The following is a 225,904-nucleotide window of genomic DNA, read 5'->3' as shown; positions in this document are numbered from 1 at the left end:
TAAAACTGCGGAAGGGCGGCGCCTGCTTGTTGGGGCTCGCGCCGGTTCTGCCAACCGAGTGACAGCGGGCGCACAAGCTTTGCAGCAACTCTTTGCCACGTTGCTGCTCCTCGTCGCCCGCATTGACGGAAGTGGCCCACAAGAGACTGGCTACCAAAAGTATCAGCAAGGATCGCATAATCGCAGTCTCGTCACGCAATAATTGCCAGCACGAGTCGCCTCGCCGCAGATATTAAGCGCAATTAGTCCGACGGACCAACCGCCGAAAAGTTCAAAGGTCACGATCAATCCGCTCCTTTCGCGTGCCCTGAAAGCGAGCGCCGTTAATAGAGCTGTCCTGGCAAATCGGCCCATCCGAGGAAATCATCCCGATTCAAGAACGATACCACGGCTGGCGAAAGCCAGTTTGATGCAGCTCAAAAGATCAGTTCGGCTAGTGATGAGGGAGTGCAGGGCAACGAGTGTGGGTCGCCAAATAGCGGCCGTCCTCTGAGGTGCCGCTCGAAGCCGGCGCACCTGTCTCAAGAAGCCGTCAGCCCTGTGTCTTCGGCGACGTTTGACCTGCCTCAAAAAGCGCACGCTTCTTCGGACGTACATTCTGTCAAAAACGGAGAAGACCAATGGACGAATCGTTCAGGCCGAGAATCCTTCGGCTTCTGGATCAGCACCGCACCATGAGGATCGCGACGTTACGAACTGACGGCTGGCCCCAGGTGACCACCGTTGGCTACGCCAATGATGGCCTCGGGATCTACTTCCTGTGCGGAGCGGACAGTCAGAAGGCAGCTAACTTGGCGCGGGACGATCGCGTCTCGCTTACTGTGGATGACGATCCCGCGCAAGTGATGGACATCGCGGGCCTATCGATGGCGGCACGCGCGAAGCTCGTAACGGATCCCGCCGAATTCAAAAAGGCCTTGCGTCTCCTGATCTCGCGATATCCGAACCAGAAGGGCCTTGATCTCCCCATGCCGAAAACTTCGGACCGTCTTCCGCCTGACACCCACGATCGTCTCCCTGCTCGACTACTCAAAGCGATTTGGACATACCGACCTGATCGCGTGCTAAACTGCCGTATCCTCCATTAAGGGGCGTAGTGCGGACCGAACAGCTGCTAGGTAGGCGGCCTTTGGCGAGTGTGGTGCCCGCGTGCGCCTGCGCGCAATCATCCTCTCTTACGCCGAGGGCAATTCGCAACGAAATTAGGCGCGAGCTCTCGGTACGAGTAGAATCTCTCGTTCTTTGATCCAGCGCAACACCTGACGTGTCCTCCATGGCTTAGTCAGGCTTGCTGTGAGTGTCCAACTGCGAGAAGCCGGAAAATGTCGCGAAGCATGCTAGTCAGCCTCGCGATGCTGATCGCGACAGCGGCGTTGTTTCTTGTCCGCGTGCACCATGCGAACGGATCTAAACTGGCTGCGGACAGCGCGTCGCGAGGACATCGTCTCGCGATTGCATGGTGCAAGTCGTGCCATGCAATCGAACCGCATATGGCGGGAATGTCGGATCAGGCGCCGGCCTTCGCGGCAATCGCAAACAGGCATGGAACGACGGCGCTTTCGCTAAAAGTGTTCCTGAAAACCAGCCACCAGAACATGCCGAACTTGGTCATCGCGCCCGATCAAGCCGAAGCTCTCGCGAATTACATCCTTAGCCTAAAAGGTCTGGACTAGAACGTTGATCAGCGCGACCGAGCCTGATCGGTTTACAAGGTCTCAGAGAACGCCACGATGGCTGCTCAACGCTGCAATGAACGCCGGCGAGGCTGGGCGTGCGATGGCAGCAGCCCAGCAACTGACGATGTAAACACCGACCAAATCAGTGGTCGTCAGTGAAATCAGTGATTTTCCATCCTCTTCCCCCTACTTACTGACAACAACAACTCAGAAGGTCAAAGGGATAAAAGGTGAGCAGGAGGGAGAGGAGAAGACGATCACTGATTCCACTGATCTCACTGATTTGGCCGGGTGCCCTGCTGCTGTTGTTGCCGCGCAATGTTAGGGGCAGCTGAGGGCGATACTGGACGCGATGCGTTGAAGGAGTACATTGATCGGTCTAGTGACTCTAAAAACCACGCTGGCACACCATGCTGACCGCAGGCGAAGAGCTAAGACGGCGGCGAATCGCGAATCTCCGGCCGCGCCCGCGCGTGAAGGGGCAAGCAAATCGGATCACACGCGATCTGCGTCAGGCCATCATTGCCGCTGCGGAAGCCCACGGCGGCGATGGCGCCGGAGCGAATGGTTTGACTGGTTATCTTTTTTTCCTCGCCGATAGGCACCCCAAGACGTTTGCCGCGCTGTTGGGAAGGATGATCCCGCTGCAAATGTCTGGATCACCCATTCAAAGCGTCGTTGGACAAGTGACTGTCATTGGCATTCCAGCGGGTCATTCCCTTAGCAATGACGTTACGCGGGCTGATAGCTGAGAGATATCAACGCCGCTCTCGGCTCTGTGTTCTCAAAAGTGTCGCGAAACGCTTTCGCCACAGCCTAATCCTCCGCATTCAAGACCGTCCGCCTTGCTGGGTCCCCGGGGGGTACTTCGCATCCGCTTTTTTCGCAATGAAGGGGGTGCCCATGACCTCGAAGTTTCGCTGAATCTCATGTTGCAGTACAGCGCGCGTATCACGCCCATCGTGCACCGAGTTCGCTTGATCTCGCCGCAGCCGCGATAACATTCGCGCGGTCAGGGTGGTCGCGCCGGACGCGACGTTGCCCAACCACGGGGCCCGGCCTCTCATCACCGCACGGCGGAGGACAATGATGGCGACGCGCAAGGAAGTTCCGCAACGCGGTTCGTTCGTCGTTGCCGACGGCGGCCCTGCCGAGATCCATGACAAGCGCGACGGAATCGTCAAAGGCATGCGGTTGACCTCAACGCCGAACGTCAGCCCGGTCCCGTTCGCCGACCGGTACCCGATGATGGCCGAGCAGATCGCAGTCGCCGGGCCCGTGGGCGGCTCAGCGTTCGAGAAAGAGAACGCCGCGATCGTGGAACTGGCGCGCAGGTTGCGGGCAGTCCGCGAGGAGTGCAGGCACCGAGGAAGCGCAAGCCATGAGAGGCCACGCGCTCAAGCTCGCAATGGCGCAATTGGCGATCCGACATCGAAGCATGCCGGTCTCGCGTCCGGCACTCTCTCTGCTCGCCCGAACTGTCGGACCAGTTGTCATCACGGGCGTCGCCGCGTCGAGCGACATCGATTCCGACCGGTGCAGCTTCGCGCGCAACTCAATCTCATTTCCTGCCGACCTGGCAACGCTTCCGCTGGTGCTTGGACATGATATCAGCAAGGTCGTTGGTTTCGTGCGCGCTCTCGACTATGCCGCCGATGGCAGGCTCCACATTTGCGCTGAGGTCGTCGACGAAGTTGCTCGGACAATGCCGGCGCTCTCGATTTGCGCCAGCGTGCTCGAAGCCGAGATCCGTGACTAACACAGCCCGTCAGGTTACTACGCGCGAATCCTGAAGGCCACGGCTGTTCATATCGGCCTCACCGACAAACCGAGCAATCCAACAACGCTGATCCTCTCCAGGCGCGACGTCGACTCTCACGACGCTGCTGTGGCCGGGCTGCTTCGCTGCAAGGTCATGCTGGAGCAGTTGCGAGTCGCATGGTCGAGCAACGCCGAAAATACGGCGGAGTTGCATGCTGATGCTGATAATATCAGTATCAAGCCGGGGCGGGTCGTGCCGGCACCGCCGCGACCGACGCGCTCGATGCGCTCGATGCCCGTGCGCATCTACGGCAGCTTGCCGCGCGGCACCATCGAGCCGCGCCGCAACAGCTTTCGCGATTTGATCGCGCGCCTGCCTGTCGGAGGACCATAATGACACTAGCCGATATCCGCCGCATTCAAGCCCGCGCCGCGCTCTATCTTTCCGACGAAGTCGCAGCTGTCGCCGGTATGTCCCTCGACCAATTCAAGCAATTCTCGCTCGGGCGTCAGTTCACCGTGACCGATCAACAACTCGCGGCGCTGGCGCGCCGCATGGGTCTCAAGCTCCAGGGAGCACCGCAATGAATATGTTCAACCGCAAGCCCGTCGTCGGGCCCGAGATCACCGGCACGCAAGCGCTCCTGCAGCACCTGCAAACTCGCACTGGCGGCCCGAGCGGGACACCGCTCGCCCGGATTGCCGCCGACGTCAGCGATGCGATCAACGATGCCAACAACAAGGCCAAGGCCCGCGAGATCGCCCGCAACATGGCACCCGATGCCGACGATGTCGCGATCAGGGCCATCGCAAATCGTCTGCTCGACGGCATCGGCACCAACGCCGCTGTCCTTAGCGGCCAAGTGCTCGAAGAGTTCACCAAGGGCAAGATCAACCTTCCGCCGGAGGTCAAGAACGCGCTGGCGATGCACCTGTACGGCGGAGGCGTGATCTTCGATCCCGAGCGTGACAAATTGCGCTCGGCGTACAATCACGTCCCGCAGAAGATGGGACCTCCGCCTGATGCGTGGTCACATCCGGACCCGACGATCCGCGCAGCCCAGGAGCAACTCAAGGCCGTCATGGCCGCTGCTCGCGGGCCGATGCCGCTCATGCCGTCGCCGGCATCGCCGCCGTCGACACCGAAGCTGCGGCCGGGCTTCATCTAGGAGGCAGCAGGGACCGCCGAACTCTAGCTCTGGTTTCAAAGGCCCAAGCGAACTCTGATCCTGTACCTCAGGACAATTGGCTCCATGGCCGAATTGAAGTTCTATTATCTCGTCCACGGCGCCCTCCAACGCCGTGACAACAACCCAGCCCCAATGCCGCCCCAGTTTCCCAAACGCTGGGGCGGTACCCCGTTGGCCGTTCGGTCGGCTCCGTTGAGCCCGTATGTGCGTTAGGCGACAGGTGCGGTCGCGCAGGCTCCCACATCAGAGCCTCGTGGCGCGCCCAAGCGCGCTAAAGTAGTTCAGGCTTCTTTTTGATTCTCTCAATTTCTGCCAATGCGACCTCCGACTGTGGCAGAGTTTTGAGATTGATTTTGAGTTCGAAATCGCGAGCACCCGGCGGCTCAATGCTGACGATGTCTGCTCGCGGGGAGCAAAGAAAGACATTGCACCGCGAGGTCGCGACTTCTGTTTTTGACCCACACAAGACATGCGCCGTTCGGAATTGTTGCGGCGCAAATCTAGCGTGGCTCCGATTTTGGGCTAGTCTGAGTGCGAAGTTTGGTGTGGACCCGAGCCATGGAGCGAGTTTCATGAATGACGCCACCTCGCAGTTGCTATATTTCTACACTCGGCATCCCATCTCGCGCGACATCATCTTGGCCAAGCTGCAAGCGACCCGCGGGCATCTCGATAACCTGCGCCCGGAGGAATTGTCTCCGCACGACCAGGATCATTATGGTGGACTCAAGGCCACGGACGAACTGGCGCGGCAAGCTCAGATCGGCTCAGGAACGCTCGTTGCCGACTTTTGCGCCGGTCTTGGCGGTACCGTGCGTTATCTTGCCTATAAGTACGGAGCCAATGTCACTGGTATCGAATTCACGCCTGTGCGCGTCGCAGGCGCGCAGGATCTGACCAGGCGGGTCGGACTTCAGGACGTGGCGCGAATCGTCGAGGGCAACGTGATGAACGTTCCACTGGCTGACGCGAGCGTCGACGCCGTCGTCAGCCAAGAATCATTCTGTCACGTCCCTGATGTGAAAAGGACTGCGATGGAAGCCAGCCGTATTCTCAAGGCAGGCGGTCGATTGGCCTTTACCGATTGGGTCGCCAATCAACCGCTTTCAGCCGCAGATGCTCAACTGATGTGGGACGGGATGGCAATTCAGCCGCTCCGCTCGATTCCCGAGTACCGTCGCCTGGTCGAGGGCACTGGCCTCAAGGTGCTTTCGGTCACAGACTTGACCGATGAATGGGGCCCAATCCTAAAGGATCGCCTCGCGATGTATCAACGCTTGCGCGAAGAAGCGCGACAGGCCGGAACACCGCTCGGACACGACGCATTTCATGAATCGTACATTAGATTGGTCGAACTCGTTCAACAGCGCCAACTAGGCGGCATAAGAATTGTTGCGGCGAAGTAGGTCGTAAGCTTCTCAATGTGGATGTGATTTGTTGCGCTGCATATGTCGCTTCCTGGCCCATAGCTGACCTTCCGCCCGCACCCGCTCGAAGACCGCTTCTGACCCGTAGCGGATATATCGTGCGAGTGCCGATAACGTCGTAAACCGGCCCGCTAATACCCGTTGCGGATTACGTGGTTGCGAGTTTTTTGAAAGATGCAGTCGCGCTGTCCTTTTGACCTCCAAATTCATGGTGATAGTGTCGCAATTGCGGCCCGTCGGGGAGGACATCATGGGATGGTTTGACCGACTGTTTGGAAGGACGTCTTCGCCCACTGCGAGACTCTTTGTGAGATTTAGGCGGAAATCACGGGCACCGACCGATCCTGATCTTCTGCAGATTGCCAAAACCCGAAGAGGGCATATTTCGCGGAAGGCCGTGAGAGAGGAATATAATCGGCTGCTCCTGGAGAAGTACGAACACGATAAGTCATGACTTCCAACCCCATCCAATAGTGCCACTACGTGAAGCCTGGCGCTCGCCTCTAGCGATGTCGGCACGTGACCCGAAGTTGCTCCTGCGGCCTATACCCGCAGCTGGCCGCTGTGGGTGCACCAACTAACGAGACGTGATACCCTGCCTCCCATCGTCCTCAGGCCTCAATGAGGTACGAATGAAGCGGCGGGAGTTCATAGCCGGCACTGCGGTGCTGCTGGTTTCGCCAACACCTTTGCGGGCCCAAGGCGCGCCTCGCCGGATCGGCTTCTTGGGCGGATTCCTAGATTCTCAGGGTCGCAACGCGTGGCGCAATGGTTTGCGCGAGAAGGGCTGGATCGAAGGCAAGAACCTGCTCGTTGAATATCGATTTGCCGAAACTCCGGATCGCATGGCAACCCTAGCTGCGGAGTTGGTGGCGCTAACTCCCGATCTGGTAATTGCCCTAGGGCCGTCACCAGCCCTTGCCCTTAAATCGGCAACTGCCACCGTTCCGATTGTATTCGTGGTTGTCGCCGATCCCGTGGGGCTCGGTCTCATCCAAAGCCTCGCGCATCCAGGCGGTAACATCACCGGCCTTGCGAGCTGGGTGCCGGGAGATTGGACCGCCAAACAAATACAAATCCTCCAGGAACTGGTTCCTCGCGCGTCGAAAATTGCGCTCTTGGTCAATCCGGGCAACCCCATGCATAGGCTGATGGTAGCCGAGGAGGCACCAAGCGCAGCGCGGAAGCTGGGCGTGGCTCTGCCGATAGTTGAGGCGACCACGGACGAGGAACTTGATATCGCCTTTGCCTCGGCCGCCGCCCAGCGCGCCGATGCAATGATTGTCTTGGGCGATGTTCTGATCATTCGCCAAGCCCCACGAGTTATCGCGCTCGCTGCGAAACATCATCTGCCCGCAATGCATTTCTTCCGACAATTCGCGGATGGCGGCTTGGTCGTCTACGGCCCCGATATATTCGATCTATTGCGTCGTGCTGGCACCTACGTCGACAAGATCCTCAAAGGCATCAAGCCTCCCGAGTTGCCGGTCGAGCAGCCGACCAAATTCGAATTTGTGATCAACATGAAGACGGCCAAGGCGCTCGGCTTAACAGTGCCGACCTCACTACTCATTCGCGCTGACAAGGTGATTGAATAGAGCTATCTCGTTGCGATGCAAGAGTCCGTTCATGCCCCTAAGCCGAAGAGCAGTTCAGCCGACGTGATGTCCGCTGTCGCTGGTGAACCCGACGCCGAGCTGACTCTGGACCGAGCGCGGCTTGTGACCCTTAGAAAGCGGGCGAGGATAGTGGCATCAAATGCGAACAAAAAAAACGGGCCGATCCCCTAACACTTGCGCACCAGCAAAGTCCAAACAGGCGATGCACCGTCCCAACCTCGAAGGCGCCCCGACAGCCGCACCTTCAGCCCGGCTTCCGTGATCCGCTCGACAACAAGATGCAGCGCGATCACGTCGCCCTCTGACAGCTCCACACAGCCACGCTTCCGCGACCACACGGCCCCCGGGAAGCGAAACAAGTTCGCCTTCAGCCATCGGCCGCCGCGCTCCGACAGTGGTTGTAAGTCGACCTGAGCGCCGGCCCTAGGCTGCAGCCTGACATCTGCCCGTCGCAGCCAATTCGGAATCCAGCCCATGCGAAATGACTAGCCGATACTTTTCACGTTTGTCTATGCTTCGTCCGTCTGAATGGATTCGCCGCTCTGTCAGACGCCAAACGAGCGAGTTATCTGCTTCGTCATGACCAGAACCGCGTCAGTGTACTTTCCGTTTGACACTTGATGATCCCACAACGCCAAAAAAAGAAGTGCGAAAGCAGCAATCATGCATCCTTTGAGCATCGGCCTCTCCCATGAAGAGACTGCCAACCGAGCAGGTCTTAGCTGATAATTTAGCGGAAACGGAGTCGCCGCCACGACGCGTTGCAATGCTCAAGACGTTGGCAATGACTTATTAAGTTTCCGTAAAATCAGAAGTGGAGCGGCACACGCCCGGGAAATGATGATCATCGGGGGTCGGTGATGAGGGCGTAGGCTCCACGCGAAACGCGCAACACGCCTTCGCCAAAGCCGGCGACGAATTGATCGGACGAGTCCGCTGGCAGCATCTGGCTGAGGTCATCGAACGAACCGCTCACCATGGTGGCCAACTCGTATGCCGAAGCATGCTCCGCCCACCGGCGGCGGAACTCCAAACCACGTTGCCGCTCACCCTCTGCGTCCATCGTCCCCGTTGACCGGCCCCGGCGAAGTTGTTGCCGCGCCGGGGCCTTCGACGTTCTCGCCAATCGTCGGAAGCTTGGGGGCTTGAAAGACTGGCAAGGCGCACCGTAGACAAACAGACCATCCGTGTTTGGCTAGTGCACTATGTGCCAATGCCGGTGCGATACTCCGAGGAGTGAGACGGGGTTAAATCGAGTTCGCCGTCTTGACTCGATGTTCTCTATTGTTCTAGTGCGGAAAATCCAGGTTCGCTAATGCCCACACTCGAATATGTCCGCTCGGAAATAGAGCGTATGCGCTCGCAGATCAGCCGACAGCGGAAGGAAATCCTTCAATTGCAGCGAGCCGGGCTGTCGACCGCCTCGGCTGAGACCCTGCTTCAGCGCATGCTGAGCAAGGTTGACGACCTGTGCGCTGAGCGGGACCGGCAGGTGCGGGCTGCAAAGGAAAGCCCGCCCTATGCGTCCGGCAAGCCGATAAGGGGCACTCCGGCAAACCGAAGGATGTGATGGATAACCTTCGGCGTTTTCCGGCGCCTTGCGGTAATTGCTTCTGATGCCACGCATGTTCGGGTCGTGATGGTGGTTGCGCTTGGTCGTCGCCGTAATGGCGCTGCCCCGACGATTGCAAAAAGGCGCCAGTGCTGGTTGGCACCGCCGCGCGGTCTTTGCGTAAGTTACTTTGCTGCTTGCGGCGGCGGCGGCTTGGGGACTGTGGTGAGCATGCGGTGCTTCCACTGTCCGCCCTCGCGAACATCAACTGCAGTCCAACGGCCAGAACTCTCTATAGCGGTACCGCTCTGGTTCTTACCGCTTATTTTGTACTCGCCAATAGAGAGAGCGGTATCTGCGCCCAGCGGCCACGCCTGATCAACTGTTATCTCGCTATGATCAAAACCGGCCTTGAACGGGAGTTCGTAGTATTTTGCGAAATCCGTCTGCATTCCTGCTGGATTGACGATAAAGCCGCCACTTGCAAAAAGCGCAGCAATACAGGCAGCATCTTTCTTATTGAAGCATTCCGCGTATGCTGAAGCGAGCTTGGCGATTTCCTGCTTCAGGTTTTGATCCTGTTCTGCGGCAGCCGCAGGTAACGAAAGCGCCAGAAGGAAACCTAATATGTGAGATATTCGCATCTTGTATCCTCCCACTAAATGCTGAAAACTTTCCCCCGTAAGTTGGTCCGGACGAGCTACACTATCCCAAAGTCGGGATCGAGGCTTGCGATTCATCGCAACGCGTAGGCCGCCACAATGGTCGGCCTACTCCGTTTCCATGTCGGATGTTGGCCCTAAGCCGAAGAGCGGTTCAGTCACGGCGATGTCTGCTGTCGCTGGACGCCGAGGTGCACTTGCCTCGCCAGCCGTTTTTGACTCTAAGCGGTCGTCGCGATGACCAGGAGCCGTTCTTAGAGCGCTGACAGCGCGCACAGGCGCCGCTAAAGCAGATCTGCTGCTTCGCTGCACGGCTACGGGGGACGCTGACGTACCAGGGTCCACGAGGTGGGCACCTAGATGATGCGCTGATGCTGTACGAGGGTGAATCTAGAAAAGTCGCCGCAGGCCTCGCGCCGACTTTCTTCCCAATCACAACAAGCTACAGCGACTTGGCCCTTTCACGGGCTGCTTCGACTGCATCCATCCCGGTCTGCCTGATCCGATCCAGAGCCTCGCCGCCGGTATCGGAAACCTCTGCCAACAGCGTGTCGGAGTTTTCGCGCAACGCCTGCGAGACGGCAGCAACTCGGCTGTTCAGGTCGGCCCTCACAGCATCGCTGGTCCCTCCGACATACTCGTTCTCGATGTCGGTTGCCCTAAATGCCCCCGCGACTGCAGCGCCGATGGCCAAGCCGACGACGCCAAGCACCAGCGGTTGCCTTTCGAGCACATCAGACAACGACGACTTCGCTTTTGAGACGGCTTCGCCGCCCGGAACCTGGTCGCCCACTTTGGCGAAGCCGTCCCGCACCATCTCTACGCCGCCCTCGAACTGGGCCCTCATCTTGTCGGCGGTCTCTGACAGAACGCTGGATGCGGCGCCCTTGGCTGACTGCAACGTATCGTCGCCATCGAGTGACCCTACGTGATCCATTTCGGGCGCCGTGGGAGGCGCCGCAGTGCGCTGGAGCGCCGACGCCGTAGTCCGCATCGTGCTCACTCCGGTATCGACCACACCGGACGCGGCAGCCGCCGTGGACCGAGCTGCGCCCTTGATCCTTTCGTCGCCAGCCATAAGCCACAGCGCGCCGCCTCCAATCAAGACGGCGGCAAGGGGATTTTCCTTGGCCGCTGCGATCAGATTGTCGAAAAAGCTAGTTTGCGTGCTCCTCATCGCACCATTCCCTTCACGGTGTCCTTGTCCTTTTCCAGCTGCCTGAGGGTCTCCCGCGGCGCGAGATTACGGGCGTCCAGCCGGTTGATGCCGACCGCAAACAGCACGCCCGCAATGGCGCCAGCGAGAATCGCGGATGTCAGGTAGGAAAGCGGTTGCGACCATCCCGCGGAGATCAACGCCGCCGACAGTGCGAACAGCGCCATCACAATGGCGGGGATCACCAGAAGGGCGCCACCGGCAATGAGGCCTGCTGCTCCCGTTATTTTCCGCACTCTGTCGCTGAGTTCAGCCTTGGCCAAGTCGATCTCGTTCTGGAACAGCTTGGCAAACTGCCCCATCGCGTCCGCTACAAGTGTGGAGATGGTCCGAAGATCGTTCTGGCTGGTCTTTATATCGTGCTGAATGGTCATGATACGCTGCCGCCTTTGAAGGAGGTCGGTCCCTGCGGATTGCTGCCGGATACCGATGCGCCCTGCGTGGACGCGTGTCCGGCTCCGGTTGAAGACGTGGTTCCGCGCCAGGCGTCGCCCTGCCTCCATGGCGTTCCACTGCTCATTCCAGGTCGCGATGATGAAGGCGAGCCACCGCCGGAGGCCTTCAAGAAGCGTACGGCGGCGAAACCGGCGAGCACCGAGACGCCAAGGAAAGCGGCCGGCTGGCGCTTCGCGAAATCAGTTGCGCCGTCGAGCAGATCGCGGAAGCTGCCGTTTCGGATCTTCTCGGCGGCATCTTCAGCATAGTCCGCGGCGGAGTTGATGCCGCGGGCGGCGAAAGGCACGTCGCTCTCGAAGGCACGAGCCGCTTCCCGAACATTCCCCGCAAGTCGCTCAATGAACTCGGCTCCAGAGCGCTGCTGCTCGCGTGCCTGCCCACGAATCTCGTCCATAGTCCCCGAAGCGAGGTCCTTGGCCGCATCCCCCGCTTCCTTGAACTTGTCCTGTGCGACGTCAGCCGTTGCCTGAAAAGCGTCGCCGGCCCGCTGCTTCGCAGTCGCTGCAGCGTCCGCCACTTGGTCCTTTAGGTTCTTGGGAGCACCCGCGTCCCGATCTTGATTTGATGTCGTGCCTCTGTTCAGGTCTAGATCGTTCATGATGCGTTCCTTCAAGTATTGGAATTGCGAGAGGGATTGAAAGCGGCTCCGACGACGTCGTCGGCGGCTGTCTTGAGCGAGTCAGCGAGGTTGTGGGTCATGCGGCTGGCATGCTCACCGAGACCGGCCTCAGCGACGCTGTTCGTTGCCGCGTCGGCTGCCGACATTGCGGCATCTTTCGCTGCTTCAAATCCGGACTGAGCGGCCTCGGCGGCGGCCCGCTGCACGTCGTCGCTCGCCTGGCCCATTGCCTTGGCTTCAACCTTGGTTTCCGGAAGAGCGGCTGCGATAATGGCTCCGATCGCAACGCCAAGGCCAGCGATCAGCGCGGCATTATCGCTGATAGTCGCGCGAGCTTGTTCGGGCACCCTTCCGGCCGCGTCCTTCGCTGCCGAGGCACTGTCCTTCGCCGCATCCACCCCGCTCTTGAGCTTCTCGCCAATCGTCTCGGCGCCTTGGCTGGCCCGTGCGCGTAAATCCGCCGCGAGACCGGCAGTCGAATCTTGCGCGGTCTCGGCCATGCTGGCGGCCTGATTCCGGGCGGAAGATAGTTGATCAGTGAAATCGCCTTGCATGGCGCGCGCTCGGCCCGCCATGTCCTCGAAAACCTCGCCCGCCTTGTCCATCGCAGGGCCGGAAACCTCGGCGGCGCGGTCTCGCACGGTTTTCGAGGTGAGCGCCAAGCCGGCACCGATCATTAAAAGCGGCAAGGGGACACCGCGTGCCAAGCGCAGGAGTGGAACCGCCACGGCGGTCCCGGCGGCCACGGTCCGCATCGGGTTGTCCATGATTTGCTGCTTCAGTCCGTCGACCCAATTTTTTGTCGTGTGGCTGACGTAGTCCGATATTTCCGACTTGATGTGCTGCGGCGACATCTTGTGGCGGATGTCCTCGGCCGTCTCCGAGACCTGCTCTTTCAGCCGATCGACCGTAGCGGCCAACTCAGCGCGACTTCGCTCGGACTCACGCCTTAATTCTTCCACGGACCGCGTCATCGCATCACCCTCTCCCGCTTTTCGGATTTCTTTCAATCGAACTCACGGTTTTTTGAATTGTTCCTAGTGACCCGCTCCGCGGCGGTGCATTCCATTGACGGAGCGCACTTGGCACGGGGCGAGAGCGTGATCTGATCGTCGCCAAACGCGAGACTGCAATACAACTCAGGAGGTGTTAGCGGCAGCTCAGACGGGAGTAGATATCGGCCGACCGGCGCAGTCGGCTGCATGCTCTGTTCTGCTGTGCGGCCCGGGCGTCGACCGTCACGGGGAGAGATCCGGGTCCGCACCCCGAAATCGTCATATGCAGCTCAATGTGGTGCCGACGAATTACGCGGCGCCTCGGTCGTGGCAAGCGATAGCGGAGCTGCGAGTGAGGACCCAACTGGGCCGAGCGCCAGACGAACCAGCTGGACGACAGCCGATCTCCGGTCAGCAAGAGTGGCGCACAAGAGCGCTGGACGATCCGCCAGCGGCATACTAGTCAGTCGCCCTCGCCGGATCGGCGGCAGCAATCTGCAGTCCCGCGCTGTTGAGAGCCTCCGCAATTTGCTTCGCGAGCAGCTTGGCTTCTTCAATTCCAATTTTTGCGTCTGGGTGATGTGCAAAAAACGCGCAAATCGTCGTGGAGATGATTATATTCACCTGGTGGGAATCAATCATTTTACGTCACTCGAAAATGCGAACTGCTTTATCGGATCGGCGGCCGCATCCCCGGAGAGCGAAGTCATCGCAAGCCGAAAAACGAGAGAATGGCCGCAATTACAACTATCAGTCCTATGATGTAAATCAGGCCGTTCATCACAAGTATCCTTCTGGCTCGGTGAACGAATATTATTCGAAGGTCGCAGGCCCACTTTTCTCATTGCGCGGCTGAACCGCCGTTAATTTTTCGAGCTCAACTTCCTTTTCGATGGCCGATAAGGAATTGCCGATCTTGTCGACGATTTTGACCAAATCGGCATGGGTGATGCGAAGCCGCTTTCGCACTGACTTTACCTGCTGTGCGTTGGCGAGATCGAGCGTCGTGCGAACAGGCCGTGGAGGTCTTGAGCACAGCATGAGCAGGTCTCCTGACTAACTAAGATCAGCGGGGTCCCTTTTGTTCCGTTGCCATAATGTGGGCGTGGGAGTTCAGGAAGCCGGCTAATTCGCACTGCCGCGCAAGGTGTAACGAAATAGAAGGCCGTCCGCTGCTTGTGACTTGTCTGTTTGAAGGCCGTATGTCGGCGGCGAGATCCCAGGGGACGGGCAGGCCCCATTGCCCGCTATCGATCTCGCGAATGAGAGATCGCGCCGCAGGATCCGGCCTCAGTCTGGCATCGGTGCAGGACCTGGTAGCTAGCGGGCCGGCGGCAAGAATGCCTGTTGTCGTCTTCGGGTGACGCGCTGCTATCGCTCGCGGTCAGGAAAGTTTCTAGCGTGGCTGTGCAACCAAGCAAATATGTTGAGCATCGTCAGCTCTCATTGCAACTTTTCCCGCCTTCATTGTTGACGAACCGGAGCGAACCCGCGGCTTATGTCCGCCGCTGGCTTACCAATGGTCTCGTTATTTTCCGGAGAGCGCTTGCAGTAAGTGGATTTGCTTGGTCCGCCTGGTGGCCGGAGCCGTTGCTCTAACGCCTGCACCGTCTGCGTCGGCAATGCCAGCTGCCAAGCTGGACGCACTGGGTGGGTTCAGACTGCCCCTCTTGAGGTTAAGGGCGGCCACGGACATGGCGGTGGCCACGGGTCGGGTCATCGCGGCGGGGCGTGGTCATCACTACGGTTGGGGCAGACGCCGAGGCCATCACTACGGTTGGCGGCACCATCGCCGCTGGTAAGCGTTACGAATTTCGGCCCGGACTTGGTGTCCGTGGAAGTGCGGAGTGCATAGTTTTAATTTTGTTAACCATGAGGCGCCACCTTGCGGCATGGATAGCATCGAGGATTCGCCCAAGCTGAAGCCCCTTTTGGACGCAGCACGAATTGGACCGACTAATTCTGCTCGCCAAAGGACGGGCCACCGCAGCCAAGGCGGCCAAGGTACTGGGGCGCCGCGTCGGCTCGGTGCGTCGGCAAGCTCGCGAAAAGGGATACTGCTTTACAAGACCTAAGGGCAGAGGATTTTCTCCAGATGGAAAATCATCAGGACGTCTTAGCGCTACAGCGGAAGCTGGCGCACTGTCGCCAGCTCATAAAAGAGTTTCCGGACGGGCTAACTGCGAAGCATCTCCGGGAGCTTGAGGACGAACTGAAAGCTGAGCTGGCAGCCGAGCTACGCACCATTACGCGGCAGTAATCCGCTCCCTGCAGACCGCGCCGCAGGAACTCAATGCGCATTCTTGCGTTGGCGCGACATGCCCAAAGAAATCGCAATAGCGTTTTGGTCATTGGCTGCCGCCTGCCTTTTGGCGTTTAGCTTCGCGGCTCTCCTCTCTTCCCACTAACAGGAGTAGTCAAAAAGCTTGGGGCCATTGTCGCAAGCAAAGTCGGCTTATGGCCCCAATGCGAAGTCTAGGCAGCGTACCGGGTGGTCGGCTCATAGGGGGTACCGCAACCTAGGCGATGGGCCGCACTCATCAATGGAAAGACTCGCCGCGAGGTCAGCTCCCCATTAATGGACATGCAAATGGACAGCGGCGACTTCGCCTTCGGGTTATGAGCGCCCTTCGGAGTGTCGGCCGGCTGCTTCCGATCTGCACTGAGCGAGACTGGCAAGTGCGGCCGGCAAAGGAAGGTCCGACCTATAGCTCGGGTAAGACGATAAGGGGCACTGCGTGCAACCGAAGGATGTGATGGATAACCTTCGGCAATTTCCTGCGCCGCCGGTGATGGTGCGGGCACTCATCATCGCTGGCCTCAAAGAGGTGAAGCTCTATCGCCAGCGGCACACTGCGGAATCTGCGGTTGGCATGCTGGAATGAAGCTCACCGCCCATACCTTCCCGGCCGATTCGCCCAATCAGTTTCTTCAAAAATTCGTTTGCCAGCTTCTCCGGGCCGTGCTTCGCCTTCAACGCGTCCCATGCGACGCTGAAGCGTCCCTTCGCCTGATCCAGCGTCGCTGCGTCGCCGAACGGCGGGCGGGAATTGTGACGGTGACGTTCCAAAGCCAAACTGCGGGCGCGCGCTCATGGGCAAGCCGGATCCCCCCGATCAGCTGGCCGTCTCCAAACACCATGAAATGGTCAGGGCGGATTGCGCGGAGGCGGAGCATGTCAATCCTGATGCAGGTCTATGTCTGGAAACATCGTCTCCGCCGAAGCTCGCAGCATATCGAGTAGCATTCGCGCCTCTTCAAGCTGATGCTCTAGTTTGTGTTTATTGTCGCTCGGAGGGCAGTCCTGGATCAGCGCACGGGTGTGCTGCAGGCAGAGATCGAGCAGAAGGATCGCGCGGCGAGCATGGTGAGCGGTCTCGACCGCGTGTTTGGAAGCGGATTTCGGAAATGGGACAACGTTACGCACTAGAAAACACTCACTCAATTTCAAAGAGGGGTAATCTACTGAGACCCGTTTAACGCGAGTTCAATTTTTCAATCGCTTTCGTGCAGTGTTCTGAGACCGACCTTAGCAGGTCATTAATAATAAATTAGGCGCCCCAACCTAGGGGTGACGCCTTGACCCTTCGCCTACGCTAGGGCCCCCTCCATGGGCCCGTGAAGGCCAGTCCGGAGGAAGAGTGTCGTAGGGAGGTGAGTAGGCGGTTTTTTGCCGACGCCCCCCGTTACTACCCAAGAAATGTAACGCGCAAGTCTGCAAATGTAACGCCCAATCTGAAATCGTCGAATCCTACGATCGGGGACATTACGAGTCTCGGATTGTGCGTTACACGATTTCGGCTTCGACGTTACCGGAGCCGGCTTTGCCCGTTACCATCCTAGATTCAAATCCTTGAAAGGCGAGGTGCGGACTGCGATTTGCGAAGGTGTGGCGAGTTAACGGGGGTTTGAATCCCTCCCTCTTCGCCAGTTTTCCAATTCTATCCGCCACTTTCTTCGCGCAGAAAACCTTGAAAAATCGCGTTCCCGGCCGGCGTGAGTGTGCAAGTGCCGAAGCGTGTAGGCGGGAAAGCCGCGGACGCCCCCCGTTACTACCCCAGAAAAGAAACGTGCAGTTTGAAGAAAGTAACGCCCTGTTCTGCAAAAGGTAACGCCCCGTTCCAACGAACTGCGCGTTACAAAAGTCGCATCTGTGCGTGACAAGACTCCGAACTGGGCGTTACCGGCGCGCGACGCGGGGATAGTCATGCAGGGACGATCAAGCTTTCGAACCGAAGGCCATTCTTTCGGATGAGCACGGCGCTCAATACCTCTGTCGAGAGGCCAAACAAATTCAGCTCTCGCTGGGCCGACGTTTGCCGTCAAACCGTGAGGCAAGCAAGGTAGCGGGTGCACTCACCGGCTGTGCCGTGCAGCCGACGGCTGGCATCTGGCCTTCCCTGCGCCCTCTGGGGTTCTAGAGCGGGACTTCTAACGCCGGGAATTTGATCCTTTGCGGTATTGGTGCGTCGAGCAATGCGTTGTTTAGGTCGTGGGCTCCGCTGGCCGGTGGTGACGCGTTGAAGGCTGCTTGCCACGCCGAGAGCACGGCATACGGCCGGGCCCGCGAAACTGCTCCGCCTGCTTGGTATGGCGACCGCGGACACTTGCGAAGTCATCGTTCAGCCCGAAAGAGGCCGACGAGGGAGGTCACGACCAAATAGATCCTGCGCTTTGAGCGCGACTTCTGTTGGTTCCGCGGCCCCAACTTGGCGGAGCGCGTTTCAGAAGGAGCGTTGATCGCGGTCGATCCGAATGGAGTGCAGACACCCGTATCCTTGATGATGCTGCACTTGGGTGCTACACACCTTGGTGTCGCCCGGATTTTCTTCAGACTTTTCAGGCACGTAGTTGTGGAGGCCACGGGGCTGCCGTCTAGCTGGGGACCCTCCCGCCCCAGCCACTTGATAACGCTCGTCTATCCTGCCCTTCTTTGGTGTTCGATCAGGTCCCGCCGCCTGCAGCTTGCAGTTGGTCGGCAACAGCCGGTGAAGGTCCTCCCCATCGACGATACCGGCGTTGCAGATGAAAATGTCGAGCCTCCTTTGCTCCGATGGGGTGGATGTATGTTCCCCCTCAACGATCGAAGACTTCTCGTATTTCAATGCGTGGAGGAGCCTCAAGCATATCCAGAAGAATTGTAAGATCACCCCTTTGTGTCCGCCACGCGATGTAACCCTGCTGCTGCGCGAGGCTTTCCCATTCCTGGATCAGGGTGAAACGGGCGGCGTTTTCCGGATCCTGGGTCGACCAGCTGAACCGTTGCCCCGCGGCCTTCCGTGTCACTGGTATGACCGCCAGCAGGTGCTGTTTTAAGGCCTCCGCATTGCGAGCAGTCATGTCGATAGTCACAATGACGGGCCGTGCGTCTTTCGGAGCAGCAATGGCGGGGGATTGTTCCTGCTTTGATGGCATCATGGTATCGGTCATGGCGAACTCCATAGTTGATTTCAGGACAGCCTTCCGACACGAGGCTGTCGGCGGGCTCAATGGTTCTTCGGCGGTCTGCGCAGCAGCGGCCGGATGCTTGGCATGGCCGCGCGACCCATTGTCGGCCAATCCTTGAAGGCGCCGGCCGCGAGAAAGGCGAAGCTGGCCTCCCACGAGGGACGAAGCTTCATGCGCTCGTACCAGGCCGCAAGATGAGGCCGGTCACAGTTCGTGATCAACGTCGTCAACCCCATCTGGTCGAGCCGGGCGATGTAAGGCAGCGCCGTCAAATCGAGCAGGGTCACGTCATCGTTGATCAGGTAGGAGGTGCGGCCCAGCATTTCCTCGAACGTGTCGAGCATCTGCTCTTGAGTGCGTACGGCATCGGCGAACTCCAGGGCCTTTAGGCCCTGGCTCACGGCCGCTCGGCGCAATTTCCGGTCTCGCTCGTTGGGCATCGCTGCCAGCAACGCCTCTAGCCGGTCGGAAGGCAAGTGGAGAAGAGCCGGCCGCGCGAGTATCGCATAGTGCATCATACCATTGGCCGGATGGTTGACTTCATTGAGCCGGCAGATGTGAGCGCGCATCCGCTGCCGCAGGACCGGGTCGGAAGGGCTCAACGGCGGAGATGGAAACACCTCATCTAGATACTCGAGAATGGCGGCCGTTTCGAACATCCGGTCGCCCCTGTGCACCAGCGTCGGCATGACGCCGGCTGGGTTGACGGCACGGTAACCCGGCGCGTGCTGCTCGCCTCCCAGCGATATTTCCACGCTTTGAAAGTCCAGCTTCTTTTCCGCCAAAGTCAGGCGGACCTTCTGCGACGATGCGGAAGCGAGATTGTGATAGAGCGTCAAATCGATCATGGAGGTATGATGCCCGACATGGAGAACAGTCGCTTTCAAAAACCTGCTGCGTCCGGGCTGCTCTTTTCCTGGGGAGCACGTGCCTTCTACGTCGGCCCGAGTTTTCGGCTGAGCCCTCATCGGAACGCCGTAGCCGTGCTGGCAATTGGCGTCGATCGACCATTTGGCGTTGCCAGAAATCCGAAGATGCAAAACTCCGCTTATCGCAGTTGCCGGACTGCGTTGATCCCGCCAAATATGTTGCATCATTTCCAAATTGGGCGAGGCCGCGTTGCTTTCCTTTATGTGGATGGGCGCAGCCGCGACCTGGAGCACCTGCAGTCGCTTGCAGCCGAAGAAACACCAAGAGCCTCATTCGACCTGAGCATCGAAAATGAGCTGATCGAATTGTCCACTCGGCTATCGGATGGGGTGATCGATTGGAAGAAGGCGCGCGGCGAGCTCGTTGAGCACCTCAACGCCCCCGCGCCGGGCGGGATTGATTGTCGGATCGCAGAGTTGATTAAACAACTTCACGCCGAGCCTGCCGCCCGGACGCCCTTGGCGTCAATCGCAAAGAAACTCGAAATGTCCGAGTCACGTCTCATGCACGTCTTCAAGCGCGACGTCGGGATCCCATTTCGCCGATATCGCATGTGGGTTTCGATGGGGGCTGCCATACGAATGATGCAAGCTGGCGCAAGGCTTACGGATGCCGCGCTCGGAACAGGTTTTTCTTCCTCGGCTCACTTCAGTGCCAGCTTCCGCGAAATGTTTGGGATTGAGCCTTCGCGACTGAGCCAAGCCATCGCTTCAGCGCCCCCGCCTTGATGCACCAGTCCTCTAGTCAGGGGATGCACTTCGGGGCCAGGCGTTGTAGATGGCGACGGCCTTTAACCTATTGTTCCGGCTAGGGGCGATTTCCGGTCCCCTATCCCTCATACTGATCCGGTCCCATCGCCCAAAGCGATTGATCGTGGCCGGATGCGTAGTTGCGATTGTTCAGGGCCGGATTGCGATTGACCATCGGCCGCATGAAATCGGGTGGGTGGCGCTGCGCACCTCGTGCTCGACCGTGAACAGCGGCTTGCCGCTGTCGAGATCGACGATGTCGCAGAAGCGGTATTGGTACTGATTGTCCTCGCGCGAGATCAAATCGCGCGCCAGCAGCTTGCGATAAGGGCCGGAGAAATCGGTGATGTACATCTGCACGTGGTGGCCGTCATAGTCGCCTTGCGGTCGATCGGTCTCGCGGAATAACAAATGCTGGTCGCGCCCCGTCTTCACGGCGGCGACCGTGCCGTCGCCGTTCCACAGCTCCGATGGCATGCCCATGATCTCGGGGTAGAAGGCGCAGATGCGCGCGGCGGATCCTACCGGCACGTCGAACTCGACGTAGGGAATGCCGAGCGCGACGCGGCCGAAGCGCGCGGCGTCGGGCTCGTAGCATCGCAAACGGTTGCCCCACGGACAAATCGCCTCGACATGGTCGTTATGCTCGGCGAAGGCGAACGCGGTGCCCTCGAGCTTCTTGGCGACCGACGCCAATCGCGTCAGCAGCGCCTCGCGGCCCGCGATGACCAGTCCGATATGCCCGCGCAGCACCTGCGGCCGGCCGCTCGGCAAATGAAACTGGCTCCGTCCGGCGTTGATCCACATGTTGGTGTCGGACACCATCAGAAAGGGATCGCGGGTGAGCCCAAGGCCTGCGACATAGAACAGCGTGGCAAGCCGCTGGTCCGGGACCTGGATGTTGACGTGCTCGAAATGGATCGCGTTGCCGAGATCTTCTTTGGATCGATCGAATTGTTGCGGCATGGACGGGGCTCTGATGGGGCAGGGACAGGTCCATACTAGAGCACAATTTCCGCCAGTCGAAATGATTCGCGTACCACATCTCAGGGGCGGAGTATGGCGCCCGTTGCCGCCTTGCCGCAAACGCCAATCCCTGTAAGCTGACAAAAAGCACAAAGGAAAGAGATCGATGGGAGGGGTTCTGGACGGCGTCCGGGTTCTCGATTTCGGGCGCTATATCGCGGGGCCCTATTGCGCGACCTTGCTGGCCGAATTCGGCGCCGAGGTCATTCGCGTGGAGAAGCGCGACGGCAGCGAGGATCGCTTCGTGGCGCCGGTGGGTGAAAATGGCGAAGGGGCGTTGTTCCTTCAGGTCAACCGTAACAAGAAGTGCCTCACGCTCGATCCGATGAAGCCGGAAGGGCAGGAGGTGATGCGCCGCCTGATTGCGACCGCGGACGTGGTCGTCGCCAATTTGCCGCCGCCGACCTTGCGCGCGATGAAGCTCGACTACGAATCGCTCAAGGCGATCAAGCCGGACATCATCCTGACGACGGCGACCGCGTTCGGCGGGCCGGGGCCATGGTCCGACCGCGTCGGCTTCGACGGCGTCGGCCAGGTGATGTCGGGCTCGGTGTACATGACGGGCGCCGGCGATCCGCCCTACCGGGCCGCGGTCAACTGGGTCGACTTCGGGACCGCGCTGCATTGCGCGTTCGGCACGCTCGCCGCGCTGATCGAGCGCGGCAAATCCGGGCGCGGGCAGATCGTGGAGGGTGCATTGCTCGCAACCGCCTTGTCCTTCACCAATGCCACGCTGATCGAGCAGGCCGTCATCAACGTCAATCGGGTGCCGACAGGCAATCTCGGCCAGACTGCGGCGCCAGCCGACATCTATCGCACCAGGGACGGCTGGGTGCTGTGTCAGGTCACGGGGCATCCGCTGTTCAAGCGCTGGGCGAAACTGATGGGCGAGGAGGAGGTCTGGCTGAAGGATCCGCGCTTTGCCGACGACATCAGCCGCGGCAACAACGGCCCTATCATCAGCGAGCGGATGGCGCGCTGGTGCGCCGAGCGCACCACGCAGGAAGCCGTCGATACCCTGGGCAAGGCCATGATTCCGACCGGCCCCGTGCTGAGCCCGCAGCAGGCGCTCGTTCATCCGCACATACGCGCCGCCGGCTTCATGCAGGACGTCGACTATCCCGGTCTGCCGAAGCCCGCACCGGTGGCGCGCGCCGCCGTCCGCCTGTCGGAAACGCCCGGCGAGATCGCGACGCGCCCGCCCACGCTCGGCGAGCATACCGATCTCATCCTGAGCGAGCTCGGCTACGACAACGCCGCGATCGCGGCGCTCCGGCAAGGCGGCATCGTCTAGCGATGAACAACGGCGCCTGCACGGCGGCATGACGGCGCGTCGCTGGCCCCTGTCCAGGCGCTACAGCAATTGCTTCAAAGCCTGGGCATCGGCCGGCGCCGCGCTCTTCTGGTCGTTGTCGAAATAGACGTAGACGTCGCAGCCCTGCCGCTTCCAGGACTTGATGCGCCGCGCCCATTGCGCCAGCGTGGGTTTGGTATAGTGCCCGTGATAGCGACCGCTTGGCCCGTGTCCGCGCACATAGACGAAATCCGCCGTGCGCTTCCATGGCGCGGGCGCGTCGTGATGATCGGACAGGCACAGCGAGATGTTCTCGTCGGCGAGCATCCGCAAGATGCGCGGCTGATACCAGCTCGGATGACGGAATTCGAAACTGTAACGCCGCTTCCGCGACAACAGCTTGAAGAAGCCGGCGAGGCGGTCCGCGTTGGCCTCGAATTGCGGCGGCAGCTGGAACAGGATCGGGCCGGCCTTGCCGCCGAGCCGTGAGATACGATCCTCGAGCAGCTCGAGGCTGTTCACCGAACGGTCCGACAGGCGCTTCCAATGCGTGATGAATTTCGAGGCCTTCCAGGCAAAGACGAAATCGCGGCCGGTCTGCTCCCGCCAGGACTTGACGGCCTCGGGCGTGGGGGTGCGGTAGAACACTCCGTTCAGCTCGGTGGTGTCGAACTGCCCGGCGTAGTAGCTCAGCTGCTGCTTCAGCGTCACGCCCTCGGGAAAGAACGGGCCTCGCCAGGAGGCGTAGTGCCAGCCGGAAGTTCCGATCAGAACGCGCGCCATATTTGAGGTGTCCATCCGCTGCGATTTGCCGGATGGGAACGTCCGTGCGGCCGATACGTTGCTCGTGAGCTTGATCAACGCAGGACCGGAACCGATGTACGCGCTGTTCGAAGGCAACAAGCAGATCGGCGACCCCTTTCCCTCCGAGAAGGAGGTGTGGGAAGCCGCCTTGATCGAGGGGCTGGTGACCGACGTGCCGGTCGCGGACGAGGAGGGCGGCCGACTGCTGCCCGCCGGCTATCACGTCGCCCAGGTCGAGGAGACATTCGAGCCGAAGCCGGGCTGGAAGCTGCCGCGCGAGATCTCCTGAGCAGGCGCGTGTTCGCAGGGCGGTGGGCTTACTACGCGCAGCCAGGCTTGGCCGGATGAATGCGCAAGACCCGGCGAGTTCGTTATCGCTTGAAGCACGGCAAGACGGTCGGGCCTCAAGATGATCCGCCGCGGCGGCTGATCGCCGACTTTCGAAATTGGTCCGTCGACGAAGTAAGTGGCGCACCTCGTTGAGGCCCGTTCAGCGAGGCATGACGGATTTGGATTTGCTCAGGTTCAGTTCTTCGATGCCGCTATCGCGATGTCGGGCCGAAACCCGAAAGCTCGTCGAGACCATCACATGGTTTGCATCGAGGTTAAAATGATACTTGGCAGATCTGACGGCATTTGGCTGAATGAGCCGAAACAATGGACCGAGAAGGGCAACAGCCTTGAAGTGGTCACTGACAATGCCACCGACTTCTGGCGCGAGACTCACTACGGCTTTATCCGCGACAACGGACATTTTCTCGGGTTTAAGGCCGGGGATGCCTTCACGGCCGAGTTGCGGGTGCGCGGTAATTTCCAAGCGCTCTACGATCAAGCCGGCATCATGGTGCGCGTAGACGCTAATCGCTGGCTTAAGGCCGGAATCGAATTTGCCGACGGACGGGCCATGCTTTCGAGCGTATTGACGGATGGACGGTCGGACTGGGCAACGGCACCCTATGAGCACGACGCACGTGACTTCCGATTGCGGGTAACCGTTGCTCATGGCGTTCTTCGTGTGCAAGCTTCGAACGATGGCAAGGTTTGGCCTCTCATGAGGCTTGCGCCGTTTGCCAAGAACCCTTCCTATCTTGTCGGACCGGTGGCTTGCACGCCGGAGCGGGCCGGGCTGGAAGTGGCTTTTTCGGAGTTTCGGATGACGGCGCCGCTCGGCAAGGACCTTCACGATCTAGAATGAGGCTGCTGGAGCGGCCGGAGGCAGCGCTGAAGTCTGAAGTCGCCCATCGCCGTCGGTTGGCGCATTGCAGCGGCAGGTGTGGAGTCGGGTTAGGGCAGAAGTCATTGCCCGGTGCAGATCGCCGCCTTTGACCCGTCGGAAGCATGGCGGGCATCAAGTGCAGTGTCATTCATGGATACACACTCTAGTTCGAGGCCAGCGCCGCCTTGGCGACTTCCGCCATCCAGCTCGCCGCCACCGGCAGGATCGCGTCGTTGAAATCATAGCGCGGGCCGTGCAGTTCGGCGCCATCGCGCAATTCGCCATTGCCGATCCAGACGAAGGCGCCGGGGCGGCGCGAGAGAAAGTGGGCGAAATCCTCACCGGCCATGCTGGGCGCGAGGTCGCGCCGCAACTCGGCCCGCACCTTGTCCGCGGCGAGGCGCGCGAGATCTGCCTCGGCCGGCGTGTTGATCACGACGCCGACGCCAATGACGATCTCGGGCGTGACCTTGACGCCGAAGCTCGTGGCAATCCCGGCGCAGATCTGTTCGATCCGCACCAAGACGGTGTCCTTCACCGCGTCACGATGGTAACGCAGCGTGCCGCCGATCGAGACGCGCCCGGCGATTTGGTTGCGTGCCGTGCCGCCTTCGAGCGTGCAGAGCGAGAGCACGGCGGTGTCGAGCGGATCGACGTTGCGTGAGACGATCGATTGCAGCGCCACGATCAAATGGCCGGCCGCCATCACTGGATCGCGCGTCAGATGCGGCATGCCGGCGTGCCCGGCGTGGCCGTCGATGGTGATGCTGACGCGCCCGCCGGAGGCCATGACGACGCCGTCATGGACCGCGATGGTGCCGGCGGCAAGGCCCGGCCAGTTGTGAAATCCGAACACCCGTTGCATCGGAAAGCGCTCGAACAGCCCGGCCGCGACCATCGCGCGCGAGCCACCAAAACCTTCCTCGGCCGGCTGGAAGATGAAATCGACCGTCCCGCTCCAGCTGGTGTCGGCGGCGAGCAGCGCGGCGGCGCCGAGCAGCGAGGCGGTATGCCCGTCATGGCCGCAGGCATGCATCACACCGGGATTTTGCGAAGCGTAGGGCAGGGACGTGTCTTCGGTGATCGGCAGCGCATCCATATCGGCGCGCAGGCCGACGCGGCCCTGTGCAGCCCCTCGCGTGAGGGTCGCGACGATGCCGTGACCGCCGATGCCTGACACGAAGGGAATGCCGAGTTCGTTGAGCTTGTCCTGCACGAAAGCGGCGGTGGCTTTCTCCTGGAGGGACAGTTCGGGATGCGCGTGCAAATGCCGGCGCCACGCGGTCAGTTTCTGGTGCAGCTCGGGGGTCAAGGCGGGAATCTCTCGGATTGTGTGTCGGCGTCGACACCATAGCCGAATAACCGCAGCTTGCATCAAGCGTCAGCGAATGCCTCGCGTGCAGCAACGCGTTGCGTCTACGGCGACAGCTTCGCCAGCCCGTCCCAATCGAAGCTGATGCCATGGCCGATACGGTCCGGCGCGAGCGCAAGCCCGTCCTGCAGCACCAGCGGATGCTCGATATATTTGTCGAGCCCGAAACCGTGCGCCTCCAGGTAGGAGCGGTTCGGGCAGGCCGCGAGCAGGTGCACGGTGATGTCGTGCGCGCCATGGCTGGTGACGGGCAGGTTGAACGCTTCCGCCAGCCGCGCGATCTTCATGAACGTACTGACGCCGCCGCAATTGGTGACGTCAGGCTCGGGATAGGACACCGCGCCCGCGACGATGTAGTTCTTGAACTCCCACAGCGAACGCAAATTCTCGCCCGCCGCGATCGGCACGCCGCCGGCCTGCATGATGCGGGTGTGGCCCGCGATATCGTCGGGAATGATCGGCTCCTCGAGCCAGGTGAGGTCGTACGGTTGGAATGCGCGAGCGGCGCGGATCGCTTCCTCGACCGTCCATTTCATGTTGGCATCCACCATCAGCGGAAAGCCGTCGCCGAGATGCTGCCGCATCGCCGCGACCCGCGCGACATCGGATTTGAGATCGGGGCGGCCGGCCTTCATCTTGATGGCGCGAAAACCCTTGGCGAGATTGCCGTCGGTCTGCTTCAGCAGCGCCTCGACCGAGAGATCGAGGTCGATGCCGCCGGCATAGCAGGGCACGCGCGGATCGAAGCCGCCGAGCAATCGATATAGCGGCAATTTCGCGCGGCGCGCCTTCAAATCCCACAGCGCGATATCGAGCGCCGAGAGCGCCAGCACTGCCGGCCCGCCGCGGCCGCCATAATGCAGGCCCCACCAGACGTGATGCCAGATCGCTTCGGTATCTTCAGCCTCGCGTCCTTCGACCAGCGGCGGGATCTCGCGCTTGAGGATGTCGGCGACGGCGCCGCCGTTGCGGCCCACCGTGTAGGTATAGCCGACGCCCTCGGCGCCATCGACATCGCGCACCCGGCAAGTGATCAGCTCGAATGCCGCCATGTCGCCATGCATCGAGTCCGACAGCGTGACGGGAAGGGGGATCCGGTAGAATCCGGTCTCGATGGTCGAAATGCGCGGCATGCAGCCTCCCTCTATTTTCTTCTTGTAGGATGAGTAGAGCGCAGCAAAACCCATCATCGTCATCTTCGCAAGTAGCGATGGGTTTCGCTGCGCTCGGGCCGACTAGGGCATGTCCGGCAAGTTGCGCTCCTACTCCGCCTTGATGTTCGCGGCCGCCACGACTTCGGCGAGTTCCCCGGTCTCCTTCGCGATCTTGGCGGCATACTCGGCCGGACTGAGCACACTCACGACGCCCTGCGTCTCCAGCCGCTCCCGTAACGCCGGATCGTTGGCGGCGGCGACGATCTCCCGGTGCAGCATATCGAGCGTCGGCGCGGGCGTTGCCTTGGGCATGAAGAAGCCGACCCAGAACGAGATATCGAAACCGGGATAGCCGGCTTCCGCAACGGTCGGCACATCCGGCAGTGCCGGCAGCCGCTCGGCCGAGGATACCGCGAGCGCGCGCAGCTTGCCGGCCTTCACCAGCGGCACGGCAGACAAGGGGTCGAACACCGCCAGGACCTCCTGCGCGAGGATGCCGACCTCGGAGGCAGCACCGCCGCGATAGGGCACGTGGATCATCTTGACGCCGGCCTTCTGGCTCAGCAGCTCCATGGCGAGATGGGCGAGGTTGCCGTTGCCGCCCGAGCCGTAGGCAAGCGCGCCGGGCGCAGCCTTCGCCGCGGCGACGAGATCGGCGACGGTGTTGATGTTCGCCGTCTTGGGATTCTCCGGGTTGACCACCAGCACGAGCGGCGCCGACACGACCGTGGTGAGTGGCGCGAAGTCTTTTTCCGGGTCGTAGCGGATATCCTTGAACAGCGTCTTGTTGAGTGTGATCGTGGAGGAGTTGCAGGCCAGCATCGTGTAGCCGTCGCCTTCCGCACGCGCCACGCCTTCGGCGGCGATCGTGCCGTTGGCGCCGGCGCGGTTCTCGACCACGAAGGCTTGCCCGAGCTTGTTGCTCAGCCGATCGGCGACGATGCGCGCGACGACGTCGACCGGGCCGCCCGCGCTGAAGCCGACCATGATCTTGACCGGCCGCACCGGATATTTTTGCGCGAGGGCCCCGGTCGTCGCGCACAATCCGGCGATGATCGCCAGCAGGCGAAGTGTTCTTTGCATTGGTTCTCTCCCTAGACGCATCGCAGCCGCTTTTGCATGACGCGGCGCATTCGAGAATCATGATGAGCGGCCGCGCCGGATTTCGCAATCGCGTTTGCAGTCCGGCATTCCGTCGCGCGGCAGGTCGGAGCCGCTTCGAAACAAAAAACGCGAAAACAACCCCATGCACAGTAGCCGACACCTGCGAGAACAAGGACTTGCGCGGACAGGGATTTGCACGAACGAGGATTGCGCGCTTCGCAATCTTCGTTTGACTCGTCGGGCAAAACACCGGCAGAATGCCATCATCGCAAAAATCGCCAGCGTCCACGCCGCCCGACCACGGGCGCCGCGCGGCGATTGCGCGTAAACCCTTCATCGACATCTCGAAAATCCCACAGGCGCGCAGCGAGCGATCGATGTCGCGCGCAATGAGCCCGCACGGGCTAGAGGACACAGCACATGACGACATCTGCGAAACGCCACAGCATGCCCCCGGTTGCGGCAAACGATCGCAGCGGCTCCGCCGCGAGCCCGCGGGTCAAGCTCTACAAGCGGGGGATTGCGATCCTCCATGCCGACCCGCAAGCCGGCGAACGGCTGCTGGCCGAGGCGCTCGGCGCCGCTGATTGCGACGCGCTCCATGGTCTCCTCAGGCAATTGGTGAAGGCCAGCATGACCGGACGGAAACCCGATGAAGCCAATCTCGCCTTCCTGATCTCGCTGGTGAAGAGCATCGCGCCGAAGGACTCGATCGAGGCCATGCTCGCGGTGCAGATGGTGTCCGTTCACGCCGCAGCGATGCGCTCTGCCTGCCGCCTCGCTCTCACCGATGACATTCCGCAGCAGGAGAGCCTCACACGCGCACTGGCCCGGCTGGCCCGCACCTTCGCAAGCCAGATCGAGGCACTCAGCCGCCACCGCAACAACGGCGAGCGCGCGATCACGGTCCGGAATTTGTCGGTGCAGGATGGCGGCAGGGCGATCGTGGGTAACGTCACGCAACACGCGAGCCTGATCGTCGCGGAGCCGAACGTTGACGGAGAGGACGGCGCCATCGCATGAGCAGCGATCACGTTCGCAATACCAGCCCGATGCAAGCGAGCCGCCGCTGCGGCGCAAGGGCTCGTAGTGGTACCCCCTGTTGCGCGCCGGCGATGCGCGGCAAGAGTCGATGTCGCATGCATGGCGGCGCCGCAAGGACGGGCGCGCCGCCCGGCAACCGCAATGCGCGGAAGCATGGGATGTTCACGGGGGAAGCGGTCGCGGAGCGGAACAACGTCCGGACGCTGCTGGATCAGGCAGGCGAACTGCTTCACGAACTAAGCCGCCCCAGTCCGTCGGTGGAATGACAGCGGACGGCTGTTGCGCGTAGCGTCGATCACGACCATGGATATCCGGAGGTCACGGCGACCATCGATCGTGCTCCTCGCGATAGGCATGCTCGTTGAGACGCTCGGCGATCTCCTCCGCCACCGGCTCGCTTTCGGCGTCCGCAAGCGGTTCGCCCTTGTTGGTCTTGACGGTCGTTTTGCTGGTCTCAACCGGGAAGTCATCTGGATGGATCGCGGGCTTTTTCATGGCTCGTCTTTCGGTGGGGGTTCGTCAACCAATTCAAACATCGGCTCGAGATCATCTCTCGCCTGCCTCAAGACGCTGGCCGCGCGCTGCGCATCGGCACCGCCGCTGTCGACGAGATTCGCGTGCCAAGTCATTCCGGCGCCGGTGATCTCAACCGGCGTGATCGCGATCTCCTTCACGAACTCGCAGCCAGGATGCGCATGGACAATGGCAAGCACCCTGGCCGTGAGCTCTCGAACGGTGATCGCGGTTCCGGACATCGACGTATTTGCTCTCCGATCAATCGCTGCGGCAAGCCTGGCTCTCGGCGGTATCCGCCCCGGCCCATCCTTCAATCGTGGTGCTGCTACTCAATCGAGCACGCTGGCGCCTGTTCCGTGAAGTTTCCATGACTTGCGGCGCCCTTAATCGCCGGCCGCGTTGAAATCCTCGCAGCATGGGAACTTCCCGCGGGGGCGCCACTTTGAATGGGCAACTGAAAGATCCAGCCATGAATGCAGAAACGGAACTGAAATTCCGGATTTCACCGCAAAAACTGACGTCGGTGTTGCGGGGCGGCGCGGCGGGCCAGCGCCGCGACAAATCCGAGCAGACGCTGGTGTCGACCTACTACGATACGAACGGGTACAAGCTCAGGCGCCACGGCCTGACGCTGCGCGTTCGCAAGATCGAGGACCGCTACGTGCAAACCGTCAAAGCAGGCGGCGCGGGCGGCGTAAGGCGCGGAGAATGGGAGCACGAGGTCTCCGGCGCAAATCCCGATCTTGCCAAGACCAGCCATACACCGCTCCGGCGCCTTGCGACGGGGAAACTTCCCCGCAAGCTGAAGCCGGTATTCCAGACCGACATCCGTCGGATGGCGCAGGCCCGCCGCGTACGAAAGAGCCAGATCGAACTCGCCGTCGACCGGGGCCGCATCAGCGCCGGGCGGCGGTCACGGCCCGTTGCCGAACTGGAGCTGGAACTCAAATCCGGACATGTCGCGGACCTGTTCCGCCTCGCGCGCGATCTCGAACGCCGAACGGGGGCCGAGCTTGATCTGCGCTCCAAGGCCGAGCGCGGTTACCAGCTCGTCGCGGACAGCGGCGGCGGCGCGCAACATGCCGAGGCGATCGAGCTCATTCCCGAGCAATCGCCCCACGAGGCATTCCGCGTGATCGCGCATTCGACGCTGCGTCACATCACGGCGAACGCCGATCCGGTGCGTGACCTCGATGCCGAGGGCGTTCATCAGATGCGCGTTGGGCTGCGGCGCCTGCGCGCGGCGATTTCGCTGTTCGGCGACATCCTGCCGCGAGCGAGCACGGCGCGGATCAAGGCCGAGCTGAAATGGCTCACCGACGAACTGGCGCCTGCGCGTGAAATCGACGTGTTTCTGAAGGAGAGCATACAGCCGATCACCAGGCATGGCGTCCCGGCACGCGGGGCACGGGCGATCCGCGAGAGGTTCTCAAGGCAAAGGATGGCGGCTTTCAAGCGCGCCCGCGACGCGGTCGCGGCGGCGCGTTACCGCCGCCTGCTGATCGATACGATCGAGTGGATCGAAGCCGGACGGCCTCGCGTCGATGACGACCGCTCGATCGCCGCCTACGCCGCGGAGGTGCTGGATCGGCGCATCAGGAAGGCGCGAAAGCAAGGCAAGCGACTGAATGATCTCGATCCGGTGCAACGCCACAAGCTGCGGATCAAGATCAAAAAGGTTCGCTATGCAACCGACTTCTTCAGCAGCCTTTACGGCGATCGCGGCCGGAGGGAGCTTGCAGCTCTTTCCGGTCGGCTGAAGCAGATTCAATCGGCCCTGGGATCGCTGAACGACTTCATGACACACCGCAAACTGGCGACCGAGGCTGCGCTGACGGCGCCGCCTGCGCACCGCCGCGCCCAGGCTTTCACATCGGGGGTCATCGTCGGCCAGGAACGCGAGGCCGCCGATGGGCTGATGAAGGACGCGGCAAAGGAGCTGCACCGGTTGCGCCGGCTGCGCGCCGTGCCCAGCGGCTGAGCTGAGGCTCCCATGGATTTCCTGATCCGCCGGGATCATCGCTGACAGACTGACCGCCGAGCTATCCCCATGTCCGATCTCGCACTCAACGATGCACGTCCGGTCGCGCAAGCCGCCGCCAAACCCGACCTCCACAAGAAACCCCATGTCAGCATGGTGGCGGTCTTCCTGCTCTTCCTCGTCAGCGGCATCGGCTATGCTGCCTACGGCATCTTCACCGATACGCAAAGCGTCGGCGAGCCGCTCGCGATCAGTGCGCTGCTGCTCCTCGGCGTTGCCCTCATGATCGCACTCGGCTTCGAATTCGTGAACGGCTTCCATGACACCGCCAACGCGGTCGCAACCGTCATCTACACCCACAGTCTGCCGCCGCTGACCGCGGTGATTTGGTCGGGCGTGTTCAACTTCCTCGGCGTGCTGGTTTCCACCGGCGCGGTGGCCTACAGCGTGATCACGCTGTTGCCGGTCGACCTGATCCTCCAGGTCGGCAGCACCGCCGGCTACGCCATGATCTTCGCCCTGCTGATCGCGGCAATCATCTGGAATCTCGCGACCTGGTCGATGGGCATCCCGAACAGCTCGTCGCACTGCCTGATCGGATCGATCATGGGCGTCGGGCTTACCAACGAGCTTCTCGCCCCCACCGGGCAAGCCACGTCGGGGGTCGACTGGACCCAGGCCATGAGCGTGGGCAAGGCGCTGCTGTTCAGTCCGGTCGTTGGCTTCGCGTTGTCGGCCTTGCTGCTGCTGTTACTGAAGGCCGTCGTTCCCGTGCCGAAGCTGTACCAGGAGCCCAAGGGCAAGACGCCGTGGTGGATCCGCGGCATCCTGATCCTGACCTGCACCGGCGTGTCCTTTGCGCATGGCGGCAATGACGGGCAGAAGGGCATGGGCCTCATCATGCTGATCCTGATCGGCGTGGCGCCGACCGCGTACGCTTTGAACCGGACCATGCCGGATTCGAGCACGCCGGCGTTCGTCGACATCACCAGCAAGGCGAAGTCGGTGTTCGCGGCGCGTGCACAAGGCGCTCAGCAGGTCAGTCCGAACGATGCACGCGGCCTGATTGGGACCGCGCTCAAGACCCGGGACCTGAACCGGCCGGACGTGTTCGCAGCGCTCGCAAGCCTGTCCGACGAGGTCGCCAATGGCGTGAAGAGCTACGGATCGATCAGCCGGGTTCCGGCGGCGGCGACGCCCAACATGCGCAACGACATGTACCTGGCGGCCGACGCCATCCGTCTGCTGCCCGACGCGGGCGCCAAGCTCGAGCCGGGCGACGCCGCTGTCCTGAAAAGCTATCGCACCAGCCTGGAAGACGGCACGCGCTTCATTCCCACCTGGGTCAAGGTCTCGGTCGCGATCGCGCTTGGCCTCGGCACCATGGTCGGCTGGCGCAGGATCGTCGTGACGGTCGGCGAGCGTATCGGAAAGCAGCACCTGACCTACGCGCAAGGTGCTTCGGCCGAGCTGGTAGCGGCCGGCACCATCCTCGGCGCTGAGTTTTACGGCATGCCGGTGTCGACCACGCATATCTTGTCCAGCGGCGTCGCCGGCACCATGGCGGCTAACGGCTCGGGGCTGCAGACGGGGACGATCAGGAACATCGTATTGGCATGGGTTCTGACATTGCCCGCGGCCATGCTGATCGCCGGCCTGCTGTACATGATTTTCCACGCTGTGATCTGACCCGTTCGCCATCTGCAACGATGGTCTGTCGGCGCGCCATTTGCGCACGGGCCGTCCGATCGTGTAACGCCACCGAAAAACTGATCGGGACGGGAGGTTGATGGGGACCGCCGCCACCAACGACGCGGGCGGTGCCCGCGCGCTGATCCTTGCGTTGCTCGCACTGGAAGCGAGATCAAAATAGCTGTCTTCTCACCCGCAGTGCACGGCAAATCCCGCTCATGCACGGCGGAGCACGGAAGTCTGTGAGGGCTTTGGTCGGCTACGCCGTCATGAGCTGACAAGCTCTGCACCAGCCTGGAGATCGGCTAAGGGCAGGCTAGGGCAAAGAAGCAGCTGCACTGACCTTTAGTTGAAGTGTTGTCCTGTTTGAACCTTCGCTCGAATTGCCGGACTCACGTCAGTGGGCGATGGCAATGATCTCTCCCATCACAGCATCGAGCGATTGTAGCGATCGTCACTCGTCAGCGGCAGTTGCAACAGACCTAGTTTCCGGGTTGCCAGCCTAAGCCGCACAAAGCCAGCGGATCGGCCGGCGAATCTCGCGGAGGCAAACAGATGTTTCCAGCGAAACTTGCGGTATCGTTGCTGGGTTCAGCGTTGCTACTGACGCCGGTACTTGCACGCGATGATGGCCGATACGACCACTCTCCGCTGAAGTCGTGGTTTGAAAGCTTGCAGAGCGAATTTGGAAAGTGCTGTACCGATGCCGATGGATACATAGTGTCCGATGCCGATTGGGAGTCCAGTCGGGGCCGTTACCGCGTCCTCATTGACGGCGAATGGGTGCTCGTACCCGACGGTGCGGTTGTCACAGAACCAAACCGCTTCGGCCGTACAATGGTCTGGAGGCATTACATAGACGGCCATCCGCGCGTCCGATGCTTCATGCCTGGCATCATGATTTGACTTCACTTTCAAGGTGCTCCGCTTCGGTCATTCGCGTCGATCTGCCCGCGTATTCTCGATGTCCGCTATGGCCCTAGCTGCCGGCGTGCCGGACACTTCGCCTTCGGGCCACAAGCAGACATCGGCACCTGATCGATTGCCTCGCTAGCAGCAGGAACGACCCGAGCGCGTCGTTGACGATATAAAGCGCATCCGCGCGACCAGCGACGGTGAAGCCCCGCTCGCCCGCGGGTGCGGCAACTCCTGCTAACCACTCAACGGGAATTCACTGGTGCCTGCGCCCGCTCGGCTTCGGCGGTCGCGGTGCCCATGTATTTCGATTGGAAATGAGCAACCCGCTCGCGCCACATTCCGACGAACGCCTCCGACGTCAGCTTCTCCACGGATTTCCACGCCTCTTTGACGGCCGGAAGCGTATTGCCCCAGATCGCGCGCCTGCACCATTTTTCGCCCTTCTCCCTGCCTTCGCTTGTGGCGCACATCGATTTCCAGGCGATGCGATTGGGTTGGCTGAGGTGCTCCGCGGCGCCTTCCCAGCCCTGCTGATGGATCAGGTAAAGATCGTTCAAGTCCGGCTTCCTGTGCGTCACCCACTGGAACAGAATGCCTTCCGTGATGACCTTGTAGGCCGCCGCAACGGCATTATCGCGGGGATTAAGAATGTCTCCGGAGCCGAATTTTCTGAACTCGTATTTGCTCAGCTGGAACAGCCCGATATACGACCCGGTGCGTTGCTTGGGGTCGAACCCGGACTCGACCTTGGCCACCGCCTTCATGAAAGCGAAATCCAGACCGAAAGCGTCGGACGCGCGCTTGATCTCTTCCACCGGCGTTCCGACCGGGATGTCCTTGAACGAACGCAAGACGATCGCAGCCGGCTTCTCGGCAGGCGGCAGTTCGGACCAGACATAACAAATGAGATACCGGAAATCCTGCGGCCCCGTGCTGGAGGCACCGCCGGATGCACCGCACGTGGTCGGCGCCGGCTGGGCGACATCGTGGTGGCCCAAGTCCACCGAATCCTGCGCAGGCGGTAAATCGGCCGACAGAGTTTGCGACGGATCGGGCAACGCGGCCACGACGATCGATTCCGATTTATCCGAGGCCACCGTCGTGTCGGTGGCCGTCCCTGCCGCGGGCTCTGCGGCCGTCGCCACTTCGGCGCTAGCAACAGCGGCGTTCGCGGGTCCGGTGTTGCCCATTGCGATTGCCGGCGGTTCATCCGCGAGCCTCGCGCTGGCGGCGAGAGATGCTGCGCGCTGCTGGATTGTCACTGCGCGGGCGTTTTCGGTGCCGGCCGGACCGAAGCCAGCCAGCCAGCCAACGATCCACCCCGCGAGAACGACCGTTCCGCAAAACGTCGGCGCCACTATCGCAAATCGCCGCGGGTTCATGATGCCGTCGCCCCCATAGGCTCCACCGGAGCCGTGTAGAAAAGCCAAGCATGCGAAGAGGCTCATTCTTGGGATCAATGTGGGTCGCGCAATGGCGCGAACGGCCGCTCGTCAATTTTTCTAAAACGTGTTGCCCGATTGCAACGCGTCGTTCACAAGCCATTGCGCCCGTCTCAGCGGCAACTCCGACGGTAATTGTGAGTACGGTCCAATTTTCGACCCACTGCGACCAGATTTGGAGGAGAGGCTTGGTGCGCCGTCAGGATGACGCATCAGGCTTCGGCTTCGCGCATCGTCTCGAAACGATGGAATGGCGCCTACGGGACCGGGCGATGTTCGTTAAAGAATTACCAGCAATGCAGCGCGCGATAACAACCGCTGTATTCGCCATTTTCATGTTCCCTGCGGGGATCGCACACGCTCAATTTCTGCTTGGACCCCAACACACGTTCTGGCGAAGCCATTACGCTCCGTACAAGGACAAGCACCACCACCGGCAGACAAACTCTGAAACGGCGAAGAGCGTTCGGCCCGAGCCCCTTCCGAAGGGCCCGCTCCAGATCATCATCTCGATCGCAGACCAACGTGTCTCGCTTTTTGACAACGGGGCCCTGATTGCACGCTCTTCGGTGTCCACGGGAATGGAGGGGCATCCGACGCCTCTCGGCGTGTTCAGCGTCATCAGCAAAGAACGATGGCACCGTTCAAATATTTATAGCGCCGCCCCCATGCCCTACATGCAACGCATCACCTGGTCAGGGATAGCGTTGCACGCCGGTGTCGTGCCCGGGCATCCAGCGTCACACGGCTGCATCCGTTTGAAGAATGATTTTGCCGTTCGACTCTGGCATCTCACGAAGCGCGGCACGCGCGTGATCATTGCGCATGGTGATGTCCAGCCGGTCGAGATAGCCAATCCGCAGCTTTTTCAACCGAAAGCCGCGTCCGGTTCGTCCGAATTCCGGAGTGCCACCGCCGCAACCAAGAGCATCGGTGCAGCCGCGGCAAAGCAGGGATCACTGGTGTCAAACGCCGAGACCCCAGAAGCCGCCAGTCTCCAGGAGCCGGGCTCGGCTCCCGCTGCAAGCGTGCCTAAAAAGATCGTCCCGATCTCCATTTTCGTCAGTCGTAAGTTGAGCAAGCTGTTCGTGCGTCAGGGCTTCACGCCGTTGTTTGATGTCCCGGTCAAGATCGAAAATCCGGAGGAGCCGCTGGGAACGCACGTGTTTACCGCAATGGAATTCCAGAACGAGGGAACGGCTATTCGCTGGAGCGTCGTGTCGATTCCGGAGGAATTGCCCCGCATGTCCGAAGCTGCCACGAAACGGCGAGAAGCGCCCGCGAAGCAAACCGCGCCGGAACCGTTACCCGATAACGCCAACGCTGCGCTCAACCGTATCGAAATGCCCCGGGATACGGTTGAGAAGATCTCTGAACTCCTGACGCCGGCCTCTTCGTTGATTGTTTCCGACGACGGAATTAGCCAGGAGACGGGAAAAGACACGGATTTCATCGTGGTAACGCATTGACGCGCCGGCGCAACCCACCAACACACGATGCCGCTGCGCGACCCGCTGGAATTGTCCAATCGCAATTCTGGGCCAACAACCGACTCACTCACAAACGGCACGGCGCCGACGGATGGTGAGGAAAAGGAGGCGTTGGCGTTACCCAATCCCCTGGCTCGCTGGCGGGACCACGTACAGCGTCAGCGCAAAGACCGCGTAGATGAAGATAAGCAGGGCGCCGACGAACCAGGCCGAGCGCCCGCTGCTCGTAATGAAGCTCGCGGTCACGGTCGCAATCATAACCATGGTGACGGCGCCCGGCCAGAACTGCAGGCTCATTGGCGACGGCCCGACGACATAGCTGAGCAGCACCAGTGCGGGTGCGACGAACAGCGCGATCTGGGAAGCGCTGCCGAGCGCGATGCTGACGCTCATGTCGAGGCGGTCCTTGCGCGCCGCAGAAAATGCCACGGCAAACTCGGCGGCGGCGCCGACCATTGAGACGATGATAAAGCCGACAAAGGCTGGGCTCATTCCAAACGTTTCCGCCGCCTTCTGTACGGACTCGACAAAAATCTCACTCACTAGTGCAACCAACAAAGTGACGACGAGCAGCGTGCCGACCGCAAGGCCAATCGGCCAATGTTCCTCACCCTCGCTATGGTCGGCACTTGCGAACAATTCCTTGTGGGTCTTCAGTGAGAACAGCAGGCCGAGCGCGTAAGCGATGATGAGCAGTATGGCGAGACCGACGCTGAGCTTCCGCATGACAGCGTCGCCTTGTACGAGATCGAGGTCGGCGACCGCTGACGGGGCGAGCAGGGCGACGGTGGCCATCAGCAAGAGACCGGAGTAGAGCCGCGCGCCGGCACGATTATATTCCTGGACGTGATAGCGCAGGCCGCCGAGCAATAGACAGGCACCTAGCATAAACAGGGCGTTGGTGACAATCGCGCCGGCAATCGACGCTTTCACGAGCATATACTGGCCGGCCTGAAGCGCGGTGATCGCAATGATCAGCTCCGTTAAGTTTCCCAGCGTCGCATTGAGCAGCCCGCCGACTGCATCGCCGGTCTTGGCGGCGACCGCTTCGGTCGCGTGGCTGAGCAGGGCGGCTAGCGGCACGATGGCGAGTACCGAAAGCACGAAGAGCAGCGTATGGGAATGCGGTGCAACCGCTTCCGCCACCAGCACGGCCGGAACGAAGATCAGCATCCAGAGCAGCGGGCTGTGCAGGATTTGCTTGAGCAGGGGTTTCATAGCGGGCGCCCTATCCATACTGAGTGCGACGGCGGAAATTCGGCCTCGTCGCGGGATCGGCATTGATCTGGCTCAACACGGGCCCGAAGGCCGGGAAAGGCGCGCTGGCCGTTGTCCGCCAGCCCCGCAGAAAAAATGTCGTCGTTGGGTCATTCGCGTCGGTTGGCCGGATCATGGCGACTTCCGGTCTACCCCGGTGAACGGACATTCTCAGAATAGGCGGGAATGTCTCAAACGGGCCAATAGCCGCCCTGAAGAAAAATGAGGTCACCCAACTGAGAGATGGCCTTACTCCGCTTTCTCGGGGGCAGATACCACGGGCGAGCCGGAGGCCTCTTTTTTGCGCGGCTGATCCATAGTCCGAGCAACATCGCGACCAAAATCGGTGGGGAGTACATCAGCAATTCTTCTTCATGAAACCTGGCCGACTGATTTGGAGCGATTATCTCGGAGGCCGCAAACCCCAGAAGGGCTGATCCAGCAACCAACAATGCTCCGCACACCCCTGTGGGACACGGAATTTTCCCAACCAGCCAGCCAACAATGGCGCCCGGAATGAAGGTGACCATGAGTATTGTGCCCCACACAAAAAGGATCATGGCGTTCTCCTTCTAGAGGATATTAAGGCGTGAACGTCTACGGCTTGGTGCCGATCACTCAAACACCTGCAAGTTAATCCCGCGTTTCGTGGAGGGCCAAGGTCCGCTTGGGGTCACAAGCTAAACTCTTGCATTGAAACTCAGGGGTCCGCTTGGTGTCGAAAAGCGGACGTCGGCTGGTCCAAGCCTGCGCATATGATGAGAGACGAGATTGAACCTGTGACCTCAAGTTCATGAGCTTAACGAGAGCGCGGCCGACCCGGTCAACCGCTGCATGACCAGCTAACACCGCGCCACGCGAGCCCGACCAGCGCCGCACCCGGCACCGGCCGTCTTCCGCCTGCTACTGCGAGCGGTCCGAGGTCCAGCCCTTGTACTCGCCGACATTGTCGCGCGTCACGAGTTTCGACGGCAGCAGCTCGACTGTGGACGCCGGCTTCTGGCCGTTGAGAATGTTGACGCCGACCTGCACGGCGCGGCGGGCCATGAAGAACGGGTCCTGCGAGGCGGAGGCCTGGATCTGCTGCGACTGCGGGTCCTTGAGGGCTGCTTCGATGTCGGGGGCGCCGTCGACGGCGGTAATGATAATACCGGTGCGCTGCTGCTGGCGCGCCGCAAGGTCGGTGCCGATCGCCTGAGGATCGTTGATGGCGAAGATGGCGTCGATCTTGGCGAAGCGGGTCAGATAGCCCTGCGCCACCGTGAGGGCGCCTTCGCGCGAGCCCTTGCCGTCCTGGTCGTTGGACAGGACCTTGATGCCGGGGTTCTTGCCGAGCACGTTCTTGCAACCGACGACGCGATCGATCACCGCGGAGACCTGCGGGCCGTTCTCGATGATGACGTCGCCTTTGCCGCCGAGCTTGTCGACGATGTACTGGCAGGAGATCTCGCCGGCCTGGACGTTGTTGGTGGTCACGGTGGCGTCGGCGCCTTCGGCCGCGGTGTCGACGGCAACGACCACGATGCCGGCGGCCTGCGCCTTCTTGATCGCCGGGCCGACAGCCTTGGGATCGCCGGGGTTGAGCAGGATCAGGTCGACGCCAGCGGCGATGAAATTGTCGATCTGGGTGACCTGCTTGCCGAGATCATATTCGAAGCCGACGGTGGTGATCTTGACGTTGGGGTTGGTCTTCTTGGCCTCGAACTCGGCGCCCTTCGACAACGCGACGAAGAACGGATTGCCGAGCGAACCCAAGGAAACGCCGATCGACTTGAGCTCCTTGGCGAAGCACGGCGCAGAGCTCAGGACGAGCGCCATCGCGGCGCCGGCAAACGAGATCGACTTCAACATTGGCTTCCTCCCTGGTCTGTTTGAAGCTCCGGCACGGCGACCAGTTGCCATGACGGAATGGACGTGACGGCGCAGCGCTGGCTGCATTTTCTTGATCTCAGGTCCGCGCCGAGCCCTGCAGCCGATAGCGGTCCAGCGCCACCGCGCCGATGATCACCAGGCCCTTGATCACATATTGCCAGACGTCGGACACGCCGATCAGGATCAGGCCGTTCGACAACACGGCAATGATCAGCGCGCCGACCAGCGTTCCCCAGATCGAGCCGATGCCGCCGACAAAGGAGGTGCCGCCCAGGATCACGGCGGTGATGGCGTCGAGCTCGTAGGACTGGCCGAGCTGCAGGCCGTTGGCGGCGTAGAGGCGCGCCGCCTGCATCGCGCCGCCGAGGCCCGCGAGCAGGCCGGACACGCCGTAGACGAAGATCAGCACGGCCCAGACCTTGATGCCGGCGAGCCGCGCCGCGCTCTCGTTGCCGCCGACCGCGTAGATGTGCACCCCGAGCACGGTGCGCTTGAGCACCAGCCACGACACCAGGATGACCAGCAACGCGATCACCCAGAGCCAGGGAATCGACAGGACGCCGGGAATGAGGGTCAAGGCGCCGTTGCCGATGAAGGCATAGGGGATCGACGGATTGAACACCGTGGTGTCGGCGCCGAGCAGGCGCGCCGCGCCGCGCACGGCGGTCAACGACCCCAGCGTGACGATGAAGGGCGGCAGGCGCAACAGCGCGATCAAGCCGCCATTGAGAATGCCGAAGACGGCGCCGGTGAGCACCGCGGCCGGCAACCACAGCACCCCGAGATCCGGGAATTTTGAGATGATCAGCCCGGCCATCGCCGACGCCGCCAGGATGGAGCCGACCGAAAGGTCGATGCCGCCGGTGAGGATGACGAAGGTCATGCCTGCGGCCAGCACGGTATTGACCGCGGACTGCTGCACCACGATGCCGATGTTCTGGCCGGTGAAGAAGCGGCCGTCCGACAGCACGTGAAAGCCGATACACAGCAACAGCAGCACCGGCAGCATGCCCACCGCGCGAATGATCATCCGCGTCCGCTGCCGCTTCGTCTCCTGCGCGGCGGCAAGACCGGGCGCGACGGGGGCGGTGCTGGAGGAGGCGCCGTTCTCAGGCATCGAGCTGCTCCGTTCCGGTGGCGAGGGCCATGATCTCCTCCTGACTGAGCGGCGATGTCGCGTTGCGCCGGATCTGGCCGGCGATATGTCCTGCGCGCATCACGATGACGCGGTCGCAGATGCCGATGATCTCGGGCAGGTCGGACGAGATGACGAGAACCGCGGTGCCCGACTTCGCGAGATTGTCGATGATCGAATAGATCTCGGACTTGGCGCCGACATCGACGCCGCGCGTCGGCTCGTCGAGGATCAATATCTTCGGGCCGATCGCGAGCAGCCGCGACAGCAGCACTTTCTGCTGGTTGCCGCCGGAGAGCCCGCCGGCGGGAACACCGACATTGGCAGCACGGATGCCGAGGCCCGCGAAGGCGCGTTTGGCGCGGTCGCGGGCCTTGTCGCGATCGAGGATGCCGCCGAATTTCGCATCGCGGCCCAGCACCGCGAGATTGATGTTGTCGAGGCAGGACATGTCGAGGAACAGGCCGAGCGCCTTCCTGTCCTCGGTGAGATAGGCAATGCCGGCGTCCAGCGCCTCACCGGGCGTGCGGATGGAGACCGCGCGCCCCTCGATCTCGACATGGCCCGAGATCATCGGCGCGGCGCCGATGATCAGATGCGCAAGCTCGGTGCGGCCGGCGCCGACCAGGCCGGCAAGACCGACGACCTCGCCCGCATGCACGGTCAGCGAACATCCCCTCACGCGCCTGCCGTCGGCGATGTCGACGGCCGCAAGCACGGGAGCGCCCGACCGCGCGTTGGGATCGTTCCTGGGATCATGCTCCTTCTTGTAGAAGGAGGAGACGTCGCGTCCCACCATCATCCGGACGATGGTGTCGGCGCGGATGTCGCCCTTGTCGAGCGAACCGACCAGCGTGCCGTCGCGCAGCACCGTGACGCGGTCACCGAGCGCATAGACCTCGTCCATGCGATGCGAGATGTAGATGATGGCGAGACCTTCGGCGCGCAGCTGGCGGATCAGCGCGAACAGCCTTTCGCTCTCACCGGCCGACAGCGCGGTGGTCGGCTCGTCCATGATCAGGATCCTGGAGCGGGCGTGCAGCGCGCGCGCGATCTCGACCAGTTGGCGCTGGCCCATCGAGAGATTGGCGACCTGCGTCTGCGGCGTGAAATCCGCGCCGAGCCGCGCGAGGATCGGACCGACGCCGGCCTGCATCGCCTCGCGCGCCAGCAACCCGCCGCGGGAGAGCTCGCGACCGAGATAGATGTTCTCCGCAACGCTCAGATTGGGGGCGAGCGAGAGTTCCTGATAGATGATCGCGATGCCGGCCGCGCGGCCGCCGAGCGGCCCGCTGATCTGCACGGGCTCGCCGTCGATGCGGATTTCGCTGCCCGGGTCCGGCCGGTAGGCGCCCGACAAGATCTTCATCAGGGTGGATTTGCCGGCGCCGTTCTCGCCCATCAAGGCGTGGATCTCGCCCGCGTAGACGGTGAGGTCGACGTCGCGCAGCGCCTTGATGCTGAAGAACGATTTGGAGACCCGGCGCATCTCGAGGATGGGCTCGCTCATCACACCTCCCCGACGCGCCGATAGCGGCAGCGCAATCTCACCCGCGTCTCGTTGGTCCCTGGCGCGGGTGCGAGCATTAAACAAAAGGTTGTGGCGCGAGGCAATACCTCCCGCATGCGGACGAACGCTCCGGCGCTGCTTTTATCTTTTGCAGACGGAACCGATCTCGCGTGCGATGCCTTTTCTTCGCCACATCATCGCGTATCGCGATCAGCGCCGCGGCCGGTACAGGCGGCGCCATTCCACAAGCCGCTCGGCATAGGCTTGCGCGAGCGCCGGCTCAGGCTCGAACGTCTCGACGCGCCGTGGCGCGGTGCAGACGGTCTCGATTGCCTCACCGGTGACGGCGAGGCGGCCGAGCCGCGCCGCGCCAAACGCCGCGCCGGTCTCGCCGTCGGCAAAGCGATGCATGGGGATGTTCAGGACATTGGCCAGCACCGCAAGCCAGAACCGCGACCGCGAGCCGCCGCCAATGACATCCGCCTCCGCGATCATAAGTCCGGTCTCGGCAAGCACGTCACGGCAGTCCGCGAGCGCGAAGGCGACGCCTTCCAGCACGGCTTGTACGATTGCGTCACGATCGGTGGCGTGACTGAGCCCATCGAGCATGCCGCGCACATCGGGATCGTCGTGCGGGGTGCGTTCGCCGGAGAGGTACGGCAGGAAGCTGACCGGCGACGGCGCCATCGGGCGCAAGCCCAGCGGCGCCAGCAGGTCGGCCTCGGATGTCCCCAACAGCCGCGCGATCCAGGCCAGGCACGATGCCGCCGAGAGGATCGCGCCGGCTTGAATCCACCTGTCGGGGACGGCATGACAGAACGTGTGCACGACCCGCTCCGGGTTGGACGCGATCGTCTCGGTCGGCACCAGTAATGCGCCGGAGGTTCCGAGCGAAATGAAGGCTGCGCCGGGATTGATCGCGCCGATGCCGACGGCTCCCGCCGGATTGTCGCCGGCCCCGCCGGCGAGCATCGGTCGCCCGGTCATGCCCCAGCGCTGCGCCAACTCGCTCCGCAGCCGTGCCGCCGGCGCGCAGCCCTCGACTAGAAGCGGCATCTGTCGGCGCGAGAGAGAAGTCGCGGCGAGCCCCTCGTCCGCCCAATCGCGGCTGCTGACATCGAGCCACAGCGAACCCGAGGCGTCCGAGACATCCTCGATCGCCTCGCCCGTCAGCACCAGGCGCAGATAGGCCTTGGGTTGCAGCACGAGTTTTGTCGCCGCGAAGATCTCCGGCTCGTGCCTGGCGACCCACAGCAGTTTTGGCGCGGTGAATCCCGGCATCGCCTTGTTGCCTGTCGTCGTCCGCAACGCGGGCCAGCGCCGCTCCAGCTCGGCGCATTCCGCAAAGGACCGTCCGTCATTCCAGAGAATGCAGGGCCGCAACGGCGTGTGACCGGCATCGAGCAGCGTCGCGCCGTGCATCTGGCCGGACAGGCCGATGCCCTCGACCTCGGCCAGTTCGCGCGCGTGATCCGCCTTCAAGGCGTCCAGCGTCGCGAATGTAGCTTCGATCCATTGCGCTGGGTCCTGCTCGCAATGGCCGGGACGCGGCGAAGAGACCGTCAGCGACCGGCTGCGGCTCGCCACCACGCGCTGCGCGTCGTCGACCAGAATGATTTTGACGGCAGAGGTGCCGAGGTCGATGCCGAGGTACATGATGCCACTTGCCTTGCGCGTCCAGGATCTTGTGCATCCATGACTTTGCGGCCATGGCGTTCCGATGTTGGCATGCACCCGCCAATCATGTAACCCCACCCGAAACCTTGCCGGGACGCAACGCCCATGACCACCGCCGCCACCAACGACGCGGGAGCCACCCGCGCGCTGATCTTTGCGCTGCTTGCGCTCGCCTGCGGGCACATGCTTTCGACCTTGCTGCGCACCATTCCGGCGGTCAGCCTCGACCTGATGGCGGCGGATTTCGGCATCGAGCCACAGGCGCTGGCGAGCCTTACCTCGGTCTATCCGTTCGCGTTTGCGGCCGCGCAGATCCCGGTCGGTGCGGCGATGGACCGCTTTGGCGTGCGGCCGGTGTCGCTGAGCCTGCTCGCGGGAACCGTGGTCGGCGCCATCGCGTCCGCGTTCTCGACGGGACCCGAAAGCTTCGCGGTCGGACAGGTGCTGCTGGGCGTCGCAACCTCCGGCATGCTGATGTGCCCGATGACCTTGGCGGCCAAGCAATTGTCGGCCGCGCGCTTTGGGCTGTGGTCGGGCGCGATCCTCTCGATCGGCAATATTGGCATGCTGTTGTCGTCGAGCCCGCTCGCCTTCGTGGTCGACACCTACGGCTGGCGCGCCGGGTTCTGGATCTCGGCGCTCGGCGGCGTCGCCGTGGCGTTCGCGGTGTTCCTGCTGGTGCCGAACCAGCCGGCCGAGCACAAGGACGAATCCTCGCCGCTGTCGCAGATGATCGAGGTGCTCAGGCTCGGATTGTCGCGGCCCTTGCGCGGCCTGATCGCGCTGGCGCTGGTGTCGCTTGCGACCTCGCTGGTGCTGCGCGGCCTGTGGGGCGGGCCATGGCTCATGCAGGTCAAGGGATTGTCGCGGGTCGAGGCCGGCAACCAGCTCGGCGCGTTCACGCTGGCGATGATTGCGGGTCCGCTTGTCATCGGCATGATCGACCGCAGGATCGGCCGCCGCCGCGCGCTGGTGGCGGGAACGCACCTGGCCGGCGCATTGCTGCTGGCGATGATGGCGTTAGGGGCGCCGCACTATGCCGTCTCGATGCTGCTCGGCCTTCCCGTGATGCCGCCGCAATACGACCTCGTGCTGTTCGTGCTCATTGGCCTGGCGACCTCGGCGCAGCCGCTGCTGTTCGGCATGTCGCGGCAGTTGGTCGACGCGCAAGTGGCAGGCAAGGCGCTCGCGGCGATCAATCTCGCCTTCTTCCTCGGCGCGGCGCTGATGCAGTCGATCACCGGCGCGGTGGCGGCGTTCGCAGGACTGCCCGCCGTGCTGCTGTTCATGGCAGCCATGCTTGGCATCGGCTCGCTGATCTTTTTGACTTATACATCGTCGCGTTCGTAGTTCGTCGGATGGGTCGAGCGGAAGCGAAAGCCATCGTATCGACTAGATCGCCAGACTTCGCATCAGCCCGAAGATCGTTCGCGCGCCGCAAAACGAATGGCACGGGCCTTCGCGCTCTTTCCCGCCGCGCGCGCCGCGATCATGCTGCGTGCCTTGCCGTGGGTGCTCTTCCGGATCAGGGACGCGAGCCGCTTGCGTGCGCGGCTGGTCGTCAGCCGGGCTGCCAATTGCTCGGCCTTGCGAATGATGGTCGTGACAGAGGGCGTCAGGTTCACCGGAACCCAGGCGACGTCTTTCGTCTTGGACAAGCTGCCGATGCCTTCGCATGGCGCCTCGCGCGGGAGGTCGATCCGGATCGCGAGGGCTCCCGCGCGCTCGGTCCAGTCCTCGGCCTTGGTGCCGGTGATGATGCGGACATAGTCGCGTGTCTCGCGCGGCAGCTCGCTCTCTTTGGCGAGCCATTTCTGGATCCGGCCGGGACCTGCATTGTAGGCAGCTGCGGCAAGGCCGAGATTGCCGAAATCGTCGCGCAGCTTGCGCAGGAATTTGGCCGACGCCGGCAGCGCCTTCATCGCATCGAACGGATCATCCAGCCCGACCTCGGCTGCCGTTTCCGGCATGAACTGTGCCACGCCTTGCGCGCCGGCCTGGCTGACCTCGTTCGACTTGAAGCGGCTCTCCTGCCAGATCAAACGTGCGAAGAACGGCACCGGAATGCCGCTGGCTTCGGCGGCTCCACGAAGCGCGTGGCAGAATCGCTCCGTCGCCGAAACCGGCGCCTGCGCGACGGGTTCAACCGCGCGCGGCGGCTCGGGTGTCTCCTCATGGGACGCGCGTGCATTGGCGAGCTCGAGGGCCTGCACGCTTGCGAGGAACAGCTCGACCACGGGAACAAGTGGGGAGGCCTGAGTGTTTTGAAGAACGGCACGGTCGAAAGCTGATGTTTGGCGGGACGCCGACGGATCGAAGTCGCACATCAGAATCATGAACGCGGCGCAAGCCGCGACGACAAATCGCATTTGCTGGAGCAACCTCGAACTGTGGGTGAACGGCCAGCGGTGCGCCGACGATAAGGAGTTCTTAACCCTGCGATTGCGGCAAAGCTGCGGTCTCGCAGGTTCCGCAGGTGTTACTACGGTGTTCCCGCCGGGAAACACTTCTCTCCGCGATTTTGCGGGCATTGCGAATTGGACGAGCGAGATGATGCGGTGGATGCTTGGCGCGGTGATTTCGCTGTCGGTGATTTCTCCGGTGCTTGCGGGCAATCTCGATGCAGCAGCGGTGAACGATGCTTCGCGTCCCGCAAAGCAAATTGCCAGCGACAAGCTCAACGCCGCGATCGTGAAGCTTCAAATTCTGCTCGACCGTGCGCGGTTCTCGCCCGGGGAGATCGACGGCAAGCTCGGCGAGAATGCGCAGAAGGCGCTCAAGGCATTCGCCGAGCAGAACGGCGTTGCATCCGACAAAACGATCGTACCGGAGCTTTGGGACAAGTTGAATGCCGCGAGCGAAGGCCCTGTCCTCGTCGAATACAAGATCACGGACGCCGATGTGAAGGGCCCGTTTCTGAAGGAGCTGCCCGGCAAGCTTGATGACATGAAACCGCTGAAGGCGCTGAGCTACACCAGTCCGCTCGAAGGGCTTGCCGAGAAATTCCACATGAGCGCCGATCTGCTCAGGGCGCTCAATCCGGACAAGGCCTTCGACAAGGTCGGAGAGACCATGGTCGTTGCAAACGTTCCGGCGCGGCGTGAGCTGCCGCAGATCGCGCGGCTCGACGTCGACAAGAAGAACGGCACGTTGAAAGCATTCGACGGGAGCGGCACCCTGATCGCATTCTATCCCGCGTCAATCGGAAGTCCGGATCGTCCGACGCCGAGCGGTACGCTCAAGGTCACCAGCACCCACGAGAATCCAGTCTATCACTACAACCCTGACTACAAGTTCAAAAGCGTCAAATCGAAACAGCCGTTCGATGTTCAGCCGGGCCCGAACAATCCGGTGGGAGCATACTGGATCGGCTTGTCCGCGCAGGGTTACGGCATCCACGGAACGGCGGAGCCCGACAGGGTCAGCAAGTCCGCGTCGCATGGCTGCGTCAGGCTGACCAATTGGGACGTGCGTGCGCTGGGCGAACACGTCAAGCGCGGCACGCCGGTGGTCTTCCTGGATGCGCCGACGGACTCCTCGTCCAGGCAGCAGGGGAAGTCCGGCGGCAGGCGCGCCTCGAACTAATCCTTGGGAAAGTCCTTGCGCATCGCGATCTCGGCGGCATCGCCGGGCGACAGCACGGTCTGGTCGAACGCTGCTTGCGGCCTCGTCATGATGTCGTAGAGCGAGATGCCCTTGATGGGCTTGCCCATGAGCTCGCGGACGCAGTCGGCGAGCGTGCCGTTGTAGACGAGATAGGGCGGACCTCGATCCTTCTGCCTCTCGCCTTTGAGCGACGGCCACTTCTTCAGTTCGGCCTGCGCGTCATAGGCGATCGGCGATTTCTCTTTGAACATGCGCTTGGCCCCTGAAGGCGCGGGTAGCCCAGAAGCCTAGGGCGACCCGGTAAACGCTTGTTAAAGAATTAGTTCAAATCAGCCGGCAACAAAGGCGAGCAGGGTGCCGTTGGCCTTGGCCGGCGGCACGCAGATCGCAGGCCCGCTGCGCACCGCTGCCGAACCAAGCGCCTTCTCGGTGGCCGCGAGATCGCCGCTCGCGAGCACCAGGGCAGCGCCACCGCGTTCGGAAAGACCCGCGAGCGGCACGCCGGGATAGCGTTTGCCGAGCTGCTCCAGCGTCAAGTAAACGAAATCGGCACGATCGCCACCGGAGGCCACGGTCACCGCGCCGTCGGTTTCACTCTTTGGCTCGCGGTCGATCAGCCGTCCCAGATGCGCGGCTTCCTTCGCGGGCTCGGGCGTCGCGATCAATGTCTGCTTGATCCGCTTGGCCGCATTGGCGTGCTTCATCAGCTCGGGAATCCATACCGTCTCCCGCGTCTTGTGCTGGCAGGCGAAAATGCGCACGCCGCCGGGCGCTTCCGCGGTCGGCCACATGAAGGTGCGGAATTTCGCCGCCGAGATCGTGCCATCAGGCAGCGTCACGGGCCGTTCGAAATCGGTCGGGCCGATCGGCTCCAGGCCACGCGCGCGGATTTCCTCCGCGCCGGCGGTGGAATCGACCGCGGTGAAGGCGATGCGCTCGATGCCTTCGCCGCGCTTGTCGAGGAAGGCACGCGCCGGCGCGTTGTGCTCGGTCGCCGCGAGCACGCCGAGCAGCTCCATATAGTCAGGGTCGAACATGATGGTGTAGTTGCCGGTGCCCATATGTGCGCTGTGAGTGCCGCGCGGCGAGATGGTGAAGCCGAGCTGCCGGTAATTTTCGGCGGCTTTGTCGAGGTCCTGAACCATGACCACGGCGTGGTCGATACCGATGACGTTCTTGAGGGCCACTGTTCTTTCCCCGAATGCAAACTGACTGGGCCGCCGTCGGCGGCCGCAAATCCTGTCTACGCCGGATAGGCGGCCAAGTCATTTTCAAATCGGCGGGACATGCGGAAAATTTCATTCCGCGAAACGCGATATCGACGCGCGATGGCGTCAGCGCGCCTGCTCGATATAGGCGGCGAGGATGGCGCGCTCCTCGCTGGTCATTTCGGTGATGTTGCCCGGCGGCATCGCATTGGACCAGGCGGCGACGCGGCCGATCAGGCGGATGTTGCGATGGATGTGCTCGGGCGCGTCGAGCAATATGCCCTTCGGCGCGGTGACGATGCCGGCCCAGACCGGCTCGGCCGCGTGGCACATGCTGCAGCGGGACATCACGATCTCCTCGACATTGGCAAGCGTCGGCTGCGCTGACAGCGCGCTTGTCTTGACCTCGCGCGGGCCGGCCGCCGAGAGAAAGAGAATTGCGATCACGCCGGCCGCTGCGACGCCCCACACCCACCACGGCGATTTGCGCCCGGCATGCCCCTCGTTGAAGAAATGGCGGATCACGGGGCCGAGCGCCAGGATGATCGCGACGATGATCCAGTTGAAACGCGTGGCGTAGAGCAGGGGATAGTGGTTGCTGATCATCAGCACGACCACGGGGAGCGTCAGATAGTTGTTGTGGACCGAACGCTCCTTGCTGGTCTTGCCGAGCTTTGGATCGGGCGCCTGCCCTGCGAGAAGGCTGGCTACGATCTTCTTCTGGTTCGGGATGATCAGCGTGAAGACGTTAGCGACCATGATGGTGCCGATGATCGCGCCGATCTGGTTGAACGCGCCGCGGCCGCTCAGCACGTGGGTGAAAGCATAGGTCAGTGCGATCAGGAACAGATAGCCGCCGATGGCGAAGGGCAGTTCGCGCTGCGCCAGCCCGGTGCGGCAGGCGCCTTCATAGAGCAGCCATGCCAGTGCGAGGCTGCAGAGGCTGAACAAGCCGGCCTGGAATGGCGTGAGGTCGAGGATCGACTTGTCGACCAGGAACAGATCGGCCTCGAGATAATATACCACCACCATCAGCGCGAAGCCGGACAGCCAGGTGGTGTAGGCCTCCCATTTGAACCAGGTCAGCTCATCCGGCATCTGGGCGGGCGCGACCAGATATTTCATGATCCGGTAGAACCCGCCGCCATGGACCTGCCAGGCCTCGCCCTGCACGCCGTCCGGCAGATCGCTCCTGGGCTTAAGGCTGAGATCGAGGGCGATGAAATAGAAGGAACTGCCGATCCAGGCGATCGCGGCGACCACGTGCAGCCAGCGGAGCAGCAGGCTCGCCCATTCCGATATGATGGATCCCCACATGATCACCCCAACAGATGCGACACCAATGCCGCAGCTTGATGACCGCGACCGGCGGTCCCGCCCTTACAATGTGTCGCACCGATCAGCCGCATTTTCCAGTACGATGGGCTGCAGGTGATGCACATCGTGCGGGCATAAGCTGACGTGGGATTCGGCAGGCATTTGACCTGTCGCAGAACGTTTGCGTGTCGATCGGCGTTGATGCGCCAGACGTAACGGCCGGGAGGAAACGACGTGAAGAACAGGATTTCGTTCGTGGCGATGTCCGCGGGGTGGCTGGTTGCTGTCGCGACCTGCGCACAGGCGGAGCCGGTGCTGCAAGGCAAGGACGCCTACGGCGATTGGCAGGCCGACAAGCCCGGCACGGTCAGGTTGATCCGGCCGCGGGATCTGGTCAGACCCGGGGCCACGCGGTCGGTTGCGAGTTCATCGCGCGTGGTGCCGCGCCCGGCGGAGGGGGCGCTTCAGGTGCCGGCCGGCTTCAAGATCGAGCTGTTCGCCGAGGGTCTGCGCGCCCCGCGCATCGTGCGCGTGGCGCCGAACGGCGATGTCTTCGTCGCCGAGACGCGCGCGGGCAACATCCGCGTGTTGCGCGCCGGCGAAGGAGGCAAGGTCGCGACCAACGAGGTGTTCGCTGCCGGACTGAGGCAGCCGTTCGGCATCGCCTTTTTCCCGAACGGCGACAATCCGCAGTGGGTCTACGTCGCCAACACCGACAGCGTCGTCCGCTTTCCCTATCAGGCCGGCGATCTAAAGGCGCGCGGCAAGGCGGAGGCGATCGTGGCGAGCCTGCCGCACGACGGCGGCCACTCTACCCGCGACATCGTGTTCACGCCGGACAACAAGCGCATGCTGGTATCGGTCGGCTCGCTCAGCAATGTTGCCGAGGGCATGGGCTCGCCGCCGGGTGGCGTGGAAGCCTGGTCGAAAGCGCAGCCGCTCGGTGCGGCCTGGGCGAGCGAGACCGAACGCGCCACCGTGCTCGCCTTTACCCCCGAGGGCAAGGAGCGGAAGATCTACGCCACCGGGATCCGCAACTGCGTCGGTCTTGCGATCCAGCCGCAGACCGGGCTGCCCTGGTGCTCGACCAACGAGCGCGACGGCCTCGGCGACGATCTCGTGCCTGATTATGTGACCAGCGTGAAGGAAGGCGCGTTCTACGGCTGGCCGTGGTTCTATATCGGCGGCAATGAAGACCCCCGCCACGCCGGCGCGCGGCCGGACCTCAAGGACAAGGTGACAGTGCCCGACGTGCTGGTGCAGCCGCACTCGGCCTCGCTCGGCATGACTTTTTATCAGGGCACGCAGTTTCCATCCGAATACCAGGGCGATGCCTTTGCCGCTGAGCACGGCTCCTGGAACAGGTCGAAGCGCACCGGCTACAAGGTGATCCGCATCCGGATGAAGGACGGCAAACCAACGGGCGAGTACGAGGATTTCGTCACGGGGTTCGTGGTGAGCGATACCGAGGTGTGGGGGCGGCCGGTCGGAGTTGCCGTGGCGAAGGATGGCTCGCTGCTAGTGTCGGAGGATGGCAATGGGACGATCTGGCGGGTGACAGGCGTGCGCTGAGCCGCGGCGCAGGTGCACCCTCGCCCCTTGCGGGAGAGGGTGGCTCGCCGCGCAGCGGCGAGACGGGTGAGGGGTTCTATCCGCGAACTCCTCTACGTGTGTGCGGAGAGAACCCCTCACCCGGCGCTTCGCGCCACCTTCTCCCGCAAGGGGGGAAGGGAAGCGGCACTGCGCTTGCGGCGCCTACCCCCGTCTCACACTCGCGCCGCCATCCACCGGCAAGGTCACACCTGTGATGAAATTCGCCTCGTCCGACGCCAGGAACAGCGCGGCATTCGCGACGTCCCATCCCGTGCCCATCTTCCTGCGCAGCGGCACCTTGCTGTCGCGTTCGGCTTCGACTTCGGCGCGGGTCTTGTGCCATTCGCGGGCGCGGGTGTCGACGGCCATTGGCGTGTTCATCAGGCCCGGCAGGATGACGTTGGCGCGGATGCCGTATTCGGCGTTCTGATAGGCGAGCTGTTCGGTGAAGGCGATCATCGCCGACTTTGTCGCCTTGTAGGCGACGTAAGGGTAGGTGGTGATCGCCGCCATCGAGGAGATGTTGATGATCGCGCCGCTTCCTTGCGCGCGCATGATCGGGATCACCTCTTTCGCCGCCCAAATGCAGCTCTTCAGATTGATGGCGACGACGCGGTCGAACGCCTCCTCGGTGATTTGCAGCAGCTCGGCGTCGCCGCCGGACAGGCTGACGCCGACATTGTTGTGCAGCACGTCGATCCGGCCCCAGCGCGCCTGTGCCTCCGCGACCATCGCCTTGATGTCGGCGGACTTGGTCACGTCGGCCTTGAACGCCGCGGCGGTGCCGTTTTTCTCGGCGATCAGGCTGACGGTTTCCTGCGCCGATTCCAGATGATGATCGACGCACAACACCTTGGCGCCCTCGCGCGCGAAGGTCAGCGCAGTGGCGCGGCCGTTGCCCATGCCTTCGCCGGGGCTTTGCCCGGCCCCGACCACGATGGCCACCTTGTCCTTCAGACGCATGACGTTTTTCTCCCTGCTTTTCCATTACGATAGCACGGGCTGTCAGCGGTCAAAGGCCGATCATGCCGCCTGATGGTCGCATCGGATGCACGCTGTCCCGCCGAACATGCATGGCTGCGTCGTCAGCGCGAAAGCACATGCACGCCAATGGCTTGCTGCTGCGCAGGAACCGACCTCGCACGATCGCGTTTGTTGCGGAGCCTTTCCCGCGCTAGGCTCTGTCCCGGGGCTTCCCAACCGCCAGTGGCTTGCCGATGAATCTGCTCGATCCACAAGGGCCTGTGGCTGCGGCCAACAGCACTATCCTGGTCGATTCCGTCTTCATCATGCTCGCGATCGTGGTGCCGACCATCATCGCCATCCTGGCCTTCGCGTTCTGGTTTCGCGCCTCCAATCCCAAAGCAAAATTTCAGCCCGACTTCGTTTATTCCGGGCGGGTGGAGATGGTGGTGTGGGCGATCCCCGCGCTCACCGTGATCCTGCTCGGTGGCGTCGCCTGGATCGGCTCGCACCAGCTCGATCCCGCAGCGCCGGTGCCCGGCACCGGCAGCCCGGTCCGCATTCAGGCCGTCTCGCTCGACTGGAAATGGCTGTTCATCTATCCGGACCAGCGCATTGCCACCATCAACACGCTGACGGTGCCGGCTGGCGCCGAACTGAATTTCCAGCTGACGTCGTCGAGCGTGATGAACACCTTCTTTATCCCGCAGCTCGGCAGCATGATCTACACCATGAACGGCATGGTGACGAAGCTGAACCTGCGCGCCGACAACGAAGGCAAGCTGCAGGGCCTGTCGGCGCATTTCTCCGGCGACGGCTTTCCGGACATGATGTTCGACGTCAACGTGGTCTCGCCGCTCGCCTTTCCGGAATGGGTCGCGACCACGGCGAAGAGCGATGCTGTCCTCAATGAGGATAGCTACAAGAAGTTGATGCAGCAGGGCATCGAAAAGGGCAGGCCGACCTACCGGCTCGACGATCCCCGGCTGTTCGACCTGATCGCGACCCAGCACATTCCGCCAGGACCGGGTCCGGAGCTCGCATCCGAAGCAGGCCGGTCGCACAGTGGAGGCCATGATGCTCGGTAAGCTCGATTGGTCGGCCATTCCGTTCGACCAGCCGATACCGCTGATCGCAGGCGGCGTGGTGTTGGTCGGCATTCTCGCCGTGCTGGCCTGGGTCGTGGTGAAGGGGCATCTGCCCTATCTCTGGCACGAATGGATCACAAGCGTCGACCACAAGCGGATCGGCGTGATGTACATCCTGCTGGCGTCGGTGATGCTGCTGCGTGGCGGCAGCGACGCCATCATGATGCGGATCCAGCAGGCGGTCGCCTATCAGTCCCAGGGCTATCTGCCGCCGGAGCACTACAACCAGATATTCTCCGCGCACGGCACCATCATGATCTTCTTCGTGGCGATGCCGTTCGTCATCGGGCTGATGAATCTCATCGTGCCGCTTCAGCTTGGCGTACGGGATGTGGCTTTCCCGACGCTCAATTCGGTCGGCTTCTGGCTGACCGCGACCGGTGCGCTGCTGGTCAATCTCTCGCTCGTGATCGGCGAGTTCGCCCGCACCGGCTGGCTCGCGTTTCCGCCGCTGTCGGAGCTGTCCTACTCGCCGGGTGTCGGTGTCGACTATTACGCGTGGTCGCTGCAGATCTCCGGCGTCGGCACGCTGGTGGCCGGCATCAATCTCGTGACGACGGTGCTGAAGCTGCGCACCAAAGGCATGAACTATCTGCGCATGCCGATGTTCTGCTGGACCACGCTGGCCTCGAACCTCCTCATCGTCGCGGCCTTCCCGATTCTGACCGCCACCCTCGCGATGTTGCTGCTCGACCGCTATCTCGGCTTCCACTTCTTCACCAACGAGGCCGGCGGCAATGTCATGATGTTCATGAACCTGATCTGGGCCTGGGGGCATCCCGAGGTCTACATCCTTGTGCTGCCGGCCTTCGGCATCTTCTCCGAGGTGGTCTCCACCTTCTCGGGCAAGGCGCTGTTCGGCTATCGCTCGATGGTGCTGGCGACCATGGCGATCTGCGTCATCTCCTTCATGGTCTGGCTGCATCACTTCTTCACGATGGGCGCGGGCCCCGACGTCAACGCCATCTTCGGCATCGCCAGCATGATCATCGCGATACCGACCGGGGTGAAGATCTACAACTGGCTGTTCACGATGTACGGCGGACGCATCCGCTTCGAGACGCCGATGCTGTGGTCGATAGGCTTCATGGTCACCTTCATCATCGGCGGATTGACGGGCGTGCTGGTCGCGGTGCCGCCGGCCGATTTCATCCTCCACAACAGCATGTTTCTGGTCGCGCATTTCCACAACGTCATCATCGGCGGCGTGCTTTTCGGCGCCTTCGCCGGATTCGAGTACTGGTTCCCGAAGGCGTTCGGCTTTCGCCTCAACGACCGCTGGGGCAAGCTCGCGTTCTGGTTCACTTTCCTCGGCTTCTACGTCACCTTCATCCCGCTCTACGTCGCTGGCATGCTCGGCATGACACGGCGCATGCAGCACTATGACGTCGCGGCGTGGCGCCCCTGGATGCTGGTCGCAGCCGTCGGCATGGCCGTGCTGACGATTGGCGTGATCTGCCAGATCGTGCAGATCGTGGTCAGCATCCGCAACCGCGAGGCCCTGCGGGATCGCACCGGCGATCCCTGGGACGGCCGCTCGCTGGAATGGGCGACGTCGTCGCCGCCGCCGGTCTTTAACTTCGCTTTCAATCCCGATGTGCGCGGCGAGGATGCCTATTGGGACATGAAGGCTCATGCCAAGCAGCAATCGCTCGATCATGATGCGCCCGAGTATCAGGACATCGAGATGCCCAGGAACTCGCCGACCGGATTCGTCTGCGCGTTCTTCGCCACCGTCATGGGGTTTGCGCTGATCTGGCACATCTGGTGGATGGTGATTTTGGGCGGCATCGGAGCGTTCGCGACCTTCGTCGTGTTCGCCTGGCGCGATCATGACGAATACGTCATTCCGGCCGACGAGGTCGCTGCAATAGACCGCGTCAATCTCGAGGAGCGGCGCAATCTTGTCAGCATGGCGGGGACAGTCTGATGTCAATGACCGCGACCGCCGGCCGTGCGCACGCCGATCCCCATCACATCGGGCTCGTCATCGAGCATCCCGGCCCGGCGCCGAAGCGCATCGTGACCGCCTATGGCTTCTGGGTCTTCCTGCTCTCCGACATCGTGATGTTCTCCTGCTTCTTTGCGGCCTACGCGGTGTTGGCCGACCAGACCGCCGGCGGCCCGAAGGGCTCGGAGATTTTCGAGCAACGAAACGTCGCGATCGAGACGGTCTGCCTGCTGCTGTCGAGCTTCACCTGTGGCATGGCGAGTATCGCGGCCGATGTGCGCAACCGGTTCTGGTTCTATCTCGGGATGGCGGTGACGTGTTTGCTCGGCCTCATCTTCCTGGTCATTGAGTTCCGCGAGTTCGCCGACCTCGTGGAGCGAGGCTATGGCCCGTCGCGCAGCGCGTTCCTGACTGCGTTCTTCTCGCTGGTCGGCTGCCACGGCCTGCACGTTTCGGCCGGCATCTTGTGGCTCCTCACCATGATGGCCCAGGTCTTCGCAAAGGGTTTTCGTGCCGACGTGCTGCGCCGGATGATGTGCTTTGCGTTGTTCTGGCATGCGCTTGACATCGTCTGGGTCGGGGTCTTCTCCGTCGTCTATTTGCTTGGGAGTGGCGTATGAGTGATCAGGCACATATGCGGGCCGAACACGACCTCGCGCCGGGCGAGGAAGAACAACACGGTGTCGGCACCAGGATCCTCGGCTATGTGGTCGGCCTCGTGCTTGCACTGCTGCTCACGGCGACCTCGTTCTTCATCGCGGGCACCGATCTGGTTTGGCAGCCTTCCATTCCCGTCGCGCTGATCGTGCTGGCGATCGCGCAGATGGGCGTGCACCTCGTGTTCTTCCTGCACATCACCACCGGCCCCGACAACACCAATAACGTGCTGGCGCTGGCTTTCGGGCTGCTGGTCGTGTTCCTGGTGGTCGGCGGCACCGTCTGGATCATGGCGCATCTGAATGCGAACATGCCGGCGATGGATCAGATCATGCCGATGCGGCGCTAGCGCATTGTGCAAAAAAGAAGAGCCGCTTGTTGTGACAAGCGGCCCAAGTCTAGGGAGGAAACGCCCGAGCAAAGCAATCGGGCCGGAGCCGGATTGCCGCCAAGGAAACGCTCGCGCAAAGCGCTTGCGTACGCTTACAAATGCAGCAACTCCCGATAGAGTTCAATTCCGGATGAATACTGTCTCCGGCTGCCGCTCACGGCTGCGTGATGGGCTTCGTTATTTCGGCCGCCGGCAATTGTAGGCCTTGCGGAAGCCCGCAGCCTGGGCGTCGTCCTCCGAGCAGAACCAGCGGTCCGGCTTGGTGGTCGCGGGGTAGCTCGGGCAGCCCCGCAAATGATAGATGCCGATATTGCCGGTGACGCGCGCGCGCACCGCAAGCTTGCCCTTGATGCCACAGCTCGGCGGCATCGTCAGATCCTCGGGAAACAACACCGCGCGAATCTCCTTGTCGCGATCGGTGCGGCAGGCGGCGCCCAGGAGCGCGCCGTCCTTCTTGCCGGTGCGGAATTCCTGCGGTGCAACAAAGCACCCCTTCCAGATTCCGGCCGAGGTTGATTTCGCGTCGGCCGCGGCCGACTTGACGTTCGCCTTGACCGGCTCGCGGGCAATGGCATAGCCGAGCTTGACCAGCTGCTCGTTCAAGGTGGTCTTGTCGCCTTCGGCCGTGCAGATCGCGCGGTGCCGCTTGCCAAAACTCTTTTCCGGTCCGACATCGTCGCAGCGCACGGATCGCTTGCCGATCAGCTTGGCGAGCTGGTCGCGGGCCTCGATGCCGCAGGTCCAGGGATCGGCGTGATCGTCGATGCAGACCTGGTCCAGCTCGGGTGCGTCGACGCCGTCCAGGCGGTAGGTGACGTCGCCGACCTGAATGGCGTTGCCGTCGCGGACCGTCGCGGCGGCCGTCAGCGCGGAGCCGGGGCCGGAGGTGCCCAGAAATCCGGACAGGGCGAGAAAGGAAACGAGCGCAAAAGCGCGGGCGCTGGCAAAGGATTTTCGGAAGGACATAAGGTCTCGCTATCGATGGCTCGTGCGCCTTGTTCCTAGCATCCGGATGTGAGGATACCAATGGTCTGCGCCCCGCGAAGTGCGACATTCCGGCCTCGTGGCTTTACTCAGCCGTAGCTCTGATCCTATCGTCCGCCGGCCTTGCGGAGCGGAGGCCGAATCGCCCGGAAGCGGCGAAGGGAGGAAAATTTCGCGATGAAAGACCCCGTGGACGTCCTGATCATCGGCGCCGGCGCTTCAGGCGCGGCGGTGGCGTGGTCGCTGGCCGAGACCAAGATGCATATTCTCTGCCTGGAGCAGGGCGGCTGGATGAACCCGGCGGAATATCCCAGCACGGGCCGGGACTGGGAGGCCAAGTTCTACGGCGAGTGGTCGTCAAGCCCGAACGTCCGCGGCCGACCCGAGGACTATCCGATCAACGACGACAATTCGCCGATCAAGGTCGTCAACTACAATGCGGTCGGCGGCTCGACAGTGATGTACACCGCGCACTGGCCGCGGCTGCATCCTTCCGATTTCAAGGTGAGGACGCTCGACGGCGTCGCCGACGACTGGCCCATCGACTACGACGTGCTGACCCCGTTCTTCGAAGAGAACGACCGGATGATGGGCACGTCCGGCCTCTCGGGTGACCCGCTCTCGCCGCTGACGCATCCGCCGATGCCGCCACAGCCGATGGGATTGTCGGGTGCGATCATCGGCAAGGCCATGAACAAGCTCGGCTGGCACTGGTGGCCGTCGGATACGACGGTCGCGACCATGGACTACGAGGGCCGCGCGCGCTGCATCAATCTCGGCCATTGCACGCCGGCCTGCGCGCAGGGTGCGAAGTCCTCGACCGACATCACCTATTGGCCGCATGCGGTCCGCGCCGGCGTCGAACTGCGTACGCACTGCCGGGTGCGCGAGATCACCACCGACGAGAACGGCATGGCCAGCGGCGTGGTCTATTACGACAAGGACGGCGTCGAGCAGTTCCAGCCGGCGCATGTCGTCATCATCGCCTGCAATGGCGTCGGCACGCCGCGGCTGCTGCTGAACTCAGCGTCGAACCGCTTTCCGAACGGGCTTGCCAATTCGTCCGGCCTCGTCGGCAAGAACCTGATGTTCCATCCCTATGCGCAGATCTACGGCTATGTGAAGGAGCCGACCGACAGCAACCGCGCGCCGCCGACCTGCCTATGGAGCAAGGAATGGTATGACACGGACCTGTCGCGCGGCTTCGTGCGCGGCTACGGCGTCCAGTTCGTGCGCGGCGCCGGGCCGGTGTTCGAGGCTGTCGTCAGCGAGCAGAAGGGGATCCTGCCGTGGGGCGCCGATCATCACCGCATCTTCCGCAAGCTCAACGGCCACCGGCTCGGGTTTTCCGCGATCTGCGAGGACCTGCCAGAGGAGCATAACCGGGTCACGCTCGATCCGGTCTTGAAGGACGGCCACGGCATTCCCGCGCCGAGGATCGACTACACGATCAGCGAGAACAGCCGGAAGATGATGGAGCATGCGCTGGCGCGCGGGCGGGAGATTCTCGAGACCGCGGGGGCGAGCGACATCTGCGTCAACTCGCCGATCCCGTGGGGCGGCTGGCACTTGCTCGGCACGGCACGCATGGGCACCGACCCGGAACGCTCCGTCGTCAACGAATGGGGCCGCTCGCACGACGTGAAGAACCTGTTCATCGTCGACGGCAGCATCTTCGTCACCTCGGGCGGCGTGAACCCGACGTCCACCATCCAGGCCCTCGCGCTCTACATCGCCGACCAGATGAAGCAGCGCCTCTCCAATTTGTTCGATTGAGGCCGAGATGTCCGCAGACAATCAACTGACACGCGCCCAGCGCGACGACCTCCGCACCATCGCCGCGATGATCGTTCCCGCCAGCGACGAGTACAAGGTGCCGGGCGCCGACGATCCCGCGATCCAGGCCGACATGCTGGCGACGCTCGGGCGTGACGCCAAATTGGTGGCGGCGGCGCTGGACCATCTGGCGCGGCTCGCGGGCCGACCGTTCGCCGAGCTCGATGCTGCCCGGCGCGATGCGGTGGCGCAGGAGTTTCGCAGTTCCGGCGGTGCGGCTGCGGCCACGCTCGTTCGCGTGGTGCTGCAATGCTATTACCGCGACGATCGGGTGCTGCGCTCGCTCGGTCTCGAACTGCGCGCGCCATTTCCGAAGGGCTATGTGCTCCCGGAGGGAGACTGGTCGCTGCTCGATCCGGTCAAGGCAAGGGCAGGCACGCTGCGACGGGCGCCCTAACCACCTGGGCAGTCCAGCCTTGCGCCCCGGACGGGTCCCTTGCGCCTCACGGAGCAGGCCACCATCTGTGTGAGCCTCAAGGACTCTTGCCATGTTGGATTTAACTTCAGAGATCGTCGATGACGCACCGTCATCGCGAACGGCGGCGGCTGTCCCGGACAATGACCGGGCCCTGCTGGACGCCTATTCCAATGCCGTGATCGACGTGACCGACCGTGTCGGTCCGGCCGTCGTGCGCGTCGAGACCGGACCAAAGGTGCCGAACGGCCGCGAGCGCGGCGGGCTCGGCTCGGGCATCGTGATCTCGCCGGACGGGCTCGTGCTCACCAATAGTCATGTGGTCGGCTCCTCGAAGGAGATCCGGCTGCGCGACGTCGAGGGCCATGTCGGCGACGCCCGGGTGCTCGGCGTCGATCCCGATACTGACCTTGCGCTGCTGCGCGCCAATGGCGTGCGGGACTTGCCCTACGCGGCGCTCGGCAACTCCAAGACCTTGCGGCGCGGCCAGCTCGTGATCGCGATCGGCAATCCGCTCGGCTTTGAATCGACCGTCACCGCCGGCGTGGTCTCGGCGCTCGGGCGCTCGATCCGCTCGGTCAGCGGCCGCACCATCGAGGACGTGATCCAGACCGATGCTGCGCTCAACCCCGGCAATTCCGGCGGGCCGCTGGTATCGTCGAATGCCGAGGTGATCGGCATCAACACCGCGATCATCAATGGCGCGCAGGGTATCTGCTTTGCGGTCGCCAGCAACACCGCGCAATTCGTGCTGTCGGAGATCATCCGCCACGGCTATGTCCGCCGCGCCTATATCGGCGTGGCCGGCCAGACCGCGCCGATCCCGCGGCGACACGCGGTGCTGGCCGGCGTCGAGAACAAGATGGGCGCGCTGCTGGCGCAGATCGAGCCGGACGGACCGGCGGCGAAGGCGGGCCTGTTGTCCGGCGATGTCGTGATCAGCCTCGATGGCGTCGAGATCAACGGCGTGGACGATCTGATCCGCGTGCTCGACCGCGACCGGATCGGCCGGCGGCTGGCCATGGACGTGCTGCGGCTCGGCCGCCTGCGGGCGATCGATATCGACCCGGTCGAGCGCAAGCCGGCGCGCTAGCGCGTGGGCGCCCAGGCGAGGTATGACGGTGTCATGCCTCGCTTTGGGAACCCCGCCGCATGATGCCGGCGCATGAGACCTACGATGTCATCGTCGTCGGCGCCGGCGCCGGTGGCATGACGGCCGCGGCCGTCGCCGCCGCTGAAGGCCTGCGCGTGCTGGTGATCGAGAAGACCGCTTTCGTCGGCGGCACCACCGCATGGTCCGACGGCATGGTCTGGATCCCCGCCAATGCCAAGATGAAAGAGGCGGGGCTGTTCGATAGCGTCACGGACGCCGTGCAATATTTGTCGAACACGGTGCCCGAGCCCGCCAATGCGGGCCTGCGAGCCGCTTTCCTCGCGCGCGGACCGGAGGCGGTCGCCTATCTCGAAGCCAACACGCAAGTGCGCCTCCAGCCGGTGAAGGCCTGTCCGGACTATTATCCGGAGCGATTGGGCGCGACGCCGGGCGGGCGCGTGCTCGAGCCGGTCGTCTTCGACGGCACGCGGCTGGGCGCGCATTTCGCGCGACTGCGCGCGCCGCTGCCGGAGTTCACGCGGTTCGGCGCAATGATGGTCAACCGCCTCGACATTCCGCATCTGCGCCGGGCCGGAAGATCGCTGCGCTCGACTGTTCGTGCGGCGCGGCTGGTTTCGGAGTATGCGTGGCAACGGCTGCGCAGCCCGCGCGGCACGACGTTGTATCTCGGCAATGCGCTCGCCGCACGGCTGTATGCCTCGCTGCTGGCCCGGCAGATCGAGATCCTCTTCAGCGCGGACGTCGAGGATTTGTCGATGCAGGGCGAGCGCGTCGGCGGCGTGGTCATCCGTCATGGCGCACGCGATCGGCTGATTGCCGCGCGACGCGGTGTGGTGCTGGCGACCGGCGGCTTTTCGCACGACGCGACCTTGCGCAAACGCTTCTTCCCACCCGCGGCCGGATTCATCTCGGCGACCCACACGTCCGCTACGGGCGACGGGCTCCGCCTTGCAACTGCAACCGGCGCAGCGCTCAATGCGGATGCGACGAGCCCGGCCTATTGGGTTCCGGCCTCGCTGTTCCGGCGCGCTGATGGAAGTCGTGGCGTTTTCCCGCACATTGTGACCGACCGCGCCAAGCCCGGCGTGATCGCGGTCAATGCGGCCGGCCGGCGCTTCGTCAACGAGGCGCTTTCCTACCATGAGTTCGTGCTCGCGATGCTGCGCGATGGGGACGGCGAACCGGACCGGCCGTTCTATCTGATCTGCGACCGCCAGTGCCTGTGGAGCTACGGCCTCGGCCGCATCAAGCCGTTCACGCGCAATATCCGGCGCTACACGGCAAGCGGCGAGTTGGTCGAGGCCGCTGATATCGCGCAGCTCGCAGCGAAGATCGGCATCAAGCCGTCTACACTCGCGGCGACGATCGCGAGCTACAATTCCGATGCGAAGGAGGGCCGTGATCCGGAATTCGGTCGCGGCAGCACCATCTATCAGCGACATCTCGGTGATATCAGCCACAAGCCGAACCCCTGCGTCGCGCCCATCCTCTGCGCGCCGTTCTTTGCGATGCGGATTTATCCGGCGGATCTCGGCACGGCGATCGGCATGAAGGTGGATGCCCAGGCGCGCGTGTTGCGCGAGGACGGCACGCCGGTTGCGGGGCTCTACGCCTGTGGCAACGACATGGGCTCGATCATGAACGGCAATTGTCCCGGGCCGGGGATCGCGTTAGGGCCGGCACTGACATTCGGGTACATCGCAGGAAGGCATCTGGCCGAGGGGAGTGTGGCGACGACACTCGGCGCCGCGAAGGCATCCGTCTGATCGGGTCCCCCTGCATCCCCGTCATTGCGAGCGCAGCGAAGCAATCCAGACTGTCTCTGCGGAAAATTCTGGATTGCTTCGTCGCAAGGGCTCCTCGCAATGACGCGGAGAGAGCTTGCACCTCCGACAGCTACTCCGCTGCCGCTGCAAACCGGCTGTTCTCCAGTTCCGCTTCCAGCCGCGCCTTCTCCGCCGCCGCCAGCTTGATGTTGGCCGCCTTGATATGCCCGAAGCCGCGGATCGTCTCCGGCAGCCGTGCGAGCCTCGTCAGCAGCGGGATCTGCTCCGCCTTCAGCCCGGAGATCCGCTGATCGATCATGCCGAGATAATCCGCGACCAGCTTCCGCTCGGTCCGACGCTCCTCGGTACGGCCGAACGGATCGAACGCGCCGCCGCGCAGGAATTTCAGCCTGGCGAGCACGCGGAAGGCGTGGATCATCCAGCCGCCGAATTCCTTCTTCTGGAGATGTCCGGTGGTCTTGTCGCGTTGGGCGAAGATCGGCGGGGCCAGATAGAACTTCAGCTTGAAGTCGCCGTCGAATTTCTCCGAGACCTTCTTGGAGAAGCTGCCATCGGTATAGAGCCGCGCGACCTCGTACTCGTCCTTGTAGGACATCAGCTTGAACAGATTTTTCGCGACGGCCTCGGCCAGCTCCGTGGACGCGGGCGAGGCAGCTGCTTCCGCCTTGCGCACCTTGGCGACGGCGGCGAGGTAACGGTCGGCGTAGTCCTTGTCCTGATAGCTGGTCAGAAACTCCGCGCGCGTCGCGATGATGTCGTCGAGCGACTTCGTCGGCGCGGCGGCCCGGCTCCGGAATTGCAACACGCTGCGCACCCGCGACATGTCGTGGGCGGCGAGGCGTCCCCAGGTGAAGGCCAGCTTGTTCATTTCGATCGCGGCGCCGTTGATCTCGATGGCGCGGAGCAGCGCGTCCAGCGATAGCGGGATCGCGCCCTTCTGGAAGGCAAAGCCGAGCATGAAGGGATTTGTCGCAATCGAATCGCCCATCAGCGCGGAGGCAATACCGGTGGCGTCGATGATGTCGAGGTTCTTGTCGCCGACGGCATCGCGCAGCACCGTCTGCATCGCGCCCATCTCGAAATCGAGATCGGGGTTTTGCACGAAGCTTGCAGTCGGCTGCAGGTCGGCGTTGATATACGCTTTCGTCGTTCCGCGCTCGGCGCGGCTGAGCGCGGAGGGACCTGCCGAGACGATCATGTCGCAGCCGAGGATGACGTCGGCGCCGCCGGTGGTGATCCGGACCGCGGAGATGTCTTCCGGCTTCGCGGCGATACGGACATGGCTCATCACAGCGCCGTTCTTCTGCGACAGGCCGGTGAAATCCAGCGCCGAGCAGCCGCGGCCGTCGACATGGGCGGCCATGCCGAGCAGCGCGCCGATGGTGATGACACCGGTGCCGCCGATGCCGGTGACGAGGATGTTGTAGGGGGCGTCCAGCTCACGCGCGGGGGGCAGCGGCAGGTCGGCAAACAACTGGCCTGAATCCACCGCCGAGGTCTTGATCCGCTTGAGCGTGCCGCCATGCACGGTGACGAAGCTCGGGCAAAAACCCTCGACGCAGGAGAAGTCCTTGTTGCAGTTTGATTGGTCGATCTGGCGCTTGCGGCCGAACTCGGTCTCCAGCGGCTGCACCGAGACGCAGTTGGACGCTTGCGAGCAGTCGCCGCAGCCTTCGCAGACCAGCTCGTTGATGAAGGCGCGCTTGGCGGGATCCGGATACAGCCCACGCTTGCGGCGGCGGCGCTTTTCCGCGGCGCAGGTCTGGTCGTAGACGATGACCGTAAGGCCCTTGATGTCGCGCAGCTCGCGCTGAACGGCGTCGAGCTCGCGGCGGTGATGGACGGTCGCGCCTTGCGGGAAGTAGTTGGTGTCAGGGTATTTGGTGGGATCGTCGGAGACGATCGCGAGGCGCTTGACGCCCTCGGCCCAGACCTGATGCGCGATCTGGGCGACGTTGAAGGCGCCCTCGGCCGGCTGACCGCCGGTCATCGCGACGGCGTCGTTGTAGAGGATCTTGTAGGTGATGCTGATGCCGGCGGCCGATGCCGCGCGAAGGGCAAGCAGTCCGGAATGGGTGTAGGTGCCGTCGCCGAGGTTCTGGAAGATGTGCTGCTCGGTGGTGAAGGGCGCTTGTCCGATCCAGTTCACGCCCTCGGCGCCCATATGCGAGATCAGATCGGTACGGCGGGTCGGCATGCTCAGGGCCATGCCGTGGCAACCGATGCCGGCCATGGCGCGGCTTCCTTCGGGCACGCGCGTCGAGGTGTTGTGCGGGCAACCCGAGCAGAAGAACGGCGTGCGCGCGAGCTTGATTTGCGCGGAGGCCGGAACAGGAGTGTCGAACGCCTCGAGCCGCGCGAGGCGCTGCTCAAGCACAGGGCTGTGGTGACCGAGCTTGCGCAGCCGCGCCACCAGCGCGGATGCAACGATGGTCGGCGTCAGCTCGCCCTCGCTCGGCAATAGCGGTGCGCCGCGCTCGTCGCGTTTTCCCGTCACGGTCGGGCGCCTGGAAGCATCGATATTATAGAGGATACGCATCAGCTGGTCTTCGATGAAGCCGCGCTTCTCCTCGACGACCAGTACGTCCTGAAGTCCTTCGGCGAAGCGCTTGGCCCCGCTTTCCTCAAGTGGCCAGGTCAGTGCGACCTTGTAGATGCGAAGGCCGAGGTTCTGCGCGTCCTTGTCGGTAATGCCCAGATCGGCCAGCGCCTGTCGCAGATCGAGATAGGCCTTGCCGGTCGCGATGATGCCGAGCCGTGCCGGCCTGGAGTCGAGCACGATGCGGTCGAGCTGGTTGGCGCGCGCAAAGGCCTGCACCGCCGCCATCTTCGGGCCGAACAGGCGCCTCTCCGCGTCCAGCGGCGGATCGGGCCAGCGGATGTTGAGGCCGCCGGGCGGCATCTCGAAATCGTCGGGGAGCCTGATCTGAATGCGTTCGGGATCGCTGTAGATCGAGGCCGAACTCTCCACGGTTTCGCTGATCGCCTTGAAGCCGACCCAGCAGCCGGAGAAGCGCGACAGCGCAAAGCCGTAGAGGCCGAGATCGAGATAGTCCTGCAGCGTCGCCGGGTTGATGACAGGGATCAGCGCCGCCGCGAACACCTGTTCGCTCTGGTGCGCCAGTGTCGAGGATTGGCAGCCGTGGTCGTCGCCGGCAAGCGCGAGCACGCCGCCATTGAGCGAGGTGCCGGCGGCATTCGCATGCTTGAGCGCGTCGACCGAGCGGTCGACGCCGGGCCCCTTGCCGTACCAGATGCCGAACACGCCATCGACCTTGGCGCCGGGAAACAGGCCGACCTGCTGGCTGCCCCAGACGGCGGTCGCCGCAAGGTCCTCGTTCAGACCGGGGACGAAGGCGATGTCGTGCTGCTGGAGGTGTGACTTCGCGCGCCACAGCGCGTGGTCGTACATGCCGAGCGGGGAACCGCGATAGCCCGAGATGAAGCCGCCGGTGTTGAGGCCCTGAAGCCGGTCGCGTTCGCGCTGCAACATGGGCAACCGGACCAGCGCCTGCGTGCCGGACAGGAAGATCCGCTTCGATTCGAGCCGGTATTTGTCGTCCAGCTCGACCTGCATCAGCGTCATTTCAGAAGTCCTCGTCTCTTGTTTCGGCTCTTATTCGACTTGGGGTTTGCGCTGCGGGAGGGAGGAGCGGCTGCGCGACGCGAATTGTGACAGTCAAAGGCATGCGCAGACGAAGTCAATATCGCTCACCGCATCCGTGGCGCTCCTGCTGGTCATGGCTTGCTCGCGGAGAACACGATGGCTGCAAGCGCGTTCAATACCGAGATCACGGAGACGGCTGAGGCGCTGATCGGGCCATGGCACCACCCCGCGCCAGATACTCCACGCAGAGGTACGCGGCCGATATCGTCGGTGCGCCGACAGCCCTCGACAGACGTCTTCGCGAACTCAAGCCGCTGGTCGACCCCGTGATCCTCAAGACCTGAAGGTCGACTACATGGCGACGCTGAAGCCTCTTGCGTGCCTTATGGGGAGCAGCATCGGCGCCCGTAAGAAGCGGGTCGCTAACGCCACCTTCGTCACTCCGGGGCGCGCGTAGCGCGAGCCCGGAATCCATTTCACCGCGTGTTTAGCCGCCCGATGGCTTCCAGGTTCGACGCTTACGCGTCGCCCCGGAATGACGACGGAGAGCGCTCATCCTTTGGGCAAATGCACGTCGCAAAGCCGCCGCACAGCGAATAAGCAGACCCCGGCTTTTCCAATAACGTTCTGACAGTGCAGTAAATTTTCCTGCGCCGTCGGCTCAACTTCAATTGTACACAATGGCATGGCGCTTGCAGAACTCCTGAAGAGAGAGTTCTCGCGGGGGCCTTGAGTCATGTTGAGCTCAACCAAGCAGACACTGGGTGTCATCAGCGCCGAACCGGAGCCGGTCAAGCTCGACTGGCCCGCCACCGCGCTCCTCATCATCGACATGCAGCGCGACTTCATGGAGCCCGGCGGCTTCGGCGAGACCCTCGGCAACGACGTCAGCCAGCTTGCGCGGGCGGTGAAGCCGATCGGTGCGGTGCTGAAGGCTGCGCGGGATACCGGCATGCTGGTGATCCACACGCGCGAGGGCCATCTGCCCGATCTCTCCGACGCGCCGCCGGCGAAAGTCGAGCGCGGCGCGCCATCCTTGCGCATCGGCGACCCCGGTCCGATGGGACGCATTCTCATTCGCGGCGAGGCTGGCCACGACATCATCCCGGAGCTTTATCCGCTCGACAGCGAGATCGTGATCGACAAGCCCGGCAAGGGCGCGTTCTACGCCACCGAGCTCACCGACGTGCTGGAGAAATACGGCATCGAGAATCTGCTGGTGTGCGGCGTCACCACCGAAGTGTGCGTCAACACCACCGTGCGCGAGGCCAACGACCGCGGCTATCGCTGCGTCGTCATCTCGGACGGCTGCGCGTCCTACTTTCCTGAGTTTCACGAGATGGGCCTGAAGATGATCAAGGCCCAGGGCGGCATCTTCGGCTGGGTCGCAAGCTCAGCCGCGGTTCTGGAGGCGATGAAGATTTCCACATCAGCGTAGGGGCATCACGATGAGCACAGGCACGACGGGGACGGCCGGCACCTCCGAGTTCAAGCCGGCACTATGGACACCGGGCGACTGGAACGCGTTTTTCGGCTTCGGCACCAACATCCTCGTCAACATGCTAGTGCTCACGGGCCTGTTGCGCTTCGTGTTGAAGATGCCTGACAGTCTCGTGTTCGGCCGTATCCTGCCCGCGCTCGGGTTGATGATGTGTCTCTCCACCTTCTACTACGCATACCTCGCCTATCGTCTGGCGCAGAAGACCGGCCGCAACGACGTTTGCGCGCTGCCTTCGGGCGTCAGCGTGCCGCACATGTTCATTGTCACCTTCGTGATCATGCTGCCGATCACTATCAAGACCGGTGATCCGCTCAAGGGCTGGTCGGCGGGCCTGGTCTGGGTGTTCTTCCAGAGCTTCATCCTGATGATCGGCGGCTTCATCGCGCCCTTCATTCGAAAGATCACGCCGCGCGCGGCGCTGCTCGGTACGCTCGCCGGCGTCTCCGTCACTTTCATCTCGATGCGGCCGGCGCTCGAAATGTACATGACGCCGCAGATCGGCCTGGTCTGCTTCGCCATCATCCTGGTGAGCTGGTTCGGAGGCGTGAAATATTGGCGCGGCATCCCCGCCGGTCTCGTTGCGATCGCGGTCGGAATGGTCATCGCCTGGGGCTCGAACCTGTTCGGCCTCGGTCTCGGTGGACTGAGCGTCAAGGGCGTCGGTGATGCCTTCGCAAACTTCGGCTTCTCGGTGCCGATTCCGGCGGTAGGCTATGTCTTCTCCGGTTTCGAATTCCTCGGAATCATCCTGGTCACCGCCATTCCATTCGGCATCTATGACCTCGTCGAGGCCATGGACAATGTCGAGAGCGCGGAAGCGGCCGGCGACGAATATCCGACCACGCGCGTGCTCACCGCCGATGGCGTCGTCAGTCTGATCGGCTGCCTGATGGGAAATCCCTTCATCAACGCCGTCTATATCGGCCATCCCGGCTGGAAGGATGGGCGGGCGCATCGGTTACTCCGCCGCGACCGGCATCATGGTGGTCGTGCTGGCCTGGTTCGGCATCATCTCGGTGCTGCTGGCGCTGGTGCCGGTGGTCGCGATCTCGCCGATCCTGCTCTATATCGGCATGCTCATTGGCGCGCAGGCGTTCCAGACCACGCCGGTCAAGCACGCGCCCGCGATCGTGCTGGCGCTGACGCCGCATCTGGCCGCCTGGGCCAAGCTCCAGATCGACACTATGCTGGGCTCGACCATGAACGCGGCTGCGAGCGTAGGCGGAATGGCGGCCGACAAGGCCGACGCGGTCAAGGCGGCCGCGATCGCCGCGTTGCCGCAGCAGGGCGTGTTCTATCACGGCCTCGAAGTGATGGGCGGCGGCTCCATCCTCGGCGGCCTGATCCTGGGGGCGATCGGCGTCTTCATCATCGAGCGCGACTTCGAGAAGGCCTCGGCGTTTGCGCTGGTTGGTGCGGTCCTGACCTACTTTGGCTTCATGCACGGCGAGGCCGTCGGCATCGGTGGCGGCTTTGGCGTCACGCCCGCGGTCGCGTTCGCCTATGCCGTGATGGCCGCCGGTCTGTTCGCGGCCAGCAAGCTCGGCGCGAGCGAGCCCTACATGCCGCATGCGGACATGCACGCAGCACCAGCGGAGTAGCTACCCGCCCTTGACGGCACCAGCGGTGAGCCCGGCGACGATCTGTCGCTGGGCGAACACCGTGAGCAGCAGCACCGGGAGGGTGACGATCAGAGCGGCGGCCGCGAGCGGCCCCCAGCTCAACTGGTCGAACGAGATCATGTTGTAGACAGCGACCGGCAGGGTCCGTGTCTCGCGTCCGGCCAGCACGATGCCGAAGACAAAGTTGTTCCAGGAGAAGATCACGGCCAGGATGAAGGCGACGGCGATGCCGGGCTTGGCGATCGGCAGCGCGACATGGCGGAAGACCTGCCAGCGCGTGGCGCCGTCGATGAGGGCTGCTTCTTCCAGCTCCATCGGCGTCGTCTCGAAATAGCCGATCATGATCCAGATCACGATCGGCACCGTGACCACCAGGTGGATGATGATCTGCGGCACCAGCGTGCCGAGCAGTCCCAGCCACTGGAACATGAGAAACAGCGGGATCAGATAGGATAGGCCCGGCGTGATGCGGGCGATCAGGATCACGATCGCAGATTTGTGCGCGGCCATCCGCGCGATGCCGTAGCCGGCGGGGACACCGACGAGCAGCGCAAGCAACGTCGCGCTGCCGGTCACGATCAGGCTGTTGATGAAATAGGTCAGGAAGCGGTTGGAAGCGAGCACGTCGGCATAGTTTTTCCAGGCGACATGCTCGGGAATGAACACCGGCGGGTAGGCGGCGTTGTCGATCTCGAATTTGAGCGACAGCGACAGCATCCAGAGAAAGAACAGGATCGCCGGCGACACGATGACGAACACCGAGAACCACAGGCCGATCTTGCCGATGATTTGCCTTGGACTCATGTGCCGCTCGCGATCTCGGTCCACAGCATGCGCTGGCGCGCATAGAGCATCACCGCCGCAAGCAGAACGATCAGCAGGAAGAACACGACCGCAATCGCCGAGCCGTAGCCAAGGTCGTAATAGGAGAAGGCGACGCTGTAGAGATAGATATTGATCGTCTCCGACGCCGATCCCGGTCCGCCCTGGGTGATTGCGAAAATGATGTCGAAGCTCTTCACGGCGTCGATCATGCGGATCATGCCGGCGATGAACAGGAACGGCATGATCAGCGGCAGGGTGATGAAGCGGAACACCTGCCAGAGGCTGGCGCCGTCGATCTGTGCACTTTCGTAAGGCTCGGTCGGGATCGCAGCGAGGCCGCCGAGCACGATCAGCATGACCAGCGGCGTCCATTGCCAGGTCTCGACCAGCACCAGCGAGGGAATGACGGTCGCGGGATGAAACACCCAGAGCTGCGCTGGGATTCCGACCAGTGACAGCAGATAGTTCAGCACGCCGAGTTGCGGGTGGAACATCATGGTCCAGACCAGCGCGATCGCCACCGGCGTCGCCATCATGGGCATGATGAAAACGCCGCGCAGAAAGCCGCGGCCGGGGAATTTCTGGTGAAACACCACGGCCGCAAACGTGCCGAGCACGAGCGGCAGCAGCACGGAGAGTGCGGTGTAGACCACTGTATGTCCGATCGCCTCAATGAAGCGGGGATCGCTCGTCAACCGCAGATAGTTGGACAGTCCAACGAAGGTGGTCGCCGAGCCGACCTTCCACTCGTTCAGGCTCATCCAGATCGTGAAGACCCACGGGAAGATGATGATGGCGAGCACGACGATGAGCGCCGGCACCACGAACGGCCAGTACGACGGCGGCCGCAACTCCTTCTCCGGCGCGGCATCTGACGGTGCCGCTGCCGGATTAGCCTGTATGATCGCACTCACGCCTTTTCGCTGCGCTCCAGGATTGGCCGGTACTGCTCGTGGGCCTTTTTCAACTCTGTCGCGGGATCGGCGCCGGCAAGGGTCGCGGTGATCGCCGCGCCAACGAGATCGCGGAATTCGGCGACCGGAATCACGACGGGCAGGCCCAGCTTGCTGACCTTGGCGGAATCGATCACCGACTGCAGCCACTCCTTGGGCATCTTCACGCCGTTCTGGACCTCGGCATCGTTCAGGATCGAGTTGCGGAACGGCACGCCGCCGCCGGCTTGCAACAGCCGGGCGCCTTGCGTTTTCGACACAACCCATTGGCAAAGCAGATAGGCGGCTTCCTTGTTCTTGCTCGCCGCGGCGATGCCGATGCCGTCGCCATAGGTCGCTGAATATTGTCCCTTCGGACCGGCCGGCACGACGGTGTAGCCGACCTTGCCGACCACGCGCGAGGCCGCCGGGTCTTCCAGCGGCGGCGCCCAGCCGACGCCGTCGATCCACATCGCCGAACGTCCTTGCGTGAACGAGGCCATCGACTCCATCCAGTTGAAGCCGGCGACGCCGGGCGGAGCGACTTTAGTCAACAATGTCTGATAGAGCTTGGTTGCAGCAATGGCTTCCGGACCGTCGGTCAGGATGTTGCCCTTCGCATCGAGGAATTCGCCGCCACAGTCGAGAAAGAAGTTGGTCCACAACGTCATGTTGGCGTTGCGCAGGCCGCGTCCGACAAAGCCGTAGGTGCCTTCCTTGGCATCGGTGAGCTTCTCGGCGGCCGCGACCATCTCGTCGAGGGTCTTGGGGACGGCGACGCCCTTCTTCTGGAACAGCTCCTTGTTGTAATACAGGATGAAATAATCGACCGACCACGGCAACGACAGCATCTGGCCCTTGTCGTTCCTGGCGTATTGCAGGCCGGCGGCCGAGAAATCGCTTTCCACGAGATCGGGCGCGGTCAGCGTCGGGTCTTTCATGTAAGGCGTGAGGTCGGCGAGCCAGCCGCCTTTCTCGAATTGCCGTTTCTGCACGTGATAGCTGAGATGGACGACGTCGAAGGTCGGCCGGCCCGAGGTGAGCTCGATCACGACCTTCTGGCGCTGCTGTTGCTCGGGAATCTGCTCCGCCTCGACCTGGATGCCGGTGAGCTCGGTAAACTCCTTGACGTATTTTTGCAGGTTGTCGCCGCGCGGGCCCTTGGCGAGGATCACCTCTAGCTTGGTCCCGGCGTATTTCTTCCAGTTCACCTCCGCGCGGGCTGGCAGTCCCGTCAGGCTGAGCGCGCCAGCTGCGGCAGTGCCCGTCAAGAGCGTACGACGCGAAATCTGATGGTCAGCCACTATATCCCTCCCGGATGACTCGTTTTGTTTGGGAGGGATACTAGCGGCCGTGCCGCGCGTGCCTAGCCCTAATCTGACGGATCACGGCCGCACGGCCGGCGTCTCCATCGGCAGGCCGCGCGCCCGCGACATCAGGTAGAGCTCCAGCGCGACCAGGTCGGGTGCGCCGAAATCATAGGCTTGGGCGCGGACACCCGTCATGCAACTGCGTAGCCGGCGCTCCAGCGATCCCAGCGTCTGCCATTCCAGCCGATAAAGCGGATAGCCGGTCGGCTGTCCCTGCGTGATCGGCGCGCCGGCAAGTCGCTTGTTGAAATTGTCGTCGTGGCAATTAGTGCAGGCAAGGTTGAGCTGGCCCTCGCGCTGCATGAAGAGGTCGCGGCCCTGTTCGACGAATGGCTTCAGTTGCGGATCGTCGCCCGTCGTGATCGCGGTGCCGCGCGATTGGTGCGCGACGAAGGCGGACAGGGCCAGCAGGTCGCGGCTCTCGTAGGGTAACACCGGTGCCTGCTGATGATTGCTGCGACAGAGATTGATGCGCTGGTCGAGCGTGACGGGGCGCGCCAGCGCCTTGTCGAAGGCCGGATAGTGCGCCGCGACGCCTTTCATGCTGCCGCGTGCATCGCCATGGCAATCCGCACAGGCTTTATCGGCGCTGCCGGTCCTCTTCGTCCACAACGCCTCGCCGTCGAGCACGAACAGCATGCCGGGATTTGAGCTGTCGTCATCCTGCATCGCGCGCGTGTCGGGCCCCATGAACGAATAGCCGGAGCGGCGGGCGTCCGGCGGAATCTCGCCGGCGAGCAGGGCAGGGCCGGTGGCGAGGAGCGCCGCGGCCGATATCGCGCGCCAAAAACTCATTCGACCGTGATCGACGCCGATGCACTGGACGAATAGCCGTTGTCGCCGATCCATTCGAACTCGAACTTGCCGCTCTCCTTCGCGACCGTGAAGAACGACAGATAGGGATTGGCCGCGATCGCCGGAAAGAGATCGGCGCGAAAAATCTCGGTGCCGTTGTAGCGGCACGTAAAGCTCGTGATGATGTCGCGCGGCACCAGCGCGCCGTCCGCGGTATGGCGGAAGCCGGTCTCCATGATGTGCGAGGTCAAGGTGCGGATCTCGATGATTTCGCCGCGCCTGGCTTTCGCAGGAACGTTGATGAGCGCGGCCATCAATTCATCTCCTCGGTGCAGGCGGCCAGCGTCACGACGATTTCGGTCGTGACCTGCCAGAACGTGTCGTCGGAAAGACGCGCGATCGCCACCACCTTCTGGGTGTCGGCGAGCCGGATCCGGGTCGAGACCTGGGCGCGGCCAGAGGAGGGGCCGAGATGGAAGTTGCCGATGTTCGGCTGCGGGTTCTTCTCGTTGAAGACGTGTATGCTCTTGACGTAGTCGGCCGCCGTCATCGGGCTCGCGACGCTCACGGTCAGCGGCACCGTGTTGCCGTTCTCGACCAGCGGCGGAATGTCGAGCTTCACCTTGCCGGTGCGGACAGGTGCTTCGCCGACGACGTTGCGGATAGCGGCGGTGAGCATCGCCGGGGTCGCCTCGAGCGGCCGCAGCGTGACGATCGGTATCGTCCCGGCGAATGTCACGCTTCCGGCAAGAGTCAGGAATTGTCGTCGCGTGGTTGGCATGAACAGTCCTAGTCCCGAAGCGTTGCAAGAAAAGCCACGATGTCTTCGATCTCGGCGGCGGACAAGATCGGCTTGCCGGCGAAATTGCGCCCGACCCGCACGAGGTGGTCGGTGCGATAGTAGGACGGCATGATGGTCTCTGGGTTGAAGCGCGCTGCATCGACCAGTCGAAGCCGCAACTGGCTCACCGTCCAGCGGTTCCCCGCACCCGAGAGGTCAGGCGCGAGGTCGCCCTGGAACCGGGTCTCCGGGAAGGGACCGGAATGGCACAGGATGCAGGTGGTCGTGCGCGCCAGCACAAGCGCGCGCCCTCGCGCGGCATCGCCGGGCGCGCCGGTGAGCGATTCCGCAATGCCGTCGCCGACGATGTTGTAGGGAAGGAGCTCCTCGGCTCCTGCCTGGCAGGCGAAGGCGCAACTGGCGGCGATCAGCGCTGCGATATGGACCGATGCTCTAGCCAAAGCTGTCCGCCGTGATGGTTTGAAACCAGCGCTCGGCTTCAGTCGCCTCGCGGGCGCGCAATTCGCGCGGCGCCTCGACCGGGCTGGTCGCGCCGCCCTCGACCTCGGCGAAGATGTCGCCCCTGGGCTGGTAATTGCCCGCGAGTGAAAAGCCGTAGCCGGGTGCGACGATGTTGTAGCAGACGCCCGTCAGTCGCGGCGTTTCTGATGCGCGGCCGGCGAGGAGGTTCACGATCGTGGCAGCGCAGGCCTTGCCCTGTGCGCTTGCCGCGGATGCCGATTTGGGAATGCCCCCGCCGAGGCAGGCATCGCCAATGACGTGGATGTTCGGGACAAGCTTCGATTCGAAGGTCACAGGATCGATCGGGCACCAGCCGGTCGCATCCGCAGCGCCCGCGATCTGGGCAATATGTGCAGCGCGTTGAGGCGGAATGACGTTGGCGACATCAGGCGTGTAGTTGCCGAATTCGGTGACGATGGTCCTGGTCGCAGGCTCGACCGAGGTCACGCGGCCGCCTTGCGACAGCCCGATGCGTTCGATCATGTCCCCGTAAAGCTCCTTCCACGCTCTCTCGAACAGTCGCTGCTGGGAGAAATTGTCCTTGGCGTCGAGGATCAAGACCTTTGAGCGCGGCTTCTTCGTTTTCAGGTAATGGGCGATCAGGCTTGCGCGCTCGTAAGGCGCCGGCGGACAGCGCGAGGGATTGGCGGGGATCGCAATCGCGACGGTGCCGCCGTCCGGCATGGCCTCGAGCTGCCGACGCAGCAGCAGCGTCTGCGCGCCGGCCTTCCAGGCGTGCGGCATTTTTTCTGATGCCGTGTCGTCGTAGCCAGGCAGAGCCTCGAAATGGAAGTCGATGCCGGGAGAGAGGACGAGACGGTCATATGGCAGCGCAACGCCATCGGCCGTCACGACGCTGCGCAGCTGCGGCTCGATTGTGGCTACGGCCTGGCTGATCACCGTGACGCCCTCGGCACCGAGCCTGTCATAGCCAAATTGCTGGCCTTCGATATCGCGCAGGCCGGCAATCACCTCGTTGCTGAAGGGGCAGGAGGTGAAGACCGCATTGGGTTCGATCAGGATGACTTGCAAGTTTACCTGCGCGCGCTTCAGCGCGCGGGCGCACGCCGCGCCGCCAAAGCCGCCGCCGACCACGACGACGCGGCCCGCCGATTGCGCGCGCAGGATCGAAGGGACGGCGAATGATGTGGCCGCGGCGGCGATGCCAAGGAGGGCATCCCGCCGTGTCACCGGCGCATTCATGAGTCTTGTCCGGAAAGTGTGCCGCGACGGCCGTTCCGGCCGCCGCGGCGTTTCTCAGGCGAAGGTGATGTTCTGGTCGCGCAACGGCACCGAACGGATGCGCTTGCCCGTCGCCGCGAAGTACGCATTGAGCACCGCCGGCGCCGCGACGCCGATGGTCGGCTCGCCGACACCGCCCCAGAACCCGCCGCTCGGCACCATCACCGATTCGACCTTCGGCATCTCGTTGATGCGCATCGAATTGTAGGTGTCGAAGTTGGTCTGCTCGATCTTGCCGTCCTTGACGGTGCAGCCGCCGTAGAACAGCGCGGAGAGGCCATAGACGAAGGAGCCTGCGATCTGCCGCTCCACCTGCGCCGGATTGACGACGTAGCCGGGATCGGTGGAGGCGACGATACGATGCACCTTGATCTTGTTGCCGTCGGTCACCGAGATTTCGGCGGCGCCGGCGACATAGCTGCCATAGCCCATCACCTGCGCGATGCCGCGATAGATGCCCTTCGGCGCCGGGGTGCTCCAGCCGATCTTCTCGGCCACGGCATTGAGCACCGCCAGATGCTTGGGGTGATTGCCCATCAGCTTGCGGCGGAATTCGAGCGGGTCCTGGCCTGCGGCCTGGGCCAGCTCGTCCATGAAGCATTCCATGTAGATCGCGTTGTGATTGACGTTGACGCCGCGCCAGAAGCCCGGCGGAACATGCGGGTTGCGCATCGCATGCTCGACCAGGAGGTTTGGCACGGAGTAGCCGAACGCAGCTTCGCCGGATTGGGCGACGCCCTGGAATGCGGCCGGATCCATGCCGTTCTGCAGCGCTTCAGGGCGAAGCGAGAACAGGATCGATTGCCCGGACAGGCGATAGTGCAGCGCGACCAGATTGTTGTCGGCATCGAACGCGCCGGTCATCTTGCACTGGGTGATCGGGTGATATCGGCCGTGCGCCATGTCCTCTTCGCGCGACCATAAAAGCTTGATCGGCGTGCCCGGCATCTGCTTGGCGATCAAGACGGCCTGACGGACATAGTCGGTCTGGCCGCGCCGGCCGAAGCCACCACCCGGCATCACCTTGTGCACGTCGCACTTCTCCGCCGGCAGGCCCGACGCTTCCAAGGTGGCCGCGAAGGCCGCCTCGCCATTCTGCGTGCCGCACCAGACCTCGCATTTGTCCGCTGTGTAGACCGCCGTGGCGTTCATCGGCTCCATGGTGGCGTGGTTCTGGTAGGGGTAGCTGTAGACCGCCTCGATCTTCTTGGCGGCACCGGCAATCGCCGCCTTCGCGTCGCCGTTCTTGTTGCCGACATAGGCCGGCTGCGCGTTGTCGAGACCCTCGGTCAGCCATTTCGCGATCGACTCGCTGGAGACCTTGGCGTTGTCGCCCTCGTCCCAGACGATCGGCAGCGCCTCCAGCGCGGTCTTGGCCTGCCACCAGGTGTCGGCAACCACCGCGACCGCGGTGTCGCCGACCTTGACGACCTTCTTGACGCCCTTCATGCCGGTGATCTTGGCTTCGTCAAAGCTCTTCAGCTTGCCGCCGAACACCGGGCAATCCTTGATCGCGGCGTTCAGCATGCCCGGCAGCTTGATGTCGATGCCGTAGATCATGGTGCCGGTGGTCTTCTCGGCGGTGTCCAGCCGCTTCACGCCCTTGCCAATCAGCTTCCAGTCCTTGGGATCCTTCAGCTTGACGTCGGCCGGCGGCGCAAGCTTGGCCGCGGCCTCGGCGACCTTGCCGTAGGTCGTGGTCTTGCCAGACGGCGTGTGGGTGATGACGCTGTTGGCGGCGGTGCATTCGGACGCCGGCACTTTCCACGCCTCGGCGGCGGCCTGGATCAGCATCACGCGTGCGGTGGCACCGCCCTTGCGGACGTAGTCTTGCGAAGAGCGGATGCCGCGGCTGCCGCCGGTCGAGAAATCGCCCCAGACGCGCTTGCGGGCGACGCTCTGGCCCGGTGTCGGATATTCGGTCGAGACCTTCAACCAGTCGCATTCGAGTTCCTCGGCGACGAGCTGGGCGAGGCCGGTGAGCGAGCCCTGGCCCATTTCGGAGCGGGCGATGCGGATGACGACGGTGCCGTCGGGCCTGACCACGACCCAGGCGCCGATCTCGGGGGAGCCGTCGGCGGCGCGGACCACGGCGGGGCCGCCGAAGGGGATATCGAGGCCGATTGCGAGACCTGCGCCGACCGCGGCAGTGCCGATGACGAAGGCACGGCGGTTCATCCTGGGAGAGGCATGCTTGTTCATGTGGCGGCTCCTTACGCGCTTGCGATCGTGTGGATCGCTTCGCGCACCTGCTGGAAGGTGCCGCAGCGGCAGATATTGGTGATGGCCTCGTCGATGTCGGCGTCGGTCGGCTTCGGCTTCTCGCTCAGCAGCGCTGCCACCGCCATGATCATGCCGCTCTGGCAATAGCCGCATTGCGGAACATCCTGGGCAATCCAGGCTTCCTGCACCTTGTGCAGTGCGTTGCCGGAGGCGAGCCCTTCGATGGTCGTGATCTTCTTGCCTACGGCCTCGCTGACCGAAACGCCGCAGGAGCGGGTGGCGATGCCGTCGATGTGAACGGTGCAGGCGCCGCATTGTGCAATGCCGCAGCCGTATTTCGTGCCGGTCAGGCCGGCATTCTCGCGGATTGCCCACAGCAGCGGCGTGTCCGGCTCGACGTCGAGCGTGAAGGTTTTTCCGTTGATTGTTAGGTTTGCCATCGCAGTCCCCTGATTGGCCCAATCCACCGATTGGACGCAGGGGCGCAATGTGTCCGGCAAATTGGAAAGGTTCAAATCAATAGTCCGAGGGGTAACCGCCGGAGATTCCCTCCCGGGCGGCTCGCGGCACGGCTTGGGGCGACGTCTACCGGCTCCCGCGCCGTCGCGCCCCTGGAACCGAGAGCGACAGTTTGTCCCTTTTGCCGGGGTGCAAGTCGACGATGCTCTGCTACAGTGGAATCAGCCAAAAAGAGGTTCCATGAACGTACCGCAGCCTTGCAAAGTCCTGATGCTCTATCCGCTGTTCTCGGCAGAGTCCTTCTGGAGCTTTGGCGAATCCTGCAAAGTGTTGGGCGTGAAGCGGCCCGCGGCCCCTTTGGGACTGATCACGGTTGCCGCGATGTTGCCCGAGAGCTGGACGGTCCGGCTGATCGATTGCAACACGGAATCCTTCAGCGAGGAGGATCTTTCCTGGGCCGACGTCGTCTTCACCGGCGGAATGATGCCGCAGCAGGCCGACACGCTGCGCCTGATCGAAATTTGCCGTGCCGCGGGCAAGCCGGTGGTCGTCGGCGGTCCCGATCCCACCTCGAGCCCCCACATCTATGAGAGGGCCGACTTCCAAGTGCTCGGCGAGGCCGAAAGCGTTCTCCACGAATTCGTCGCGGCCTGGGACAGTGGCGCACGATCCGGCGTCTTCATCGCGCCGAAATTCCAGGCCGACGTCACCAAGACGCCGGTGCCGCGTTTCGACCTGCTGAAGTTCGAGGACTACCTTTATCTCGGCGTGCAGTATTCCCGCGGCTGCCCGTTCACCTGCGAATTCTGCGACATCATCGAGCTCTATGGCCGGGTGCCGCGAACCAAGACGAATGAGCAAATGCTGGTCGAGCTCGACAGGCTCTACGCCATGGGCTACCGCGGCCATCTCGACTTCGTCGACGACAACTTCATCGGCAACAAGAAGTCGCTGCGGCTGTTCCTGCCGCAGCTCGCCGAATGGCAGCGTGCTCACGGCTATCCCTTCGAATTGTCGACGGAAGCCTCGGTCAATCTGGCCGACGATCCCGAGCTATTGGACCTGATGGGCCAGGCGAATTTCTTCGCCATCTTCGTCGGTATCGAAAGTCCGGATCCGGCGACGCTGGTCGCGATGCGGAAGAAGCAGAACACGCGGCGCAACATCGCCGAGAGCATCCACAAGATCTACGCCGCGGGCATGCTCGTCACCGCGGGTTTCATCGTCGGCTTCGACAATGAGAAGCTCTCGATGGCGGATGCCATGATCGACTTCATCGAAGAGGCGGCGATCCCGGTCAGCATGGTCGGCCTGCTCTATGCCTTGCCGAACACGCAGCTGACGCGCCGCCTCGAGCGCGAAGGCCGGCTGCATCCGGGCCACGATTTGGCGCCGACCATCGGCGCGGATCAGTGCACCGCCGGGATCAACTTCGATCCGGTGCGCCCGTTGCGCGACATCCTGACGGACTACAAGCGCGTGCTGGAGCACATCTACAGCCCGGAGGCCTATGCAAGGCGCATCGACCGTCTGATGACGCTGCTCGACCGCTCTCGCCAGCGCCAGGAGCTCGCGGAAGGCGATATCCGTGCCCGGATCGGCGCGATGGAAACGGTGCACAAGGTGGTCACAGCCCTTCCCGAGGCGCGCGGTCCGCTGTGGCAGACCTTCATGAACTGCGCCAAGCGCGACACCACATCGGCGCGGATTGCCGTGCAGATGATCGCGGCCTATGCCCATCTCGGGCCGTTCTCGCGCAAGGTCATCGCTGCCATCGATGAGCGCCTCGCTGCACTCGACGAGGAGACCGTCATTCCGGTCGCGGCTGTCGAGGTGCCGGCGGCCCGACATCTGGCCTGACGGTCTACTTCACCGCCAGCCGCAAAAAACTCATCACACTGCCGAGCGCGGCAAAGCCCGCGCCCAATGCCAAGGCCACGACCGCGCCGTCGTGACCGGCCAGTGAGAAGCAGGCTGCGGCGAGCGCCGCCCCTGTCGTTTGCCCCGTCAGGCGCGCGGTGGCGACGATGCCCGAGGCGCTGCCGCTGCGATGCGGCGGCGCGCTCGACATCACCGCCTTCATGTTCGGCGCCTGGAAGAAGCCGAACCCCATACCGCAGATCACCATCCGCCAGATGATGTCGGGGATCGCAGGACTGGCCGGCAGCATCGCGAGCAGCGCCATGCCGAGGCCGAGCAGCACGAGCCCGATGCCGCCGAGCAATCCGACCGCGTGCCGGTCGGAGAGGCGCCCCGCGATCGGCGCCATGATGCCGACCACCAGCGGCCAGGGCGTCATGAAGAAGCCGGTCTCGACCTGCGAACGCCCCAGCACGTCCTCGAAATAGAACGGCAGCGAGACGAAGGCGAGGCCCTGCACCGCGAACGAGCACACCGCGGTCGCCGCCGACAGCGCGAACATCGGCCGACTGAACAGGTCGATCGGCAGCATCGGAGCCGGATGGTCGGCATGGCGGCGCGTCAGGATGAAACCAAGCATCAGGGCCGTGACCAGCTCGACGCCGACGACCATCGGTGAGAGATTGTGCGCGGCGCTCCCGATGCCCGTGATGAACAAGCCGAGACAGGCCGATGCGAGGGCCGCGCCGAGAAAGTCAAAGCCGTGATCGGCGCGCGGCGTCTTCGGCAGCATCGCAAATCCGATGCCGATCGCGACGAGGCCGAACGGGATGTTGACGGCGAACAGCCATGGCCACGGGCCGACCGCGAGGATGGCGGATGCGATCGAGGGACCGAAGGTGAAGGCGGTCGCGACCACCAGCGCATTGTGGCCGAAGCCGCGGCCGAGCATCCGGCCGGGATAGACGAAACGCACCAGCGCCGTGTTGACGCTCATGATGCCGCTCGCACCCAGCCCTTGCAGCGTGCGCGCAACCAGCAGGCTGTCCAGCGACCAGGCCACCGCGCAGAACAGCGAGGCTATGGTGAACAGGATCAGGCCACCGAGATAGATGCGCTGGTGCCCGACGATCTCGCCGAGCGCTCCCAACGGCAGCAGCGTCGCCACCAGCGCGATCTGGTAGACGTTGACCACCCAGACCGATTGCTCCGGGCTGACATGCAGGTCGCCGGCAATGGCGGGCAGCGCGATGTTGGCGATCGCGGTGTCGAGCGAGGCCATCGCCAGCGCGGTGAAGATCGCGGCAATGGCCCAGCGCCGCTGTGCGGCTGGAAGGCCGTCGGAAATGGTGTGGTCGGGCTCGCGCGCGCCGGCTGGTAACGTGATTGTCATTGCGTTCGCGCGTTGCTCCGGCGGCCGGCTACAGGGGACTTGGCATGTACTACGGCGCGGCCGCCTTCCACAGGCATATGCTTGCATGCAGTGTATGCGCGAAGGCTGGGCGATGAACCTGCGCGCCGGCGTATGATCGCGCGAACTGCTGCAATGTCAGGGGATCGCCATGCACATCGTCGTTTTGCCCGGTGACGGCATCGGGCCCGAGATCACGACCGCGACATCAGGCGTGCTGCGCGCGGCCTCCGAGCGTTTCCAGCTCAATCTGCGCCTTGAGGAGCACGCAGTCGGCCATGCGAGTCTCAAACAATTTGGTACGACGGTGCGTCCCGAACTGCTCGACATCGTCCGCGCCGCCGACGGCCTGATCCTCGGGCCGACCGCGACCTTCGACTTCAAGGACGAGACCCATGGCGAGATCAATCCCTCGCGGCATTTTCGCAAGAACCTCGATCTCTACGCCAATGTCAGACCCGCACGCACCTATGCGGGGCTGTCCGGCCGAGTCGGCGATTTCGATCTCGTCGTGGTGCGCGAGAACACGGAAGGGTTTTACGCCGACCGCAACATGGAGCAGGGCAATGGCGAGATGCTGGTCACATCGGATGTCGTGATCTCGCTGCGCCGGATCACACGCCTTTGCTGCGAGCGCATCGCGCATGCGGCGTGCCGGCTGGCGATGAAGCGGCACAAGCATCTCACCATCGTGCACAAGGCCAATGTGCTCAAGCTCGGCGACGGCATGTTCCTCGAGATCTGCCGCGAGGCGGCGAACGCCTATCCCAACCTCGCCGTCGACGACATCCTCGTCGACGCCATGATGGCGCATGTGGTGCGCAACCCCGACCGCTTCGACGTCATCGTCGCCACCAACATGTTCGGCGATATCCTGTCCGATCTCACCGCCGAGCTCTCCGGCAGCCTCGGCCTCGGCGGCTCGCTCAATGTCGGTCACAGCCACGCCATGGCGCAGGCCGCGCACGGCTCGGCGCCCGACATCGCAGGCCAGGACGTTGCCAATCCGGTCTCCCTGATCCTGTCGACGGCCCTGCTGCTCGGATGGCACGGCGAGAACAGCGGCGCGGTGCGGTACGAGGAAGCCGCACGTGCGATCGAGGCGGCGGTGGCGAAAGCGATCGGCGAGGGCAGGGCGACGCGCGACGTCGGCGGCAAGCTCGGCACGATCGCGGCGGGGGCGGCGATCGCGGAGATATTGCAGGCGGGGTGAGTGGTCATGTGCATTTTTTTTTAGGGCTCAAAACAAAAAACGCGAAAACAACCCCATGCACAGTAGAAGGCCCCTTGATTAATAAGGGATTTCCGAAACGCGCAGCGATGACATACGCGGCGGCCCTGACGTTGACGCGTCGGGCAAAACACTGGCAGGATGCCAGGATTGCACCGATCGGCAAAAGACCATCGGGTGCTTCCCATGAAGGAGCGATGTGCGCTTCCTGTGGTGAAGCAGATCTAGGCGTGCAGCTCCGGCATTCCGCTCTCGAAGTGCTAAATTCTTTTTTTCTTTTATCGCTGAATTTACTCGATGCATTTGCAGAGGTTTATTGCCATGAAGATGTCTGTGCCGATTTTGTGGGCAACCGTGATCCTCACAGCGACTGCCGCCTTGGCGCAGAATGGGCTTCCGGCTTGGGCGTTCTTGTGGGACCCGACCGTCAAGGTGCCCCCGGCTGACGACAAGCCCAATCAACTCGCCGGCAGTAGTGCCGCATTCAGTTGGAAGCAGGCGCGCGACCTTTTCTTTGCGCCCGATTGGCATCCGGATGACCATCCAGCCATGCCGGAGATCGTTGCCAACGGACGAAAGCCGGATGTCCGCGCTTGCGGATCCTGCCATCGCGTCGAGGGCACCGGCGGTCCTGAAAATGCGAGTCTCGCGGGCTTGCCGGAGAGCTATCTCGTTCAGCAGCTAGCTGATTTCAAAAGCGGCGCGCGAAAGATGTCGGGACCGGAGAGGCCTGCCACACAATTGATGATGGCGTCAGTCAAAGCCATGACCGACGCTGAGGCGCGCGCTGCGGCAGCGTATTTCTCTGCGCAGAAGCCCAAGCAGATCATCAAGGTCGTCGAAAGCGAAAGCATTCCAAAGACAGGGCCATCCCGCTTGTTCTACGTCAAAAGCCCGGAGGGCGGCTCCGAAATCCTCGGCCCGCGCATCGTCGAGGTACCGGACGATGTGGATCAGTTCGAGCTTCGAGACTCCCGGGCGAGCTTCACAGCCTATGTGCCGGTTGGAAGCCTGGCGAGGGGAGAAACACTCGCCAAGACGGGTGGATCGGGAATAACCGTTGCCTGCGGTAGCTGCCACGGTCCGGAGTTGAAAGGCGTCGGTGATATTCCGCCAATTGCCGGGCGCTCGCCGACCTACATCGTGCGCCAGCTCCATGAATTCCAAAGCGGGGGGCGCGTGGCAAGCGCAAGCTCCCTGATGCAACAGACTGTCGAAAAGCTGTCGCAAAACGACATGATCGCGCTGGCTGCCTACGTGGCGTCGCTCTCGCCATGATCCGAGCCGCTGCTGCGGGGGATGACGTCGCTCGTTGGCCCTTATCGTCGGTTGGCGTAGGGCATCGGCAGGTCCGGAGTCTGGCTCGAGCAGAAGTCATCGCCTCCGGTGCAGACTGCCGCCTCTGACCCGACCCGGTCTCAGTTCGCTTGGACCAACGTAGAACAATGGCTGTTCTCAGCCGGGGTGTATGAGATTGGATTGGTAATGAAACGACGAGAATTCCTGACTTTGGTTGCTGTGGCGTCTGCGTTGCCTCTGGCAGCGCGAGCACAGCAAGCAAAGCGAGTGCCCCGAATTGGCCTTCTCCTCCCTCCACCGCGGAATCTGGAAGTCGACGCATTCATCAAGGGGCTCAGCGATCTCGGTTGGGTTAACGGCATGAACGTTCATGTCGAATATCGCGACGCCGGTGGCGACGACGGCAGGCTGCCGGCGCTTGCGAATGAACTCGTCGCTCTTGATGTTGACGTTCTCGTCACAGCCACATTTCCCGGGATTCTTGCCGCTCACAACGCAACGACAAGAATTCTGACCGTGATGATCGTGGGCCCCGATCTGGTGACCATAGGGCTTGCAGCCAGCATGGCTCATCCTGGCGGCAACACCACGGGACAGACCTTTTTCCTGACAGAACTAGCTGCAAAGCGCTTGGAGATCCTCGCAGGCTTGGCTCCCTCGACCAGACGCGTAGGGGTGCTCATGCAGCGAGGAAATCCACTGAACAACGCTATCATGAGCACCATGAGGAACGCAGCGCAGGCATTGAAGATGGAGCTACTACCTATCGAGGTCGACGTCCCCGGCGATCTCGAAAGCGCGCTGTCACTCGTCGGTTCTAATTCTATGGACGGCCTCGTGATCACGGACGCAAACGCGTTTGTCACCAACACGTCCATGGTGGCCGCGATTGTGGACAAGTGCCGCGTGCCATCGGTTGCCGCACCCATCGTCGCCTCCCGGGGGGCGGCCCTGATGGGTTACGGTGTCGATTTCACCGCAATGTTCCGCCACGCCGCTGTTTTCGTCGACAAGATATTGAAGGGTGCCAGCCCCGCGGAGATTCCCATCGAGCAGCCGACGCAGTTCAAGACCGTCATCAACCACAAGACCGCAAAGGCGTTCGGCGTGGAGATACCTCCGTCGTTGCTGGTGCGCGCGGACGACGTGATCGAATAACAGCGGCGATATCTGCAGCAGCCTCGGCCTCGGCGGCTCGCTCAATGTCGGTAACAGCCATGCGCAGGCCGCGCATGGCTCGGCGAAGTCCGCTCCTACGTTTGTGAGCCGGCTATTCCGCCGCCTCAAGAAACTGGCACGGCTTCACAGCAGAAGAGTCAAGAACTCATAGGCGATCACGGTAGTACCGAGACAGCGCCGCCAGGGGTTCACGCCGCGGACAATCTCGTCGGCGGCCCAGATGATGAGCCCGCCCTTTACCAGGATTGTCAAACCGACGCTGATTTTGCCCGCGGAAGGCCAGATCCAAAGCAGAACGCCGGCAACGATCACGATCCACAGTACAAGGTTGGGCCACTGAGCGATCGTGATGGCACCGGTTTCGCGGTTGCGGAAGAACCACTGCAAAAATCGCCGCACGATCACCTAGCCGAGCTCGACCTCTCCCTCTTCACGCCCCTTCCAATAGGTTACGCGGTTGGCTTTCACCTTGATCAGCACGATGCCTGGCGTATCGACGCCCTCATCGAACCACTTGTCGAGATCACTCGTCCAATGCTGTTGGAAAGTCTTCTTATCCCGGATCAGTTCGGCAGTGCCTTCAACGGCAACGTAGATCCCCTGCGAAAGAAGGCCCGCTTCTGATGAATATCCGAGCGCCACTTTCGGATTGCGTTGAATATCCGATACGGCCCGAGCCTTTTCATAGCTGAAGTAGTACGACGTGCCGTCATAGGCGACGTCCCCATTGTTGCTCATGGGACGGTTGGCGATCTCGCCATTCTCGGTGTGGGTCGAAAGAATGGCAATGTCGATGCCGGCCATTTCATTCGCGATTTCGGCGAGTGATTTCTTGGACATGAATTTTCCTCCAGTGACGCTGGAGCAACGTAAGGATCAGGCCCATGGTTCCTTGAAAGGGAGGGCGGGATGCGTACCCGTGCACTTTCATCCCTCCGATCGCTTGTCAGTTAGAAAGGGCGAGAGGCTGAGCGCACGCCCCTAAAACTGATACCTCCTCAGTCCCCCGTCCACCGGGATCACCGTGCCCGTGATGTACCGCGCCACGGGTGACGCCAGAAACACCGCGAGCGCGGCGAGGTCTTCCGGCTCGCCCCAATAGCCGACGGGAATCTCTTCTTCCGCGAACCGCTCGCGATAATCAGGCGCGTAGTTGCGGCGGATCTGTTCGCTCATGATGCGGCCGGGCGGGATGCAGTTGATGGTGATGCCGTGCTGGCCGATCTCGCGGGACAGGCCCTTGGCCCAGGCGTGCACGGCGGCTTTGGCGGCAAAGGCAGCGTTGAGGCCTTCGGGTTCGGACTTGCCGGTGATGTTGACGATGCGGCCCCATTTGCGTTCGATCATCTGCGGCAGCAGCGCATGCGCGATGCGGCGGTAGCTGGTGAAATTCAGCGCGATCGCCTCGTCCCATTGGCTGTCGGGCGCATCGACCGGCAGCGGCCGACTGCCGCCGGCATTGTTGATGAGAATGTCGACGTGGCCGAGCTCTTTGAGCGCGAAAGTCGAAATCTTCTCCGCCGCGTCCTTGGCCATTACGTCCTGCTCCAACGGTGTGATCAGGCCGGAGCCGACTTCCGTCACCAGCTCGGCGAGCAGGTCGGTGCGCCGTGCCACGCCGACGACGCGCACGCCTTCGGCGGCCAAGCCTTTGGCGACAGCGCGGCCAATGCCGACGCTCGCCCCGGTGACGACGGCGGTTTTCGATTTGAGCCCGAGGTCCATGGTCACACGCTCTCTTGTTTGCTTTTTGCTTCTTGCTGTCCGTTTCCTGCCCCGTCCGGCCGGCTCGCGAATTGCCTGAGCGGGACGAGCAGTGGTAACCAAGAGCAACGGTGAAGGAAACACGAAAAAGAAAAGGCGTCGGCGATGGTCTGGGACCCGCAGCAATATCTAAAGTTCTCCGGTCACCGGCTTCGGCCCGCCATCGATCTGTTGATGCGGATTCCGGATTTCGCCCCGCGTGCGGTCGCCGATCTCGGCGCCGGCGCCGGCAACGTCACCAAGCTGATCAAGGAGCGTTGGCCGGACGCGACGGTGACCGGTGTCGAGGGCTCGGCCGAGATGGTTGCCGCCGGCCGCAAGGCGGCGCCGGACGTGGAATGGTCCCACGAGGACCTCGGCCACTGGCGCCCGACGAAACAATATGACGTGGTCTATTCCAATGCCGCGCTGCACTGGCTGCCCAATCATGCGGCACTGTTTCCATCGATCATGGAGAAGGTAACGCCCGGCGGAATGCTCGCTGTGCAGATGCCGCGCAACTTTCTGGCGCCCTCGCATGTGCTGATCGGCGAGACCGCGCTGGACGGTCCCTGGCGATCCAAGGTCGAGCATCTCGTCACGCCGCCGCCGGTCGAAGGGCCGGCCTACTATCACGGTCTTCTTGCTCCGATGTCGGCCAATATCGACATCTGGGAGACCGAATATCTGCAAGTGCTGGAAGGCGAGAATCCCGTGAAGGAGTGGACCAAGGGGACCTGGCTGACGCGTTATCTCGACATCTTGCAGGGCGACGAGAAGGCCGCGTTCGAAGCCGCCTATGGGATGCGGGTCGCGAAAGCCTATCCGAAGAACGCCGCGGGACAGACGCTGTTTCCGTTCCGGCGTCTGTTCATGGTCGCGCAGCGCAACGGCTGATCGCACTGCCGCAATGCGACATAAGCGCTCGCTTCCGGGAACGGCAGCAGGTGCCGGGTTGCGCAAGATAGCTTGGCTGCGGCAAATTGGGCTTAGGTCTAGTTGTTCGGGTGGCGGATTGCTGCCACTACTGAAACCGGAAAACAAAAAACACCCGGTTTTAGAGGTTGTTGGGAGGTACCTTCATGCGCAAACTGCTTCTTGCGGTCGCCGCCGCAGCACTTCTCGTGGCGCCTGCCTTGTCTCCTGTCTTGTCACCCGTCTTGGCCCAGGCCCAGAGCCCCATCGTCATCAAATTCAGCCACGTCGTCGCTAACGACACTCCTAAGGGCAAGGGCGCCCTGAAGTTCAAGGAACTTGCGGAGAAGTACACCGACGGCAAGGTCAAGGTCGAAATCTACCCGAACTCCACGCTGTACAAGGACAAGGAGGAGATCGAGGCGCTGCAGCTCGGCTCGGTGCACATGCTCGCGCCCTCGACCGCGAAGTTCGCACCGCTCGGGATCAAGGAATTCGAGGCGCTCGACCTGCCCTGGTTGTTCAAGGACGACCAGACCTATTCCAACGCGATGAAGGGCAAGATTGGCAGGTGGCTGTTCGAGAAGCTCGAGACCAAGGGCATCACCGGGCTCGCTTATTGGGACAACGGCTTCCACATGCTCTCCGCCAACCGTGCCCTCATGAAGCCGACCGATTTCCAGGGGCTCAAATTCCGCATCTCCGGATCGAAGGTCGCCGACCAATATCTCCGGATCATGGGCTCGATCCCCCAGATCATGGCGTTTTCCGAAGTCTACCAGGCCTTGCAGACGGGCGTGGTCGACGGCTGCGAGAACACCGCGTCCAACTACCTGACGCAGAAGTTCTACGAGGTGCAGAAGGACATCACCGTGTCCTATCACGCGCACCTGCAATATGCCGTCATCGTCAATTCGAAATTCTGGTCCGGCCTGCCGCCCGATATCCGCGCCCAGCTCGAGAAGGCGATGAACGAGGCGACCGACTATACCAACCAGATCGCGCATCAGGAAAACGAGGATGCGCTGGCCGAGATCAAGAAGACGGGCAAGACCACGCTGCATTATCTGACTGACGCCGATCGCAAGGCGTGGCAGGAAGCAATGCAGCCGACCTACAAATGGGCAAAGGGGCGGGTCGGGCAGGAAGTGCTCGATCTCGTCGCCAAGGAACTCGACGTCAAGATGAACTGACGCCGGCGCGCTTTGAGAACAACCATGAACGGTCGGGAGTGATCGCACTCCCGGCCGTTGCTCTTGAATGATGGGCCAAGCTGAGGGGACCAAATTGCTGCGTGCATTGAATCGTGTGCTCAATCATATCGAGGAATGGCTGATCGCGACGATGATCGCGGCCGCGACATCGCTCATCTTCGTTGCCGTGCTGCACCGATATGGCGCCGGGCTGTCGATCGACATCGCCAAATGGGCAGAGGCGCGCAACCTGGCCTTCCTGTCCGTCCCCGCGCGAGCCGCGTTCGTCTGGCTTGCCGCTCTCGACCTGTCCTGGGCGCAGGAACTCTGCATCTACATGTTCATCTGGATGGCGAAGTTCGGAGCGGCCTACGGGGTGCGCACCGGCATCCATGTCGGCGTCGACGTCCTGGTCAACGTCCTTCCGGGCGGATCGCGCCGCCGTGTCATCACGTTCGGCCTGATGTGCGGCGCCCTTTTCACCGCGATCGTTTGCTATTTCGGGGCCGCGTTCGTCGGCCAGATGTGGCAGACCGGCCAGCAATCCAACGATCTCGAAGCGCCGATGTGGCTGGTGTATCTCACCATCCCGCTCGGCTCCGGGCTGATGTGCTTCCGCTTCCTGCAGGTTGCCTGGTCGTTCTATCACACCGGCGAGCTGCCGCATCACGACGTGGCCGGCGTCGAGGGCGTGGAAGTAGACCCGGTCCATCCGGCCCCGGTCACGCGCAGTCAGGTCATCCGCGACGAACGCAGCCCGCTCGGCTGGGTCCTGATGTTGTTGCCGGTCCTGATCGTGGCCGTGTGCTTCGCCCACTCCGCGCACGTGATCACGCTGCCGCAGGGTCTGCGTGTCGCCGTGGTTTTCGGCCTTCTGCTGTCGTTGATGCTCACAGGCATGCCGATCTCGATCGCGCTCGGCCTCACCGTGCTCAGCTTCATGTTCACGCTGACCGACGTGCGAACGGAATCGGTGGCGCTGAAGCTGTTCACCGGCATCGAAAGCTTCGAGATCATGGCGATCCCGTTCTTCATCCTTGCCGGCAACTTCCTGACCCATGGCGGCGTGGCGCGCCGGATGATCGCGTTCGCGACTTCGCTGGTCGGGCATTGGTACGGCGGCCTCGCGCTCTCGGGCGTCGTCGCCTGCGCGCTGTTCGCCGCGATTTCGGGCTCGTCGCCGGCCACCGTGGTGGCGATCGGATCGGTGATCCTGCCCGCGATGGTCGCGCAGGGATTCCCGAAGAGGTTCGGGGCGGGCGTGATCACGACCTCGGGCTCGCTGGGAATTCTCATTCCACCCTCGATTCCGATGGTGCTTTTTGCCGTCTCTACCAACACCTCCGTCGGCAAGCTGTTCATCGCCGGCATCGTGCCGGGGCTCGTGCTCGCCATGCTGCTCGGCGCCACGACGTTCTATCGGGCCTGGCGTAACGACTATCCGAGGATGCCGAAAGCAACCTTCTACGAACGCTTCGACGCGTTCCGCAAGTCGATCTGGGGTATCCTGCTGATCGTGATCGTGATCGGCGGCATCTACAGTGGCCTGTTCACACCGACCGAAGCTGCCGCCGTCAGTGCGGTGTACGCCTTCATCGTCGCAGTGTTCATCTACAAGGATCTGAAGCTGCGAGACGTGCCGCGCGTGCTGCTGTCGTCGGCAAATCTTTCGGCGATGCTGCTCTACATCATCACCAACGCAGTCTTGTTCTCGTTCCTGATGACCTACGAGAACGTGCCGCAAGCGCTGGCGCAATGGATGATCGACCAGGGCCTCGGCTGGATTGGATTCTTGCTCCTCGTCAATCTCCTGCTGCTGGTGGCGGGCAACGTGATGGAGCCGTCCTCAATCATCCTGATCATGGCGCCAATCCTGTTTCCGGTTGCGATCAAGCTCGGCATCGATCCGATCCATTTCGGCATCCTGATGACGGTCAACATGGAGGTCGGGCTGTGCCATCCGCCGGTCGGCCTCAATCTCTACGTCGCCTCAGGCATTGCCAAGATGGGCATCACCGAGCTCACGGTCGCGGTGTGGCCATGGCTGCTGACGATGCTGGCATTCCTCGTGGTCGTGACATATTGGCCGGGCCTGTCGCTGTGGTTGCCGAGGCTGCTGGGGATGTAGCTGCGAACAAGCTGCTTCTCTCCACCTGTGGGCGCGGGGCTACGCGTTGCTGCGTCCTCCCGCCATGGCAATCGACCGCGAGATGCGGTTAGATGCCGCGCAACAGGCGGGGAGGAGATCGAGATGACGGACACGTCCAGCAACGGGCCGAAGAGCGCAACGCCGTCCGTCATCGCGCAGCAGACGGCGATGCTGAATGCGTTGCCGTTTTCCGACACGCGGGATTTCGACGACGCCGCGCGCGGCTTTCTCGGCACCATCGAGAACGCGGAGATCACCAATCCGCAAGGGCGGACGGTCTGGAGCCTCGAGCCCTACGGCTTTCTCGCCGCCGAGCAGGCGCCGGCCACGGTCAATCCGAGCCTGTGGCGCCAGTCGCGGCTCAACATGCAGCACGGCCTGTTCGAGGTCGTGCCCGGAATCTACCAGGTGCGTGGGCTCGACATCGCCAACATGACGCTGATCGAAGGCGACAGTGGCGTCATCGTCGTCGACACCCTGACCTCGATCGAGGGCGCGCGCGCCGCGCTCGATCTCTACTACAAGCATCGCGGCCAGCGGCCGGTCGCGGCCGTGATCTTCACCCATACCCACACCGACCATTGGGGCGGCGCGCGCGGCGTGCTGGAGGAGAATGCACTCACGACCGGCCGCGTGCCGATCATCGCGCCCAATTTGTTCATGGAGCATGCTGTCTCCGAGAACATCATCGCGGGACCTGCGATGCTGCGCCGGGCGCAGTACCAGTTCGGACCCCTCCTCGCCAAGGGCGCGCGCGGACAGGTCGATTGCGGCCTTGGCAAGTCGATGGCGGCAGGTTCGGTGGCGCTGCTGCGGCCGACCGATTTGATCATGGCGACCGGCGATCGGCGCGTGATCGACGGCGTCGAGTTCGAATTCCAGATGGCGCCGAACAGCGAAGCGCCGGCGGAGATGCATTTCTTCATCCCGCGTTACAAGCTGTTGAACCTGGCCGAGAACTGCACCCACAATTTCCACAATCTGCTACCGTTCCGCGGCGCCGACGTGCGCGACGCGCTGGCCTGGTCGAAATATCTGGGCGAGGCCCTGCAGCTCTGGGACGGCAAGGCGGAGGCGATGTGCGGCCAGCATCACTGGCCGGTGTGGGGACGCGAACGCATCGGCACCATGATCCGGCAGCAGCGCGATCTCTATAAATTCGCGCATGACCAGACCATCCGCCTGATGAATCATGGCCTCACCGCGGCCGAGATCGCCGAAACGATCCAGCTGCCCAGGAGCCTGGAGGGCGCCTGGCACGGCCGCGGCTATTACGGCCACATCCGGCACAATGTGAAGGCGATCTATCAAAAGTATCTGGGCTGGTACGACGCCAATCCGGTCAATCTCGACCCGCTGCCGCCGGTGGAGTCGGGCAAGAAATATGTCGAGTACATGGGTGGCGCCGGCGCCATCCTCGCGCGGGCGCGGGTCGATTTCGAAAAGGGCGAATTCCGCTTCGTGGCGCAGGCGCTCGGCCATCTCGTCTTTGCCGAGCCGGACAATCAGGCGGCGCGTGCGTTGCTGGCGGATACGCTGGAGCAGCTCGGCTACGCCGCTGAAAGCGCGACCTGGCGCAATGCCTATCTGTTCGGCGCGCAGGAATTGCGCCAGGGCATGCCGAAGGTGCCGGCACGCCCGCCGATGCCGCGCGAGACGCTGGCGGCGTTGCGCACCTCACAGCTCTGGGACGTGCTCGGCATCCGCCTCAATGGACCGAAGGCGGAAGGAAAGCACATCGTGCTGAACTGGAGCTTTTCCGACACCGGCGAGACCTTCGTGCTCAATCTGGAGAACTGCGCGCTCACCTACACAGCGGGCATGCAGGCGGACAATGCAGATGCCAGCTTCACGCTCGCGCGGTCGACGCTCGATGAGGTGATCGCAAAACTGACCAGCTTCCCGGAGGCAGTGGCTGCCGGCAAGGTCAAGTTCGCCGGCAACCCGATGCGCCTCGCCGAGCTGATGGGCCTGATGGACGAATTCCCGCGCATGTTCGAGATCGTCGAGCCGAAGCGGGCGGTGGTGAGATAGGGTACCGCATTCTTCCGTCATTGCGAGCGCAGCTAAGCAATCCAGAATCTCTCCGCCGGGACAGCCTGGATTGCTTCGCTGCGCTCGCAATGACGGTTGATAGAGAGGAGCGCGCCCCACGCAAATGTCGATGGCCGGGACATGCCCGGCCATGACGGTCGCGATGGGATGGGCGCGTGCTCCTGCTACTCCGCGCTGCTCACCAGCTTGATCCGCGGCGCCTGTTCCTCGCCGAGGCTGCGATAGGCCGCGAGATAATCCAGCGCCATGCGCCGCGCCGTGAAGCGCGTCTCGAACTGCTTGCGGATGAGGGAGCGGTCGAGTTGCGGCAGGCGACCGACGACGCCGGCTGCGCTGAGGACGTCCTCGACGACGAAGCCAGTGAGGCCATCGTCGATGATCTCGGGCACCGAGCCGCGGTTGAAGGCGATGACCGGCGTGCCGCAGGCCATGGCTTCGATCATCACCAGGCCAAACGGCTCCGGCCAGTCGATCGGCAGCAAAAGGCCGAGTGCGCCGCTCAGGAAGTCCGACTTCTCATGATCGCTGATCTCGCCGATGAATTCCACCAGCGGATTGTTCTCGATCATCGGCCGGATCAGCTCGTCATAGTAATCCTGGTCGGCGCGATCGACCTTGGCGGCGATCTTGAGCGGAATGCCGCAATGCGTCGCGATCTTGATGGCGCGGTCGACGCCCTTTTCCGGCGCGATGCGGCCGAGCACGGCGAGATATTCCTGTTTCGCCGGCTTCGGCGTCAGCAAATTCTCGGGCAGGCCGTGGTGAATCGTCCTCACCCAGTTCGCCTGCGGCACCGGCCGGCGCTGCGCGTTCGAGATCGAGATGACGGGGACCTTCGAGAAGGTGTTGAAGACCGGTTGATGCTCCGGCAGGTCGAGGCGGCCGTGCAGCGTGGTCAGGAACGGCGTCGGCTGCCGGTAGAACAGCGACCACGGATAATAATCGAGATGGAAGTGGAGGAAGTCGAACTCCTCGTCGTCACATTTCTGCCGCACCCGCTCCAGCATCACCATATGCAGCGCATTGGGATCGCGCACGGAACCGTCGAGGCGGAGCGCCCGCGGCCACAGCGCATCCAACTTTGCCGAGGTTTGCGAGTCGCCGCTGGCGAACAGCGTCACATCGTGTCCAAGGGCCACCAGCTCTTCCGTCAACCAATGCACCACCCGCTCGGTGCCGCCATACAGCTTGGGTGGAACAGCCTCCGTCAACGGAGCTACCTGCGCGATGCGCATCTCACCATCTCCTCTGTGCGATCATGATTGTAGAAAGCCCCCGCCTGTTCGGCACCGGCACGCCAGTCAAGGGAACGTTCCCGCACTTGCGAAGTTCCTTCTCCAGAACGTTACTTATTCGACACGTCGGATGCTCGTCGCGATGCTGCCATCACATCTTCGCAGAACGCCCGCATCCGCATGTCGTGATGAGTGTGCCCGGGAACCGAGGCAAGTGGCCGATGTTCAGTCGGCTAACAACAAAAGTTTGAATCATCACGACGGGGTCGATAGTCACATGGATCATCTTTCTGGATACGCGCACCGGCCGTTTGCCTTTGTTTTGCGCTATCTTCGGCGTCGCCTTGCGTCGCATCTCGTGATCCTGACCGCTGTGGTGGCGGCCGTTGCCTGCTCCGTAGGCACTCAGTATGGCGTCAAATCCCTCGTCGACAGCTTGTCGGCCGGCGCTTCGCATGGTGGGAACGTATGGCTGGCATTCATTTTCCTCATGACGCTGATCGCCGCCGACAATTTCCTTTGGCGGGTCGCGAGCTGGACGGCCAGCTTCACCTTCGTCCGTGTCACGGGTGATTTACGCCGTGACATATTTCGTCATCTGACCGGCCACGCGCCGAGCTACTTCTCCGACCGCATGCCCGGCATGCTGACCAGCCGCATCACGGCGACGTCGAATGCGGTGTTTACGGTCGAAAACATGTTCGTCTGGAATGTGCTGCCGCCGTGCATCGCAACGGTTGCCGCAATCGCACTGATTGGAACCGTCAGTCCCTATATGGCACTCGGCCTGATGGTGATTGCCGGCGGCATGGTGCTTGCGATGTTCCGCCTCGCTGCCGCGGGAAAGCCGCTGCATGACGACTTCGCCGACAAGGCCGCCGTCGTCGACGGCGAGATGATCGACGTCATCAGCAACATGCCGCTGGTCCGCGCCTTCTGCGGCATCGGGCACGAGCATGAGCGCTTCGACGCGACTGTGAACCGGGAGCTCACCGCGCGCGGCCGCAGCCTGCGCTATCTGGAGAAGCTGCGGCTTATCCATGCCGGCGTCACTGTCGTGCTCACGATCGCCCTGATGGCCTGGGCGATCATGCTCTGGCAGGATGGCCGGGCGACCACGGGCGACGTCGTGCTGGTCTGCACCCTCGGTCTCTCTATTTTGAACGCGACGCGCGATCTCGCGGTGGCGTTGGTCGACGTCACCCAGCACGTTGCGCGGCTGACCGAGGCGATCGCCACGCTGCTGGTGCCGCATGAATTGCGCGACCACCCCGAGGCCGAGCCACTGGTGAAGAGTGGCGCGGCGATCGCGTTCAACAATGTCACTTTCGGCTATCCCGGGGCTGCGAAGATCTTCGAACGCTTCAGCCTGCGCCTGCAACCAGGCCAGCGTGTCGGCCTGGTCGGCCAGTCCGGCGGCGGCAAGTCGACGCTGTTCACGCTGCTGCAGCGCTTCTACGATACCGACGAAGGCAGCATCACTATCGACGGTCAGGACATTTCCAAGGTGACGCAGCTCAGCCTGCGCGAGGCGATCTCGGTCGTGCCGCAGGACATCTCGCTGTTCCACCGCTCGATTCGCGAAAACATCCGCTATGGTCGTCCGAACGCGACCGACGACGAGGTGCTGCGTGCCGCGATTGCGGCGCGCTGCGATTTCGTCGAAAGCCTGCCTGGTGGTCTCGACACCATGGTCGGCGACCGCGGCGTCAAGATGTCCGGCGGCCAGCGCCAGCGCATCGCGATCGCGCGCGCCTTCCTGAAGGACGCGCCGATCCTGCTGCTGGACGAGGCGACCGCCGCGCTCGACAGCGAATCCGAGGAGGCGATCCGCGAGGCGTTGTCGCGGCTGATGCGCGGCCGCACTGTCATCGCGATCGCGCATCGTCTCGCGACCCTGCGCAATTTCGATCGCGTGGTCGTGTTGAGGGGTGGTAAGATCATCGAGGACGGGTCGCCCGAGCGTCTGATGCAGGGCCACGGGCCCTATCGTGAGCTGGTCACGCAGGAAATGAGCCGGCTCGCCCAAGCCGCCGCGTAAACCAACAGTCGCGTTCGAGTCGGTTGCGTGTCGAAACAAGCGCAGGGGAGCTGCTGATGTCGGCTGAAGCCGTTACCCAATTCGTCTCCGTGACGCGGACCGTGGACCAGGTCGCGGAACAGCCTTTCTATATTCCGATGACGGGACCGTCGGCGCGGCCGCGGCGTTCGCTCAAGCACGACGACACCTTTATCGTGCTCGACAGCCATGGCGACATCGGCGCGTCGGCCGGCGGGCCCGATGGCCTGTTCCATCACGACACGCGCTATCTTGCCAGGCTCGAGCTCGTGCTCGACGATCTCCAGCCGCTGCTGCTGGGCTCGAACCTGCGCGACGACAATTCGGCCCTGACCGTCGATCTCACCAATCCGGACATCTACCGGCAGGGCAGCCTCGTGCTGCAAAAGGACCTGCTGCACATCGTGCGCACGATCTTCCTGTGGCGCGGCACCGCCTATCAGCGCATCGGCGTGCAAAACCACGGCGACCGCCCGGCCAGCTTCGCGCTGACACTGCTGTTCGACAACGACTTCGCCGATCTGTTCGAAGTCCGCGGCGAGCGGCGCCCGCGCCGCGGAATCGGCTCGAGCCGGCTGTTGGGACCGACCGACGTGCTGTTCGACTACCGCGGTCTCGATGACGCCGAGCGCTCCACCAGCCTGCATTTCGATCCGCGCCCGACGAAGTTGTCGGTGAATGCCGCGACCTGGCAGCTCGAACTCGACCCGCATGAGTCGAAATCCCTGTTCGTGGCCGTGTCCTGCAACCGGCCGGTCGCGGAGAAGCCGGCGCGCTTTTTCAGAAGCCTGCTCGCCCACCGCCGCGAGATGCGCCGATCGACGATGGGGGCCGCCAGCATCGAGACCTCCAACAACATCTTCAACGAGGTGCTGTGCCAGGCCATGGCCGACCTCAACATGCTGATGACGGAGACGCCGCAGGGCCGCTATCCCTATGCGGGGATTCCCTGGTACTCGACGACGTTCGGCCGCGACGGGCTGATCACCGCGCTGCAGATGCTGTGGGTCGATCCGCGGATCGCCAAGGGCGTGCTGCGGCGGCTCGCCCATTTCCAGGCCAAAGCGGTCGATCCGCTCGCCGATGCCGCGCCCGGCAAGATCCTGCATGAGATGCGCGGCGGCGAGATGGCGGCGCTGCGCGAGGTCCCGTTCGCGCAATATTACGGCAGCGTCGATTCCACGGCCCTGTTCGTCCTGCTGGCAGGAAGCTATTTCGAGCGCACCGGCGACGAGAAGACCTTGACAGAGCTGTGGCCGGCCATCGAAGCGGGGTTGGCCTGGATCGACGGCCCCGGTGATCCCGACAAGGACGGCTTCGTCGAATATCAGCGCGCCACGGAAAAGGGCCTCGCCAACCAGGGCTGGAAGGATTCCTACGACGCGATCTTCCATGCCGATGGCCAGCTTGCGGAAGGCAATCTCGCGCTCGCCGAGGTGCAAGGTTACGTCTTTGCCGCCAAGCGGCTCGCCGCGCGTTGCGCGCTTCGGCTCGGCAAGCCTGATCTCGCCAGGAAGCTCGAGGCCGAGGCCAAGACGCTGGCCGAGCGTTTCGAGGCCGCGTTCTGGTGCGAGGAGCTCGGCACCTATGCGCTTGCGCTCGACGGCAAGAAGCGGCCGTGCAAGGTGCGGACCTCGAACGCCGGCCAGATCCTGTTCAGCGGCATGATCCGCGAGGACCGCGCGCGGCTCGTCGCTGCCGATTTGATGCGGCCGCACTTCTTCTCGGGCTGGGGCATCCGCACCGTCGCTGTCGGCGAGGTGCGATACAACCCGATGTCCTATCATGACGGGTCGATCTGGCCGCACGACAATGCGCTGATCGCGCTCGGGCTCGCGCGCTACGGGCTCAAGCATTCGGTCGCGCATGTCTTCAAGGGACTGTTCGACGCCGCGACCTACATGGACCTGCGCCGGTTGCCCGAATTGTTCTGCGGTTTCCGGCGCGAAAAGCGGCGCGGACCGACGCTCTATCCGGTCGCCTGCGCGCCGCAGGCCTGGGCCAGCGCCACGGCGTTCACGCTCTTGGAGGCGGCGCTGGGCATCGAGTTCGACGTGGCGCGCGGCGAGATCCGGCTGCGCAATCCGCATCTGCCGGCGTTTCTGCACGAGGTGATCTTGCGCGATCTGCGTCTGGGCGAATCCAGCGTGGACCTGCGTGTCAGCCGCCATGGCGACGACGTGGCGCTGGAGGTGCTGCGCACGCGTGGCCAGATTCAAGTCTCGATCGTGCTGGCGCGCTAGCGGCGCGCCAGGAGGAGGGTGCATGCGTACCGCCGGATGGTTGGCCCTGGGCGTCGTGATGGTCGTCGGGATGACGCTCGCCGTCTCACGCGCCGCGGAGCAGGCGCCCGCACCCGCGACTGAAGCGAATGCACCGCCGACGGTGCAGCCGCCGGCGTCATCGGTCCCCGTCACGCCAAAGAATGCCGCGCCACCGCCGTCGGTCACGATCATCGGCGCGAGCGACGCGCACGGTGTGCTTGGCCGTGACGTGCTCAGCGCGGCGAACGAGGACATGGGCCGCATCGTCGACGTCATCGTCGACCGGAGCGGGCACGTGCGCGCTGCCGTGATCGATTTTGGCGGCTTCCTCGGCGTCGGCAGCCGCAAGATCGTGGTGGACTGGAACGCGATGCGGTTCGGCAAGATCGTCAACAAGAAGGACAGCATCACGCTGGAATTGACCAAGGCACAGGTCGCAGCCGCGCCGGAATACAAGGAGGACACGCCGATGGTGGTGCTCGGCGCATCCGGCAGCCTGCAGCCACTGCAAGCTGTTCAGTGAGGCGCGGGGAGGAATGGCCGCCGGTGCTGTTGTCGAGAAAGCCGAATCATGCGGATCGCGAGGGCCGCGTTGAGCAGGACAAATTCTCGGTGCCGTCGCCTGCCGGCATCCCGGCGCCGTCGCGCCAGAGCCTGCGCGGCCTCGACTGGTTCATCTTCTTCCTCGCCGACGTGCAGACCGGATTCGGGCCGTTCATCGCAGTTTATCTGACGACCCAGAAATGGACCCAGGTCGAGATCGGCCTCGTGCTGTCGATCGGCGGCATCGTTGCCCTGATCGGCCAGATGCCGGGCGGCGCCATCATCGATGCCGCGAAATCCGAGCGGCTGGTCGCAGGCCTCGCGATCGCCACCATCGGCTGCTGCGCGCTTGCCTATGCGGCAATGCCGATCTTCCCCGTGGTGGTGGCTGCGGCCACCTTGCACGCGGCAGCAAGCTGCGTGCTCGGACCGGCGATCGCGGCGATCAGCCTCGGTCTGGTCGGCCCGCTCGCGATAGGCGAGCGTCTCGGCCGGAACGCGCGCTTCGCTTCGCTTGGCAACGGCGTTGCGGCTGCGGTGATGGGAACGGCCGGCTATCTGCTGTCGAGCCGCTCGGTATTCCTGGTCACCTTTCTGCTCGCGATTCCGACTTTGATCGCACTCTCTCGCATCCGGGAGCATGAGGTCGACATCGCCCGCTGTCACGGCGAGATGCCGCGCGAGGCGAAGGAACGCGGCGACACCAATATCTGGCATCTGATCCGGCAGCGGCCGCTCATTGTCTTTGCGCTCAGCGTGCTCTTGTTGCAGCTCGCGAACGCCTCGATGATGCCGCTGATGGCAAGCGCGGTGACGGCGCGATCGAGCGAGTGGGCGACGGTGCTCGTCGCTTTTTGCATCGTCGTGCCGCAGGCGATCGTGGCGCTGCTGTCGCCGAGCGTCGGGCGCAAGGCGCAAGCGTGGGGCCGCAGGCCGCTGCTGCTGATCGGATTCGCGGCGCTGACGATTCGCGGTCTGCTGTTCGCGACCGTGCGCGATCCGTATCTGCTGGTGCTGGTGCAGGTGTTCGACGGTCTCACCGCGGCGGTGTTCGCGGTGATGATCCCGCTGATCGTGGCCGACGTCGCCTTCGGCAGCGGCCATTTCAACCTCGCGCAGGGCATCGTCGGCACGGCAATGGGCATCGGCGCGTCGCTGAGCACCGCGCTTGGCGGCTATGTCAGCGACAAGTTCGGCAATGCCACGGCGTTCATGGGGCTATCTGGCGTCGCCGCGACGGGACTTCTGCTTATTCTGCTTGTGATGCCGGAGACGCGGCGCAAGGGCATGATCGCAGCAAAAGAAATGGCCGGCTGAACCAATTCAGCCGGCCATGAGCGGGTGGAAGAGGGGAGATCAGGCGTCGAGATTGTGCAGGCGTGCCCGGTTGCGCAGCACGATCTGGCGGGCGCCCGAGAAGCCGAGAATGCCCTGGGCGTGAAGCTGCGACAGCGCGCGCGAGACGGTCTCGAGCGTGAGACCGAGATAGTCGCCGATGTCGCGGCGGCACATCGGCAGCGCCATCATGCCGGCAACCGCGAGGCGGCGATCCATTTCGAGCAGGAAGGTTGCGACGCGCTCCATCGCGGTCTTGCGGCCCAGCAGCAGCATGTGGTCTTCGGCGTGGCGAAGCTCGCCAGCGGTCATGGCCCAGAGCTTGCGGGCGACCTGGACGTCGGTGGCTGCGGCCTTCTCGAGGCTCGCGCGCTTCACGAGGCGCACCGTGGTGTCGATGATAGCTTCAGCAGCAAGGCGGTGGGTGGTGCTGGATTCGAGGCCGAACACGTCGCCGGGAAGGTGGAAGGAGCCGATCTGGCGGCGGCCGTCGGAGAGAAGCTTGTAGCTGCGCACGGCGCCGGTAACGACCTGATAGACATACTCGGCCGGCTCGTCCTCACCATAGATCTCCTCTTCCTTGCGGTAGGAGAACTCGGTGGCAACGAGGCCGACATGGCCGGCAATCGCGCCGAACTGGTCTGAGACGGGATGGGCGGGTGCGATCTTGCCACCGATCTGGGTGGTGATCGCCGGGGTGTTGAAGGTCTGGGTCAGCATCTGCGCCATCTCCGTTGTGATGACGCCTTGGTACGCGGTATCGGGTGCCTCGAAAATTTCGCGAGATATCTTAAGGAGGTTGCCTTACGTAGAATCCCGTAGGTCAGCTATGGACCCGGTTCTGGATGGCGTGGCGAATGCGCTTGACCAGGTTTTCGTCCAGAAGCGGCTTCAGAATCACTTCATTTACGCCTGCGGCCGCCGCCCGGGCCGAGATATTCGGGTCGGGATAGCCGGTGATCAGGATCACCGGGGTATCGCCCTCGGACTGGCGCAGTCGCCCGGCCAGCTCGATGCCGTTGATGTCGGGCATTTTGTAGTCGATCACGTAACAGTCTGCACCGGACGGGCTCGCCGCATTGAGCAGCGCCGTGGCGTTCCTGAAGGTCCGCACGGCAAAACCGTCGGTTTCCAGCAAAAACCTCAGCGAGCCGAGCACAGCGGCATCGTCGTCGACCACATAGATGCTTGGCTTTGCGGGTGACGACATCGGGAGCCGCTCAGGATGGGAGCTGATCGCAATCATTCCGATCTGGTAGCACAGAGCGAGCGACCGGTTTTGACTTGCCTCAATCCTGGTGACTTCAATCGTTGAGCATTCCGGCCCGCATGGCCAGCCGCACCAGTTCCGACAGGCTGTTGGCCTGCATCTTGGTCATCACATTGGCCCGGTAGACCTCGATGGTGCGCGGGCTGATGTCGTACTCGCGGGCGATCAGCTTGTTGGAGAGGCCCGCGATCAGCCCCTCCATGACCTGGCGTTCCCTGGGGCTCAGGGAAGCGACGCGAGCGGCGACGTCCTGGGCCATGGCCTCGTTCCTGGCCGCCGGCTCGCCCTCGCGGATCGCGGATTCGATCATGGCGATGAGGCGGTCATCTTCGAACGGCTTTTCCAGGAAATCCATGGCACCGAGTTTCATCGCCTCGACCGCGAGCGGCACGTCGCCATGGCCGGTCATGATCAGGATTGGAAACCGGCTGCGCTGCGCCTTCAGGCGCTTGAGAAGCTCGATCCCATCGATGCCGGGCATCCGCACATCGGAGACGACGCAGCCGAAGGCGAGGCCAGGCAGGGCGTCGAGAAAACTCTGCGCGTTGTCGAACAGTGTGACGCCGAAGCCAGCTGAATCCAGCAGGAAATTCAGCGAATCCCGCATCGCCTCGTCGTCGTCAATGACGTAGATGATTCCCTTGGTCGTCATGGATCAGTTCTCGTCGGCTGCCGGCAACGTGAAGCGGAATGTCGCCCCACCCGATGCGTTGCTCTCGGCCCACATCCGGCCGCCGTGAGCCTCGACGATCGAGCGGCTGATGGACAGTCCCACGCCCATGCCGGTGTCCTTGGTGGTGAAAAAAGTCTGAAACAGGTTTGGCATGACGTCGTCCTGGAAGCCGGAGCCGGTATCGGAGACCTCGATCTCGATCATGTCGTCGGCGACGCGGGTGTTGGTGACGACGAGCTCGCGCCGTGGCGACTGCGCCATCGCTTCCAGCGCGTTGCGGAAGAGGTTGACCAGCACCTGCTGGATTTGCACCCGGTCGGCGAGCACGAGATCGGCATTTGGATTGAGGCCGAAACGGAGCTGTACGTTCTGCTCGCGCGCGCCGGCGAGCCCGAGCGCGCCAGCCTCCTCGATCAGCTTGGACAGGCTCTCGACCCTTTTCTCGGATTCGCCGCGGGAGACAAAGTCGCGCAAGCGGCGGATGATCTGGCCGGCGCGCAGCGCCTGCTCGGCGGCGCGGTCCAGCGCGCTCTCGATCTTCGGCGTATTCGGATCCTGGCTTCCGGCGAGCAGCCGCCGCGACCCCTTCATGTAGTTGCTGATCGCTGCCAGCGGCTGGTTGAGTTCGTGAGCGAGCGCGGACGCCATTTCGCCCATCGCGCTCAACCGAGAGACGTGGACGAGCTCGGACTGCAATTCCTGGAGCCGCGCCTGGGTTTTCTGATGCTCGGTAAGATCGCGGACGAAACCGGTGAAATAGGGCTCGCCGCCCGACTGCATCTCGCCGATCGACAGGTGCATCGGGAAGGTCGTGCTGTCGCGACGCTTTCCGGTCACGATGCGGCCGATGCCGATGATGTGCGGGTCGCTGGTGGTGCGGTAGCGCGCGATGTAGCCGTCGTGACGGGAGCTGTCGGGCTCCGGCATCAGGATGCGCACGTTCTGGCCGATCACCTCCGGCTCGGCCCAGCCGAACAGGCGCTCGGCCGCCGAGCTGAACAGCTGGATGATGCCGTGGCCGTCGATGACGATCATGGCGTCGGGAATTGTCTGCAGGATCGAGCGGAGGTGATTCTCGCGGGTGCGAAGGGCCTCCTCGACCTGCTTCTCCTCGTCGACATCGAGAAAGATGCCGCTGAGATGTCGGGCGGCGCCGGCTTCGTCCCGAATCAGGCCCGCGCGGGCGCGGATCCACTGCGCTCTGCCCGACGCGCTCGCGACCTTGAACGACACGTCGAAGCTGCCGCCCCGTTCGGAGACGTGTCGGATCGCACTCTCGATCCGCCCGCGGTCGTTCGGCTCCAGTCGGGACAGGAACAGCGTGTAACTCACCGTTTGGTCAGGTTCGATCCCGAACAGGATTCTGGCCGTCTCCGACCACTCCAATTCCAGTGTGTTGAGATCGAGATCCCAGGTCCCGACGCCAAATCCTTCGATTCGAACGCGGAAATGTTCGCCCCGGCCGTCATCTTGCGGATGAATCACACGGGTCGGCGCCAAACGATCACTCCCATTCTGATGCGGGGAACCGCACAGCGTTACCGTCGGCAATGTACCCAAGGAGGGGCCGGAGGCAAGTTCCGATGTCTTATACCATTGGCAGATTCCCCTCCGGCGCGGTGATCCAAGGTTTGATCTATCTCATCCTGCCAGGCGGCGGCGGGCTTACGATCGGATAGCAGCTCATTGCCCGGAGAATCCCGATGACATACGCGACCGTGATGGTCAGCCTGGCGCTCGATCAGCCCAACAAGGCGCGTCTTCAGGTCGCGGGCGAGCTTGCCGAACGATTTGAAGCGTCCATCATCGGCGTTGCTGCGGCGCAGTTCGCCCCGCCGCTCTATTTCAGCGATGGCGCCGCAGCGCAGGGATTGATCGATGAGGGAGAAGCCTCGGTCAAGCGACGTCTGGGCGAGCTCGAGGCGCAATTCCGCGCCGCGATCAGGAATCGCGGCGGGCATGTGGAATGGCGCAGCGCCATGGATTTCCCGGCGCGCTTTACGTTCGCCCAGGCGCGTTGCGCCGACATCGTCGTCACCGGCGGGCAGAGCCCCGGCCTTTTCCGACGCCTTCGCGCTCGCGAGCCCAAAGGATCTGGTGATGCAAGCCGGCCGGCCGATCCTGGTCGTGCCTGACGGGGTCAACTGGCTCGATCTGCGCAGCGTCCTGGTGGCGTGGAAGGATACGCCGGAAGCCCGGCGGGCGCTGGCCGATGCGCTGCCGATACTGCGCAAGGCCAGGGATGTCACCGTCCTCGCAATTCCCGAAGGCGACGACGACCGCCCTGCCGCGGTCGCTGGCGTGACCGACGTGACGGCGTGGCTTGCCCGTCATGGCGTGACCGCGATCGCGCGCGTTTCCGAAGCGGCCCGGAACGAAACCGTCGCCGGGCAACTGGAGAAAATTGCCGGCGATGTCGGCGCCAGCCTGATCGTCGCCGGTGCCTACGGCCATTCGCGCTTCCGCGAACTGATCCTCGGCGGCGTCACCCAATATCTGGTCACTCAATCTGCCCGCTGCGTGCTGCTGTCGCACTGACCTGGAGACGAATCAAAGAGGACGCGCCGTGTACAGATTCCTTGAACAGACCGTCGACGGCCACATGACGCACGACGTCAAGACGGTGAGGCGCGACCTCGACCTGCTCGCGCTCAGCGAGATGTTCGAACGCGACGATTTCAATTCCTATCCCGTCGAGGACGACGGGCAGGTCGTCGGCATCGTCACCAAGTTCGACATCCTGAAGTGCTTCGCCTTCACGCCGAGCCAGATGCTGCCGCGCTATCACGACCTGATGAGCCGTAAAATCGGCGACGTCATGACGCCCGACTTTATCTATGTCAGCCCCGACACGCGGCTGACGCGCGTGCTCCAGATCATGGTCGAGCACCGCATCAGGAGCATCATCGTGCTCAATGGCGCGCAGAAGCTGGTCGGAATCGTCGCTCGCGAGGACGTCATCGCGGCGCTCAAGGCGACGGCACGGGAGTGAGAAGGCGGCTGCGTGATTTTACGGAAGATTCTTTTTCTTCCCTTCTCCCCTTGCGGGAGGAGGTGGCGCGAAGCGCCGGATGAGGGGTTCTATCCGCGGAAAAACTTTTGATGCGGCGCCAACCCCTCACCCAAATGAGATTGCCGCGCCCTCCTCGCTGCCCTCTCCCGCAAGGGGAGAGGGCACTGCAACTGGCGCCGCATGACCCACATTAACAGAAATCCACATAGCTTGATTTCAATCAATTCCCCGCGAGGGTGAATGTGGTTTCTGGCCCTGTGTTCTTTCAGAGAGAATCCGCATGAGCCAGCCCTCCATCTCCAAGTCCATGACGTCAGGTGAAAGCGGCCTGGCTGTCGTGTTCGCGGTCACCGCCTTCCTCTGCGTGATTGCCTCGGCCAAGGCGCTCGATGCGCCTTTTGCCTTCCACGCCGCGCTGAGCGCGGCGGCGAGCCTGGCCGCGGTCTTCTGCATCATCAATCGCTACCTCGACCGGCCGGCGGCGCTGCCGCCTGCGGAGATCAATGGCCGGCCCAATTACAACATGGGGCCGATCAAGTTCTCCTCCGTCATGGCGATGTTCTGGGGCATTGCCGGCTTTCTCGTCGGCCTCATCATCGCCTCGCAACTGGCGTGGCCGGCGCTGAACTTCGATCTGCCCTGGACCAGCTTTGGCCGCCTGCGTCCGCTGCACACGTCCGCGGTGATTTTCGCCTTCGGCGGCAACGTCCTGATCGCGACCTCCTTCTACGTCGTCCAGAAGAGCTGCCGCGTTCGCCTTGCAGGCGATCTCGCGCCCTGGTTCGTCGTCGTCGGCTACAACTTCTTCATCCTGATCGCCGGCACCGGCTATCTGCTCGGCGTCACCCAGTCGAAGGAATATGCCGAGCCGGAATGGTACTCCGACCTGTGGCTGACCATCGTCTGGGTCACCTATCTGCTGGTCTTCCTTGCCACGATCATCAAGCGCAAGGAGCCGCACATCTTCGTCGCGAACTGGTTCTATCTCGCCTTCATCGTGACGATTGCGGTTCTGCATCTCGGCAACAACCCGGCGCTGCCGGTTTCGGTGTTCGGCTCGAAGTCCTACATCGCCTGGGGCGGCATCCAGGACGCCATGTTCCAGTGGTGGTATGGCCACAACGCGGTCGGCTTCTTCCTCACTGCCGGCTTCCTCGCCATCATGTACTACTTCATTCCGAAGCGCGCCGAGCGGCCGATCTACTCCTACCGCCTCTCGATCATCCACTTCTGGGCGCTGATCTTTCTCTACATCTGGGCCGGCCCGCACCATCTGCACTACACGGCGCTGCCGGACTGGACCCAGACGCTCGGCATGACCTTCTCGATCATGCTGTGGATGCCGTCCTGGGGCGGCATGATCAACGGCCTGATGACGCTGTCGGGCGCCTGGGACAAGCTGCGCACCGATCCCGTGCTGCGCATGCTCGTCGTCTCCGTCGCATTCTACGGCATGTCGACCTTCGAAGGCCCGATGATGTCGATCAAGGTGGTCAACTCGCTTAGCCACTACACCGACTGGACCATCGGCCACGTGCACTCCGGCGCGCTCGGCTGGGTCGGTTTCGTCTCCTTTGGCGCGCTCTACTGCCTGGTACCCTGGATCTGGAATCGCAAGGGCCTCTACAGCCTCAAGCTCGTCAACTGGCACTTCTGGATCGCGACGCTCGGCATCGTCCTCTACATCTCGGCGATGTGGGTGTCCGGCATCCTCCAGGGCCTGATGTGGCGCGCCTACACCTCGCTCGGCTTCCTCGAATATTCCTTCATCGAGACCGTCGAGGCGATGCATCCCTTCTACATCATCCGCGCTGCCGGCGGCGGGCTGTTCCTGATCGGCGCGCTGATCATGGCCTATAATCTCTGGATGACCGTTCGCGTCGGCGAACAGGAAGTCCAGATGCCCGTCGCTCTTCAGCCGGCGGAATGAGGAGTTTTCCATGTCGTTCTGGACACGCCACCAAATCTTCGAAAAGAACTCGATCATCCTGATCGTCGGCATCCTGCTGGTGATCGCGATCGGCGGTCTCGTCGAGATCACCCCGCTGTTCTACCTCAAAAGCACGATCGAGGCGGTCGACGGGATCAGGCCGTATACGCCGCTGGAGCTCGCCGGGCGCAACGTCTACATCCGCGAGGGTTGCTATCTCTGCCATTCGCAGATGATCCGCCCCTTGCGCGACGAGGTCGAGCGCTACGGTCATTTCTCGCTGGCCGCCGAGAGCATGTACGACCATCCGTTCCAGTGGGGCTCGAAGCGCACCGGTCCCGATCTTGCCCGCGTCGGCGCCAAATATTCCGACGACTGGCACGTCACCCATCTGACCAACCCGCGCGCAATCGTGCCGCAGTCGGTGATGCCCGGCTATCCGTTCCTCAGCAAGACCGAGGTCGATCCGGACACGATCGCCGACCACATGCGTACGCTGCGGACCGTCGGCACGCCCTACACCGACGACCAGATCGCCAACGCGGGCGCCGACATGAAGGCTCAGGCCGATCCTGACAATGCCGGCTCCGACGCTTTCACCAAGCGCTACGCCAAGGCCGTGGTGCGCAACTTCGACGGCAAGGCCGGCACGCCGACCGAGATGGACGCGCTGATCGCCTATCTCCAGATGCTCGGCACGCTGGTCGACTTCAAGATCTACAACGAGAAAGCCAATCTTCGCTGAGAAGGCACCCACGATGAAAGCCATCCTGACACTCGACAATCTCGCGTCCGGTCTCGTGACCACGATCTGGACGCCGGTGTTCGTCGCGATCTTTCTCGCGATCATCGCCTACGCATTCTGGCCCCGTAACAAGGCAGCTTTCGACGAAGCGGCACACCTGCCGTTGCGGGAGGAGTAAGAGATCATGACCGATCATCATAGCGACATCGATCCCGTCTCCGGGAGGTCCACGACCGGACACGAGTGGGACGGCATCAAGGAGCTCAACACGCCGCTGCCGCGCTGGTGGGTAATCACCTTCTACCTCACCATCGTCTGGGCGATCGGCTACTGGATCGTGTATCCGGCCTGGCCGCTGATCTCGGGCAATACCACGGGCCTGTTCGGCTACTCGACGCGCGCCGACGTCGCGGTCGAGCTCGCCAACCTCGAGAAGATCCGCGGAGCCAAGATGGTTGCGCTGGGCGCGGCCTCGCTCGCCGACATCGAGAAGGATCCGGCGCTGCTCGCGCTCGCGCGCGCCAAGGGCAAGACCGTGTTCGGCGACAATTGCGCACCATGTCACGGCTCAGGCGGCGCCGGCGCCAAGGGCTATCCGAACCTGAACGACGACGACTGGCTGTGGGGCGGATCGCTCGACCAGATCATGCAGACCATCCAGTTCGGCGCACGTTCCGGCCACGCCAAGGCGCACGAAGGCCAGATGCTCGCCTTTGGCAAGGACGGCGTGCTGAAACCGGACGAGATCGTCACGGCCGCCAACTATGTCCGGGCATTGTCGGGCCTTCCGACCCGCAAGGGCTATGACGCGGCCAGGGGCGAGAAGATCTTCGCGGAGAATTGCGTCGCCTGCCATGGCGACGGCGGCAAGGGCAACCCGGAGATGGGCGCTCCCAACCTGACCGACAAGATCTGGCTCTATGGTTCGGACGAGGCGTCGCTGATCGAGACCATCAGCCAGGGCCGCGCGGGTGTGATGCCGGCCTGGGAAGGGCGGCTCGATCCCGCCACCATCAAGGCGATGGCAGTTTACGTCCACTCGCTGGGCGGCGGAAAATAGTCAACCGGCAGCAAACGGGGGCGAACAAAAGTGTCCCCGCTTGCGCTGGATCAACTGACGCGGCGGCGTCGGGTTTAGGTTCAATCGCACCTCTCGAAAGCTGCAGGCGATGAACAGGCCCGTGAACCCAAAAGCCATCCCATTAGACGATGACAACGGGCCGCTCTATGTGGCCCAGAAGAAAGTCTATCCCCAGAGCATCTCCGGCACCTTCCGCCGGATCAAATGGGGCCTGATGGCGTTCTGCCTCGGCGTTTACTACTTCCTGCCGTTCGTGCGCTGGAACCGCGGCCTCGGTGCTCCGAGCCAGGCGGTGCTGATCGATCTTCCCAACAGCCGCTTCTATTTCTTCTTCATCGAGCTGTGGCCGCAGGAGGTCTACTACTTCACCGGCCTGCTGATCGTCGCCGCGGTGGCGCTGTTCCTGATGAACTCGGTCGGCGGCCGCATCTGGTGCGGCTATCTCTGTCCGCAGACAGTGTGGACCGACCTGTTCTATGCGGTCGAGCGTCTGATCGAGGGCGACCGGCGCGAGCGGATGAAGAAGGACAAATCGTCGGATCCGATGAAGCTGGAGCGCATCTCCGAGATCGTGCTCAAGCATTCGATCTGGCTTCTGATCGGATGGTGGACCGGCGGCGCGTGGGTGCTCTATTTCAACGACGCACCGACGCTGGTGAGGGAACTCGTCACCTTCCAGGCGCCGATGATCGCCTATATCTGGATCGGAATCCTGACTGCCACGACCTATGTGCTCGCCGGCTTCATGCGCGAGCAGGTCTGCACCTATATGTGCCCGTGGCCGCGGATCCAGGCCGCGCTCACCGACGAATGGGCGCTCAACGTCACCTATCGTTACGATCGCGGCGAGAAGCGTACGTCGGTCAAGAAGGCGATCGAGCTGCGCGCGCTCGGCGAGCAAGTCGGCGATTGCGTCGACTGCTATCAATGCGTCGCCGTGTGCCCGACCGGCATCGACATCCGCAATGGACCGCAGCTCGAATGCATCCAATGCGGGCTCTGCATCGACGCCTGCGACAACGTGATGACGAAGATCGGCCGGCCGAAGCGGCTGATCGGCTATGACAACGACGTCAACATCCAGCGCCGCCAGGAAGGCAAGGCGCCGATCTACCGCATCGTCCGGGCCCGCACGGTCGCCTACAGCGCGATCATCGCGGCGGTCGGCGGCATCATGATCTATACGCTCGCGACCCGCAGCCTGCTCGATGTCAACGTGCTGCACGACCGCAACCCGATCGCGGTCAGGCTCAGCGACGGCTCGATCCGCAACGCCTACACGGTGCGTCTGCTCAACAAGAGCGGTTACGACCGCGTCATTGCGATCGACGCTAACGGTCCGGTCAATGCTACGATCCATGTCATCGGGATCGATTCAGTGACGCAGGACCGGCCGATGATCGTGGTTCCGCGCGACTCCACCAGCGAGCTGCGGGTGCTCGTGACCGCGCCGGTGGAGGGCAATCCGGAAAAGTCGATCCCGGTTCGCTTTCACGTCACCGATATCGGCCTCGGCGAAGTCGCCAGCGCCATCGACAATTTCGTCGCGCCCTAGGATCAGGAGTTCGCCATGGCAACCAAGCCGCTGACCGGAACCAAAGTGTTTCTGATGCTGGTCGCCTTCTTCGGCGTCGTGATCGGCGTCAACGTGACCATGATGAAGCTCGCGATCGCGACGCTGCCGGGCACGGACGTCGACAGCCCCTATGCCGCGGGCCTGACCTATGACCGCGAGATATCGGCGGCCCAGGACCAGACCGCGCGAAAATGGAAGGTCAACGCCCATGTCGAGCGCCGCGCCGATGGCGGCGCCGTGCTTCAGGTCGAGGCGCGCGACGCGAGCGGCCAACCGATCGCGGGACTGAAATTCGGCGGCCGCCTGGAGCGTCCGACCGACAAGCGCGCCGATCTCGCCATCGAGCTCTCGGAGATCGGCATCGGCCTCTATCGCGGCAATGCCGCATCGGTCGCGCCGGGCCAGTGGGACCTGGTGATCGAGGGCGAGGCGCGGGGAACGCGCGTGTTCATGTCGCGCAACCGCGTGATCCTGAACTGAAGGATTTTGCCATGCACGTCTCGCGGGACTTTTCGCATTACGTCCGGACTGCGGGCGAGGGCGTCCAGCACATCGATCTCGCGGTCGAGGGCGTTCACTGTGCCGGCTGCATGGCCAAGATCGAGCGCGGGCTATCCGCGATTCCCGACGTCACGCTGGCCCGCGTGAACCTCACCGACCGGCGCGTTGCGCTGGAGTGGAAGGCGGGCACGCTCGATCCGGCCCGCTTCATCGATCGCCTCGAAGAGCTCGGCTACAAAGCCTATCCTTACGAGACCGAGAGCGCGGAGGCGACCGAGGTCGCCGAATCGCGCTTCTTGCTGCGCTGCCTCGGCGTCGCTGCGTTCGCCACCATGAACGTGATGATGCTGTCGATCCCGGTGTGGTCCGGCAACGTCTCGGACATGCTGCCGGAGCAGCGCGATTTCTTCCACTGGCTGTCGGCGCTGATCGCGCTGCCGGCGGCGGCCTATGCCGGTCAGCCGTTCTTCCGCTCGGCCTGGCGCGCGCTGTCGGCCAGGACCACCAATATGGACGTGCCGATCTCGATCGGCGTGACGCTGGCGCTGGGCATGTCCGTGGTCGAGACCATCAACCACGCCGAGCACGCCTATTTCGACGCGGCCATCATGCTGCTCACTTTCCTCCTGGTCGGCCGCTTTCTCGACCAGAACATGCGGCGGCGGACCCGCGCGGTCGCGGGCAATCTCGCCGCGCTCAAGGCGGAGACCGCGGCGAAGTTCGTCGGGCCTGGCGAGATATCTCAAGTGCCGGTGGCCGCGATCTATCCCGGCGACATCGTGCTGCTGCGACCCGGCGAGCGCTGCGCGGTCGACGGCACCGTGATCGAGGGCCGTTCCGAGATCGACCAGAGCCTGATCACCGGCGAGACGCTCTATGTCACGGCCGAGCAGGGCACGCCGGTCTATGCGGGATCGATGAACATCTCGGGCAGCCTGCGGGTGCGGGTCTCGGCGGCCTCCGAGGCGACGCTGCTCGCCGAGATCACGCGGCTGCTCGACAATGCGCTGCAGGCGCGCTCGCGCTACATGCGGCTCGCCGACCGCGCCTCGCGACTCTATGCGCCCGTGGTGCATGCCACCGCGCTCATCACTATCCTCGGCTGGGTCATTGCGGGCGCCGGCTGGCACGATGCGATCGTGACCGGCGTCGCGGTCCTGATCATCACCTGTCCCTGCGCCCTCGGACTCGCCATCCCGACGGTGCAGACAGTGGCCTCGGGCGCGATGTTCAAGGCGGGTGTCCTGCTGAACTCCGGCGATGCCATCGAGCGTCTCGCGGAAGCCGACCACGTCATCTTCGACAAGACCGGCACGCTGACGCTGCCCGATCTCGAAGTGATGAATGCGGCCGATATCCCCGCTGATGTCCTCGAGCTTGCCGGGCGGCTCGCGCTGTCGAGCCATCATCCGGTCGCCGCCGCGGTCGCGCAGGCCTCCGACGCCACATCGCCGATCGTCGGCGCGATCGAGGAGGCCGGCCAAGGCGTGCGCGCTGTGGTCGATGGTATCGAGATTCGCCTCGGCCGTCCGTCCTTCTGCGGCGCCGAGACGCTGGTTTCCGACGTGACAAATCTCGATCCCGAAGCTTCCGTCGTGGCTTTCAGCAAGGGCAGCGAAAGATTCATCCTCTCTGTGCGCCAGGGCCTCCGTCCCGATGCGCAGGCTGTGATCGCGGCGCTCAAGGCGCGCAATATCGGCATCGAGATTCTCTCCGGCGACCGTGAACCGGCGGTGATCGCCGCGGCCCATGCGCTGAGCATCTCCGAATGGCGGGCCGGGGTGACGCCGGCCGACAAGATCGCGCGAATCGAGGTCTTGAAGCAGCGGGGCATGAAGGTCCTGATGGTCGGCGACGGCATGAACGATGCGCCGTCGCTGGCGGCGGCCCACGTCTCGATGTCGCCGATCTCGGCCGCGCATCTGAGCCAGGCGACCGCCGATCTCGTCTTCCTCGGCCGGCCGCTGGCCCCGGTCGTCGCCGCCATCGACGCTTCACGCAAGGCGTTGCGCTTGATGCGGCAAAATCTCTGGCTAGCGATCGGCTACAATGTCCTCGCGGTGCCGGTCGCGATCAGCGGCGTCGTGACACCCCTGATCGCGGCTGCCGCCATGAGCGGATCGTCGATCCTGGTGATGCTGAACTCGCTGCGTGCGCGCGGCGCCTCGCGGGAGATCGTTTGATGGAAATCCTGGTCATCCTGGTGCCGCTGGCGCTGATGCTCGGTCTCGCCGGTCTCGTCGCCTTCCTCTGGTCGCTTCGAAGCGGCCAGTACGACGATCTCGACGGCGCCGCCTGGCGCGCCATCGCCGACGACGAGCCGCCGCAGGAGGCGCCGGCCAAGCGCTAGCGCCTCAAGGCGAGCGTCAGCAGGGCCGCGACCGCAAGCGCCACGCCTACCCCGGCCACGCAGGCATCCCAGCCAAACGCGTCGAACAGTCGGCCGAGGACGGCGGTGCCGATGAGCCCGCCACAGAAATAGCAGGCGAGATAGGTGCCGCTGGCGATGCCGCGGTTTTCAGCCGCAGCCTGTCCTACGAATCCTGTCGCAGCGGCTTGCGCGCAAAAGGTGCCGATGCCGACCAGAACCATCCCGGCGAGGACCGCGCCGAGGTGTGCGACCAGCATCAACGGCAGGCCGATCCCGGCGATGGCCAGCGAGCCCCAGATCGTCGGACGCGTTCCGAGGCGTGATGCCACTCTGCCCGCCAGCAGCGTCGTGACCACCGACGGCAGGAAGACGAAGTAAACGAGGCCGAGGTCCATCATGCCCAGCGACAGCGGTGGTCGAACCAGAACGAAATTGACGAATGTGAAGGTACCGATGAATGCGAACAGGATGCAGAAGCCGATGCCATAGGCGGCTCGCAGCCGTGGATCCCGCCACTGCGCGATCGTCGCGGCAAACGCCGATGCCGTCGGCGTCGTTGCACGCATCGGCTGTACGCGCGCAATGGTGAAATAGACCAGTGCGGCGCCGGCCAGATTGAGCGCCGCGAAGAAATAGAAATTCCATGCCAGGCCAAGGCTATCGGCGATCGCGGCCGAGACCAGCCGGCCGACGAGATTACTGGCGACGTTTCCCGTGATGTAAGCGGCAAAGGCGCCGCCGGAATCCATTGCGCTGCATTGCTCGCCGAGATGAGCCAATGTCAACGCGAAGGCGGATGCCATGCAGAGGCCCTGTGCCACCCGCAGGCCCGTGAAGACGGCAAGATTGGGCGCAGTCGCCAGCAGGCTCGTCGGAATCGCGAGCAGGGTCAGGCTGAGCAGGATGCCGGTCCGCCTGTCGATGTGCGGGCTGAGAAAGCCGACAACGAGGCCTGCGACCGCCATGCCGAACGTGCTGGCGTTAACGGCCAGGCTCATCGCTGCCGGCGTGACGCCGTAGTGGCGCGTCAGCGAGGGCAGGATTGCCTGTGTCGCGAAGAGATCGACGACGGTCAGGAATGCGATCAATCCAATGACGAGCGTGCGGAGTATGGGTCGCGCGGAATGCTCATCCGTTGCCATCGCGCTCGGCTTGATGGGCGCGGAAAGATCTGTCATGGCGTCGCGTCTCCTGTGAAAGATGTGGCGCCCGGCATGCTGGCGGCATGAGGATCCGGGTGCCACATCGGCAACGATCAGGCTGGGGCCGGGGCGCCCGTTACATGTTGTGGTCGCGCGGGTCCTTGCGGACGTCGCCGACATAGAGGATGACCGTTTCCTTGCCGAGGTTCTTCCACCAATGCGAGGTGCCGGATACTTCCGGGCGGATGTCGCCGGCCTTGTGCACGATCGGATCGACACAGTTGGAAGCGTGTTCGACGATCTCGCCTTGCTGCACGAAGATCAAAGCAGGGCGGTCGTCATGGCTGTGCCAGGGCACGACGCCGCCGGGCTCGATGGTGAGCTTGCGGAAGCGCAGCTCGCGGCCTTCAATGTGTGCCGGCTGCTTGCCGAGGTCGATGGCGCCGAGCGTGACGTCGGTGACGCCGACCGGCTTGTAATCGACCATCTGCTGCGCGTTCGGCTTGATCTTGTCGGCCGGGCATTCGCCGGCGAAGACTGGCTGTGCCGAGAGTGTCAATACGCCGAGGATGGCAAGGCCGGGCCAGACCGCGCGCGACAATGTGTGATGCTTGAACATCGGGACGTCTCCTGTGTTGGCCGCAACCGCGATGGTCGCCGGCTATGTCGGGACTTTCGTCGAGAGGGCGCTCGTTCTGAAATGCTCTTTCGCTCTCGCTGCGATAGACCGGCGCTATCGGCCCCGATACGCGCTCGCTATCGAACCGATTGGGGATCGGCATTTCCGCTTCCCGAGCGCTTGGCGTTCGATGGCAGGGCGCCCGATTGGCGGGCGTTCACGTCAATCCGGAGGAGAATCTCATGACGAAATTGTCCAAGACCTTGATTGCCACGGCCGCGTTCGCGGTCATCGCCACATCGGCTTTCTCGGAGGCGACATGGGACTTCAAGGCCGGTATGGCCTACATGTATGGCGGACCCGGCAAGATGTCGGCGATGGCCATGGCCCCGGCGGAGAAGAACCACGAGGCCATGATGAAGGGCGCCAAGAAGGTCCCCGACAACACCGTCTTCTTCATGGACAACGGATCGCTGTATTCCACCTCGGGGCGGCTGGATCCGACCGGCAATTTCTACGTGAACTGATCGCGCGCGCATGACGGCCGCCCCTTGCGGGCGGCCGGATCGGGCACCTAATATTCGTCCTCTGAACGCTGGAGCGCAAGATGACCTCTCTCTCGCCGGCCGATGCCGAGCGGCTCAAACTCGCCTTCCAGCGCTGCCGTGACATGGATGGCACGCTGAACGAGCAGCTCCGCGCCTATGCCGACGCCAGCCGCGACGTGTTCCCGGCCTATGGCGAGGCCGTCGATCATCTGGTGACGAGATTGAATGGAAGCGGCGGCGGCGAGACCGCGCCGCGTCCGGGCGAGGCGATGCCGCCGTTCATGTTGCCGGACGAGAGCGGGCGTCTCGTTGCGCTGTCCTCACTGATCGAGAGCGGGCCGGTCGCCGTGATGTTTTTCCGCGGCCATTGGTGCCCTTATTGTCGGCTCAATGTCCGTGCAGTGGTCCAGGCGCTGGATCGCATCGAGTCCATGGGCGCGCGCATCGTCGCGGTCATGCCGGAGACGCAGGAATACACCCAGCAGCTCAAAGCGGAAGCCGGTGCGCCATTTCCGATCCTGACCGACCTCGACAACGGCTATGCGTTGTCGCTCAATCTCGCGATCTGGCTCGGTGCCGAGATCCAGAGCCTGTTGTCCTACCAGGACATGGCGAAATTCCACGGCAATGATGGCTGGATGCTGCCGATCCCGGCCGTGTTCGTCGTCGGTCGCGACGGTCTCGTGAAAGCCCGCTTCGTCGATCCGGACTTCCGCAAGCGCATGGAGATCGATGACCTGCTTGAAGCGTTGGAAGGCGCGAGCAGGAAGGCCTAAAGGGCTGGCAGCGAGCGTCGCTGCTAGCCTGCAATCTCCCGCCAATCCGCACCGCGCAGCATGCGCATCACGGCATTGGCCACCGCCGTGCGCTGTCGGCCGGCCACCCCGTAGAGGCTGACGGTGCGACGGGCGTCCAGCCCGGCGACCGCAGCGCGCGTCAGCGTCTCCGGAACGGGCGAGGTGTGCGGCACCATGGCGACGCCGATGTCGGCCTCGACCAGCTCGATCAAATCGCGCTCGTTCGAGATCTCGTGACCCTGTTCGACCGCGATGCCGTGCTCGCGCAGGCTCGCGGAGATGCTGCGGGAATGCTCGCAGAACGTCCGGCTCAACAGCTGCTCTGCGCGCAAATCGTCTAGTTCGATGCTGCTGCGGCCGGCCAGGCGGTGTCCGTCGCTGACCACGAGCTCGAAGCTTTCGGTGAACAGCGGCCAGACATCGAGCCGCTCCCAGGCCTCGTCGATGTCCGCGGCAATCCCGAGCTCGGCCTCGCCCCTCTTCAGCAAGTCGGCCACTTCACGACTCGAGCCGCGCAGGAAACGGAATTCGAGCCGGTTGAACTGCCGTTTGATCTGGTTGAGATGCGGGATGAGGAGCGAAAGATCAATTGAATGCGTCAGCGCGACGCGGAGCGCGCCGATTTCGCCGCTGCGGAACGAGGAGGCCAGCGAGCGTGCGCCGGTGGCTGCATCAAAACACTGCTTCAGCAGCGGATGCATGCGCTGGCCAAGCTCGGTCAATTGCGCTGCGGGCCGTTCGCGGCGAAACAGATCGCCGCCGAGCTCGGCTTCGAGCTGCTTGATCGCGCGCGTCAGCGAAGGCTGCGTCACGTTGCAGTCCTCGGCGGCACGCGTGAAGTTCAAGAGCTGCGCCACCGCGAGGAAATAGCGGACCTGGTGCATTTCCATGGATCGGCTCTCCGGCAAGACCAGCCGGAACCTAACTGATTAGCCAGGCGAATGACATCCCGACCGTGATAGCGCGCGGGCATGGTTTCGGAAGCCAACGGGCATTTCCGTCAAACCGGGCGATCCCTCAGAGTCGGCTCAACACCAGTCATCGTGTCGGAGGATTTGCCAGTGAATATGTCCGTCAAGCCGCAGACGTCCGCCGCCCGGGCGCTCGCGGGCAAGGTTGCGCTGGTCACGGGCTCAACCAGTGGCATCGGCCTCGGTATCGCGCGGGCACTTGCCGCGGCCGGCGCCGACATCGTGCTGAACGGCCTTGGTGTGGCGGCCGAGCTCGACAGGACGCGCGAGCAGATCGCGGCGGAGTTTGGCGTCAAGGCAAGATTTTCGCCGGCCGACATGGCCAGGCCGAATTCGATCGCCGAGATGATCGCGGCGACGGTTGCGCAGGCGGGCCGCCTGGATATCCTGATCAACAATGCCGGCATCCAGCACGTCGCGCCGCTGGAGCAGTTTCCGGTCGAGAAATGGGACCAGATCCTCGCAATCAATTTGTCGTCGGCCTTCCACACCACGCGGCTCGCGCTGCCCGCCATGCGACAGAACGGGTTCGGCCGGATCATCAACATCGCCTCCGCGCACGGCCTGGTCGCCTCGCCGTTCAAGGCGGCCTACGTCGCCGCCAAGCACGGCATCGTCGGGCTCACCAAGGTGACGGCGCTGGAGACGGCAGAAGAGGGCATTACCTGCAACGCGATCTGTCCCGGCTATGTCTATACGCCGCTGGTCGAGGCGCAGATCGATGGGCAGGCCAAGGCGCACGGAATCTCGCGCGACCAGGTGATCCGCGACGTGCTGCTGGCCCAACAGCCCAACAAGCGCTTTGCCACGGTCGAGGAGCTCGGCGCGCTCGCGGTATTCCTCTCGACTGACGCGGCGGCTTCGATCACCGGCGTCGCGCTGCCGGTCGACGGCGGCTGGACCGCGCATTAACATGAGCCGGCGTAACAAGTCGCGGCCGGCAGAGAATCTCGGAGCAGTGCAGGCTGATCAGGAGCGAACCATGAACGGCACGCAGAATAACATTCAGCGCAAGGACCTGCCCGGGCAGGTCGTCCTCGTGCTTCAAGGCGGTGGTGCGTTAGGCTCCTACCAGGCGGGCGTCTACCAGGCGCTGCACGAGGCCGGTATCGAGCCGGACTGGATCATCGGCACCTCGATCGGTGCCATCAATGCCAGCCTTATCGCGGGTAATGCGCCGGAGCACCGGCTCGCGCGCTTGAGGGAGTTCTGGAAGCGGATGGAGCAGAAGCCGGTCTGGGACTGGCACACCTCATTTCCCGGCTTCAACGAGAAGCTTGCCTATTGGTCGGCCGTGACCCACGGCATTCCAGGGTTCTTCCGGCCCAATCCGCTGGCGCATGCCGGCGATTCCTATCCGCTCGGCGCCGATCACGCCGGATTCTATTCCACTGGGCCTCTCGAGGAGACGCTGCGCGAGCTGGTCGATTTCGATCTGGCCAATCGCTGCGTGCCGCGGCTGACGGTGGGTGCGGCGCATGTCGGCACCAGCCAGATGCGCTATTTCGACAGCCGCGACGGTGAGCTGACGGTGAAGCATGTCATGGCTTCGGGCGCATTGCCGCCGGCATTCCCGGCAGTGCGGATCGATGGCGAACTCTATTGGGACGGAGGCATTCTCTCGAATACGCCGACGGAAGCGGTGTTCGACGACAATCCGCGCAAGAATTCGCTGATCTTCTCCGTGCATCTGTGGAATCCCGTCGGGGCCGAGCCGACCACGATGGCGGAGGTGCTGAACCGGCACAAGGATGTCATGTATTCGAGTCGGATCGCGAGCCAGATCGAACGCCAGCAGCAGGCCCATCGCCTACGCCATGTCATCAACCAGCTTGCGGAACGCCTGCCTGAGAGCGAGCGCGGCGATGCCGCGGTGAGGGAGCTGATGAGCTACGGCTGTCCGACCCGTATGCATGTCGTGCGGCTGCTGGCGCCGCAACTCGATCGCGAGACCCACACCAAGGATATCGACTTCAGCCCGTCGGGGATCACGCGCCGCTGGCATGCCGGCTATGCCCACACGATGTCGGTGCTCGCGCGCAAACCGTGGATCGGCGAATTCGATCCACTTGCCGGCGTGGTGCTGCACGAGCATATGGACGAGATGCCGATGGCGGCGGAGTAGGGCCGCAAGCGATCGTCCGCCATCATCGAAATGCCACAGGCCTTGCGGATCGTCGATCTTCGTCCGCAGCTGAAAGGCCATGTAAGTGGTGTCGGGAAGCGATCTGGAACTGGCGCTTGATCACGTCCGTGCTGATATGGCGGGACCGGTTGCCGGCGTGTTCGGTCCTGATACGGTGACCTGGCAGATCGACCGCGAGGCCGTGATCTTCCTCGGCGCGGGCCGGGCGCTGCTCCTTCAACTCGCGCATCCCTGGGTCGCGGCTGCCATCGCCGAGCACTCGAAAACCTTGGCTGATCCGATTGGCCGCTTCCATCGCACCTTCGACATCGTCTTTGCCATGGTGTTCGGCTCGCTTGACCGCGCGCTGTTATCGTCGCGGCAATTGCACCGGCGCCACAGCATGATCGTCGGCGAGATGCCGGAGACTGTCGGTCCGTTCGCGGCAGGCTCGCGCTACTGTGCCAACGACATCCCGTCGCTGCGCTGGGTTCATGCCACGCTGGTCGAGACCGCGCTGATGGCGCATGATCTGGTTTTGCCGCCGCTCTCGGTAGAGGAGCGCGAGCGCTACTGGGCCGAGAGTCGGTTGTTCGGTGCGTTGTTCGGATTGACCGGCGATGATCTGGCCGCGGACTGGGCTGACTTTGCGGCCTATACGGCGGCGATGGCGCAGTCAGACACGCTGACCGTCAGCCCGGCCGCGCGCGAGATCGCCGCGCAGATCTTTGGTGGCGCGCGCCCGTGGTTGCGTCCGCCGCGCTGGTATCGCGCGCTCACGGCAAGCCTGCTGCCGGAACGCCTGCGTGCTGGGTTTGGGTTCGAACTTGATGAGCGCGATGAGAGGGCAGCCGAAAATGCGCTCCGATGGATACGGCGCGTCTACCCCAAATTGCCAGACCGGTTGCGCTATGTCGGTCCCTACCAGGAAGCGCAAGCGCGGTTGCGCGGCGAGCCGCAGCCGGACTGGATGACACGGTGCCTCAACAGAGCCTGGATCGGCCGGCCGCAGATGGATCAGCGCGGGAAGGGGTGAAGTCCTCCGCGGCTGCCACAAACCACTGTCATTGCGAGGAGCCCTTTGCGACGAAGCAATCCAGGCTGCTGCCATGGAAACAGTCTGGATTGCTTCGCTACGCTCGCAATGACGAGGAAACACCCCGCTTCTCACACCGACGCCAGCTTCCGGTACAGCGCGTTGTAGCTGCCGGCCGGGATGCTCCAGGAGAACGACCGCCCCATCGCGCTGCGACGCATGGTGTCGAGCTGGTCCTGCGCCATGAAGGCGGAGAACGCGCGGCGGACGCCGCCGAGGAAGGATTCGTGCGAAGGTTTTGAGAACAGGAAGCCGGTTTCGCCGTCGGTGATGGTCTCGGCGAGGCCGCCGGTCTGATGGCCGATCGGCAGCGAGCCGAAGCGCTGGGCGTACATCTGGCTGAGCCCGCAGGGCTCGAAGCGCGACGGCATCAATGTGAAGTCGCTGCCGGCGAAGATGCGCCGCGCCTGGGCGTCGTTGAAGCCAATCACGACCCCGATCGCGTCAGGCCGTCGGCGATGCGCGTCAATCAGCGCCTGCTCGAGCGCCGGCTCGCCGGAGCCGGTGACCACGATCTGCCCGCCGGCATCGACGATCTCGTCGGCTGCCGCCAGCACGAGGTCGATACCCTTCTGGTGCACCAGCCGGGCGACGATGCCGAACATCGGGCCGCGCGACACCGCAAGCCCGAACTGCTTGCGCACATAGTCCGCGTTGGCCTTCTTGCCGATCCAGTCGCCGGCGCCGAACTGCTGAGCAAGCTGAGCGCAGGAGCGGGGGTCCCAGCTCTCGTCGATGCCGTTGAGGATGCCGGTGAGCTCGGCCGCGTCGGAACGGACTCGAAGCAGGCCTTCGAGACCGCAGCCGAATTCATCCGTGGTGATCTCCCGCGCATAGGTGCCGCTGACTGTGGTGAGATGCGAGGCGTAGACCAGTCCGGCCTTGAGAAAGGAGAGCTGGTCGTAGAACTCGACGCCGTCGATGTGGAAGGAGCTCTCCGGTGCGCCGATCCGCCGCAGCGAGTCCTTCGGGAAGAGGCCCTGATAGGCGAGGTTGTGAATGGTCAGGATCGACGGCAGCTTGGAGCCGCGCCAGGCGAGGTAGGCCGGCACGAGCGAAGCCTGCCAGTCATTGGCATGGATCAGGTCTGCTGCCCAATCCTTGTCCAGCGTGCCCATCGCGAGCTCAGCGGCGGCCGAGGCAAAGCGCGCGAAACGGATGTCGTTGTCGGGCCAGTCGCGCCCGGACTCGTCGCCATAGGGGTTGCCGGGCCGGTCGTAAAGTTGCGAGCACAGCAGCACATAGACCGGCAGGCCGTCCTTGGTCGCGGCGCGGCCGAGCGAGCAGGCCGGCATCTCCGCGAACGCCGGACAGCGGCCAACGATCTGAATATGCGTGAGTTGTTCGATGATGTCGCGATAGCCGGGCAGCATGACCCGGATGTCGGCGAAGGGACGAAGGGCTCGGGGGAGTGCAGCGGAAACGGCTCCGAGTCCGCCAACGCGGACAAAGTCGTCCATCTCCGTTGTAACGAACAAGACCCTCAAGAACTGCTGCCCTCTGCCGGAGCCCGATTGCTGCTATGCAAGAACGGGTCCAGTTGCCCCGGATTTCCCAAGCCCGCCCGTGAGACGTGTCTCTTCGGTAAAGACTTTCCTACTCAGGCGCCGCCCTCTAGGGTCGGCGCACCAACAACAGAGAACTTCGATAAGTTCCTAGTGACCCGAGGGCGCAAGCAGGCATGCAGCTATCAGATAAGCATGAGGGGACGACGACAAAGGCCTTTGCCGGCCTCAGGGTCCTGGATTTTTCGACCACCATCGCCGGTCCCCACTGTGCGCGCATGCTCGCCGACATGGGCGCCGACGTCATCAAGATCGAGACCGACGGCGGCGAGACGATGCGGACCCGGCCGCCGCTGCGCAAGGGCTGCAGCACCGTGTTCGGCCAGCTCAATGTCGGCAAGAAGAGCGTCGTGCTCGACCTCAAGTCCGAGGACGGCAAGGAGGCGGTCCGCCGGCTGGCCGCGACCGCCGACATCCTGGTCGAGAACTTCCGCCCCGGCGTGATGCACCGGCTGCGGCTCGACTACGACAGAATGCGCGCCGTCAACCCGAAGCTGATCTACTGCTCGATCTCCGGCTACGGCCAGAGCGGCCCGTCGGCCGAACTGCCGGCCTATGCGCCGGTGATCCATGCAGCCTCCGGCTACGACATGGCGCATCTCGCCTACCAGCCCGGCCGCAGCCGCCCGGATTATTGCGGCATCTACCATGCCGACGTCGTCACCGGCACCTACGGGTTCGGCGCGATCGCGTCGGCGCTCTACCAGCGAACGGTCACCGGGCTCGGCCAGCACATCGACGTTTCCATGCTCGAATCGATGCTGACGCTGACGGTGATCGAGTTGCAGAACTCGCAGTTCACCGTGAAGCCGCCGCCGCGCCCGATGTTTGGGCCGACTGAGACCGCGAGCGGTTATGTCATGATCACGGTTGCCAGCGAGAAGACGTTTCAGGGACTGATGGGGGTGATCGGCCGCCCCGAATGGATCTCCGATCCGCGCTTCGCCACCTACGCCGCGCGTCGCGACCATTGGGCCGACTTGATGGACGGTGTCGAGGCCTGGTCGCGGCAGCTCTCGACCGAGGCCTGTCTTGTCGCGCTAGGTGCGGCGGGCGTGCCGGCTTCGGCCTACCGCACCGTGTCCGAGGCGCTGGCCGATCCGCAACTCGCGCATCGTGAGGCGCTCTCGTCTGTAGAAGACGGAGGCGGCTCGTTCCAGGTCCTCAATCTGCCGTTCCGGATGACCGGTGCCGACACGGCACCGGGCAAGACGATGGCCGTGCTTGGCGAGCACACGGACCGGCTGCGCGCGGAGATCGGGCTCCCCGACGATGGACCAATTCCGTCAGGCAAAACAGCCGCGCAAAGCTGACGGACAGCTTCGTGCAGCAAGCAATGCGGCTTTGCGTGTGGTCGGCTTGCCATCATCCGTCGGCCTAAACTAGACAGGTCCGAGTTTGTCTCGTTCTGCCGCCCATGCGATGGTGGCGGCGATAGAAAAGTATCCGGGAGGACACCGATGAAAAGTTTCAAGGTCGCCGATTTCAAGGCACCGCTGCAGGAGTTCGACGAAGCGACGCCGCAGCCGTCCGGCACGCAGGTGCTCATCAAGGTCAAGGCCGCCGGCGTCTGCCACAGCGACCTCCACATCTGGGAAGGCGGCTACGATCTCGGCCACGGTCGCAAGCCGCTGTCGCTGAAGGACCGCGGCATCAACCTGCCGCTGACCATGGGGCACGAGACCGTCGGCGAGGTCCTTGCCTTCGGCCCGGACGTGAAGTCGTCGGACCAGGGCGATGTGAAGATCGGCGATGTCGGGCTGGTCTATCCCTGGATCGGTTGCGGCAAATGCGCGACTTGTCTCGACGGCGATGAGAACATGTGCCTGACGCCACGCTCGCTCGGCGTCTATTGCGACGGTGGTTATTCCGACCACATGCTGGTGCCGCACCCGCGCTATCTGCTCAATCTTAGAGGCCTCGATCCCGCGTCGGCTGCGCCCTACGCCTGCTCGGGCGTCACGACCTACAGCGCGCTGAAGAAGCTCGAGCAGCACTTCGACACGCCAATTGTGATGTTCGGCGCCGGCGGACTCGGCCTGATGGCACTGTCGCTGCTGAAGGCGATGGGCGGCAAGGGCGCGATCATGGTCGATATCGACGCGAAGAAACGCGAAGCCGCGGAGAAGGCCGGCGCACTCGCGACCGTCGATCCCAAGGCGCCCGACGCGCTGGAGCAGCTTGCGAAGAAAGCCGGTGGTCCCATCCGCGCCGTGCTCGATCTCGTCGGCAACGCCGCCACCACGCAACTCGGCTTCGACTGCCTGACCAAGGGCGGCAAGCTCGTCATCGTCGGCCTGTTCGGCGGCGGGGCGACCTGGGCGCTGCCGCTGATTCCGATCAAGGCGGTGACGATCCAGGGCAGCTACGTCGGCAATCTACGCGAGACGCAGGAGCTGCTCGACCTCGTGCGAGCGAAGAACATAGCGCCGATCCCCGTGACGCGGCAGCCGCTCGCCAAGGCCAACGACGCGCTGGTGCAGTTGCAGCAGGGCGCGGTGGTTGGCCGCACGGTGCTGACGCCGTAACCAACGCTCCATCCTCCGTCATTGCGAGGAGCGAAGCGACGAAGCAATCCAGATTGTCTCCGCAGATGCAGTTCTGGATTGCTTCGCTTCGCTCGCAATGACGACTTAGCTCGCTCCTCCTGAGGCTTTCCATGTCCGCAAATAACGCCTTCCACATTGCCGTGCTCGCCGGTGACGGCATCGGTCCCGAAGTCATGGCACCGGCCATCGAAGTCCTGCGCAAGATCGAGACGAAATCCGGCCTGAGCTTCCGCTTCACCGAGGCGCCGGCGGGTGCCACCAACTATCTCGTCACCGGCAAATCGATGCCCGATACCACGATCAAGCTGTGCGAGGAGGCGGACGCGATCCTGCTCGGCGCCTGCGGCCTGCCGTCGGTGCGCTATCCCGATAACACCGAGATTGCGCCGCAGATCGAGCTGCGCTTCATCTTCGATCTCTATGCCGGTGTGCGCCCGGCGCGGCTCATTCCGGGCGTGCCGAGCCCGATCGTCGGCGCCGACCAGCGCGGCATCGATCTCGTCGTGATCAGGGAGTCCACCGAGGGCCTGTTCGCCTCGATGGGCAAGGGCGTCGTCACCCACGAGGACGCGCGCGAAACCATGGTGATCACGCGCAGGACGTCCGAGCGCCTGTTCGAGTTCTCGTTTCGCCTCGCCGAGCGGCGCAAGGCGCGCGGCAAGCCGGGGATGCTGGCTTGCGTCGACAAGGCGAACGTGTTCAAGGCCTTTGCGTTCTTCCGCGGCATCTTCGACGAGATCGCCAAGCGCCATCCGGAGGTGAAGACCGACCGGCTCTATGTCGATGCCTGTTCGGCGATGCTGGTGAAGCGTCCCTGGGACTTCGACGTGATGGTGATGGAGAACATGTTCGGCGACATCGTCTCCGACATCACCGCGAGCCTGATCGGCGGCCTCGGCATGGCGCCGTCGGCCGACATCGGCGATAAGTACGCCGTGTTCCAGCCGTGCCACGGGACCGCGCCCGACATCATGGGGCAGGGCAAGGCCAATCCCACCGGCATGATCCTGTCGGCTGCAATGATGCTGGACTGGCTCGCCGACAAGCACGGCGTCGAGGGTGCGGTTGAGGCCGGCGAGCAAATTGAGCGCGCCGTTGATGAGGTCTACGCCGGCGGCCTCAAGCCGATGGAGTTCGGCGGCAGCAACGGCACCGCCGACATCACGAAGGCGGTGCTCGGGGCTCTTTAGTCGAAGAAGAGGGGCCTCTCGGCCCCTCGTGGTTCACCAGCGACGCCAGTGGCGGTGGCCGCCCCAGCCCCAGGGACGCCCGCCGTAGAAGCGTCGCGGGCCGCCGTAATAGCCGTAGGCGCCGTAATAATTCGGACGCCAGAAGCAGCGGCCCCACGGGTTACACACCCAACGAACCTGATCGACTTCGGCTGCCGGGCCGCTCGCGATACGGTCGGCCTGCGGAATGCCGTTCGGCATCGCCGCGAGTGCCTGTCCTGACGCGAGCGCTGCGCCGCTCAGGGCAGCCAGACCGAGAACAGCAAATTTCAGTTTCATCGCAATCTCCCTCGTTTGATGGCGAGAGAACTTCCAGCAAATCAGCTGGTTGCTATGGTGTTGCAGGGGCGTGGGAATTTAATCTTCCTGAATGCATGTTCACGTTGCCTGCCATCACTGCGAAGAGCCAAGCGACGAGCGGCAGAGACACTCTGGATTGTTTCATTTTGCTCGCTGACGACGGAGTCACCGTCCCTGGAACTGCGGCTTGCGCTTCTCCATGAAGGCCTGCCGGCCCTCGCGAAAATCGCCACTGTCCATGCAGGCGTTGCCGACCGCCCTGATCGCCTCCATGTCGCGCGCGCTTTCGTCCTTCAGCACCTGCGCGATGGTGAGCTTGGCGGCCTTGATCGCGAGCGGCGCATTTTGCGAGATCGTCTCGGCGATCGCCATGGTCTCACCCCAGAGCTGATCCTCCGGAACCACCCGCTCGACCAGCCCGATGCGCAGCGCTTCGGTGGAATCGATGCGCATGCCCGTGTACATCAGGAGCCGGGCCCAGGACGGTCCGACCAGCGACACCAGGTGCTTCAATCCATCATAACCGTAGGCGATGCCGAGTTTCGCCGCGGGAATGCCGAACTGGCTTCCATGGGAGGCGATGCGGATGTCGGCGAGCATTGCCACCTGCATGCCGCCGCCGAGACAGAAACCCTGGATACAGGCAATCGTCGGCTTGGGATAATCGGCAAGCAGCGCGCGCTGGGCGGCGCTGCGTTTTGCGTATTCCTCGGAGGCAGCTGCGTTGTGGCGCGTCTTCTCGAACTGGCTGATGTCGGCGCCCGACACGAAGGCCTTGCCACCGGCGCCGCGCAGGATCACGACCCGCACGGCAGCGTCGTCGCGCAAGGCTGTCAACGCCTCGCCAAATCCCTCCCACATCTCCAGCGACATCGCATTGCGCTTGTCGGGATTGTTGAAGGTGATCACGCCGACGCCACCGGCTGTGTGCTTGAGGATCTTGCCGTCGGCGTAGGGAATTTCGGTCGTGCTTGATATGTCGGACATCGCGCTCGCTTTCGTTGGCGAGGCGCAATGTTCGGCCGGGGCGAGGCCAGGGTCAACCGCGGCAACGGAGGTGGCTTTGCAGCCGCCTGTGCCGCGATTGCATGGCGCGATCTATCTCGTCATGTGCGCCGTTAACGGATGGCTGCCGGCACTGCTGAAGAAGGCCGCCTCTTCGGCGGTGGCCTCCAGGAGCTGCTCGTCCTGGTGATAGACGTCGCTGCGGAACTGGACGGTCTGGTCTTTGGTCATCCACGCCGTGAGGTAGATCCAGGCCACCGGCACTTTCTTCGCCATGGCGACCTCGAGATGCTGGCCGCTGGCGATGCCCGCGTCGATCGCGGCGCGGTTCCATTTCGGCTGGTCCTTCAAGAGCCAGGCGGCGAGATCGCGCACATTATCGACGCGCGAGCAGCCATGAGAATCGAAGCGGTAATCGTCGCTGAACAGATTGCGCTGGTTGGTGTCGTGCATGTAGACCGAATAGGAATTCGGCATGTCGATCTTGACCGCGCCGAGCGCGTTGAACGTGCCGTTGTGCTGGCGCACGGTGAAATTCGGCGTATGCGTGCCCGACCAGTCGACCGAATTCGGGTCGATCGGATTGTCGTGGGCGTCGAGCACCTCCATGTGCATGCGCGACAGATAGGTGGGATCCTTGCGCATATGCGCGGAGATCTCGGTCTTGGCGATCGAGGCGGGCACCGTCCAGGTCGGATTGAGAACGACGCTGCTGATCTGGGTCGTCAGCGTCGGCGAGGGCTTTTCGGTCTTGCCGACGATCACGCGATAGCGCCTCACCACGACGTCGTTCTCGATCGCTTCGGCGAAGGCGGCGGGAATGTTGACGACGACATAGCGCTGGCCGAAGCCGAAATTCATGTTCTCGAGCCGCTGCAGCGAAGCCTCCAGCTGCCGGATACGCTTCTGCACCGGCACGTTCATCGCCGCGATCGTGCGGGGCGTCATCGTTCCGGTCGGCGCGAGGCCGTGGCGGGCCTGGAAGCGTTTCACGGCGTCGGCGAGATCCTGGTCGAAGGCGCCGCTCGCCTTGTCGGCGGCAAGATCGCCGGAGACGATCAGCCGCTTGCGCAGGAGATCGTCATTGGTGCCCTGGGCGCCGGGCGCGAATTTGGCGTCTGCCGGGATCGCCGGCCAGCCGCCCCGCACGGCGAGATCAGAATAGCTCAGCGCTGCATCCTTGATGCGCTGGGCGGAGCCCTCGTCATAGGTCGGCTCGTGCGTCAGCGCGAGCGCGGCGGCCGAGCGGCTCTCTGCCGTCGAAGCGGACGCCGGCGCGGCAGTTTTCGGTGCGGCTGCGTGGGCCGGATTGGCGGTGGCCGGCACCGTGCCAGCCGCAGTCGCCGGCTTGGGCCCAGCCTGTCCAATGGTCTCGGTCTGAGCAAGCGCGGAGGCGCTCGTAAGCATGCCGACGGCAATGATCATCGCATGGCGTTTCGACATGTGTCCCATCTTCCCCATGAGAACGAGGCCCGGACGGGCGCTCGCATCGGCAATTCCCGGTCGTCGCGCTGATTCGAGAAATCGGCGGGAGGCTAGCGCCTCCCGGTTGCGGCTCCCTTAAGTACGGCGCATCGCGAGCTCCGCACGTCGGACGGCGGTCTCTGGATTGGGTCGCGACAGGGCCGGAACGGGTTCGCGCAAACTGCAGGCGACGGCGGGAAAAATGGTCAACAAAAAGGGGCGGTCATGCCGCCCCGAGAAGTCCGCGCAAGCACGCGGGCCGGATAGATCTCGTCCGGGTCTCGTCCAATCCAGCCGCGCCCCGTGACGCGGCGGATTGAACATCGGGCGGAAAGGCGCGGACGCCGATCGGCTCAGGCTTCGTTCGCTGCGATCGATTCCATCAGCGAGACGAGCTGACGCTGCACTGTCTGGTCCTTGATCTTGCTGTAGGCGCGCAGCAGGCGGAGGCTGAAGGCCGAGTCCAGGAAGAGCAGGCTCTCGACTTCGCGCGCCTTGTTGTCGCCGTCATAGAAGAAGGTCACGGGCACATCGAGAGCGGTGGCGATCTGCTGAAGCCGGGCTGCGCCGACGCGATTGACGCCCTTCTCGTACTTCTGGACCTGCTGGAAACTGACGCCGAGCTTCTCGCCGAGCTCGGCCTGCGAGACCTTCATCTCGACGCGCCGCAGACGGATCCGCTTGCCCAGCTCAATGTCCGGCTTGCCGGCACTGCGCTGCTTCATTCTCTTCGCCGCTGTCTTCATCTTTTTTCTCATCGGTCTTCGGTTGAAAACCCCCCGAAGAGCTGGGTCAGGGGTTCGCCCATATACTCGTCCTTGAATTCATGCGGGTGCACGAACTCTTCCTTAAACCACGGGAAACGCGCCGGATTGAAGGCTTCGATCAGCCAGTCAATCATGTGCCGCACGCGCGGAATCCGGCCGCTACCAGGGTGGTAGGACAACCAGATATCCAGCGATCTGTTCAGCTCGATCTCCAGTGGAATCAACTTCCCGCCAAGCGCAACGGCGTAGCTCGGGAATACGCCGATTCCGGCGCCATTCGCGACCGCCCAGTAATTGGCGCTCGAGACGTTGGTCTTCATGACCAGAAGGTCACGCTCCGGAACGCCGGGGAAGAAGCTCTCGAAAGTTTGCTTGGCGTCGAGCTGGTCGGCGAACTGCAGCACCAGGCGGTGCTTGATCAACTCCATCGCCGAGCGCGGCGCGCCATGTTTTGAAATGTATTTCTCGGAGGCCCAGAACATCAGATGCATGCGGCCGAGCCGCACCAGCTTGACGTCGAGCGCGGAAGGCCGCGACAGGTGAATGGCGACGTCGGCCTCGTGGCGGGAGACGTCGGCCGAGCGCATCGCGCAGTGCAGGTCGACCAGGATCTTCGGATAGGCCTGCTGGAATTCGACCAGTCGCGGGGCGAGCCAGAATGTGCCAAGTCCCTCGGTGACTGCGACGCGGACTTCGCCGGACAGGGCGTTCGCTGTCGAATCGCTGGTGCGCAGCACGTCGAAGGCAGCCGCCTCCATTTTCTCGACGGCGGAGACCACCAGCGCGCCTTCGTCGGTCAGACGGGTGCCGTGGACGTCGCGGGTGAACAGGGTGGTGCCGGTCTGGCGTTCGAAATCATCGATCCGGCGGCGGACGGCGTTGATCGACAGCGACAGGCGCTCGGCCGCCGAGCGGAAACTTCCGCATCGGACGACTTCCAGGAAAATGCGCGCCGCATCCCAGTCCGACAGGCCGCTGATGTTTGTCTTTGGGCGTTCCTCCAGTGGAACGCCCCTTTCCGCCAAGGAGTGCATACAAGTCCCTTCGGGTCGCTAAACTGGCAGAATCTGGGGCAAACCACAACCACGGCGGGTTGGGGAACGACGAGTTTTGAACGTCATCCTTACTGCGCCGCAGTGGTATTCTGGTGCTGCCAGGACTGGGAACAAGGGCTGGAAATCGGGCAAACCATCGCCCGCATGAGGGGTGTGGCGTGAGTTCCGTTGTGAGCCGTGACATGGCTGCGGGATCGTCGGCGCTGTCCGCAATGAACGTCCTTGCGCGCGAGCCGGTGCCGCCTTCCGAGATGGATCAATTGCAGTACGCCAAGCGTTTTACCACCGAGCGTTTTACCACCGAGTGTTTTACGATCGAGCGTTCGACGACTGAGCGCTTCGACGACGGCCGGCGGGGCGAAGCGGCACGCGCCGGAACCGCGGTTTCAAGGCAGAAACACACTGAAATCATGTTCGGGGGCGCAGTGGCCTCGTGTTATCCTCGACGCTCCATGGGGGCCAAAGAGGTCGTCACAACCACGTCTCACAGGCCGAATTAGCGGAAAGAACGCCGGTGTCGCATTCAGACGAACAATTGCAGTCGGTGCTGGAAACGCTCGAAGAGTGCCGCCGGGTGCTCAACGAGAGCAACAGCCGCGAGTCGGCCGAGCTGCTGTCCATTGTCATCCTGGACGTGCGGATGAAACTCAAAGGAATTGACAGTGCCGATCTCAAGGCACTGTGCGACGAAATGTTGCGGAGCGCGACCAGCGAACCGCAGCCCCCCTCCAAGCAGACGCAGGACCAGCCCCGGCGTCCGCTGCTCCGCGTGGTGAAGTAGCCGCGCCGCCGAGCCTCGCTTTTTGGCGAGATTTGTGCGTGTCCCGATGCCGCATCTGTGATCACAGACGGCATCGGGAGGAGCCCTGGTTTTGAGCGCCTCAGTTGCGCATTCGCTGGCATCGGCTACACCAGAGCCGGTTCGGCTCCGGGCCGCGCGCATTCCCCGCGCGCCGCATCGGCGCCTGAGATGGCTCCGACTGCATCATGCAAAATGTTTCGATCCCGGCGGCGCTGATTGCCGGCCTCGTCAGCTTCCTCTCCCCTTGCGTCCTGCCGCTGGTCCCGCCCTACCTGATCTATTTGACGGGCGCGACGATCGAGCATGTCGAAAGCGACGAGCCCGCATCAGTCTCCAAACGCGCGATCATGATGTCGGCGCTCCTGTTCGTGCTCGGCTTCTCCACGGTGTTCGTGGCGCTCGGCGCCAGCGCCTCGCTGATCGGCGGGCTGATCCGCGCCTGGTCGGCCGAACTCTCGATCCTCGCCGGCATCGTCATCATCGTCATGGGCCTGCACTTCCTGGGCCTGACGCGAATCGGTCTGTTGATGCGCGAGGGACGCTTGACCGCGCCCAAGCCCGTCGGCCTCTGGGGCGCTTATGTGATGGGGCTCGCCTTTGCCTTCGGCTGGACGCCCTGCATCGGCCCGATCCTCGCCGCGATCCTCTCGGTCGCCGCGGCCGAAGCGACGGTGGCCAAGGGCGCCGGCCTGCTCGCGGTCTATTCGGCCGGCCTCGGCATTCCCTTCCTGATCGCCGCCCTGATGATCGAGCAGTTTTCCACCCTGTTCGCGCGCATGAAGGGCCATCTCGTCAATGTCGAGCGCGCCATGGGCGTCCTGATGGTGATCACCGGCATTGGATTTCTCACCGGCGCGGTCTCGAATGTGAGCATCTGGCTGCTGGAGACGTTTCCGGCGTTGCAGACGTTCGGTTAGGGCGCAGCGGAGGCACCAGCGGGAGACCGGGTTTTCACGGATGAAACCTGAAAGGAACCGTTGAGGACCTCCGACCATGCTCGCACTGCGGAGCCCAACGAAATCAAACCTTTTCCATCCCGAGACGTTGGAGGAGCGGAAACCGCATGGTGGAGATCTCGTGACCAAGACACTGCTCTTAGAATCCTTGTCGAACAACGTCGCTTTGGTCGCCTGGCAATTTGTAGGTCAACCGTTGCCGGAGTGGCCGAATTGGGTCCAGTCAACCTGCTCGCTCCAAAGGGATGCCGAAGGAAAGTTCGAGCTCCGGCACGAGCGGCGCAGCGGCGCTCAAATTGTCTATCTCGGCGAGTGGCTCGTGAGAGATCTGGATGGCGGCGTCGACTTCTACACCGACGCCGAGATCTGGGCGCGGTTCGCCGCGAAGCGCTAGGCGATCAACTGAGCGGGTCCGGGTGGGGCAAAACGCCTCGCCCGCAAGGACACACTTCGGATGCAATCTGAGGTAATATTTCATTCTACTGCACCCAGAGGGGCAAATTTCAAAAGCGTATACTGAAACGAGAATTTTTGACCAATCGACAATCCCGGCGCCCCTCTTCCTCACAGCATTTTGCGCAGGAGCAATCGATGGGAACCGAAGTCAACGTTCAACCCGGTCATGGCAAAGCCGGACGTCACCCGACGCGGCAATTTCTGGATACGCTTTCCGGACACGAAGATCCGGGCATGTTTGGTCGGATGTTTCCGACTCTCGAACCGCTGGCCGTCGACGACGGTCCGCTCCATGCACTCGCCGATGCGATGAAGGATCCCACCCCAGGCGATCCCACGGGAAACAGTGCCAACGTACCTGCCGGCTTTACCTATCTCGGGCAATTCATCGATCATGACATCACACTGGATCTGACCTCCTTTGGCGACAAGGAGGCCGATCCAACGGCCGTCGAGAATTTTCGTACACCGGCGCTCGATCTCGACAGCGTCTACGGTCTGGGACCGGACGGAAGTCGCCATTTGTACGCGCGCAATTCGGCGAGCGACAATGGCAAGAGCCCGGGTCCCAAGCTGCTGATCGGCAAAACCGTCAACGTCGGTGCCGGTAACATCACGGGAGATCATCGTAACGACCTTCCGCGCAGTCCCGAAGGGTTTGCCTTGATCGGCGACCATCGCAATGACGAGAATCTGCTGGTTGCGCAAACTCACCTTGCGATGCTGAAGTTTCACAACAAGGTCTGCGATCAGCTCGCTGCGTCAGGCAAGCCGCAGGGCGAGATCTTCGAAGAAGCGCGCCGGATGGTCACCTGGCACTATCAATGGATGGTCTTGCACGATTTTGTGGAGCGGATCACCGAAAAAGGCATGGTGGCGAAGATCCTCGAGCAGGGACGGCGCTTCTACCGCTTCAAGAAGACACCCTACATGCCTGTTGAGTTTTCCGCCGCGGTCTACCGTCTCGGCCACAGCATGGTCCGCGAGGTCTATAGCCACAACAGAATCTTCACGCCTGGCGGCGTCGTTCCTGCGACGCTCGATCTGCTGTTCAAGTTTACAGGGCTTTCGGGAGGAATCATCGGAGATCTCGCGCCCAATCCGATTCAACCGCCGCTCCCGCTTCCGGTGCTCTCCAGCAACTGGATTATTGACTGGCGCCGCTTCCACGAGATTCTGCCGTCCAATCCGCCAGGTGTTGCATTCAATCCGTCTCGCAAGATCGACCCCTTTGTCGTGCCGCAACTCCACACCTTGCCTGGTGACGGCAGCAGCCTGCCGTTCCGAAATCTCAAGCGCGGGGTGCTGTTGGGATTGCCGTCCGGGCAGGACATCGCCAAGGCCATGAAAATCAAAAATCCTCTGACGCCGGCCGAAATCTCGAAGGGGACCGACGGTGCGGTAGCGAAGACACATGGTCTGCACGAACACACCCCGCTCTGGTACTACATCCTCAAGGAGGCGGAGCAGCGGGGCGGCGGCGAAAGGCTCGGACCGGTTGGAGCGACGCTTCTTGCCGAGGTTTTTGTCGGTCTCGTCCATGGCGATCATCAATCGTACCTTTGGCTCAAGGGCAAGAGCTGGAAGCCAACACTTCCATCAAAAGTGCCGGGCGAATTCACGATGGCCGACCTGCTGCGCTTTGTCGGGGATATCAGCCCGATCGACGGCATCTCGACCGTCTAGAGGTTTGGCGATCCGGCGGACACACGAACTGGGCCGCGAGGCGGCCCAGTTCGGCGCCGGCGAGGCAAGTCCATGCGTTAATTCGCGGCAAATCGCGCAAATGCCCCGCGATCGATCTCGATGCCAAGTCCCGGGCCGTCCGGGACTCGCACGATGCCCTTCGCGTGCTCGATCGGCTCCTTCAAAATGGCCTGCCGGATCGGATGTTCGGTGCGGTCGAATTCAAGCATCGGCTCGAGCGGTGACAGCGAAGTCGGCGTGTGCGAGGGCAGCACGGCGAGGAGCTGGAGCGAGGCGGCGATCGCGATGCCGGTGCCCCAGACATGCGGATTGTAGCGGATGCCGAACGCCTCGCTCATGTCGGCAATCTTCTTGCATTCACTCAAACCACCTGCCGCGCAGGTGTCGGGCTGGGCGATGTCAAGCGCGTGCGAGACGAACAGCTCGCGGAAGCCGAAGCGCGTGAATTCGCATTCGCCGCCGGCGACCGGAATCGTGAGCGCGGATTTCACCGCGCGATAGCCCGCTATGTCCTCCGGCGGCACCGGCTCCTCGAACCATCCGATGTCATGGCGCTCGATCAGGCGGCCGAGCCGGATCGCCGCGACCGCGTCATAGGCGTGGTTCGCATCGACCATCAGCGCGACATCGGGGCCGATCGCTTCGCGCACCGCGCGGGTGACCGCGGCATCCTCCGCGATGCCGAAACCGACTTTCAGCTTCACGGCGCGGAATCCCTCGGCGGCATAACCCGCCGCTTCCTCCGGCAGATATTCGAGCGGATCGCCTGACTTGCGCCGGTAGAGACCGGTTGCATAGGCCGAAACCTGCTTGCGCGCGGCGCCGCCAAGAAGCTGATGCACGGGTACGCCAAAATGCTTGCCCTTGATGTCCCAGAGCGCGATGTCGATACCGCTCATCCCCTGGATCACGACGCCCTTCTGGCCGTGATCGCGCAAGCGCGCGTAAACCATCTGCCACAGCACGTCCGTGCGCAACGGATCCTCGCCGATCAGCCACGGCGCGATACTTTGCACCACCGCCGCCGTGATGCGTGCCGGACCATAGCATTCACCCCAGCCGACAAGGCCGTTATCGGTCTTGATCTCGACAAGCATCGCGGTGCGTGTGTCGTACCAGGCGCGCGAATAGGCAAAGGGCTGCGACAGCTTTGCTTCGAGGATGTGCGTGTGAATGCTTGCAATCTTCATCGCCGATGTCTCCGTTCACCGCGCCTCGTCCAGCGTGCAAATCACCGTGCAGACCACGCCGCGGGGCAGGAAGTCGACCGTTGCCTCGCCGCCGAGCTGGTCGCGAGCGCTACGCTCGATCAGGCGTGAGCCGAAGCCGCGCTGCACCGGTGCCGTCACCGGCGGTCCGCCGATCTCGGTCCAGATCAGGCGCAGCCGCGGCTTCGGCGCCTCGGCAAGGACCTCCCACTCCAGCGTCACCCGGCCGGTCTCGTTGGACAGCGCACCGTATTTCGCGGCATTGGTGGCGATCTCGTGCACGATCATCGACAGCACCACGGCGAGCCGCGGCGACAGCGGCACCGGGGGGCCAGTCATGCGGATGCGCTCTGGATTGTTCAGCAGGAACGGCTGTAGCGCGCGGGTGATCACGTCCCGCAGCTCGGAGCCCGCCCATTTCTCCTGGCTCAGCAAATTGTGCGCTTCGGCCAGCGCGCCCAGCCGACCCTCGAATTTCGTCCGCTCGTCCCGGCTGGCGCTGCGGAAGGTCTGCACTGCGATCGCCTGCATCAAGGCGAGCGTGTTCTTGACGCGATGGTTGAGCTCGTCGATCAGGAGATTGTGCAGCATCTCGCCGCGCGCGATCGTGGTTGCCATCCTGACCGCGAAGGTCAGGCCGGTCAGCAGCAGGATGCCGCCGATCAGGCTGGTGATCGCGATGTTGCGCCAGAGCGGCGCGATCAGCGAGCTCTCGGCGACGCCGGCCACGATGGTCCAGCCGGTCAGCCGCGACCTCGTATAGACGGTGGACAACGCAACACCGTCGAGCGAAACCGTCGAGAGTGCGGCTTCCGGCGTGCGCAACATACTCTCATACAGTGTGCCCGTAGCCCGTTTGCCGAACGTCTCCGTCGGATTCGGCGTGCGCGCGAATACGAAGGCCTTGGTGTCGAGCAGGGAAACCGTCCAATCCCGGTCGGGCCGTTGCTTCTCGACCAGGTCCTGAAAGATGCTGACGGGCGGGCTGAAGCAGAGGTCGTAGATCACTTCGCCGTCGCGGAGCACCGGAACCTCGACCGTAAGCACCTGCCGGCCGTTGATCGCGCCGGTGAACAGGTCGGAATATTGCGGCGACCTGGTCGCAAACACCTTCTCGATGACCTCGAGATGACCGCGTGGCGGCAGGCTCGCGGTGTCCTCGGTCGCGGAGGAAAACAACAGCCGGCCCTTGCGATCGGAAATCAACACGAGGCCGCCCTTGCCGTACTGATCGACGAAGCCGAGCGCGATGCGGCGGAAATTCTGGAAGTCGTCATTGCGCAGCGAATTCGTCAGCGCAAGCACCTGCAGGCCGCCGGTCATCCGCTGCACCTCGGAGTCCAGCACGAGGCGCATGCTGCGCACGTTCTCCAGCACGCGGCGGGTCGCGTCGTTGCGGTCCTGCTTGTAATTGTAGACGGCAATACCGACCGCGAAGACGATCAGCGGCAACATCGTTCCCGTGACCAGAAGAGCGAGCCGGACCGGCAAAGTGAGCTTTGACAAACGCAGGCGTCCCGGTTCCAGCGCAGGCGAGCGCCGGATTTATGATTTTGGGAGACCATAGGGGCGGGATTTGCGCTGCGCCATAATTTTTTCGCAGCTGGACGAACCGTCTAGAGGCGATACCTTACAGCGCAGTTGGGATGCCTGCGCCTCAGCTCATGCTGACTGCGGTCAGTAGTAGACACATGGCGTAGACGGCCGCCAGGCTGAGCCCGGCGATCCGGGCCTCGCGATGCGATTTCATAACTTCAACTCCCAGAGAGGGCGGCCGCCTCCACGGCAGCCGCCCCAACACCTGGATCAATCAATTTCCTGAACGACGGTGCGCGAGCCGGGATCGACGAGCATCACGCGTTCGCCGGAGTAGACGTAGCGATATTTCGTGAGGGACGGGCCCCAGTCGGCCGGAACGGCCTCGAGCTCGACGTCGCTCGGCACCGCCGCACCGACAACGATCTTTTCCTTCGTCGTCACCGGACGGATACGGTGCTCGGTGACGTAGGATTTGATCTTGGTTCGGTACTGCGGCTCGATCTGAACGGCCGCCGCATGGCCGGTCCCGGTCGTCGTCACGACGGTGGATTGCGCGAAGGCACCGGTCGAAATCAGAGCCGCCGCGGCGGAAAGCAGGAACAACTTCTTCATCTCGTTCTCCTCGTTTGAAGATGCGCCGCAACAACCCCTCATCGCGGACGGCGTTCCCGGCCCCTGGAACTAATTGCCGGTTTTTCCCGTTTGTAGATGACCGGGCGAAACGGCTCGGGCTCTGGAGGAGGACTACAGATGAAGCTAAAAATTGCCACTGCAGCACTGATGGTTGCGGCAATATCCCTGCCGGCGTTCGCGGCCGACGAGTTCTACGTCGTGCAGGACGTCAAGACCAAGAAGTGCACGATCGTCGACAAGAAGCCGACGGACACGTCCATGACCGTCGTCAGCCCGTCAGGCACGATCTACAAGTCGCGCACCGAGGCTGAAAGCGGCATGAAGACCGTCAAGGTCTGCACGTCGAACTGAGGAGGATGACAAATGCCAGTTCTGATTCTGTGGGCCGTGCCGGCCGTGCTGGTGCTCGGCGGCGGCATCTATCTGATCGGCCATTTGCATTAAAGCGCACTGGAAGGCGAGCGGGTCTGTGCGTGCAGCGCACAGGTCCGCAAGCCATCTGTCTGCGGAGGAGGCCGCCCCTCAGCCTCCCAAGGCATCGGCTGGACGCAAGTTGCAGTGCAACAGTTCGCGAAAAGTGGTGGCCCTGCGACGAAGAGGACCTCCCGCGCACACGAAATGACTTCCGTCGCGCCGACGTTTTTCATACGCTTCCCACTCGCAAGCCGCATACCGGCTGCGCTCACGGCCCGGCGACAGGGCCGGAGCATCAAAAGGAGGGGAGACGATGAAGCGAAGATCATTTCTCGCTGGGATCGGCGCGACCACTGCGGCGGCTGCGATTGGCATGCCGTCGATCATCCGGGCGCAGTCGCCGATCACGCTGAACGGCGCGGTCCAGTTCAACGACGACCACGCCTTCAACCGGGCACTGCTCCGGTTCGAAGAGCTGGTGAAGAAGTATTACGGCAAGCCTGTCAACTTCACGCTGCACAGGAATTCCTCGCTCGGCCTCGAAAAGCAGTATTTCGAGTACATGTCGCAGGGCAAAGCCGTCGATTACGGCATCGTCTCGCCGGCTCACATGTCGACCTTCGCCAAGGCGGCCCCGTTCATCGATGCGCCCTTCGTGTTCAAGGGCATCGAACACATGAACAAGGTCGTCGAAGCCAATATCCTGGCGCCGATCGCCGACGAAGTCGCAGCCAAGGCCGAGGTCGTTCTGATCGGCTATTCCGGCGGTGGCATCCGCAACATTTTCGCGAACAAGCCGCTCAAGAACCTCGCCGACCTCAAGAGCCTCAAGGTGCGCGTACAAGGCGCGCCGATCTGGTCGAAGACCTTTGCCGCCGTGGGCATGAGCCCGACGGTGATCGCCTATAACGAGATCTACAACGCGATCCAGAACGGCGTGATATCGGCCGGCGAGAACGAGGCGGCAGGCGTCGAGGCAATGAAGTTCTACGAAGTGGCCCCGCATCTCAACCTGACCCAGCACGCCGTGTCGATCCGGCCGATCTGCTTCTCGGTGAAGACATTGAAGACCCTGCCGAAGGAGTTGCAGGACGCGATCATGAAGGCCGGCAAGGAGGCCGGCGACTACGGCCGGCAACTGGAGTCGAGCGAAGAGGTCGTCAAGCTCGACACGCTCGAGAAGGCCGGCAAGCTCAAGCGCGTTCCTTTCGAAGAGCGGGACGCCATGAAGAAGCTCGCCGATCCCGTGATGGCCACCTACGCCAAGGAAATCGGCGCGGAAGGCATTTTCGAGAAGATCAACGTCGTCTGAGAACTGTCGCCGCCCACGTGACAGGACGTCGGGGCAAGCCGGACGGCTTGCCCCATTGCGTGATCGTGATCCCCCGGAGTCGTAATGACCGAAATATCGATGCCACCGAACCCGTCGCCATGGCGCCGAGCAACGGCGGCCTATGCAAAACTGCTGGAAATTCTGCTCGCCGCCTCTGTCGGCATTCTGGTCATTCCGGTCACGTTGCAGATCATCTCGCGCTACACGCCATTGATTCCGTCCTACATCTGGACCGAGGAGATGGCGCGGTTCATGTTCATCTGGACAATCATGATCGGTGCCATGGTCGGCATCAGAGAGTCGCAGCATTTTGAAGTCGACGTCTGGCCTAACCTGTCACGCCGAAGCGAGGCCATGGTGCGGATTCTTGCGCGACTCGGCGTGCTGGCGCTGGCGCTGGTGTTCGTATCCGCCGGACTCGAGTTCACCCGCTTTGCCTGGAACAGAACGTCGGAGCTGGCCGATCTGCCGCTTTGGATGATCCACGTCGCCTGGCCGGTTGCCGGCGTGACCTGGATCGTGTTCGCCGGTGAACAGATTATCGACGAGATGCGGATTCTGGTTGGGGCAAATCAATGAGCGGCAATATACTTTCTGCCGGACAGGCCGCGATGGTCCTGTTCGGTACTTTCGTTGGCCTGCTCATCATACGCGTGCCGGTCGCCTTCGCGCTCGGCCTTGCCTGCGTGCCGATCCTGCTGATCGAGCCGCATCTGTCACTGATGACGCTCGCGCAGGAAACCTTCAACGCCTATAATTCATTCATCCTGCTGGCGGTGCCGTTCTTCCTGCTCACCGCCAATTTGATGAGCATCGGCGGCATCACCGACCGGCTGGTCGCGCTGTCCCGCTCGATGGTCGGGCACTGGCCGGGGTCGCTGGCGCAGATCAACGTCGTGCTGTCGGTGTTCTTTGCCGGCATCTCCGGCTCCTCCACCGCGGACGCGGCGAGCCAGTCCAAGATCTTCATCGATGCCCAGACCAAGGAGGGCTACGACCTCTCGTTCTCGATCGCCATCACCGCCGTCTCGGCCGTGCTCGCCGTCATCATCCCGCCCTCGATCCTGATGATCGTCTGGGGCGGGCTGATCTCGACCTCGATCGCCGCGATGTACCTGGCCGGCATCGTGCCGGGTCTGCTGATCGCGGGCGCACAGATGGCGACCGTGCATGTCTACGCGACGCGTCGCGGTTATCCGACCTATCCGAAAGCAAGCTGGGCCGAGATGCGCTGCGCCATCTGGCGGTCGATACCGGCGCTGATGACGCCGTTCATCATCGTCGGCGGCATTCTGCTCGGATGGTTCACGGCGACCGAATCCGCCTGCGTTGCGGTGCTTTATTCCGTGGCGCTGTCGACGTTCTTCTACCGTGAAACCGGCGCGCGCGAACTCTACAAGGCGTTGCTCGACACCGGGCGTCTGGCCGGGGTCGCGCTGTTCTGCGTGGGCACCGCAAGCGCGTTCGGCTGGCTGCTGGCCTACTACAAGATTCCGCAGGAACTGCTGGCCAACGTCTCGACCTGGGGCATGGGCGCGATCGGGGCGGGCTTCTTCATCGCGCTCTGCTTTCTGGTGGTGGGCTGCTTCCTCGACGCCATTCCGGCGATCATCATCGTCGGCACTGTGCTGGAGCCGCTCGCCAGGTCCGTAGACCTCCATCCCGTCCAGTTCGCGATCATTTCCATCATATCGCTCGCCTTCGGGCTGGTGACCCCACCCTATGGCTTATGTCTGATGATCGCCTGTTCGATCGCCGGCGTACGGCTGCGCTATGCCCTGAAGGACACGGTAATCATGCTGATTCCGATGCTGCTTGTGCTGGCGGCCGTCATCGTCTGGCCAAGCGTGTCGCTGTTCCTGCCGCGTCTGATCGTGCCGGAGATGTTGAAATGAGCGGGGGGGGTGATCCCGCGGCTCTGACGCCGCGGGATCAGTGCATTTGCCTAGAGATTGCTCTCGGTGATCGCGGCGTAGACCATGCTGCGCAGCTCGCGCCGAAGCGGGTAGGCGCTGGATGGCAGCACCTGCGTCATGAAGATGGTGACCAACTCCTCGGCCGGATCGATCCAGAACGACGTCGTGGCCGCGCCGCCCCAGTTGTATTCACCGGGGCTGCCGGCGACCAGTGTTTCGGCCGGGCGCATGGTCACGGCGAAGCCGAGGCCGAAGCCGATGCCGTTATAGGTCGCTTCGGAGAACAGCGAGCGCGACACCTCGGGGAGAGAGCGGCCGCCCGGAATGTGGTTGGTCGTCATCAGCGCCAGCGTCTTCGGCCCGATCAACCTGACGCCGCCGAGCTCGCCGCCGTTGAGAAGCGCACGGCAGAAGGTGAGATAGTCGGCCATCGTCGAGCACAGCCCGCCGCCTCCCGAGATCAAGGACGGCGGCGACAGGAACGAGCTCGTCGTGGGGTCGTCCTGCAATGTCAGTCCCTCGCGCCGCTGGCCGGCATGGAAGGTCATGCCGCCACCCGGGTCGGCCGAGTAACAGGCGGCGAAGCGGTGGGCCTTGGAAGCCGGAACGTGGAAATCAGTGTCGGACATGCCGAGTGGATCGAGGATGCGTTGCTTCAGGAACTGCTCGAAGGGGATGCCGGAGATCTTGCCAATGAGGTAGCCGAGCACGTCGGTCGAAACCGAGTAGTTCCAGGCCTCGCCCGGCGAGAACTCCAGCGGGATTTTTGCGAGGCTCTCGATCATGGTCTGCAGCGTGCCTGACTTCTCGACCTCGCCGATCTTTTCAGCGCGGTAGGCGGCATCGACGTTCGAGCGTTGCTGGAAGCCGTAAGTCAGCCCGGAGGTGTGGCGCAGGAGGTCGACGATCAGCATCGGCCGCGAGGGCGGACGGGTCAGGAAGGCCGGCGCGGTGCCGGCGACGAACACGCCGAGATCCTTCCATTCCGGAATGTACTTGGCGACCGGCTCATCGATCGCGACGAGGCCTTGCTCGACCAGCATCATGAAGGCGACGCTGGTGAGCGGCTTGGTCATGGAATAGATGCGATAGATCGTGTCGTCCTTGACGGGCAGCTTGCGCTCGACGTCGGCAAAACCCTGCACCGAGCTGTGGGCGATCTTGCCACGGCGATAGACCAGGAGATGCGTGCCCGGGAAGCGACCGGCATCGATGTACCGGCTCTTCAGATGCGCATCGACGCGGTCGAGCGCGGCCTTGGACATGCCGACGGATTCGGGCGAGGCGGGGGTGGGGGCGAGCATCAGTTCCTCCGGGCGTTTTGTCCGACGTTGATAGCCGAAATGGCGGTCTCATTCCAAGCCGGTCGCGCTTAACGCCGGCCGGCTGTTTGGTGTAGGCTTCACCTTGGAACGCCTCCAAGCAGCCCAAAAGATCCCCGACGGGCGAATGAAAAACGCAGGCAAACGCACCATGACCCAGTTCAACGAGACCGAACTCACCGAAGCCGTCGTCCGGAGTTTCGACAATACGCCAAACCCGCGCGCGAAATTCCTGCTCCAGGAATTGGTGAAATCGCTGCACGATTACGTGAGCAAGACCGGCCTCACCTTCGAGGAGTGGGAATACGCCGTCGATTTCCTGACCCGCACCGGCCAGAAATGCACGGACACCCGCCAGGAATTCATCCTCCTGTCCGACGTGCTCGGCGTTTCCATGCTGGTCGACGCGGTCAACCATCGCGAGCGCGAGGGCGCCACCCAGACCACCGTGCTCGGGCCGTTCTATGTCGGCGAGCACAAGGTGACGGCGCACGGCACCGACATCTCACCGAACAATCAAACCGGCGAACGGATGTTCGTGCAGAGCCGTGTCACCGATCTCAAGGGCAAGCCGCTCGCGAATGTCCCCGTCGACGTCTGGCATGCCGACGATGACGGCTTCTACGACTCGCAGAAGCCGAACTATGACGAGGTCGGCGCCTCGGCACGGGCGCGCTTCATCACCGATAGCGATGGCCGCTTCTTCTTCCGCACCATCTTGCCTTGCAGCTATCCGATTCCGACCGACGGGCCGGTTGGCGAGATGATCGTGCAGACCAACCGCCATCCGATGCGCCCGGCGCATGTGCATTTCCTGGTCAATGCCAAGGGCTACGAGCCGCTGATCACCCACGTCTTCATGGACGGCGACAAATATCTGGATTCCGACGTGGTGTTCGGCGTCAAGGACGACCTCGTCGCCAAGGTCGAACCGCGCAGCGACCCGGAGATGCCCGACGGCACCAAGGCGAACGGGCAGTGGCACCTGATGACCTACGAATTCCACCTCAAGCCCGGCGGCGGCATGGCGCCGAAACCGCTCGGAGTGAAGGCGGCGGAGCCGGCCTGACAGATCGCGGACGGGTCAGCGCCCGATAAAGGCCGCCAGTTCGTCAGGTGCCCCCGTTGGAAAGGCTTCCTTCATGAAGTCGAGGAAGGCGGATACGCGCGCGCTTAGGAGCCGGCGTGAAGGATAGAGTGTCCACAACGCGATCTCCGGTCCCTCGATGTCGCCCCAAAGCACCAGCGTGCCGGCAGCGAGGTCGTGACTGACCAGTGACACCGGAAGGCGTGCGGCGCCGACGCCGGCCCGGACGGCGTCGCGGACCATGTTGAGCGATGACAGGCGCAGGACCGGATCAATCGCGATGCGCGATTTTCCGCCTGGCAGCGTCACGTCCCAGCTTGTCAGCTGGTCGCCCGCGCCGCGCATGACAGCCGGCACAGCGAGATTGTCCTTCGGTCTTTTCAGGTCGGGGCTCGCCACGACCACCAGCCGATCGCGCAGAAAGATTCGTCCGACCAGGCTGTCATCCGGATCGGGATTGACCCGGATCACCAGATCATACCCTTCCTCCACCATGTCGACGGAGCGATCTTCCGTCGTGACCTCAAGACGGATCTCCGGATATTTGAGCGCGAACCCCGCCGCGAGGTTTCCCATTGCAGTCTGCGAGAACAGCAAGGGCGCGCTGATCCGCAAGCGCCCCCGCGGCCTGTCCCCACCCGACGCGATCGCTGTTGCCGTCTCGTCGAGTTCGGTGAGCAAGGCCCCCGTCCGCTCATAAAGGGCGCGTCCTTCCTGCGTGAGTTTCAGGGTGCGCGCGCCCCGTTCGAACAGGCGCAGGTCGAGGGCCGCTTCGAGCTCGGCGACCCGCCGGGACAGGGTGGCTTTCGGCCGTCCGGCGGCCCGTGCGGCCCGTCCGAACCCGCCGTGCCGGGCGACGAGATTGAAGTCGGTGAGTGCGAGCAGGTCCATCGTTCCACCGGTGAGACAGTCCGTCCAAATATAGCGGCTATCGGTTCGTTTGTGGATCACTAATTTCCCGGATGTCTTCTGACCCAACCCGGAGTGATCCCTATGACCATCCTCGTTACCGGCGCAACCGGCACCATCGGCCGCCACGTCGTCGAACAGCTCGTCAAGCGCGGTGCCGATGTCCGCGCTCTCGCCCGCGATCCTGCCAAGGCAAACCTCCCGGCAGGCGTCACCGTCGTGCAGGGCGACCTGCTCGACGTCGACTCGATCCGTAGCGCATTCAAGGGTGTCTCGACCCTGTTCCTGCTCAACGCGGTGGTGCCGGATGAATTCACGCAGGCGCTGATCGCGCTCAACGTGGCCCGCGAGGCGGGCGTCGAGCGGGTCGTCTACCTTTCGGTGATCCACAGCGATCGCTACGTCAACGTCCCGCACTTTGCCGGCAAGTTCGGCGTCGAGCGGATGATCGAGCAGATGGGCTTCAACGCCACCATCCTGCGCCCGGCGTACTTCATGAACAACGATGTTACGATCAAGGACGTGGTGACCGGATACGGCATCTATCCGATGCCGATCGGGAGCAGGGGGCTCGCCATGATCGATGCGCGCGACATCGGTGAGATCGCGGCCGTCGAGCTCATCCGTCGTGAGCGCGCTGCAACACCGCTTCCGCTCACGCGCATCAATCTCGTCGGTCCTGATACGCTGACCGGCGCGAAAGCCGCCGCCGTCTGGTCGGAGGTGCTGGGCCGTACGATCGCCTATCCCGGTGACGATACCGCCGGCTTCGAGAAGAACCTCCGGCAGTTCATGCCGAGCTGGATGGCTTTCGACATGCGGCTGATGAGCGAGCGTTTCCTCACCGAGGGAATGATCCCCGAGGCCGGAGACGCCGAGCGGCTGACCGCGCTGCTGGGCCGCCCGCTGCGCTCCTATCGCGACTTCGTCTCCGAGATCGCGGCCTCTGCCTGACGGCACGGCACGTCCCCATCACGACAACGAGGAATGCTATCATGATCTCTTCAACCGCCACTTCTCCGGCGGATCCGGAAGGCGCAACGAAGATATTGGTGCTTGGAGCGACCGGTGCCACCGGTCGCCTGATCGTCAACCAGGCGGTGGCGCGAGGCTACGACGTCACCGTGCTGGTCCGGTCCGCCGGCAAGGCGAGTGACATCACGGGGGCGAAGCTCATCGTCGGAGACGCCCGCGATGAAAGAGCCCTGCGCGAAGCCCTCAAAGGCCGTGATGCCGTGGTCAGTGCGCTGGGTACGCCGGTAAGCCCGTTCCGCGAGGTGACGCTTCTCTCGACCGCGACGCGCGCGCTCGTGAGTGCGATGAAGGCCGAGCAGGTCTCGCGGCTGGTTTGCATCACGGGAATGGGCGCCGGCGACAGTGCCGGGCATGGCGGCTTTGTCGCCGACAATGTGATCTTTCCGCTTCTCCTGAAGAAGGTGTACGCCGACAAGAACCGGCAGGAAGCGATCGTCAGAGACAGCGGGCTGGACTGGGTCCTGGTTCGCCCCTCGATCCTGAACAACAAGCCCGGCCGCGGCTCGGTCCGGGCGCTGACAGATCTTTCGGGCTTCCATGGCGGCAGCATTGCGCGCGGAGACGTTGCGACATTCGTGCTCGATCAGGTGCGCGCCGATACCTGGCTGCATCAGTCTCCGCTCATCACGTGGTGACCCTTGCGTGGCCTTGATCAGCGCGCGTGCAACATCGCAAGCAGGACCACGACGACGCAGGCGAGCGCCGCCGTGGTCAATTTCCAGAACATCAGCGGGCTGCGCTCCAAAAGCGGCGTGATCCGCGTGTCGAGATAGGCCGGATTGGGCGTGCGAAGTTCGAACACGAATTCGGACAGATCCTCGTGCCGCTTGTAGGGATCCGGATGGAGCGCACGTCTGAGCGCGCCGTCGACCCAGGCAGGCACGTTGCTGTCGTCGTCGGCCGGGCGATATTTGAGCCGCCGCACGTCCGCCTTGCGCCGGATCCTGGCGATTTGGGTGCCATAGGGAAGCTTTCCCGTCAGCATCTGGTAGCAGATCACGGCGAGTGAAAACATGTCGGAGCGCGGCGTGCCGCCTTGCCCAAGAAAATATTCCGGCGCCGTGTACTGGACCGTTCCCAGAATTTCGTCGGCCTCGTCCTGCGGGGCGGCCTCCGCGACGCCTGCCACCTTGACCGATCCGAAGTCGATGATCTTCGCGGTGCCGGTCTTGTCGATCAGGATGTTGTCGGGCCTGAGGTCCTGATGCAGCATTTCCATGCGGTGGAAGGCGCGCAGGCCGGCGGCGATTTGCTCGACCAGTCCGCGGACGGTTTCGAGATCGGGGCGCGGATTGTCCGTCATCCACTGCCGCAAGGTCTGACCTTCGACGAATTCGGTCGCGACGTAGACGTAGCTGCGCCGTTTCGACTGCGACAACGGCTTCAGCACATGCGGGCTGTCGATCCGGCGCGCGATCCACTCTTCCATCAGGAAGCGCTTCAGGTAGGCGGCATTGTCGCGCAAATCGATCGACGGCAGCTTCAGCGCGACCGGCTCCTCGGTCACCGCGTCGACGGCAAGATAGATGTGACTGCGGCTGCTGGCGTGGATTTCGCGGACGATCCTGTAGCCGTCGAAGATGGCCCGCGGCTCCGGCAGCGGGGGAAGTGGCAGCTGGGAGGTCTGGTTGAAGATGCCGGCCGGCTCGCGCTGCGGCACCGCATCGATGCGGAGGATCTGGACCGTGATGTTGTCGTCGCTGCCGCGCCGGTAGGCTTCCTCGACGATCGCCTTCGCCGCCCCGTCGAGCTCGGCTGCATGCTCGCTGAGCGCGTTCGTGATGAAACGCGCGTCGACGAATTCATAGGCGCCGTCGGTCGCCAGCAGGAAAGTGTCGCCAGTCTCGATCTCGAAACTCTGGTAGTCGATCTCGAGCTGCGGATTGATGCCGAGCGCACGGCCAAGATAAGTCTGCTCCGAGGACACGATGATGCGGTGATCGTCGGTCAGCTGCTCGAGCGCCTTGCCCGCCACGCGGTAGACGCGACAGTCGCCGACGTGGAAGATGTGCGCGGTGGTCGCCTTGATGACCATGGCGCTCAGCGTGCAGACATAACCCTTGTCGCGGTCGTAGGCATATTGGCTCTTGCGCGTCTGCGCGTGCAGCCAGGAATTGGTCGCATCCAGCACGCGGCGGGCGGACGTCTTCACCGTCCAGGATTCCGACGTGCAGTAATAGTCCATCAGGAAGCTCTTGACCGCCGACTCGCTGGCGATCTGGCTCACCGTGCTGCTGGAGATGCCGTCGGCGAGGACCGCCGCAATGCCCTTCAGGCTGAGCATCGGCTCGTCCGGAACGAGGACGCCGTGAAAATCCTGGTTGATGGGCTTGCGACCCTTGTCGGAATGCTGGCCGACCGAGATCTGAAGTCCGCGGGTCATCGTCATCACCGGCAAAGGGGAGCCTCACCCTGATCGGGTGAGGCTCTCCTGTCGAGACGTATCAGGCCGCGACGCGGGGCGACGTGGCCTTGCCGGCCTGGCGCTTCGGCTTGGTCATGACATGCGTGGCGTAGAGGGTCATGCCGGTGAAGGCGAGGCCGCCGACGAGGTTGCCGAGCACGGTCGGGATCTCGTTCCAGATCAAATAGTCCATGATCGAGAACTTCGCGTGCAGCATCAGGCCGGAGGGGAACAGGAACATGTTCACGACGGAATGCTCGAACACCATGTAGAAGAACACCAGGATCGGCATCCACATCGCGATGACCTTGCCGGGGACCGAGGTCGAGATCATGGCGCCGACGACGCCGGTCGAGACCATCCAGTTGCAGAGCATTCCGCGCAGGAACAGCGTCGCCATGCCGGCGGCGCCATGCGCGGCGTAGCCCAGCGTTCGGCCTTCGCCGATATTGCCGATGGCTGCACCGACCTTGTCAGGATCCTGCGTGAAGCCGAAGGTCGTGACGAAGGCCATCATGAAGGCCACGGTGAAGGCGCCGGCGAAGTTGCCGACGAATACGAGGCCCCAGTTGCGCAGCACGCCGCCGAAGGTGACGCCGGGGCGCTTGTCGATCAGGGCGAGCGGGGAGAGCACGAACACGCCGGTCAGGAGGTCGAATCCCAGCAGATACAGCATGACAAAGCCGACCGGGAACAGCAGCGCGCCGACCAGCGGCTGCCCCGTATTCACGTTGATCGTGACGGCGAACCATGCCGCCAGCGCCAGGATAGCGCCGGCCATGTAGGCCCGGATGATGGTATCCCGGGTGGACATGAAGACTTTGGACTCGCCCGCATCCACCATCTTGGTGACGAATTCCGAAGGCGCGAGATACGACATCGATGGTTCCTTTTGCTTCGTAAGAGAGATCGAGACGCCCTGAGTGCGCCGCTGAAAGTTATTGGCCGCGCGGGCTGTGTGCCGCGCGTGGGGCCGGGAGAGACTTGGAAGCCTTGGGAATCGCGTCACGAGGATGGAGCCGCCGAGGGCCGCGAAGCAGATGAGCTTCCGGACTGCAGCCGCCACAGGCTGCAGTATTGCGGTCAAGCCGCAGTCGTCGTTGACGCGAACGCAAATGCAAGTCGCGTGCCGTCTGGTGGCCTCATAGAAACCGAACAATATCAACCTGATAGAGCTTTGGCCGACCCGGCTTTTGCGCGTGGTGCGGCCTTTTCCTTAAGCGGCTGCACAACTGTTGTGCGCCGCACAATTATTGGGCAAGCCGCAAATTTCGCGAGCGGAATAGGCCTGCGACAGACTGGCGCATCGCTACTAACGCACTGATGTTGGGTTGTTTTCTGCGCTGTGGCGCTTGGCATGAAGCTTGAATAGTTCCAGGTCGACGCCATTGAAGCCGTCCCGCGAGACTTCTCATCCGAATTGCCGACGCCACCAGACGGGGGTCCCCCCGTCGCGCGTTCGCATGCGCTGCTTCAGGCGTCGCCGGACGGACGGGCTGCTCGTGTGCACTGACGCAATCATTCTGCAACGACGCAAAGGACGATACCGCCTATGACCAAGCGCACCCGCCGGCCGTCGGATACTGGCCTCAGCCGCCGTCAATTGTTGAAGGCCGCCGGCTCGACCGCCGCACTCCTGGCCGCCGTAAAACTGAATTTCCCCGCCGGCGCCTTCGCGCAGGACGCAGGCCCCGAGGTCAAGGGCGCCAAGCTCGGCTTCATCGCGCTGAGCGATGCCGGTCCCTTGTTCGTCGCCAAGGACAAGGGCCTGTTCGCCAAATACGGCATGCCTGACACCGACGTGCAGAAGCAGGCCTCCTGGGGCACCACGCGCGACAATCTCGTGCTCGGCTCCGAAGGCAACGGCATCGACGGCGCGCATATCCTGACCCCGATGCCGTATCTGATCTCGGCCGGCAAGGTGACGCAGAACAACCAGCCGACGCCGATGTACATCCTGGCGCGGCTCAATCTCGACAGCCAGTGCATCTCCGTTGCCAGTGAATATGCCGACCTGAAGCTCGGTGTGGACGCGACGCCCTTCAAGGCGGCGCTGGAGAAGAAGAAGGCCTCGGGCAAGGCCGTGAAGGCCGCGATGACCTTCCCCGGCGGCACGCATGACCTCTGGATCCGCTATTGGCTTGCCGCCGGCGGCATCGATCCGGACAAGGACATCGAGACCATCGTGGTGCCGCCGGCGCAGATGGTGGCCAACATGAAGGTCGGCACGATGGACTGCTTCTGCGTCGGCGAGCCCTGGAACCTGCAGCTGATCCACCAGAACATCGGCTACACCGCGATCACGACCGGCGAGCTCTGGAACAAGCACCCGGAAAAATCCTTCGGCATGCGCGCCGCCTTCGTCGATAAATATCCGAAGGCCGCGAAGGCGCTGCTGATGGCGGTGATGGAAGCGCAGCAGTGGTCCGACAAGGCCGAGAACAAGGCCGAGCTTGCCGCCATCATGGGCAAGCGGCAGTGGATGAACTGCCCTGTCGAAGACGTGCTCGACCGCACCGCCGGCAAGTTCGACTACGGCCTTCCCGGCAAGGTGGTCGAGAATTCGCCGCACATCATGAAGTACTGGCGCGACTTCGCCTCTTATCCCTTCCAGAGCCACGACCTCTGGTTCCTCACCGAAGACATTCGCTGGGGCAAGTACGAGGCGAATTTCGACACCAAGGCGCTGATTGCCAAGGTCAACCGCGAAGACATGTGGCGCGACGCGGCCAAGACGCTCGGCATCGCAAGCGCGGAGATCCCGACCTCCACCTCGCGCGGCAAGGAGACGTTCTTCGACGGCAAGGTGTTCGATCCGGAAAATCCGGCTGCCTATCTGAAGTCGCTCGCGATCAAGCGCGTCGAAGTCTGATGGAGCTAGCGGCCGCCTCCGGGCGGCCGCATCGCCTTTTGCAGCGGAGAGATATTGCGATGAACATGCCCGCCACGAAGATCGAGGTTGAGACCGCGAAGCCCGCGAGCGCTGCCGCGCCGGTCGTCGCGATGACACCGAAGCGGCCGCCGCGTTCGGAGACTTACGCGCGGATGGCGCGGGAGACCGCCGTGCGCGTCATCCCGCCGCTGGTCGTGATCGCGCTCTTGCTTCTGGTGTGGGAGCTGGTCTGCCGTCGCGCCGGCTCGGCACTGCCGCCGCCGTCGAAGGTGTTCAAGGATACCAAGGAGCTGATCCTCGATCCGTTCTTCGATCATGGCGGCATCGACAAGGGGCTGTTCTGGCACCTCTCCGCCAGCCTCCAGCGCGTCGCCTTCGGCTATTCGCTCTCGGCGATTGCCGGCATCGCGCTCGGCGTGCTGGTCGGGCAATCGGTCTGGGCGATGCGCGGGCTCGATCCGCTATTCCAGGTGCTGCGCACGATCCCGCCGCTGGCCTGGCTGCCGCTGTCGCTCGCCGCGTTCCGCGACGGCCAGCCGTCGGCGATCTTCGTGATCTTCATTACCTCGATCTGGCCGATCATCATCAACACCGCGGTCGGCGTCCGCAACATCCCGCAGGACTACCGCAACGTCGCCGCGGTGGTGCAGCTCAACCCGCTCGAATTCTTCGCCAAGATCATGATCCCGGCGGCCGCGCCCTACATCTTCACGGGGCTTCGCATCGGCATCGGGCTGTCCTGGCTTGCGATCGTCGCCGCGGAAATGCTGATCGGCGGCGTCGGCATCGGCTTCTTCATCTGGGACGCCTGGAATTCCTCGCATATCAGCGAGATCATCCTGGCACTGTTTTATGTCGGCATCATCGGCTTCGTGCTCGACCGCCTGATCGCGGGCGCTGGCAAGATCGTCACCCGCGGCACCGCGCTGAACTGAAGGGGAAGCACATGACCGCTTATCTGAAGCTCGACCACATCGACAAGATCTTTACGCGCGGCGCGGCCTCCACGGAGGTGCTGAAGGATATCAATCTCACCATCGAGAAGGGCGAATACGTCTCGATCATCGGCCATTCCGGTTGCGGGAAGTCGACCCTGCTCAACATCATCGCAGGCCTGACCAACGCCACCACCGGCGGCGTGCTGCTGGAGAACCGCGAGGTGAACTCGCCGGGACCCGACCGCGCGGTGGTGTTTCAGAACCACAGTCTGCTGCCGTGGCTGACCGTGTACGAGAACGTCCGGCTCGGCGTCGACAAGGTCTTTGCCAAAACCAAGAAGCGCGCCGAACGCGACGCCTGGGTGATGCACAATCTCAACCTCGTGCAGATGGCCCATGCCAAGGACAAGCGGCCCTCGGAGATCTCCGGCGGCATGAAGCAGCGCGTCGGCATTGCCCGCGCGCTTGCCATGGAACCGAAAGTGTTGCTGCTCGACGAGCCTTTCGGCGCGCTCGACGCACTGACCCGCGCGCATTTGCAGGATTCGGTGATGGCGCTGCATCAGAAGCTCGGCAACACTATTTTGATGATCACCCATGACGTCGACGAGGCGGTGCTGTTGTCCGACCGCATCGTCATGATGACGAACGGCCCGAGCGCGCGCATCGGCGAGGTGCTGGAGGTGCCGCTGGCGCGTCCTCGCAAGCGGCTCGAGCTCGCGACCAACACCACTTATCTGAAGTGCCGGCAGCGCGTGCTCGAATTCCTCTACGAGCGTCATCGCTTCGTCGAAGCCGCGTAAACGCGTCACCGACAGGCGCTAACGCACGCCTAATTTTGAATCATCAAGCTCAATCCTTGTGCGGCGCACAGGGATTGAGCGAATCGCAAAATTTGCGTGCGAAATAGTCCTGCGAGAATTCGGAGCACTTCGAAAAAGCTTCTGAATTTCCTGCGTTTCCGGAATGCGCGCGGTTGGCACGGAAATTGAAACACCAATCGCGACGCCAACGACGACGTCCCTCAACATCATCAATCAGCATCGTAACTCGCCACCGGGGGTGAAGCCTCGGAGCGCGCCTCCGTGGCCGGAGGCTGAGCCTGCAACGACGCAGCGGTGAGCCTGGAAGGGATTCTGCAATGACCAAGAGTCGGACTTGGATTTCAGACTGGCGCCCCGAAGATGAGGCGTTCTGGAATGCGACTGGCAAGACTATCGCGCGACGCAACCTGATCTGGTCGATCGTGGCCGAACATATCGGCTTCTCGGTCTGGCTGATCTGGAGCATCGTCACCACCAAGCTGCCGCAGGCGGGCTTCCACTACACCACCGACCAGCTATTCCAGCTCGTCGCGGTGCCCGGGCTGATCGGCGCGTTGATGCGCTTTCCCTATACCTTCGCGGTGACGACCTTCGGCGGTCGCAACTGGACCATCTTCAGTGCGGCGATCCTGTTCATTCCGACGCTCTCGCTCGCCTATTTCGTCGGCCAGCCGGACACGCCGTTCTGGCTGATGCTGCTGATTGCCTCGACCGCCGGTCTCGGCGGTGGCAATTTTGCTTCCAGCATGACCAATATCTCGTTCTTCTTCCCCGACCGGATGAAGGGGTGGGCGCTCGGACTGAATGCGGCCGGCGGCAATATCGGCGTCTCCAGCGTGCAGCTGTTGACACCGATCCTGATGACGCTCGCCGTCATCAACCTGTTCCAGGCATCGCCCGTCGACGGCGTCTTCCTTCAGAATGCCGGCCTGATGTGGGTGCTGCCGATCGCGATCGCGGTCTTCGGCGCGGTGTTCTTCATGAACAACCTGACAACGGCCAAGTCGTCGATCAAGAACCAGCTCGCCGTGGTCAAGCGCAAACACACCTGGATCATGGCGTATCTCTATATCGGCACGTTCGGCTCGTTCATCGGCTACTCGGCTGCATTTCCGCTCTTGATCAAGACCCAGTTCCCGCAAGTCACCATTGCGATCGCGTTCCTGGGACCGCTGGTCGGTTCGCTGTCGCGGCCGCTCGGCGGCTGGCTTGCCGACAGGATCGGCGGCTCGGTCATCACGTTCTGGAATTTCATCGTGATGGCAGGCGCGACGATCGGCGTGCTCTATTTCGTCGGACACAAGGATTTCATCGGCTTCCTGTCGATGTTCCTGGTCCTGTTCGTGACGACGGGAATCGGCAACGGTTCGACCTACCGCATGATCCCCTCGATCTTCCGCGAGCAGAATTTGTTCAGGGTGCGCGGCAAGGGCGATGCGGAGCGCGCGGTCGCCTTGAAGACGGCGAGCATCGAGAGCGGTGCTGCGGTCGGCTTCATCGGCGCGGTCGGCGCTGTCGGCGGCTATCTGATCCCGACCGGGTTCGGCAAGTCGATCGCGCTGACCGGCGGGCCGCAGCTCGCGCTCGCGATCTATCTCGGCTTCTACGCCTCCTGCCTCGCGCTGACCTGGTGGTTCTATCTGCGTCGCAGCCCGCAGGGCGAAGGCGCGTCAAGCCTCGCCGGAGCAAGGGTGTAGAGCATGATCCGGAAAAGTGTGCAGCGGTTTTCCGGCAAGATCATGCTCAAAGGATAGAGACTTGGTACGAATCTCGCTTCTCCCCGTACGCGGGGAGAAGCATTGCCCGACAGTTTGACAATGAACCTGGTTCGCAATGGCGCGCACCAAGGCAAACCCAACAGGCAGGAGAACATCATGACGCCAGAACAGATCACCCTCGTCCAGCAGAGCTTTGCCAAGGTCGCGCCGATTTCCGCGCAGGCGGCGGTGCTGTTCTACGATCGCCTGTTCGAGGTGGCGCCATCCGTGCGCGCGATGTTTCCCGAGGACATGACCGAGCAGCGCAAGAAGCTGATGGGCATGCTCGCCGCCGTCGTCGGCGGTCTGTCGAACCTGGACTCGATTCTTCCGGCGGCCTCGGCGCTTGCAAAGCGTCACGTCGCCTACGGCGCCAAGGCCGAGCACTACCCCGTGGTCGGCGCGACCTTGCTGTGGACCCTAGAGAAGGGGCTCGGCGAGGCCTGGACGCCCGAACTCGCTACCGCCTGGACCGACGCCTATGGCGTGTTGTCCGGCTACATGATTTCCGAGGCCTACGGCGCACAGCCGCAGGCCGCCGAATAGGAGATGCGTTGTGAGTGAACCGCTGGTCATCGTGGGTAACGGTATGGCGGCCGCGCGTCTGGTCGACGAACTCGCCGAGACCTCGCTCGGCCGCTACGCCGTCGCTGTGATCGGCGAAGAGCCGCGGCTCGCTTACAATCGCGTTCTGCTCTCTTCGGTGCTGGCGGGCGAGACCGGCTCGCACGAGATCGAGCTCCGGCCTGCCGACTGGTGGCGCCATCGCGGCGTCACGGTGCGCTACGGCTATCGCGTCACCGAGATCGACACCGGCCGACGCGAGCTCAAGATCGAAGGCGAAGAGAGCATGGAATATTCCAAGCTCGTGCTCGCCGTCGGCTCGACGCCGCTGCGGCTCAACGTACCGGGCGCCGATCTCGTGGGCGTGCACACCTTCCGCGACACCCGAGACGTCGACCTGCTGCTGACGCTCGCGGCCGCCAGGAAGCGCGTCGTCGTGGTCGGCGGTGGTCTGCTTGGTCTCGAAGCGGCGTACGGCCTCGCCAAGGCCGGAGCGCCCGTGACGCTGCTGCACCTGATGGACCGGCTGATGGAGCGCCAGCTCGATGCGCCGGCCGCCGACCTGCTCAAGACATTGGTCGAGCGCAAGGGCATTCGCATCCTGCTCAATGCATCCACAGCCCGCATCCTCGGCGAGGACCATGTCGAAGCGGTCGAGCTTGCCGATGGCAGCCGCATCGAGGCCGATGCGGTGATCTTCGCCGCCGGCATCAGGCCCAACATCGCGCTCGCAAAGGACGCCGGCATCGCAGTCAACCGCGGCATCGTCGTCAACGACGAGATGCAGACGGCGTCACCCGATATCTACGCGCTCGGCGAATGCGCCGAGCATCGCGGCACCTGCTACGGCCTCGTCGAGCCTGCCTACGAACAGGCGCGCGTGCTGGCGCGGCATCTCTCCGGCCGTCCCGCGGCCTATCAGGGCAGCGTGGTCTCGACCAATCTGAAGGTGTCGGGAGTCAGCGTATTCTCCGCCGGCGACTTCATGGGCGGGGAGGGCAGCGAGAGCCTCGTGCTGTCAGACCGCAGGTGCGGCACCTACAAGAAACTCGTCATCGCCGAGGGCCGGCTCACAGGCGCCCTGCTGATTGGCGATACCGTCGATGCGCTCTGGTATCTCGAGCTGATCCGCAACCGCGAAAAGGTGGCGGCCATCCGCGCCGACATGATGTTCGGCCGCGCACTCGCGCGTCCCTCCAAAGCGGCTTGATAGAGGCGGCTTGATATGACGGCGATCGATCCCACGCTCCGCGCCACCAAGACGACCTGTCCGTATTGCGGCGTCGGCTGCGGCGTGCTGGCGACGCCAGACGGCAAGGGCGGCGCGGCGATCGCGGGCGATCCCGATCATCCAGCCAATTTCGGCCGGCTGTGCTCCAAGGGCTCGGCGCTGGGCGAGACCGTCGGGCTGGAAAGCCGGCTGCTCTATCCGATGATCCGCTGCAAGGGCGTGCTCGAACGAGTCGCCTGGAGCGATGCGCTCGATCACGTCGCCCACCGCATGCAGCACATCGTCGCGCGCGACGGCGCCGACGCGGTCGCATTCTATCTCTCCGGCCAGCTCCTGACCGAGGACTACTACGTCGCCAACAAGCTGATGAAGGGCTTTGTCGGGACGGCGAACGTCGACACCAATTCGCGGCTTTGCATGTCGTCCTCGGTCGCCGGTCACCGCCGCGCCTTCGGCGCCGACACCGTGCCCGGTTGCTACGAGGATCTCGACCAGGCCGATCTTCTGGTGTTCGTCGGCTCGAATGCCGCCTGGTGCCATCCCGTGCTGTTCCAGCGCATGTTGAAGAACCGTGGGGAGCGCGGCGCCCGCATGATCGTGATCGATCCGCGCCGCACCGACACCGCGACCGACGTCGATCTGTTCCTGGGCCTCAAGCCCGGCACCGACACGGCGCTGTTCTCCGGCCTGTTCGTTTACCTTGCCGACAATGGTGCTTTGGATCAGGACTACATCGCGCAAAACACGTCGGGCTTTGACGACGCGCTGGCGCGCGCACGCAGCATCGCCGGCGGCGTCACCGCGACCGCACTCGCCACGGGCCTTTCCGAGCAGGACGTTGCCACCTTCTTCAAGATGTTCCGTGACACGCCCCGCGTCGTCACGCTGTACTCGCAAGGTGTCAATCAGTCGGCGCAGGGCACCGACAAGGTCAATGCGATCCTGAACTGCCATCTCGCCACGGGCCGCATCGGCAAGCCCGGCGCCTCGCCGTTCTCGCTCACCGGCCAGCCCAACGCGATGGGCGGCCGCGAGGTCGGCGGCCTCGCCAACCAGCTCGCCGCACACATGAACTTCACGCCACCGGACATCGATCGCGTGCGGCGGTTCTGGAAGGCGCCGCGCATCGCCACCCATGAAGGGTTGAAGGCGGTGCAGCTGTTCGAAGCCATCAACCGCGGCGAGGTCAAGGCGCTGTGGGTGATGGGCACCAACCCCGCAGTGTCGCTGCCCGACGCGGATTTCGTGCGCGAGGCGCTGAAGAAGCTCGAGCTGTTCGTGGTCTCCGAGAACGTGCTCTCCAACGACACCGTCGATGCCGGTCCGCACGTGCTGCTGCCCGCGCTCGCCTGGGGTGAGAAGTCGGGCACCGTGACCAATTCCGAGCGCCGCATCTCGCGCCAGCGCTCGTTCCTGCCGGCGCCCGGCGAGGCGCGGCCGGACTGGTGGATCCTGAGCGAAACCGCAAAACGCCTCGGCTTCGGCGACAGTTTTGGCTACAAATCCGCCGCCGACATCTTCCGCGAGCACGCCGCGCTCTCGGCGTTCGAGAACGATGGTAGCCGCGACTTCGATATCGGCGCGCTGACCTCGCTCTCCGACGACGCCTTCGACGCCTTGAAGCCCGTGCAGTGGCCCGCGCGCGAAGGCGGGGCGCCCGGCGAGCGCTTCTTCGCGGCCGGCGGCTTCTTCACCAACGACGGCAAGGGCCGCTTCGTCGCGCCGGAAGTGCCGGCGCTGCGTGGCGAGACCGGACCGTCGCGGCCGCTGCGGCTCAATACCGGACGCATCCGCGACCAGTGGCACACCATGACGCGCACGGGCCTCAGCCAGCGGCTCGGCGCGCATCTGCCCGAGCCGTTCGTCGAGGTCCATCCCGATGACGCCAACAAATACAACATCGTCCATGACGGCTACGCCCGCATCACCACCGACCATGGCCAGTGCCTTCTGAAGGCCGTCGTCAGCGATCGGCAGCAGCGCGGCTCTCTGTTCGCGCCGATCCACTGGAGTGCGATGAACGCCTCGCACGGTCGCGTCGGGGCGCTGGTCGCACCGTTCACTGATCCGTTCTCGGGGCAGCCGGAGTCCAAGGCGACACCGGCGGCGATCGCGCCCTATGAATACGTCTTCCGCGGCTTTGCGCTGTCGCGCAAGCAGCTGGAGCTGCCGCCGAACCTGATGTGGACCCGCGTCACTGTTGCCGGCGGCTTCGGCTATCTCTTCGCCGACAATGCCGACCTGTCGCGCTGGCCGGCCTGGCTCAGCGGCGTTGCCGGCCAGGACGTCGCCGATTATCGCGACTTCGGCGGCGGCGTTTTTCGCGCGGCTTCGTTTGATGGCGATCGCATCGAGACCTGTCTGTTTGTCGGCCCCGCGCATGATGCCGGCGACTGGGAGGTGGTGAAGAGCCTGTTCGTGGCCGACCATGTCACCGACGAGCAGCGGCGCATGTTGTTGTCCGGCAAATCGAGCGAAGGCGCCGCCTCGACCGGGCCTGTCGTCTGCGCTTGCTTCGGCGTCGGCCGCGGCACCATCTGCGACACCATCGCCGCAGGCGCGCGCACAGCCGCCGAGATCGGCGCAAAGCTCAAGGCCGGCACCAATTGCGGCTCCTGCATCCCAGAGCTGAAGCGCCTGATCGCGACGACGGAGGTGGCTCCGGCAAAGCAGGCCAAGCGCGCGGGCGCGGCGGGGTAGGCGCGACTTTCTCGGTCGTCGCCGCATACTCCGCCGTCATCGCCCGGCTTGACCGGGCGATCCAGTACGCCGAGACGCCTGTGATCCAGCGGAGAGGCCACGGCGTACTGGATTCCCCGCTTGACACCTACGCTAAAGCTTCGGCGCCTCTGGACCTCAACCCCGGCGAAGCCTTGGCGTAGCCGGGTCGCGGGGAATGACAGCGAGGCCGGGGCGCTATGCCTCGGCCCAATCGACGCACGTCCCATTGTGCCCTATGGTGCCGCGCTCTCCCATCAACAACGACAAAAACAACAATGATGTACCTGGAAACGCCCCCGCGCCTGATCGAGACCAGGCTCTTCTCCGCCATGCCCGACAAATTCCGCCGCAAGGGCGAGCGCACCGATTGGGCCGATGCCAACCGGCCGGATGTGCCGACGGACTCCTTCATCGAGGGGCCGTCGTTTGACAGGGATGGCAATCTCTACATCGTCGACATTCCCTTCGGCCGCATCTTCCGCATCGCGCCTGATGGCGAGTGGTCGCTGGCGATTGAATATCAGGGCTGGCCGAACGGACTGGAGATCGCGGCCGACGGCCGTATCCTGGTCGCCGACTACAGGCACGGCATCATGGAGTTCGACGCCAAGGCAGGGCGCATGGCGCCGGTGCTGACGGCGCGCAATTCGGAATCATTCCGCGGCTGCAACGACCTGCATCTCGCTTCCAACGGCGACATCTATTTCACCGACCAGGGGCAGACCGGCCTGCATGACCCCAGCGGCCGCGTCTATCGCCTGACGCAAAGCGGCCGGCTCGATTGCCTTGTTAACACCGGTATCAGCCCGAATGGTCTGGTGCTCGATCCAACCGAGACCGTGCTGTTCGTCGCGATGACGCGCGACAACGCGGTGTGGCGGTTGCCGTTCATGAAGGACGGCAGCGTGTCGAAGGTCGGCCGCTTCTGCTCGCTGTTCGGCACCAGCGGCCCCGATGGCATGACCATGGATGCCAAGGGCCGGCTGTTCGTCGCTCACGCCTCGCTCGGCCACGTCTTCGTGTTCGCGCCCAACGGCGAATTGGTTGCGCGGGTCAAGTCGTGTGCAGGGCCGAATTGCACCAATGTCGCAATTGGAGGCGCGGACAAAGATCGGCTCTACATCACGGAGTCTGCAACCGGTAGCGTATTGGTCGCTGACATCGGCGTATTGAACTCTTGAGCTCGATGGCGGTTGCCTGAGCGAACGAGCGGTATCGGAGCATATATGAACACGAAACCTTTCGGCAAAACCGGCGACAGCCTCTCCGTCATCGGGCAGGGCACCTGGTATCTCGACCATGGCGACCGCAAGCGCGCGGTCACGGCGCTGCAGCGCGGGCTCGATCTCGGCATGACCCACATCGACACCGCCGAGATGTATGGCGATGCCGAGCTCGTCATCGCCGATGCGATCGCGGGCCGACGCGACGAGGTGTTCCTCGTGTCAAAGGTGCTGCCGAGCAATGCCTCGCGCCGCGGAACCATCACCGCCTGTGAGCGCTCGTTGAAGCGGCTGAAGACTGACCGACTCGATTGCTATCTGCTGCACTGGCGCGGCTCGTATCCGCTGGAGGACACCGTCGCCGCATTCGAGGAACTGGTGAAGGCCGGCAAGATCAAATCCTGGGGCGTCTCCAATTTCGATGCCGATGATCTCGACGAGATGCTCGACGCTGCCGGCGAAGGCCGCATCGCCTGCAATCAGGTGCTCTATCATCTGAAGGAACGCGCGATCGAGCACGCGGTGATCCCGTGGTGCGAACAGCATGGTGTCGCCGTGGTCGCCTATTCGCCGTTCGGCCACGACGATTTCCCCGCGAGCAACAGCAAGGGCGGCGCGGTGCTGGCGCGCATCGCTGAGGCGCGTCGCGCGACGCCGCGTCAGGTCGCGCTGAGCTTCCTCACCCGTGCGACTACGGTGTTCACGATCCCGAAGGCCTCGTCCGCGGAACATGCCGGCGAAAACGCCGCGGCCGGCGATGTCGTGCTGACGAAAGACGAGATTGCGGCGCTTGATGCGGCGTTTCCGCGCGGTCCGAAGCCGCGCGGCCTGCCCATGCTGTAGTGCACAAACGCCTATTATTAATGGAGTCTTGACGCGCGCGGACGTGAGCGCATATCGGCATCCTGTTTTCGGAAGTTGTGAAAGCGGCGCAATTATCGTTTTTTACGATCATTCCCGATTCGCATTTCTAGGTTCCAGCCGTGACCCCGCCGCCCGCCGCAGCCGCAAGGCTCGACAGTATTCCCATGTCCATGCCGGAAAAGAAGCCGCAGGCGCGCCGCGCGCCGGCGCGCGTCGATCATCCCTTCAAGGGCATCGCGCTGGTGCTGCTGTCGACGATCTTTCTCGGTTGCTCCGATGTCACCGCGAAATATCTCTCGTCGAGCCTGCCGTCGATCGAGATCACCTGGATTCGCTTCGTGACATTCGCGCTGATGTTCACGCCGGTGATGCTGCCGGGCTCGCCGCTTCATGCCATGCGCACCGAGCGCCTCGGCCTGCAGTTGATGCGCGGCGCGGCATTGCTCGGCTCTTCGCTGTTCTTCATCACCGGCCTGAGCTTCCTGCCGATCGCGGAAGCGTCTGCGACCGGCTTCGTCTCGCCGCTGTTCGTCACCGCGCTCTCGATCGTCTTCCTGAGCGAGAAGGTCGGTATGCGCCGCTGGATCGCGACCGCGATCGGCCTGACCGGCGTGCTGATCATCCTGCGCCCGGGCTCCAGCGCGTTTCACGCCGCCGCGTTCTTCCCGATCGTTTCGGCGTTCTGCTGGGCCGCGGCGCTGATTCTGACGCGCATGATGAGCGGGCGTGAAGCCGTCCTCACCACAATGGCCTATTCGGCGCTGACGGGCGTTGCGATCCTCTCTCTGATGGTACCGTTCGTCTGGGTCACGCCGACCTGGACCGCGATCGGGCTTGGCATCGTGATCGGCGTCGCCTCCACCGTCGGCCAGTGGATCATCGTGCTGGCCTATCGTTACGGCGATGCCTCGGTGCTGGCGCCGTTCTCCTACACGCAGTTGCTGTGGGTCAGCATTCTCGGCTTCTTCCTGTTCGGCGAAGTGCCTGATGTCTGGACCGTCACCGGTGCAGCCTTCATCGTCGCCAGCGGCCTCTACATCGCCCATCGCGAGCGCATCCGCCGCGCCCAGCTCCTGATCATGGAAGAGCGTTCCCCGAACCCCTGACGCAAGTTCGCGCGTCCCGCTTCGTGCTATCAACGCCTCCAACAACAAGGGAGGAGCCGGATGCGCGCTGCGATTTTCAGGAACGGTGAGATTGTCGTCGACCGTATGGCCGAGCCGAAGCCCGGTCCAGGCCAGGTGCTGGTCAAGACGCTCGCCTGCGGCATCTGCGGCTCGGACCTGCACGCGCGCCAGCACGCCCATCGCATGGTGGAGATGGCGCGGAAGACCGGCCGCAAGCCGATGGACCTCGCCCGCGACGTCGTGTTCGGCCATGAGTTCTGCTGTGAGGTCGTCGATTATGGCCCGGGCACTGTGCGCAAGCTCAAGCCGGGCACGCGCGTCTGCTCGCTGCCCGCCCTGGTGACGCCGCAGGGAATCGAGGGCATCGGCTATTCCAACGACAATATTGGCGGCTATGCCGAGGCGATGCTGCTGAGCGAAGCACTGCTGCTCGAAGTGCCCAACGGTCTTGCGCCGGAGCATGCCGCGCTCACCGAACCGCTCGCGGTCGGCGTTCACGCCGTCGCCAAGGCCAACATCCGTGGCGGCGAGGTGCCGCTCGTGATCGGCTGCGGCCCGGTCGGGCTGGCGGTGATTGCGGCGCTGAAGCTCAAGGGCCTGCATCCGATCGTCGCCGCCGACTATTCGCCGGCGCGGCGCGCGCTTGCGGCAAAACTCGGTGCCGATATCGTCGTGGATCCCAGGGTGTCGCAGCCCTATGCGACCTGGGCCGAGCATGCGCAAATGTCGGATGCGGAGAAGGCGGCGCGCCCGCCGTTGCAGGCGATGCTGCCCGCGCTGAAGCCCGCGATCATCTTCGAATGCGTCGGCGTGCCCGGTCTGTTGCAACAGGTGTTCGAAGGCGCGCCGCGCGATGCGAGGATCGTCGTGGTCGGCGTCTGCATGGAGACCGACAGGAGCGAGCCCATGCTCGGGATCATGAAGGAGCTCAATGTCCAGTATGTGCTCGGCTACACGCCGGACGAATTCGCGGCGTCACTGCGCCTGATCGCGGAAGGGCAGGTGGATGCGGCGGCGATGGTGACGGCGGAAGTCGGCATCGACGGCGTCGCAAAGGCTTTCGCCGATCTCGCCAATCCTGAGGCCCACACCAAGATCATCGTGCAGCCATGGCGATGATCCCTTACACCGGCAGCGCGATCGAGTACTTCACCTGGCTGAGCGCAAAGCTCGACTCGATCGAGGCGATGCCGTCGAGCCGGGTCAGCTTGGTCTTCAGGAAAGTCTCATAGGAGGCGAGGTCGGCCGCGACCACGCGCAAGAGATAGTCGCGGTTGCCGGTCATCAGATAGCATTCCAGCACCTCGTCCCATTTCGAGATCGCCCGTGCGAAGCGGTTGAGATCCTCCTCCTTCTGCCGCGCCAGCTTGATCGAGATGAAGACGCTGACATGCAGCCCCAGCGCCTTCTGGTCGACGGTCGCGATGTAGCGCGAGATGACGCCGCGTTCCTCCAAAAGCTTGACCCGGCGATGGCAGGGCGACACCGACAGCCCGACCTTATCGGCGAGTTCCTGCATGGTCAGCCGGCTGTCGTTCTGGAGGTAGCTGAGGATTTTGCGGTCGATGGCGTCGAGGTCGGGCATTGGGATGAACCTGTCGTTTTTGGCGAGTTGTTGGTAATCTATCCCGATACTGACCGGTATTGCGCGAATAATTGAGAAGTTTGGCGCTTCCCGCGGGGGTATCATCGGGCACCTGTTTTCCGGGAGCATTGCCATGCCCGTTGATACCGCCCGCCTCGACACATTGACCGCGCTCGCCCGTAAGGCGCTGTGGCTGTCGTCATGGACCATCCATCACGCCAATCACATCCGCTCGAATGCAGACGGCCTGAAGGTCGGAGGACATCAGGCCTCGTCGGCCTCGCTCGCCACCATCATGTCGGCGCTGTATTTCCACGTGCTGAAACCCGAAGATCGCGTCGCGGTGAAGCCGCATGCGAGCCCGGTGTTCCACGCCATCCAATATCTGTTCGGCCGGCAGAGCCGCGAGAAGCTGGAGAATTTTCGTGGCTTCAAGGGTGCGCAGTCCTACCCCTCGCGCACCAAGGACGTCGACGACGTCGATTTCTCCACCGGCTCGGTTGGCCTCGGCGTCGCGCAGACGCTGTTCGCCTCGCTGGTGCAGGACTACGTCAAGGCGCATGGCTGGATGAAGGATCGCCGCGTGGGGCGCATGATTGCGCTGGTCGGCGACGCCGAGATGGACGAGGGCAACATCTTCGAGGCGCTGGCGGAAGGCTGGAAGCACGGGCTGCGCAACACCTGGTGGGTGGTCGACTACAACAGGCAGTCGCTGGACGCCGTCGTCCGCGAGGGTCTGTGGGAAAAGTTCGAGACCGTGTTCCGCAATTTCGGCTGGGACGTGGTGATCGTGAAATACGGCCGGCTGATGCGCGAGGCCTTTGCGGAAGCTGGCGGCGAGGCGTTGAAGCGTTGGATCGACAATTGCCCGAACGCGCTCTACGCCGCGTTGTGTTTCCAGGGCGGCGCGGCGTTCCGCAAACATCTTCACGACGAAATCGGCGATCAGGGCCCCATCACCAAGCTGATCGACAAGCGCAGCGACGACGAATTGCTGGCGCTGATGTCGAACCTCGGCGGCCATGACATGGCGAGCATGCTGGACGCCTTCGAATCCATCGATCACGATCGCCCGGTCTGCTTCATCGCCTACACCATCAAGGGCGTCGGCCTGCCGTTCCAGGGCCACAAGGACAATCACGCCGGCCTGATGACGGTCGCGCAGATGGAGAAATATCGCGACAGCCAGAACATCCGGCCCGGACACGAATGGGACAGATGCGAGGGTCTCGCCCAAAGTGCCGCCGAGCTCGATGCCTTCCTCGCGGGCGTGCCGTTCAACCAGGACGGCCGCCGGCTCACCGCGCCTGTGATCGAGGTGCCGTCGCAGCTCGCCTTCAAGCCGGCGCCGCAGATGTCGACCCAGCAGGGTTTTGGGCTGGTGCTGAACGAGATCGCGCGCGGGGACAGCGAGCTCGCCAAGCGCATCGTGACGACATCGCCTGACGTCACCGTCTCGACCAATCTCGGTCCGTGGGTGAACCGGCGCGGCCTGTTTGCGCGCGGCGAGAAGGCGGACTTATTCCGCAGCGAGAAAATTCCGTCCACCTTCAACTGGGACTTCTCGCCCAAGGGCCAGCATCTCGAACTCGGCATCGCCGAGATGAACCTGTTCATCATGCTCTCGGCGCTGGGCCTGTCGCACCAGATCAATGGCGAGCGGTTGCTGCCGGTCGGCACGCTCTACGATCCCTTCATCGAGCGCGGTCTCGATGCGCTGAACTATGCCTGTTACCAGGATGCCCGGTTCATGGTGGCGGCAACGCCGTCGGGCATCACGCTGGCGCCCGAAGGCGGCGCGCATCAGTCGATCGCAACGCCTCTGATCGGCATGGCGCAGGACGGCCTCGCCTCGTTCGAGCCGGCCTTCGTCGACGAGCTCGCCGTGATCATGGGGTGGGGTTTCAACCACATGCAGCGCGATCCGGGCGAGGGCGGCTCGGTCTATTTGCGGCTCTCGACGCGCAGCATCGAGCAGGCGCAGCGGATCATGACGCCCGAGCTCGCACAGGGCATCACCGACGGCGCCTATTGGCTGCGCAAGCCGGGCCCTAACGCCGAAGCCGTCATCGCCTATACCGGCGCGGTCGCGCCGGAAGCGATCGAGGCGACTGGCTTCATCGGCGAGAGCCGGCGCGACATCGGCCTGCTCGCGATCACGTCCGCGGATCGTCTGCATGCGGGGTGGACCGCCGCACGGAAATTGCGCCGTGATCGGCGCGGCGTGCAGCATCTCAGCCACATCGAAAAACTGCTCGCGCCGCTGCCGCGCGACTGCGGCATCGTGACCGTGATCGACGGCCATCCGGCGGCGCTCGGCTGGCTCGGCAGCGTCCGCGGCCATCGCGTCGAGGCGCTCGGCGTCGAGCAGTTCGGGCAGACCGGCACTATCGCCGACCTCTACCGCCACCACGGCATCGACGCCAACGCCATCATCGATGCGGCCGAAAGCCTCACCACCGGCGCGCCGGTGCTGCATCGGAAGATGGCTGTTTAGTTCTCGGTCGTCGTCCTGGCCTAGTGCGCAATTGCGCACGGGGGGCCAGGACCCATACGCCGCGGCAGTTGTTGCAGGCGGCAGACGCCAGAGCAAACTAACTGGCCCTTGTGGTAATGGGTCCTGGCTTTCGCCAGGACGACGTCCATGGCCACCTTGCCTCGCTCCCGCCATCGGCTCATATAACCTCCGTCCGCCGCAACGCTGGCCCCGCATATGGCGGGTTCAATTGCCGGCGCTTTCGTGCAAGGATGCCTGCCGAAACGCCCCCCAAGCCCCCAAGAAGAGGTTCACTATGGTCAATCGCATGCAATTCTACATCGACGGCGCCTGGGTCGATCCCGCCGTCAAGAAGTCCACCGCCGTGGTCAATCCGGCGACGGAAGAGACGATGTACGAGGTTGCGCTGGGCTCCAAGGCCGACGTTGACAAAGCCGTTGCCGCCGCCAAGCGCGCGTTCGTGACGTTCTCCCAGACCAGCCGTGACGAGCGCGTCGCGCTGCTCACCAAAGTCATCGAGATCTACAAGGGCCGTCTCAAGGAGATCGGCGCTGCCGTCTCCGACGAAATGGGTGCGCCGCTGCCGATGGCGGAGAAGCTCCAGGCCGGCGCTGGTCTCGGCCACCTCATGACCACGCTCGACGTGCTCAAGAACTATCATTTCGAGGAACCGGTCGGCACCGCCATGGTGCTGCGCGAGCCGGTCGGCGTGGTCGGCATGATCACGCCCTGGAACTGGCCGCTCAACCAGATCGCCTGCAAGGTCGCGCCCGCGCTCGCCGCCGGCTGTACCATGATCCTGAAGCCGTCGGAGTTCACCCCGACCTCGGCGCTGATCTTCGCGGAAATCCTCCATGAAGCCGGCGTGCCGAAGGGCGTGTTCAACCTCGTCAACGGTCTCGGCCCCGAGGTCGGCGCTGCAATGAGCGAGCATCCCGACATCGACATGATCTCGTTCACCGGCTCGACCCGCGCCGGTATCGACGTGGCCAAGCGTGCGGCACCTACCGTGAAGCGCGTCAGCCAGGAGCTCGGTGGCAAGTCGCCGAACGTCATCCTCGAAGGCGCCGACCTCACGAAGGCGGTGACCGGTGGCGTGATGCACATGTTCAACAACTCCGGCCAGTCCTGCAACGCGCCCTCGCGCATGATCGTGCCGGCCTCGAAGATGAAGGAAGTCGCCGCGATCGCGAAGGCTGTCGCCGACAAGACCAAGGCGGGCGATCCGCGCGCCGAAGGCACCACCATCGGTCCCGTGGTCAACCGCGGCCAGTGGGACAAGATCCAGGGCCTGATCAAGAAGGGCATCGACGAGGGCGCAACGCTCGTGTCGGGCGGCCCGGGCCTGCCCGAGGGCGTCAACAAGGGCTTCTATGTCCGCCCGACCATCTTCGCCGATGTCACCCCCGACATGACGATTGCGCGTGAAGAGATCTTCGGACCGGTGCTGACCATCATCGGCGCCAAGGACGAAGCCGAGGCCGTGCACATCGCCAACGACACGCCCTATGGGCTTGCCGGCTATGTCACCGGTGCGTCCGTCGAGGACGCCAAGCGCGTCGGTCGTCAGATCCGCGCCGGCAACGTCAATCTGCAGGGCGTGCCCAACGACCGCTCTGCGCCGTTCGGCGGCTACAAGCAGTCCGGCAACGGCCGCGAGTGGGGCAAGTACGGCCTCGAGGACTTCCTCGAAGTGAAGGCGGTTGCGGGCTTCAACGCGGCGTAGGTTTTAGCGCCTTAGTAAACATGACGCCGGAGCGGGAAACCGCTCCGGCGTTTTTGTTCTATCTTTCGTCATTGCGAGGAGCGTACCGACGAAGCAATCCAGGCTGCCTCCGCGGAAAGATTCTGGATTGCTTCGCTTCGCTCGCAATGACGAGAGGCGTGACGGCGGCGAAACTATCCCCCCACCGCGCCTTGCGTGTTCACATACAGCGCGTAGATCGATTGGCTCGCGGCCATGAACAGGCGGTTGCGCTTGACGCCGCCGAAGCAGAGATTGGCGCAGCGCTCGGGCAGCGCGATGCGGCCGATCATGACGCCGTCGGGCGCGAACACCACGACCCCGTCGAGCTCGGGATCGCCCATGCCCCAGCCGCACCAGAGATTCCCGTCGATGTCGCAGCGCATGCCATCAGGCGTGCCCGGGCCTGCGTCGATGAAGACGCGCTTGTTCGAGATCGTGGTGCCGTCCGCCGAGACGTCATAGGCGAGGATCTTGCGGTTTGGCACGCCGCGTGATTCCACGACGTAGAGGATTTTCTCGTCCGGCGAGAAGCACAGCCCGTTCGGCCCGAGCACGCCTTCGGCGACGATGGTCGCCTTGCGGGTTGTGGGGTCGAGCCGGTAGACGTTCGGATCAATTTCCGGCTCGGCCTTGTAGCCCTCGTAGTTGCCTAACAGGCCGAAGGTCGGATCGGTGAACCAGATCGCGCCGTCGGACTTCACCACGACGTCGTTCGGCGAGTTGAGCTGCTTGCCGCCGAACGAGTCCATCAGCACGGTGATGTTGCCGTCATATTCGGTGCGGGTCACGCGTCGCCCGCCATGCTCGCAGGTGACGAGCCGGCCCTGGCGATCCCTGGTGTTGCCGTTGGCGAAATTGGAGGGCTTGCGGAACACGCTGACGGCGCCGGTCTCCTCCTCCCATTTGACAATGCGCTGGTTGGGGATGTCGCTGCACAGGAGATAGCGCCCGTCGCCGAACCACACCGGACCCTCGGCCCAGCGCAGGCCGGTCGTCAGCCGCTCCACCGCCGAGAGTTTCAGCCAGTATTTTTCGAAGCGGGGGTCGAGGGCGCGGATCGCTGGATCGGGGTAATAGGTCGCCGGCCGCCAGCCTTGCTGCGATCCTTGGTTCTGGGACGATGCATCGTTCATGTGCAATTCTCGTTGTTGCGTTCCCTCTGTCCAAGTCTGCTAGCATCAGATATCTACGGCCGCAAATCGGTCGCTACATACGAGGACAGACATGCCGCGCATTTTGATGACGGGAGCTTCGGGCGGGATTGGAACGCGTTTGCGACAACTGTTGCCGCCGATCTATCCGGACCTGCTGCTCAGCGACATCCGCCCGCCGGCCGATCTCGGCCCCAACGAGCAATTCAAGGCGGCGGACCTCTCTGACTTGGCGCAGTGCGAGGCGATCTGCGAGGGCGTCGACGGCATCATCCATTTCGGCGGCTATTCGGTCGAAGGGCCCTGGAACGACATCCTCCAGGCCAACATCATCGGCGGCTATAATCTGTTCGAGGCCGCGTACCGCAAGGGCGTCAAGCGCGTGGTGTTCGCCTCGTCGAACCATGCCGTCGGATTCTACCCGCGCCACCACAAGATCGGCACCGACGTGACCCCGCGCCCGGACGGTCGCTATGGCGTCAGCAAGGTGTTCGGCGAAGCGGTCGGCGCGCTCTATGCCGACAAGCATGGCCTGAAGGTGACTTGCCTTCGCATTGGCAATTTCGGGGACGTGCCGCTGGACCTTCGCCGGATCTCGATCTGGCTGAAGCCGGAAGATCTGGTGCAGCTCTGCCAGATCGGGCTCGAGCATCCCGACATTCATTTCGAGGTGTTCTACGGCGTGTCCCTGAACGAGCGCGCCTGGTGGGACAATCACCGCGCCTACGAGTTCGGCTACCGCCCGACGGGGCGCTCCGAGGACCACGTGGCGCATGCGATGGCGGAGCAGGCCAAGCTGAAGCCCGATCCGGTCGGCGATTACTATCAGGGCGGCGCGTTCTGCAGCAACGAGTTCGACGGCGACACAAGTCGCATCATCGATTGGACCAAGCGGTAAGGCGCATTCGCAAATGTAGGGGGCGTCGGGGTCGACGCCCTAGACCACGCGTTTGCCGGCCTGGGCCGCGATGGGCCGCTGCACGAAATACATCAGGATCAGGGAAATCACCGCCGTCGTCACGACGACGTATCCCAGCCGGTCGAAATGCCGGAGCGTACCGTCGGCCTCTTGCGCAATGAGCGCGGCGGCGAGCACGGAGCCGAGCCCGCCGGAGAGCTGTTGCAGCGACGCGCCGACCGCGCTGAAGGAGCCGCGTTGTGCCGGCTCGGGGATTGCGGAAATCAGCGCCTGTGACGGAATCATGCGGGAGAAAATGCCGACGAACATCAGGACATTGACCAGGATCGCGACCGTCAGGCTCACCTCGCCGAGATGGGTGTAGATCAGCACCATGACGATGGACATCGCGCTGCCGAAGACGAAGGTGGGGTATTTGCCGAAGGCATCGCTCGCGCGTCCCACCAATGGTCCGATGACAATGCTGAACAGGCCGGAGACGAGATAGATCGTCGGCAGATGCACGATATCGATGCCGAGATTATGCACGGTGTAGGCGCTGCCGAACGGCATCAGCATGTAGCCGCCGGTCGCCAGCAGGGTCGTTACCGAAAACGCCATCCAATAACGCGGCTGCGAGACCGTCGCGATCAGATGCCGGAACGGATTTCTATCCTGCTTCAGCCCGAGATGGCCGTTCACCGGCTTCATCAGGAACATCACGGCGGCCATCCCGATCACCGACAGGCCGACCAGTGCGCCGAACGCGACGTGCCAGTTCCACTGGTTGGCGAGGAAAAGACCCGCCGGGATGCCCAGCACCTGGCTCGCGGCGAAGGCGGTTTGCACGAAACCCATGACGCGGCCGCGCAATTGCAGCGTAAACAGATCGGTCACGATAGCGAGTACGACCGAGCCGATCACGCCGCCGAACAGGCCGGTCACGATCCGCCCCAGCAGCAACAGATGATAGTTGGGCGCGATCGCGCACAGCGCCGTGCCAAGGGTAAAGCCGGCATAGAAGAACAACAGCAGCCGCTTGCGATCGAACCGGTCAGCAAAGCCGGCCGCCAGGATGCCGGAAATGCCCGCGCTGAACGCATAGGCCGAGACCGCCACGCCGAACTGAGCGGCCGAAATATCGAGCGCCGGCATCATGATGGCGCCGAGCGGCGACATGATCATGAAGTCGATGATGATCGTGAATTGGACCAGCGCCAGCAGCGCAACGAGGATCGCCTGGTAGCGCGAGAAGCCGCGGGATAGCTCTTGCCGCTGGTCGATCGGCTCGGTCAGGATTTGTTCGGTCATGCCATTTCAGTCGGGGAGGGGTACGGGGAAGAACGTGCGATTCGCCGCTGGGCGCCGGTCCTATCTATTTCCGGCGGCGCGCTATTTCGATGGGTTGACAAAAGGTTTTGATGGCAATCTCGACGCGGTGCCTCGGTTCACTGAGAACGAGCGCATGCAAGGGCTGAGCTTTGGCTTGGCCGCCCTGCCCATTGATCTACGTCAACCATGCCTTCGGCATTTGGTTCTCGATCGGCGCGATCGCATCGGCAACCGGTGCCTCGATTACGGTTCGATTGCGGCAGCGCGAGTCAGGACAATGAAAATCAAATTGCCAGCCGTCGTACTGCTCGCGTTGATCATGTCGGGCCCGGCGCGAGCCGCGATGCTCAGCGACGCCGAGGCGATGTTTCTCGACCAGCTTGTCACCGCGTCCGCGGTGCTCGAACAACGATGCGTCGGCTACGAGGTCAATGGTGCCGGCAGTGTCCAGCTCGGCGCCCGACTTCTCGGCAGCACGGATGCCGCGATGGCGATGATCGACGCCTATGCTGCGGCCATCAAGGCCCGCGATGGCGAGACCTCCGATCCCGGCAAATTCCGCCTCGAGGTGTCCGACGCGGCCGTCAAAGCGTTCAGGCGTGTCCGGGCGGACCTGATCAGAGACCCGAAAGGCGCCTGCGCTGACTATGGCGATACCAGCGTGGAGCGCGGCCTGCTGAGACGATATTGAGCGCCCGTTTTGACCTGCCACGGGCGGATGGACAAAAGCGCTAGCGCTCAGCCTCACCCGCAATCCGCGCCAGATAGTCCATCTTGCTGAATCGCATATGGTCGACACAGAGCTGCGCCAGCGCCCAGCTGTCGCGGCCTTTCAACAGCTCGATCATCAACTCGTGCTGGCGCCGTGATTGCGCGAGGCCGTCTTGGTCGGCGAGGTTCTTGGCGCGCATTGGCAGCGTGAGGTTCATGTAGTCCTGGAGCGAGCGCACCAGATAGGGATTGCCGCAGGCCGAGAACAGCGCGAGGTGGAAGGCGTCGTTGGCTTCGTGAATGCCGCGCAGGTCCTGCAAATCCGCTCTCGCGCAATATTGCCGTTGCAACGCGGAGAGCTCGTCGATCAGGCCTTGCTGTGCGGGCAGGGGGATCATCAGCGCCGCCTGTCGCGTCAGCATCTCACGCACCTCGTAGATCTGCCGCACCTCTTCGGCCGAATAGAAACGCACGGTGGCGCCGACATTCTTCTCGCGGCGGACGATGCCGCGGCGCTCCGCATCCACCAGCGCCTGGCGTACGAAGTGCCGCGAGGTACCGTAAGCCGACATCAGCGCGTCCTCGGTCAGGCGCGCGCCGGGCGCGAGGCGGCCGAAGATGATGTCCTCCTCGAGCCGCGCGACGATGTCGTCCGGATCGTCGCGCCGGACCGTCATGGCGTCTGCGGTGTGAGTGTCGGACATGCCCTCGGCCTCCCGGCGCCTGGCCGGTACGTCCTGTGGAGCAGGGAAGGCTGGGATTGTCAATAATCTGGTCATTTACCAGTGCGGCGATCCGGAAAATGGCAGGTTTGGCGTCTGCCTTATTGACAATCAAGGGGTAGGATGTACGACAATGACCCGGTAATGGGAGTGGTGTGATGACGAGTGGGTTGCGCAAAGGGCTGACGAGCTACGGCGATGCCGGCTTCTCGCTATTCCTGCGCAAGGCGTTCATCAAGGCCATGGGCTATTCCGATGACGCGCTGGAGCGCCCGATCGTCGGCATCACCAATACCTACAGCGACTACAATCCTTGCCATGGCAACGTCCCGCAGATCATCGAGGCCGCCAAGCGCGGCGTGATGCTGTCGGGCGCGATGCCGTTCGTGTTCCCGACCATCTCGATCGCCGAAAGCTTTGCGCATCCGACCTCGATGTATCTGCGCAATCTGATGGCGATGGATACCGAGGAGATGATCCGCGCGCAGCCGATGGATTCGGTGATCGTGATCGGCGGCTGCGACAAGACGCTGCCGGCGCAGGTGATGGCCGCAATCAGCGCCGACCTGCCGACGGTGGTCATTCCCGTTGGCCCCATGGTGGTTGGTCATCACAAGGGCGAGGTGCTGGGCGCCTGCACCGATTGCCGCCGTCTCTGGGGCAAGTATCGCGCGGGCGAAATGGACGATGCCGAGATCGAGGCGGTCAACGGCCGACTCGCGCCGTCGGTCGGCACCTGCATGGTGATGGGCACGGCCTCGACCATGGCCTGCATGATCGAAGCCATGGGTCTGTCGCTACCGATGAGTGCGACCATTCCCGCGCCGCATGCGGAGCGCTTTCGGCTCGCCGAGGCGAGCGGCCGGGTGGCCGCCGAGATGGCCAAGACCAAGGGTCCGAAGCCGAGCGAATTGCTGACGCCTGCATCTTTCAAGAACGCGCAGGTCGTGCTCCAGGCGATCGGCGGCTCGACCAACGGGCTGATCCATTTGACCGCGATGGCACATCGCTCGCCGCACCGGCTCGATCTTGGGGTGTTCGACCAGATCGGCCGCGAGGTGCCGGTGCTGATCGATCTCAAGCCGTCCGGCGAGCATTACATGGAGCACTTCCATCACGCTGGCGGCGTGCCGAAGCTGCTGGCGCAGCTGGGCGATCTCGTCGATCTCGATGCGAAGACGATCACGGGCGAGAGCCTGCGCGATGTCGTCGCGAATGCGGAAGACGTGCCCGGCCAGGACGCGATCCGCCCGCGCGACAATCCGATCAAGAAGGAAGGCGGCCTCGCCGTCCTGCACGGTAACCTCGCTCCGCGCGGCGCGGTCATCAAGCAGTCGGCTGCAAGCCCAAAGCTGCTGCAACACACGGGCCGTGCGGTGGTGTTCGAATCCGTCGAGGACATGACGCTCCGGGTTGACGATCCCGATCTCGACGTCACCGCCGACGATGTGCTGGTGCTGCGCAATGCCGGGCCGAAGGGCGCGCCTGGCATGCCCGAGGCGGGCTATCTGCCGATCCCGAAGAAGCTCGCGCGCGCCGGCACCAAGGACATGGTGCGCATTTCCGACGCGCGCATGAGCGGCACCGCGTTCGGCACCATCGTTCTGCACATCACGCCGGAATCCGCCGTCGGCGGGCCGCTGGCGCTGGTGATGAACGGCGACATGATCCGGCTCGACGTCGCCAAGCGCAGCATCGAGCTTCTGGTGGATGCGGCCGAGCTGGAACGGCGCCATGCCTCATTGAAGCCGGCAGCCGCTCCCGACGAGGCGCGGCGCGGCTACGCCTGGCTCTTCAACGAGACCATCATGCAGGCCGACGAGGGCTGCGATTTCGATTTCATGCAGAGGACTGGGAAGCCGACTGAGCAGAAAACTAAGAGAGGGTGACGAGCCACCCGGAAGCGTAGCCCAGACCGCATAAGCGGCGGGCGTTAAAACAGGGGGAAACGATGATTGCACGATCCATGCTTGGGCTGGCGGCAACGGCCGCGATCCTGTTCGTCACGGGCGCATCGGCGCAGGAGGTGAAGCATTATCGCTTTGCCTACGACCAGCCGCGCAACACCGGCTATTCCATCGCGGGCGACCTCTTTGCCGAAAAGCTCAAGGAATTGAGCAAAGGCACCATGATCATCGATCAATATCCGGGCGCGCAGCTCGGACAGGAGCCGCAGGTACTCCAGCTCGTGAAAGCGGGCGACGTCGAATTTGCGATCATCTCCTCGGCGAACACCGCGACGATTTCGCCGCAAGCAGGCGTGATGTCGTTGCACTTCCTGTTCCGCGACGAGAACCACGTGGTCAAGGGTCTGGCCGATCCAAAGGTGTTCGAGGCGCTCAAGACCATGATCGACGAGACCACGCAGGGCCTGCATGTGATCGCGACCGGCTCGCAGGGCGTGCGCCACATGTACTCCAAGAAGGAGATCCACAATGTCGGCGACATCAAGGGCCTGAAGATCAGGGTGCAGGCGACCGCGACCGAGGACACCATGTTCCCGGCCTACGGCGCCCAGACCGTGCACATGCCGTTCGGCAGCGTCTACACGAGCTTGCAGACCGGCGTCGTCGACGTCGCCGAGAACAGCATCAACGTCTACCTCGTCAACAAGCACTACGAGGTCGCGCCGGTCCTGAACATCACCGAGCACGAGGCCAACAACGCGCTGGTGTTCATCTCCGACAAGCTCTGGCAGAGCCTGTCGGCCGAGCAGAAAGGTTGGGTGCAGGCGGCGGGGAACGAGGTCAGCTCCAAGGAGCCGCAGAAGGCCTTCGACCTCGAACGCACCGCGGCAGAGAAGTTGAAGAAGATGGGCGTGAAGATCGTCGACAACGTCGACAAGAAGACCTTCACGGCGGTCGCCGATCCCTATCTCGACAACCTCGCCAAGGAGCTCGGCCCGCACGCCGAGAAGATCAAGGATTTGATCCGCTCGATTAATTAGGCCCCCCGGGAATGTCCGTGCCTCCACGAGTCGTCCCGGCGAAGGCCGGGACCCATACGCCGCGGCGAAGCTTGGGGCAGGATAGCCGCCAGCTTGCTTTGACCACACGCAGCTGGGGGTATGGGTCCCGGCCTTCGCCGGGACGACATTAATGACCATCGCCGACAAACTGCTGGTGCAGCGCCAACGTCACCTCAAATGGCGCGGGCTTGACTGGCTCGAGCTTGCGCTGATGATCCTCTGCGGCGTGCTCTGCTTCGGCTTCTCGCTGTCGGTGACCGCCGACATCGTCACCCGCACCATCGGCCATCCCTGGTTGTGGCTCCAGGAAGTGACCTCGACGTTGTTCGTCTACGCCATCTTCGTCGGGACGGCGGCTGCGACCCGGCGCAACGACCATCTCTATCTCACCGCGATCTCCGAGGCGATGCACGGCACGCCGCGTCTGATCGTCGAGATCATCATCCGGATCGTGGTGCTCGGCGTCGCCTTCTGCCTGATCTGGTACGGCTATCAGAACTATCTTCGCGGCTTCGGCAGTTTTCGCCTGCCGTCGGGCACGCCGATCGCCTCGCTCTACGCGATCATTCCGCTGTCGGGCGTGCTGGTCGGTCTTTTCACCATCGAGCAGCTCGTCAACGGTCTGCGCAACGGCTTTGACCATCCCGAGCCGCTGGAGGAGGACGATGGGGCTCCTGTCATCAGCGACGTACAGATGAGGGCGCAGCCGTGAGTGCACCCATTGTTCTGGCCTTGATGACGGTCTGCTTCCTCTCTTTCGGCTATCTCGGCGTGCCCGTGCCGTTCTCGCTATTGGCCGGCGTCTTCATCGGCGCGCTGCTGTCGGACGTCTCGCTCGCCGCAATCATCCAGAAGGTGTTTGACGGCGTCGATTCCGAGGCACTGCTGGCGATCCCGTTCTTCCTGCTAGTCGGCGAGCTCATGAGCTCGGCCAATGTGGTGGTTCGAATAGCCAATCTCTCGGTGTCCCTCGTTGGCCACATCAGAGGTGGCCTGTCGCAGGTCGTAGTCGTCTTCAGCATGTTCTTCTCGGAAATGTCGGGTTCGACCACTGCCGATGTCGCGGTGATGAGCCGCGCGCTGGGCGGCCCGATGAAGCGCGAGGGCTACGAGCCCGCCTTCATCGCCGCCATCATCGCATCCGCCTCGACGATTGCGGCGCTGGTGCCGCCGAGCATCACCGCTGTGGTCTATGGCGCCGTCGGCAACGTCTCGATCGCCGGCCTGTTCATGGCAGGCGTCGTGCCGGGCCTGATGATCGGCTTCGGATTGATGATCTACTGCTATTTCTTCGGCCCGTCCGGCCTGCGCAAGCCGCGCGCCCCGCTGCGGCAGGTGGTGTTTGCGGCCGGCGATGCGGCGCTACCGCTGATGATTCCTGTGATCCTGTTAGGAGGCATTCTGACCGGCTGGTTCACGCCGACGGAAGCCGGTGTCGTGGCCGTGGTCTGGATCGTCGTCGTCGTGATTCCCGCGCTCAACCGCGGGCACATCAGCAAGATCCCATACGATTTCTGCCTCGCGGGCCTGATCTTCTCGCTGCCGTTGATCACGATCGGCGCCGCCAATGCGTTCGGCTGGATGCTCGCCTATTTGCGCGGTGCGAGCTACATCGCCGAAGTCATCACGTCGCTCGCCGGCAACGATCCGCATCTGATCATGCTGTTGATGGTGCTGCTGTTCACGATCGTCGGCGATTTCATCGAGCCGGTGCCGACCATCATCATCTTCATGCCGCTGGTCAACACGCTGACGGAAGCCGGTGACATCAACGCCGTGCATATGGGCGTGGTGCTGATCGCAACGCTGGCCTTCGGCCTGATCACGCCGCCTTACGGGCTGGTGCTGCTGATGGCCTCGAAATTCGTCGGCGTCAGTTTCGCAAAGGCGCTACGCGCCGCGTTGCCGATCTATCTGGTGTTCCTCGGGACGATCGCGTTTGCGATCTACTTCCCGAGCGTGGTGCTGTGGCTGCCGCGGCAAGTGCTCCCCGAATCGGTCGGCTGCTTCAAGTCGCCCGCGGGCACGGGGTACATCTGTCCGCAGTAAGCCTGCTGGAGGGAACGCTACTTGCCCTTGCTGGTGAATTTCTTGACGGCGGTGCGAAACTCCTCCGTGTTCATCGCCATGATGATCTTGTGCTCCTCCGCGTCAAGCTGCTGCTTCACCGGCGTCGTGGCGGCCTGGTAGACCAGCGACTTGGTGCCGGCAATCGCGGCGATCGGGTTCTGCGCCAGCCGCTCGGCGAGAATTCGCGTTGCCGCCTTCAGCTCGGCGGCGGGAACGATCTTCGCAACCAAGCCCCATTCATGGGCCTGCTGCGCGGTGAAATTGTCCTCGGCCAGGAAAATCTGGAGCGCACGGCGGGAGCCGACCGTGTTGACGATGCCGACCGTGGATCCGCCATCCGGCGACACGCCGATCTTGGCATAGGCCGGTGTGAATTTGGCATCCTCCGCAGCGATGCAGAGATCGGTGACGAAGGCGAGACCCATGCCTGCGCCAGCCGCCGAGCCGTGTACGCTGGACAGCGAGATCTTCGGCATACGCCGGATGATCTCGATGAAGGCATGATAGTGCTTCAACAGCTCGCCGACGACAGGCGTCACCGTATTGGCCTCGGCCGCGGCACCGATCGTCTGCAGATCGCCGCCGGCTGAGAAGGCGCGGCCTTCGCCTTCGAGGACTACGACCCGGATGTCGTCGGCACCCTCGATGTATGCCGCGAGCTGTTCGAGCTTTTGTGCAATCGCCAGATTGATCGAGTTGAACGCGGCGGGGCGGTTCAGCGTGATGGTCGCGATCGGGCCGTCGATCCGCAGCAAAGCGGGATCGTCGGGCTGGGAGACGGGAGCGGTCATTGGAAAATCCCCGGCATGAGGTCGTTCGTGCGACTAAATCGCAGAAGGTGAGGGGTGACAATCCCCGCCAGCCGCCCTTGCGCAAGCCGGAACGATAGGCTCAAATGGGCCCGCCTTCGCCAAAGGGACGGACACGAGCGCCGGCTCCTCCTGGGCAAGCAAGCCAAAATCAGCGCGAGAGGAGACGACATGGGTGACGCTCGTGTCTTGCGGAAATGGGCTGTCCGATGACGGATGGTCCGGTGGTCATTATCGGTGCCGGCCATGGCGGCTACCAGGTCGCGGCTTCCCTGCGCCAGGCAGGATTTTCCGCTCCCATCTGCCTGATCAACGACGAGGCGCATCTGCCGTATCAGCGGCCGCCTTTGTCCAAGGCGTACATCAAGGGTTCCGCCGGGCCGGAGAGCCTGATGTTCCGGCCGGAGAAATTCTACCAGGACCAAGCCATCGAGCTGGTCGCGGGCCGCGCCGTGTCGATCGACCGCGCGGGGCGCAAGGTGCTGCTCGCCTCGGGAAGGACGCTGCCCTACGGCCACCTCGTGCTGGCGACCGGCGCGCGCAACCGGCTGCTCGATCTGCCCAATGCCAACCTGCCCGACGTGAAGTATTTGCGGATCCTCGACGAGAGCGAGGCGCTGCGAAAGATCATCCCGTCGAAGACGCGGGTGGTGGTGATCGGCGCCGGCTTCATCGGCCTCGAATTTGCGTCCACCGCGCGCATCAAGGGCCTCGAGGTGGACGTGCTCGAGCTCGCCCCGCGCGTGATGGCGCGCGCGGTGACGGCGGAGGTCTCGGAGTATTTTCAGGCGCGGCATCGCGAGGCCGGCATCCGCATTCACCTCGGCGTGCAGGCAACGTCCATCGAGACGGAAGGTGGCCAGGTCACCGGCGTCTCCCTGAGCGACGGAAGGCATCTGCCGGCCGATCTCGTCGTGGTCGGTGTCGGCGTGCTGCCGAACATCGAGCTCGCGGCGGAGGCGGGGCTGCCGGTCGCGGCCGGTATCATCGTCGACGAATATCTCTCGACGGCCGATCCTGATATCTCGGCGATTGGCGATTGCGCGCTGTTCAACAGCCCGCGCTTCGGCGGATCGCAGCGGCTGGAATCGGTGCAGAATGCCACCGATCACGCGCGCTGCCTCGCGGCGCGGCTGACCGGCGACCGCAAGGCCTATGACAGCCATCCCTGGTTCTGGAGCGACCAGGGCGAGGATAAGCTCCAGATCGCGGGCCTCACCACCGGCTACGACCGCGTCGTGCTGCGCGGCGATCCGGCCAAGAAGGCGTTCTCGGCGTTCTGCTACAAGGGCGACAGTCTGCTTGGCATCGAATCGATCAACCGCGCCGGCGACCACATGTTCGGCCGCCGCCTGTTCGGCCTGGATCGCTCGATCACGCCGGAGCAGGCCGCCGACGAAAGTTTTGACCTGAAGGGCGCGCTGGCGTGATCAGTTCGCATTGACGACGGCGATCACTTCCCCGGCCGTCGGCATCGACGGTCCCGCGCCCATGCGCTGCACGGAGATCGAGGCGGCGGCATTGGCGAAGGCGAGTGCGGCGCGCAAGTCGACGCCTTCGGCAAGTTGCGCCGCGAGCGCTCCCACAAAACAATCGCCTGCGCCTGTGGTGTCGATCGCCTTCACCACGCGGCCTTGCACCGCAATCTCCTCGCGTCCGGCGAGCGCCAGCACGCCGCGCTTGCCGAGGGTCACACAGATGGTCTGGTCCTCGCGCGCCTGAAGTTTTCGCGCGACGTCGAGGATCCGCGCAGCCTCGTCGCTGTCGGACAACTCCACGCCGGCGAGGAGGCCCAGCTCGGTCTCGTTCAGCACGAGGATGTCGACCAGCGCGAGCAATTCGCTCGACATGGTTTGCGCCGGGGCCGGATTGAGCAGCGTCGTGGCTCCCGCGTCGCGAGCCCGCCGGAAGAACGCGGCGATCGTCGGCCGCGGGATCTCGAATTGGCTGACCGCGACATCGCCCTTCGCCAGCGGAACGGCCGCGATATCGTCGATGCCGACCAGCGCATTGCTGCCGGGAATGACGACGATGGTGTTGTCGGCCTCCGCCACCGTGATGATGGCCGTGCCGGTGTGCGCCTCGGCCGTCTCGCGGATGGAGCCGAGATCGATGCCTTGCGCGCCGAGGAACGTCCTCAGCTCACCGCCGAACGAATCCTTGCCGAGCCGGCCGATCAGCGTGGTCCTTGCGCCAAGTCGCGACGCCGCCACCGCCTGGTTGGCGCCCTTGCCGCCCGGGAAATACAGCACCTGCTTGCCGGCAACGGTCTCGCCGATCTTCGGATGGCGATCGGCTGTCGCCACCACATCCATGTTGATGCTGCCGGCGACGAAGACGCGCCCCATGAGAGACCTCGGCGAACGCTAGACCCTGACCTCGAACTCGTGCCTGACCTTGGCGATGTCGACAAGCGTCGGCAGGCCGGCTTCGTTGCCAAGACGCTGGATCTTGAAGGTCGAGGCCGCGCGGGCAAAATCGAAATGCTCACGCCAGCTTTTGCCGGGATGAGCAAGATAGGAATAGACATAAGCGCCGTGGAAGACGTCGCCGGCGCCGTTGGTGTCGATCACCCGCTCGCGCGGAATCGGCATCGCGGGCATCACCTGCACCGTTCCGGTCTCGTCGTACCAGAGCAGGCCCTTCTCGCCCATGGTGATGCCGCCGATCTTGCAGCCGCGGCTCTTGAGGTAATCCAGCATCTTCTCCGGCGTCAGATCCATCTGCTCGCACAGGCGCTCGGCAACGATGGCGACGTCGATGAATTCCAATAGCTCATGCGTGTTGGTGCGAAGGCCGCCACCGTCGAGCGAGGTCAGGATGCCGGCCTCGCGGCAGACTTTCGCGTAGTGGATCGCGGCATCGGGTTGATGGCCGTCGACATGCAGCGCGCGACAGCCGCCGAGATTGAGCATCGGGAACGGATGGATGTGGTCGTCGTCGCGGCAGCGGACGATGGCGCGCTTGCCGTCCTTCGGCATGATGAAGGACAGCGAGGACTGGTTGACCTTCCGTCCATGCAGCGAGATCGCGTATTTCGCGCACATGTCCATGAACATGCGGCCGAGCCAGTCATTGGCCGCGGTGGCGATGAGATCGGGCACGATGCCGAGCTTGGCGCAGCAGAACGCCGCGGTCACCGCATTGCCGCCAAAGGAAACCGCGTAGTCGGAGGCCACGTGCTTCTCGTCGCCGGTCGGCATGTGGTCGGTGATGAAGACGACGTCGATATAGGTCTGTCCGATGAAGAGAGCCTGCATTGCTTGTCCGTGATGCGCTTTGTGGTCCCGGCCGGCGCGCTTACTGTAACACCGGTTCCGCCGAGGGACCGCTGAAATTATTCGCAAAACCGCCGCTCGAAGCGCTTGAGGTCGGCATGCGGCCGGAATACGACCATCACCGGGCAATGCCAAGTCCGGACAAACGCCGTCTCTCGGTCCACGGTTCCGGGCCATCAACAGGGGGAAACATGATCACCGGCCTCGATCACGTCGTCGCACTGGTCAGGGATATCGGTGCGGCCAGGGCGGCCTATCAGACGCTGCTCGGGCGCGCGCCGGCCTGGCAGAACTCGGGCGAGGGCGCCGACCGGGTGCTGTTCACTCTTGCGAACATGACGATCGAATTGATGGCGCCGAACGGCTTCAGCGTGACCGCCGACCGCATGCGCGCGCTGCTCGGCGACCAGGAAGGCGTGCTCGCCAGCCTGTGCTTTCGTGTCGCGGACATGAGCAGGATGCACCGGCGGCTGGAGCGGGTGGCGCTCAAGCCGGATCCGGTTGCCGAGGTCGAAAGCAGCGACGCGGAGAGTGGCGCGGTCCTGCACTGGAAGCGGACGCGCGCCGCCACGGAGCTCACGCGCGGCGTGCGCATGTTCTTCCTCGAACTCGCTGATGAGCGTCCGCTCTCGCCGGCGACCGATATCGGGCCGATCGATGCACTCGACCACGTCGTGATCACCACCGAGGATTCCGATCGCGCCGCCGCGCTCTATGGTGCGCGGCTCGGGCTCGATCTGGCGCTCGACCGCTCGCACCAGGATTGGGGCCAGCTGATGTTCTTCCGCTGCGGCGATCTCGTCGTTGAGGTGGTGCGCCGCCCCGTCGCGGGCGGCGATTCCCTGCATGACCGCCTCTGGGGCCTGAGCTGGCGGGTGACCGACATCGACGCCACGCGCGCGCGTCTGATCGCCGCCGGCCTTGACGTCAGTGAGGTCCGCAACGGCCGCAAGCCGGGCACGCGGATCATGACTGTCAGGACCGGCACCTGCGGCATCCAGACGGTCCTGCTGGAGCGCTCGCCGAAGCCGGTGGATTGAAGTTCAGTCTCTCCCCTCGTCATTGCGAGGAGCTCTTGCGACGAAGCAATCCAGACTGTCTCCATGGTGGCAGTCTGGATTGCTTCGCGGAGCCTGTCATCGGACCGCGCTCTGCGCGGACCCGTTGGCTCGCAATGACGAAACTATGCGGCGGGCCGCCCGCGTGTTACACGGCATCCTGAGACCACCCAGCGAGCAACCGGTTTGGCGAAGGCAAAGCGAACTTTGAAATGGCAGCGCGATCCCGAGGGGATGCGGCTGCGCATTCTCGAAGCCGCCAAGCAGGAATTCTCGGCGCACGGGCTTGCCGGTGCGCGCGTCGACCGGATTGCGGCCAATGCCGGCGCCAACAAGCGGATGCTCTATTATCACGTCGGCAACAAGGATGAGCTCTATCTCGCGGTGCTCGAAGGCGCCTATGACAAGATCCGTAGCGAGGAGCGCGGGCTCGATCTCGAGCACCTCGACCCGCCCGAAGCGATCAGGCGCCTGATCGAGTTCACCTGGAATTACTTCCTGCGCAATCCCGAATTCCTGTCGCTGCTCCAGACCGAGAACCTCGCGCGAGCAAAACACCTGAAGAAATCGACCAAGGTAAAGTCGATGCACTCGCCCTTCGTCGAGATGATTGGCACCGTGGTGCGGCGCGGCGTGTCCGGCGGCGACTTCAAGGTCGCGGTCGATCCTGTCCAGCTCTACATCTCGATCGCGGGACTGTGCTTCTTCTATCTCTCGAACTCGGCAACGCTCAGCGTGATCTTCGGGCGCGATTTGCTGGCCAAGGACGCCAAGGACGAGCGGCTGGACCACATGGTCGGCCTCGTGCTGGCAGCGCTGACGGGGCGCTCCGCAGCGTTGCTAGATGCGACGAAGGCGCCGAAGTCGCGCGCCGTGGTGGCGCAGACGGCGTAGTCCATCGTCGTCCCGGCGAAGGCCGGGACCCATACCGCGTTATCTATCGATAGTGCGCGGTGCCAGTCCCGCCAACCAGCGTTCGCCAATTTCGCCCTGCGGGTATGGGTCCCGGCCTTCGCCGGGACGACACGACTTTTTGCGGAACCCCCGCACAAAACGTCGCAGGAAAACCGCTGGACAGTATTTACCCAACGGGTTAATTTCTCGCCCAACGAACAAGACGACCGGGAGTGAGACGTGGCTGAGCTGAAGCCGCAGAGTGCGGTGTCCAAGATGCTGAACGCGGCCTGGATCCGGCCGTTTTTGTTCCTGGTGTTCATCGTCGTGGCCTGGGATCTCGCGATCCGGCTGTTCAAGATTCCCGCCTACCAGATCCCGTCGCCGGGCGATGTCATTGCGGTGCTGCGTACCGATTGGCCGGAACTGCTGCGCCAGTCCTGGCCGACGACCTATGCGACCGTCTGCGGCTTCGCGCTCTCGGCGCTTTTTGGTATCCCCATCGCGATGCTGATCGCGGGCTCCAAGACAGTAGAGAGCTACGTCTATCCGCTGCTGGTGTTCTCGCAATCCGTGCCGAAGATTGCGATCGCGCCGCTGTTCGTGGTGTGGTTCGGCTTCGGCATCATTCCCAAGGTGATCTCGGCGTTTCTGCTCGGCTTCTTTCCGGTGGTGGTCTCCGCGGTGCAGGGCTTCAAGTCGGTCGATCCAGATATGGTCGATCTCGCCCGCGCCATGCAGGGCAGCCGCTTCCAGGTGTTTTGTGCGGTGAACCTGCCGCATGCGCTACCGGCGATCTTCTCCGGCCTCAAAGTGTCGGTGACGCTCGCCGTGGTCGGCGCCGTCGTCGGCGAGTTCGTCGGCTCCAATTCCGGCATCGGTTATGTGATGCAACGCTCGATCGGAACCTTCGACCTGCCGACAATGTTCGCGGCGCTCGTGATCCTCGCGCTGCTCGGCGTCATCCTGTTCTGGATTGTGGACCGGATCGAGAAGCTGGTCATTCCCTGGCATGTCAGCCAGCGCGAGGACGTGATTTTCGCCTCTTAACAACAACCAAAGCAACGAACGGCCGCCAAACGGCCGACGCAACAACGGCAAGGGAGAGTGACGATGAAGCGGTGGATAGGAGCTGTCTCGGCAGCGTTGATGGTGTTTGCGGCCATGCCGGCGCAAGCGGCCGACAAGGTCGTGCTGATGCTGAATTGGTACGTCTATGGCGAGCACGCGCCGTTCTATTACGGCAAGGTCAAGGGCATTTACGCGGCCGAAGGCATCGACCTCGAGATCCAGGAAGGCCGCGGCTCTGCGGCGACCACGCAGGCCGTCGCGGCCAAGACCGCCGATTTCGGCTATGTCGACGTGCCCACCATGATGCGCGCCGCGATCAAGGGCGCGCCGGTGGTTGCGACCGGCGTGCTGCTCCAGACCAGCCCGATGTCCGCCATGGGTTTCGCCGACAAGAACATCAGGAAGCCCGAGGACATCAAGGGCAAGACGGTGGCGATCACGCCGGCCGATTCCATGACCCAGATCTGGCCCCTGTTCCTGAAGAAGACCGGCCTGAAGGAAAGCGACTTTCAGACCGTTGCCGGTGATGGCCAGACCAAGCTCAACGCCGTCATCAATGGCCAGGCCGATCTCTTGCTCGGCTACGTCATGGACCAGTCGATGAAGATCAAGGACGCCACCGGCAAGGACGTCTACCCGATCAAGTTCGCCGACTACGGCATCAACATGGTCTCCTCCGGCATCATCGCCAACACTGATTATGTGAAAGCCAATGCCGACCTCGTCCGCCGCTTCATGTCGGCGACCACCAAGGCGGTCGAGGCCGCCGAGAAGGAGCCGAAGGCCGCGGCGCAATCGATCCTCGATGCCAACCCCAAAGGCGGCAAGATCGATACGCTGACTCAGGGTTTTGAGCTGACCATTCCGCTCTACCGCACCGCGGAGACCAAGACCAAGCGGCCGTTCCAGGTCACCGACCAGAACATGACGGACTCCGTCAATCTGATGGTCGAGTATGGCGGGCTCGATGCCAAGGCCAAGGAGAACCCGAAGGCATTCTATACCAATGACTATCTGCCGAAGAGCGGTTCGTGAAAGCAGCACATAATGCCGTCATTCCGGGATGGTCCGAAGGACCAGACCCGGAATCTCGAGATTCCGGGCTCGCCCTTCGAGCGCCCCGGAATGACGGTTCGTATCGTCGAGCGGACTTGATTCAATGAAAGCAGCAGAAGCGATACCTCCCGGCCAAGCTGCCGCGCATCTGAGACTGGTGAGCGACCGGGCTGCCGGCGATGCGTCGGGCATCAAGCTATCAGGCGTGTCGAAGACCTACCGGACGCGCGACGGCGATGTGCCTTCGTTGCGGCCGCTCGACTTCCACATCAACGACGGCGAGTTCTTCGTCGTGGTCGGCCCATCCGGCTGCGGCAAGTCCACGCTGCTCAAGCTGATCTCGGGATTGCTGCCGCCGACGACGGGCGAGATCCTGGTCGAGGGCGAGAAGGTGACGGCGCCGCACGGCAATGTCGGCATCGTGTTCCAGAACGCGCTGCTGCTGCCATGGCGCAACATCCTGTCCAACGTGATGCTGCCGATCGACATGAAGCGGCTGCCGCGCCAGACATATCTCGACCGTGCCAAGGCGCTGTTGAAGATGGTCGGGCTCGAAGGATTCGAGAAGAAGCTGCCCTGGCAGCTCTCCGGCGGCATGCAGCAGCGCGCCTCGATCTGCCGCGCCCTGGTGCATGATCCCAGGATCATGCTCATGGACGAGCCGTTCGGCGCGCTCGATGCGCTGACGCGCGAGCGCATGAATGTCGAGCTGATGCGGATCCAGCGCGAAACCCGGAAGACGGTTCTGCTGATCACGCATTCGATCCCCGAGGCCGTGTTCCTCGCCGATCGCGTGCTGGTCATGACCGAGCGACCCGGCGCGGTCGCCGCGATCTACGACGTGCCGCTGCCGCGTCCCCGTTCGCTCGACGTGATGGCCGATCCTGTTTTCACCGAGCTGGTGCAGCGCATCCGCAAGCATTTCTTTTCCCAAGGGGCGCTGGATTAGGGACGATGGGATCAGCTCTGAATTCCGGAGCGTCATGGCCGGGCTTGTCCCGGCCATCCACGCCTTGCCCCGCGCGAGAGAGAACGTGGATGCCCGGGACAAACCCGGGCATGACGACCGTCCTAGGACCATGCCGGTGCGCCTGAAGTTGCGAGACATCACCTTCTTCGAACGACCCGTGCATTTCGCGCGGCCGTTCCGCTTCGGCGCGATCACGATCAACGCGACGCCGCAGCTCTATGTGCGGGTCGAGATCGAGGTCGAGGGCAGGGGAAGCGCGGTCGGTGCGAGCGCCGAACTGCTGGTGCCGAAATGGTTCGACAAGCGGCCGGAGCTGTCGCCGGCACAGACCGTCGATGATTTGCGCCGCTCGCTGGAGATCGCGCGGGGGCTTTATCTCGCGCGGACCGGGTTCCTGACCGCGTTCGATCTGCATGCCTCGTGCATCGGTGCCCAGGTCGCAACTTGTGCGAAAAAGAACATTCCGGCGCTTGCCGCGGCTTACGGCCCTGCGGAAATCGACAAGGCGATCCTCGACGCGCTGCTCCGCGCCGCCGAGACCAATTTTTTCGACGGCATGGCCGGCAACATTGCCGGCATGGATGCGCGGCTTTCGCCCGACCTGAAGGAAACCGATCTCACGATTTTTCTATCCGGCCGGAAGCCGCTGTCGCGGGTTGCCATCAGGCATACCGTCGGCCTCGACGATACCGTCGAAGGCGAGGGCGGAGTTGCCGATGCCCGCGAGAACTCCGGTGCAAGATATTTCAAGCTGAAGCTGTCGGGTGATCCCGTCGCCGATGCAGCGCGACTGGCCCGCATTGGCAAGGAGCTCGATGCGCTGGAGCATGACTATAAGGTAACGCTTGATGCCAACGAGCAATATGCCGATCTCGCGGCGTTGCAGGAACTGATCGACCGGCTCGACCACGATACCGCGCTGCGATCGATTTCATCCAGGCTGCTCTATGTCGAGCAGCCGATGCCGCGCGATGTCACGAGACAGTCGCCGCTCGGCTCGCTCGCTGCGCGCGGCTTTATCATCGACGAAGCCGACGATTCCTACGACGCGTTTCCTGCGGCACGGGCGCTTGGCTATCACGGCATCTCCTCGAAATCCTGCAAAGGGCTTTACAAATCCATCGTCAACGCGACGCGCGCGGCGAAATGGAGCGCGGGCGGCGAAAGATTCTTCGTGACCGGCGAGGACCTGACCTGCCAGGCGGGGCTTGCCGTGCAGCAGGATCTCGCGCTTGGCGCCTTTCTCGGCATTACCCACGCGGAGCGCAACGGCCATCACTATGTCGATGGCTTTGGCGATACGCCAGCCGCGGAAGCCCGGGCTTTCGCCGCCGCGCATCCCGATCTCTACGCGGATGCCGGGCAGGGCATCCGCCTCTCCATTCACCACGGCGATCTCCTCACGGGATCGTTCAATGCAACGGGCTTTGCGACGTCGGTCCATCCGGACTGGTCGGCGCTGCGCTCGCTCGAACAGCCTAAATCACTTCAGGAGCAATCGGCATGACCACCCAACGCCTCGGCCTCATCATGAACGGCGTTACGGGCCGCATGGGCCTCAACCAGCATCTGATCCGCTCGATCGTCGCGATCCGGGAGCAGGGCGGCGTCCGCTTGAAGAACGGCGACCGCGTGATGCCCGATCCGATCCTGGTCGGCCGCAGTGCCGAGAAGGTGGAGGGGCTCGCCAAGCGCTACAACATCACGCGCTGGACCACCGATCTCGATGCCACGCTCGCCGACAAGAACGACACCATGTTCTTCGACGCCGCGACCACGCAGGCGCGCCCCGGGCTGCTGACCCAGGCCATCAATGCCGGCAAGCACGTCTATTGCGAGAAGCCGATCGCGACCAATTTCGAGGAGGCGCTCGAGGTCGTCAAGCTCGCTAACGCCAAGGGCGTCAAGCACGGCACGGTGCAGGACAAGCTGTTCCTGCCCGGCCTGAAGAAGATCGCCTTCCTGCGCGACTCCGGCTTCTTCGGCCGGATCCTCTCGGTGCGCGGCGAGTTCGGCTATTGGGTGTTCGAAGGCGGCTGGCAGGAGGCGCAGCGGCCGTCATGGAATTACCGCGACGAGGACGGCGGCGGCATCATCCTCGACATGGTTTGCCACTGGCGCTACGTGCTCGACAATCTCTTTGGCGAAGTCGAGAGCGTGAGCTGCATCGGCAACACCGACATTCCCGAGCGTTTCGACGAGCAGGGCAAGAAGTACAAGGCGACGGCCGACGACTCCGCCTATGCCACGTTCCAGCTCAAGGGCGGCGCCATCGCTCACATCAACATGTCCTGGGTGACGCGCGTTTATCGCGACGATCTCGTCACCTTCCAGGTCGACGGCACGCTCGGCTCGGCCGTCGCCGGCCTCTCCGACTGCATGATCCAGGCGCGGCAGGCGACGCCCCGGCCGGTGTGGAATCCCGACGAGAAGCGGCTGCACGATTTCTACGGCGACTGGCAGAAGCTGCCTGACAACGTCAGCTACGACAACGGCTTCAAAGAGCAGTGGGAGATGTTCATCCGGCACGTCTACGAGGATGCGCCCTACAAGTTCACGCTGCTCGAAGGCGTCAAGGGCGTGCAGCTCGCCGAATGCGCGCTGAAGAGCTGGAAGGAGCGGCGCTGGATCGACGTCGCCCCGATCAAGGTCTGAGGTCTATTGGATAAGTGTCGATGTTATTGAGCCGTCATTGCGAGCGAAGCGAAGCAATCCAGAATGCCTCCGCGGCGAGAGTCTGGATTGCTTCGTCGCTTCGCTCCTCGCAATGACGGGGAGAGGTCTGAAATCATGAACAAGCCCGTCCAGCCCAAGCCCGTCCCATCAACGTCGTCGTTGTCGCTCAAATTGCCGAAGGCCGATCGCTCGATCGAGACCTACCGGCTTGCTGCATCGCGCACCTTTCCTGCGAAGCTCGAGGGCCCGCTGAACCGCATCGCGTTCTCGGCCGTTCACACCGTGACCGATCCCTTCGCCGACAACGACCCGTGGCTGTCCGCTGCCGTCGACTGGGACAAGACCATCGCCTTCCGCGAGCACGTCTGGGACCTTGGGCTTGGCGTTGCGGAAGCCATGGACACCGCGCAACGCGGCATGGGGCTGGATTGGCCGACCTCGCTGGAGCTGATCACGCGCTCGGTCGCCGCCGCCAAGCGACGCAACGCGCTGGTGTTTTCCGGAGCGGGCACGGACCATCTCGCGGTCGAGGACGCCAGGAATCTCGACGACGTGATCCGCGCCTATGAGGAACAGATATCGGCGGTCGAGAAGGTCGGCGGCCGGGTCATTTTGATGGCGTCGCGCGCGCTGGCGAAGCTGGGCCGTAACGCCGACGATTACGCAAAGGTCTACGACCGCGTGCTGTCGCAAGTTCGCGAGCCCGTGATCATCCATTGGCTCGGCGACATGTTCGATCCGGCGCTGACGGGATATTGGGGCACCAACGATCTCGACAAGGCAATGGATATTGCGGTCGCCATCATCAACGGCAACGCCGCCAAGGTGGACGGTGTCAAGGTTTCGCTGCTCGACAAGCAGCGCGAGATCGACATGCGCCGTCGTCTCGACAAGCGCATCAAGATGTACACCGGCGACGATTTTAATTATGCGGAGCTGATTGCCGGCGACGAACAGGGCTTTTCGCACGCGCTGCTCGGGATCTTCGATGCGATCGCGCCGGCGGCGTCCTACGCCTTATCGCAGCTGGCAGCGGGTGACGAAGCTGGCTTCCACGACGTACTGGGGCCGACGGTGCCGCTGTCGCGGCACATCTTCAAGGCGCCCACGCGGTTCTATAAGACAGGCGTTGTGTTCATGGCCTATCTCAACGGCCACCAGGACCATTTCACCATGGTCGGCGGGCAGGAGAGCACGCGCTCGATGCTGCATCTGGCCGAGCTGTTCCGGCTGGCCGACAAGGCCGGGCTGCTCGCCAATCCGGAGCTGGCGACGCGGCGGATGAAGGCGGTGCTCTCAACGCACGGAATCGAATCCTGATGCGTGATTTCTCGTCCGATCATCGCTGGCTGTCGCTCAACACGGCAACGATCCGCAAGAAGGGTGACCTCGTCGAAATCATCGACGCCTGTGCCAGGCATGGCATCCGTGCCATCGACCCATGGCGCGACCAGGTCGCAGCCGTCGGCCTCGATCGTGCCGCGCGCGCGGTGCGCGATGCCGGTCTCGACCTGTCGGGCTATTGCCGCGGTGGCATGTTCACCTCCGATACGTCGCGTCGCGGCGAGGTGCGCGACGACAACCGGCGCTGTGTCGACGAAGCCAAGGCGCTTGGCGCGCCCTGCATTGTGCTCGTCGTCGGTGGCCTGCCGCAATATTCGCGGCCGGGCAGCGAGGCGTCAAAGGACATCGCGGGCGCGCGGACGCAGGTCGAGGAAGCGCTCGCTGATATGCTCGATTATGCCAAACAGGCCAGGCTGCCGCTGGCGATCGAGCCGCTGCATCCGGCCTATGCGGCGGACCGTGCTTGCGTCAACACCACGAAGCAGGCACTCGACATCTGCGACCGGCTCGATCCTGATCGCAGCGGCATGCTCGGCGTCGCACTCGACGTCTATCACATCTGGTGGGATCCGGAGCTGATGGGGCAGATCGCGCGCGCCGGCCAGGATCGCCTGCTCGCCTTCCATGTCTGCGACTGGCTGGTGCCGACCAGGGACATTCTCAACGACCGCGGCATGATGGGCGATGGCGTGATCGATATCAAATCGGTGCGCGCAGCGGTCGAGGCGCAGGGCTTTGCCGGCTATTCGGAGATCGAAATCTTCTCCAACGACTGGTGGAGCAAACCGATGGATGAGGTGCTGCAAACCTGCATCGCGCGGCACAAGACGGTGGTTTAGGCGTTCCGGAATTTGTTGCGCCCAGCGGCGCCGATGGCCTGAGATGTCAAATGGTTGCGCGGGATCACCGGCGCATCGCGCGCCGGTAACCCTCTACTGTGCATGGGGTTGTTTTCGCGTTTTTTTGTTTGAGGCCTCAGCCGATCGCGCAAGGCACGCTCAAAAAGCCGCGGAAGCGCACCCGTCCCCCCCTGACCGGCTGTCCGCTCACGGCGTAGTTCGGGAAGCGCGCCAAAAAGCGTGAGACCGCGATGGCTCCTTCCAGTCGGGCCAGCGCCATGCCGGCGCATTGATGCGCGCCCGTGGCGAAGGCGAGATGCCGGTTCGGCGTGCGCGCGATGTCGAATCTCTCCGGGTCCGGAAACTGCGCGGGATCGCGGTTGGCAGCGCCGATGCACAGCGTGATCGACGTGCCGGCATCGAGCGTGACGCCGCCGAGTTCGACCCGCTCCGTGGTCATGCGGTTGCCGAGCTGGTTCGAGCTCTCGTAGCGCAGCATCTCTTCGACCGCAGTCTTGATCAGCTCGGGGTTGTCGATCAGCCGCCGCTTCTGATCCGGGTTCCGGTCGAGCGCCACGAGGCCGTTGCCGATCAGGTTGGTGGTGGTCTCGTGGCCGGCATTGAGCAGGAAGATGCAGTTGTGCAGCAACTCCTTCTCGGTCAGCCGCTCGCCGTTGCCTTCTCCCTGGATCAGCCGTGTCAGCACGTCGCGCTCGGGGTTGCCGGGCTTCGCTCGTCGGCGTGCGACCAGCGTTTCGAGATAGGCGAGAAAATCCGTCACGGCCCTGTTGCCGCGGGCGGCGACTTCAGGCGACACCACCGGTTCGAGGGCGCCCAGAATCGCCAGCGACCAGTCGCGCAGCGGCGCGCGCTCGTCATGGGGCACGTCGAGCAGATTGCCGATCACCTCGATGGGGATCGAGGCGGCGAAATCCTCGATCAGCTCGCAATCACCTTTGGCGGCGATGGCGTCGAGCAGGCCGTCGACCAGCTTGACGATATCAGGCTCCATCCCCGCGATCGCGCGCGGCGACAGCGCGCCCATGATCAGGCGCCGCACGCGCGTATGGGCCGGCGGGTCGTTGAAGACGAGGCTCGTGGTGTGGTGCTCGTAGAGCGGGGTGTCGCCGTATTTCGGCGCGAACTCGCGCTTCTTGTCCGAGCTGAACGATTTTGTGTTCTTGTAGGTCGTGACGAGATTGTCATAGCGGGTCAGGAACACGGTGCCGTTGCGCAGGCGCTTGACCGGCTCGTTCTCCCGCAGTGCACGATAGGTCGGGTAGGGATCGTCGTAGAATTCCGGCGTCAGCTTCTCCAGATCGAAACTGGCCGCCAGTTCGTTCGCACTTGCGTTCATGCCGCCATACTCGCCGGTTGAGTCCGATATGCTGTATTCGCTCTTTTGAGAGGCTCGGTTCACCGTCTACAGTCGAGCCGCGATTTGCAAGCCGACCGGACAGGAAAATGCACGCCCGCGCTGACGCTGCCGAAACGGCCGCCGAGTCCAGCACTCATTGGCCCGACGATATTTTCGCGACCTTGCAACGCTTCGACGTCCGGCAGGTGCCCTACGTGCCCGACGCCGGTCATTCGAGGCTGATCGAGCGCGTGCTGGCCTCGTCGACGATGCGTGGCATTTCGCTGACGACGGAGGAGGAGGGCGTGGCGCTGCTGGCGGGCGCCTGGACCGGCGGACAGCGCGGTGTGCTGTTGATGCAGTCGAGCGGGGTCGGCAATTGCATCAACATGCTGTCGCTGATCCCGATCCTGCGCTTTCCCTTCCTCACGCTGGTGACCATGCGTGGCGAGTGGGGCGAGTTCAATCCATGGCAGGTGCCGATGGGATCGACCACCCAAGGCGTGTTCGAGCTCTCGGGTGTCAAGGTGCTGCGGGCGTCTAACGCAGCCGAGGTGCCGGCCGTGCTCGAGGCGGCGGCCGCGCAGGCCTATAACGCGCTCACGCCCACCGCCGTCCTGCTATCGCAGCGCCTGATCGGCGCCAAGGTTTTCACCAAATGAGCAAGGCCAATCTCCTCGATCGCCGTCAGGTGGTGACCACGCTTCTCGCGGACCGCAAGGATGTGGTTGCGATCGGCGGCCTCGGCGCCTCCACTAACGATATGTGCGCGGCCGGCGACCATGCCCGGAATTTCTATCTCTGGGGCGGCATGGGCGGGGCGGCGATGATCGGCCTCGGGCTTGCCCTGGCGCAGCCGAAATTGCCGGTGCTGGTCATCACCGGCGACGGCGAGATGCTGATGGGCCTGGGCAGCCTTGCCACCATCGGCCTCCAGAAGCCGTCCAACCTCTCGATCGCGGTGCTCGACAACGAGGCCTATGGCGAGACCGGCGGCCAGACCAGCCACACCTCCGTCGCTGCCGACCTCGTCGGCGTCGCCCGGGCCTGCGGCATCGGGGATAGCCGGTCTGTCACGACCATGGCCGAGGTCGAGGCCTTCGCCAAAGCCGTCCACGACGTCACGGCCGGGCCGCGCTTTGCAAATGTGAAGATCGACAGCACCAATCTGGAGCGGATTTTGCCGAGCCGGGATGGGACTTACATTCTCAACCGGATTCGCGGCGACCTCGGCTTCCAGCCGATCTAGGCGATCCTTCCGGCGCCTCCGTCCTGCACGGAGGCCGTGTGGGCGCGGCGAATTTCCACTGAAATTACAACGCACTCAGGTTGCGATGCAGCATAGTGCTTGACTTTTGCGTGGGTGAGTGCTTACTCACTAGCATGAGCTCATTGCGTATGACGAGCGACCTGAGGCGTCAATTGATCCTCGGCGCCGCAAAGCGTTGCTTTGCCCGACACGGCTATACCGGCACCACGACCAAGAGCGTGGCGGCCGCCGCTGCCATTTCCGAAGCGCTGCTGTTCAAGCATTTCCCGTCCAAGGCCGCGCTTTACGCCGAAATCCTCAGCGACGAATGCGAGGCGGACCCGGCGCTCATGGAGCTGCTCGAACGCGAGCCGTCGACCGCGACGTTGGTCGAAGTGATCCGCGGCATGGTCGGGCATTTCATGCACATCGCCGACGGGCCCGACCAGGAAGAGGCCCAGCGGCTGCGATTGATGGCCACGAGCCATTTGGACGATGGCGAATTCGCGCGTTTGCTATATGCCAAGATCGAGACGCTGATCGGGGCGGCCTTCGTCGCCTCGCTCGAGCGTGCGGTTGCCGCGAGGGACGCGCGGCCATACAGCGGCGAACCGCTCAACCTGTTCTGGTTTGCGCATCACACTGTGATGACGGCTGCGCTGACCAGGCTGCCGGCCACGCCGTGTCTCGCTTACGGCAAGGCGAACGACCTCGAGCGGCAGCTCTGTGAGTTTCTCCTGAGGGGTATCGGACTTAACGACGCCGCAATTGCTGCGCATTTGGGCCGCGATCAGGCCGCGTGTGCGGACAAGACGGCGATTGCAGAGAGTGCATGACATGAACATCGTCACCGAACACAAGATTTCGGGCGAACCGATCGATAACAAGGCTCCCAAGCGTCCGGTCCGGCCGGTGCTCTGGTTCATCATCGTCGGCACGCTTCTGGCCGTGCTCGTCGGTGGCCTCGTCTGGTTCAATTTTTTCCGCGGCCAGATGATCAAGCAGTTCTTCGCCAACAACAAGCCGCCGCCGGTTGCGGTCAGCGCCGCCGAGGCGAAGTCCGAGGTTGTGCCGAATCTGTTGACCGCCGTCGGCGGGCTGTCCGCCGTGCACCAGGTCGACGTCAGCGCCGACGTCAACGGCCGCGTCACCGAGATCAAGTTCGAGCCGGGTACGCATGTCGAGGCCGGCACGCCGCTGGTGCAGATGTTCGACGCACCGGAGCAGGGCGACCTTGCCAATTACAAGGCGCAGTCCACCGTCGCACAGCTGTCGCTCGACCGCGCCAAGCAACTGGCGTCGCGCCAGTTCGGCCCGCAGGCAACCGTCGACACCGCGCAGGCCGCGTACGATCAGGCGCTGGCGGGTATCGCCAAGACCGAAGCGTTGATCTCGCAGAAGCTGGTCCGTGCACCGTTCTCCGGCGATCTCGGCGTCCGCAAGGTCGAGGTCGGCCAGTATCTGACCGCCGGCACGGCCATCGTTTCGCTGACGGATCTGTCGGAGCTGTGGGCCAACTTCACGGTGACGGAAAAGGACTCGGGCAATCTCAAGGTCGGTCAGCCGGTCCGGCTGAAGGTCGACGCCTATCCCGGCCGCACCTTCGACGCCAAGATCACCACGATCGAGCCGCAGATCTCGGCCGACACCCGCAACATCCGCGTGCAGGCGACCATCTCCAATCCGGAGAAGATCCTGAAGCCCGGCATGTTCGTGACCACCACGGTGGTGCTGCCGGACAAGCCGGCCGTGGTCACCGTGCCGGAGACGGCGGTCGACTACACGCTGTACGGCGACTCGGTGTTCGTGATCACCGAGAAGAAGGAAGCTGACGGCAAGACCAGCCTGAGCGCGGTGCGCACTTTCGTGCAGACCGGCAACCGGGTCGAAGGCCGCGTCGAAATCGTCAAGGGCGTGAAGCCCGGCGACAAGGTCGTCGCCGTCGGCCAGCTCAAGCTGCAATCGGGCGCGGCGGTGTCGATTTCGACCGACCCGGCTCCGCAGATCCCGGCGCAGCCGCCGCGCTACTGACATCGTACACGTTGCAGCATGATCCGGCACGGCCGGGTCATGCGCTTTGCAAGTCAAAGAAATCGAGATCGCCGCGATGCGCTTTACTGATATTTTCATCAAACGCCCGGTCCTGTCGGTCGTCGTCAGCCTGCTGATCCTGCTGATCGGCCTGCGCGCGGCGACGACGCTGCCGATCCGGCAATATCCGAAGCTGTCGAACACGGTCATCAACATCACGACCGTCTATCCGGGCGCGTCCGCGGACCTGATCCAGGGCTTCATCACTACTCCGATCGAGCAGGCGGTCGCTTCCGCCGAAGGCGTCGATTACATCACCTCGTCCTCGGTGCTCGGCACTTCGACGATCCAGGTCTACATCAAGCTGAATTTCGATCCGAACCAGGCGCTGACCGAGGTTCTGGCCAAGACGAACTCGGTCAAATATTTGATCCCGAAGGAATCCAACGACCCGATCGTCACCAAGACCACGGGCCAGACCACGGCCGTGATGTATCTCGGATTCTCGTCCGAAGAGCTGTCGGGCTCGGCGATCTCAGACTATCTGACGCGCGTTGTGCAACCGGTGCTGTCGACCGTCGATGGCGTGGCCTCCGCCGACATTCTCGGCGGCCAGACCTTTGCGATGCGGCTGTGGCTTGATCCCCTGAAGATGGCGGGCCGCAACGTGTCGCCTGCGGATGTCGCGACCGCGATCACCGCCAACAACTTCCAGTCCGCGGCGGGGCAGACCAAGGGCTATCTCATCGTCTCGAACGTCTCGACGAATACCGGCCTGACCGACGTCAACCAGTTCAAGAAGATGATCGTCAAGGCCAAGGACGGCGGCTTCGTGCGCATGGAGGACATCGCCACCGTCGAGCTTGCGGCCCAGAGCACGGACGCGAGCGTCGCCTTCAACGGAGAGCACGCCATCTTCATCGGTGTGCAGGCAACGCCGCAGGGCAACCCGCTGACGCTGGTCAAGGGCGTGCGGGCGCTGTTCCCCGAGTTGGAGCGCAATCTGCCGCCGTCGATGAAGATGAAGGTCGCCTACGATTCGACCAAGTTCATCCAATCCTCGATCGACGAGGTCGAGAAGACGCTGGGTGAAGCCGTGATCATCGTGATCGTGGTGATCTTCCTGTTCCTGGCGTCGTTCCGTTCGGTCATCGTTCCCGTCGTCACCATCCCGCTGTCGATGATCGGCGTCTGCACGCTGATGCTGGCGCTGGGCTTCAGCTTCAACCTCTTGACCCTGCTCGCGATGGTGCTCGCGATCGGCCTCGTGGTCGACGACGCCATCGTCGTGGTGGAAAACATCCATCGTCATCTGGAGGAAGGGAAAACGCCGGTCCAGGCGTCGCTGGAAGGCGCGCGCGAAATCGTGGGTCCCGTCGTCTCGATGACCATCACGCTCGCGGCCGTGTACGCGCCGATCGGTTTCCTCGGCGGCCTGACCGGCTCGCTGTTCCGCGAATTCGCCTTCACGCTTGCGGGCTCGGTGATCGTGTCCGGCGTGATCGCGCTGACGCTGTCGCCGATGATGTGCTCGGTGCTGCTGAAGAACACAGAAGAAGGGCGCTTCGCCAAGCTGGTCAACAAGGTGTTTGGCGCGCTAACGCGGTGGTACGGGCGCAGGCTCGACCGCTCGCTCGACTACAAGGCCATCACCGGCCTGTTTGCGGTGACCATCCTCGGGCTCGTCGGCTTCCTCTACATGCACACGTCGAAGGAGCTGGCGCCTGAGGAAGACCAGGGCATCGTGTTCGCGGTGACCAAGGCGCCGAAATACGCCAACATCGACTACGTCGACTTTTACGGCGAGAAGCTCGACAAGGAATTCCAGAAATTCCCCGAGACCGATCTGCGCTTCGTGCTGAACGGCATCAACGGCCCGCAGGGCGGTATCGCCGGCATGCTGCTGAAGCCGTGGGAGGAGCGCAAGCGCTCGTCGATCCAGCTGAAGTCGCTGGTGCAGGCCGAGCTTTCCAAGATCGAGGGCGTGCAGGCGTTCGCGTTCAACCTGCCGCCGCTGCCGGGCGGCCCGGGCGGCCTCCCGGTGCAGATGGTGATCAACTCCACCGCCAGTTTCCAGACTGTCTATGAGCAGATGGAGAAGCTGAAGGCTGCGGCCCGCAAGAGCGGAATGTTCATCGTTTCCGACAGCGATCTTGCCTACAATCAGCCCAACGTGAAGGTGACGATCAACCGCACCAAGGCGCAGGATCTCGGCATCAGCATGCAGAACCTCGGCAGCACGCTCGCGGTGCTGCTCGGCGGCAACTACATCAACCGCTTCAACCTCGAGGGCCGTTCCTATCAGGTCATCCCGCAGGTGCCGCGCGGCCAGCGGCTCTCGCCGGAATCGCTCGCCGGCTACTACGTGACGACCAACACCGGCCAGCAGCTTCCGCTCTCGACGGTGGTGTCGATCGAGACCAAGACCGAGCCGAATTCGCTGACACATTACAATCAGCTCAATTCGGCGACCTTCTCGGCGGTGCCGATGCCCGGCGTGACCGTCGGTGCGGCGGTCGACTTCCTCGAGAGCGAGGCCAAAAACCTGCCGCAAGGTTTCAGCCATGATTATCTCGCTGACAGCAGGCAATATGTGCAGGAAGGCAACCAGCTCGCGATCACCTTCGGCTTCGCGTTGATCATCATCTTCCTGGTGCTGGCGGCGCAGTTCGAGAGCTTGCGCGATCCGCTGGTCATCATGATCTCGGTGCCGATGGCGATCGTTGGCGCGCTGATCCCGCTATTCTTCGGCGTGGCGACCATGAACATCTACACTCAGGTCGGTCTGCTGACCTTGGTGGGCCTGATCACCAAGCACGGCATCCTGATGGTGGAGTTCGCCAACGAGCTCCAGATCAACGAGCGGCTCGATCGCCGCTCCGCCATCGAAATGTCGGCTCGCATTCGTCTGAGACCGATCCTGATGACCACGGCAGCGATGGTGACGGGCCTGATCCCGCTCCTGACCGCGACCGGCGCAGGCGCGGCCAGCCGCTTCTCGATCGGTCTGGTGGTCGTCGCCGGAATGTCGATCGGCACGTTGTTCACGCTGTTCGTGCTGCCGGCGGTCTATGTGGTGCTGGCGACCGACCATCGCGCGGCGGCCGATTCCGAGCGGAACAAGCAGGTCAACGATCTGGACCTCGGCTCCAAGGCGCTCCGGCCGACCTGAGGCCGCAAATCAAGGAACCCGAGGGCGGCAGCGGCCAATCCGCTGCCGCCCTTTTTCTATTGCCTCCGGCGCGTCGGCTAGCCTTTCCCGCTCGCGAGAGACAAGGTCCGGTCTTCTTGCTAGGTTCGGCGGGATGAGCCTTTCCCTCCACCCCGACACCCCGCAAGCCAGGACGCTGCCAAGCGCGGCGTCGGTTGCCGTCGCGTCCGGCACGACGCCAGGGCAGGGGATCAAGAGCCGGCTCTTCACCAAATATGTCGCGCTGTTCGTGGCTGTCGTCGCGATCGCGCTGCTGGCGAACGGGCTGTTCGAGGTCTTCTTCTATTATCGCGAGCACAAGTCCGCTCTGATCCGGGTTCAGCATGAACAGGCGGAGGCGGCCGCGGCCAAGATCGGTCAGTTCGTCAAGGAGATCGAGAGCCAGCTCGGCTGGACCACGCAGCTGCCGTGGTCGGCGGGCTCGATCGAGCAGCGCCGGTTCGATGCGCTGCGGCTGCTGCGCCAGGTCCCTGCGGTCACCGAGCTCGCCCAGGTCGATGCGACCGGCAGGGAGCGGCTGCGGGTCTCGCGGCTCGCCATGGACGCGATCGACAGCGGCATCGACCTGTCGGACGATCCGAAGTTCACCGAGGCGGTCGCGCACAAGGATTTTTACGGGCCGGTTTATTTCCGCAGGGAGTCCGAGCCGTACATGACCCTCGCGCAGGCGGGGTCGCGCAAGGATGCCGGTGTCAGTATCGCGGAGGTCAATCTCAAGCTCATTTGGGACGTGGTATCCCAGATCAAGGTCGGCGAGCACGGACACGCCTACGTGGTCGGTCCGGAAGGACGCCTGATCGCGCACCCCGATATCAGCCTGGTCCTGCGCAACACCGACATGTCCGGTCTCACCCAGGTGCGCGCCGCGCTTGCCGGAGGCAGCGCCACGCTCGACGCGCTTTCCGAAGCGCGCAATCTCCAGGGACAGAAGGTGCTGACCGCGTCGGCCCCGATCGCGCCGCTGCACTGGACCATGTTCGTCGAGCTCCCGGTCGAGGAGGCCTATGCGGCGCTCTATGCCGCGTTGGAACGGCTTGCATTCGTGCTGCTCGCGGCGTCGATCTTCGCGGTGCTTGCCGGGATATTCCTCGCGCGCCGCATGGTCGGGCCGATACAGGCGCTGCGGAGCGGCGCCGAGCGCATCGGCAGCGGCGATTTCTCCCAGCGCATCTCGATCAGAACCGGTGACGAGCTCGAGGGTCTCGCAGACCAGTTCAACCACATGGGCGAGCGCCTGCAGGAATCGTATGCAGACCTCGAGAACAAGGTGGAGCAGCGGACCGCAGAACTCCGGCAATCCCTCGACGATCTTCGCACCGCGCAGGACCGCCTGATCCAGACCGAGAAGCTCGCGTCCCTCGGCCAGCTCACGGCGGGAATCGCGCACGAGATCAAGAACCCGCTCAATTTCGTCAACAATTTCTCGGCGGTGTCGACGGAGCTGATCGACGAGCTCAACGAGGCCCTGCAAGGGGCCTCGCTCGACGGCAAGACAAAGGAAGAGGTCGACGAGCTGACCGGCATGCTCAGGAGCAACCTCGAAAAGGTGGTGCAGCACGGCAAACGCGCCGATTCCATCGTCAGGAACATGCTGCTGCATTCGCGCGAGGGCTCCGGCGAGCATCGCCTCAGCGATATCAACGCGATCCTGGAGGAGAGCCTTAATCTCGCCTATCACGGCGCACGTGTCGAAAGGCCCGGCTTCAACGTCACGATCGAGCGCGGCTTCGACCCCGCGGCGGGCATGGTCGATGTTTATCCGCAGGAAATCACGCGCGTCTTCCTCAATCTGATCTCGAACGGCTTCTACGCCACCGTCAAGCGCAAGGAGAGCGCCGCAGACGCCTTCGAGCCCACGTTGCGCGCGGCAACCAAAACTCTCGGCGACAAGCTCGAGATCCGTATTCGCGACAACGGCACCGGGATCCCGTCGGAGGTGAGGGAGAAGATGTTCAATCCCTTCTTCACCACCAAGCCGGCCGGCGAGGGCACCGGGCTCGGCCTTTCCATGAGCCATGACATCGTGGTGAATCAGCACGGCGGCACCATCGACGTGAACACCGAGCCCGGTGTGTTCACCGAATTCATCATCACCCTGCCGCGCATGATGGCGGCGGGCGACACTTCCGGAGGCAAGACTTGAACGTTTACATTCTGGTCGTCGATGACGAGCCCGACGTCGAGGCGCTGTTCCGGCAGCAGTTCCGGCGCGATTTGCGCACCGGCCGCTTCCAGATGGAATTCGCGCCGTCCGCGCCCGATGCGCTGAAGCTCGCCGCCGAGGTTCGCGATCCCTCGTTGATCCTGATTCTGTCCGACATCAACATGCCCGGCATGAGCGGGCTCGACATGCTGCCGAAGGTACGTGATGCGCATCCTGACGTTCCCGTCATCATGATCACCGCCTATGGAGATGCCGAGACGCGTCGGAAGGCGATCGAGCGTGGCGCAGTCGGGCTTCTGACCAAGCCGATCGATTTCGCGCTGCTGCGGCAGGAAATCGACACGAGGCTCGAGCAAGCCGCATGACCGCGACCATCCTCTTCGTCGACGACGAGCCGGATCTCGAGGCGTTGGTCCTGCAAAAATTCCGCAGGCAGATTCGCGATGGGTCGGTAACGATCATGTTCGCGCGCGACGGCCTCGAAGCGCTGCGATCGCTCGAGCAGAACCCGCATGTCGACATGGTAGTTTCCGACATCAACATGCCCAGGATGGACGGGTTGTCGCTGCTGGCGAAGCTCCAGGAAGCCGAAGACAAGAAGTCCACCATCATCGTGTCGGCCTATGGCGACATGAGCAATATCCGCACTGCAATGAACCGCGGTGCGTTCGACTTCCTGACCAAACCAATCGATTTCGCCGACCTGGAGATGACGATCCAGAAGACTATCCGCCACATCGAAATGCTGCGAGAGGTGCGAGGCCGCCAGGCGGAAGCCGAGCGCGCTCACGCCGCGCTCTCGCGTCATTTCTCGCCCGAGCTCGCCAAGCGTCTCGCGGCAGGGAGCGAAGGCAGGGGGATCGAAGTACAGTGGCGCGATATCGCGACCATTTTCACTGATATTACCGGCTTTACCTCGCTGGTCGAGAGTGCGCCGCCGGAGACGCTGGGCGCGCTTCTCAACGAGTATGTCGGCGGGATGACAGAGATCGTCTTCGCGCATGAGGGGACGGTTGCCAAGATCATCGGCGATGCAATCCAGGTGCTCTTCAACGCGCCCGGGGATCAGCCGGACTATGCGACGCGCGCGGTCGCCTGTGCGCACGATCTCGACGCTTGGGCGGAGGATTTTTCCGCGCGCTGGAAGGTGAGAGGCGTGAATTTCGGTACCACCCGCATCGGCATTCACGCCGGGCCGGCGCTGGTCGGAAATTTCGGCGGCAACCGGTTTTTCGACTACACCGCGTATGGCGACTCCATCAACATCGCGGCGCGACTGGAAGCCGCGAACAAGCATCTGGGCACGCGGATTTGCGTCAGTGCCGGCGTCGCCGAGGCGGCTGAGAATTTTCGAGGTCGTTCCGTCGGGGAACTGATGCTGCGCGGACGCAGCGAACCGTTGCGCGCGTTCGAGCCGCTGACGCCGGCTCAATTCGCTGCGCCGGAAACGGCGCTGTATTCCGAGGCATTTGCCAAGATGGAGGCCGGTGACGCCGCGGCCATGCCGGCCTTCGCCGCGCTGGTCGGCATGCATGCCGACGATACGCTGGCCGGCTTTCACCTGAAGCGCCTGCTTAACGGCGCCAAGGGCATTCGCATGCAACTGGAATAGGAGTCCGACATGATTGGTGAATTCTCCGCCGGCAATTACCGCTTCATTCCGTCCGTATTCCAGTATTCGGCCGGTGCGGCCGCGGATGACGGCTATGAGATCGAGCGCGTCCGCTTCGACCGGCTGGTGCCGCTCGCGGAAGGGTTTGCGCTTGCCGCGAAGTATATTCAGGAGGCGGGGCGGCCGCTGACGGCGTTCTGTGCCTGCGAGCTGCGCTCGCCCGCGGCCTTCAGCGAGGAAGGCTTTCGCGCGTTCAACCTGCACTATGTGAAGACGCTATCCGAATGGGGCATCTTCGACGGCACCACCAATCCGGTGGCGCGCAGCAATGTCTGTCCCGAGATCGATCCACCGGCCGAGCCGTCATTCTATGCGTTCTCCTTCACGCGGCCGACGAGCTCGAAGGCGCCGAGCTTCGTGATTGCCGGCGGCGCGGAGGCGCGCGAGGGCAGCGGGACCTATGTCGAGCGCACCGTGCGCTACCGCGACCTCAGCCCGGAAGGCCTTCGCGAGAAGGTGCGCTATACGACGACATCGCAGATGGAAAACAGGATGACGGCCTTCGGCTTCGGCTGGAAGGACACGACCGGCGTGCAGGCCTATTCCGTGCACGACTTCCACCACGCACTGGTCGACGAGCTCGTCCGCCGCGGGGCGCTGCGGTCCGGCCTGACCTGGCACTATGCCCGGCCGCCGGTCGTCGATCTCGAATACGAGATGGATTGCCGCCGCGTGATGCGCGAGGTCGTGATCTAGCGCTGGCGTGGATCGAGCGCGTCGCGCAGGCCGTCGCCGAGCAGGTTCAGCGACAGCACCACGAGGAAGATCGCAAGCCCCGGCCAGAGGGCCATCCAGGGCGCCTGGGTCAGGAAGCGCTGCGCTGCGTTGAGCATGCTGCCCCAGGATGGCGCCGGCGGCTGCTGGCCCAGGCCAAGGAAGGACAGCGCAGCTTCGGCGATGATGGCGGCCGCAATCGACAGCGTCGCCTGCACCAGCAGCGCCGGCAGGATGTTCGGCAGGATGTGCGAGAACGCGATCCGCCACGGCGGATTGCCGAGCGCGCGCGCCGCCTCGACATAGTCCTCGGCCTTGACGTTCAACACCTGGCCGCGGGTCAGGCGGATGAAGATCGGGGTTGCCGAGATGCCGATCGCGATCATGGCGTTGCCGAGGCTCGGACCGAGGAATGCGGCGAGCGCGATCGCCAGGATCAGGAATGGACAGGCCAGCATCGCGTCGGTCATCCGGCTGATCAGTGCGTCGACGAAGCCGCCGCGATAGCCGGCGAGCAGGCCGAGCGGAACGCCAACGCCCAGCGCGATCGCGACCGAGATGAGGCCCGCGAGCAGCGACGCGCGGGCGCCGTAGACGACGCGGCTCAGAATGTCGCGACCGAGCTCGTCGGTGCCGAACCAGTGCGCCGCAGTGGGCGGCTTGCGAACCAGGCTCCAGCTCGTCGCGATGGGATCGTAGGGCACGACGAGCGGCGCGAGCAGCGCGAGGCCGACGAACAACGTGATCATGACAAGTCCGAACACTGCGGCCTTGCGTTTAAACAGGCGCCGCCGGGCGCGCCGCGCCGGGCTGTCCAGCTCGTCAGCTTGCGCGATGGGAGCGGCGGGCAGAGCGGCATCGGTCATGGTCTAGCCCCGCAGCCGCGGATTGACGAGGATGTAGGCGACATCGGCAACCAGGTTCAGCGCGATGTAGACCGTCGCCGTCACCAGCACGACGCCCTGTACCACCGCGTAGTCGCGGTTGAACACGGCATCCACGATCAGTTTGCCGAAGCCGGGAATGGAGAAGATCTGCTCGGTCAGAACCGCCCCCGACAACAGCGTGCCGAGCTCGAGCGCGCCGAGCGTGATGATCGGCGTGAGTGCGTTGCGCATGGCGTGCTTGAGGATGACCGAGCGTTCGGACAATCCCTTGGCGCGCGCGGTGCGAACGTAGTCGCTTTCCAGCACCTGGAGCATGGCGCTCCGGGTGTGCCGCATCAGGACCGCGGAAATCGCGTTGCCGAGCACGAAGGCCGGCATGATGGTGGCAGCGAGGCTCGCACGCCAGTTCTCGGTCAGCGGTACGTAACCGGACGCCGGCAGCCAGCCGAGTTCGATCGAGAACAGGAAGATGAGCATGATGCCGAGCCAGAAATTCGGCGTCGAGATGCCCCACAGCGCGAACAAATTGGCGCCATAGTCCCAGACGGTGCCCTTTTTCACGGCGGAGACGATGCCGGCGGGAATGCCGATCAGGAGCGCGATCAACATTGCCATCGAGCCGAGCTGGAGCGTCACCGGCAGCTTCTGAGCGATCAGCTCGCGCACCGGCATCTTGTTGCGCAGCGACTCTCCGAAATTGCCGGTCAGGACTCCCTTGAGCCAGTAGACGTACTGCACGGGGATCGGCTGATCGAGCCGGTATTGCTGGCGGATCTGCTCGATCACGGCGGGATCGCGCTCCTCGCCGGCCATCACCAGCGCCGGATCGCCCGGCAACAATTGCTGCAGCGAGAAGATCAGCACCGACACGAAGAAAAGTGTCGGCACGATCTGCGCAATGCGGCGGGCGAGGAAATTCAGCATGGCGCCGGCCGCATGTCAGGCGACGCCGTGCTCACTTGAACTTCAGCCCGACCACGCGCACCAGCCCGTCGGGCATCTGCCTATAACCCTGGAGCTTGGTCGTGTGCGCAATCAGAAGCGTGCGGTGGTAGATGTAGATGATCGGCAAATCGTCGAGCAGGATCTTGGCCATCTTTTCGTAGATCGCTTTGCGCTCCGCGACATTGGCGGTCAGCCTTCCTTCTTCCAGCAGCTTATCGGTCTCCGGATTCGAATAGACGCCATCGTTCTGCGGTGCTTTGCTGCGCATGAAGATGTAGGAGTTGCCGTCCGGATCGATGCGACCGCTCCAGTTGATCTGGAAGATCTGGAACTCGCCGGCCTGGGCCTGCTTGAAGGTGGTCGCGAATTCGACCGCGCGGATCTTGATGTCGAAGCCCGCTTCCGCGGCCATCGACTGGACGACTTGGGCAACGGCTTCATTCTCCGCGCCTTTGGGAATCATGTAGTCGACTGTCACTGGCGAAGTGACGCCGGCTTCCTTCAGAAGCGCCTTGGCCTTCGCGATGTCGCGGCCACGAACCGGAAACGCTTTCTGGTAGTAGGGATGGGTGGGGCTGACCCATTGATTGCCCGGGGTGAACTCGCCGTTGAAGACGACCTGGTTGAGGGCCTCGCGATCGATCGACAGATCGAGCGCCTGGCGGACCTTCGCCGATTGGCTCAGCGGCCCCTTGCTCTTGTCGTTGCCAATATTGACCGTGAGGCCGAGATAGCCGAGCTCCGGTGCCGTCGACAGCACGAGCCGCGAATCCGCGCGCACGTCCTTGATGTCGGTGGCGAGCACGCGCTCGATCAGATCGAGCCCGCCGGACTTCAGGTTGGCAAGGCGCACCGTGGCGTCCACGATCGGCAGGAACACGACGCGGTCGATATGGATGTTGTCCTTGTTCCAGTAGTCGGCGAATCTCTCGAACACCATGCGGTCCTGCTGCACGCGCTCGACGAATTTGTAGGGACCGGCGCAGACCGGATGCAGGCCGAACTTGTCGCCGGCCTCCTTGGCGGCCTTCGGCGACACCATCATGCCGGAGCGGTCGGTCAGCTGGGCGATCAGCGGGGAGTAAGGCGTCTTGAGTACCAGCTTGATGGTCAGGGGATCGACGACCTCGACGTGGTCGACGCTGGCAAGCTCGGACTTGCGGAACGAACCCGGCAGCGTCATGTGACGCTCGATCGAGAACTTTGCCGCTTCCGCGTCGAGCGGCTCGCCATCGTGGAATTTCACGTTGGGCCGCAGCTTGACCGTCATCTCCTTGCCGTCGGCCGAGGTCTCACGAGACAGCGCGAGCTGCGGCACGATGTTGAGCTTCTCGTCGATGTCGAACAGCTTGTCGCAGAAGGCGGAGAACACGATGCGGCCGACATAGGTGCGGCCGATGCTGGGATCGAGGATGTCAGGATCCTCGGCGATGCCGATGCGAAGCGTGGTCTGGGCCTGGGCCTGGGCTTGGGCCGCGCCTATGAGCGACGTCAGCAATGCCGACGCCAGGAGTGCCAAACGCATAGGACTCATCGCTCTCAACCTCTGTTTTACGGCTATGCCGGGTTCGTTCCCAATGAACTAACCCCGCTGCCGCGGACTGCTTCCGGGCCGCCGCTGAAGGCGGCGACCAATTTTTCGAGAACCGGGGAGAAGCCGCCGTCCGTCGGGACGATTGCCTCGGACGACGGCAGTTCCGACGTTCGGTGGCATGCCGTTGCATGTCCGATGCCATCCCGCACGAGCTGAGGCATTTCGCTGCGGCAACGGTCGACGACGTAGGGGCAGCGGGTGTGGAAGCGGCATCCCGGCGGCGGATTGAGCGCGCTGGGAATCTCTCCCTGCAGCACAATCCGGCTGCGCTTTGCCCGCGGTTTAGGCACGGGGATCGCCGACAACAGCGCCCGGCTATAGGGATGGCGGGGCGCGGCGAACAGTGCGTCCGCGGCCGCCGTTTCGACGATCTGGCCGAGATTCATCACCGCCACGTGGTCGGCGATGTGCTTGACCACCGCGAGGTCGTGCGAGACGAAAATGTAGGCCAGCCCAAGCCGGTGCTGGAGCTCGCGCAGCAGATTGAGGATCTGCGAGCGGATCGAGACGTCGAGCGCCGAGACCGGCTCATCGCAGATGATCAGTTTCGGCTCGACCGCGAGGGCGCGGGCGATGGCGATGCGCTGACGCTGGCCGCCGGAGAACTCGTGCGGGTAACGCCGCGCCAGCCGCGGCTCCAGCCCGACCAGCCGCAGAATCTCCTCGACGCGTTCGCGCCGTCGGGCGGGCGGCACCAGATTGTGCAGCGCCAGCGGCTCGGTCAGGATCTGGCCGACGGTCATGCGCGGATTGAGCGAGGCGTAGGGATCCTGAAAGATGATCTGGGCCTCGCGGCGAAAGGCGCGCAGCGCGCCGGCGTCGAAGGCGAGCAGATCGCGGCCTTCGAAACGGATCGTGCCTGCATCCGGCTCGATCAGCCGCAGCACCAGGCGGCTGACGGTGGATTTGCCGCAACCGGATTCGCCGACCAGCGCCAGCGTCTTGCCGGCATCGAGCGAGAAGGAAACGCCATCAACGGCTTTGACATGCGCCAGCGCCCGGCCGAACAGCGAACGCTCGGCGACGAAATGCTTGACCAGGCCATGGACCTCGAGCAGCGCCATCACGACACCAGACGTTCGAGCGGCGCGCGGATGCAGCGCGAGAGGTGGCCGGGACTGACTTCGACCAGCGGCGGCGGCGCCTTGGTGCAGGCCTCCAGCACAAACGGACAGCGCGCGGCGAAACGGCATCCCGCGGGCGGCTGCGCCATGTTCGGGACCATGCCCTCGATCGTGGCAAGCTGTTCGGCGCGATGGTCGAGCCGCGGGATCGAGCCGAGCAGGCCGACGGTGTAGGGATGCTGCGGCGCCGAGAACAGCTCGTCCACTGCCGCGCGCTCGACGATCTCGCCGGCATACATCACCGCGACCTCGTCGCAGACTTCGGCGACGACGCCGAGATCGTGGGTGATCAGGATGATGGCCGCGCCGCTCGCCGCCTTCAACTCGCGCATGAGCTCCAGGATCTGCGCCTGCAGGGTGACATCGAGCGCGGTGGTCGGCTCGTCCGCGATCAGCAGCCGCGGGTCGCAGGCGAGCGCCATCGCGATCATGACGCGCTGGCGCATGCCGCCGGAGAGCTTGTGCGGATATTCGTCGATCCGGCGCTCGGGCGAGGGGATGTGGACGCGACGCAGCAGATCGATCGCCCGCTCGCGCGCACTCCTGCGCGAGCCGCCGCGGTGGCGCAGAATCGTCTCAACGATCTGATCGCCGATCGTGAAGCTCGGATTGAGCGAGGTCATCGGCTCCTGAAAGATCATCGCGAGCCGGTTGCCGCGGAGGTCGCGCAGCGTCTGGTCCGACGTCTTGAGCAGGTCGAAACCGTCGAAGCGGATCGCGCCGGAGATTTCCGCGCTCTGCTTCGGCAGCAGGCCCATGATCGCCAGCGACGTCACGCTCTTGCCGCAGCCGGATTCGCCGACGAGGCCGAGCGTTGCGCCATTGGCGACGCTGAGATCGACGCCGTCGACCGCGTGCGTGATGCGGCCGTCGTCGCCGTGAAAGCGAATGCGCAGATCCCTGATCTCGATGAGGGGGCTCGGGTTCATGATCGTTTTGCGCGCGCTGCGGCAATGCTGGCGTCGATGACGCTGCGATCGGTGTTGCCGGCCGGGTTCTGCCGCGTCGGCATGGAGGCACGGAAGTGGACCCAGAGCTCGTGACTGACGCGTTCGAGCCGCTCGAGCTCGCCGAGCGGATCGGGATGATCGTCGGCGCGGATGTCCAGCGCCGGCCATTCCTCCTCGCCGTGGATCAGGAGCGCGGCGGACTGCTTGCCGCGCTTGTCGCCGCCAGCGGCTTCGCCCGCGCGCATCGCGGCGAGCAGGCGGTGCGGGAAGGGCAGGCTGTCATTGGCGATATAGGTTTTTGCGGTCTCGTCGAGCACATCGGCGCCCGCGAGCATGTTGCCGGCGATCGAGAAGCCGCTGCCCGCAATGTGCCCGCACCAATCGACGCAGTCGCGCCCGGTATGCGCGGCAATCGCGCCGCTGGCGTCCATGATGTGGATCTGGCGGCTCTCGCGGCCATCGTCGGTCGCGATCAGGGCGGACAGCACGTCATGCGCGTTGAGACCTTCACGCAGCAGCTTGAGGCCGTCGATGCCGTAATAGGGGTTGACGAAGGCCTGCGTCGCAATAGCACCAAGGCCCGCCGCAATGTAGGGGACACGCGCGCCGACGGCGAAGAAGCGCGTGGCAACAGCGATGCCGAACTGGCCGGTAGCGGAATCGCGCGCGATGATCGACCAGGTCATGTGTTGCCTTACCGCCCTGCGGCGTAGCCCTGCATGCCGCGCGGATTGGCGGCGGCGCGGCGGCGCGGTCCGACGCGCGAGGCCGCGGTCAGGCGGCCCTCCGACCAGTCCGGTCCGACCTCGACGATATGTCCACGTTCGCGAAGATTTGCGATCGTCGCCTTCGGCACACGGTTCTCGACCACGAGCACGCCGGGGCGAGCGGTGCGGGGCCAGAACGAGATCGGGAAATGCTCCGAGTGCCAGGCCGGGGCGTCGATCGCCTCCTGGAGATTGAGGTTGCAATGGACGTGCCGCAGGAAGAACTGCGTGATCCATTGATCCTGCTGGTCGCCGCCGGGCGAGCCCCAGGCGAGATAAGGCTCGCCGTCGCGCAATGCCATGGTTGGGGACAGCGTGGTGCGCGGCCGCTTGCCCGGCGCGAGCGAGCTCGGTTGATTCTCCTCCAAATCGAACATTTGTGCGCGGCTGCCGAGGCAGAAGCCCAGCTCGGGAATGACAGGTGAGGATTGCAGCCAGCCTCCCGACGGCGTCGACGACACCATGTTGCCGGCCTTGTCGATAATGTCGAAATGCACGGTGTCGCCGCGCACCTCGCCGAAGCGCCCCACGGTTGGTTCGCCGGCGCCGAGCGCGCCGACGGCCTCGCGTTGGCCTTCGGCGCGGCGCAACTTGACGACGCCGCCGAAGCCCTCGACCGCGCCAGGCCGGAGATCGAGCGAAGCTTTCTCGGTCACCAACTTACGACGTTCGTCGTTGTAAGCATCTGACAGCAGCGTTGCGATCGGGATCTCGCTGAACTTCGGGTCGCCGTAGAATTTTTCTCGGTCGGCGAAGGCGAGCTTGGCGCATTCGATCTGGAGATGGATGAATTCCGGCCCCGTCGGGTCGAGCCCGTCGAGCGCAAAGCCCTTCAGTAGCGCGAGCTGCTGCAGCGTCACCGGTCCCTGGCTCCAGACCCCTGCCTTGCAGACAGTGTAGCGGCCATAATCGTAGGTGAGCGGGGCCTCGACCGTCGGCTGCCAGCGCGCCATGTCATCGGCCGACAGCACACCGCGATGCGGCGAACCGCTGACGTCCATCACCTCCTGCGTCCGGCAGAATTTGTCGATGGCTTCCGCAACGAAGCCCTGCGACCAGGCCTTGCGTGCGCGCTCGATCTCGGCGTCGCGACCGCCGCCGCCGCTTTCGGCCTCGCCCAGGATTCGTGCGTAGGTCGCTGCAAGTGTCTTGTTGGTGAAGAGCGTGCCGGGTTTTGGCACTTCGCCGTTCGGGAGATAGACGGCGGCTGACGTCGGCCAGTGCTTGCGGAATAATTGCTCGACGGTTTGGATCGTGGCGCAGGCGCGCTCGACCAGCGGATAGCCGTCGCGCGCATAGGAGATCGCGGGCTCCAGCACGTCGCGCACGCGCATCGTGCCGTAGTCACGCAGCAGCATCATCCAGGACTCGAAGGTGCCGGGGACGCAGGCCGCGAGCAGGCCGGTGCCAGGCACCATGTCGAGGCCTTCGTTCTTGTAATGCGCGATGGTGGCGCGGGCCGGGGCGGGACCTTGGCCGCAGATCACCTCGGTGCGGCCGCGCTTCACGTCGTGCACGATGATCGGAACGTCGCCGCCGGGGCCGTTCAGATGCGGCTCGACCACCTGGAGCGTGAAAGCGGTGGCGACGCCGGCGTCAAAGGCGTTGCCGCCCTTTTCCAGGATAGCCATGCCGATAGCGGTCGCGATCCAGTGCGTGGTCGCGACGACCCCGAAGGTGCCCTCGATCTCGGGGCGTGTCGTGAAGGGATCGGGATTGACGATGCTGGCCATGGACTACCTCATTTGCGGCGCGCGCAATTGATCACAGGGCCAGGCCGCCGCCAAATGCGCAGGCTGCATGGCACGCGCGCGTCACGCCGGTACCGGCGCGGTGTTGACGGCGTGGCAGGCGACGCCGTCGATCAATTCAGGTGCTTCCTTGCGGCAGAGATCGAACGCCAGCGGGCAGCGCGGATTGAAGGCGCACCCGGGCGGCGGATTGATCGGGTTCGGGATCTCGCCCTTGACCGGAATGCGCTGGCGGCCGCTCATGGCGAGATCGGGCACGGCGCCGAGCAGCATCTTGGTGTAGGGCATGCGCGGCCGGGCAAACAGCTCGCGTCCTTCCGCGATCTCGACGATGCGGCCGAGATACATCACGCCGACGCGGCTCGCCATGTGGCGGACCACGGCAAGGTTGTGGCTGATGAACATGTAGGTCAGGCCGAACTTGTCCTGGAGGTCGCGCATCAGATTCAGGATCTGCGCCTGCACGGAGACGTCGAGCGCGGAAGTTGGCTCGTCGCAGACAATGAACTCTGCGTCGGAGGCGAGCGCGCGAGCGATCGCGATGCGCTGACGCTGGCCGCCCGAGAATTCATGCGGAAATTTCAACCTGTCGTCAGGATGCAGGCCGACCAGGGTGAGAAGCTCTCCGACGCGCGCCTGGATGTCGCGCTCGCCCTCGATCAGGTCGAAAGCACGGATCGGCTCGGAGATGATGGCGTCGACCCGGAAGCGTGGGTTCAGGCTCGCATAGGGATCCTGAAAGATCATCTGGATGCGGCGGCGGAGCTTTCGGCGTGCCGGTGCCTGCCGTGGGTCGGTCATCGAGACGCCGTCGATCAGCACGTCGCCGGAGCTCGGCGGCAGCAGGCCAACGACCATCCGCGCCACCGTGGTCTTGCCCGAGCCGGACTCGCCGACCAGCGCGAAAGTCTCGCCCTTCCTGATGTCGAAGGTGACGCCGTCGACAGCTTTGAGGTATTCGAGATGGCCGCCCTCGAGGACGCGGTTGAGCCAGGGTTTCGAGACGTCGAAGACGCGCCGCAGATTTGTGGCCTGGACGAAGGAAGTGCTCATGCCGCGCTCTCCGCCGGCACGCTGTCATAGAGGTGGCAGGCGACGGATTGCGTGCCGCGCGGCAGCGGCTCCGGTCTCTCCACGCGGCATCGGTCGAAGGCGAATGCGCAGCGCGGATTGAACGAACAGCCACGCGGGATCGCCGACAGGCGCGGCATGGAGCCGGGGATCTGCACGAGACGCTTGTCGTCGCCGGCAAGGGTCGGGATCGCGCCCATCAGGCCCTTGGCATAAGGGTGCAGCGGGTTCCTGACGACGTCCTGCACCGGACCGATCTCGGCGACGCGGCCGGCATACATCACCGCCACACGGTCGGATGCCTCCGCGATGACGCCCATGTCGTGCGTCACCAGCATCACGGCGGTGCCGTGGTCGCGTCCGAGTCGCTTGATGAGCGAGATGATTTGCGCCTGTACGGAGACGTCGAGCGCAGTGGTGGGCTCGTCCGCGATGATCAGCTCCGGCTCGGCGCAAATCGCGAGCGCAATCACCACGCGCTGGCGCATGCCGCCGGAGAATTCGTGGGGATAGCCGTCGATGCGCTTTTCGGGCGCGGGAATGCCGACCTCGGCGAGCAGGTCGATGGCGCGGCGACGGGCGGCGGTCTCGGACAGGTTCAGATGGGTTCTGATCGTCTCGATGAGCTGGTCGCCGACGCGATAGAGCGGATTGAGCGAGGTGAGCGGATCCTGGAAGATCATGCCGATCCGTTTTCCCCGGATACGACGCATCTCCTCCGGCGGTAAATTGTCGATGCGAAGGCCCGCAAGACGAATCTCGCCGCCGGCGATGCGGCCGGGCGGATCGATCAGGCCGATCACGGCCAGACCCGTGACCGACTTGCCGGCGCCGGATTCGCCGACCACCCCGAGGACCTCGCCCTTGGCGATGTCGAAGGAGACGCCGTCGATAGCGCGCAGCGTGCCGCGACGGGAGGCGAATTCGACATGAAGATTACGCACGGAGAGAATGGGGTCGGTCATGAGCGAGACGCTCTCGTCGAAATTTTGGTCATCGAAGTTCTGCTCATCGGAGCTTCGGGTTGAGCGCGTCGCGCAGCCAGTCGCCGAGCAGGTTGATCGACAGGATCAAACTGGCGAGCGCGATACCAGGGAAGGCCACGATCCACCATTCGCCCGCGAACAGGTAGTTGTTGCCGATGCGGATCAACGTGCCGAGCGAGGGCATTGTGTCGGGCAGGCCGACGCCGAGGAAGGACAGCGTCGCCTCGGTGATGATGGCGAGCGCGAGGTTGATCGTGGCGATGACCAGGATCGGGCCCATCGTGTTTGGCAGCACATGGCGGAACATGATCTTTGGGGCGGGAAGGCCGATCAGTTGCGCGGCAGCCACGTAATCCTTGTTCTTCTCGACCATCACGGAGCCGCGTACCGTCCGCGCATACCCCACCCAGAAACTCAGGCCGATCGAGATCACCAGCACGACCAGCATGCTGGTTGCATCCAGCCGGTTGCCGAGGATGGATTTCGCGATGCCGTTGACCAGCAGCGCGATCAAGATGGCGGGGAAAGTGAGTTGCACGTCGGCGATCCGCATGATCACGCCGTCCACCGCGCCGCCGAAATAGCCGGCGATCAGGCCAAGCGCGATGCCGAGCGCGCCGGCGAAGATCACGCCGGCCACACCGACCGCGAGCGAGATCCGCAACCCGTAGAGAATGGCGGAGAACACGTCGCGGCCCTGCTCGTCGGTGCCGAGCAGGAACGGGCTCTGCCCCTCGGCGGTCCAGAGCGGTGAAATCCGGGAATTCATCAGTTGGAGCTGAGCCGGATCGAACGGGTCCTGGACCGCGAGCGCGGAGGCAAAGATCGCGAGCAGGAAGAACAGCACGGTAATGGCTGCCGCCACCATGGTCAGCTTGGATCGGCGAAACGAATACAAGATGTCGCTGTCGAGTGCGCGGCTGAACCAGCTACGGGCGGCATGCGTCGGCAGCGTGCTCGGCTTGTCGGGATTGGAGGCGACCACTTCGGACATGCAGGCTGCCTTATGTGGCGCGGCCGACGGTCGCGCGCAGGCGCGGATCGACGACGGTGTAGAGAATGTCCACCACCAGATTGATGGTGACGAAAATCAGCGAGACCATCAGCAGGTAGGCGGCCATAATCGGGATATCGACGTTTTGCACGGCCTGCACGAACAGAAGTCCCATGCCGGGCCATTGGAACACAGTTTCGGTGATGATCGAAAATGCAATAACCGAGCCAAACTGCAGGCCCGCCACCGTGATCACGGGAATCAGCGTGTTCTTCAGCGCGTGCCCGAAGTGGATGGCACGGGTCGTCAGCCCGCGGGCGCGGGCAAAGCGGATATAATCGGTCCGAAGCACTTCCAGCATCTCCGCGCGCACCAGCCGCATGATCAGCGTCATCTGGAACAGCCCGAGCGTGATCGAGGGCATGATCAGCGCCTTCAGGCCCGACAATGTGAGCAGGCCCGTGGTCCACCAGCCGAGCTTGACGACCTCGCCGCGGCCGAACGACGGCAACCAGCCCAACGTCACCGCGAACAGATAGATCAGAAGGATGCCGATCAGGAAAGTCGGCAGCGAGATGCCGATCAGCGAAACCGCCTGGAATAATTTGGCGAGCAGGGTGTCGCGCCTGAGCGCCGAATAGACGCCCATCAGGATGCCCGACACCATTGCAAAGACGGTCGCGCAGATCGCGAGTTCCAGCGTCGCAGGCATACGCTCCATCAACAGCGTCGAGACCGGCTGCCGGAACTGATAGGAGACGCCGAACTTGAATTGCGCTGCATCGGCGAAATAGCGCACGAACTGCACCGGCACGGGATCATCGAGGCCCAGCGACTTGCGCACGGCTGCGCGTTCGGCCGCCGGCGTATCGAGCGAGACGATCTGATTGATGGGGTCGCCGGCGAAGCGGAACATCGAGAACGCGATGATGCCGACGGCGAACATGACGCCGATGGCCTGAACGGCCCGGCGAAGAGTGAAAGCGAGCATGCCTTCCACTTTCCTTGAGTGTGCGTCCGGCCGACGTCTTTGTCAGCCGGAAAAGGAAAGGTCCCGGAAGCCTGACGCTGCCGGGACCTCGTATTCGACTGACGCTATTCCTTCTTGGTCGCCCAGTGGAACATGACCAGATTGTCGGCGCGCTGCGGCAGGTTGACCTTTTTCGATACGCCCCAGGCCAGCGCCTGCTGGTGCAGCGGAATATAGGCCCAGTCCTTGATGCTGATCTCATACGCCTGCTTGATCAGCTGATTGCGTTTGGCGGTGTCGGTTTCGACCAGCACCTTGTCGGTGATGGCGTCGAATTCCTTGTTGCAATAGCCGCCAAGATTGGCTTCGCCCCGCGAGGATTTCGCGTCGTCACGGCACCCCATGATGTCGTTCAGCACATTGTGGGAGTCCATCGTGCTCGGCGTCCAGCCCAGCATAAAGAAAGAGGTCTGGTAGCCACCCTGCTTCAGAACCTTGGCGAAGTACTGCGCCTTGGGTTGTGCCAGGAGGTTGATCTTGACGCCGATGCGCGCAAGCATGCCGACCACAGCCTGGCAAATCGCGGCGTCATTGACGTAGCGGTCGTTCGGGCAATCCATGGTGACCTCGAAGCCGTCGGGGTAGCCGGCCTCGGTCAGGAGCTTCTTGGCGCCGTCAGGATCGAATTTGGGACGCGTGAACTCCTTGGACAGTGCGAACAGCTCCGGCGCGATCATCAGTGCCGACGGTGTCGACAGTCCCCGCATCACGCGCGTCTTGATCAGCTCGATATCGATCGCCTTGTAGAACGCCTCCCGCACCTTGACGTCCTTGAACGGGTTCTTGCCCTTGATGTTGGAATAGAGCAACTCGTCGCGAACCGTGTCGAATCCGATGAAGATGGTGCGAAGCTCCGGCGCCTTCAGCACCTGGGCATTCGGGCTCGCATCGACGCGGGAAATGTCCTGGATCGGCACCGGCTCGATGACATCGACCTCGCCCGAAAGCAGCGCAGCGACTCGGGTTGCGTCGGAGGCGATCGGGGTGAAGATGATCTCCTTCAGGTTGCCTTCCATCTTGCCCCAATAATTGGGGTTGGCCTTGAACACGGTCTTCACGCCGGGCTGATGGCTCTCGATGATGAAGGGACCGGTACCGTTCTCGTGCAGTGAGGCGTAGCTCGGCGAGGTCGCGGACACCGGGGTCGGTTCGACCGCCTTGTTCTCCTCAGCCCACTTCTTGTCCATGATGTACCAGACGTCCCATGCCGAATGCAGGATGGGATTGGGCGAAGGCAGCACGAAATCGACCGTGTAGTCGTCGACCTTGACGACCTTGACGTTGGGCGCCAAGCGGGTCTGCATGTTCGAGTTTTTGTTTCGAACGCGATCGGCGGAGAACAGCACGTCGTCGGCGGTGAAGGGGTCGCCGTTGTGGAATTTTACGCCCTTGCGCAAATGGAAGCGCCACCGGGTCGGCTCCGGGGTTTCCCAGCTCTCCGCCAGCGCCGGAATGATCTTGAGATCCTTGTCGCGCGCGGTGAGGCCCTGATAGACGTGACCGAGATGGGCGTGGGTGGTGGACTCGTTCAGGGAGTAGGGATCAAGCGACTTCAGGTCGCCCTGGTTGGCATAGCGCAGCGTCTGGCTCGACGCCGGCGACATCGTCAACGCAAGCATACCGGCGAGCGTCGCCGCAAACAGAGTTCGACCGACTGACATTCTTGACCCTCTCAACTCTGCCGCGCCGTGATTTTTGATTGTTCGGCGGGCGTCCCAATCCATGTTGCCCAGACTTCTCGACCCGTGCAAGCGCCATTCCAGCAAGGAACGCGCCAAGTTGCACCGCTGTGCAGCAATGGTGACCGGCATTGAGGGGTTGATGGGCGCGGGCGGGCAATTTTGATTGACCATATCCGCCGATCGAGGAAGCCGGAGGTTGCCGCCGGCCTCAGGTCGCTTGCGTTGCACACCGTCTCGCGGCGATACTGCGGCAGGCCGCTCGAATCTCATCTGGAGGGGACATGAAAGTTAATATCGAAATCGACTGCACCCCCCTCGAAGCCCGTCAGTTCATCGGATTGCCGGATCTGGCACCGATGCAGACGGCGGTGATGGACAAGCTGCAGCAGCAGGTTCTGAGCAACATCGACAAGGTCTCGCCGGAGTCGCTGATCCAGAGCTGGTTCACCTTCGATCCAAAGCTCGCCGAGCGGTTTCAGGACATGTTCGTCACCATGGCCGGTCTCGGCGGCACCCGCAGCGGCGACAAGAAGAAATAATGCCGCCCGGTCCGGACGGGCCGCAGACCCCAGGCCGGCTTCGTCCGCCCGGCCTTGCTTTGCTGCTTGCCGAATCCCGTGGGTTGCTCGAACTCAACGCCAGCATGCTGCTGTCGCCGGTCCTGATGCGGGCGCCCAAAGGCGATGGCCATCCGGTGCTGGCGCTGCCTGGCTTTCTCGCCAGCGACCTCTCGATGGCGCCGATGCGGCGCTATCTCAGCGAGCTCGGCTACGAGGCTCATGCCTGGCGGATGGGCCGTAATTTCGGCGGGTTCGGACGGATGCGGGATTCGTTGCGCGCCCGTCTCGCCGAAATCCATGCTGCGAGCGGACGCAAGGTCAGCCTGGTTGGATGGAGTCTCGGCGGCGTCTATGCGCGCGATCTCGCGCTCCAGGCACCCGACATGGTCCGCAACGTCATCACGCTCGGCAGCCCTTTTGCCAATGACGTGCGGGCGACCAATGCGACGCGGCTCTACGAGATGATGTCCGGCGAGCGTGTCGAGGATTTCGTTGAACTGCGCGCGGCGATCGCCGGCGATCTTCCGGTGCCGGCGACGTCGATCTATTCGCGCGCGGACGGCATCGTGAACTGGCGGACTTGCCTGCTGCGTCCCTCCGACCGTGCCGAGAACATCGAGGTGCACCTGGCGAGCCATATCGGGCTTGGGGTGAATCCCGCAGCGCTGTGGGCCGTGGCGGACCGCCTTGCGCAACCGGAGGGAGAGTTCTGGCCATTTGACCGGGCAGGGCCGTTTGCCATTGCATATGCCCCGCCGGAACAGGCAGTATCGGCCTGACGAGAAGCGCCGCCTAAGGCGCCCGTCAAATACTCGGGAGGGAACTATGGCTGACGGTAAAAAGCTGTCGTCGCTGGACGCGTCGTTTCTCTATCTGGAAACGCCGGAAATGCCGATGCATGTCGGGAGCATGGCGATCTTTCGCCTGCCGGACGACTACAAGGGCGACTTCTTCGAAGATTTCAAGGCGATGATCGTCTCGCGCCTGCACATCGCGCCGATCCTCAAGGCGCGGCTGGAGAAGGCGCCGCTCGACATCGATCATCCCTCCTGGGTCGAGGACGATCAGTTCGACATCGACCGTCACATCTTTCGCGCCAGCCTGCCGCAGCCGCGCGACCGCGCCACGCTCGAACGCATCGTGGGCTGGATGCACGCCAAGCTCTTGAACCGAGCCCGCCCGCTTTGGGAGTTCTACGTGTTCGATGGCATGAAGGACAACGAGGTCGGGCTTTATTCGAAGATGCATCATGCCGCCATCGACGGCGGCGCCGGTGCGGCGCTGACCAACATGATCTACGATATCTCGCCGATCCCGCGGAAGGTCGATCCGCCGACCGCGGGAGCGAAGCCCGCGCAGGAGCCGCGCGACATCGCTGCGAACCTGGTCGATTCCTACCAGCAGCTCTTCACCCAGCCGCTCGATGCATCGGCGGCCGCCAAGAACCTGCAACTGCCGCGCACCGGCAAGAGCGACATCGGTTCGATCCTGTTCGACAATGCGATGTACCAGATCGAGAGTGCGGTGCGCTTTGCCGGCAACATCCCGACCATGGTCAAGAGCGTCTCGGACGTGCTCGGCAAGATATCCGATCCAAAATCGCGCGAGAGCCTCGCCAGCATGGTGTCGCCGCCGACCATGCTCAACAAATCGATCTCGTCCGAGCGCAGCTTCGCCGGGGTCTCGATATCGCTGTCGCGATCCAAGGCGCTGGCCAAGCAGGCCGGCGGCAAGCTCAACGACGTCGTGCTGGCGCTCGCCTCTGGCGTGGTCCGGCGCTACCTCCAGCAACACGGAATGCTGCCGGCGAAGTCCCTGACCGCCGCCGTGCCGATCTCGCTGCGCGAGGAGGGCAACACCGAGGCCAACAACCAGGTGTTCGGCATGATCTGTTCGATCGCAACCAACATCGACGATCCCAAGGCACGCCTGGAAGCCATTATCGCGCAATCGACCAAGTCCAAGGAGATGTCGCATCCGCTGCGGGCACTGATGCCGCAAATATCCAACATCTCGATGCTGGGCGCGCCGATCGTCGTACAGATCATGGCGCTGCTCTACAGCCGCTCCGATTTGTCGGATGTGCTGCCGCCGGCTGCGAACATCACGGTGTCCAACGTGCCGGGGCCGCGGCAGACGCTCTACGCCGCGGGAGCGGAGCTGTTGCACATCTTCCCGGTGTCGATCTCGACGCACGGGCAGGCGCTCAACATCACCGTGCAGAGCTATCGCGACCAGCTCGATTTCGGCTTCATTGTGGGCGCCAACATCATTCCGCACGTACAGGTGATGTGCGACATGCTGCCGGAAGAATTCGCCGCGCTGGAGGCGGCCTATGCGCCGCCGTCGGCCGACATCAGGGGCGCGGCGGAGTAGGAATGTGTCGATGATTGAAATGCCGCCGCTCAAGTTCGCGCAGACGAACGGAATCCGCATGGGCTACTACGAGGCCGGCCCGGCCGATGACAAGCCGCCGATCGTGCTGTGCCATGGCTGGCCTGAACTCGCATTTTCCTGGCGCCACCAGATCAAGGCGCTGAGCGAGGCCGGCATCCGCGTGATCGCGCCGGACCAGCGCGGCTACGGCGCGAGCGACCGGCCCGAACCGGTCGAGGACTACGACATGGAGCATTTGACCGGCGATCTCGTCGGTCTGCTCGATCATCTCGGGGTCGACAAAGCGATCTTCGTCGGCCACGACTGGGGCGGATTCGTCGTCTGGCAGATGCCGCTGCGGCATCCTTCGCGCGTCGCCGGTGTGGTCGGCGTCAACACGCCGCATTGGGACCGCGCGCCGATCGATCCGATCGCGCTGTTCCGCCAACGCTTCGGCGATCAGATGTATATCGTCCAGTTCCAAGATCCCGCGCGTGAGCCGGACAGGATCTTCGGGAGCCGCGTCGAGCAGACGTTCGACGCGTTCATGCGCAAGCCGCTGGCGCGGCCGGCGGCGAAACCGGAGGAGCCGCCGATCGCTGGTGTCGGCGCCTCGTCAAAGACCAATCTGGCGTTCCCGCAGATGATCGCGGCCTATGATGCAAAGCACGATCCCCGGATTCCGATCCTGTCGGCCGACGAGAAGAAGGTGTTCGTCGATACGTTTACGAAAACCGGCTTCACCGGCGGCATCAACTGGTATCGCAACTTCACCCGCAATTGGGAGCGTGCGAAAGGCTTGGACCATCACGTGCGCGTGCCGTCATTGATGATCATGGCCGAGAACGATGCCGTGCTGCCGCCGTCGGCGGCCGACGGCATGGAGACGCTGGTATCTGACCTGGAGAAATATCTGGTGAAGGACAGCGGCCATTGGACGCAGCAGGAGAAGCCGGAGGAGGTCAGCGCGAAGCTGATCGAATGGCGTAGAAGGCGGTTTGGCTAGCTGATCATTGCGAACTCGTCATTGCGAGGAGCGAAGCGACGAAGCAATCCAGGCTGCCTCCGCGGACATATTTCTGGATTGCTTCGCTTCGCTCGCAATGACGACATTGAAGCAGGGGGACTACATTTCGATGTCATCCAAGAATCGACTAGATCCGATCCCGCAGCCGCCGACCAAGCCGGTGGTCGGCAACATGCTGTCGCTGGATTCGGCCGCACCGGTGCAGCATTTGACCCGGCTTGCCAAGGAGCTGGGGCCGATCTTCTGGCTCGACATGATGGGTTCGCCGATCGTGGTCGTCTCAGGCCACGATCTCGTCGACGAGCTGTCGGACGAGAAGCGTTTCGACAAGACGGTGCGCGGCGCGCTGCGGCGGGTGCGCGCGGTCGGCGGCGACGGCCTGTTCACGGCCGATACCAGGGAGCCGAACTGGAGCAAGGCGCACAACATCCTGCTCCAGCCCTTCGGCAACCGCGCCATGCAGTCCTATCACCCGAGCATGGTCGACATTGCCGAGCAGCTCGTCGGCAAATGGGAACGGCTCAACGCCGACGACGAGATCGATGTCGTCCACGACATGACGGCATTGACGCTGGATACGATCGGGCTATGCGGCTTCGACTATCGCTTCAATTCGTTCTACCGGCGCGACTACCATCCTTTCGTCGAGTCGCTGGTGCGCTCGCTTGAAACCATCATGATGACGCGCGGCCTGCCGTTTGAGCAGCTCTGGATGCAGAAGCGGCGCAAGACCATGGCTGAAGACGTCGACTTCATGAACAAGATGGTCGACGAGATCATTGCGGAGCGCCGCAAGGGAGGCGAGGCGGCCGACGACAAGAAGGATATGCTTGCAGCGATGATGACGGGCGTCGATCGTTCGACCGGCGAGCAGCTCGACGACGTCAACATCCGCTATCAGATCAACACGTTCCTGATCGCCGGCCACGAGACCACCAGCGGCCTGTTGTCCTGCACGCTCTATGCGCTGCTCAAGCACCCCGACATTCTCAAGAAAGCCTATGACGAGGTCGATCGCGTCCTCGGTCCCAATGTCGACGTGCGTCCGACCTATCAACAGGTCACGCAGCTCACCTACATCACGCAGATCTTGAAGGAGGCGCTGCGGCTATGGCCGCCGGCGCCGGCCTATGGCATCTCGCCGCTGAACGACGAGACCATCGGCGGCGGCAAGTATAAGCTCAGGAAAGGCACGTTCACGACCATCCTGGTGACCGCGCTGCATCGTGATCCCTCGGTCTGGGGTCCGAACCCGGACGCGTTCGATCCGGAGAATTTCAGCCGGGAAGCGGAGGCCAAACGGCCGATCAATGCCTGGAAGCCGTTCGGCAACGGCCAGCGCGCCTGCATCGGCCGCGGCTTCGCCATGCACGAGGCTGCGCTCGCACTCGGCATGATCCTCCAGCGCTTCAAGCTGATCGACCACCAGCGTTACCAGATGCATCTGAAGGAAACGCTGACGATGAAGCCGGAAGGCTTCAAGATCAAGGTCCGTCCGCGCGCCGATCGCGAGCGCGGTGCCTATGGCGGACCTGTAGCGGTGTCGTCGGCGCCGCAGGCGCCGCGCCCACCCCCCCCCCCGCGCGGTCAAAAAATTCGCTTGGCCTTCCGGGGGGGGCCCCACCCCCCCAACCCGGAATCCGGAGATGAGTCCTCGGCTCCAGATTCCGGGGCGCCTTCGGCGCATCCCGGAATGACGGCTGTCCC

General features: G+C 63.5%; 204 protein-coding genes and 4 pseudogenes (1 of these 208 cut by a window edge). 121 read left to right on the top strand and 87 right to left on the bottom strand.

Translation table 11 applies throughout. The features are described from left to right. Positions 1–178 carry the 5' portion of a c-type cytochrome gene (locus AC0L3P_RS10335; protein ID WP_275170323.1) on the bottom strand. It extends 173 nt beyond the left edge of the window, so 178 of the gene's 351 nt are visible here — the first part of the coding sequence; its start codon is at positions 176–178; the stop codon falls past the left edge of the window. A 442-nt stretch (positions 179–620) separates the two neighbouring features. Here AC0L3P_RS10335 and AC0L3P_RS10330 point away from each other — a divergent pair, with 442 nt between their 5' ends. From AC0L3P_RS10330 to AC0L3P_RS10285, 10 genes are all read left to right on the top strand, one after another. Then, positions 621–1,088, top strand: a complete 468-nt coding sequence (locus AC0L3P_RS10330; RefSeq protein WP_275170324.1) for a pyridoxamine 5'-phosphate oxidase family protein — start codon at positions 621–623, stop codon at positions 1,086–1,088. A gap of 234 nt (positions 1,089–1,322) precedes the next feature. Beyond that, positions 1,323–1,673: a c-type cytochrome gene (locus AC0L3P_RS10325; protein ID WP_275170325.1), complete on the top strand. Its 351-nt coding sequence runs from the start codon at positions 1,323–1,325 to the stop codon at positions 1,671–1,673. Positions 1,674–2,086: 413 nt separating this feature from the next. Beyond that, the gene (locus tag AC0L3P_RS10320) at positions 2,087–2,428 is read left to right on the top strand and encodes a hypothetical protein (protein WP_275170326.1); all 342 of its coding nucleotides are present in this window, start codon (positions 2,087–2,089) and stop codon (positions 2,426–2,428) included. Between the two features lie 656 nt (positions 2,429–3,084). Then, complete coding sequence (locus AC0L3P_RS10315; RefSeq protein WP_473301785.1) at positions 3,085–3,435, top strand: hypothetical protein; 351 nt, start codon at positions 3,085–3,087, stop codon at positions 3,433–3,435. Between the two features lie 156 nt (positions 3,436–3,591). Continuing rightward, complete coding sequence (locus tag AC0L3P_RS10310) at positions 3,592–3,831, top strand: hypothetical protein (RefSeq protein ID WP_275170328.1); 240 nt, start codon at positions 3,592–3,594, stop codon at positions 3,829–3,831. Continuing rightward, positions 3,831–4,025 carry a hypothetical protein gene (locus tag AC0L3P_RS10305; RefSeq protein WP_275170329.1) on the top strand — a complete coding sequence of 65 codons (195 nt, stop codon included), beginning with the start codon at positions 3,831–3,833 and terminating at the stop codon, positions 4,023–4,025. Before AC0L3P_RS10310 ends, AC0L3P_RS10305 begins: the two co-directional genes overlap by 1 nt. Further along, positions 4,022–4,606: a hypothetical protein gene (locus AC0L3P_RS10300; RefSeq protein ID WP_275170330.1), complete on the top strand. Its 585-nt coding sequence runs from the start codon at positions 4,022–4,024 to the stop codon at positions 4,604–4,606. Before AC0L3P_RS10305 ends, AC0L3P_RS10300 begins: the two co-directional genes overlap by 4 nt. Positions 4,607–5,199: 593 nt before the next feature. After that, entirely contained in the window at positions 5,200–6,033 is an 834-nt protein-coding gene (locus tag AC0L3P_RS10295; RefSeq protein ID WP_275170331.1) for a class I SAM-dependent methyltransferase, read from the top strand. Positions 6,034–6,686: 653 nt separating this feature from the next. Then, entirely contained in the window at positions 6,687–7,652 is a 966-nt protein-coding gene (locus AC0L3P_RS10290) for an ABC transporter substrate-binding protein (RefSeq protein ID WP_275170332.1), read from the top strand. Between the two features lie 1,375 nt (positions 7,653–9,027). Beyond that, positions 9,028–9,243 (top strand): hypothetical protein, encoded by a 216-nt coding sequence (locus AC0L3P_RS10285; protein ID WP_473301784.1) that lies wholly within the window; start codon positions 9,028–9,030, stop codon positions 9,241–9,243. Between the two features lie 167 nt (positions 9,244–9,410). Here the strand turns inward: AC0L3P_RS10285 and AC0L3P_RS10280 are convergent, their stop codons facing one another. The 7 genes from AC0L3P_RS10280 to AC0L3P_RS10250 all read right to left on the bottom strand — a co-directional run bounded on the left by AC0L3P_RS10280 (position 9,411) and on the right by AC0L3P_RS10250 (position 14,214). Continuing rightward, positions 9,411–9,869: a YybH family protein gene (locus tag AC0L3P_RS10280; RefSeq protein ID WP_473301783.1), complete on the bottom strand. Its 459-nt coding sequence runs from the start codon at positions 9,867–9,869 to the stop codon at positions 9,411–9,413. Between the two features lie 460 nt (positions 9,870–10,329). Further along, positions 10,330–11,064, bottom strand: coding sequence for a hypothetical protein (locus AC0L3P_RS10275; protein WP_275170336.1), 735 nt, complete (start codon positions 11,062–11,064; stop codon positions 10,330–10,332). Then, on the bottom strand, positions 11,061–11,477 hold the full coding sequence (locus AC0L3P_RS10270; protein WP_275170337.1) for a phage holin family protein: 417 nt from the start codon (positions 11,475–11,477) through the stop codon (positions 11,061–11,063). Before AC0L3P_RS10270 ends, AC0L3P_RS10275 begins: the two co-directional genes overlap by 4 nt. Next, positions 11,474–12,172: a hypothetical protein gene (locus AC0L3P_RS10265; protein WP_275170338.1), complete on the bottom strand. Its 699-nt coding sequence runs from the start codon at positions 12,170–12,172 to the stop codon at positions 11,474–11,476. The genes AC0L3P_RS10270 and AC0L3P_RS10265 overlap by 4 nt, the downstream gene beginning before the upstream one ends. Beyond that, complete coding sequence (locus AC0L3P_RS10260) at positions 12,169–13,152, bottom strand: DUF3618 domain-containing protein (RefSeq protein WP_275170669.1); 984 nt, start codon at positions 13,150–13,152, stop codon at positions 12,169–12,171. The genes AC0L3P_RS10265 and AC0L3P_RS10260 overlap by 4 nt, the downstream gene beginning before the upstream one ends. A gap of 480 nt (positions 13,153–13,632) precedes the next feature. Then, positions 13,633–13,815 (bottom strand): hypothetical protein, encoded by a 183-nt coding sequence (locus AC0L3P_RS10255; protein ID WP_275170339.1) that lies wholly within the window; start codon positions 13,813–13,815, stop codon positions 13,633–13,635. Between the two features lie 171 nt (positions 13,816–13,986). Then, entirely contained in the window at positions 13,987–14,214 is a 228-nt protein-coding gene (locus AC0L3P_RS10250) for a hypothetical protein (RefSeq protein ID WP_275170340.1), read from the bottom strand. 1,697 nt (positions 14,215–15,911) lie between these two features. Here AC0L3P_RS10250 and AC0L3P_RS10245 point away from each other — a divergent pair. Continuing rightward, a complete protein-coding gene (locus AC0L3P_RS10245; protein WP_275170341.1) occupies positions 15,912–16,058 on the top strand; it encodes a hypothetical protein in 147 nt (48 codons plus the stop codon). A 293-nt stretch (positions 16,059–16,351) separates the two neighbouring features. Here AC0L3P_RS10245 and AC0L3P_RS10240 read toward each other — a convergent pair whose 3' ends face one another. From AC0L3P_RS10240 to AC0L3P_RS10230, 3 genes are all read right to left on the bottom strand, one after another. Beyond that, entirely contained in the window at positions 16,352–16,600 is a 249-nt protein-coding gene (locus AC0L3P_RS10240) for a hypothetical protein (protein WP_275170342.1), read from the bottom strand. Between the two features lie 1,649 nt (positions 16,601–18,249). Next, positions 18,250–18,603: a putative quinol monooxygenase gene (locus AC0L3P_RS10235; protein WP_473301782.1), complete on the bottom strand. Its 354-nt coding sequence runs from the start codon at positions 18,601–18,603 to the stop codon at positions 18,250–18,252. A gap of 56 nt (positions 18,604–18,659) precedes the next feature. Further along, positions 18,660–19,469 carry a glutathione S-transferase family protein gene (locus AC0L3P_RS10230; RefSeq protein WP_473301781.1) on the bottom strand — a complete coding sequence of 270 codons (810 nt, stop codon included), beginning with the start codon at positions 19,467–19,469 and terminating at the stop codon, positions 18,660–18,662. A 9-nt stretch (positions 19,470–19,478) separates the two neighbouring features. Between AC0L3P_RS10230 and AC0L3P_RS10225 the strand changes: the two genes are divergently transcribed. After that, the gene (locus AC0L3P_RS10225) at positions 19,479–20,279 is read left to right on the top strand and encodes a helix-turn-helix domain-containing protein (RefSeq protein ID WP_354254005.1); all 801 of its coding nucleotides are present in this window, start codon (positions 19,479–19,481) and stop codon (positions 20,277–20,279) included. A gap of 100 nt (positions 20,280–20,379) precedes the next feature. Here AC0L3P_RS10225 and AC0L3P_RS10220 read toward each other — a convergent pair. After that, positions 20,380–21,266: pseudogene (locus tag AC0L3P_RS10220) on the bottom strand (VOC family protein). Positions 21,267–21,432: 166 nt separating this feature from the next. Here AC0L3P_RS10220 and AC0L3P_RS10215 point away from each other — a divergent pair. Further along, positions 21,433–22,620: a CaiB/BaiF CoA transferase family protein gene (locus AC0L3P_RS10215; RefSeq protein ID WP_473301780.1), complete on the top strand. Its 1,188-nt coding sequence runs from the start codon at positions 21,433–21,435 to the stop codon at positions 22,618–22,620. Positions 22,621–22,680: 60 nt separating this feature from the next. On the opposite strand, the gene AC0L3P_RS10210 is transcribed toward AC0L3P_RS10215, so the two are convergent. Beyond that, positions 22,681–23,403: a DUF72 domain-containing protein gene (locus tag AC0L3P_RS10210; RefSeq protein WP_473301779.1), complete on the bottom strand. Its 723-nt coding sequence runs from the start codon at positions 23,401–23,403 to the stop codon at positions 22,681–22,683. Between the two features lie 94 nt (positions 23,404–23,497). On the opposite strand from AC0L3P_RS10210, the gene AC0L3P_RS10205 reads away from it, so the two are divergent. Beyond that, on the top strand, positions 23,498–23,713 hold the full coding sequence (locus tag AC0L3P_RS10205) for a hypothetical protein (protein ID WP_007607539.1): 216 nt from the start codon (positions 23,498–23,500) through the stop codon (positions 23,711–23,713). A 321-nt stretch (positions 23,714–24,034) separates the two neighbouring features. After that, positions 24,035–24,619 carry a DUF1349 domain-containing protein gene (locus AC0L3P_RS10200; protein ID WP_473301802.1) on the top strand — a complete coding sequence of 195 codons (585 nt, stop codon included), beginning with the start codon at positions 24,035–24,037 and terminating at the stop codon, positions 24,617–24,619. A 184-nt stretch (positions 24,620–24,803) separates the two neighbouring features. Here the strand turns inward: AC0L3P_RS10200 and AC0L3P_RS10195 are convergent, their stop codons facing one another. From AC0L3P_RS10195 to AC0L3P_RS10185, 3 genes are all read right to left on the bottom strand, one after another. Further along, on the bottom strand, positions 24,804–25,952 hold the full coding sequence (locus AC0L3P_RS10195; RefSeq protein ID WP_473301778.1) for an amidohydrolase: 1,149 nt from the start codon (positions 25,950–25,952) through the stop codon (positions 24,804–24,806). A 104-nt stretch (positions 25,953–26,056) separates the two neighbouring features. Further along, positions 26,057–27,145, bottom strand: a complete 1,089-nt coding sequence (locus AC0L3P_RS10190; protein ID WP_473301777.1) for a mandelate racemase/muconate lactonizing enzyme family protein — start codon at positions 27,143–27,145, stop codon at positions 26,057–26,059. A 129-nt stretch (positions 27,146–27,274) separates the two neighbouring features. Next, a complete protein-coding gene (locus AC0L3P_RS10185; protein WP_473301776.1) occupies positions 27,275–28,249 on the bottom strand; it encodes a Bug family tripartite tricarboxylate transporter substrate binding protein in 975 nt (324 codons plus the stop codon). Positions 28,250–28,690: 441 nt separating this feature from the next. Here AC0L3P_RS10185 and AC0L3P_RS10180 point away from each other — a divergent pair, with 441 nt between their 5' ends. Both AC0L3P_RS10180 and AC0L3P_RS10175 read left to right on the top strand, forming a co-directional pair. Continuing rightward, positions 28,691–29,293 (top strand): hypothetical protein, encoded by a 603-nt coding sequence (locus tag AC0L3P_RS10180; protein WP_473301775.1) that lies wholly within the window; start codon positions 28,691–28,693, stop codon positions 29,291–29,293. Continuing rightward, positions 29,290–29,580, top strand: coding sequence for an HGGxSTG domain-containing protein (locus AC0L3P_RS10175; protein ID WP_354211191.1), 291 nt, complete (start codon positions 29,290–29,292; stop codon positions 29,578–29,580). Before AC0L3P_RS10180 ends, AC0L3P_RS10175 begins: the two co-directional genes overlap by 4 nt. A gap of 52 nt (positions 29,581–29,632) precedes the next feature. Here AC0L3P_RS10175 and AC0L3P_RS10170 read toward each other — a convergent pair whose 3' ends face one another. Both AC0L3P_RS10170 and AC0L3P_RS10165 read right to left on the bottom strand, forming a co-directional pair. Beyond that, positions 29,633–29,809, bottom strand: coding sequence for a hypothetical protein (locus AC0L3P_RS10170; RefSeq protein ID WP_275170352.1), 177 nt, complete (start codon positions 29,807–29,809; stop codon positions 29,633–29,635). Beyond that, positions 29,806–30,069, bottom strand: coding sequence for a hypothetical protein (locus tag AC0L3P_RS10165; protein WP_354211190.1), 264 nt, complete (start codon positions 30,067–30,069; stop codon positions 29,806–29,808). The genes AC0L3P_RS10170 and AC0L3P_RS10165 overlap by 4 nt, the downstream gene beginning before the upstream one ends. 230 nt (positions 30,070–30,299) lie before the next feature. Between AC0L3P_RS10165 and AC0L3P_RS10160 the strand changes: the two genes are divergently transcribed. The 3 genes from AC0L3P_RS10160 (at position 30,300) to AC0L3P_RS10150 (ending at position 34,409) form a co-directional block, all read left to right on the top strand. Beyond that, positions 30,300–31,811, top strand: coding sequence for a CYTH and CHAD domain-containing protein (locus tag AC0L3P_RS10160; protein ID WP_473301774.1), 1,512 nt, complete (start codon positions 30,300–30,302; stop codon positions 31,809–31,811). Between the two features lie 69 nt (positions 31,812–31,880). Beyond that, a complete protein-coding gene (locus AC0L3P_RS10155; RefSeq protein ID WP_275170355.1) occupies positions 31,881–33,500 on the top strand; it encodes an inorganic phosphate transporter in 1,620 nt (539 codons plus the stop codon). 558 nt (positions 33,501–34,058) lie between these two features. Further along, positions 34,059–34,409, top strand: a complete 351-nt coding sequence (locus tag AC0L3P_RS10150; protein WP_275170356.1) for a hypothetical protein — start codon at positions 34,059–34,061, stop codon at positions 34,407–34,409. A 254-nt stretch (positions 34,410–34,663) separates the two neighbouring features. Here the strand turns inward: AC0L3P_RS10150 and AC0L3P_RS10145 are convergent, their stop codons facing one another. Further along, positions 34,664–35,779, bottom strand: a complete 1,116-nt coding sequence (locus AC0L3P_RS10145) for a lysozyme family protein (RefSeq protein ID WP_473301773.1) — start codon at positions 35,777–35,779, stop codon at positions 34,664–34,666. Between the two features lie 275 nt (positions 35,780–36,054). Here AC0L3P_RS10145 and AC0L3P_RS10140 point away from each other — a divergent pair, with 275 nt between their 5' ends. Continuing rightward, entirely contained in the window at positions 36,055–37,332 is a 1,278-nt protein-coding gene (locus tag AC0L3P_RS10140) for a L,D-transpeptidase (protein ID WP_473301772.1), read from the top strand. A gap of 138 nt (positions 37,333–37,470) precedes the next feature. On the opposite strand, the gene cax is transcribed toward AC0L3P_RS10140, so the two are convergent. From cax to xylB, 6 genes are all read right to left on the bottom strand, one after another. Then, positions 37,471–38,571, bottom strand: coding sequence for a calcium/proton exchanger (cax, locus tag AC0L3P_RS10135; RefSeq protein WP_275170359.1), 1,101 nt, complete (start codon positions 38,569–38,571; stop codon positions 37,471–37,473). Between the two features lie 230 nt (positions 38,572–38,801). Continuing rightward, the gene (locus AC0L3P_RS10130; RefSeq protein WP_473301771.1) at positions 38,802–39,170 is read right to left on the bottom strand and encodes a hypothetical protein; all 369 of its coding nucleotides are present in this window, start codon (positions 39,168–39,170) and stop codon (positions 38,802–38,804) included. Positions 39,171–39,513: 343 nt separating this feature from the next. Then, a complete protein-coding gene (locus AC0L3P_RS10125) occupies positions 39,514–40,461 on the bottom strand; it encodes an ABC transporter substrate-binding protein (protein ID WP_473301770.1) in 948 nt (315 codons plus the stop codon). A 97-nt stretch (positions 40,462–40,558) separates the two neighbouring features. After that, complete coding sequence (locus AC0L3P_RS10120) at positions 40,559–41,599, bottom strand: ABC transporter permease subunit (RefSeq protein ID WP_354207323.1); 1,041 nt, start codon at positions 41,597–41,599, stop codon at positions 40,559–40,561. Then, positions 41,592–43,127, bottom strand: a complete 1,536-nt coding sequence (locus AC0L3P_RS10115; protein WP_473301769.1) for a sugar ABC transporter ATP-binding protein — start codon at positions 43,125–43,127, stop codon at positions 41,592–41,594. The genes AC0L3P_RS10120 and AC0L3P_RS10115 overlap by 8 nt, the downstream gene beginning before the upstream one ends. 210 nt (positions 43,128–43,337) lie before the next feature. Further along, positions 43,338–44,783 (bottom strand): xylulokinase, encoded by a 1,446-nt coding sequence (xylB, locus tag AC0L3P_RS10110; protein ID WP_473301768.1) that lies wholly within the window; start codon positions 44,781–44,783, stop codon positions 43,338–43,340. Positions 44,784–44,909: 126 nt separating this feature from the next. Here xylB and AC0L3P_RS10105 point away from each other — a divergent pair, with 126 nt between their 5' ends. After that, positions 44,910–46,154, top strand: a complete 1,245-nt coding sequence (locus AC0L3P_RS10105) for an MFS transporter (RefSeq protein ID WP_473301767.1) — start codon at positions 44,910–44,912, stop codon at positions 46,152–46,154. A 62-nt stretch (positions 46,155–46,216) separates the two neighbouring features. Here AC0L3P_RS10105 and AC0L3P_RS10100 read toward each other — a convergent pair whose 3' ends face one another. Continuing rightward, the gene (locus tag AC0L3P_RS10100) at positions 46,217–47,173 is read right to left on the bottom strand and encodes a lytic transglycosylase domain-containing protein (RefSeq protein ID WP_473301766.1); all 957 of its coding nucleotides are present in this window, start codon (positions 47,171–47,173) and stop codon (positions 46,217–46,219) included. A 181-nt stretch (positions 47,174–47,354) separates the two neighbouring features. On the opposite strand from AC0L3P_RS10100, the gene AC0L3P_RS10095 reads away from it, so the two are divergent. After that, positions 47,355–48,389, top strand: a complete 1,035-nt coding sequence (locus AC0L3P_RS10095; protein ID WP_473301765.1) for a L,D-transpeptidase family protein — start codon at positions 47,355–47,357, stop codon at positions 48,387–48,389. On the opposite strand, the gene AC0L3P_RS10090 is transcribed toward AC0L3P_RS10095, so the two are convergent. The 3 genes from AC0L3P_RS10090 to AC0L3P_RS10080 all read right to left on the bottom strand — a co-directional run bounded on the left by AC0L3P_RS10090 (position 48,386) and on the right by AC0L3P_RS10080 (position 50,935). After that, the gene (locus tag AC0L3P_RS10090) at positions 48,386–48,661 is read right to left on the bottom strand and encodes a hypothetical protein (protein WP_473301764.1); all 276 of its coding nucleotides are present in this window, start codon (positions 48,659–48,661) and stop codon (positions 48,386–48,388) included. The two genes, AC0L3P_RS10095 and AC0L3P_RS10090, sit on opposite strands and share 4 nt — an antisense overlap. A gap of 78 nt (positions 48,662–48,739) precedes the next feature. Then, entirely contained in the window at positions 48,740–49,597 is an 858-nt protein-coding gene (locus tag AC0L3P_RS10085; RefSeq protein ID WP_473301763.1) for a VOC family protein, read from the bottom strand. A gap of 147 nt (positions 49,598–49,744) precedes the next feature. Then, on the bottom strand, positions 49,745–50,935 hold the full coding sequence (locus AC0L3P_RS10080) for a urate hydroxylase PuuD (RefSeq protein WP_473301762.1): 1,191 nt from the start codon (positions 50,933–50,935) through the stop codon (positions 49,745–49,747). 234 nt (positions 50,936–51,169) lie between these two features. Here AC0L3P_RS10080 and AC0L3P_RS10075 point away from each other — a divergent pair, with 234 nt between their 5' ends. Beyond that, positions 51,170–52,507: a PQQ-dependent sugar dehydrogenase gene (locus AC0L3P_RS10075; protein ID WP_473301761.1), complete on the top strand. Its 1,338-nt coding sequence runs from the start codon at positions 51,170–51,172 to the stop codon at positions 52,505–52,507. Positions 52,508–52,690: 183 nt separating this feature from the next. On the opposite strand, the gene AC0L3P_RS10070 is transcribed toward AC0L3P_RS10075, so the two are convergent. After that, the gene (locus AC0L3P_RS10070) at positions 52,691–53,491 is read right to left on the bottom strand and encodes an SDR family NAD(P)-dependent oxidoreductase (RefSeq protein ID WP_473301760.1); all 801 of its coding nucleotides are present in this window, start codon (positions 53,489–53,491) and stop codon (positions 52,691–52,693) included. A gap of 254 nt (positions 53,492–53,745) precedes the next feature. Here AC0L3P_RS10070 and AC0L3P_RS10065 point away from each other — a divergent pair, with 254 nt between their 5' ends. From AC0L3P_RS10065 to cyoD, 4 genes are read left to right on the top strand one after another with little or no spacing between them, the layout of a single operon-like run. After that, a complete protein-coding gene (locus AC0L3P_RS10065; RefSeq protein WP_354056725.1) occupies positions 53,746–54,579 on the top strand; it encodes a cytochrome ubiquinol oxidase subunit II family protein in 834 nt (277 codons plus the stop codon). After that, complete coding sequence (cyoB, locus tag AC0L3P_RS10060) at positions 54,569–56,569, top strand: cytochrome o ubiquinol oxidase subunit I (RefSeq protein ID WP_473301801.1); 2,001 nt, start codon at positions 54,569–54,571, stop codon at positions 56,567–56,569. Before AC0L3P_RS10065 ends, cyoB begins: the two co-directional genes overlap by 11 nt. Then, complete coding sequence (locus tag AC0L3P_RS10055) at positions 56,569–57,210, top strand: cytochrome (ubi)quinol oxidase subunit III (protein ID WP_473301759.1); 642 nt, start codon at positions 56,569–56,571, stop codon at positions 57,208–57,210. The genes cyoB and AC0L3P_RS10055 overlap by 1 nt, the downstream gene beginning before the upstream one ends. Next, positions 57,207–57,596: a cytochrome o ubiquinol oxidase subunit IV gene (gene cyoD, locus AC0L3P_RS10050; RefSeq protein WP_473301758.1), complete on the top strand. Its 390-nt coding sequence runs from the start codon at positions 57,207–57,209 to the stop codon at positions 57,594–57,596. Before AC0L3P_RS10055 ends, cyoD begins: the two co-directional genes overlap by 4 nt. Positions 57,597–57,815: 219 nt before the next feature. Here cyoD and AC0L3P_RS10045 read toward each other — a convergent pair whose 3' ends face one another. Next, positions 57,816–58,604, bottom strand: a complete 789-nt coding sequence (locus AC0L3P_RS10045) for a thermonuclease family protein (RefSeq protein WP_473301757.1) — start codon at positions 58,602–58,604, stop codon at positions 57,816–57,818. 195 nt (positions 58,605–58,799) lie between these two features. Between AC0L3P_RS10045 and AC0L3P_RS10040 the strand changes: the two genes are divergently transcribed. The 4 genes from AC0L3P_RS10040 to AC0L3P_RS10025 all read left to right on the top strand — a co-directional run bounded on the left by AC0L3P_RS10040 (position 58,800) and on the right by AC0L3P_RS10025 (position 63,753). Further along, positions 58,800–60,398 (top strand): GMC family oxidoreductase, encoded by a 1,599-nt coding sequence (locus AC0L3P_RS10040; protein WP_473301756.1) that lies wholly within the window; start codon positions 58,800–58,802, stop codon positions 60,396–60,398. Between the two features lie 7 nt (positions 60,399–60,405). Beyond that, the gene (locus tag AC0L3P_RS10035; RefSeq protein ID WP_275170376.1) at positions 60,406–60,855 is read left to right on the top strand and encodes a gluconate 2-dehydrogenase subunit 3 family protein; all 450 of its coding nucleotides are present in this window, start codon (positions 60,406–60,408) and stop codon (positions 60,853–60,855) included. Between the two features lie 91 nt (positions 60,856–60,946). Next, a complete protein-coding gene (locus tag AC0L3P_RS10030) occupies positions 60,947–61,966 on the top strand; it encodes a S1C family serine protease (RefSeq protein ID WP_275170377.1) in 1,020 nt (339 codons plus the stop codon). A 59-nt stretch (positions 61,967–62,025) separates the two neighbouring features. Beyond that, on the top strand, positions 62,026–63,753 hold the full coding sequence (locus AC0L3P_RS10025; protein ID WP_473301755.1) for an FAD-dependent oxidoreductase: 1,728 nt from the start codon (positions 62,026–62,028) through the stop codon (positions 63,751–63,753). A 130-nt stretch (positions 63,754–63,883) separates the two neighbouring features. On the opposite strand, the gene AC0L3P_RS10020 is transcribed toward AC0L3P_RS10025, so the two are convergent. Next, positions 63,884–67,360 carry an indolepyruvate ferredoxin oxidoreductase family protein gene (locus AC0L3P_RS10020; protein WP_473301754.1) on the bottom strand — a complete coding sequence of 1,159 codons (3,477 nt, stop codon included), beginning with the start codon at positions 67,358–67,360 and terminating at the stop codon, positions 63,884–63,886. Between the two features lie 236 nt (positions 67,361–67,596). Here AC0L3P_RS10020 and AC0L3P_RS10015 point away from each other — a divergent pair, with 236 nt between their 5' ends. The 3 genes and pseudogenes from AC0L3P_RS10015 (at position 67,597) to AC0L3P_RS10005 (ending at position 70,483) form a co-directional block, all read left to right on the top strand. Then, the gene (locus AC0L3P_RS10015; RefSeq protein ID WP_354056716.1) at positions 67,597–67,725 is read left to right on the top strand and encodes a hypothetical protein; all 129 of its coding nucleotides are present in this window, start codon (positions 67,597–67,599) and stop codon (positions 67,723–67,725) included. 392 nt (positions 67,726–68,117) lie between these two features. Continuing rightward, positions 68,118–68,819 carry a cysteine hydrolase family protein gene (locus AC0L3P_RS10010; protein WP_354056715.1) on the top strand — a complete coding sequence of 234 codons (702 nt, stop codon included), beginning with the start codon at positions 68,118–68,120 and terminating at the stop codon, positions 68,817–68,819. A 10-nt stretch (positions 68,820–68,829) separates the two neighbouring features. Next, a pseudogene (locus tag AC0L3P_RS10005) lies at positions 68,830–70,483 on the top strand (regulator). On the opposite strand, the gene AC0L3P_RS10000 reads toward AC0L3P_RS10005, so the two are convergent. The 10 genes from AC0L3P_RS10000 to AC0L3P_RS09955 all read right to left on the bottom strand — a co-directional run bounded on the left by AC0L3P_RS10000 (position 70,484) and on the right by AC0L3P_RS09955 (position 79,634). Next, the gene (locus AC0L3P_RS10000) at positions 70,484–71,308 is read right to left on the bottom strand and encodes a carbohydrate ABC transporter permease (RefSeq protein WP_473301753.1); all 825 of its coding nucleotides are present in this window, start codon (positions 71,306–71,308) and stop codon (positions 70,484–70,486) included. Continuing rightward, positions 71,305–72,234: a carbohydrate ABC transporter permease gene (locus tag AC0L3P_RS09995; protein ID WP_473301800.1), complete on the bottom strand. Its 930-nt coding sequence runs from the start codon at positions 72,232–72,234 to the stop codon at positions 71,305–71,307. Before AC0L3P_RS09995 ends, AC0L3P_RS10000 begins: the two co-directional genes overlap by 4 nt. A 5-nt stretch (positions 72,235–72,239) precedes the next feature. Then, the gene (locus AC0L3P_RS09990) at positions 72,240–73,565 is read right to left on the bottom strand and encodes an ABC transporter substrate-binding protein (RefSeq protein WP_473301752.1); all 1,326 of its coding nucleotides are present in this window, start codon (positions 73,563–73,565) and stop codon (positions 72,240–72,242) included. Positions 73,566–73,646: 81 nt separating this feature from the next. Continuing rightward, positions 73,647–74,426 (bottom strand): sulfur oxidation c-type cytochrome SoxA, encoded by a 780-nt coding sequence (gene soxA / locus AC0L3P_RS09985; RefSeq protein WP_473301751.1) that lies wholly within the window; start codon positions 74,424–74,426, stop codon positions 73,647–73,649. Further along, positions 74,423–74,740 carry a thiosulfate oxidation carrier complex protein SoxZ gene (soxZ, locus tag AC0L3P_RS09980; protein ID WP_106942743.1) on the bottom strand — a complete coding sequence of 106 codons (318 nt, stop codon included), beginning with the start codon at positions 74,738–74,740 and terminating at the stop codon, positions 74,423–74,425. The genes soxA and soxZ overlap by 4 nt, the downstream gene beginning before the upstream one ends. Continuing rightward, positions 74,740–75,207 (bottom strand): SoxY-related AACIE arm protein, encoded by a 468-nt coding sequence (locus AC0L3P_RS09975; RefSeq protein WP_473301750.1) that lies wholly within the window; start codon positions 75,205–75,207, stop codon positions 74,740–74,742. The genes soxZ and AC0L3P_RS09975 overlap by 1 nt, the downstream gene beginning before the upstream one ends. Before the next feature lie 8 nt (positions 75,208–75,215). Further along, positions 75,216–75,668 (bottom strand): sulfur oxidation c-type cytochrome SoxX, encoded by a 453-nt coding sequence (soxX, locus tag AC0L3P_RS09970; RefSeq protein WP_473301749.1) that lies wholly within the window; start codon positions 75,666–75,668, stop codon positions 75,216–75,218. After that, entirely contained in the window at positions 75,661–76,932 is a 1,272-nt protein-coding gene (locus AC0L3P_RS09965; RefSeq protein ID WP_473301748.1) for an FCSD flavin-binding domain-containing protein, read from the bottom strand. The genes soxX and AC0L3P_RS09965 overlap by 8 nt, the downstream gene beginning before the upstream one ends. A gap of 54 nt (positions 76,933–76,986) precedes the next feature. After that, positions 76,987–79,173, bottom strand: a complete 2,187-nt coding sequence (locus AC0L3P_RS09960; protein ID WP_473301747.1) for a xanthine dehydrogenase family protein molybdopterin-binding subunit — start codon at positions 79,171–79,173, stop codon at positions 76,987–76,989. Positions 79,174–79,184: 11 nt separating this feature from the next. Next, on the bottom strand, positions 79,185–79,634 hold the full coding sequence (locus AC0L3P_RS09955) for a (2Fe-2S)-binding protein (RefSeq protein ID WP_354056697.1): 450 nt from the start codon (positions 79,632–79,634) through the stop codon (positions 79,185–79,187). Positions 79,635–79,893: 259 nt separating this feature from the next. Between AC0L3P_RS09955 and AC0L3P_RS09950 the strand changes: the two genes are divergently transcribed. After that, a complete protein-coding gene (locus AC0L3P_RS09950; RefSeq protein WP_275170390.1) occupies positions 79,894–81,513 on the top strand; it encodes a B12-binding domain-containing radical SAM protein in 1,620 nt (539 codons plus the stop codon). Between the two features lie 4 nt (positions 81,514–81,517). On the opposite strand, the gene AC0L3P_RS09945 is transcribed toward AC0L3P_RS09950, so the two are convergent. Continuing rightward, positions 81,518–82,906, bottom strand: a complete 1,389-nt coding sequence (locus AC0L3P_RS09945) for an MFS transporter (protein ID WP_473301746.1) — start codon at positions 82,904–82,906, stop codon at positions 81,518–81,520. Between the two features lie 169 nt (positions 82,907–83,075). Between AC0L3P_RS09945 and AC0L3P_RS09940 the strand changes: the two genes are divergently transcribed. The 3 genes from AC0L3P_RS09940 (at position 83,076) to AC0L3P_RS09930 (ending at position 86,612) form a co-directional block, all read left to right on the top strand. Further along, positions 83,076–84,137 carry an isocitrate/isopropylmalate dehydrogenase family protein gene (locus tag AC0L3P_RS09940; protein ID WP_473301745.1) on the top strand — a complete coding sequence of 354 codons (1,062 nt, stop codon included), beginning with the start codon at positions 83,076–83,078 and terminating at the stop codon, positions 84,135–84,137. A 339-nt stretch (positions 84,138–84,476) separates the two neighbouring features. Then, positions 84,477–85,433, top strand: coding sequence for a c-type cytochrome (locus AC0L3P_RS09935; RefSeq protein ID WP_473301744.1), 957 nt, complete (start codon positions 84,477–84,479; stop codon positions 85,431–85,433). A 207-nt stretch (positions 85,434–85,640) separates the two neighbouring features. Further along, complete coding sequence (locus AC0L3P_RS09930; protein ID WP_473301743.1) at positions 85,641–86,612, top strand: ABC transporter substrate-binding protein; 972 nt, start codon at positions 85,641–85,643, stop codon at positions 86,610–86,612. 144 nt (positions 86,613–86,756) lie between these two features. Here AC0L3P_RS09930 and AC0L3P_RS09925 read toward each other — a convergent pair whose 3' ends face one another. The 3 genes from AC0L3P_RS09925 to AC0L3P_RS09915 form a co-directional block, all read right to left on the bottom strand. Further along, positions 86,757–87,032, bottom strand: a complete 276-nt coding sequence (locus AC0L3P_RS09925; protein ID WP_473301799.1) for a hypothetical protein — start codon at positions 87,030–87,032, stop codon at positions 86,757–86,759. A gap of 6 nt (positions 87,033–87,038) precedes the next feature. Further along, positions 87,039–87,473: a pyridoxamine 5'-phosphate oxidase family protein gene (locus tag AC0L3P_RS09920; RefSeq protein WP_473301742.1), complete on the bottom strand. Its 435-nt coding sequence runs from the start codon at positions 87,471–87,473 to the stop codon at positions 87,039–87,041. A 141-nt stretch (positions 87,474–87,614) separates the two neighbouring features. Next, the gene (locus AC0L3P_RS09915) at positions 87,615–88,358 is read right to left on the bottom strand and encodes an SDR family NAD(P)-dependent oxidoreductase (protein WP_473301798.1); all 744 of its coding nucleotides are present in this window, start codon (positions 88,356–88,358) and stop codon (positions 87,615–87,617) included. Between the two features lie 144 nt (positions 88,359–88,502). Here AC0L3P_RS09915 and AC0L3P_RS09910 point away from each other — a divergent pair, with 144 nt between their 5' ends. From AC0L3P_RS09910 to AC0L3P_RS09890, 5 genes and pseudogenes are all read left to right on the top strand, one after another. Continuing rightward, entirely contained in the window at positions 88,503–89,273 is a 771-nt protein-coding gene (locus tag AC0L3P_RS09910) for a methyltransferase domain-containing protein (protein ID WP_473301741.1), read from the top strand. 185 nt (positions 89,274–89,458) lie between these two features. Beyond that, a complete protein-coding gene (locus tag AC0L3P_RS09905; RefSeq protein WP_473301740.1) occupies positions 89,459–90,484 on the top strand; it encodes a DctP family TRAP transporter solute-binding subunit in 1,026 nt (341 codons plus the stop codon). A gap of 67 nt (positions 90,485–90,551) precedes the next feature. Next, positions 90,552–91,109 (top strand): annotated as a pseudogene (locus tag AC0L3P_RS09900) (TRAP transporter small permease); the annotation flags it as partial. Between the two features lie 222 nt (positions 91,110–91,331). Then, entirely contained in the window at positions 91,332–92,612 is a 1,281-nt protein-coding gene (locus AC0L3P_RS09895) for a TRAP transporter large permease (protein WP_342761046.1), read from the top strand. Between the two features lie 123 nt (positions 92,613–92,735). Beyond that, positions 92,736–94,667, top strand: coding sequence for an alkyl/aryl-sulfatase (locus tag AC0L3P_RS09890; protein ID WP_473301739.1), 1,932 nt, complete (start codon positions 92,736–92,738; stop codon positions 94,665–94,667). 185 nt (positions 94,668–94,852) lie between these two features. On the opposite strand, the gene AC0L3P_RS09885 is transcribed toward AC0L3P_RS09890, so the two are convergent. Further along, positions 94,853–95,923 (bottom strand): glycosyltransferase family 4 protein, encoded by a 1,071-nt coding sequence (locus AC0L3P_RS09885; protein ID WP_275170399.1) that lies wholly within the window; start codon positions 95,921–95,923, stop codon positions 94,853–94,855. Positions 95,924–96,200: 277 nt separating this feature from the next. Here AC0L3P_RS09885 and AC0L3P_RS09880 point away from each other — a divergent pair, with 277 nt between their 5' ends. The 4 genes from AC0L3P_RS09880 to AC0L3P_RS09865 are packed head-to-tail and all read left to right on the top strand — an operon-like array spanning position 96,201 to position 102,106. After that, positions 96,201–97,964, top strand: coding sequence for an ABC transporter ATP-binding protein (locus tag AC0L3P_RS09880; protein WP_354057531.1), 1,764 nt, complete (start codon positions 96,201–96,203; stop codon positions 97,962–97,964). Between the two features lie 56 nt (positions 97,965–98,020). Then, a complete protein-coding gene (locus AC0L3P_RS09875; RefSeq protein ID WP_473301738.1) occupies positions 98,021–100,225 on the top strand; it encodes an amylo-alpha-1,6-glucosidase in 2,205 nt (734 codons plus the stop codon). Between the two features lie 22 nt (positions 100,226–100,247). Continuing rightward, positions 100,248–100,769: a PRC-barrel domain-containing protein gene (locus AC0L3P_RS09870; protein ID WP_275170402.1), complete on the top strand. Its 522-nt coding sequence runs from the start codon at positions 100,248–100,250 to the stop codon at positions 100,767–100,769. Positions 100,770–100,792: 23 nt separating this feature from the next. Further along, positions 100,793–102,106 (top strand): MFS transporter, encoded by a 1,314-nt coding sequence (locus tag AC0L3P_RS09865; protein ID WP_275170403.1) that lies wholly within the window; start codon positions 100,793–100,795, stop codon positions 102,104–102,106. Between the two features lie 39 nt (positions 102,107–102,145). Here AC0L3P_RS09865 and AC0L3P_RS09860 read toward each other — a convergent pair whose 3' ends face one another. From AC0L3P_RS09860 to fixL, 4 genes are all read right to left on the bottom strand, one after another. Next, entirely contained in the window at positions 102,146–102,844 is a 699-nt protein-coding gene (locus AC0L3P_RS09860; protein ID WP_473301737.1) for a helix-turn-helix domain-containing protein, read from the bottom strand. A 103-nt stretch (positions 102,845–102,947) separates the two neighbouring features. After that, the gene (locus AC0L3P_RS09855; RefSeq protein WP_275170405.1) at positions 102,948–103,370 is read right to left on the bottom strand and encodes a response regulator; all 423 of its coding nucleotides are present in this window, start codon (positions 103,368–103,370) and stop codon (positions 102,948–102,950) included. Positions 103,371–103,428: 58 nt separating this feature from the next. Next, positions 103,429–104,046: a response regulator FixJ gene (gene fixJ, locus AC0L3P_RS09850; protein ID WP_275170406.1), complete on the bottom strand. Its 618-nt coding sequence runs from the start codon at positions 104,044–104,046 to the stop codon at positions 103,429–103,431. 3 nt (positions 104,047–104,049) lie between these two features. Beyond that, complete coding sequence (gene fixL, locus AC0L3P_RS09845) at positions 104,050–105,567, bottom strand: sensor protein FixL (RefSeq protein WP_275170407.1); 1,518 nt, start codon at positions 105,565–105,567, stop codon at positions 104,050–104,052. A gap of 203 nt (positions 105,568–105,770) precedes the next feature. Between fixL and AC0L3P_RS09840 the strand changes: the two are divergent. From AC0L3P_RS09840 to ccoS, 10 genes and pseudogenes are all read left to right on the top strand, one after another. After that, a pseudogene (locus tag AC0L3P_RS09840) lies at positions 105,771–106,605 on the top strand (universal stress protein). Between the two features lie 28 nt (positions 106,606–106,633). Further along, positions 106,634–107,059, top strand: coding sequence for a CBS domain-containing protein (locus AC0L3P_RS09835; RefSeq protein ID WP_275170409.1), 426 nt, complete (start codon positions 106,634–106,636; stop codon positions 107,057–107,059). A 301-nt stretch (positions 107,060–107,360) separates the two neighbouring features. After that, positions 107,361–109,010, top strand: a complete 1,650-nt coding sequence (ccoN, locus tag AC0L3P_RS09830) for a cytochrome-c oxidase, cbb3-type subunit I (RefSeq protein WP_275170410.1) — start codon at positions 107,361–107,363, stop codon at positions 109,008–109,010. 10 nt (positions 109,011–109,020) lie between these two features. Beyond that, positions 109,021–109,755 (top strand): cytochrome-c oxidase, cbb3-type subunit II, encoded by a 735-nt coding sequence (gene ccoO / locus AC0L3P_RS09825; protein ID WP_247288469.1) that lies wholly within the window; start codon positions 109,021–109,023, stop codon positions 109,753–109,755. A 13-nt stretch (positions 109,756–109,768) separates the two neighbouring features. Next, on the top strand, positions 109,769–109,933 hold the full coding sequence (locus AC0L3P_RS09820) for a CcoQ/FixQ family Cbb3-type cytochrome c oxidase assembly chaperone (RefSeq protein ID WP_015687703.1): 165 nt from the start codon (positions 109,769–109,771) through the stop codon (positions 109,931–109,933). Positions 109,934–109,939: 6 nt separating this feature from the next. Continuing rightward, entirely contained in the window at positions 109,940–110,815 is an 876-nt protein-coding gene (gene ccoP, locus AC0L3P_RS09815; RefSeq protein ID WP_473301736.1) for a cytochrome-c oxidase, cbb3-type subunit III, read from the top strand. Positions 110,816–110,924: 109 nt separating this feature from the next. Next, positions 110,925–112,391: a cytochrome c oxidase accessory protein CcoG gene (gene ccoG, locus AC0L3P_RS09810; protein WP_473301735.1), complete on the top strand. Its 1,467-nt coding sequence runs from the start codon at positions 110,925–110,927 to the stop codon at positions 112,389–112,391. Between the two features lie 15 nt (positions 112,392–112,406). Beyond that, on the top strand, positions 112,407–112,892 hold the full coding sequence (locus AC0L3P_RS09805) for a FixH family protein (protein WP_354056657.1): 486 nt from the start codon (positions 112,407–112,409) through the stop codon (positions 112,890–112,892). 11 nt (positions 112,893–112,903) lie between these two features. After that, the gene (locus AC0L3P_RS09800) at positions 112,904–115,096 is read left to right on the top strand and encodes a cation-translocating P-type ATPase (protein ID WP_354056655.1); all 2,193 of its coding nucleotides are present in this window, start codon (positions 112,904–112,906) and stop codon (positions 115,094–115,096) included. Next, positions 115,096–115,263, top strand: coding sequence for a cbb3-type cytochrome oxidase assembly protein CcoS (gene ccoS / locus AC0L3P_RS09795; protein ID WP_007607689.1), 168 nt, complete (start codon positions 115,096–115,098; stop codon positions 115,261–115,263). The genes AC0L3P_RS09800 and ccoS overlap by 1 nt, the downstream gene beginning before the upstream one ends. On the opposite strand, the gene AC0L3P_RS09790 is transcribed toward ccoS, so the two are convergent. Together AC0L3P_RS09790 and AC0L3P_RS09785 are read right to left on the bottom strand one after the other, a co-directional pair. Beyond that, positions 115,260–116,462, bottom strand: coding sequence for an MFS transporter (locus AC0L3P_RS09790; RefSeq protein WP_354056653.1), 1,203 nt, complete (start codon positions 116,460–116,462; stop codon positions 115,260–115,262). The genes ccoS and AC0L3P_RS09790 overlap by 4 nt on opposite strands. A gap of 100 nt (positions 116,463–116,562) precedes the next feature. Then, complete coding sequence (locus AC0L3P_RS09785; protein WP_473301734.1) at positions 116,563–117,045, bottom strand: cupin domain-containing protein; 483 nt, start codon at positions 117,043–117,045, stop codon at positions 116,563–116,565. 242 nt (positions 117,046–117,287) lie between these two features. On the opposite strand from AC0L3P_RS09785, the gene AC0L3P_RS09780 reads away from it, so the two are divergent. Continuing rightward, positions 117,288–117,572: a hypothetical protein gene (locus tag AC0L3P_RS09780; protein ID WP_106942939.1), complete on the top strand. Its 285-nt coding sequence runs from the start codon at positions 117,288–117,290 to the stop codon at positions 117,570–117,572. 80 nt (positions 117,573–117,652) lie between these two features. Then, positions 117,653–118,369 (top strand): peroxiredoxin-like family protein, encoded by a 717-nt coding sequence (locus tag AC0L3P_RS09775; RefSeq protein WP_473301733.1) that lies wholly within the window; start codon positions 117,653–117,655, stop codon positions 118,367–118,369. A gap of 23 nt (positions 118,370–118,392) precedes the next feature. Here the strand turns inward: AC0L3P_RS09775 and AC0L3P_RS09770 are convergent, their stop codons facing one another. Beyond that, positions 118,393–119,280, bottom strand: a complete 888-nt coding sequence (locus AC0L3P_RS09770; RefSeq protein ID WP_473301732.1) for a LysR family transcriptional regulator — start codon at positions 119,278–119,280, stop codon at positions 118,393–118,395. Between the two features lie 177 nt (positions 119,281–119,457). On the opposite strand from AC0L3P_RS09770, the gene AC0L3P_RS09765 reads away from it, so the two are divergent. From AC0L3P_RS09765 to AC0L3P_RS09755, 3 genes are all read left to right on the top strand, one after another. Next, a complete protein-coding gene (locus tag AC0L3P_RS09765) occupies positions 119,458–120,273 on the top strand; it encodes a 3-hydroxybutyrate dehydrogenase (protein ID WP_473301797.1) in 816 nt (271 codons plus the stop codon). Positions 120,274–120,343: 70 nt separating this feature from the next. Continuing rightward, complete coding sequence (locus AC0L3P_RS09760; RefSeq protein ID WP_473301731.1) at positions 120,344–121,486, top strand: patatin-like phospholipase family protein; 1,143 nt, start codon at positions 120,344–120,346, stop codon at positions 121,484–121,486. Positions 121,487–121,571: 85 nt separating this feature from the next. Beyond that, complete coding sequence (locus AC0L3P_RS09755; protein WP_473301730.1) at positions 121,572–122,522, top strand: oxygenase MpaB family protein; 951 nt, start codon at positions 121,572–121,574, stop codon at positions 122,520–122,522. 131 nt (positions 122,523–122,653) lie between these two features. Here AC0L3P_RS09755 and glgA read toward each other — a convergent pair whose 3' ends face one another. Further along, positions 122,654–124,069: a glycogen synthase GlgA gene (glgA, locus tag AC0L3P_RS09750; protein WP_473301729.1), complete on the bottom strand. Its 1,416-nt coding sequence runs from the start codon at positions 124,067–124,069 to the stop codon at positions 122,654–122,656. A 194-nt stretch (positions 124,070–124,263) separates the two neighbouring features. Between glgA and AC0L3P_RS09745 the strand changes: the two genes are divergently transcribed. From AC0L3P_RS09745 to AC0L3P_RS09735, 3 genes are all read left to right on the top strand, one after another. Continuing rightward, positions 124,264–125,460: a CaiB/BaiF CoA transferase family protein gene (locus AC0L3P_RS09745; RefSeq protein WP_473301728.1), complete on the top strand. Its 1,197-nt coding sequence runs from the start codon at positions 124,264–124,266 to the stop codon at positions 125,458–125,460. A 147-nt stretch (positions 125,461–125,607) separates the two neighbouring features. Next, entirely contained in the window at positions 125,608–126,675 is a 1,068-nt protein-coding gene (locus tag AC0L3P_RS09740) for an alcohol dehydrogenase (protein WP_473301727.1), read from the top strand. Between the two features lie 131 nt (positions 126,676–126,806). Beyond that, entirely contained in the window at positions 126,807–127,886 is a 1,080-nt protein-coding gene (locus tag AC0L3P_RS09735; protein WP_473301726.1) for an isocitrate/isopropylmalate dehydrogenase family protein, read from the top strand. A 33-nt stretch (positions 127,887–127,919) separates the two neighbouring features. On the opposite strand, the gene AC0L3P_RS09730 is transcribed toward AC0L3P_RS09735, so the two are convergent. The 5 genes from AC0L3P_RS09730 to AC0L3P_RS09710 all read right to left on the bottom strand — a co-directional run bounded on the left by AC0L3P_RS09730 (position 127,920) and on the right by AC0L3P_RS09710 (position 132,495). After that, a complete protein-coding gene (locus AC0L3P_RS09730) occupies positions 127,920–128,204 on the bottom strand; it encodes a hypothetical protein (RefSeq protein ID WP_473301725.1) in 285 nt (94 codons plus the stop codon). 186 nt (positions 128,205–128,390) lie between these two features. Continuing rightward, the gene (locus AC0L3P_RS09725) at positions 128,391–129,212 is read right to left on the bottom strand and encodes an enoyl-CoA hydratase (protein ID WP_473301724.1); all 822 of its coding nucleotides are present in this window, start codon (positions 129,210–129,212) and stop codon (positions 128,391–128,393) included. 111 nt (positions 129,213–129,323) lie between these two features. After that, a complete protein-coding gene (locus tag AC0L3P_RS09720; protein ID WP_473301723.1) occupies positions 129,324–130,673 on the bottom strand; it encodes a L,D-transpeptidase family protein in 1,350 nt (449 codons plus the stop codon). A 374-nt stretch (positions 130,674–131,047) separates the two neighbouring features. Continuing rightward, positions 131,048–131,419 carry a helix-turn-helix domain-containing protein gene (locus AC0L3P_RS09715; RefSeq protein WP_026233304.1) on the bottom strand — a complete coding sequence of 124 codons (372 nt, stop codon included), beginning with the start codon at positions 131,417–131,419 and terminating at the stop codon, positions 131,048–131,050. A 29-nt stretch (positions 131,420–131,448) separates the two neighbouring features. Then, positions 131,449–132,495 (bottom strand): LysR family transcriptional regulator, encoded by a 1,047-nt coding sequence (locus AC0L3P_RS09710; protein ID WP_275170430.1) that lies wholly within the window; start codon positions 132,493–132,495, stop codon positions 131,449–131,451. A gap of 203 nt (positions 132,496–132,698) precedes the next feature. Between AC0L3P_RS09710 and AC0L3P_RS09705 the strand changes: the two genes are divergently transcribed. The 5 genes from AC0L3P_RS09705 to AC0L3P_RS09685 all read left to right on the top strand — a co-directional run bounded on the left by AC0L3P_RS09705 (position 132,699) and on the right by AC0L3P_RS09685 (position 136,416). Beyond that, on the top strand, positions 132,699–133,016 hold the full coding sequence (locus AC0L3P_RS09705) for a hypothetical protein (RefSeq protein WP_354207223.1): 318 nt from the start codon (positions 132,699–132,701) through the stop codon (positions 133,014–133,016). A gap of 14 nt (positions 133,017–133,030) precedes the next feature. Further along, complete coding sequence (locus tag AC0L3P_RS09700) at positions 133,031–133,297, top strand: hypothetical protein (protein ID WP_106942703.1); 267 nt, start codon at positions 133,031–133,033, stop codon at positions 133,295–133,297. 206 nt (positions 133,298–133,503) lie between these two features. Continuing rightward, positions 133,504–134,235 carry a cytochrome c biogenesis CcdA family protein gene (locus AC0L3P_RS09695; RefSeq protein ID WP_354056625.1) on the top strand — a complete coding sequence of 244 codons (732 nt, stop codon included), beginning with the start codon at positions 133,504–133,506 and terminating at the stop codon, positions 134,233–134,235. A gap of 160 nt (positions 134,236–134,395) precedes the next feature. Next, positions 134,396–134,668 (top strand): hypothetical protein, encoded by a 273-nt coding sequence (locus AC0L3P_RS09690; RefSeq protein WP_275170433.1) that lies wholly within the window; start codon positions 134,396–134,398, stop codon positions 134,666–134,668. Between the two features lie 197 nt (positions 134,669–134,865). After that, on the top strand, positions 134,866–136,416 hold the full coding sequence (locus AC0L3P_RS09685; protein WP_473301722.1) for a peroxidase family protein: 1,551 nt from the start codon (positions 134,866–134,868) through the stop codon (positions 136,414–136,416). A 77-nt stretch (positions 136,417–136,493) separates the two neighbouring features. Here AC0L3P_RS09685 and AC0L3P_RS09680 read toward each other — a convergent pair whose 3' ends face one another. The 3 genes from AC0L3P_RS09680 to AC0L3P_RS09670 all read right to left on the bottom strand — a co-directional run bounded on the left by AC0L3P_RS09680 (position 136,494) and on the right by AC0L3P_RS09670 (position 139,796). Next, on the bottom strand, positions 136,494–137,627 hold the full coding sequence (locus AC0L3P_RS09680; protein WP_473301721.1) for a mandelate racemase/muconate lactonizing enzyme family protein: 1,134 nt from the start codon (positions 137,625–137,627) through the stop codon (positions 136,494–136,496). 15 nt (positions 137,628–137,642) lie between these two features. After that, positions 137,643–139,100, bottom strand: coding sequence for a sensor histidine kinase (locus tag AC0L3P_RS09675; protein WP_473301796.1), 1,458 nt, complete (start codon positions 139,098–139,100; stop codon positions 137,643–137,645). 351 nt (positions 139,101–139,451) lie between these two features. Next, a complete protein-coding gene (locus AC0L3P_RS09670) occupies positions 139,452–139,796 on the bottom strand; it encodes a DUF1236 domain-containing protein (RefSeq protein ID WP_275170436.1) in 345 nt (114 codons plus the stop codon). 138 nt (positions 139,797–139,934) lie between these two features. Between AC0L3P_RS09670 and AC0L3P_RS09665 the strand changes: the two genes are divergently transcribed. The 4 genes from AC0L3P_RS09665 to AC0L3P_RS09650 all read left to right on the top strand — a co-directional run bounded on the left by AC0L3P_RS09665 (position 139,935) and on the right by AC0L3P_RS09650 (position 143,459). Continuing rightward, entirely contained in the window at positions 139,935–140,168 is a 234-nt protein-coding gene (locus tag AC0L3P_RS09665; RefSeq protein ID WP_275170437.1) for a hypothetical protein, read from the top strand. Positions 140,169–140,544: 376 nt separating this feature from the next. Beyond that, positions 140,545–141,543, top strand: a complete 999-nt coding sequence (locus tag AC0L3P_RS09660; RefSeq protein WP_275170438.1) for a TRAP transporter substrate-binding protein — start codon at positions 140,545–140,547, stop codon at positions 141,541–141,543. 84 nt (positions 141,544–141,627) lie between these two features. Next, complete coding sequence (locus tag AC0L3P_RS09655) at positions 141,628–142,143, top strand: TRAP transporter small permease (protein WP_354056619.1); 516 nt, start codon at positions 141,628–141,630, stop codon at positions 142,141–142,143. Next, positions 142,140–143,459: a TRAP transporter large permease gene (locus AC0L3P_RS09650; protein WP_354207210.1), complete on the top strand. Its 1,320-nt coding sequence runs from the start codon at positions 142,140–142,142 to the stop codon at positions 143,457–143,459. Before AC0L3P_RS09655 ends, AC0L3P_RS09650 begins: the two co-directional genes overlap by 4 nt. A gap of 50 nt (positions 143,460–143,509) precedes the next feature. On the opposite strand, the gene AC0L3P_RS09645 is transcribed toward AC0L3P_RS09650, so the two are convergent. Further along, positions 143,510–144,784, bottom strand: coding sequence for a serine hydrolase domain-containing protein (locus AC0L3P_RS09645; RefSeq protein WP_473301720.1), 1,275 nt, complete (start codon positions 144,782–144,784; stop codon positions 143,510–143,512). A gap of 169 nt (positions 144,785–144,953) precedes the next feature. Between AC0L3P_RS09645 and AC0L3P_RS09640 the strand changes: the two genes are divergently transcribed. Beyond that, positions 144,954–145,871 carry an intradiol ring-cleavage dioxygenase gene (locus tag AC0L3P_RS09640; protein ID WP_473301795.1) on the top strand — a complete coding sequence of 306 codons (918 nt, stop codon included), beginning with the start codon at positions 144,954–144,956 and terminating at the stop codon, positions 145,869–145,871. Between the two features lie 15 nt (positions 145,872–145,886). On the opposite strand, the gene AC0L3P_RS09635 is transcribed toward AC0L3P_RS09640, so the two are convergent. Beyond that, complete coding sequence (locus AC0L3P_RS09635) at positions 145,887–146,780, bottom strand: LysR family transcriptional regulator (RefSeq protein WP_473301719.1); 894 nt, start codon at positions 146,778–146,780, stop codon at positions 145,887–145,889. A 102-nt stretch (positions 146,781–146,882) separates the two neighbouring features. On the opposite strand from AC0L3P_RS09635, the gene AC0L3P_RS09630 reads away from it, so the two are divergent. Together AC0L3P_RS09630 and AC0L3P_RS09625 are read left to right on the top strand one after the other, a co-directional pair. Then, the gene (locus AC0L3P_RS09630) at positions 146,883–147,752 is read left to right on the top strand and encodes an SDR family oxidoreductase (protein ID WP_473301718.1); all 870 of its coding nucleotides are present in this window, start codon (positions 146,883–146,885) and stop codon (positions 147,750–147,752) included. A 41-nt stretch (positions 147,753–147,793) separates the two neighbouring features. Next, on the top strand, positions 147,794–148,468 hold the full coding sequence (locus AC0L3P_RS09625) for an NAD(P)-dependent oxidoreductase (protein ID WP_275170443.1): 675 nt from the start codon (positions 147,794–147,796) through the stop codon (positions 148,466–148,468). 17 nt (positions 148,469–148,485) lie between these two features. Here AC0L3P_RS09625 and AC0L3P_RS09620 read toward each other — a convergent pair whose 3' ends face one another. After that, positions 148,486–150,222, bottom strand: coding sequence for a bifunctional protein-serine/threonine kinase/phosphatase (locus tag AC0L3P_RS09620; RefSeq protein WP_473301717.1), 1,737 nt, complete (start codon positions 150,220–150,222; stop codon positions 148,486–148,488). 55 nt (positions 150,223–150,277) lie between these two features. Further along, a complete protein-coding gene (locus tag AC0L3P_RS09615) occupies positions 150,278–151,117 on the bottom strand; it encodes a formate/nitrite transporter family protein (protein WP_275170445.1) in 840 nt (279 codons plus the stop codon). 672 nt (positions 151,118–151,789) lie between these two features. Between AC0L3P_RS09615 and AC0L3P_RS09610 the strand changes: the two genes are divergently transcribed. The 11 genes from AC0L3P_RS09610 to AC0L3P_RS09560 all read left to right on the top strand — a co-directional run bounded on the left by AC0L3P_RS09610 (position 151,790) and on the right by AC0L3P_RS09560 (position 165,498). After that, positions 151,790–153,109 (top strand): CmpA/NrtA family ABC transporter substrate-binding protein, encoded by a 1,320-nt coding sequence (locus AC0L3P_RS09610; RefSeq protein WP_275170446.1) that lies wholly within the window; start codon positions 151,790–151,792, stop codon positions 153,107–153,109. A 59-nt stretch (positions 153,110–153,168) separates the two neighbouring features. Next, complete coding sequence (gene ntrB / locus AC0L3P_RS09605) at positions 153,169–154,065, top strand: nitrate ABC transporter permease (RefSeq protein WP_275170447.1); 897 nt, start codon at positions 153,169–153,171, stop codon at positions 154,063–154,065. Between the two features lie 11 nt (positions 154,066–154,076). Beyond that, complete coding sequence (locus AC0L3P_RS09600; protein ID WP_007593952.1) at positions 154,077–154,871, top strand: ABC transporter ATP-binding protein; 795 nt, start codon at positions 154,077–154,079, stop codon at positions 154,869–154,871. A gap of 338 nt (positions 154,872–155,209) precedes the next feature. Next, positions 155,210–156,589 (top strand): MFS transporter, encoded by a 1,380-nt coding sequence (locus tag AC0L3P_RS09595; RefSeq protein ID WP_473301716.1) that lies wholly within the window; start codon positions 155,210–155,212, stop codon positions 156,587–156,589. Between the two features lie 177 nt (positions 156,590–156,766). After that, a complete protein-coding gene (locus AC0L3P_RS09590) occupies positions 156,767–157,195 on the top strand; it encodes a globin family protein (RefSeq protein ID WP_354056597.1) in 429 nt (142 codons plus the stop codon). Positions 157,196–157,205: 10 nt separating this feature from the next. Further along, on the top strand, positions 157,206–158,423 hold the full coding sequence (locus tag AC0L3P_RS09585; protein WP_473301715.1) for an NAD(P)/FAD-dependent oxidoreductase: 1,218 nt from the start codon (positions 157,206–157,208) through the stop codon (positions 158,421–158,423). Between the two features lie 15 nt (positions 158,424–158,438). Continuing rightward, positions 158,439–161,144, top strand: a complete 2,706-nt coding sequence (locus AC0L3P_RS09580) for a nitrate reductase (protein ID WP_473301714.1) — start codon at positions 158,439–158,441, stop codon at positions 161,142–161,144. A gap of 299 nt (positions 161,145–161,443) precedes the next feature. Further along, positions 161,444–162,346: an SMP-30/gluconolactonase/LRE family protein gene (locus AC0L3P_RS09575; protein WP_473301794.1), complete on the top strand. Its 903-nt coding sequence runs from the start codon at positions 161,444–161,446 to the stop codon at positions 162,344–162,346. A gap of 45 nt (positions 162,347–162,391) precedes the next feature. Then, positions 162,392–163,231 carry an aldo/keto reductase gene (locus AC0L3P_RS09570; RefSeq protein WP_473301713.1) on the top strand — a complete coding sequence of 280 codons (840 nt, stop codon included), beginning with the start codon at positions 162,392–162,394 and terminating at the stop codon, positions 163,229–163,231. Between the two features lie 185 nt (positions 163,232–163,416). Then, complete coding sequence (locus tag AC0L3P_RS09565) at positions 163,417–164,358, top strand: DMT family transporter (RefSeq protein ID WP_084777319.1); 942 nt, start codon at positions 163,417–163,419, stop codon at positions 164,356–164,358. Positions 164,359–164,418: 60 nt separating this feature from the next. Continuing rightward, positions 164,419–165,498 (top strand): zinc-binding dehydrogenase, encoded by a 1,080-nt coding sequence (locus tag AC0L3P_RS09560; RefSeq protein WP_473301712.1) that lies wholly within the window; start codon positions 164,419–164,421, stop codon positions 165,496–165,498. Between the two features lie 4 nt (positions 165,499–165,502). Here the strand turns inward: AC0L3P_RS09560 and AC0L3P_RS09555 are convergent, their stop codons facing one another. After that, positions 165,503–165,964, bottom strand: a complete 462-nt coding sequence (locus tag AC0L3P_RS09555) for an Lrp/AsnC family transcriptional regulator (protein ID WP_018457080.1) — start codon at positions 165,962–165,964, stop codon at positions 165,503–165,505. 133 nt (positions 165,965–166,097) lie between these two features. Here AC0L3P_RS09555 and AC0L3P_RS09550 point away from each other — a divergent pair, with 133 nt between their 5' ends. Together AC0L3P_RS09550 and AC0L3P_RS09545 are read left to right on the top strand one after the other, a co-directional pair. Beyond that, on the top strand, positions 166,098–168,461 hold the full coding sequence (locus AC0L3P_RS09550; RefSeq protein ID WP_473301711.1) for a transketolase: 2,364 nt from the start codon (positions 166,098–166,100) through the stop codon (positions 168,459–168,461). A 295-nt stretch (positions 168,462–168,756) separates the two neighbouring features. After that, the gene (locus AC0L3P_RS09545) at positions 168,757–170,187 is read left to right on the top strand and encodes an aldehyde dehydrogenase family protein (RefSeq protein ID WP_354056581.1); all 1,431 of its coding nucleotides are present in this window, start codon (positions 168,757–168,759) and stop codon (positions 170,185–170,187) included. A 173-nt stretch (positions 170,188–170,360) separates the two neighbouring features. Here the strand turns inward: AC0L3P_RS09545 and AC0L3P_RS09540 are convergent, their stop codons facing one another. Further along, complete coding sequence (locus tag AC0L3P_RS09540; protein ID WP_473301710.1) at positions 170,361–171,341, bottom strand: SMP-30/gluconolactonase/LRE family protein; 981 nt, start codon at positions 171,339–171,341, stop codon at positions 170,361–170,363. Positions 171,342–171,432: 91 nt separating this feature from the next. On the opposite strand from AC0L3P_RS09540, the gene AC0L3P_RS09535 reads away from it, so the two are divergent. Continuing rightward, the gene (locus AC0L3P_RS09535; RefSeq protein ID WP_473301709.1) at positions 171,433–172,257 is read left to right on the top strand and encodes an NAD-dependent epimerase/dehydratase family protein; all 825 of its coding nucleotides are present in this window, start codon (positions 171,433–171,435) and stop codon (positions 172,255–172,257) included. 39 nt (positions 172,258–172,296) lie between these two features. On the opposite strand, the gene AC0L3P_RS09530 is transcribed toward AC0L3P_RS09535, so the two are convergent. Next, positions 172,297–173,568 (bottom strand): MFS transporter, encoded by a 1,272-nt coding sequence (locus AC0L3P_RS09530; RefSeq protein WP_473301708.1) that lies wholly within the window; start codon positions 173,566–173,568, stop codon positions 172,297–172,299. Positions 173,569–173,866: 298 nt separating this feature from the next. Here AC0L3P_RS09530 and AC0L3P_RS09525 point away from each other — a divergent pair, with 298 nt between their 5' ends. Continuing rightward, positions 173,867–174,280: a hypothetical protein gene (locus tag AC0L3P_RS09525; RefSeq protein WP_473301793.1), complete on the top strand. Its 414-nt coding sequence runs from the start codon at positions 173,867–173,869 to the stop codon at positions 174,278–174,280. A gap of 40 nt (positions 174,281–174,320) precedes the next feature. Here AC0L3P_RS09525 and AC0L3P_RS09520 read toward each other — a convergent pair whose 3' ends face one another. Further along, positions 174,321–175,004 carry a GntR family transcriptional regulator gene (locus tag AC0L3P_RS09520; protein WP_473301707.1) on the bottom strand — a complete coding sequence of 228 codons (684 nt, stop codon included), beginning with the start codon at positions 175,002–175,004 and terminating at the stop codon, positions 174,321–174,323. Between the two features lie 176 nt (positions 175,005–175,180). Here AC0L3P_RS09520 and AC0L3P_RS09515 point away from each other — a divergent pair, with 176 nt between their 5' ends. The 4 genes from AC0L3P_RS09515 to AC0L3P_RS09500 all read left to right on the top strand — a co-directional run bounded on the left by AC0L3P_RS09515 (position 175,181) and on the right by AC0L3P_RS09500 (position 180,039). Further along, positions 175,181–176,911 (top strand): IlvD/Edd family dehydratase, encoded by a 1,731-nt coding sequence (locus tag AC0L3P_RS09515; RefSeq protein WP_473301706.1) that lies wholly within the window; start codon positions 175,181–175,183, stop codon positions 176,909–176,911. A gap of 62 nt (positions 176,912–176,973) precedes the next feature. Further along, the gene (locus AC0L3P_RS09510; RefSeq protein ID WP_473301705.1) at positions 176,974–177,969 is read left to right on the top strand and encodes a TRAP transporter substrate-binding protein; all 996 of its coding nucleotides are present in this window, start codon (positions 176,974–176,976) and stop codon (positions 177,967–177,969) included. A 151-nt stretch (positions 177,970–178,120) separates the two neighbouring features. Further along, the gene (locus AC0L3P_RS09505; protein WP_354056565.1) at positions 178,121–178,702 is read left to right on the top strand and encodes a TRAP transporter small permease; all 582 of its coding nucleotides are present in this window, start codon (positions 178,121–178,123) and stop codon (positions 178,700–178,702) included. Continuing rightward, entirely contained in the window at positions 178,699–180,039 is a 1,341-nt protein-coding gene (locus AC0L3P_RS09500; protein WP_354207159.1) for a TRAP transporter large permease, read from the top strand. The genes AC0L3P_RS09505 and AC0L3P_RS09500 overlap by 4 nt, the downstream gene beginning before the upstream one ends. Before the next feature lie 17 nt (positions 180,040–180,056). Here AC0L3P_RS09500 and AC0L3P_RS09495 read toward each other — a convergent pair whose 3' ends face one another. After that, positions 180,057–180,851, bottom strand: a complete 795-nt coding sequence (locus tag AC0L3P_RS09495) for an enoyl-CoA hydratase/isomerase family protein (protein ID WP_473301703.1) — start codon at positions 180,849–180,851, stop codon at positions 180,057–180,059. Positions 180,852–181,078: 227 nt separating this feature from the next. On the opposite strand from AC0L3P_RS09495, the gene AC0L3P_RS09490 reads away from it, so the two are divergent. Beyond that, positions 181,079–182,299, top strand: a complete 1,221-nt coding sequence (locus tag AC0L3P_RS09490; RefSeq protein ID WP_473301702.1) for an NAD(P)/FAD-dependent oxidoreductase — start codon at positions 181,079–181,081, stop codon at positions 182,297–182,299. On the opposite strand, the gene AC0L3P_RS09485 is transcribed toward AC0L3P_RS09490, so the two are convergent. Further along, positions 182,300–183,217 (bottom strand): ribokinase, encoded by a 918-nt coding sequence (locus AC0L3P_RS09485; RefSeq protein WP_473301701.1) that lies wholly within the window; start codon positions 183,215–183,217, stop codon positions 182,300–182,302. A gap of 18 nt (positions 183,218–183,235) precedes the next feature. After that, positions 183,236–184,129 carry a sugar kinase gene (locus AC0L3P_RS09480; protein ID WP_007593904.1) on the bottom strand — a complete coding sequence of 298 codons (894 nt, stop codon included), beginning with the start codon at positions 184,127–184,129 and terminating at the stop codon, positions 183,236–183,238. Between the two features lie 209 nt (positions 184,130–184,338). On the opposite strand from AC0L3P_RS09480, the gene AC0L3P_RS09475 reads away from it, so the two are divergent. The 9 genes from AC0L3P_RS09475 to AC0L3P_RS09435 all read left to right on the top strand — a co-directional run bounded on the left by AC0L3P_RS09475 (position 184,339) and on the right by AC0L3P_RS09435 (position 194,055). After that, complete coding sequence (locus AC0L3P_RS09475) at positions 184,339–185,187, top strand: VOC family protein (protein WP_473301700.1); 849 nt, start codon at positions 184,339–184,341, stop codon at positions 185,185–185,187. 204 nt (positions 185,188–185,391) lie between these two features. Then, entirely contained in the window at positions 185,392–186,099 is a 708-nt protein-coding gene (locus AC0L3P_RS09470; protein ID WP_473301699.1) for a TetR family transcriptional regulator, read from the top strand. Between the two features lie 240 nt (positions 186,100–186,339). Further along, positions 186,340–187,149 carry an ABC transporter permease gene (locus tag AC0L3P_RS09465; RefSeq protein WP_007593901.1) on the top strand — a complete coding sequence of 270 codons (810 nt, stop codon included), beginning with the start codon at positions 186,340–186,342 and terminating at the stop codon, positions 187,147–187,149. Between the two features lie 63 nt (positions 187,150–187,212). Then, positions 187,213–188,205, top strand: a complete 993-nt coding sequence (locus AC0L3P_RS09460; RefSeq protein ID WP_473301698.1) for an ABC transporter substrate-binding protein — start codon at positions 187,213–187,215, stop codon at positions 188,203–188,205. Positions 188,206–188,329: 124 nt separating this feature from the next. Beyond that, on the top strand, positions 188,330–189,175 hold the full coding sequence (locus AC0L3P_RS09455; RefSeq protein ID WP_473301697.1) for an ABC transporter ATP-binding protein: 846 nt from the start codon (positions 188,330–188,332) through the stop codon (positions 189,173–189,175). A gap of 130 nt (positions 189,176–189,305) precedes the next feature. Beyond that, positions 189,306–190,703 (top strand): hypothetical protein, encoded by a 1,398-nt coding sequence (locus AC0L3P_RS09450; RefSeq protein WP_473301792.1) that lies wholly within the window; start codon positions 189,306–189,308, stop codon positions 190,701–190,703. Further along, entirely contained in the window at positions 190,700–191,851 is a 1,152-nt protein-coding gene (locus AC0L3P_RS09445; protein ID WP_473301696.1) for a Gfo/Idh/MocA family protein, read from the top strand. Before AC0L3P_RS09450 ends, AC0L3P_RS09445 begins: the two co-directional genes overlap by 4 nt. A 135-nt stretch (positions 191,852–191,986) precedes the next feature. Continuing rightward, on the top strand, positions 191,987–193,192 hold the full coding sequence (locus AC0L3P_RS09440) for a dihydrodipicolinate synthase family protein (protein ID WP_473301694.1): 1,206 nt from the start codon (positions 191,987–191,989) through the stop codon (positions 193,190–193,192). After that, positions 193,192–194,055, top strand: a complete 864-nt coding sequence (locus AC0L3P_RS09435; RefSeq protein ID WP_473301692.1) for a sugar phosphate isomerase/epimerase family protein — start codon at positions 193,192–193,194, stop codon at positions 194,053–194,055. Before AC0L3P_RS09440 ends, AC0L3P_RS09435 begins: the two co-directional genes overlap by 1 nt. Positions 194,056–194,191: 136 nt before the next feature. Here AC0L3P_RS09435 and AC0L3P_RS09430 read toward each other — a convergent pair whose 3' ends face one another. Continuing rightward, on the bottom strand, positions 194,192–195,412 hold the full coding sequence (locus tag AC0L3P_RS09430; protein WP_473301691.1) for a cytochrome P450: 1,221 nt from the start codon (positions 195,410–195,412) through the stop codon (positions 194,192–194,194). A 107-nt stretch (positions 195,413–195,519) separates the two neighbouring features. Here AC0L3P_RS09430 and AC0L3P_RS09425 point away from each other — a divergent pair, with 107 nt between their 5' ends. From AC0L3P_RS09425 to cnbZ, 9 genes are all read left to right on the top strand, one after another. Then, complete coding sequence (locus tag AC0L3P_RS09425) at positions 195,520–196,074, top strand: phosphonopyruvate decarboxylase (protein ID WP_473301690.1); 555 nt, start codon at positions 195,520–195,522, stop codon at positions 196,072–196,074. Continuing rightward, positions 196,071–196,661, top strand: coding sequence for a thiamine pyrophosphate-dependent enzyme (locus AC0L3P_RS09420; RefSeq protein WP_473301689.1), 591 nt, complete (start codon positions 196,071–196,073; stop codon positions 196,659–196,661). Before AC0L3P_RS09425 ends, AC0L3P_RS09420 begins: the two co-directional genes overlap by 4 nt. Positions 196,662–196,795: 134 nt before the next feature. Further along, entirely contained in the window at positions 196,796–197,497 is a 702-nt protein-coding gene (locus AC0L3P_RS09415) for a TetR/AcrR family transcriptional regulator (protein WP_473301688.1), read from the top strand. 1 nt (position 197,498) lies between these two features. Next, the gene (locus AC0L3P_RS09410) at positions 197,499–198,692 is read left to right on the top strand and encodes an efflux RND transporter periplasmic adaptor subunit (RefSeq protein ID WP_275170481.1); all 1,194 of its coding nucleotides are present in this window, start codon (positions 197,499–197,501) and stop codon (positions 198,690–198,692) included. Between the two features lie 76 nt (positions 198,693–198,768). After that, positions 198,769–201,864: a MexW/MexI family multidrug efflux RND transporter permease subunit gene (locus AC0L3P_RS09405; RefSeq protein WP_473301791.1), complete on the top strand. Its 3,096-nt coding sequence runs from the start codon at positions 198,769–198,771 to the stop codon at positions 201,862–201,864. Between the two features lie 133 nt (positions 201,865–201,997). After that, a complete protein-coding gene (locus AC0L3P_RS09400; RefSeq protein ID WP_473301687.1) occupies positions 201,998–204,046 on the top strand; it encodes a sensor histidine kinase in 2,049 nt (682 codons plus the stop codon). Further along, positions 204,043–204,432: a response regulator gene (locus AC0L3P_RS09395; protein WP_275170483.1), complete on the top strand. Its 390-nt coding sequence runs from the start codon at positions 204,043–204,045 to the stop codon at positions 204,430–204,432. Before AC0L3P_RS09400 ends, AC0L3P_RS09395 begins: the two co-directional genes overlap by 4 nt. Beyond that, entirely contained in the window at positions 204,429–205,679 is a 1,251-nt protein-coding gene (locus tag AC0L3P_RS09390) for an adenylate/guanylate cyclase domain-containing protein (protein WP_473301686.1), read from the top strand. Before AC0L3P_RS09395 ends, AC0L3P_RS09390 begins: the two co-directional genes overlap by 4 nt. 9 nt (positions 205,680–205,688) lie before the next feature. Beyond that, positions 205,689–206,435 (top strand): 2-amino-5-chloromuconate deaminase CnbZ, encoded by a 747-nt coding sequence (cnbZ, locus tag AC0L3P_RS09385; protein ID WP_473301685.1) that lies wholly within the window; start codon positions 205,689–205,691, stop codon positions 206,433–206,435. On the opposite strand, the gene AC0L3P_RS09380 is transcribed toward cnbZ, so the two are convergent. From AC0L3P_RS09380 to AC0L3P_RS09325, 12 genes are all read right to left on the bottom strand, one after another. Next, complete coding sequence (locus tag AC0L3P_RS09380) at positions 206,432–207,319, bottom strand: ABC transporter permease (protein ID WP_354056530.1); 888 nt, start codon at positions 207,317–207,319, stop codon at positions 206,432–206,434. The two genes, cnbZ and AC0L3P_RS09380, sit on opposite strands and share 4 nt — an antisense overlap. Before the next feature lie 3 nt (positions 207,320–207,322). Next, entirely contained in the window at positions 207,323–208,264 is a 942-nt protein-coding gene (locus tag AC0L3P_RS09375; RefSeq protein WP_275170487.1) for an ABC transporter permease, read from the bottom strand. Positions 208,265–208,295: 31 nt separating this feature from the next. Continuing rightward, positions 208,296–209,819, bottom strand: a complete 1,524-nt coding sequence (locus AC0L3P_RS09370; RefSeq protein WP_473301684.1) for an ABC transporter substrate-binding protein — start codon at positions 209,817–209,819, stop codon at positions 208,296–208,298. Between the two features lie 23 nt (positions 209,820–209,842). Continuing rightward, on the bottom strand, positions 209,843–210,943 hold the full coding sequence (locus AC0L3P_RS09365; protein ID WP_473301683.1) for an ABC transporter ATP-binding protein: 1,101 nt from the start codon (positions 210,941–210,943) through the stop codon (positions 209,843–209,845). Beyond that, positions 210,943–211,932 carry an ABC transporter ATP-binding protein gene (locus tag AC0L3P_RS09360; RefSeq protein WP_473301682.1) on the bottom strand — a complete coding sequence of 330 codons (990 nt, stop codon included), beginning with the start codon at positions 211,930–211,932 and terminating at the stop codon, positions 210,943–210,945. Before AC0L3P_RS09360 ends, AC0L3P_RS09365 begins: the two co-directional genes overlap by 1 nt. After that, positions 211,929–212,639 (bottom strand): DUF1028 domain-containing protein, encoded by a 711-nt coding sequence (locus tag AC0L3P_RS09355; RefSeq protein WP_473301681.1) that lies wholly within the window; start codon positions 212,637–212,639, stop codon positions 211,929–211,931. The genes AC0L3P_RS09360 and AC0L3P_RS09355 overlap by 4 nt, the downstream gene beginning before the upstream one ends. Before the next feature lie 8 nt (positions 212,640–212,647). Continuing rightward, positions 212,648–214,453 (bottom strand): gamma-glutamyltransferase family protein, encoded by a 1,806-nt coding sequence (locus AC0L3P_RS09350; RefSeq protein ID WP_473301680.1) that lies wholly within the window; start codon positions 214,451–214,453, stop codon positions 212,648–212,650. An 81-nt stretch (positions 214,454–214,534) separates the two neighbouring features. Further along, positions 214,535–215,524, bottom strand: a complete 990-nt coding sequence (locus AC0L3P_RS09345; RefSeq protein WP_354056517.1) for an ABC transporter ATP-binding protein — start codon at positions 215,522–215,524, stop codon at positions 214,535–214,537. After that, positions 215,521–216,507: an ABC transporter ATP-binding protein gene (locus AC0L3P_RS09340; RefSeq protein ID WP_354056515.1), complete on the bottom strand. Its 987-nt coding sequence runs from the start codon at positions 216,505–216,507 to the stop codon at positions 215,521–215,523. Before AC0L3P_RS09340 ends, AC0L3P_RS09345 begins: the two co-directional genes overlap by 4 nt. Positions 216,508–216,550: 43 nt before the next feature. After that, the gene (locus AC0L3P_RS09335) at positions 216,551–217,522 is read right to left on the bottom strand and encodes an ABC transporter permease (protein ID WP_354207123.1); all 972 of its coding nucleotides are present in this window, start codon (positions 217,520–217,522) and stop codon (positions 216,551–216,553) included. 10 nt (positions 217,523–217,532) lie between these two features. Further along, entirely contained in the window at positions 217,533–218,513 is a 981-nt protein-coding gene (locus tag AC0L3P_RS09330) for an ABC transporter permease (protein ID WP_007607877.1), read from the bottom strand. A gap of 104 nt (positions 218,514–218,617) precedes the next feature. Continuing rightward, complete coding sequence (locus AC0L3P_RS09325; RefSeq protein WP_275170496.1) at positions 218,618–220,213, bottom strand: ABC transporter substrate-binding protein; 1,596 nt, start codon at positions 220,211–220,213, stop codon at positions 218,618–218,620. Between the two features lie 302 nt (positions 220,214–220,515). On the opposite strand from AC0L3P_RS09325, the gene AC0L3P_RS09320 reads away from it, so the two are divergent. The 5 genes from AC0L3P_RS09320 to AC0L3P_RS09300 all read left to right on the top strand — a co-directional run. Next, positions 220,516–220,773, top strand: a complete 258-nt coding sequence (locus AC0L3P_RS09320) for a DUF6489 family protein (RefSeq protein ID WP_007593837.1) — start codon at positions 220,516–220,518, stop codon at positions 220,771–220,773. Beyond that, entirely contained in the window at positions 220,773–221,573 is an 801-nt protein-coding gene (locus tag AC0L3P_RS09315) for an esterase/lipase family protein (RefSeq protein WP_473301679.1), read from the top strand. The genes AC0L3P_RS09320 and AC0L3P_RS09315 overlap by 1 nt, the downstream gene beginning before the upstream one ends. A gap of 46 nt (positions 221,574–221,619) precedes the next feature. After that, entirely contained in the window at positions 221,620–223,170 is a 1,551-nt protein-coding gene (locus tag AC0L3P_RS09310) for a wax ester/triacylglycerol synthase family O-acyltransferase (protein WP_473301678.1), read from the top strand. 10 nt (positions 223,171–223,180) lie between these two features. Continuing rightward, positions 223,181–224,176 (top strand): alpha/beta fold hydrolase, encoded by a 996-nt coding sequence (locus tag AC0L3P_RS09305; RefSeq protein ID WP_473301790.1) that lies wholly within the window; start codon positions 223,181–223,183, stop codon positions 224,174–224,176. 130 nt (positions 224,177–224,306) lie between these two features. Further along, on the top strand, positions 224,307–225,904 hold a 1,598-nt coding region (locus AC0L3P_RS09300; protein ID WP_473301677.1), incomplete at its 3' end, for a cytochrome P450.

This window comes from Bradyrhizobium sp. WSM4874 (assembly GCF_055811835.1).
This window is presented reverse-complemented; position numbering and strand designations above follow the sequence as displayed.

What these genes read in the sequence shown, in the direction of transcription:
- AC0L3P_RS10150 (WP_275170356.1), top strand. Translation starts at nt 34,059, where the DNA reads ATGTTTCCAGCGAAACTTGCGGTATCGTTGCTGGGTTCAGCGTTGCTA.
- AC0L3P_RS09775 (WP_473301733.1), top strand. Translation starts at nt 117,653, where the DNA reads ATGACCTCTCTCTCGCCGGCCGATGCCGAGCGGCTCAAACTCGCCTTC.
- AC0L3P_RS09490 (WP_473301702.1), top strand. Translation starts at nt 181,079, where the DNA reads ATGACGGATGGTCCGGTGGTCATTATCGGTGCCGGCCATGGCGGCTAC.
- AC0L3P_RS09350 (WP_473301680.1), bottom strand. Translation starts at nt 214,453, where the DNA reads ATGGCCAGCATCGTCAATCCCGATCCCTTCACGACACGCCCCGAGATC.
- AC0L3P_RS09650 (WP_354207210.1), top strand. Translation starts at nt 142,140, where the DNA reads ATGAGCGGCAATATACTTTCTGCCGGACAGGCCGCGATGGTCCTGTTC.
- AC0L3P_RS09945 (WP_473301746.1), bottom strand. Translation starts at nt 82,906, where the DNA reads ATGACAATCACGTTACCAGCCGGCGCGCGCGAGCCCGACCACACCATT.
- AC0L3P_RS09460 (WP_473301698.1), top strand. Translation starts at nt 187,213, where the DNA reads ATGAAGCGGTGGATAGGAGCTGTCTCGGCAGCGTTGATGGTGTTTGCG.
- AC0L3P_RS09310 (WP_473301678.1), top strand. Translation starts at nt 221,620, where the DNA reads ATGGCTGACGGTAAAAAGCTGTCGTCGCTGGACGCGTCGTTTCTCTAT.
- AC0L3P_RS09365 (WP_473301683.1), bottom strand. Translation starts at nt 210,943, where the DNA reads ATGGCGCTGCTCGAGGTCCATGGCCTGGTCAAGCATTTCGTCGCCGAG.
- AC0L3P_RS10295 (WP_275170331.1), top strand. Translation starts at nt 5,200, where the DNA reads ATGAATGACGCCACCTCGCAGTTGCTATATTTCTACACTCGGCATCCC.
- AC0L3P_RS09575 (WP_473301794.1), top strand. Translation starts at nt 161,444, where the DNA reads ATGTACCTGGAAACGCCCCCGCGCCTGATCGAGACCAGGCTCTTCTCC.
- AC0L3P_RS10310 (WP_275170328.1), top strand. Translation starts at nt 3,592, where the DNA reads ATGCTGGAGCAGTTGCGAGTCGCATGGTCGAGCAACGCCGAAAATACG.
- AC0L3P_RS10170 (WP_275170352.1), bottom strand. Translation starts at nt 29,809, where the DNA reads ATGAAAAAGCCCGCGATCCATCCAGATGACTTCCCGGTTGAGACCAGC.
- AC0L3P_RS09450 (WP_473301792.1), top strand. Translation starts at nt 189,306, where the DNA reads ATGCCGGTGCGCCTGAAGTTGCGAGACATCACCTTCTTCGAACGACCC.
- AC0L3P_RS09890 (WP_473301739.1), top strand. Translation starts at nt 92,736, where the DNA reads ATGACGGACACGTCCAGCAACGGGCCGAAGAGCGCAACGCCGTCCGTC.
- AC0L3P_RS09730 (WP_473301725.1), bottom strand. Translation starts at nt 128,204, where the DNA reads ATGAAACTGAAATTTGCTGTTCTCGGTCTGGCTGCCCTGAGCGGCGCA.
- AC0L3P_RS09675 (WP_473301796.1), bottom strand. Translation starts at nt 139,100, where the DNA reads ATGTTGCCGCTGATCGTCTTCGCGGTCGGTATTGCCGTCTACAATTAC.
- AC0L3P_RS09620 (WP_473301717.1), bottom strand. Translation starts at nt 150,222, where the DNA reads ATGACGATGACCCGCGGACTTCAGATCTCGGTCGGCCAGCATTCCGAC.
- AC0L3P_RS09565 (WP_084777319.1), top strand. Translation starts at nt 163,417, where the DNA reads ATGTCCATGCCGGAAAAGAAGCCGCAGGCGCGCCGCGCGCCGGCGCGC.
- AC0L3P_RS09485 (WP_473301701.1), bottom strand. Translation starts at nt 183,217, where the DNA reads ATGGGGCGCGTCTTCGTCGCCGGCAGCATCAACATGGATGTGGTGGCG.
- AC0L3P_RS09560 (WP_473301712.1), top strand. Translation starts at nt 164,419, where the DNA reads ATGCGCGCTGCGATTTTCAGGAACGGTGAGATTGTCGTCGACCGTATG.
- AC0L3P_RS10045 (WP_473301757.1), bottom strand. Translation starts at nt 58,604, where the DNA reads ATGTCCTTCCGAAAATCCTTTGCCAGCGCCCGCGCTTTTGCGCTCGTT.
- AC0L3P_RS10090 (WP_473301764.1), bottom strand. Translation starts at nt 48,661, where the DNA reads ATGTTCAAAGAGAAATCGCCGATCGCCTATGACGCGCAGGCCGAACTG.
- AC0L3P_RS09445 (WP_473301696.1), top strand. Translation starts at nt 190,700, where the DNA reads ATGACCACCCAACGCCTCGGCCTCATCATGAACGGCGTTACGGGCCGC.
- AC0L3P_RS09345 (WP_354056517.1), bottom strand. Translation starts at nt 215,524, where the DNA reads ATGAGCACTTCCTTCGTCCAGGCCACAAATCTGCGGCGCGTCTTCGAC.
- AC0L3P_RS09780 (WP_106942939.1), top strand. Translation starts at nt 117,288, where the DNA reads ATGACGAAATTGTCCAAGACCTTGATTGCCACGGCCGCGTTCGCGGTC.
- soxA (WP_473301751.1), bottom strand. Translation starts at nt 74,426, where the DNA reads ATGAGTTTTTGGCGCGCGATATCGGCCGCGGCGCTCCTCGCCACCGGC.
- ccoG (WP_473301735.1), top strand. Translation starts at nt 110,925, where the DNA reads ATGAACAGGCCCGTGAACCCAAAAGCCATCCCATTAGACGATGACAAC.
- AC0L3P_RS10115 (WP_473301769.1), bottom strand. Translation starts at nt 43,127, where the DNA reads ATGAGCGAGCCCATCCTCGAGATGCGCCGGGTCTCCAAATCGTTCTTC.
- AC0L3P_RS09400 (WP_473301687.1), top strand. Translation starts at nt 201,998, where the DNA reads ATGAGCCTTTCCCTCCACCCCGACACCCCGCAAGCCAGGACGCTGCCA.
- AC0L3P_RS09315 (WP_473301679.1), top strand. Translation starts at nt 220,773, where the DNA reads ATGCCGCCCGGTCCGGACGGGCCGCAGACCCCAGGCCGGCTTCGTCCG.
- AC0L3P_RS09930 (WP_473301743.1), top strand. Translation starts at nt 85,641, where the DNA reads ATGAAACGACGAGAATTCCTGACTTTGGTTGCTGTGGCGTCTGCGTTG.
- AC0L3P_RS10255 (WP_275170339.1), bottom strand. Translation starts at nt 13,815, where the DNA reads ATGATTGATTCCCACCAGGTGAATATAATCATCTCCACGACGATTTGC.
- AC0L3P_RS10175 (WP_354211191.1), top strand. Translation starts at nt 29,290, where the DNA reads ATGAGCAGCGATCACGTTCGCAATACCAGCCCGATGCAAGCGAGCCGC.
- AC0L3P_RS09875 (WP_473301738.1), top strand. Translation starts at nt 98,021, where the DNA reads ATGTCGGCTGAAGCCGTTACCCAATTCGTCTCCGTGACGCGGACCGTG.
- AC0L3P_RS09475 (WP_473301700.1), top strand. Translation starts at nt 184,339, where the DNA reads ATGATCACCGGCCTCGATCACGTCGTCGCACTGGTCAGGGATATCGGT.
- AC0L3P_RS09625 (WP_275170443.1), top strand. Translation starts at nt 147,794, where the DNA reads ATGATCTCTTCAACCGCCACTTCTCCGGCGGATCCGGAAGGCGCAACG.
- AC0L3P_RS09965 (WP_473301748.1), bottom strand. Translation starts at nt 76,932, where the DNA reads ATGAATGCGCCGGTGACACGGCGGGATGCCCTCCTTGGCATCGCCGCC.
- fixJ (WP_275170406.1), bottom strand. Translation starts at nt 104,046, where the DNA reads ATGACGACCAAGGGAATCATCTACGTCATTGACGACGACGAGGCGATG.
- AC0L3P_RS10125 (WP_473301770.1), bottom strand. Translation starts at nt 40,461, where the DNA reads ATGTTGAAGTCGATCTCGTTTGCCGGCGCCGCGATGGCGCTCGTCCTG.
- AC0L3P_RS10210 (WP_473301779.1), bottom strand. Translation starts at nt 23,403, where the DNA reads ATGGCGCGCGTTCTGATCGGAACTTCCGGCTGGCACTACGCCTCCTGG.
- AC0L3P_RS09885 (WP_275170399.1), bottom strand. Translation starts at nt 95,923, where the DNA reads ATGCGCATCGCGCAGGTAGCTCCGTTGACGGAGGCTGTTCCACCCAAG.
- AC0L3P_RS09530 (WP_473301708.1), bottom strand. Translation starts at nt 173,568, where the DNA reads ATGACCGAACAAATCCTGACCGAGCCGATCGACCAGCGGCAAGAGCTA.
- AC0L3P_RS09735 (WP_473301726.1), top strand. Translation starts at nt 126,807, where the DNA reads ATGTCCGCAAATAACGCCTTCCACATTGCCGTGCTCGCCGGTGACGGC.
- AC0L3P_RS10225 (WP_354254005.1), top strand. Translation starts at nt 19,479, where the DNA reads ATGCCCGACATGGAGAACAGTCGCTTTCAAAAACCTGCTGCGTCCGGG.
- AC0L3P_RS09515 (WP_473301706.1), top strand. Translation starts at nt 175,181, where the DNA reads ATGACGAGTGGGTTGCGCAAAGGGCTGACGAGCTACGGCGATGCCGGC.
- AC0L3P_RS09790 (WP_354056653.1), bottom strand. Translation starts at nt 116,462, where the DNA reads ATGACAGATCTTTCCGCGCCCATCAAGCCGAGCGCGATGGCAACGGAT.
- AC0L3P_RS10020 (WP_473301754.1), bottom strand. Translation starts at nt 67,360, where the DNA reads ATGACGCTGATGCAGGTCGAGCTGGACGACAAATACCGGCTCGAATCG.
- AC0L3P_RS09360 (WP_473301682.1), bottom strand. Translation starts at nt 211,932, where the DNA reads ATGAACCCGAGCCCCCTCATCGAGATCAGGGATCTGCGCATTCGCTTT.
- AC0L3P_RS09760 (WP_473301731.1), top strand. Translation starts at nt 120,344, where the DNA reads ATGAACGGCACGCAGAATAACATTCAGCGCAAGGACCTGCCCGGGCAG.
- AC0L3P_RS09670 (WP_275170436.1), bottom strand. Translation starts at nt 139,796, where the DNA reads ATGAAGAAGTTGTTCCTGCTTTCCGCCGCGGCGGCTCTGATTTCGACC.
- AC0L3P_RS10010 (WP_354056715.1), top strand. Translation starts at nt 68,118, where the DNA reads ATGTTGAGCTCAACCAAGCAGACACTGGGTGTCATCAGCGCCGAACCG.
- AC0L3P_RS09615 (WP_275170445.1), bottom strand. Translation starts at nt 151,117, where the DNA reads ATGTCGTATCTCGCGCCTTCGGAATTCGTCACCAAGATGGTGGATGCG.
- AC0L3P_RS09665 (WP_275170437.1), top strand. Translation starts at nt 139,935, where the DNA reads ATGAAGCTAAAAATTGCCACTGCAGCACTGATGGTTGCGGCAATATCC.
- AC0L3P_RS09370 (WP_473301684.1), bottom strand. Translation starts at nt 209,819, where the DNA reads ATGAGTCCTATGCGTTTGGCACTCCTGGCGTCGGCATTGCTGACGTCG.
- AC0L3P_RS09595 (WP_473301716.1), top strand. Translation starts at nt 155,210, where the DNA reads ATGACCAAGAGTCGGACTTGGATTTCAGACTGGCGCCCCGAAGATGAG.
- AC0L3P_RS09915 (WP_473301798.1), bottom strand. Translation starts at nt 88,358, where the DNA reads ATGGACCTCGGGCTCAAATCGAAAACCGCCGTCGTCACCGGGGCGAGC.
- AC0L3P_RS09880 (WP_354057531.1), top strand. Translation starts at nt 96,201, where the DNA reads ATGGATCATCTTTCTGGATACGCGCACCGGCCGTTTGCCTTTGTTTTG.
- AC0L3P_RS09330 (WP_007607877.1), bottom strand. Translation starts at nt 218,513, where the DNA reads ATGCTCGCTTTCACTCTTCGCCGGGCCGTTCAGGCCATCGGCGTCATG.
- AC0L3P_RS10160 (WP_473301774.1), top strand. Translation starts at nt 30,300, where the DNA reads ATGAATGCAGAAACGGAACTGAAATTCCGGATTTCACCGCAAAAACTG.
- AC0L3P_RS10325 (WP_275170325.1), top strand. Translation starts at nt 1,323, where the DNA reads ATGTCGCGAAGCATGCTAGTCAGCCTCGCGATGCTGATCGCGACAGCG.
- AC0L3P_RS09745 (WP_473301728.1), top strand. Translation starts at nt 124,264, where the DNA reads ATGCAGCTATCAGATAAGCATGAGGGGACGACGACAAAGGCCTTTGCC.
- AC0L3P_RS09320 (WP_007593837.1), top strand. Translation starts at nt 220,516, where the DNA reads ATGAAAGTTAATATCGAAATCGACTGCACCCCCCTCGAAGCCCGTCAG.
- AC0L3P_RS09505 (WP_354056565.1), top strand. Translation starts at nt 178,121, where the DNA reads ATGACCATCGCCGACAAACTGCTGGTGCAGCGCCAACGTCACCTCAAA.
- AC0L3P_RS09480 (WP_007593904.1), bottom strand. Translation starts at nt 184,129, where the DNA reads ATGCAGGCTCTCTTCATCGGACAGACCTATATCGACGTCGTCTTCATC.
- AC0L3P_RS10025 (WP_473301755.1), top strand. Translation starts at nt 62,026, where the DNA reads ATGATGCCGGCGCATGAGACCTACGATGTCATCGTCGTCGGCGCCGGC.
- AC0L3P_RS10315 (WP_473301785.1), top strand. Translation starts at nt 3,085, where the DNA reads ATGGCGCAATTGGCGATCCGACATCGAAGCATGCCGGTCTCGCGTCCG.
- AC0L3P_RS10100 (WP_473301766.1), bottom strand. Translation starts at nt 47,173, where the DNA reads ATGCGATTTGTCGTCGCGGCTTGCGCCGCGTTCATGATTCTGATGTGC.
- AC0L3P_RS09805 (WP_354056657.1), top strand. Translation starts at nt 112,407, where the DNA reads ATGGCAACCAAGCCGCTGACCGGAACCAAAGTGTTTCTGATGCTGGTC.
- AC0L3P_RS10030 (WP_275170377.1), top strand. Translation starts at nt 60,947, where the DNA reads ATGTTGGATTTAACTTCAGAGATCGTCGATGACGCACCGTCATCGCGA.
- AC0L3P_RS09510 (WP_473301705.1), top strand. Translation starts at nt 176,974, where the DNA reads ATGATTGCACGATCCATGCTTGGGCTGGCGGCAACGGCCGCGATCCTG.
- AC0L3P_RS10120 (WP_354207323.1), bottom strand. Translation starts at nt 41,599, where the DNA reads ATGCCTGAGAACGGCGCCTCCTCCAGCACCGCCCCCGTCGCGCCCGGT.
- AC0L3P_RS09415 (WP_473301688.1), top strand. Translation starts at nt 196,796, where the DNA reads ATGAGCTCATTGCGTATGACGAGCGACCTGAGGCGTCAATTGATCCTC.
- AC0L3P_RS09590 (WP_354056597.1), top strand. Translation starts at nt 156,767, where the DNA reads ATGACGCCAGAACAGATCACCCTCGTCCAGCAGAGCTTTGCCAAGGTC.
- AC0L3P_RS10105 (WP_473301767.1), top strand. Translation starts at nt 44,910, where the DNA reads ATGACCACCGCCGCCACCAACGACGCGGGAGCCACCCGCGCGCTGATC.
- AC0L3P_RS09430 (WP_473301691.1), bottom strand. Translation starts at nt 195,412, where the DNA reads ATGAACGCAAGTGCGAACGAACTGGCGGCCAGTTTCGATCTGGAGAAG.
- AC0L3P_RS10180 (WP_473301775.1), top strand. Translation starts at nt 28,691, where the DNA reads ATGACGACATCTGCGAAACGCCACAGCATGCCCCCGGTTGCGGCAAAC.
- xylB (WP_473301768.1), bottom strand. Translation starts at nt 44,783, where the DNA reads ATGTACCTCGGCATCGACCTCGGCACCTCTGCCGTCAAAATCATTCTG.
- AC0L3P_RS09420 (WP_473301689.1), top strand. Translation starts at nt 196,071, where the DNA reads ATGAGCAAGGCCAATCTCCTCGATCGCCGTCAGGTGGTGACCACGCTT.
- AC0L3P_RS09520 (WP_473301707.1), bottom strand. Translation starts at nt 175,004, where the DNA reads ATGTCCGACACTCACACCGCAGACGCCATGACGGTCCGGCGCGACGAT.
- cax (WP_275170359.1), bottom strand. Translation starts at nt 38,571, where the DNA reads ATGAAACCCCTGCTCAAGCAAATCCTGCACAGCCCGCTGCTCTGGATG.
- AC0L3P_RS09655 (WP_354056619.1), top strand. Translation starts at nt 141,628, where the DNA reads ATGACCGAAATATCGATGCCACCGAACCCGTCGCCATGGCGCCGAGCA.
- AC0L3P_RS10305 (WP_275170329.1), top strand. Translation starts at nt 3,831, where the DNA reads ATGACACTAGCCGATATCCGCCGCATTCAAGCCCGCGCCGCGCTCTAT.
- AC0L3P_RS10040 (WP_473301756.1), top strand. Translation starts at nt 58,800, where the DNA reads ATGAAAGACCCCGTGGACGTCCTGATCATCGGCGCCGGCGCTTCAGGC.
- AC0L3P_RS09920 (WP_473301742.1), bottom strand. Translation starts at nt 87,473, where the DNA reads ATGTCCAAGAAATCACTCGCCGAAATCGCGAATGAAATGGCCGGCATC.
- AC0L3P_RS10070 (WP_473301760.1), bottom strand. Translation starts at nt 53,491, where the DNA reads ATGCGTCTGAAGGACAAGGTGGCCATCGTGGTCGGGGCCGGGCAAAGC.
- AC0L3P_RS09535 (WP_473301709.1), top strand. Translation starts at nt 171,433, where the DNA reads ATGCCGCGCATTTTGATGACGGGAGCTTCGGGCGGGATTGGAACGCGT.
- AC0L3P_RS09495 (WP_473301703.1), bottom strand. Translation starts at nt 180,851, where the DNA reads ATGACCGCTCCCGTCTCCCAGCCCGACGATCCCGCTTTGCTGCGGATC.
- AC0L3P_RS09955 (WP_354056697.1), bottom strand. Translation starts at nt 79,634, where the DNA reads ATGGCAAACCTAACAATCAACGGAAAAACCTTCACGCTCGACGTCGAG.
- AC0L3P_RS10200 (WP_473301802.1), top strand. Translation starts at nt 24,035, where the DNA reads ATGATACTTGGCAGATCTGACGGCATTTGGCTGAATGAGCCGAAACAA.
- AC0L3P_RS09610 (WP_275170446.1), top strand. Translation starts at nt 151,790, where the DNA reads ATGACCAAGCGCACCCGCCGGCCGTCGGATACTGGCCTCAGCCGCCGT.
- AC0L3P_RS09340 (WP_354056515.1), bottom strand. Translation starts at nt 216,507, where the DNA reads ATGACCGACCCCATTCTCTCCGTGCGTAATCTTCATGTCGAATTCGCC.
- AC0L3P_RS09405 (WP_473301791.1), top strand. Translation starts at nt 198,769, where the DNA reads ATGCGCTTTACTGATATTTTCATCAAACGCCCGGTCCTGTCGGTCGTC.
- AC0L3P_RS10275 (WP_275170336.1), bottom strand. Translation starts at nt 11,064, where the DNA reads ATGAGGAGCACGCAAACTAGCTTTTTCGACAATCTGATCGCAGCGGCC.
- AC0L3P_RS09305 (WP_473301790.1), top strand. Translation starts at nt 223,181, where the DNA reads ATGATTGAAATGCCGCCGCTCAAGTTCGCGCAGACGAACGGAATCCGC.
- AC0L3P_RS10000 (WP_473301753.1), bottom strand. Translation starts at nt 71,308, where the DNA reads ATGAGTCCAAGGCAAATCATCGGCAAGATCGGCCTGTGGTTCTCGGTG.
- AC0L3P_RS09635 (WP_473301719.1), bottom strand. Translation starts at nt 146,780, where the DNA reads ATGGACCTGCTCGCACTCACCGACTTCAATCTCGTCGCCCGGCACGGC.
- AC0L3P_RS09525 (WP_473301793.1), top strand. Translation starts at nt 173,867, where the DNA reads ATGAAAATCAAATTGCCAGCCGTCGTACTGCTCGCGTTGATCATGTCG.
- AC0L3P_RS09555 (WP_018457080.1), bottom strand. Translation starts at nt 165,964, where the DNA reads ATGCCCGACCTCGACGCCATCGACCGCAAAATCCTCAGCTACCTCCAG.
- AC0L3P_RS10080 (WP_473301762.1), bottom strand. Translation starts at nt 50,935, where the DNA reads ATGTGGGGATCCATCATATCGGAATGGGCGAGCCTGCTGCTCCGCTGG.
- AC0L3P_RS10280 (WP_473301783.1), bottom strand. Translation starts at nt 9,869, where the DNA reads ATGCGAATATCTCACATATTAGGTTTCCTTCTGGCGCTTTCGTTACCT.
- ccoN (WP_275170410.1), top strand. Translation starts at nt 107,361, where the DNA reads ATGAGCCAGCCCTCCATCTCCAAGTCCATGACGTCAGGTGAAAGCGGC.
- AC0L3P_RS09720 (WP_473301723.1), bottom strand. Translation starts at nt 130,673, where the DNA reads ATGTCGAAACGCCATGCGATGATCATTGCCGTCGGCATGCTTACGAGC.
- AC0L3P_RS09680 (WP_473301721.1), bottom strand. Translation starts at nt 137,627, where the DNA reads ATGAAGATTGCAAGCATTCACACGCACATCCTCGAAGCAAAGCTGTCG.
- AC0L3P_RS10165 (WP_354211190.1), bottom strand. Translation starts at nt 30,069, where the DNA reads ATGTCCGGAACCGCGATCACCGTTCGAGAGCTCACGGCCAGGGTGCTT.
- AC0L3P_RS09410 (WP_275170481.1), top strand. Translation starts at nt 197,499, where the DNA reads ATGAACATCGTCACCGAACACAAGATTTCGGGCGAACCGATCGATAAC.
- AC0L3P_RS10095 (WP_473301765.1), top strand. Translation starts at nt 47,355, where the DNA reads ATGATGCGGTGGATGCTTGGCGCGGTGATTTCGCTGTCGGTGATTTCT.
- ccoO (WP_247288469.1), top strand. Translation starts at nt 109,021, where the DNA reads ATGTCGTTCTGGACACGCCACCAAATCTTCGAAAAGAACTCGATCATC.
- AC0L3P_RS09580 (WP_473301714.1), top strand. Translation starts at nt 158,439, where the DNA reads ATGACGGCGATCGATCCCACGCTCCGCGCCACCAAGACGACCTGTCCG.
- AC0L3P_RS10155 (WP_275170355.1), top strand. Translation starts at nt 31,881, where the DNA reads ATGTCCGATCTCGCACTCAACGATGCACGTCCGGTCGCGCAAGCCGCC.
- soxZ (WP_106942743.1), bottom strand. Translation starts at nt 74,740, where the DNA reads ATGGCCGCGCTCATCAACGTTCCTGCGAAAGCCAGGCGCGGCGAAATC.
- AC0L3P_RS09800 (WP_354056655.1), top strand. Translation starts at nt 112,904, where the DNA reads ATGCACGTCTCGCGGGACTTTTCGCATTACGTCCGGACTGCGGGCGAG.
- AC0L3P_RS10285 (WP_473301784.1), top strand. Translation starts at nt 9,028, where the DNA reads ATGCGCTCGCAGATCAGCCGACAGCGGAAGGAAATCCTTCAATTGCAG.
- AC0L3P_RS09380 (WP_354056530.1), bottom strand. Translation starts at nt 207,319, where the DNA reads ATGACCGATGCCGCTCTGCCCGCCGCTCCCATCGCGCAAGCTGACGAG.
- AC0L3P_RS10130 (WP_473301771.1), bottom strand. Translation starts at nt 39,170, where the DNA reads ATGATCCTTTTTGTGTGGGGCACAATACTCATGGTCACCTTCATTCCG.
- AC0L3P_RS10300 (WP_275170330.1), top strand. Translation starts at nt 4,022, where the DNA reads ATGAATATGTTCAACCGCAAGCCCGTCGTCGGGCCCGAGATCACCGGC.
- AC0L3P_RS09455 (WP_473301697.1), top strand. Translation starts at nt 188,330, where the DNA reads ATGAAAGCAGCAGAAGCGATACCTCCCGGCCAAGCTGCCGCGCATCTG.
- AC0L3P_RS09960 (WP_473301747.1), bottom strand. Translation starts at nt 79,173, where the DNA reads ATGAACAAGCATGCCTCTCCCAGGATGAACCGCCGTGCCTTCGTCATC.
- AC0L3P_RS09375 (WP_275170487.1), bottom strand. Translation starts at nt 208,264, where the DNA reads ATGCTGAATTTCCTCGCCCGCCGCATTGCGCAGATCGTGCCGACACTT.
- AC0L3P_RS09935 (WP_473301744.1), top strand. Translation starts at nt 84,477, where the DNA reads ATGAAGATGTCTGTGCCGATTTTGTGGGCAACCGTGATCCTCACAGCG.
- AC0L3P_RS09770 (WP_473301732.1), bottom strand. Translation starts at nt 119,280, where the DNA reads ATGGAAATGCACCAGGTCCGCTATTTCCTCGCGGTGGCGCAGCTCTTG.
- AC0L3P_RS09975 (WP_473301750.1), bottom strand. Translation starts at nt 75,207, where the DNA reads ATGCCAACCACGCGACGACAATTCCTGACTCTTGCCGGAAGCGTGACA.
- AC0L3P_RS09860 (WP_473301737.1), bottom strand. Translation starts at nt 102,844, where the DNA reads ATGCTGACCCAGACCTTCAACACCCCGGCGATCACCACCCAGATCGGT.
- AC0L3P_RS09715 (WP_026233304.1), bottom strand. Translation starts at nt 131,419, where the DNA reads ATGAAGCAGCGCAGTGCCGGCAAGCCGGACATTGAGCTGGGCAAGCGG.
- AC0L3P_RS09765 (WP_473301797.1), top strand. Translation starts at nt 119,458, where the DNA reads ATGTCCGTCAAGCCGCAGACGTCCGCCGCCCGGGCGCTCGCGGGCAAG.
- AC0L3P_RS09440 (WP_473301694.1), top strand. Translation starts at nt 191,987, where the DNA reads ATGAACAAGCCCGTCCAGCCCAAGCCCGTCCCATCAACGTCGTCGTTG.
- AC0L3P_RS09695 (WP_354056625.1), top strand. Translation starts at nt 133,504, where the DNA reads ATGCAAAATGTTTCGATCCCGGCGGCGCTGATTGCCGGCCTCGTCAGC.
- AC0L3P_RS09630 (WP_473301718.1), top strand. Translation starts at nt 146,883, where the DNA reads ATGACCATCCTCGTTACCGGCGCAACCGGCACCATCGGCCGCCACGTC.
- AC0L3P_RS10330 (WP_275170324.1), top strand. Translation starts at nt 621, where the DNA reads ATGGACGAATCGTTCAGGCCGAGAATCCTTCGGCTTCTGGATCAGCAC.
- AC0L3P_RS10320 (WP_275170326.1), top strand. Translation starts at nt 2,087, where the DNA reads ATGCTGACCGCAGGCGAAGAGCTAAGACGGCGGCGAATCGCGAATCTC.
- AC0L3P_RS09820 (WP_015687703.1), top strand. Translation starts at nt 109,769, where the DNA reads ATGAAAGCCATCCTGACACTCGACAATCTCGCGTCCGGTCTCGTGACC.
- AC0L3P_RS10290 (WP_275170332.1), top strand. Translation starts at nt 6,687, where the DNA reads ATGAAGCGGCGGGAGTTCATAGCCGGCACTGCGGTGCTGCTGGTTTCG.
- cyoD (WP_473301758.1), top strand. Translation starts at nt 57,207, where the DNA reads ATGAGTGATCAGGCACATATGCGGGCCGAACACGACCTCGCGCCGGGC.
- AC0L3P_RS09645 (WP_473301720.1), bottom strand. Translation starts at nt 144,784, where the DNA reads ATGCTCGCCCCCACCCCCGCCTCGCCCGAATCCGTCGGCATGTCCAAG.
- AC0L3P_RS10015 (WP_354056716.1), top strand. Translation starts at nt 67,597, where the DNA reads ATGGCACCACCCCGCGCCAGATACTCCACGCAGAGGTACGCGGCCGAT.
- AC0L3P_RS10270 (WP_275170337.1), bottom strand. Translation starts at nt 11,477, where the DNA reads ATGACCATTCAGCACGATATAAAGACCAGCCAGAACGATCTTCGGACC.
- AC0L3P_RS09335 (WP_354207123.1), bottom strand. Translation starts at nt 217,522, where the DNA reads ATGTCCGAAGTGGTCGCCTCCAATCCCGACAAGCCGAGCACGCTGCCG.
- AC0L3P_RS10260 (WP_275170669.1), bottom strand. Translation starts at nt 13,152, where the DNA reads ATGACGCGGTCCGTGGAAGAATTAAGGCGTGAGTCCGAGCGAAGTCGC.
- AC0L3P_RS10035 (WP_275170376.1), top strand. Translation starts at nt 60,406, where the DNA reads ATGTCCGCAGACAATCAACTGACACGCGCCCAGCGCGACGACCTCCGC.
- AC0L3P_RS09855 (WP_275170405.1), bottom strand. Translation starts at nt 103,370, where the DNA reads ATGATTGCGATCAGCTCCCATCCTGAGCGGCTCCCGATGTCGTCACCC.
- AC0L3P_RS09950 (WP_275170390.1), top strand. Translation starts at nt 79,894, where the DNA reads ATGAACGTACCGCAGCCTTGCAAAGTCCTGATGCTCTATCCGCTGTTC.
- AC0L3P_RS09910 (WP_473301741.1), top strand. Translation starts at nt 88,503, where the DNA reads ATGGTCTGGGACCCGCAGCAATATCTAAAGTTCTCCGGTCACCGGCTT.
- AC0L3P_RS09705 (WP_354207223.1), top strand. Translation starts at nt 132,699, where the DNA reads ATGGCTGCGGGATCGTCGGCGCTGTCCGCAATGAACGTCCTTGCGCGC.
- AC0L3P_RS09710 (WP_275170430.1), bottom strand. Translation starts at nt 132,495, where the DNA reads ATGCACTCCTTGGCGGAAAGGGGCGTTCCACTGGAGGAACGCCCAAAG.
- AC0L3P_RS09640 (WP_473301795.1), top strand. Translation starts at nt 144,954, where the DNA reads ATGACCCAGTTCAACGAGACCGAACTCACCGAAGCCGTCGTCCGGAGT.
- AC0L3P_RS09435 (WP_473301692.1), top strand. Translation starts at nt 193,192, where the DNA reads ATGCGTGATTTCTCGTCCGATCATCGCTGGCTGTCGCTCAACACGGCA.
- AC0L3P_RS10250 (WP_275170340.1), bottom strand. Translation starts at nt 14,214, where the DNA reads ATGCTGTGCTCAAGACCTCCACGGCCTGTTCGCACGACGCTCGATCTC.
- AC0L3P_RS10190 (WP_473301777.1), bottom strand. Translation starts at nt 27,145, where the DNA reads ATGCCGCGCATTTCGACCATCGAGACCGGATTCTACCGGATCCCCCTT.
- ccoS (WP_007607689.1), top strand. Translation starts at nt 115,096, where the DNA reads ATGGAAATCCTGGTCATCCTGGTGCCGCTGGCGCTGATGCTCGGTCTC.
- AC0L3P_RS09600 (WP_007593952.1), top strand. Translation starts at nt 154,077, where the DNA reads ATGACCGCTTATCTGAAGCTCGACCACATCGACAAGATCTTTACGCGC.
- AC0L3P_RS10055 (WP_473301759.1), top strand. Translation starts at nt 56,569, where the DNA reads ATGTCAATGACCGCGACCGCCGGCCGTGCGCACGCCGATCCCCATCAC.
- AC0L3P_RS09905 (WP_473301740.1), top strand. Translation starts at nt 89,459, where the DNA reads ATGCGCAAACTGCTTCTTGCGGTCGCCGCCGCAGCACTTCTCGTGGCG.
- AC0L3P_RS09785 (WP_473301734.1), bottom strand. Translation starts at nt 117,045, where the DNA reads ATGTTCAAGCATCACACATTGTCGCGCGCGGTCTGGCCCGGCCTTGCC.
- AC0L3P_RS09725 (WP_473301724.1), bottom strand. Translation starts at nt 129,212, where the DNA reads ATGTCCGACATATCAAGCACGACCGAAATTCCCTACGCCGACGGCAAG.
- AC0L3P_RS10065 (WP_354056725.1), top strand. Translation starts at nt 53,746, where the DNA reads ATGAATCTGCTCGATCCACAAGGGCCTGTGGCTGCGGCCAACAGCACT.
- ntrB (WP_275170447.1), top strand. Translation starts at nt 153,169, where the DNA reads ATGAACATGCCCGCCACGAAGATCGAGGTTGAGACCGCGAAGCCCGCG.
- cnbZ (WP_473301685.1), top strand. Translation starts at nt 205,689, where the DNA reads ATGATTGGTGAATTCTCCGCCGGCAATTACCGCTTCATTCCGTCCGTA.
- AC0L3P_RS09545 (WP_354056581.1), top strand. Translation starts at nt 168,757, where the DNA reads ATGGTCAATCGCATGCAATTCTACATCGACGGCGCCTGGGTCGATCCC.
- AC0L3P_RS09425 (WP_473301690.1), top strand. Translation starts at nt 195,520, where the DNA reads ATGCACGCCCGCGCTGACGCTGCCGAAACGGCCGCCGAGTCCAGCACT.
- AC0L3P_RS09740 (WP_473301727.1), top strand. Translation starts at nt 125,608, where the DNA reads ATGAAAAGTTTCAAGGTCGCCGATTTCAAGGCACCGCTGCAGGAGTTC.
- AC0L3P_RS10185 (WP_473301776.1), bottom strand. Translation starts at nt 28,249, where the DNA reads ATGCAAAGAACACTTCGCCTGCTGGCGATCATCGCCGGATTGTGCGCG.
- AC0L3P_RS10230 (WP_473301781.1), bottom strand. Translation starts at nt 19,469, where the DNA reads ATGATCGATTTGACGCTCTATCACAATCTCGCTTCCGCATCGTCGCAG.
- AC0L3P_RS10235 (WP_473301782.1), bottom strand. Translation starts at nt 18,603, where the DNA reads ATGACCGATACCATGATGCCATCAAAGCAGGAACAATCCCCCGCCATT.
- AC0L3P_RS10205 (WP_007607539.1), top strand. Translation starts at nt 23,498, where the DNA reads ATGTACGCGCTGTTCGAAGGCAACAAGCAGATCGGCGACCCCTTTCCC.
- AC0L3P_RS09540 (WP_473301710.1), bottom strand. Translation starts at nt 171,341, where the DNA reads ATGAACGATGCATCGTCCCAGAACCAAGGATCGCAGCAAGGCTGGCGG.
- AC0L3P_RS09685 (WP_473301722.1), top strand. Translation starts at nt 134,866, where the DNA reads ATGGGAACCGAAGTCAACGTTCAACCCGGTCATGGCAAAGCCGGACGT.
- AC0L3P_RS09870 (WP_275170402.1), top strand. Translation starts at nt 100,248, where the DNA reads ATGCGTACCGCCGGATGGTTGGCCCTGGGCGTCGTGATGGTCGTCGGG.
- AC0L3P_RS09550 (WP_473301711.1), top strand. Translation starts at nt 166,098, where the DNA reads ATGCCCGTTGATACCGCCCGCCTCGACACATTGACCGCGCTCGCCCGT.
- AC0L3P_RS10215 (WP_473301780.1), top strand. Translation starts at nt 21,433, where the DNA reads ATGGGAGGGGTTCTGGACGGCGTCCGGGTTCTCGATTTCGGGCGCTAT.
- ccoP (WP_473301736.1), top strand. Translation starts at nt 109,940, where the DNA reads ATGACCGATCATCATAGCGACATCGATCCCGTCTCCGGGAGGTCCACG.
- cyoB (WP_473301801.1), top strand. Translation starts at nt 54,569, where the DNA reads ATGCTCGGTAAGCTCGATTGGTCGGCCATTCCGTTCGACCAGCCGATA.
- AC0L3P_RS09390 (WP_473301686.1), top strand. Translation starts at nt 204,429, where the DNA reads ATGACCGCGACCATCCTCTTCGTCGACGACGAGCCGGATCTCGAGGCG.
- AC0L3P_RS09355 (WP_473301681.1), bottom strand. Translation starts at nt 212,639, where the DNA reads ATGACCTGGTCGATCATCGCGCGCGATTCCGCTACCGGCCAGTTCGGC.
- AC0L3P_RS09570 (WP_473301713.1), top strand. Translation starts at nt 162,392, where the DNA reads ATGAACACGAAACCTTTCGGCAAAACCGGCGACAGCCTCTCCGTCATC.
- AC0L3P_RS09660 (WP_275170438.1), top strand. Translation starts at nt 140,545, where the DNA reads ATGAAGCGAAGATCATTTCTCGCTGGGATCGGCGCGACCACTGCGGCG.
- AC0L3P_RS09940 (WP_473301745.1), top strand. Translation starts at nt 83,076, where the DNA reads ATGCACATCGTCGTTTTGCCCGGTGACGGCATCGGGCCCGAGATCACG.
- AC0L3P_RS09325 (WP_275170496.1), bottom strand. Translation starts at nt 220,213, where the DNA reads ATGTCAGTCGGTCGAACTCTGTTTGCGGCGACGCTCGCCGGTATGCTT.